The following is a 227,163-nucleotide window of genomic DNA, read 5'->3' as shown; positions in this document are numbered from 1 at the left end:
GCTTTTTCTGGAAGGCGAGAATCCGAAAAAGCCGATCCAGCTTTACATCAATTCTCCCGGCGGCGTCATCACCAGCGGCCTCGCGATGTACGATACCATGCGGTACATCAGGGCGCCGGTGCATACCCTGTGCATGGGGACGGCTCGCTCGATGGGGTCGTTCCTGCTGATGGCGGGTCAGCCCGGCGAGCGCGCCGCGCTGCCCAATGCAAGCCTGCACGTTCATCAGCCCCTGGGCGGATTCCAGGGGCAGGCGTCGGATATCCTCATCCATGCCGCGGAAGTGGAGAAGACCAAGCACCGTATCACGAGGCTGTATGCCGAGCATTGCGGGCGCACCTATGAGGAGGTCGAACGGGTCCTGGACCGCGACAGGTTCATGACGGCCGAGGAGGCGCTTGAATGGGGTCTCATCGATCATATCCTGACCGAGCGGGAGGCAGCACCCGAAACGACGGATGACTCGTCGCGCGCAATTACAGACTCGTAGAAACCGGGATGCGGCGAACAGGGCCAGCGTGATCGGTCGCGATCGCGCGCATCGCCTCCTGTGTCCAATCCACCTTGCATCGCGGGACGTCGGGACTAATACGGCGCCACTGACCGTCCGAGAGGATTTCCCGCCTTGGCTAGCCCACGCAACCCCGCCCGACCGATCTCGCCGCACCTGACGGCGTGGAAATGGGGCGTCCATATGACCGTTTCGATCCTTCACCGCGTGACCGGTGACGGGCTGGCGACGGTCGGCACGATCCTGCTCGTGTGGTGGCTTGCTGCCCTGGCGGGCGGCAAGGAAACCTATGCTGCCTTCACCGACATCTTCACGCTGGCGGACGGCCGGCTGAACATCGTCGGCTATGTCTTCGGCATCGGGCTGACCCTGTCGCTGTTCCAGCACATCGCCACCGGCATCCGCCATTTCATCATGGACGCGGGCGCCGGCTTCGAGCTCAAGATCAACCGGGCCGGCTCCTGGCTGACCTTCGTCTTCTCGATCACCTTCACCGCCCTGTTCTGGGCCTATCTGCTCGTGGGGAAATAAGATGGGCAACGGTACCGAACTCGGCCGCGTCCGCGGCCTCGGCTCCGCCAGGGAAGGCGCGCATCACTGGTGGAACCAGCGGGTGACCGCCGCGGCCAACTTGTTCCTGATGCTCTGGCTGCTCGCGTCGATCGCGCGCCTGCCCAATTATGATTTCGCGACTGTGCACGACTGGATGGCCTCGGCCTGGGCGGCGATCCCGATGATCCTGCTGATCGCGTCGGTCTTCTATCATTTCCGCATGGGCCTTCAGGTCGCGATCGAGGATTACCTCCATGACGAGGGCCGCGTCGCCGCCATGCTCGCCCTCAACTTCTTCACCGTCGCGTCAGCCGCGATCGCCATCTTCTCGATCCTCAGGATCGCCTTTGCCGCCGGAGCGCCAGTCTGATGCCGGAAGCCTATAAGATCATCGACCACACCTATGACGCGGTGGTCGTGGGAGCGGGCGGGTCGGGCCTGCGCGCGACCATGGGCATCGCCGAGTCGGGCCTGAAGACCGCCTGCATCACCAAGGTGTTCCCGACGCGCAGCCACACCGTGGCGGCGCAGGGCGGCATCGCGGCGAGCCTGGGCAACAACTCGCCGGATCACTGGACCTGGCATATGTTCGATACCGTCAAGGGATCGGACTGGCTCGGCGACCAGGACGCGATCGAATATATGGTTCGCGAGGCCCCGGCGGCGGTCTATGAACTCGAGCATGCCGGCGTGCCGTTCAGCCGCAACGAGAGCGGGACGATCTACCAGCGCCCGTTCGGTGGCCATATGCAGAATATGGGCGAGGGTCCTCCCGTGCAGCGCACCTGTGCCGCGGCCGACCGCACCGGCCATGCCATGCTCCACGCGCTTTACCAGCAGAGCCTGAAGTACGACGCCGACTTCTATGTCGAATATTTCGCGCTCGATCTCATCATGGAGAACGGCCAGTGCCGCGGCGTCATTGCGCTGTGCATGGAGGACGGCTCGATCCATCGCTTCCGCAGCCATGCGGTGGTGCTGGCGACGGGCGGCGGCGGCCGTGTCTATCAGTCGGCGACCTCGGCGCACACCTGCACCGGTGACGGCAACGGCATGGCGTTGCGCGCGGGCATCGCGCTTCAGGACATGGAGTTCGTCCAGTTCCATCCGACCGGCATCTATGGCGCGGGCGTGCTGATCACCGAGGGCGCGCGCGGCGAGGGCGGTTATCTGACCAACTCCGAGGGCGAGCGCTTCATGGAGCGCTATGCCCCGTCGGCGAAGGACCTGGCTAGCCGCGACGTGGTGGCGCGCTCGATGGCGATGGAGATGCGCGAAGGGCGCGGCGTCGGCGAGCATGGCGATTATATCTACCTGCACCTCGACCATATCGATCCCAAGGTGCTGCACGAGCGCCTGCCGGGCATCACCGAGACGGGCAAGATTTTCGCCGGTGTCGACCTGACGCGCCAGCCGCTGCCCGTCACGCCGACGGTGCATTATAATATGGGCGGCATCCCGACCAATTATCACGGCGAGGTCGTGCATAACAAGGACGGCAACCCGGACACGATCATCCCCGGCCTGTTCGCGGTGGGCGAGGCGGCCTGCGTCTCGGTGCACGGCGCCAACCGGCTCGGCTCCAATTCGCTGATCGATCTCGTCGTGTTCGGCCGTGCGACCGGCCTGCGCCTCAAGGACCAGCTCAAGCCGAACACCCCGCACAATGCGCTGCCCAAGGGCTCGGAGGAGTTCGCGCTCACCCGGCTCGATCATTTCCGCAATGCGAAGGGCGCCGCGCCGACCGCGAAGGTCCGCGCCGAGATGCAGCGCACGATGCAGAAGCATTGCGCCGTGTTCCGCGACACCGCGCTGCTGGCGGAGGGCGTCACCAAGATGGACGCGATCTATTCAAGCTTCGCCGATGTCGGCATCAGCGACCGCTCGCTGATCTGGAATACCGATCTGGTCGAGACGATGGAGCTCGACAATCTGATCGGCCAGGCCGTGGTCACGATCAAGGGCGCCGCCAACCGCCAGGAAAGCCGCGGTGCGCACATGCATGAGGATTTCCCCGACCGCGACGACGCGAACTGGATGAAGCACACCGTCGCGACATTCGACGGCTGGGGCGGCAAGGGCGGCACCACCGAGATCGATTACCGCCCGGTGCACGATTACACGCTCACCGACGATATCGATTATATCAAGCCGAAGAAGCGGGTTTATTGAGGTGACGGCGGTGGGCTGGATCGGCCTGCCGCTGCTCCTTCTCGTCGGGCTGGCCGGTGGCTCGACGGGCGTGGTGGCGCAGGTCGCCGCGCCGCCCGTGTCGCTCGACGCGGACCCCTTCTACGTCAAATATGTCGACGCGGACGGCATCCCAGTCCTGTCCTCGGCCAAGGTCCCCGATCGTGCGCTGCTGGTAGCGAAGGCGATCGTCGAGGGCATGCTTGCCCACCGTCCCGATCTGGCCAGCGCGCTGGCGGCGTCCGGCTACCGCGTCGCGATCATGGCTGAAGATGAGAGCACGCTCGACCTGCCGGAACAGCGCGACTGGAAGAAACCGGCGCATGACGATCCCCGGCTGACCCGGTGCGAGCGCAAGCATTATGACGAGCGTATCGGCCGCCTGACCGACCGTGCCTATTGGAACTTCCGCGCACGCGGCATGGCTGGCCAACTGACCAGCGGAGCGGTGGAAGACCTGCTCGGCCAGCGCAATTCGCGTTATTACGGCCAGACGATCTTCCTTCACGAATTCTCGCACGATATCCTCCAGGCGATCCGCGCTGCCGATCCGACCCTCTACAAGGAGGTCGACCGCGCTTATCGCGCCGCGCTCAGGGACGGCCGGTGGAAGGGCGAATATGCCTCCACCACGATCGACGAATATTGGGCGGTGGGCAGCCAGTTCTGGTTCAACTCGGGGCGGATGGTGATCTTCGATGGGCGCCGCATCCTCTCGGACGCCGACCTGAAGGCCTATGATCCCGCGCTCCATGCGGTTCTCGGCAAGGCGTATGGCCCGGTCCACCATATCGACGGCGACCCCTTCTATCTGAGCGAGGCCCGTGTCCCGCCGGGGCCGTTGCCGGCCAACACTGCTGAGGTTTGTTGAGCGGAGAAATGCGTGCCCCGGGGGGCGCTGGAAATGGTCCAGCCCGTTTCGTCACCCCGGACCGGTTCCGGCAGGACGCGGGGCAAGTGCCTGCATCCGATCTGCACTGCCATTCCTCCCGATCCGCTTTAGCCTCTGGGCTCGCTTGTCGATAGCTGGAGGCCTCCTGAAAGGGAGGTCATGCGATGTTCGTACGCTATGTTTCAGAACGCTCGCCCCGGATTGAGTGTCGTACAGTGCATGAGGGCACGCTCATCGACGATAGCGAGGCTATCAAACCGACGACGCGGGCTTGCTGAACGATGAGAGAGCTTCGCCCTCGCACCTATCACATGTTCCTGTCATGGTGTCTTCTTGCCGCAGGGCTAGGAGTGGGCCTGTACTTCCGGGGTTCGACAATCCCGCCATTCGTCGATCGCGAGCGCGCCATGGAGGCATTCACCAACTGGTGCGATGCTAACGGGCGTGTCGATCATGCGGTAGGGGATGCCTATTTCGCGCTGCGAACGGCACGCTATCTCCTGATGGATTTCGGGCGTGGCCTGGTCCTCGCCAGCGCGACGGTGCTGGCGCTTGTCCATGGGCTGGCACGGTCGCCGCTGGACGGCACGTCGTGGCTGCGGACTCCGGCGCGGCGCATGACATTCATCGCGATCGGTATCGGTGTGATACTCCTTGGCGCGGCGGCCGAGACCTATAGCCTGCACGCGGATCTCGATCGCTTCACTTTCCCCATGTGCGCGGATTCGATTGGAATCCCGATGAGGGGCCTGATGCTCCTGACGATGGTGCTGCTTCCCGTCCTGACTGTCCTCGGGGGCGTCATCACGCTTGGCTTCGGCCGTATCCCCGTATCGCTCAGCCAATGGGATGTCGGCAGGCCGAAGCGATCATGGGTCGTCACGATCCTGATTGGCCTCGTATGGCTCGCTACGTTGTTCGTGACAGTTTCCATCACGGTCAGTTCGGCCTGGCCCGCAACGCCTGCCGGGGTGGTTGCCCTCTATTTGCTCGCCTCTACGCGGGCCGCGCTGCTTGTGGAACGATGGGTGCCGGAACAAGTCCGGCATGACGTAGAGTAAATGCCTGCACCCGATCTGCACCGCCATTCCTCGCGATCCGCTTTGGCCTCCAGGGCCGCCTGCCGCTAGCTGGAAATCTCCTAAAAGGGAGGCCAAACCATGTCCGCACGCTATGCGTCAGAACGCTCGCCCGGGGCCAAATTGCTGCTGCCGTTCCTGATCGGTGCGCTGCTCGCGATCCCGCTCTTCGCCATCTATCTCCTCGTCTATGATCGCCAGAACCAGTCGGAGACCGCCCAGGCCTCGATCGCGCAGGGCTGGGGCGGCGCGCAGGTCATCGCCGGGCCGGTGCTTGTCATCCCCTATTCGAAGCAGACCACCGAGACCGTCACCGAGAATGGCAAGCAGACCAGCAAGACGACCACGAGCTGGCACGAGATGACGCTCTCGCCCGACAGGACAGTGGTGAAGACCGATCTGAAGCCCGATCTGCGCCACCGTTCGATCTACGACGTGGTAGTGTTCGAGGCGCGCAACCATGGCGGCGCGCGTTTCTCGCTACCCGCCGATCTCCAGCGTTTCGGCGTCGCGCCGGAAGCGCTCGCGCTCGACCGTGCGCAGATCCGTTTCGGTATCAGCGATGCGCGCGGCTTGTTCGGCACGCCGCCTGCGGTATCGGTCAATGGCAAGGCCGTCTCGCTCCAGCCGGGTAACGGCATGCGCGAAACGGGTGGATCGGGCTTCTACGCCTGGTTCGATGCGGGCATGTTGCGTGATCGTCCGCTCGGCGTGACGTTCGACTATGCGGTACGCGGCAATGGCTCGCTCGCGCTGGTGCCGAACGGTGGCGATACGGCATGGCAGGTGGTCTCGCCCTGGCCCAATCCGAGCTATCAGGGCGGTTTCCTGCCGGTCCGCAAGGCCCCGGTGGCGAGGGGTTTCGATGCCACATGGCGCGTCGGCAACCTCGCGCTGGGCAGCGCGCTCGTCGCCTTCGATCAGGCATCCGGCACCGCACCGGCCGAGACGGTCGATGGCGAGAATCGCGGCCGCCAGGGTGCCGGCGAGCATCAGGCGCGGGTCGATCTGCTCACCCCGGTCGATCTCTACAGCCAGGTCAACCGCTCGGTGAAATACGGTTTCCTGTTCATCGGCTTCACCTTCCTCGCCTTCCTGATGTTCGACGTGATCGGCGGGGTTCGGGTGTCGGCGATCGAATATGGCCTGGTCGGATCGGGGCTGGTGCTGTTCTTCGTGATGCTGCTCGCGTTCGCCGAGGTGATCGGCTTCGTCCCCGCTTACGGGGTCGCGGGCGGGGCGATCGTCTCGTTGATCACCGCTTATTCGGCCGCGGTACTGGGGAGCTGGCGGCGCAGCCTGTTCATCGGGGCGCTGATCGCCGCCCTGTACGGCGTGCTCTATGTCCTGCTGAGCCTTGAGGACATGTCGCTGCTGGTCGGCTCGGTGATGCTGTTCGTGGCGCTCGCGGCGGTGATGTACCTGACGCGGGGAATCGACTGGGGCGCAAAGCCGGAGTCGCGGGAGGCGGAAGCCTGAATCTCCCTCTCCCCGCTTGCGGGGAGAGGGCAGGGGAGAGGGGCAGTGGGAAACGGCGACGGTTCCCACTCGCCCCTCTCCCGCGTTTCCCGTGGCTTTCGCCGGGGTCGTTGCCTGCTCCGCGTAAGGGAGAGGATGAAGGGTAGCGGTCAAAATTCAGTATTTGATACCCGCTTGGTTTTCGTCCGGTGGCGATCCGGAATACGCCGTTCACGGGCGATGCTATGAACGGCCGCTGCTCCCTGATCATGTCGTTCGCGCATAAGATGCCGGGCAGCAACGCGCACTATCGCGGCTATTGTCGGTCGACATGGCAAGGCATTGACGGCCCATTGCCATCGATTTATAACCATCCGGTCAGATATAAATGGATGGCAGCATGGGCCGGAAGAAATCTATCGATCAAGGCCGCATTCTCGATGCGGCCGAAGCGGTTGTCGCTGGCGTTGGCGCCGCGCGCCTGACGCTTGAGGGCGTCGCCCGGGAAGCGGGGATCAGCAAGGGTAGCGTCGTCTACGACTACGGCTCGAAGCAGGCCTTGCTCGAAGCCATGGTGCAGCGCGCCGTTGCGCGCGACAATGCGTTCAACCAGGCGGCGACGGAATCCTGCGATGCGCCGGAGAACCGCACGCTTCACGGGCGGATCACTGCAGCGGCGCAGCCGTTTCCAGATGCGTTCCGCGCCGTTGCTCTCAACATATGCGCGGCTCTCGCGCAGGATCAGCAATTGCGCGCGGCCATCCAGGACAATCAGAGCGCCGTTATCGCCCGTATTCGCGATGAGGCGGATGGCGAGCGCGGTCCAATGCTGGCTTATCTGGCGCTCGAGGGCCTCAAGCTTCTCGAATCCCTGGACTATCACCAATGGCCGGACGCTGAGCGCGCGACCTTGATCGAGGACATTCGGTGGCTGGCCGCCGCGCGTTCCACCTGAGCGCGGCCGGCCGAACCTCCCCAACGAGAAGGAAATATAACTTCATGACTGACCGTACCGCCGAGAGGAGCAGCCATGCTTCTACTCCTTCTCAACTTGCGCCCATCTTTCTGACGGGCGGCAGCGGTTATCTGGGCCGTAATCTCATCCGCCACTTCGTTGGAGCCGGGAACCCGGTAGTCGCCCTGGTCCGTTCGCGGGAAGCTGCTGACCTGGTCCGTGCGCTGGGGGCAACGCCGATAGAGGGGCAACTCGCCGGGCCGCAACTCGCGCAGGCGATGAACGGCTGCGCGGCGCTGGTTCATGCTGCCGCCCATACCGGGCATGGCCTCGAGACACCAGATCATCGGGCAGTCAACGTCGAGGGAACACGCGCCGTCTTCGCGGCTGCGCGCAAGGCCGGCGTAAAGCGTGCGGTCCATGTCAGCACCGAATCCGTACTTCTCGATGGCCGGCCGCTGGTCAACGTCGACGAGCGCCATCTCATCCCCACCCGATTTCCCGGCGCCTATTCGCGCACGAAGGCCGAGGCCGAGCGTATCGCCTTCGCGTCGGCAACTGGCGATCTCGACGTCATGGCGGTGCGGCCCCGGTTCGTCTGGGGGCGGGACGACACGACGGCACTGCCGATGCTGGTCGCGGCCGCGAGCGCGGGCAAGATGGCGTGGATCGACGGCGGGCACTATCTGACGTCTGCGACGCACGTCGCCAATGCCTGTCACGGGATCGACCTCGCCTTGCGCAAGGGCAAAAGCGGCGAGGCTTACTTCGTCAGCGATGGAGAGCCGATCACGTTCCGCAATATGGTATCTCGCATCCTGGAGACGCAGGGCATTGAAGCGCCTACCAGGGAAGTTCCATCATGGGTGGTGCGTACCGTCGTCCGTCTCGGAGAAGGAATCTCCTGGCTTTCCGGCGGATCGATCACGCCTCCCGTGACCCGACAGGATCTGGCGACGATGGCGGTCGAGGTCACGTTGGACATTTCCAAGGCCAGGCGGGACCTCGGCTATGTGCCGCTGGTCTCGGTCGAGGATGGTCTTGCCGAACTGCGTCAGCGCGCCCACGTCCGTCAGCGGTGATAGATCGGCTTCGCCCCCGCCTACGGGGTGGCGGGCGGGGCGATGGTCTCGTTGCTCACCGCTTATTCGGCCGCGGTGCTGGGGAGCTGGCGGCGCAGTCTGTTCATCGGGGCGCTGATCGCCGCGCTGTACGGCGTGCTCTATGTCCTGCTGAGCCTTGAGGACATGTCGCTGCTAGTCGGCTCGGTGATGCTGTTCGTGGCGCTCGCGGCGGTGATGTACCTGACGCGGGGAATCGACTGGGGCGCAAAGCCGGAGCCGCGCGAGGCGGAGGCGGCCTGATTCTCCCTCTACCCGCTTGCGGGAGAGGGCAGGGGAGAGGGGCAGTGGGAAACGGTGACGTTTCCACTGCCCCTCTCCCGCGTTTCCCATGGCTTTCGCCGGGGTCGTTGCCTGCTCCGCTTAAAGGAGAGGTCGAAGGGTATTGGTCAAAACTTAGTACTTGGTATCCGGTCTGTTTTCGCCTGCTGTCGACCAGTTCCGGACATTCGCGCATTAAACTGTGAACGGCGGCTTGTGACGGAAGCTGCCGTTCGGACGGCGTGCCTCGCGCCTTAGTCTTACAACTCGGCTCGAGGTCGACCGAAGAGCGGTCGAAGCAAGTTACGCGCCTCCCGCTCAGCCAATACTGAGGTATATTGCATCAGCGATGGCTAGATGCCGACCGCGCTCTTGATCACTGCGGCTGCGAGCGTCACCCCGATGCGTTCTGCGACGCTGAATGCCCATTTTCCGGCCTTCGATAGGTACCGCAACATCGACGGACCGTCGCCCGCAGCCGCCGCTTTTGCGGCCTCCTGCACCGCCGTAACGCTGGCCTCTTGGTCAGCATTGTCCGCCTCCGCCTTCAGAGCCGATTCCAGTGCCACTAATTCTCGAGAGGTGTCCGCAAGGTTGATGGAGCTGTCAAAGCCCGCCCAAATTTGCTGGAAGGACTGAGCGGTTGCATTGTCGCCCATTGCGCCGACTTGGCCAAAGTTCGTGTATTGGGACACTATGATTACCCCTCCGCTTCCCGCTTCGAGCAAGTCCGGGCGCCGCTCGCTATCATACTGGCCAGCGAGCGTTCTGACTATCGACTCTCGAAAATTTCGGCTACTGGAAATTCGGGCGAGGGCATTCATGAGCTCGTCGAGGCGCCCGGGTCTGTGAAGCGTCGAAAACGCGGACGCGCATGCATAATAGATTCTTCGATCTTCGAAGAATGCCGGTCTACCTCTTCCGGTTAGGCGCTGGGCGCAGAGCGAAAGGCGGTCGGCGAGTAATCCGCGTCCATCGTCGTCAAGGTTATTGAGCTCCTTTCCGGTGAGTATTTCCAAGCATCTCTCAAAAACGAAAAATTCTAAGTACATTCTTGCCAATATTATCCGTATTTTGCGGGCATCTTTCCTTGAGGATTTTGCTTCCAGTGTAGATGTAGAACGCCGGAGTGTTAATTTTTCGGCTGTGGCGGCTGCGGGAAATGCAAATGTATAAATCGGATTCTCCAATTTTTTTATGGAATATTGGGCTTGCCGACTTCAAAGTTTTGAACTGTTCAATATGAGTAAGGTGAATGAACATCAGAGGTGGTCCCGATCGGACTCCGCGACTGGCAGATGTATTCTTATTTCCCCTTTGTGTTCCCGCCGAGTAAAGTCGCGATATGTATTCCCCGGATTTGTAGATCAGTTCACTATGTTCGGAGTGTTTTGATTTTATCTTGGAATGAAGTGCATCTGAGATGTTATCTTCGAGCCATTGCTCGCTAAAGGTTTCAAGCCAAAGTCGACCGAGTTTGAACCCGATCGAAAATTGGACTCCCCCGGCGCCATCCGAGTAAAGCCGAGAGAATTGCGGTGCGAACTTTCTAAGCTCTTTGGGGCGGTCACCTGCCTTGAACGTAAGTGATTTTTGGATTTCGCAGACCTCTTCTTCGCCAACCCATCCGCGAATTCCGCCAAGCGGACGTGGATTGATGGGTCCCAAATTCCGTTGGAATGCGTGGCCCGGCGGCGCGAGCGATGGCCAAGTCGGCCTTCTCGCCAACGCGTCTCTCGTTGGATAGAAAGAGCGGCCGTCGAAAATCGGAAAATAGATTGAGGCGAACATTGTCATCGCCGTAGCAAAAAGAGGCGGAGAATAAGAGTCTCCGCCCCTCCTTCCGGATTCCCGGCTCTTGCGGCTGACTGGACTCGAACCAGCGACCTCCAGACTTGCAACCTGGCGCTCTACCCTTGAGCTACACCCGCACCCTCTCGGGCTAGCGCGTCGCCGCGATCATCGTCGTGACGAGGCGGTTTCTGATACCTGTTCAGTAGAATCGCTGCAATCTCTCTGTACCTCTGGACCAATAGGGTGCTTCATGTCCTTCGTAACGGGGGACCGAGTGTACGAATGTTGGCTATTGTAAGAAGCCGACGTTTAACGATCCGGGTAGGGAAGGCGGCTTTGTCTCACTCCTTGCTCCTCGCGGCTCCGCCCCGTCGAATAACAAGCGTCGAATTCCGACCTCTAGCCACGCCACCTCAAATTACCCCGGTTCAGCTCAGCGACCGACTTCACCCCCATCAGCTTCATGTCCCGCTCGATTTCAGCCTGCAGCCGGCCGAGCACGCGCTCGACCCCGGGTTGCCCCGCCGCCGCCAGCGCATAGAGATACAGCCGCCCGCCCGAACAAGCCTTGGCGCCAACGCTCAACGCCTTCAGCACATGGCTGCCGCGCCTGATGCCGCCGTCGCAGATCACGTCGATCTTGTCCCCGACCGCATCGACGATCTCGGCAAGCTGGTCGAAGGGCGACCGGCTGCCGTCGAGTTGCCGCCCGCCATGGTTCGACACCATGATCGCCGTCGCGCCGATATCGACCGCGCGCTTCGCGTCCTCGACCGACATGATGCCCTTCAGGCAGAATTCGCCGCCCCATTGGGCGCGGACACCCTCGGCCGTCTTCCAGTCCATCGACGGGTCGAGCATCTTGTTGAAATAATCGGCGACCGACAGCGCGACATTGGTCCCCTCGGACACATGGTCCTTCAGGTTCGACAGCTCGAACTTTTCGCGGAACAGATAGTCGAGCGTCCAGCCGGGATGAGTCGCGAAGCTGATCGCCGAGGCAGGCGTCAGCCGCGGCGGCGAGGTGAAGCCGGTGCGCAGGCAGCGTTCGCGATTGCCGGACACGATGGTGTCGACGGTCAGCGCGATACAGTCGAACTTCGCCTCCTTGCAGCGCTCGACCAGCGCATGGTTCAGCCCCTTGTCCTTGTGGATGTAGAGCTGGAACATCTTGGGGGTGCTGATCGTCCGGCCGATTTCCTCGATCCCCACGGTTGCGAGACTCGAGATGCCGAACCAGGTCCCGAACTTTTCCGCCGCGCGCGCGACGCCGCGCTCGCCATGCCAGTGGAACAGCCGCTGCAGCGCGGTGGGCGAGAGGAACAGCGGCATGTCGATCTTGCGGCCCATCACGGTGGTGCTCATGTCGATCGTCTCGACGCCCGCGAGTACGCTCGGCACCAGGTCGCACGACTCGAACGCCTCGGTGTTTCGCTTCTTCGTCGCCTCGTCGTCGGCCGCGCCGTCGATATAGTGATAGACGGGGCCGGGCAGGCGCTTGCGGGCGAGGGTGCGGAAATCCTCGACATTGTGGCAATCGCTCAATCTCATATTTTGCCCCGTTCGTTCATATGTTGGACTTCGTCCTACGATTCTTGCTCGACGCCCGCAATGTCGGCGATGATGCCTATCCCGTCCCGAAATCTGCAATCATGCGGTGATCCGACGTCGCTGAGCACGCCAAAGGGTTGCACGCGCGCGCCGAAAGGCATAGCCGCATCCCGCACCGCAAAATTTCGTTTCCGCCGGAGACTTTCAGGCATGGCCGAATTCAGACTGCCCCCGAACAGCCGACCGAAAAAGGGCGGCAAGGTCCACAAGGCAGCCGCCGACGCTAAGCGGGTCAAGAATTTCAAGATCTACCGCTACGATCCGGATGCGAACGAGAACCCGCATTACGACACGTTCGAGATCGATCTCGACTCGTGCGGCCCGATGGTGCTCGACGCGCTCATCAAGATGAAGTCGGAGCAGGACAGCTCGCTCACCTTCCGGCGCTCGTGCCGCGAGGGGATTTGCGGTTCCTGCTCGATGAACATCGACGGCAAGAACGGCCTCGCCTGCACCACCGCGATCGACGATGTGAAGGGCGACATTCGCATCACGCCGCTGCCGCACATGGAGGTGATCAAGGACCTAGTCCCCGACTTCACCCATTTCTACGCGCAATATTCCTCGATCAAGCCGTGGCTTCAAACCGTCACGCCGCCGCCCTCGGGCAAGGAACGGCTCCAGTCGCCGGCCGATCGCGAGAAGCTCGACGGCCTGTACGAATGCATCCTGTGCGCCTGCTGCTCGACCTCATGCCCGAGCTATTGGTGGAACAGCGACAAGTTCCTCGGCCCGGCGATCCTGTTGCAAGCCTATCGCTGGCTGGCCGACAGCCGCGACGAGATGACCGGCGAGCGACTCGACGATCTTGAGGATCCGTTCCGCCTCTATCGCTGCCACACGATCATGAACTGCGCGAATGTCTGCCCCAAGGGCCTCAGCCCGGCCAAGGCGATCGCCGAGATCAAGAAGATGGAAGCAGAGCGGGTCGTCTGAGGCCCGTTGCGATGACTGACACCAGCCCGCCCGCAACCTTCCTCTATGAGGAAGACCCGGATCATCCCGGTTGGATGCGGTGGGGCTTCACCGATCCGTCGCGCTACAACAGCTTTCTCGGCCCGATGCTGGTGCGGGTCGACGACGGTATCGCGCGTGTCCGCATGACGCCGGAGCGGCGCCATTCCAATTTGCGCGACAGCGTTCATGGCGGGGCGATGCTCGGCTTCATCGATGTTTCCCTGTTCGCCGCCTCGCGCAGCTTCGGGTTGATCACGGCGGGGTCGGCGGTCACGCTCGACCTGTCGACCCAGTTCATCGGCGGTGGCCGCATCGGCGAGCCGCTGGAGGCGCAGGTCGAGCTGCTGCGCGAGACGGGTCGGCTCCTGTTCCTGCGCGGGCTGGTCGTGCAGGGCGAGGACAAGATCGCGAGTTTCTCCGCGACGATCCGCAAATCGGCGAAGACGGCTGCGCAATGACGCGGTCCCACTCTTGCTTCCCCGGCGAAGGCCGGGGCCCAGTTGGGAAGGCAGATGTAATTGCCCGTAACACTCAATCTCTTCTGTCCCCCAACTGGGCCCCGGCCTTCGCCGGGGAACGCTAGATGCCCAACGTCTTCGCCCGTTACGAAGCCCTGATCGCCGCGGGCGAGTTACGGCCCGATCCCGAACAGGCCGAGGCGGCCCGGCGCCTCAACGCGCTGGCCACCGAGCTTGAAGCGGCGCCGAAGCGTGGTTCCGTGCTGTGGCGCGCGCTAGGCAGGCGTCCCGATGCGCCGGCCGGCATCTATCTCTGGGGTGGGGTCGGGCGCGGCAAGTCAATGCTGATGGACCTCTTCTACGGCTGCATCAACATGCGGCGGAAGCGGCGAATCCATTTCCTTGAATTCATGCTCGATGTGCATGCGCGCCTGCGGGTCGAGCGCGAGAAGGAGGTCGGCGATCCGATCCTGCCGGTCGCCGCCGCGATCGCCGAGGAAGTGAAGGTCCTTTGCTTCGACGAGATCATGGTCACCAACAGCCCCGATGCGATGATCCTGTCGCGGCTGTTCACCGAACTGCTGCGCCACGGCGTGACGGTGGTGATGACCTCGAATCGTCCGCCGCGCGACCTCTACAAGGACGGGCTCAACCGCGAGCATTTCCTGCCCTTCATCGAACTGATCGAGGGGCGCATGCAGGTACTCGCGCTCAACGGTCCGGTCGATTATCGCCGCGACCGGCTCGGCCATGTCGAGACCTGGCTGGTGCCCAATGGCGCTGAGGCCACCGCGCAGCTTTCCGCCGCCTTTTTCCGCCTGACCGACTATCCGCCCGAGGATCGCGACCATGTGCCGTCCGAGGAACTGCCGGTCGGCGGCGCGCGTACCCTGCATGTGCCGAAGAGCCTGAAAGGTGTCGCCGTCTTCTCGTTCAAGCGGCTGTGCGGAGAGGCGCGTGGATCGGCCGATTACCTTGCGGTCGCGCGGCGCTTCCACACCGTGATCCTGGTCGGCATCCCGAAGCTTGGCCCGGAGAACCGCAACGAGGCGGCGCGCTTCGTCCAGCTGATTGACGCGCTGTACGAGCATAAGGTGAAGCTGCTCGCCGCCGCCGACGCCGCGCCGGGCGAGCTCTACGAGAAGGGCGATGGCCGCTTCGAGTTCGAGCGCACGATCAGCCGGCTGGAGGAGATGCGCTCCGACGACTATCTCGAGCAGGGCCACGGCGCGAACTGAGTCCCCTTCGACATCGCATCGCACCCTGTTATCATGCCGTGTCCGGTCATGGAGGGAATGCGATGCTCGTCACCACCACCGAGAATGCCCCAGGCCACACCGTCCGCGCTACGCTCGGCCAGGTCTTTGGCGTCGTTGTCCGCAGCCGCGGCATCGGCGGCAACATCACCGCCAGCCTGCGTTCGATCGTTGGCGGTGAGATTCCCGAATATACGCGGCTGGTCGAGGAAACGCGGCGCCATGCGATCGACCGGATGGTCGCCAATGCGGCGCTGATGGGCGCGAATGCCGTCGTGATGATGCGCTTCGACTCGGGCGAGATCGCCCAGGCGATGAACGAGGTGGTCGCCTATGGCACCGCCGTCATTCTCGATCCCGCGCCCGAATGATGCTGCGCACCTTTGTCCTGGTGGTTGCGATGCTGTTCTTCACGGCGACGCTGATCGGCGCGGTGGTCGATCCGGCGGTATGGCCGAGCGTGATCGCGGCGACATTGCTACTCGCCGGCATCCTGTTCGAACGCCGTCGCTACGGCGCCTTGCAGGCGAAGCCGACCGGCAGCGCCTGGCGTGAGACCAGTGAACGTTTCGTCGACGATGCGAGCGGCAGGCCGGTGACCGTCTGGTATAATGATGCCACGGGCGAGCGGCGCTATGTCGACCCGGAAGGCAATCATCCACTCTAAATGCAGCTGCGAAGCACTTGCAATAAGCAAGAGAAAATACTGGTCTTTAGCGGTTGCCCCTAGGGCAAAACGAGCCTAAGCCGCCGCGCAGTTTCGCCGCATATGCGGCTTTATCACTGCGGAAAGGACGACGAATGGCCCGCAAGAAGATCGCGCTGATCGGCGCTGGCAACATCGGCGGGACGCTCGCCCATCTTGCTGCCCTCAAGGGTCTGGGCGACATCGTCCTGTTCGACGTGGTCGAAGGCGTGCCCCAGGGCAAGGCGCTCGATCTCAGCCAGTGCAGCCCGGTCGAGGGCTTCGACGCGAAGATCACCGGCACCAACGACTATGCCGATATCGCCGGCGCGGATGTCATCATCGTCACTGCCGGCGTCGCCCGCAAGCCGGGCATGAGCCGCGACGACCTGCTCGGCATCAACCTCAAGGTCATGAAGGCCGTGGGTGAGGGCATCGCCGCCAACGCGCCCGACGCCTTCGTTATCTGCATCACCAACCCGCTCGACGCGATGGTCTGGGCGCTGCGCGAATTCTCGGGCCTGCCGCACCAGAAGGTCGTCGGCATGGCCGGCGTGCTCGACAGCTCGCGCTTCAGCCACTTCCTCGCAGAAGAGTTCAAGGTCTCGGTCAAGGACGTCACCTCCTTCGTGCTCGGCGGTCACGGCGACACCATGGTCCCGGTGATCAGCTACTCGACCGTTTCGGGCATCCCGGTTCCCGACCTGATCGAAATGGGCTTCTCGACCCAGGAGCGGATCGACGCGATCGTGGCGCGCACCCGCTCGGGGGGCGGCGAGATCGTCGCGCTGCTCAAGACCGGCTCGGCCTATTACGCGCCCGCCACCTCGGCGATCTCGATGGCGGAAGCCTATCTCTACGACCAGAAGCGCCTGCTGCCGGCCGCGGTCCACCTGACCGGCCAGTATGGTGTCGACAATCTCTATGTCGGCGTGCCGGTGGTCATCGGCGCCGGCGGCGTCGAGAAAGTCGTCGAGATCAAGCTCGATGCCGAGGCCAAGAAGAACCTCGACGTCTCGGTCGAAGCGGTCAAGGAACTGCTGGTCGCATGCAAGGCCATCGACGGCAGCCTCGCCTGACAGATTTGCTGCTCCCCGGCGAAGGCCGGGGCCCAGTTGGGAGAACCCTTGGATGGAGAAAGCCGGTTTCGTCTACATCATGGCGAGCGGGAAAAACGGCACGATCTATCTCGGCGTAGCGAGCGATCTTCCCAGGCGGGCTTGGGAGCATCGCAATGATCTCGTCGAAGGGTTCACGAAGAAATATCGGTGTCACACGCTGGTCTGGTACCAGGCCTATGACACCATCGAAGAAGCGCGGCAGCGCGAACTGCAGATGAAGGAGTGGAAGCGGGTTTGGAAATTGCGGGAGATCGAAGGACTCAATCCCGACTGGGATGATCTGTTCGAGACGATCGCGTGAACCACAACCGCTTTCCCAACTGGGCCCCGGCCTTCGCCGGGGAGCAATGAGGAAGAGAATTCAATGAGCATCCTCGTCGACAAGAACACCAAGGTCATCACCCAGGGCATGACCGGTGAGACTGGCACGTTCCACACCAGGGCGGCGCTGGCCTATGGCACGCAGATGGTCGGCGGCGTCACGCCGGGCAAGGGTGGCACCACCCATATCGACCTGCCGGTGTTCGACACCGTCGCCGAGGCCGTCGCGAAGACCGGCGCGAGTGCGTCAGTCATCTATGTGCCGCCGCCCTTCGCCGCCGATTCGATCCTCGAGGCGATCGATGCCGAGGTGCCGCTGATCGTGACCATCACCGAAGGCATCCCGGTGCTCGACATGGTCAAGGTAAAGCGCGCGCTCAGCGGCTCGAAGTCGCGCCTGATCGGCCCGAACTGCCCGGGCGTGCTGACGCCGGGCGAGTGCAAGATCGGCATCATGCCGGGCAACATCTTCAAGAAGGGCTCGGTCGGCGTTGTAAGCCGTTCAGGCACGCTTACCTATGAAGCGGTCTTCCAGACGTCGAACGCGGGCCTTGGTCAGACGACCGCGGTCGGCATCGGCGGCGATCCTGTCAACGGTACGAACTTCATCGACGTGCTCGAACTTTTCCTCGCGGATCCCGAAACTCAGTCGATCATCATGATCGGCGAGATCGGCGGCTCCGCGGAAGAAGAAGCGGCGCAATTCCTGCGCGACGAGGCGAAGCGTGGCCGGTCGAAGCCGATGGCCGGCTTCATCGCGGGTCGCACGGCGCCTCCGGGCCGCCGCATGGGCCATGCCGGTGCGATCGTGTCGGGCGGCCAGGGCGGCGCCGAGGACAAGATCGCTGCGATGGAAGCGGCAGGGATCAAGGTAGCGGACAGCCCGTCCGAACTGGGCACGACGCTGCTGTCGGTGTTGAAGGGTTAACCAGGCCCCCGCGTGCGGGGCCAAAGCGGCATCACCTCCCCAGGGATGCGCCGAGGAACAGCCAATGGGCTACGAAGGCCAGGATTTCGCTGACATCGCCGGGGGCGTAAGCCCGGCGTTCATCGACGCGCTGTACGCGCGGTACAAAGTGTCCCCGGACAGTGTCGAGCCTGGCTGGCGCGGTTTCTTCGAGGGGCTCGAAGGCAATGCGAGTGGCCCGAGCTGGGGTCAGCCCAACTGGCCGCTGAGCTCGACCGACGATCTGACGGCCGCGCTCGACCCGACCCAGATGGAGCCTGCGCCCAAGCCCGCCAAGGGAGGTGCCAAGCCCGCCCCGGCAGCCGCGGTGCCGTCGCAGGAAGATATCGTCCGGGCTGCCGCGGATTCGATCCGCGCGATGCTGCTGATCCGCACCTATCGGGTGCGCGGGCATCTTGCCGCCAATCTCGACCCGCTCGGCCTTTCCAAGCGCGAGATGCCGGCCGATCTCACGACCGAGTATCACGGCTTTTCCGACACCGATCTCGACCGCCCGATCTATCTCGGCGGCACGATGGGCCTGCAATGGGCGACGGTACGCGAGCTGGTGGGCATCCTGCGCGCGAATTACTGCGGCAATGTCGGCCTCGAATATATGCACATCTCCGACGTGGAGGAGCGCCGTTTCCTCCAGGACCGGATGGAGGGCAAGGACAAGGCGATCGAGTTCAGCCCGCTCGGCAAGAAGGCGATCCTCAACAAGGTGATCGAGGCCGAGCAGTGGGAGAAATTCTGCGGCCGGAAATATGTCGGCACCAAGCGTTTCGGCCTGGACGGCGGCGAGAGCATGATCCCGGCGCTCGAAAGCGTCATCAAATATGGCGGCCAGTTCGGCGTGCGCGAGATCGTGTTCGGCATGGCGCATCGCGGCCGCCTGAACGTGCTGACCAATGTGATGGCCAAGCCGTTCCGTATCATCTTCCACGAATTCGGCGGCGGCTCCGACAATCCCGAGGACGTGGCCGGTTCGGGCGACGTGAAATACCATCTCGGCACCTCGACCGATCGCGAGTTCGACGGGATCAGCGTCCATATGTCGCTGGTCGCCAACCCCTCGCATCTTGAGGCCGAAGACCCGGTCGTGCTGGGCAAGGTCCGCGCGATCCAGACGATCGCCGGCGACCTGAAGGAGCACAAGGCCTCGCTGCCGGTGCTGATCCATGGCGATGCGGCGTTCGCCGGCCAGGGCATCGTATGGGAATGCCTCGGCTTCTCCGGCATCCGCGGCTATAATACCGGCGGCTGCATCCACTTCGTCATCAACAACCAGATCGGCTTCACGACGAGCCCGCAATTCGCGCGCTCCTCGCCCTATCCGTCGGATGTGGCGAAGGGCGTCCAGGCGCCGATCTTCCACGTCAATGGCGACGATCCCGAGGCAGTGACCTTCGCCACCAAGATGGCGATCGAGTTCCGCCAGCGTTTCCACCGCGACATCGTGATCGACATGTGGTGCTATCGCCGCTTCGGCCACAATGAAGGTGACGAGCCCAGCTTCACCCAGCCGCTGATGTACGACCGGATCCGTGCGCATCCGCCGGTCAGCGAAGTCTATGGCGCAAAGCTGATCGAGCAGGGCGTGATCGACCGTGCCTGGATCGACGACAATATCGCTGCCTTCACCACCCTGTTGGAAGGCGAGTTCGAGGCGGGCGCGAGCTACAAGCCGAACAAGGCGGACTGGTTCGCCGGCCGCTGGTCCGGGCTACACGCCCCGGCCGATGCCGAAAGCGCGCGGCGCAACGTCGAGACCGGGATCGAGACCAAGCTGTTCGATTCGCTCGGCCGCACGCTGACCACGGTTCCCGACGACCTGACCATCCACAAGACGCTCGGCCGCGTGATCGATGCCAAGCGCGAGATGTTCAAGTCCGGCGCCGGCTTCGACTGGGCCACCGGCGAAGCGCTCGCCTTCGGGTCGCTGATGTCCGAGGGCTATGGCGTCCGCCTGTCGGGCCAGGATTCGGGCCGCGGCACCTTCTCGCAGCGTCATGCGGTATGGATCGACCAGAAGGACGAGCATAAATATCTGCCGCTCGCCCAGGTCGAGCATGGTCGTTTCGAGGTGCTCGATTCACCGCTCAGCGAATATGGCGTGCTCGGTTTCGAATATGGTTATGCGCTGGCCGATCCGAAGACGCTGGTGCTGTGGGAGGCGCAGTTCGGCGACTTCATGAACGGCGCGCAGATCATGATCGACCAGTTCATCGCGAGCGGAGAGGCCAAGTGGCTTCGCGCCAACGGCCTGGTGATGCTGCTGCCGCACGGTTATGAAGGACAGGGCCCCGAGCATAGCTCGGCGCGCGTCGAGCGTTTCCTGCAACTCTGCGCCCAGGACAATATGCAGGTCGCCAACTGCACCACGCCGGCGAATTATTTCCACCTGCTGCGCCGGCAGATGCACCGCAGCTTCCGCAAGCCGCTGATCATCTTCACGCCCAAGTCGCTGCTGCGCCACAAGCTGGCGGTGTCCAAGGCGTCGGACTTCCAGGGCGACAGCCACTTCATGCGGCTGTTGTCCGATCCGTCGGGCATTGCGGATAACGAGGTGAAGCGCCTCGTGCTGTGCACCGGCAAGGTCGCCTATGACCTGATGGAGGCACGCGACGCGGCGGGCGACAGGAACACCGCGATCGTCCGTGTGGAGCAGCTCTATCCTTTCCCGGGCGAGCCGCTGGTCTCCCGCCTGAAGAAGATGACCAATCTCGAAGAGGTCATCTGGGCTCAGGAAGAGCCGAAGAACAACGGCGCGTGGAGCTTCGCCGAGCCTTATCTCGAGGAATGCCTGGTCCAGGCCGGCGGCAAGCCGCAGCGTGCGCGCTATGCCGGCCGCGCGGCGTCCGCGTCGCCCGCGACCGGCCTGATGAAGCGTCACCAGATGGAACAGGCCGCGCTTGTCGCCGACGCGCTCGGCCATAATGTCCGCGAAGAAATTCGTCGCACGCGCAAATCATAAGCCCGCATCGGCGGCACGAGGAAGAGAAGATGGCAACCGAAGTCAATGTCCCCACCCTGGGCGAATCGATCACCGAGGCGACGCTTGGCGAATGGCTGAAGCAGCCCGGCGACCCGGTCGCCGTCGACGAGCCGATCGCCAGCCTGGAGACCGACAAGGTCTCGGTCGAGGTGCCCTCGCCCGTCGCGGGTGTGATGGGCCAGCAGGCAGTCAAGGTCGGCGACACCGTCCAGGTCGGCGCGATGATCGCGACGATCGAGGCTGGCTCGGGCGCGTCAGCGGCAACGGCGCAGCCCGCCGCGGCTGCCCCTGCTCCCGCTGCAGCTGCCGCACCCGCACCCGCTGGCGACGGCCCCGCCGCGCTGTCCCCGTCGGTTCGCCGCGCGGTGCTTGAGCACGGCGTCGATCCAGCGACGGTCGTGGGCACCGGCAAGGACGGTCGTATCACCAAGGACGATGTGATCGCCGCGGCCGCGACGCCGGCTCCGGCCGCGGCGCCGTCGCCCGAGCCGCAGGTGGCACCCTCCGTCGCCGCGTCGACCGGCCGCAAGGAAGAGCGGGTCCGCATGACGCGCCTGCGCCAGACCATAGCGAAGCGGTTGAAGGAAGCGCAGAACACCGCGGCGATGCTTACCACCTTCAACGACGTCGACATGACGGCGGTGATCGAGGCGCGCGCCAAGTACAAGGATCTGTTCGAAAAGAAGCATGGCGTCCGCCTCGGCTTCATGGGCTTCTTCGCCAAGGCCGCGTGCCTCGCGCTGAAGGACGTGCCCAGCGTCAACGCCTCGATCGAGGGCGATGAGATCGTCTATCACGACTATGTCGACATCTCGGTCGCGGTGTCGGGGCCGGGCGGCCTGGTCGTCCCCGTCGTGCGCGATGCCGACCAGCTCTCGGTCGCGGGGATCGAGCGCACGATCGGCGATTTCGGCAAGCGCGCCAAGGACGGCACGCTGAAGATGGAGGAGATGAAGGGCGGTACCTTCACCATCTCCAACGGCGGCGTGTTCGGCTCGCTGATGTCCACCCCGATCATCAACCCGCCCCAAGCGGCGGTGCTCGGCCTCCATCGCATCGAGGACCGTCCGGTCGTCCGCGACGGCCAGGTCGTGGTCCGCCCGATGATGTACCTGGCGCTCAGCTATGATCACCGCCTGATCGACGGCCGCGAGGCAGTGACCTTCCTCGTCGCACTCAAGAACGCGATCGAGGATCCGACCCGGATTTTGATCGATCTTTGAACCCGCCTCCGTTCGTCCTGAGTAGCCATCGAGCTTGTCGAAATGGCGTATCGAAGGACAGGCCTCACGCCATGTCCTTCGATACGGGTCTTCGACAAGCTCAGCCCCTACTCAGGACGAACGGAAGTCCTTATTTGCCATCACGCACTTTGCGATCGAGATAGACAATGGCTGACTATGATTTCGACGTCCTGGTAATCGGCTCAGGCCCGGGCGGCTATGTCGCCGCGATCCGTGCGGCGCAGCTCGGGCTGAAGACCGGCTGTGTCGAGGGCCGCGAGACGCTTGGCGGCACCTGCCTCAATGTCGGCTGCATCCCCTCCAAGGCGATGCTGCACGCGTCGGAGCTGTATGACGAGGCGGTCTCGGGCCGGCTCGCCAAGCTCGGCGTGAAGGTCGAGACCAGCCTCGATCTCGACACGATGCACGGCCAGCGCAAGGACGCGGTCAAGCAGCTCACCGGCGGCATCGAGTTCCTGTTCAAGAAGAACAAGGTCGAATGGCTCAAGGGCTATGCGGCGTTCACCGGCAAGGACAGCGTCAGGGTCGGCGACCGCGAGGTTCGCGCAAAGAACATCATCATCGCGACCGGCTCCTCGGTCACCCCGCTGCCGGGCGTGACCATCGACCAGAAAATCGTGGTGGATTCGACCGGCGCGCTTGAGCTGCCCGCGGTCCCGAAGCATCTGGTGGTGATCGGCGGCGGCGTGATCGGGCTTGAGCTCGGCTCGGTCTGGCGGCGCCTCGGTGCGAAGGTGACGGTCGTCGAGTTCCTCGACCAGATCCTGCCCGGCTTCGACGGCGATGTCCGCAAGGAAGCCAACAAGATCATGAAGAAGCAGGGGCTCGAGTTCCGCCTCTCGGCCAAGGTGACTGGCGTGGTCGTCGATGGCGACACCGCGACGCTCACTCTCGAACCCGCGGCTGGCGGTGACGCCACGACGCTCGAGGCCGATGCGGTGCTCGTGTCGATCGGCCGCCGGCCCAACACCGAAGGCCTCGGCCTCGACAAGGCGGGTCTCGCGACCAACCAGCGCGGCCAGGTCGAGACCGACCACCGCTTCCTCACCTCGGTCCCCGGCATCTGGGCGATCGGCGACGTCATTCCCGGCCCGATGCTTGCGCACAAGGCCGAGGACGAGGGCATCGCGGTGGCCGAGAACATCGCCGGCCTCACCGGCATCGTGAACCACGATGTGATCCCGAGCGTCGTCTATACCAGCCCCGAGATCGCCGGCGTCGGCCTGACCGAGGAAGCGGCGAAGGAGCGTGGCGAGGTCAAGGTCGGCAAGTTCCCGATGGTGGCCAATTCGCGCGCCAAGACCAATCATGAGCCCGACGGCTTCGTGAAGGTGATCGCCGATGCGAAGACCGACCGCGTGCTCGGCGTCTGGATCATTGCCTCGGTTGCCGGCACGATGATCGCGCAGGCGGCGCAGGCGATGGAGTTCGGCGGAACCTCCGAAGACATCGCCTATACCTGCCACGCTCACCCGACTCATTCGGAAGCGATCAAGGAAGCCGCGATGGCGGTGCTCGGCAAGCCGATCCACATCTGATCGCGTCATTTCCCTGACTGTCTCCCCCGGCGAGGGCCGGGGTCCAGTTAGGGGATGCCGAACGCAACTCGTCGCGCGTCGTTGTCACGCTCTTCGCGACTGGACCCCGGCCTCCGCCGGGGAGTGCTTGTCTCCGGCCGCCATCCCCTTCTCTGTTCGAAACGAACGGAGGGCGAAGTTCCGGCTCAGGCCGACAGGCGGCGTCAGACCGCCCGCACGCCCCAGGGCCCGGTCGGCTCCTTGCCCCGCGTGACGATCGCGACCATTGCCGTCAGCGCCGCCGCGGCACCCGTCGCAAGCCACAGCGCGCCCGTATCGAACGCCGCGTAGCAGCGCGCGCCGATCACCACGCCGCAGACGAAGCCGAGCCACAGCAGCAGATAACGCACCCAGGTCCAGCGATCGGCGTCACCCATCAGCGCACCTGCCAGCCGCTGCGCCATCCGTACCAGCGAGCCGGTCATATAAGTCAGGCCGATGCTCACCTCGCCGTCGCGCAGGAACAGGCCGTTCTCCGCGCCCATCGCGGCGGCGAGCAGCAGCAGCGCCTTGGTGTTGGGCTGCACCTGCATGATCGTCGCGGCCGTGCCGAGCAATATCGTGACGGCGATCATCACCGCCGCCTGCGCATGCTTCGCCCAGCGTCGCGCGATCACCGTCGCGATCATCACCCCGCTGACGAAGCTCAGCAGCAGCGCACCGGCCATGCGCACCTCGTCATGGCGTTCGGTGGCGAAGGCAACGCCAAGCCGGGTCGAGTTGCCGCTCATGAACGAGGCGAAGAATCCGCCAAGGCTTGAATAGGCCAGCGCGTCGACGAATCCGGCAAGGGCGGCGAGGCAGGTGGCAAGGGCGATCATCGACGGGCGATAGCGTTGCATGGCACCGCTATGTCGCACTGCGCCGCGACTTTCCATAGCCGGGGCAGGTCAATCGCAACCATGCCCGTTCGTCCCGACGCGTCATCGAGCCTCCCGACGACGCTTGAGACAGGCTTGTCGAAAGGGCGTGTCGCGGGGCAGATATGTTTCGATACGGATTCTCGACACGCGCACGCCCTGTTCCATACGAACGGCAGGAAGTAAGACGACCAATGCTTCCCCACGCTCCCTGGCAATTCGGCTCGATCCTTCCCTGGCTCGACCTGTTCGGCATCGCGATGTTCGCCACCACCGGTGCGCTCGCCGCGACCCGGCGCGGGCAGACATTCGTCACGGCCGCCTTCTTCGCGCTGATCACGGGCGTCGGGGGCGGATCGGTCCGCGACCTGCTGATCGGCGCGCCGGTCTTCTGGGTGCATGATCCGCTGGTCGCCGCGGTCTGCCTCGCGGTCGCCGGGCTGGTGTGGATCACGCCCCAGGCCTGGTGGAAGGACAAGGCGCTCGACTGGCTCGATGCGGTGGGCCTGGCCGCTTATGCCGTGTTCGGCGCGGCCAAGGCGCTCGCTTTCGGCATTCCCCCCGTGCCGGCTGCGCTGATGGGGGTCATGACCGCCTGTGTCGGCGGCATTATCCGCGACGTGCTGGCCGGGGAGCCGTCGATCCTGATGCGCCCCGAACTTTATGTGACGGCGGCCGCGCTCGCCGCCGGGCTGCATGTCCTTCTCGTCCTGATCGGCGTTCCTGCCTTCGGGGCGGCGGTGGCGGCGGCGGCGGCCGGCTTCAGCCTGCGCGCCGCGGCGATCCATTGGAACCTTGCCTTGCCGAGCTATCGCGGGCGTCGATAGGGGCTCGTCGCTTCAGCCTCAGCGTTCCCTGTCGCGGCCGGGGCCCGGTTGCTGGTGCTGGGCTGCGCGTTGCTGTTGCTCGGCCGCGCGTTGCTGAGCCGCTTGTTGTTGTGCCTGCTGGCGTTGTTGCATCTGCTGCGCCCGCTGCTGCTCCATCTGCTGGTGTTGCGCGTCACGTTGCTGCCGCATCTGCTCCCCGCGCTGGTCGGCTGCCCGTTGCTGGGCCTGTTGTGCGGCGCGTTGTTGATCTGCCTGCTGGCGTTGCGCCTCGCGCTGCTGCTGCATCTGCTGGCCACGCTGCTCGATGGTGCGCTGGCGGACTTGTTGCTGTTGCGCGGCGCGTTGCTGTTCGGCCTGCTGGCGTTGCACCTCACGCTGCTGGCGTGCCAGTTGGCCGCGCTGCTCGACGGCCTGCTGCTGCGCCTCTTGTTGCTGCACGGCGCGGTGCTGTTCGACCTGCTGGCGCTGCGCGTCGCGTTGCTGGCGTATCCGTTGCCCGCGCTGGTCGACGGCTGCCTGTCGTTCCTGGAGCGCGCGCTGCTGGTCGATCGCGGCATGCTGACGGGCGGCGTCGCGTTGCGCATTGGCCTGGATGCGTTGCGCCTGCTGCTGCTCGGCCGCCTGCTGCCGCTGCCGGTCCTGCACAAGGCGCTGCTGCTCGGCAACGGCGCGCTGCTGCGCCATGTCGCGCTGGGCCTGCCGTTGCATGTCGGCGGCACGCTGTTCCTGCTGTCGTGCCTGATCGATCTGGCGGGTGCCATCGCGGTGGTCGGCGCGGCCCGTATCCGATGCGTAGAGGTGTGGCGGGCGACCCGGCTGGCCTTCGCGCTGCCACGCGGCGAAGCGCTCAGCCGCCTGAGCGCGCGCGATCCGCTCCGGCTGGAGGCGCTGGCCTTCGATCGCATGGCGCTGGCGATAGGCCTGCCAGTCCGGCACGCGCTGCCGCGCCTCGCTCCAGTCGGCGCGGGCCGCGGCCAGCACCGCCCGGCGTTCCGCCCATTGCGCCGCTGCCACGCCCTGTCGTTCGCGCTCCCGCGCGGCAATGCGCAAGGCGCGTGCCCGGGCATAGTAGCGTGATGCCGCTTCCGCCTGGCGCTGCGCCTCGATCGCCTCGATGAACCTGCCGTCGCGACCATAGACGGTGACGATCCGCCCGTCGCGATAGCCATAGCTGTAATAGGGGTCGCGAACGAGATAGGGTTCGTCGGCGCCTGGCTCGTAATAATAATAGCGATAACCGTCGTCGATCGGCTCGGCGTAGGTCACATAGTCCCCGCTGGTCTGCCACACCCAGGGCTCGACGCCGTCATAGTCGAACGAATAATCGGGCGGTGCATCGCCGATCGTGTCGCTGATCCAGTCGGCGCGATCGATCCATGCATAGCGATCATCACGGGGCGCATCGGCATAGCCAAGCCGCTGGACCGCGGGCAGTGCGGCTGTCGGCGGGGCACGGCGGATCGGTGTCGCCGGCCCCGCGACCAGCGGCTGCACCTGGGGCAAAGGCGGCAGCGTCGCCGCCGTCGTCGCCTGATGGTCGACACTGGCCTGCCGCTGCTGCGGTCCGCAGGCGGCGAGCGCCAGGGCAAGCGCGGCCGCGCTCGCTGCGCTCAGTAAAATGCGTGTCTTTCCAGCCATGGCGAATGTTCCTCTGGCAGTGAAGCTGCTTGAGTGGTGACACAACGTGTCTGAACCTGTTCTGGACCCGTGGTTCATCGGAGGTTTCGGGTGCCGGCGCACAGGACCTGGCGGGAATCGTGTCTATCCAGCGGCGCGGCGCTCGGGCATGATCGCGTCGATCGCCATGCGCAGGGGACAGACTCTCATCCGGCTCGCCGGCATCTGGGCCATCTGGCTCGTCGTCGCGCTGATCACGTCAGTGCAGACCTATGTCGCCGGCCTCACCACGGGAACGCCGCAGCCATGGCTGACGGCGTTCGGCAACGGCATCCCCTGGTATTCGGTATGGGCGTTGCTGACGCCGCTGGTGGTGGCCGTAGCGCGCCATTTCGCGAACGAGCGGCGCGTGGCGGTGCTGCTGGCCGTCCATCTCGGCGCCGGTCTCGCGGTCGTACTGCTTCATTCGGTGCTCTACGTCTCGCTCAACGCGATGATCTACGGCAACGCGCCCTGGGCGCCGTGGAGCAGGGACCTGTTGCTGCTCAAGCTCACCGGCAGCCTCCATGTGCAGTTGATGATCTACGCGATCATCGTCGGGATCGTGCTGGGCGCGCGCGCCTATCGCACGCTGCGCGACCGCGAGATTGTCGCCGCCCGCCTTGAGACCCGGCTGGCCGAGGCGGAGACGGCGGCCTTGCGGGCGCAGCTTCAGCCGCATTTCCTGTTCAACACGCTCAACGCGATTTCCGCTTTGGTGCCCGACGATCCTGTGACGGCGCAGCGGCTGATCGCGCGTCTCGGCGATCTGTTGCGGCTGTCGATCGACCGGCATCGCTCGCAGCGAAGCCCGCTCGCTGACGACCTTGATTTTACCGACACCTATCTCGCGATCGAGGAAGCGCGGCTGGGGGAGAGGCTCCGTATCGTCCGTCGCATAGCAGACGAAGCGCTGACGGTCCCCGTACCCGCGCTGCTGCTCCAGCCATTGGTGGAGAATGCGGTGCGCCATGGCATCGCGCCGCTCGTGTCGGGCGGCACCCTGACGATCGAGGCCGGCCTTGCCGGCGGCAGGCTGCGTCTCGTGGTGGCGGATGATGGCAAGGGTGCCGGGGAGATTGTCGAGGGAGTCGGGCTGGGCAATGCCCGCCTGCGCCTGCAACAGCTTTACGGCGCGGGTTCGTCGCTCGAGATCGAGACGGCGCCCGGGCGCGGATTCCGCGTCACGATCATGGTGCCGCGATGATCCGCACGCTGATCGTCGACGATGAGCCGCTTGCCCGTCGCGCAGTGCGCGCGCCGCTCGAGGCGCATGGCGGGTTTGCGGTGGTGGCGGAGGCGGGGCATGGCCGGGCAGCGGTCGAGGCGATCGCCGTGCTGCGCCCCGATCTCGTGTTCCTCGACGTCCAGATGCCGGAAATGAACGGTTTCGACGTGATCGAGGCAGTTGGTGTCGAGGCGATGCCGCTGACCGTGTTCGTCACCGCGTTCGATGCGCACGCGGTGCGCGCGTTCGAGGTGCAGGCGCTCGATTACCTGCTCAAGCCGTTCGACGACCTGCGTTTCGGTCGGGTGCTCGACCGCGTGCGCCGGCAGCTTGCCGAGGGTGGGGAACGGAGTGATGGGCTTCGATCGATCGTCGCCACGCTCGGCGACCCGCCCCGGCTGGTGGCGCGGTCGCATGGCAGCATCAGGCTGATCCCGCTCGACCAGGTCGACTGGATCGCGGCGGCGGGCGACTATGCGGAGGTCAATGCCGGCGGGCGGGCATCCCTGCTCAACGAATCCCTGGCGTCGCTCGAGGCGCGGCTTCCCGCCGATGCGTTCGCCCGGATCCATCGCTCGGCGATCGTCCGCCTCGACCGGCTGGCGGAGGTTCGTCCCGGCGCGCACGGGGACGCTCTGGTGCGACTGTCCTGCGGTGCGGAACTGCGCCTCAGCCGCCGGTACCGCGAGGCGATCGACCGCTACCTGGCTCGCTGACCCCGCCCGGCGATCCCATGATCCCGCTTGGCGACGTCGCCTTGCCGCGGCGCCTTCCGTTCCGGCCATTGCGGCATATCGCAAACCGGGAGGAACCTCATGCGTCGTGCGTTGTCGCTCTGCCTTGCCCTGCTGCTGTTTGCCGCGCCGCAGGTCGCACAGGCCAGTAGCCGGCTGGTGACCACCCAGCTGAACTCGGCCAGTCTGGCCGGGAACAGGATCGGCATCTCCCCGCTCCGCAACCTGACCGTCTATCTGCCGCCGCATTACGGTGACAGCGACCGGCGCTTCCCCGTGCTCTATTTCCTCAACAGCTTCTTCGAGAACCAGGCGGAGCCGTTCGCCAGCCATGATGCGCAAGGGGTGCTCGACCGGGCGATCGGTGCGGGCGTGATCGGCGACGTGATCATGGTCACGGCCGACTTCACCACGCCCGCCGGCAGTTCCTGGTACGTGAATTCGCCGGTCACCGGGAAGTGGGACGACTTCATGGTGCGCGAGCTGGTTCCCTATATCGACTCGACCTACCGGACGCTTGCCGCGCGGGAGTCGCGCGGCGTGGTGGGGGACGGCGTCGGCGGTTACGGCGCGGTCCGGTTCGGCATGCTCCATCCCGATCTGTTCGGTTCTGTCTATGCGATGCAGCCGGTGGGCGCCGGATCCGGCGTTCAGCCGTCCTGGAGCCGGCCGGATTTCGACCTGCTCGCCCGTGCCCGGTCGATCGGCGATCTCGGCAGTGATGGCTTTTCGCGGATCTTCACCTCGATCTACCAGGCCTTTTCGCCCAACCCGGACCGGCCGCCGCTGTACATCGATCCGCCCGCGCGTCGGGTGGACGGACATGTGGTGGTCGACAGCGCGGTCATGGCCCGGTTCCAGCAGCGCTTCGGCCTGATCGACCTGCTCCCAGCCAATGCCGATAATCTGAAGGCGCTGCGCGGCTTCAAGCTCGACTGGGGCCGCGCCGACCCGATCTTCGACCATATCCATGCCAACCAGGCATTCGCCCATCGGCTCGACGAATTCGGCGTGCCGCATGAGGCGGAGGAGCATGCCGGTGGTTTCCGCGACCGGCATTGGGGCGATCAGGGGCGCGTCCGCACCGACGTGCTGCCCTTCTTCGCGCGGCACCTGATGTTCGCGCCGGGGGGGGAGCAAGACCATGCGGAATGACGGCGTCGCGCGCATCCTGCTCGGTCTGGCGGCATCGTTCGCGCTGAACGGTCCGGTGAGCGCAGGGGCAACAGAGCCTCGCGCCATGGTCAGGCTCCAGGCGCAGGGACAGGCATCGCCACCGGCCGGCATCGCCGATCTTGCCTGGATCGAGGGACACTGGCTCGGCGAGATGCCCGACGGGCCGGTCGAGCATGTCATCCTGGGTGCCGCGTTCGGCCATATGCCCAGCTTCGTGCGGGCGCTGAGTCAGCGGGGCCCTGTCTTTTACGAGATCAGCGTCTTCGTCGAGGTCGCCGGCTCGCTCTCGGTCCGGGTCAAGCATTTCACCCCGTCGCTTGCCGGCTGGGAAGCACGGGAGGCCTATATCGACAGGCCGCTCGTCGGGCGTGACGGCGACACCTTCTATTTCGACGGCATCACCTTCGAGCGGACGGGGCCGGACAGCTTCACCGTCTATTTTCTCGACCGCGCCGACGGCAGGGAGCGTGCGACGTTGGTGATCCCGTTCCGGCGCAAGGCATGAGCCGGCGAGCGGAGCGGTCCGTGCCCTCGCTGACCTTCCCGGGATCGGGTGCCCCCCGTAATATGGGCCGCCGGAATTCTTCCTCCGACGGCCCTCCCGGGGGCGGGACTAGCGCAGCTCGATCCGTGCCGAGCTGAAGCGGACATTGGCGCGCGGGCTGATCCGGCGCGCCGCAAGGGCAGGGGTGGTACCGGTGACGCCGGTGCTCGGCTCGATCACCAGCGATGTATTGCCGGCGCCGAGCGTCTTCAGGGCGTCGGTCGCGTCGAAGGTCTTCTCGTCGGACGCGCCCGCCATGCCCGGCATGTCGCCATGATCGCCATGCGGGGCGGTGAGGTTGAAGAAGTTGATGACGCCAAGCAGTACGCGCTTGCCGCCCGCGCCCTGCACATAGACTTCATAAAGCACGCCGGGCGCCTCATCGAAGGTGAAGCCGTCGATCACCACCACGGATCGGGGCGTCTCGCCGCCCTTTTCGGGCGCCGCCTGGAGCATCGCCTTGCGCGCATCGGGCGCGATCTTCAGCGGCAGCACGGTCGTGCCACGCTGCAGCGGGGTCGGGCCGGCCAGCGGATAGACGCGCAACGGTGTCTCCTGCAGGATCGAGACCGGCAGGCGAACCTTGAGCGTCGCGGGGCATCCGCCACCGCCCGCATAGCTGTAGCCGAGCTGCGCGGTGGTGAGCATGTCCTTCACCGTGCGCGTCACCAGCGCGCCGGTCCCGTCGATGAAGTTGAAGGTCGCGTTGAGCTGGCCCTGGTTATTGGGCAGGCGCGCTGCCTGGTTCACCTTCAGCCAGCATTCGTACAGCCGGTCGATATTGGTGTGGTGCGTGTAGAAGATCGGGTCGTTCCCCGCGGCCGGCACCGCGCCCATATAGCCAGTCGGGCAGTTCGCCACGCCCACCGCGCAATGCACCGCGCCGTGCGGCGTCGATTCGAGCGCGCTGTTGAACGGGTTGTAGCTGGTCTGCTGCATCGCATTCGCCGTCGACACCACGGACGGGGCTAGGTTGCTCGTCCCGGCGTTCAGCTGTGCCTGGCGATTGGGAATGTAGAGCGGGTTGGGCACGGTCTGGCCGTTCGCATTGACATAGGTCTGGTCGCGATAGGCAGCCGGCATCTGGGCATTGCTCTCATAATCCCAATAGGGGAGCCGCAAATTGGCGTCGCCTGAGGCGGCCTGAAGCACTTTCTCGAAATAATAAAGATACATGCGATGCCAGGTGAGGAACTGGACGGTGCCGTGCTGGCAGGTGCACCAGGTTGCGTTCTCGTCGGCATTGCTCTTCGCCTGAGCGGTGAGGCCACTCATGCCCGCGGCGTTCAGGCCGCTGGGGTTGGCGCAGCCCGTGCCGAAATAGGCGTGCATGTTCGCCCAGTAGATCCAGCTTCGGCGATAGTTCGCGCTGCCGCGCGGCTCGCTGCTCCACGCCTTCATCTGCGCGACGCCGCGGCGCAGGCTGGCCAGTTCCGTCGCGTTGAGTTGGAGGATCGACTTGCGTTGGGTCGCGACGCGCACCGGCGTGAGGCGCACGCTCTGGAACTTGTTCCCGGGAGGCGCGCCGGCAGGATACATGTCGAAGGCCAGCGTCGCGCCGGCGCTCGCCTTGAAGCCGAACGTGCCGCTGCCGGCGCCGCTCGCGTCGGTGCGGACCTGGCCCAGGCCGCGCTGGCACTTCCAGTAGAAATCATAGGAGGTGTTGGGCGTTCCCTTGCTGATCTGCACGGCCGCGCTGGTATCACCCGCGTCGTTCTGCGTGATGGTCACCAGGCCGCCGTTGCGCGCCGGATCGGATCCGTTGACATTGTTGTTGCCGCAATCGGAAGAATCCTGGCGGACCAGCGGCCCGGATGCCTGAAGCTCGCCCGACTGCGCGGAGGCCGGCTGGACAAATCCGCCGATGATGAGCAACGTCGCGGCACTTCCATGGAGAGCCGTAAGCCTTGCCTTTACCATGTAAGACATTTGCAGCCACTCCCGCTACATATTTCCTGATGAACGCAGACGATAATCATGTCATCCATTACTGGGATGGCATATTGCTTTGGATGGCGAATGTACCGTCCTGACGTCTATTCTTGAAATATATGGCATGCCGTGGGGAAAGTCTTCAGAAACTGTCCCCATATCGACGGCATAGTCTGCTGGTCTACAATCTCTGCCAGCCCAAGGCGTTCATCTCGCGGATCAGGCCGATCAGCGCGCGCAGGCCCGCCGGCACATGCCGCCGCCCCGGATAGTAGAGGCACAGCCCCGGATAGGCTGGCGTCCAGTCCTCGAGCACCGCGATCAGCCGCCCTGCCGCGATGTGCTCGGCGACCGACCATTGGCTCAGATAGGCAAGGCCGGCTCCCGCAAGCACCGCTTCCTGCATCAGCGTCATCTCATCCAGGATCAGCGATCCCGGCACGTCGACCGCGATGTCCTCGCCGCCGCGCTCGAACTCCCAGTGCCAGATCGCCCCGCTCGCCATGCGCGCGCGGATGCAGCGGTGGCCGAGCAGATCCTCCGGCACCAGCGGCTTCTGATACCGCGCGAAATAGTCGGGCGACCCGACGACCAGCATCCGCTGCTGTCCGCCGATCGGCACCGCGATCATGTCCTGGGGAACCGATTCAGCCAGCCTGATGCCGGCATCGAAGCCCTGGCCGACCACATCGACCAGTCTGCCCTCCGTCACGAGCGTGAGGTTCATGTCGGGGTAGCGGCGCAGATATTCCAGGATCAGCGGCGTCAGGATCATCCTCGCCGCGCCCGCAGACGTGTTGAGGCGAAGCATGCCGGCCGGCGTGTCGCGATGGCTGTTGATCCCCTCGATCGCCTCGCCGATCTCGCCCAGCGCCGGGGCGATGCGCGCGATGAACTGCTCGCCCGCGTCGGTGGGCGATACGCTGCGGGTGGTCCGGTTGAACAGCCGGGCGCCGAGCCTCGCCTCGAGCGCGGCGATCGCGTGACTCAGCGCTGACGGCGACATGCCAAGCTCGGTCGCGGCGGCGCGGAAGCTGCCCAGGCGCGCGACGGCAACGACGGCATCGAACTCGGTCAGGCCGGTTTTCATTGTATGATTTTCTGCATCACGTCATGCCGATTCGTCCAGCTTATACCATCAATCGCCGCCTCCTAGATCAGCACCACACCCAAGGAGGCTGTCATGGACCATATCGACACCATCTATATCGACGGCGCGTTCGTCACCCCGCACGGCACCGAGCTGTTCGACCTGCATAACCCGGCGACCGGCGCGGTCATCGGCACGGTCCGCCTTGGCGACGAGACCGATACCCGCGCCGCCATCGCCGCCGCGAAGCGCGCCTTTCCGCCATTCTCGCGCAGCACGAAGGAGGAACGGATTGCCCTGCTCGGCCGTCTCGCCGATGCCGTCGAGGCGCGCGCGGCCGAACTCGTCGAGGCGACGATCGAGGAATATGGCGCCCCGGTCTCGCGTTCGGCCTGGATGGCCGACTATGCGGTCGCTGTCTTCCGCCTCGCCGCGCAGACGCTCGCGGACTATGATTTCACCCGCCGGATCGGCACCGCGACGGTGACGATGGAGCCGCTTGGCGTCGTCGGGGTGATCACGCCGTGGAACGCCAATGCGGGCTTCATCTGCGGCAAGCTCGCCATGGTCATCGCCTCCGGGTCGACCTGCGTCATCAAGCCGAGCGAGATGAGCGCGATGCAGACCAGGATCGTGCTTGAGGCGCTTCACGAGGCCGGCGTGCCGAAGGGTGTGTTCAACATCGTCAACGGCCGTGGTGACGTGGTCGGCGCGACGCTGAGCGCGAGCCCGGACATTGCCAAGATCAGCTTCACCGGGTCGACCGCGACCGGCCGCGCCATCCTCCGCGCCGGCGCCGAGACGATGAAGCGAGTCACGCTCGAGCTTGGCGGCAAGTCGCCGATGCTGATCCTTGACGATGCCGATTTCGCCCAAGCCGTGCCGTTCGCGCTGATGGCGGGCTACGCCAATAGCGGCCAGGCATGCATCGCCGGGACGCGCATCCTGGTGCCGGCGTCGCGGCTCGCCGAGTTCGAGGCGGCGATCAAGGCGGCTGTCGCCGGCATCAGGTCAGGCGACCCGCGCGATCCCGAGACGGCGATCGGCCCGATGGTCAGCCAGCGCCAGTGGGACCGGGTCCAGTCCTATATCCGCAAGGGGCAGGAGGAAGGCGCGACGCTGCTGGCGGGCGGAGAGGGGCTGCCCGAGGGGGAGGAGCGCGGCTGGTTCGTGCGGCCGACCATCTTCACCAATGTCAGCAACGACATGGCGATCGCGCGCGAGGAGATTTTCGGGCCGGTCCTGTCGATCATCGCCTATGTCGATGACGAGCAGGCGATCGAGATCGCCAACGACACCGACTATGGCCTCCACGCCTATGTCGCCGGCACCGATGAAACGCGCGCCCGCGCGGTGGCCGGTCGCCTGGTGGCGGGCCGGGTCATCATCAACGCGGCCCCGATGGAGCCGCTCGCCCCGTTCGGCGGCTTCAGGCAATCGGGCATCGGCCGGGAGAATGGCGTGTTCGGGCTCGAGGCCTATCTCGAGCCGAAGGCAGTGATGGGCTGACGGGCAGGGCCGGTCGGTCGGCCCTATCTGTCCCAATAAGGCGGATCGCCGAAGCTGCGCCGCAGGCTCGCGGTCAGCGCGGCGATCTTGGCCGAGGCGCTTCGGTCGCGCGGATAGGCGATGAACAGCTCGGCGCCCTCGGCCGCCATGCCGATATCGACCTCGACCAGGGCGCCGCTCGCCAGTTGCTCATGCACGAAGAAGGTCGGCAGCAAGGTGATGCCCAGCCCCGCCAGCGCCGCGTCGCGCATGACCAGCCCGTTGTTGACGCGCAGCGCGGCGCGCGGCCGCAGCACCATCCAGCCCTCGGCCCCGGCGAAGCGCCAGTCGGCATCGCGATTGGCGTAGAGGATGCCGCGATGGGCCGCCAGTTCGGCCAGGGTCGCCGGCCGGCCCTGCTCCGCCAGATAGCCGGGCGAGGCGACCAGCAGGCGCCGCGTCGTCGCGAGCCGCTTCGCGACCAGTCGCGTATCGCCGATCGGACCGTGGCGGATCACGGCGTCGAACCCGCTCGCCGCCGCGTCGACAAAGCCGTCGTCAAGTTCAAGCGTCAGGTCGATTTCCGGATGCGCCCGAAGGAAATCGTTCAGCGCGGGGCCAAGATGCAGGACGCCGAACCCGACCGGACCCGATACCCGTAGCGGCCCGGCCAGTGTCCCGTGCCGCTGCGCCATTTCCGCCGCCGCCTCGCGCGTCTGGTACAGGATTTGCTGCGCGCGCGGCAGGAAGCTGTGACCGTCCTCGGTCAGCGCCAGCTTGCGCGTCGTGCGCTGGATCAGCCGCGTGCCGAGGGTGCGCTCAAGCTCGGCCAGCCGCTCGCTCACCACCGACTTCGCGAAACCGAGCCGGCGGGCGGCGCCGCTGATCGATCCCGCCTCGGTGATCGCGGTGAAGGCCACCAGCCCGTCCATCTTGATCATCGTTCGGTTATTCCGGACACAAGTTTCAGGATAATCCTACTAGTCCGAACGGTGCATTGCGATCATTTTCAGCGGGCAGAGGGTGCCTGGTGGCACCTCGCAACTGGGGAAATATCCATGCTTCGTTCGTTGATGCTTGCCGGTGCCGCCCTGATGATGGCCGCGCCCGCCGCGGCGCAGGTGCCGCCTTATCCAGCCGCCTTCCATACCGAGGAAATCGCGACGAACGGCGCGACCATCCATGTCCGCATTGGCGGCAAGGGGCCAGCGGTCGTCCTGCTCCATGGCTATGGCGAGACCGGCGACATGTGGGCGCCGATGGCGGCCGACCTGATGCGCGACCACCTGGTGATCGTCCCCGACCTGCGCGGCCTCGGCCTGTCCTCCAAGCCGGCGGGCGGCTTCGACAAGAAGACCCAGGCCGGCGACGTGCTGGGCGTGCTGGACCGGCTGAAGATCGGCAAGGCCGACCTGGTCACCCATGACATCGGCAACATGGTCGGCTTCGCCTTCGCGGCGAATCATCCCGATCGGGTCAACCGTTTCGTGCTGATCGACGCGCCTATCCCGGGGGTAGGTCCCTGGGACGAGATCCTCAAAAGCCCGTTGCTCTGGCATTTCCGTTTCGGCGGGCCGGACATGGAGCGGCTGGTCGCCGGCCGGGAGCGAATCTATCTCGATCGCTTCTGGAACGAATTCTCGGCTGACCCGAAGCATTTCAGCGAAGCCTCGCGGGAGCATTATGCGAAGCTCTACGCGATGCCCGGCGCGATGCATTCCGGCTTCGCCCAGTTCGCCGCCTTCGATCAGGACGTGATCGACGACCGCGCGGTGCTGGCGACGAACGGCAAGCTCAAGATGCCGGTCCTCGCCCTCGGCGGGGAGAAGAGCTTCGGCCCGATGATGGCAGTGGTGATGCGCGCCGCGGCCGATAATGTCACCGAAGGCGTCGTCCCCGGTTCCGGCCACTGGATCATGGAGGAAAATCCCGACTCGACCGTGAAGATGGTCCGCGCTTTCCTGGTGCCCGCGCAATGAGCCGGCGCCTCTGGCTGGCGGCGGTCCTCCTGCCGCTCGCCGCCACGGGCGCGGCGCAGACGGGGGAGGGCGGCCATCTCCGCCTTGCCCCGGCTGACGTCGCGGCGCTGCCGGCGCTTGGGGCTGGCGCCGGCACCTCGGGCGTGGCGGGCATCCGCACCCGAATCCTGTCGGGCGACCCGACCAGGGCCGGCCTCTACACGATCGCGCTCACCGTCCCCGCCAACACCCGCATTGCCGCCCACCGCCACCGCGACGATCGCACCGCGACCGTCGTCTCCGGCACCTGGTATTTCGGCTATGGCGACAAGGCGGCCGACGCTGCGTTCAAGGCCCTTCCGCCCGGCAGCTTCTATGCCGAGCCGGCCGATATCGCCCATTTCGCCCGGACGGGCGCCACGCCCGTGACGGTGTACATCACCGGCATCGGGCCGACCGACACGCGATATGTCGACGCGGCGGCCGGACCCGGCGGGGGGTGAGCGGGAAGAGCCTCTTCCTCAATAAATGATGCCAAGGCCGAAGGTGAGGATGTTTTCGTGCTCGAACGATAGTTCGTTGGTTCCGTTGGTATAGGTGAAGCCGATATCGATCCCGACATTGGAACTGGTCCAGAAACGCTGCTTGATCTGCGCCTCCAGGCGCTCGATCTTGTTGGGCGCGCCATGAAGGACTGGAAGATACCGGTATTTGACGTTGCCGAGCAGCTCCGTCTTGTCGCTCATCGGCAGGAATGCCTCGAATTCGCCCCGGGCGCCCGCGGCAAGGAAGGTGTCGAACGATCCCAATTTGGTGGTGCCCCGTTTCGTCACCTCCGCTGCCTGGATCTCGATCTGCACGCGACACCGTGTCTTCAGGCCGATCTGCGGGATCAGCATAGTGGCCCGCTCGAAGTCGCACAGGCCGATGCCGGTGCCCGGCGCGACTGGCCTCAGCAGGGCGCTCAGCTTCACGCGGCTGGCATCGTTGGCGAAGTCGAAGATCGCGCCGGCCTGCGTATCGAGGAACAGCTTGAAATCGCTCGTCTCTCCGGTGAGCTGCGTGTGAAGCAGGATGCCGGTCTCAAGCGCATCCGTATCCCCGTCGCTCTGGGAGGCGCCCGGGGCGAGCGCCGGCGCTGGGTGGGTGCGCGCATGGTTGAGGTCGTATCGGCCATAGAGATAGGAAATGCTTCTCGCCGATGTCGGCGACGTCAGCCGGATTCCGAGCGTGCCGCTGATCGCCAGATTGGTGTCGGTCTTGCGGCTGCCGTCGTCCAGCGTCGAGCGAGTCCGGTCGAAGGCGAGCGCCACCGCGCCCGCGTCCCGCCTTTCATCGCCCAGCATCCCGAGTTCTTCGGGTGTCGCCCGCAGTGAAATGGCCGCTGGCGCGGTGAAATCCTCCCATCCGCTAATGAATGTGGTTCCGGATTGATCAGCCTTGCAGGTGAAGACCGCGCCGGAAAATGCCGGCTGGAACAGGAAAGGCCTGGCGGCCGGCACTCCGCCCTCCAGGCTCAGCGATGAACCATCCTCCGGCCTGGCGCGCCGGATCTGTCCTTCGAGGCGATCCATCGTGGCTTGCAGGATATAGGCATCGCCGGCTGGCTCGGCCTCGGTCCCCGCCTGGATAGCGCCCAGCCGGCGCACCATGCGCGCATAGGTCTCGGCGAGCGTGAGCGAGAGGTCCGGCCCTTCGGGCGCCGGCCGTTCGACCGCCCAGTCGGTCGGGCTCTTGCCCGCCTCGGTCAGCACCGCCTTGGCCAGATCGACCTGGCCGATCTTCCCGCTGGCATGGCCGGCGCAAGCTCGGTCGAACACCGTCGAGGCAGCGGGGGTATCCCTTGCCTCCGCCTCTCCGGCGATCATGGCGGCGGCTGCTGCTGCCAACGCGAGGGCCGAGGCCCGCAGGCCCGGTCTGGCGGGGCCGGTCATGCCCGCATCTCCATCGGCCGGATGGTCGACCTTGCCCCTGCCTCGTCCGCCTTGGCGGCCAGATAGCGCTGGAACTCGATCAGCGGCTTGCTCAGGGCATTGCGCTTTGCCTGGACGGGCACCCTGATCTTGCCGCCATCGGGCAGGCTGTCGTTGAACAGGTTGACGATCGCCGTCGCCGCGGCTTCCCATCCTTCGGACGTATAGCCGAGATCCGCATCCGGGATCAGCTCCTGCCAGGCGCCGCTGTCGTCGCTGTGGTGCTCGGCGATAAATGCCTCGATCGCGTCATAGGCAAGCTGATAATTGCTCGTCATCGCCTTCCTCCTCTGTTGGTGGAGGAATGATGCGCCTGCCGGTTTTCCGGGACGCGTGATGGCCGTCACGCCGCCGCAACGATTCCGCCCGCTTGCCCCGGCGCCGGTTCGACACCACATCGGCGCATCACGCGTTGACCTGCCGCGCGGCCTTCTTTATCTCAAGAACAAATCTGGAACAGAGTGGTTTTATGCTGACTCACATAAGCGTCCGCGGCGCGCGCGAGCACAACCTCAAGGATGTCTCGATCGACATCCCGCGCGACACGCTCACGGTGATCACCGGCCTGTCGGGATCGGGCAAGTCGAGCCTCGCCTTCGACACCATCTATGCCGAGGGGCAGCGGCGCTATGTCGAGTCGCTCTCGGCCTATGCGCGCCAGTTCCTCGAACTGATGCAGAAGCCCGATGTCGATCATATCGAGGGCCTGAGCCCCGCCATCTCGATCGAGCAGAAGACCACCAGCCGCAACCCGCGCTCCACGGTCGCCACCGTCACCGAAGTGTATGACTATATGCGCCTGTTATGGGCGCGTGTCGGCATCCCCTATTCGCCCGAGACCGGCCTGCCGATCGCGGCGCAGACCGTCAGCCAGATGGTCGACCGGGTCATGGCCCTGCCCGAGGGCACGCGGCTCTACCTGCTCGCCCCCGTCGTGCGCGGCCGCAAGGGTGAATATCGCAAGGAAATGGCCGAGTGGCAGAAGGCCGGCTTCACCCGAGTCCGCATCGACGGCGAGCTGTACGAGATCGACGAGGCCCCGGCGCTCGACAAGAAATACAAGCATGACATCGAAGTGGTTGTCGACCGCATGGTGGTCGGCCCGGATATGGCGACGCGCCTCGCCGACAGCTTCGAGACGGCGCTGAAGCTGGCCGAGGGACTGGCCTATGTCGACCTCGTCGATACGACGGTGGCTCAGCTAAGCCCCTCCCCTTCAGGGGAGGGGTTGGGGTGGGGCAGTGCCTCAAACAACGTCGCGGATGGGGCAGAGTCCCCCACCCCCAACCCCTCCCCTGAAGGGGAGGGGCTTAAGAAGTCCCGCGTCCGCGAGATGCCCCAGACCTTCGTCCCCGAAGGAAAGATGAAGAACACCGGCATCCCCGCCAACCGCATCGTCTTCTCGGAAAAATTCGCCTGCCCGGTCTCCGGCTTCACCATCGCCGAGATCGAGCCGCGCCTCTTCTCCTTCAACGCCCCGCAAGGCGCCTGCCCCGCGTGCGACGGCCTTGGCGAGAAGCTGTTGTTCGACGAGGAGCTGGTCGTCCCCAATCATGCGCTCAGCATCAAGAAGGGCGCCGTCGTCCCCTGGGCCAAGTCCAACCCGCCAAGTCCCTATTACATGCAGGTGCTGGGCAGCCTCGCGCGCGAATTCGGCTTCAGCCTGGAAACGCCATGGGAGGATCTGCCCGGCGAGGTGAAGCTGATCATCCTGCACGGCACCGGCGGCAAGCCGGTCACGCTCACCTTCGTCGACGGCAAGAAGTCGTATGACGTGAAGAAGCCGTTCGAGGGTGTCATCGGCAATCTCAACCGCCGCATGCTCCAGACCGAAAGCGCCTGGATGCGGGAGGAACTGAGCAAGTATCAGAGCAGCGCCGCCTGCGAAGTCTGCCACGGCGCCCGCCTCAAGCCAGAGGCGCTGGCGGTCAAGATCGGCATGCGCGACATCTCGTCGGTCACTCGCCTGTCGGTGGTGGATTCGCTGGCCTGGTTCACCGCGATCCCGGCCGAGCTGACCGACCAGCAGAACGCCATCGCCGAGCGAATCCTGAAGGAGATCCTCGAACGGCTCGGCTTCCTCAACAATGTCGGGCTCGATTATCTCAACCTGGATCGCACCTCCGGCACGCTGTCGGGCGGTGAGAGCCAGCGCATCCGCCTCGCCTCGCAGATCGGCTCCGGCCTGTCGGGGGTGCTCTACGTGCTGGACGAACCGAGCATCGGCCTTCACCAGCGCGACAACGACATGCTGCTCAAGACGCTGCGGCGGCTCCGGGATCTCGGCAACACCGTGCTGGTGGTCGAGCACGACGAGGATGCTATCCGCACCGCCGACTACGTCATCGACATGGGCCCCGGCGCCGGCGTGCATGGCGGGGAGATCGTCGCGCACGGCACGCTCGATCAGGTGCTGGCGAGCGAGGACAGCATCACCGCAGACTATCTCTCCGGCCGGCGCGAGGTTGCTGTCCCGGAAACGCGGCGCAAGGGCAATGGCAAGAAGATCACCGTCCACAACGCCACCGCCAACAATCTGCGCGGCGTCACCGCCAGCCTGCCGCTCGGCACCTTCACCTGCATCACCGGCGTGTCGGGATCGGGCAAGTCGAGCTTCACCATCGACACGCTCTATGCCGCCGCCGCGCGCCAGCTCAACGGCGCGCGCGTGATCGCCGGCAAGCATGAGAAGATCAGCGGCCTGCAATATCTCGACAAGGTGATCGACATCGATCAGTCGCCGATCGGCCGCACCCCGCGCTCCAACCCGGCGACCTATACCGGCGCCTTCACCCAGATCCGCGACTGGTTCGCCGGCCTGCCCGAAAGCGCCGCGAGAGGGTACAAGCCCGGCCGGTTCAGCTTCAACGTCAAGGGCGGCCGCTGTGAGGCATGCCAGGGCGACGGCCTGCTCAAGATCGAAATGCACTTCCTGCCCGACGTCTATGTGACATGCGACGTGTGCCACGGCGCCCGCTACAACCGCGAGACGCTGGAGGTGAAGTTCAAGGGCAAGAGCATCGCCGACGTGCTCGACATGACGGTCGAGGACGCGGTCGAGTTCTTCAAGGCGGTCCCCCCGATCCGCGACAAGATGGCGATGCTGGCCGAGGTCGGCCTCGGTTACGTCAAGGTCGGCCAGCAGGCGACGACCCTGTCAGGCGGCGAAGCGCAGCGCGTGAAGCTGGCCAAGGAACTGTCACGCAGGGCGACCGGCCAGACGCTCTACATCCTCGACGAACCCACCACCGGGCTCCACTTTGAGGACGTGCGCAAGCTTTTGGAAGTGCTCCATGCGCTGGTCGACCAGGGGAATACGGTGGTGGTGATCGAGCACAATCTCGATGTCATCAAGACCGCCGACTGGGTGCTCGACCTTGGGCCGGAGGGCGGCGTGAAGGGTGGGGAGATCGTGGCCCAAGGCACGCCGGAACAGGTGGCGAAGGTGAAGGGGAGCTTCACCGGGCAGTATCTCGCGCCGCTGCTGGTCAAGGGGCGGGAGCGGGTGGCGGCGGAGTGACCTCAGAAAATCAAAGGCCGCGGACTAACCGCGGCCCTCAGGTTTTGACTTATCGATTTGATTTCTGTTGGGTTTGATTCGACCCGCTTCGAGCGGCAAATGTCGTTCTGCGATCAGAATCACTCACAAAAGTACCACCCATTTGCCGTGCAAATTCTAATGCTACCTGAGCCGCTTGACGGGCTCGTTGTTCGCCATAGGATTCTTTCTCCATCGCTGCTCTCCCTTGACCGATTCACACTCTAGCGTTGAGAATGGGGAACGCCAGAGGGCGTGATGGGGGTCCAAGAAATGGCGTACGATTTTAGCTCTATTCGCTATCCTGAATTGGTTTTCGGGATAGCGGGCCCCATAGGCATCGATATCGACGCCATTTCCACCGCGCTGACAGATGCTCTCCATGCTGTTGACTATAAAACGGTGCCCATTCGCCTAACTCGCGAAATTGCTGAGATCCCATCATCCGTCAAAATTCCCGTACGCCAAGATTACTATTCTCAGATAAAATATAAAATGGATCACACTAGCCAAATATGTCGTGATAATAATGATCCGGCTTGGGCGATGAGATTTGTGGTTGATGCGATACGGCGTGAAAGAGGGAATCTTCAAGGTCTCGATTTGGTTGGCGAAGAGGAAGATCAGGGTTTTGCCCCTTTTGTGGATGTTGCTCGAGAAGACAAGGTGTGCCATCGGGTTGCTTACATCGTGCGCCAAATAAAAAGGCCAGAAGAGGTTAAACTCCTGCGAAATATCTACGGTAAGCAATTTGTTCTGATTTCTGCTTTCGCAACCGAAGAGGACAGAATAAATGTTATAACTGAAAAGATCAAAAGAACCCTCCCATTAACTACGAAGCAATCTAAGATATTGGCCTTTGCTGAGAGCTTGGCCCTTAAGGATGCGAGCGAAGATGCCGACAGTCATGGCCAGCATCTAAGAGATGCGTTTCATCTCGCTGATGTCTTTATTGATGGATTGTCCGCTGCCCCGATGCGTTCAAAAATAGAGCGATTTGTCAATGCCCTTTTTGGATTGAACGACATTTCTCCCACGAAAACCGAATTTGGAATGTATGCGGCTAAAGCGGCTGCGTTGAGATCGGCTGACTTGTCTCGGCAGGTGGGGGCGGCGATATTTTCGGCAGATGGGGAATTGATTACACAGGGCTGCAACGAAGTCCCCAAGGCATTTGGGGGTACCTACTGGGATACTGAAGAGCCAGATTTCAGGGATGTGAAAATTGGAAACGACCCGAATGATATACTGAAGCGGGAAGTTCTTCGGGATATTCTAGAACGTTTGGAATCTAATAAGCTCCTTTCCGATCGTGCCAAGGATCTTGCCAGGTCGGGTGGGCAGCTGATTGATGTCCTTCTCAAGAAGAAGGGTGAGGGAGATGCGGACGGCTGCGGCTGTCTACATGGTTCTTTGATATCGGATCTTACTGAGTTCGGGCGTGTTGTTCATGCGGAAATGAACGCGATATGCGATGCGGCCAGAACAGGGCGATCAATTAAGGGTGGAATACTGTTTTGTACGGCTTTCCCATGTCACAATTGTACAAAGCATATCTTGGCCTCCGGCGTCTCCAGAGTGTTTTTTCTTGAGCCGTATCCCAAAAGCCGCGCAAAGGAATTGCATCACAATGAGATAGAATTGGGTAGGTCTAGTAGCACGAGGGTAACTTTTCATCCTTTTCTGGGAATCTCCCCGTTTAGATATCGCGATATCTTCGAGAAAGGAAAAAGAAAAGAGGGTGGGGTTGCTACAAAATGGTACTACGAATATCCTACTCCCATGATCGATGTAATAGTTCCGAACTATACGAGGTTGGAATTGTTCGCGACGGCAAAAATATTTGGGAAAGTTGATGGAGTCGAAGCTAATTTAAAAGATAGCGTAGTTTAGGGGTTACGGTGACGTCGCGTAATTGAAGTAGCCGCCCTCCTGCCTGATGCGAAGTCATCTCTGTAATTACGGTGACGGGGCGTAATTGGAGCAGTCATCCTGGTGCTTGGGTGTGGAGTCGCCTTTCGGGGCTCCAGAGCAGGAGGATGACCGATGGCGATGTATGCTGGTTTGGATGTTTCGGACAAGAGCACGCACATTTGCGTGGTGGACGGTGAGGGCAGGTGCTGTGGCGCGGGGTGCGCGCAACCGACCCTGATTACGGTGACACGTGCAACAACCCCTAAACTCAGTGCGCCCTTGTCTTCAAAGGTGTCGCTCATGCGGATCTGCCGGCCATTGACCCGCACATCGAGCAGACCATGATCACGCGACATCGGTACGGACACAGGTTCAAGGCGTGAATAAGATCGGCTTTATCGAGAGCGGGGCTGCTACACTGGTGCGCGCCCAATATTTAAAGCGTCTCCGCATCGGAGGTTTAGCGTGTTCGAAACGATTGTCCCTGCATGCCACGCGATCGGAGGACATATGCGTAACATCATCCTGGCCGCATTGATCATCGCCATCAGCGCGGCGTCGAATGCTCAATCGCCGGGCATCCCGGACGGGCAGCTTGTGCAAGCGGTCGCCGACCTGAGCACCGCTACCTGCTACGGTATTCAATCCGGAGCCATCGCGCTGCCCAGGGACGAGGATCCGGATGCGCTCGACAAGACCATGGCGGCGGTGAAAGCCATGGGCCTGACCTTCGGCATCGAAGATCGCATCCTCAAGGATCTTGGGCGGGCGGGCGGCGCGATGGTTTCCAGGGCGACAATGGGCTCGCGGGTGCTGCCTGCGGGCGATGTGGTCGTCACCTTTGGTGGGCCGCAGCCGGTCTGCCGCGTGATCCTCCTCGCCCCGGCGGTCAACGGCATGACGGATGCGGTCGCCGCGCTGATCGTCGTCAGGGGATGGAAGCAGGCGCCGGTGACCCAGACCAGCTCAGCCGTCGAGCGCCGGGCCTTTGTGCGTCGCGACGCCAAGGGCACTCCCTATATGATGAACCTGATCGCCATCGCTGACGCGACATCCAGGCTGCGCCTGTTCACCACCACCGTCCGCGTCCCGCCCGGCGTCACGCTTCCTCCCGGTTTATAACCGGCCGAAATGACGGTCGCAGTGCATTCTTCGTCGTCGGGTCTTCGCATCACCCCATTGACCGGCGCCACGATCTGGGGATTCCGGCGCCACGTGCAATAATCCCCAATCTCCCGCTTGGAGCACGCCATTGACGCGGCTACCAAGCCAGGGCCCACGAACAGGAGATGGTATTGCTGATCCTTCCGCTGCTGCTCCAGGTCGCAACGCCGCCCCCGGCGATGGGCTGTTTCAACAATGGTCCGATCGAAGGCATGTGCGCGGATGCGTTGCTTTCGAAGGAGGGTGCTTTCGAGGTCTGGTCGCTGAAACCGGCGGTCGGGGGCGGCGCGCCGATCACGCCCGAGCTGGAGCGTGTGGTTTCCCACCTGATCGAGTCCTATGATTCCCATGAAGCCGCTTTCCCGCAAGAGCTGCTTACGGCCAATCCGACCGGCGTGTTTTGTGCGGACGATGCGGCGATACGCGCCGGCTGCCTGAAGCCGAAGCCGCTGATCGCGTGGCCCTTCACGGAGTATAAGCATAACCGCCCCTATCTGATGAAAGACGGACGTGTTCGTCTCGAATGGATGGAATCGGGGAAGCTGAAATATCTCTCCCTCATCACCTTCGACGGTGCTCACGTCAGCGGCATCCGGACAACGCCGGCAACGATCCCCGTTAACAGAGCTGGATGAAGGCGCACCGATCGCGGACTCTGGTCGGCGGAACGCGGCGTGGACATTCTCCCGCGCGCACGAAAATGATGCCGCCCGACCGCCTGTGCTATCATGACTCATCCCGGCAGCGGCTGCGATCCACCGACGCCGCGCCAACCACCACGCTGCCGCACTGATGCGCGGCGCCCGGATATCCGGGCATCACCGACAAGAAAGAAAATCATGGAAGACTATCAACCCAGTACCCCGGCCCCCGATCGCCGCATCGCGCTGCTGATCGACGCCGACAATGTCTCGCACAGCAAGATCGCGGTGATCCTCGCCGAACTCTCCAAATATGGCACCGCCAATATCCGCCGCGCCTATGGCGACTGGGGCAGCGCCGGCCTGAAGGGCTGGCGGGAGAAGCTGCACGCCTTCGCCATCCGCCCGATCCAGCAGTTCAGCTATTCCGCCGGCAAGAACGCGACTGACATTGCCCTCGTCATCGACGCGATGGAACTGCTCTACACGCAGAAGCTGGACGGTTTCTGCATTGCGTCGAGCGATGCGGATTTCACGCCGCTGGTCATGCAGCTCAAGGCCAACGGCCACGACGTCTATGGCTTCGGCGAGCGCAAGACGCCCGATCCGTTCGTCAACGCCTGCACGACCTTCCTCTATCTCGACAGCCTCGATGATCCCGCGGCACCGGCCCCCGCCGCGCCGCCGGCCGAAAAGCGCAAGGGCGACGGCAAGGTCGCCACCACCGGCACGAAGGCGAAGACCAAGGCGGAGGCGCCGCCGGCAAAGGCGCCGGGCAAGGTCCTCGCCCAGGACGCGACCCTCGTCACGATCCTGCGCGGCGCGGTGGAGGCGGCCGCCTGGGACGATGGCTGGGCCTCGATGCCGGCGGCGGGCAGCGCGGCGAAGCGCCAGGCCTCGATCGACCCGCGCAACTACGGCGTGCGCAATTTCCCTGACCTGTTCGAGGCGATCGGCCTGTTCGACATCCACAAGAGCGAGAACGGCCACAGCTTCGTCGCCGACAAGCGCAACAAAGACAAGGCCGCGCGCCCGTCGAGGTGACGTCGAAGTCATGATGTAAATTATTGATTTACAATAATATAATTGAAGAGGGCCGTTTGCGAAAATGTCAGTGACCCTCATGACATTTCCAACGCCACGGCGCGCGACCGGCAAGGCGCGGCGCCGGAAGGCGCTTGATTCAATCCGCCACTGGCTGCGGCTATGCCAACACCGTCCCAGCGCTCTTTGACATGGTCGGTGAGAGAAGCAGTCGTTCCGGGCGGAGCGATCGGTGCGGGTGGTCATGTGCCGGATCGCATGACATCGGCGCCCGGCGGCTCTAAACCGTCACGACCCCCTGACATCGGAGAGCAGTATCTCATGACATCCGCCACCGCCGCCTTTCGGGCCATGGCCCGCGCATTCCCGGCCGGACTTGCCACGCTGGCCGTAGTGGTGACCGCGAACCCGGCCCTCGGCGCCGCGCAGGCCCCGGAGAGCGAGGCGCCCGACTTCTTCGATGCCGCCCTATGCAAGCCGCCCTACACGTTCGCCTCGGCGCAGTCGCTGTACGAAGCGGCGGAGAAGGTCGCCAAGCCCGACATGTCGAAGCTGGGGGCGGCCATCTACGATCTGCCCGGGCCGATCGGGAAGGACGGGTTCGCCAGCAACCAGGTCGTCTTCGCCAATTCGACGGTCGGCGTGCTGGTCCAGGGCGCCGTCGCGACTGAGCTGGCTGCCCGCTACCAGCTTGCGCCGGAGACCTCGAACCTGCTCGGCGCTTCGTCAAAGGGCTATGCCCGCGCCCTGCCAAAGGATCAGCAGCCCCTGCCCGACATGGGCGTAGTTTCCATCATCGCGCGCGAATCCCCCGGCCTGCCGGGCAAGACGCTCCTTGCCTGCGAATTCGCCTCGAATGAGGATATCCGGGCGCTCAAGCGATTCGAGGCTGAGTCAAAGCCCTGACGGGCGTTTGATGCCGACGGTTCGGGTGGGAGGGCGCCCCTGCTTGCCGAGCCAGCCTGTGCGGCGCGCGCTTATCCGCGGCAGCCCCGAGCCTGCTGCAATCCGCGCAGGAAGCCGCGCCGGGCGATGCCGGCATCGATCGCCGCGTTGAGCCGCCGCTCGGCCGGCGCGGCGCCGCTCACTTCGCGGACAAGGCCCCGGAACGGGATGAGCGAGTTCACCACCGCCGCGCCGCCCGCCTTGGCGACGTTGCGTTTATTCTTGGTCGGGGAACTCGTGTAATCGGGCCCGAGATCCTTGTTGAGCGCTGCGATCGACGCGCCGATCTGGCGGCAGGTGCCCGTACCGGCCGTGCCATAGGGGTCGTGGCTCACCTCTTCCAGCAGGGGCGGGATCTTGGTCTTCTCGATCCCGACGTCGCGGACCGGCTGCGACACGATCTGCCCCGCTTCCTGCGTGGTCGATTTGGGCTTTTCCTGGCCCGCGCCGGTCCCCGCCGTCGCGGGCGCCGCGCCCGCCACTGCCATCACCGCCAGCGCGGCGGCCAGGGTCAATCGTGATCGGATCGTGATTGTCATGCTTGTTCCCCAGGGTCGCCGCCGCAAGAGAAGCAGGCCGGCAGTCTGAAGGTCAAACGAGCATCCACCGTTACGGTTCCGGACTGGTCCGGCGGCCGCGATCAGATCAAGGGCGTGGCCTTGCCCACTGGCTGGGTCACATAGCCGTGCAGCACGCGAAGCACGCGGCCAAGCCGCTCGCGGTCGACCAGCCCGCCCAGCGACACCCGCACCGCTTGCAAGTCGTCGCGCGCTGCCGCGAAGCTGCCGGCGGCGATCACCGAGAGGCCGTGCTGCCGCATCACCCCGGCCAGATCGTCGGCGGAGAGCGGGGCGGGCAGGGGCAGCCACAGATGATAGCCCTCGGGCGAGCGCTGGCGCTCCACCTCCCCCAGCACATTGTCGGCCAGTGCCTGCCGCCAGGCGATCTCGGTGCGCATTGCCGCGATGAGCCGGGTGAGCGTCCCATCGCCGATCCAGCGGCTGGCCATCGCCGCGTTCAGCGGCGGCGCCATGATCGCCGTCTCATGGACGTCGGCGGCGAGGCGCAGCGCGCTGCCGACGCTCGGCGCGCGGACATAGGCGACGCGCAACGCTGGCGTGACGATCTTGGACAGGCTCGCCACATACCAGCAGCGTTCGGGGGCAAAGGCGGCGATCGGTCTGAGCGGGGCGCTGGCGAGCAGCCCATAGGCGTCGTCCTCGATCACCTGCAGCTCGTACCGCCGCGCGACGGCAGCGATCGCCTCGCGTTCAGCCTCGGTGATGGTCGCGGCGGTCGGATTGTCGTTGGTCGGCACGACATAGAGTGCGCGGACATTTTCCCTGAGACATGCTGCGTCGAGCGTGGCGGCATCCAGTGTCGGAAGGGCAAGCAGCCGAACGCCAAGCCTCGCCGCCAGCGCCTTCAGTCCCGGATAGACGAACCGGCCGCACGCGATCGTATCGCCCGCCTGCAGGGTGGAGGCCAGGATCGCGTGCAGCGCATTCTGCCCGCCCGCGGTGACGATCACCTGCTCCTCGGTCGAGGGCAGCCCGCGCCCCGACAGCAGCCGCGCGCCCGCCGCACGGTCCTGCGGCGCACCGCCAGCCGGCGCATATTGCAGCCACGCCATTTCCGATCCAGCCAGCAGCGCGGCGGAAGTCTCGACGATCGCCCGGCTCAGCAGGCCGCCCGGAATCTCCGGGGGCATGTTCATGCCGGTATCGACCGAGGGCGGCGGGGCGATCGGTGCATGCGGCGTCGCCGCCACGAAACTGCCGGCGCGGCCCCGCGCCTCGATCAGTCCGCGCAGCCGGGCCGAGTCATAAGCCCTGGTCACCGTGGTCAGGTCGACCCCGAGCTTCGCCGCCACCTCGCGCTGCGGCGGCAGCCGGTCGCCCCTGCGCAACTGCCCGCGCGCGATCGCCGCATCGAGCGCGTCGACGATCGCCTGGTATTTGCTGCCCGTACTGGTTGCGAGATCGGGAAGCCAGGCATCAGTCATCGAAATTGCTGGCTCCCTCTTCCGGCGGCCGCTCGTGGAGTTTCGCCCACAGCTTGCCGGTCCCCGCTTCCTGCGCCCTGTTCACATATTGCGACGCGACCAGCCATCCCTTGATCGGCCGCAGCGGCAACAGGCACCCAAGGATCATGATCGGGAAGGAAGTGACCAGATGGATCCAGAGTGGCGGATTGTACGCCACCTCGATCCATACAAGCAGGAAGGTCAGCGGAAAGGCGACGATGCACAGCGAGAAGAAGGCCGGCCCGTCATCCGGCGCGGCGAAGCGATAGTCGAGCCCGCAGACCTCGCACGTCTTCGTCACCTTCAGCCAGGAGGTGAACATATGTCCCTTGCCGCAGCGCGGGCAAAGGCCCTTCCATCCCGCTTTCAGGATCCAGCGGAATTTCTCGCCGTCATTCTCCGGGCTGATCATCGTGCATGCCTTATGTATCCGTACAATATGCCATACATAGTTTGCGAGGGCGCAGGAATCCAGTGGGAGAATCGGCCTGCCGTCCCGTGAGTCGTGTCAGCGCTTGTCCAGGTCCGCGCTGGGGCAGTCCGCCCCGCGTCGCACCGGATTGCACCGAGCGACCACCCCGTCAGGCAAGCGCACCTGATAGCCGCCCTGGAACCGCGCATCGGGCCACAGATAGTCGGTCGAGACATATTGCGCGCCGCTGGCCAGCGCCGCCTCGCGCCGTTTCACATCATTGGCGCGCGCTTCCTTCGTATCGGCATCGGCCCGTGTCCGCACGATATACCCCGCCGCGACGTCGCGGCGGATACGCGCGCCTTCCGCGATCGGATCGTTGAGCGTCAGATAGGCGGCGGCAGGCGAATCCTCGTCGGTGTTGATGAAGAACACCCGACCCTCCAGCGACCGCCGCGCGCCGCGATATCCCGCCACTTTCTCCGGTCCCTCGTCGAGCGCGAAGAGGAAGCGCCCGCGCGCCTTCTCCAGCGTCGGCCAGTTGCCGGCGCGCACCGCGTCGCGCAGCGTCGGATGGCTGCCCTGTACCTCGTCCGGCACGATCAGCTTCTTCGCCGGCATCACCGACCTGATCTCGGCGTCAAGCGCATCCCAGGCCGCCGCATCGAACGGCAGCGCGTCGATCCCGCCGCGCCAGGCATTCTTCTCATCCTTGGCGTTGAACATCAGCATGATCGGCACATGCCCGGGGTGCTGGTCCGACCAGCGCAGGATGAGGCGCAGGCACTCGGTCAGCAGTACGCAGCTGCTCGAATTGTCGATGCCGGGAATGTGCAACACCTTGAACCCGGGCCGCAACAGCGTGGGATCGTTCGATCCCTTCGCGTAATGGCCGCCCTTCGGGTCGTAATTGACGTCGATCTCGATCTGCCGCGCGCCGGCATCGAGTTGTTCGGTCAGCGGCCGGTGCGCATAGTCGAGCATGTCGGCGATCGCCGGGCTGGCCGCGCGGACCCTGGCCATCGTCTCGGCCGGCATTGCCAGCTTGTAGCTGTTATGCGTGCCGACCACGCTGATGTCGTTCAACCGCAACGGGACCGGGGCCGGAGCCGGTTCGGTCGCGGCGGATATCAATGCGATCAGCGGCAGGAACTTCAGGATGCGTTTGTCCGCCATTGTCGTTCTTTCCCCAAATCGTCGGTGGCCGTGCGGAGCTGCCCGCACCATTGCTCAGCCTCTTCGTGAATGTTGGCGTCATTCCGGTGACAGGGCGATGTGACGGTGCCGGCCTTACCGCACCTCGATGAAAGGCTCGCCTTTCGCGAGGAGGGCGCTAACCTCATCCCAGCGTTGGTCGAGCCACGCCGACAACGCCTGGTTCGTCGCGTTGCCGCAACGCAGCCAGATCAGGATGAAGCGATTGGGCAGGCGAAGGACGACGAAGTCTTCATCCTTGCTGATCAGTGCCATGTCATGCGTTTCGGCATAGGCTGCGATCGTTGCGTCGTTGGCGGCGACCAGCCCGGTATCGGCGACGTGGACAGCCTGCTGCCCACGCGCGTCCAGCCACCGGCACAGGGCCGGTGGAAGCTGTGCGTCGACCAGAAATTTCATTCGGCGGCGAGGACGATCGGGTGGTCCGCGGCCGCCGCGGCATAAGAAAGGGCGGCTCGCACATCTTCAACGGACAGATAGGGAAAATCGGCGGCGATCTCCGCCGCGCTCGCTCCACCCGCCAGCATCTCCAATATGTCGGTCACACGCACCCGCGTACCGGCAACCACCGGGCGACCCCCACATATGGCCGGATCAACCGCGATGCGAGGGAAGCCGGATAGCGTCATTGCGCCAAAATGTAGGATCGCCCCGGCCTGGTCAAGCCGAGGCGCCTTGCAGCCATATCCGGCTCGATCACGCAGCCGGCACGAGCTTGTCCTGTGTCTTCGTCGCGAAGTCGCTCGCATCATGGCGCTCGTGGAGCTGGCTCGCCGGATCGCCCATCACGCGATTGACCATCCGTCCGCGGGCCACGGCCGGACGGGCGGCGATCGCATCGGTCCAGCGCTGGACGTTCTTGTAGTCCTGCACCTGAAGGAATTCGCCCGCGTCATAAGCGAGCCCCTTGGCCAGCGCGCCGTACCAGGGCCAGGTCGCGATATCGGCGATGGTGTAGGTGTCGCCCGCCAGATACTCGCTCTCGGCAAGCCGCCGGTCGAGCACGTCCAGTTGCCGCTTCACCTCCATCGCATAACGATCGATCGCATATTCGATCTTGAAGGGCGCGTAGGCGTAGAAATGGCCGAAGCCGCCGCCGAGGAAGGGCGCGCTGCCCATCTGCCAGAACAGCCACGACAGGCATTCCGCACGGGCCGCCGTCTCGGTCGGCAGGAACGCCCCGAACTTCTCCGCCAGGTGCATCAGGATCGCGCCGGATTCGAAGATCCTGATCGGTTCAGGCCCGCTTCGGTCGAGCAGCGCCGGGATCTTCGAATTCGGGTTCACCTCGACAAAGCCGCTGCCGAACTGGTCGCCCTGGTTGATGCGGATCAGCCAGGCGTCATATTCCGCGCCTGCGTGACCGAGTTCGAGCAACTCCTCGAGCATCACGGTCACCTTCACGCCATTGGGCGTGCCCAGTGAATAAAGCTGCAGGGGGTGCTTGCCGACCGGCAGTTCCTTGTCGTGAGTCGCCCCGGCGATCGGCCGGTTGATGTTCGCGAACTGGCCGCCATTGTCCTTGTTCCAGGTCCAGACTTTGGGTGGGACGTAGTCGGTCGTGTCGGTCATGGGCGGGCTCCAGCAGCGTGGTGATGGGGGCGATGTAAGGAGCCGGAGGGCAACACCAAGGGCCGCAGCCGACCCGGCGACAAAAACAATCGCACGTTGCGGCTGACTCGCGGAACGCACCTTGCATTTGGCCCCTATGTCGGGTGCAAGCGGCCATGCGCCAGGCTTTGCTCGTGGTTGATGTCCAGCCCTGTTTCGATCCGCCGCCCTGGCTGATCGAGGAGGTGGGACAGCTCGCCGCCGCCATGCCTTCGGTCGCGACGGTCGAACGCCATGACGAGGCGATCACGCCGTTCGAGCGCCAGCTCGGCTGGAAGCCGGCGCCTGACGACACGAGCCTCGTGCGGACCGATGCCCTGTTCGTGAAGCACGGCTATCTGCCGCCGCCCGAGGCGATCCGGCATCTTCGCGGCCTCGGTGTAGACCGGGTGCTCGTCTGCGGCATCCAGGCCGATACGTGCATCCTCGCGGCCGGTTTCGCCCTGTTCGACGCAGGGCTTCATCCGACCCTGTTGCGCTGGCTCACGGTCGGGTCCTCGCTCGACCGGTCAGGCGCGCTTGGCGAGCGATTATGGCGCCATCATTTCGGCGCGGTACTCGGGTCGCGCGAGGAACTGACGGCCGGGCTTGCTCACCAGTAATTTGCCGGGTCGGGCGTCGGCGCGTTGCAGGCGCGGGTGCTGCCGTGCTTGCAGGCATAGACCTGGCGCCGCCAGTCGGCCATCGCGTCTGCATAGGCGCGCTCCTTGTGCTCGGCGATCCGGGCATCGAGCGCGACCTCGCGGTGATGCGCGCGGAGCGCCGCGCGATACGCATCCAGGTCGGCGGCATATTGGGCATCGGCCCCGGCCTGCGCCCCGGCATTGGCGTCGGCGACCGCGTTCTGCCGCGCGGCCGCCTGGGCCTGGACATCCCGGTTGGCGGCCGCCACGTCGGGGCTGTTCACATCGTTCTCCGAGCCCGATGTCGCCGGGGCGGGCGGCGTGGTCTGGGCGGTTACGGTTGCCGTGCTGCCCAGCAGGGCAAGCGCCAGCGCGATGCTCGTCATCTTCATGATCGCAACTCCATTCAGGAGTCTCGCCAACGAACGCATCCGGTCGCTGTTCCGTGCGACATCCTGATCCGTAGTTGGTCGGGCTAATCCGCAGTTGGTCGGGTAGCCGTCCGTCCCTGTCGCGTCACCCAACGCAGTAGACGGCGCAGCATCAACAGCGCGGCGACGGCGCCTGCAAGGAGCAGCACCGCGATTCCGATGGCAATGACCGGATTGGCGAGCGCGAGCAGCAAGAGCCCGCCGGTCGCCACGTCCTCCGTCGTGGAAACCAGCAGGTTGCTGACTGGTTCGGGGCTGGCGTTTACCATCGCGCGCGTACCCGCCTTTGCGCTGTGAGTCAGCAACGATGCCCCGCCGCCCAGGATCAGGGCGATCACCTGCCAGGCCGGATCGTTCGGATCGACGATCGCCAGGGCCAGCAGCGCGCCGCCGATCGGCCGGATGAGCGTGTGGACAGCATCCCAGGCACTGTCGATCCACATCACCTTGTCGGCCAGGAACTCGGCCAGGGCCGCCACACCGGCAACCCCGATCACCCACGGATTGGCCAATATGTCGAGCTGGTGGAGGTGAGCGGGAAGGGCGATCCAGCCCGTATGCATCGCGATGCCGGTGGCGAACACGCATAGATAGAGCCGCCAGCCCGAAAGCAGGCTAACGCTCGCCGCCACGCCCAGGATCTCGGCCGCGCCCATGCCCTCAGGATCACATGGACCGAGCCAGCGCGCAACCTTGGGCGGGCCGCTGGTTGCCAGTGGGGACATCCCACCACGTCGATTGCAACCATATCGGTCCCGGCCGCGTTACGCAGGCACAACGAACGGGAGAGGATGACATGCGTACCATGACTCTCGGCCTGCTGGCCGTGGCAACCCTTGGAGCCGGTCTCGTCAGCGGGTGCAGTGATTATGGTGACGGCGGGATGGACCCGCGCTACCGCAACTATAGCCGGTACGATTATAACCGCCCGGATCCGCAATATAACGGCTATTATGCCGACCATTATTATCGCGATTCACCGCGCTATCGGGAACGTCGCCTGTCGCGCAACGACCGGGTCTATCGCGGCCAGGACGGGCGCTATTATTGCCGCCGCTCGGACGGCACGACTGGCCTGCTCGTAGGCGCGGCGATCGGCGGCTTGCTCGGCAACATCATCGCACCGGGCGATTCCAAGACGTTCGGGACCTTGCTCGGCGGCGTTGCCGGAGGAGCCGCCGGCGCCTCGATCGACGCCAACAACACCCGCTGCCGCTGATCGCGGCCCCCGGGCGCGGCATTCGCGCCCGGGGGCCGGTGCGGCGTCAGGCCGATCGGCGGCGCTTATGCGGCGGGGAAGCGCCGCCGCGTCCGGCGCTGGAGCAGGATGCGCCATAGTGGAATGGTGATCAGCGCAACCTGGCTGTAGTGCGAATCGACGAAACCTATCGCAAGCGCGCAGGCAGCGCCGAGCGTGACCGACCAGCCGCGCACCCTGGTCAGCGCGATCGTCAGCGGATCGGCCTGTTCGCTGACCACTGGCGGGCTGGTGACCATCCGGTTGAGCCGAAGATGGAGCAGCCCGCACACGATCAGCGTCAGATCGTAAAGGGCCTGTGGCACAAGCATGCCGGTATTGGCTGCCATGAAGGCGGTGGCAAAGGGGATGAAGACGATCCCGCAAAGAACGGCGAGATTGGGGGTGAGCAGCGAGTCGCGATAATGCGCGGCCAGGGAAAAGGCACGATGATGCACGATCCAGAAGGCGCCGATTACCCAGAAGCTGACGAAGAATCCGAAGAAGCTGGGGATCAAATGGGCGAGCGCGACGAAATAGTCTTGATTGGTCGAACCGGGCGGTAGCCGTGGCACGTGAATCTCGATGACCAGCAGCGTAATCGCAATCGCGAAGACTGCGTCGGAGAAGAAAACGAGCCGCTCCAGCGCATGCTCGGGTCCCGAATGCTTCCCCGAATGCTTCGTTGCCACCGCTGCCCCCCACGATCAGTAGCTGCTTTATCGGCAAGCCAGCCCTTGCATGCAATCGGGAAAAGACGACCGGATTGCACACCCGCACATCCCATCCCATATGCGCCCCATGAGCGGGAACGACACAACGTGGCACGGCACGACAATTCTCTCCGTGCGCAAGAATGGACGAGTCATCGTCGCCGGAGACGGCCAGGTGACCCAGGGCCAGACCGTCATGAAACCGAATGCGAAAAAGGTCCGCCGCCTCGGTGACGGGTCGGTGATCGGCGGCTTCGCCGGCGCGACGGCTGATGCCTTCACCCTGTTCGAACGGCTCGAGCGAAAGCTCGAGCAGCATCATGGACAGCTGCTGCGCGCGGCGGTCGAACTGGCGAAGGACTGGCGCACCGACAAATATCTCCGCAACCTGGAGGCGATGATGATCGTCGCCGACAAGGAGGTGACGCTGATCCTCACCGGCAATGGCGACGTGCTTGAGCCGGAGGCCGGAATCGCCGCGATTGGGTCGGGCGGCAATTATGCCCTCGCCGCCGCCAGGGCGCTGGTCGATTACGAGGAGGATGCCGAGAAGATCTGCCGCAAGGCGATGGCGATCGCGGCTGAAGTCTGCGTGTACACCAATGACCGGCTGACCGTGGAAGGCCTCGACAGCGCTTCTTAACTCCCCTCCTGCTTGCGGGAGGGGCCGGGGGTGGGCACCCGACCTCCATTAACGCCAACGCAGGTGGTGAGCGCGAGCCCACCCCCAGTCCCTCCCGCGAGCGGGAGGGGAGACAGAAGAGAAGAATGAACGACGCACTCACCCCCAAAGCCATCGTCGCTGCGCTCGACGAGCACATCATTGGCCAGCATGACGCGAAGAAGGCGGTCGCGGTCGCGATGCGCAACCGCTGGCGCCGCCAGCAGCTCGGCAGCGACCTGCGCGACGAGGTCACGCCCAAGAACATCCTGATGATCGGCCCGACCGGCTGCGGCAAGACCGAGATCAGCCGCCGTCTGGCCAAGCTGGCCGACGCCCCCTTCGTGAAGGTCGAAGCGACCAAGTTCACCGAGGTCGGCTATGTCGGCCGCGACGTGGAGCAGATCGCCCGCGACCTGGTCGAGGAAGCGATCCGCCTGGAAAAGGAGCGTCGCCGCGTCGCGGTGAAGGACAAGGCCGAAGAGGCGGCACTTGCGCGCCTGCTCGACGCCCTGACCGGCAAGAGCGCGAGCGAGGCGACCCGCGAGGCGTTCCGCCAGCGTTTCCGCGAGGGGCATCTCGACCAGACCGAGATCGAGATCGAGCTTGAGGCGCAGGCCCAGATGCCGTTCGAGATTCCCGGCGGCGGCGCGCAGATGATCAATCTCGGCGAGATGATGGGCAAGGCGTTCGGCGGGGGCGGGCAGCTCAAGCGCCGCAAGCTGACCGTGCCTGCCGCCTGGGAAAAGCTGGTCGAGGAAGAGGCCGACAAGCGCCTCGACCAGGATGAGGTCAGCCGCATCGCGCTGGCGGATGCGGAGGCGAACGGCATCGTCTTCCTCGACGAGATCGACAAGATCGCGGTCAGCGACGTGCGTGGCGGTTCAGTCAGCCGCGAAGGCGTGCAGCGTGATCTGCTGCCGCTGATCGAGGGCACCACGGTGGCCACGAAATACGGGCCGATGAAGACGGACCACATCCTGTTCATCGCCTCGGGTGCGTTCCATGTGGCCAAGCCGAGCGACCTGTTGCCCGAGCTTCAGGGCCGCCTGCCGATCCGCGTCGAGCTGAAGGCGCTGACTGAAGATGATTTCGTCGCGATCCTGTCCGACACCAAGGCCTCGCTGACTCAGCAATATGTTGCGCTGATCGGCACCGAGGGCGTGACGGTCGAGTTCACCGCTGACGGCATCCGCGCGGTCGCGAAGATCGCGGCCGAGGTGAATGGCGAGATCGAGAATATCGGCGCTCGCCGCTTGCAGACGGTGATGGAAAAGCTGCTTGAGGAAGTCAGCTTCGATGCAGAGGATCGTGCTGGCCAGACGCTGGTGGTCGACGGCGCCTATGTCGACAAGCAACTCGCCGTGATCGCGCGCAACACCGATCTGTCGCGGTTCGTGCTGTAGCACGAGCCTGGAGCGTCAAATTCGCTCCACGACGGTTCGCCCCGCCTGCGTGCCCGTTCGATCGCTACCTGGCACGAATGGGCGAGGGTGGCTCCGGTTTGCGGTCAGCCCTTCGGCTTCTCGTAGGGCGTGAACCTGCCCAGCCGGCAGATCGGGCCGGGGACCGCCGAACCGGGTTCCGTCGCGCGGAACAGGTCGTTGCGGCACATCTGGCTGCCATGCGCCTCGATGATCAGGATCGAGGTCGGCCGCAGCGACGGACATTGCGCCTCAAGGTCGTTGCGCCACACTTGGCGTCCGGACCGGTAGAGCAGGGTGTTGCCGTCTATGATCTGCGGCCCGCCCGCGAAGGAGCGGTCGATACAGTCGACTGGTGCGCCTGGCGTTCGTCCGGCAAGCGCCCGCTCAAGGTCAGTACCCGCCTTGCGTGAGCTCGCGGCGGTCGCGCACGCGGCGACCGCGAGGGCAGTAACGCCCAGAACCAGTCGGGATGTCATTGCGCTACCTTTCTATACGGCGTGAAAGCGCCGAGCGAGCAGCTTCCGGTCAGGAAGCGCGATGTCGAATCGTAAGTCTGGGCAATATCGCCGCTGCACAGCCGCCCCGAGATACTCCTGGTGACCAGCACGTCCCCGCGTCCGACCTTTTCACATCCACCTCCGGTTTCGGTGCGATAGACCAGGCCACGGCCGACTTCATAGAGGATGGTGGCGCCATAGGCCTTGATCGAGGCTGAGCCATAATTGTCGATGCAGGACACGGGCTTTTGCGGGGTGAGCCCGGCCAGCGCGGCGGCGAGCTTCGCCTCGTCCCTGGCGTCGTTCTGCGGTGTCGCCGACGCCGCGCAACCCGTCAACGCGCAGGCAAGCACAGGAAGCAGGATTCGCATGGCAATGCTCCTCGATCCGACGTTCCCCCGCTGCTGTTATACCCTGTTCAGCCGCGGAAAGCATCCTTTGCCGCACGTCGGTCACGGAGTTGATCGGCCGATTCCGCACGCAGGAAGGGATTTGTCGCCAGTTCGTCGGCGATGGTCGTCGGGACGGTCGGGTCGCCCTTTGCCCGTGCTGCATCGACCAGCATCATGCGCGTCCGCGTCGCCGCATTGTCGGGCTCGGCAGCGAGTGCGAAGCGACCGTTGGACTGGGTATATTCGTGCGCGCAATAGACGGTCGTCTCCGGCGGCAGGGCGGCGAGGCGCTGCATGTTGGCGAACATCTGCGCGGCGTCGCCTTCGAACAGCCGGCCGCAGCCCATCGCGAACAGCGTGTCGCCGGTGAAGACCACCGCATCGCCGGGCAGGTGGAAAACGATATGCCCAGCGGTGTGGCCAGGCGTCTCAAATACCGTCGCGACGTGATCGCCGAGGCGGACGGTATCGCCTTCCGACAGTTCGACATCGAGCGTCGGGATACGCGCTGCCTCGGCCGCCGGGCCTGAGACGACCGCGCCGGTCGCTTCCTTGATCGCCGCGTTGCCGCCGGTATGGTCGGGGTGCCAGTGGGTGTTCCAGATCTGTCCGATCTTCCAGCCGCGCCTGTCGGCCTCGGCCAGCACCGGCGCTGCTTCGGCCGGGTCGACCACCATCGTCTCGTCTGACGCCGGATCATGGACCAGCCAGATATAATTGTCGCTGAGTGCCGGGATTCGGACGATCTGGAGGTCGGTCATCAAAGGCTCCCGGAAGAGAGGGCGGCGTTGCCCAGGCGGTCGGTCAACGCAGCGGCGGAGTCGGCACTGGCAAGCGCCACGCCCTGGCCGCTCCACAAGGGCGAATAGTCCCCGCGCCCTTCGCTTTCAGCATGCGCGCGGAGCGGCGCCAGCGCGGCGCTGGCATAGGGAAAGGGCGGGGCGGTGTCGTTCACCGCGCCGAGTGTGTCGATCGCCCGGTTGCGCAGGCCGCGTGCGAGGCCCCCGCTAAACAGGTTGGTGAAGACGCTGTCGTCGGCCGTCGCTGTCTCCATCCGGTGGCGCAGCGCAGCGCTTGGCCGGGCTTCGGGCGTGCGAAGATAGGCGGTGCCGACCTGCACAGCCGCGGCGCCGAGCGCCATTGCCGCGGCCACGCCACGCGCATCGGCGATGCCGCCGGCCGCGATCACCGGGACATGAACCGCATCCGCGATCTGCGGGACGAGGGCGATCAGCCCGACCGGCCGATGGCCCGCCAGGAAATAGCCGGCATGGCCGCCCGCCTCGAACCCCTGGGCGATCACGGCGTCGCAGCCGCGTTCGGCAAGCCAGCGCGCCTCCGCGACATTGGTCGCGCAGCCGAAGACAAGCGCGCCGGTTGCCTTGACCCGCTCTAGCAGATCCTCGTCAGGCAGGCCGAAATGGAAGCTGACGATCTCGGGTCGGACGGTGCGCACCGCATCGGCCATCGCAGCATCGAATGGGCGGCGAAGCGGCGGAGCGTCGGTCGGCGGGGCGACACCTTCATCCGCATAAAAGGGCGACAATGTCGCGCGCCATGCCGTCTCGTCGGGTGCCGGACCAAGCGTGTGGCAGAAGAAGTTGAGGTTGAGCGGACCCTTGGCGGCCGCGCGCACCGTCGCCGCCTGCGTGACCACGACGCCCGCATCGAGGACCGCACAGGGTAGCGAGCCGATGGCGCCTGCGCCCATCGCCGCGATCGCCAGCTCAGTTCCGGCGAAATTGGCCATCGGCGCCTGCACCAGCGGCAGGCGCGCGCCGGTCATCGCCAGAAACGCGCGGGTCGCCGCGCCCATCTCACCAGACGCCCGTGTTCGGCATCGATGCCCAGGGTTCGGCCGGCGGCAGGTGGCCGTCCTGGAGCAGCTCGACCGAGATATTGTCGGGGGTGCGCACGAACGCCATATGGCCGTCGCGCGGAGGGCGGTTGATCGTCACGCCGGCGTCCATCAGCCGCTGGCAGGTCTCGTAGATATTGTCGACGCGGTACGCGAGATGCCCGAAATTACGGCCGCCCGAATAGTCCTCCGGGTCCCAATTATGGGTCAGCTCGACCTCGGCGATACCTTCTTCGCCCGGGGCGGCAAGGAAGATCAGGGTGAAACGGCCCTGCTGGCTCTCCATCCGCCGCACCTCCTCCAGCCCGAGCAGGGTGAAGAAACGGATCGTCGCGTCTGGGTCGGTGACGCGGATCATGGTGTGCAGATATTTCATCGGCGGGGCTCCTTGCTTGCGCGCGAGATAGGCGCGCACAGCCAGCCTTGCCAGTGCCGAAGAGTGCAATTCCCCTCTTCCGCTGAGAGGGGGAAGGCTCAGGGCTTCGCCGGAGCCGGCGGCGCTGCCGCCGCGGGGGTGGCGGCCGGCGCATCGAACTGCTTCAGCGCATTGCGGGCATTGCGGGCCGGCTCGCTCTCCGGCCTCTGCCTCACCGCCGCATTCCATGCGGCCTTGGCGCCGGCCTCGTCGCCAGCAGCGGCGGCGATGTTGCCGGCTTCGAGCTGGACCGAAGGATCGTCGCCGGCAAGCTTGATCGCCTCGGCAATGTCCTTCTTCGCGCGCGGCAGGTCGTTCGTGCGCCGCGCCAGCGTCGCCGACAACAGCCAGGCGAGCGGATCGGCGGCGGCATCGACAAGGGCCCGGTCGAGATCGGGGCGTGCACTGGCCAGGTCGCCGCCCGCAACGAAAGCACGGGCACGATCGAGATTGGCCTCGCCGCGCTGCATTCCCTCGAGCGTGCCCGCGGCCAGCGCTGCATTGAGCGCGCCGCGCGCCTTCATCGCCTCGCCACCGGCCAGCCAGGCATTGCCGGCCTGCGCCCAATAATTCGCCGCGCGCTTGTCCCGCGCGATTTCCCCGCCGCGCGCCGCCGCCTCGAACTCGGCCGCCGCAGCGGTCCAGCGGCCCTGATTGGCGTAGGAGATGCCGAGGCATTGATGCGACAGGAAGCCGCCGCCATCGCGCTGCCAGCGCCCCGCCTCGTCTTCAGCGGCATGCGGATCGTTCTCGGCGAGACCGACGCAGCGGTCGAAGCGTTGTTCCACCGGATCCGGCGGGCCGGCGAGCTGGGCGGCTTGAGCGGCGAGCAGCAACAGGGGCAGGATCATAGGCGTTGGATCACATCCTCGACCGCCCGGATGAGCAGCGCGATATCGGCATCGCGCGAGAGGCGGTGGTCGCCGTCCTTGACGAGCAGAGTCTGCACATCGGCTGAACGCAACAGTTCGGCAAGCCGAACGGTGCGGTGCCACGGCACGTCGAGATCGGCCTGGCCCTGGAGCAGCCGCACCGGGCCATTGACGGCGATCTCGCCGAACATCAGCCGGTTCGCCTCGCCCGATTGCCAGAAGCGCGACGTGTAGACGGTCGGCTGGTCGGCATAGATCGACGGCCGTTCGATCCTGCCATTCTGCAGCAGCGCCAGCTTCTCGTCGGTGGTGAAGCCCCAGTCGGTGAAATCGGGCGCCGGCGCGATGCCGACCAGTCCCGCCACCCGATCAGGCCGGTCGCGCGCGACGAGCAGCATCAGCCAGCCGCCCATCGACGATCCGACCAGGACGACGGGTCCGGCGACCGTCCGGTCGACCATTTCGAGCACGTCGTCGCGCCAGCCGGCCAGAGTCTGTTCCTCGAACACGCCCTCGCTCTGCCCGCATCCGGCATAGTCGAACCGCAGGAACGAGCGCCCGGCCGCCTTCGCCCAAGCCTCGAGCGCGGTGGCCTTGCTGCCGGTCATGTCGGACGCATAGCCGGGCAGGAAGATGATCGTCGGGCCGGCGCCTTCGGTCAGGTGATAGGCGAGGGCGGGGCGGGTGGGCACGGGGTCAGTCATGGGCGGCCCATTACATCACCCCTCCCGTTTCGGGGAGGGGCTTGAGCGATCAGAAGGTGAAGAGCTTGTTCTTGTTGTCGAGCCACTCCAGCGCTTGTTCCACAGGTGATCGACAGGCCAAGGCGAGCGATACCAGCAAGCGTGCGCGACAGAATAGGACCAGCCGAACGCGGAGGCCTGCGCGTTCGATCCGAATATCGGGCGAACGGTGCGGTCATTTGATGTCAGAGACCGGAAAGCTGAAACCTGTCATTATCGGGTGTGTCTTTTAGCACTCGCGTGCCTGGGTATCTGGGATATGTCGGGGCGCATATGGGAGATCGGGATGGACGATCGAGCAGCGCGCTCGGCGCTGAAGCGTCATTGGGATGCGTCGGACGCCAGCGATTTCGAGGCCGAACACGAAATCTACCACGAGGATGCCGTCCTCGATTATCCGCAATCGGGCGAGCGAATCCGCGGACGACGCAACATTCAGGAGAGTCGATGCGCCCAGCCAAACAAGAAACGCTTCGCGGTGCGACGAATAGTGGGGAGCGGCGACCTCTGGGTAACTGAGTTCGTCCTGACCTATGACGGCAAGCCGTCCTATGTCGTGAGCATCATGGAGTTCCGCGAAACGCTGGTAGCGCACGAAACTCAGTATTTCGCCGATCGATTCGAGCCAGGCCCAACGCGCGCGCACCTCGTCGAGCGACTTACGTAATCTTGGTGAAAGCGAAGCTGTCAGCAGGATTGTTGGCCTGCGCGCCCTTTCCGATTCGCGTCCTGCGATGCCGTTTTCACTATATTTCCATTTTCGTCTCGCCCACCCATGCCAATCCGCTTTAGCTGTTTGGGCCGGATCGACATTCAGAGCCGGCCAGCCGGTGGTGCAATATGGTTCGCGCAGAGGCGCTGAGGACGCTGAGAAGGTCCGGCCGACGGCTCGGGTGGTTTGCAATGACGAACGCGTCCACAAACAGGGAGCTTACCGGCGCACGATACACAAGTCCGGAAATGAACTCCGCGTTCTCTGCGCCTCTGCGCGAACTCTCATCTCCGCTGTAACCGTACCAATGAGGTGAATGTCGATCCGACTTGGTTGGAGTATTCTTGCCGCAACGGTTCTATTTCGCTTCCACGAAGGCCTTGAGCGCCGCGGCGAAGGCAGCGGGCTGGTCGAGCATCACGAAATGCGCGGCGTCGCCGATGTCGACATAGGTCATCGCCGGCACTGGTCCATAGGCGCCCTTGTACAGCGCGTCGGCTATTGGCTTGGGAACGGCCGTGCTCCACGGATAGACTAGGGTGACCGGCGTCCTGATCGCGGCAAGGTCGGGGCGAAGGTCGGTCGTCAGGTCCTCGTACATCGCGGCGCCGGTGACGCGCGGATCGGCCGCCATCACCCATGCCTTCACCCTGGCCCGCGACTCCGGCTTGAGCGCGAGGTGGTTCGCTATCGCCTCGGCGGCCGCCGGATTGGCTGGCTTGCCATAGGTAGCCGTAATCTGGTCGCGCATCGCCTTGCCTTGCGGCTCGACCATCGCGACCGTGGCGGTCGGGCCGAACATCATACCGTAGAAAGGCAGTGAATCGACGATCATCAGCCGCGACAGGTGGCCGGGATGCGCCTTGGCATATATCAGCCCGACAAGGCCGCCGAGCGAATGGCCGACAATCGCCGCGCCCTCGATCTTGTTACGCGCGATATAGCCGTCGAGATCGGCGACGATGCCGTCGAGGATGCCCGGTTTCAGGTTCGCGCCCGGCGCGTCGCCGCCAAAGCCGTTGACCTGGACGAGATAGACGCGGTGAGCCTTCGCCAGTTCAGGCACCACCCCGTCCCATACGGCGCGGGGGGAGGACAGGCCCGGGATGAGGAAGACCGGCGATCCCCTGCCGGTTACCACGATCGAGATATGGTCCATCGTCTCGGCGGCCGTGGCGGCGACGCTTGCCTGTACCGGCTCGGCATGGGAGGGGAAGGCGTCGAGCAGGAGCAGCGGGAGGGCGATGGCAGCGATCAGCCGGCCTTTGGTGGCGGGGTTCATTGATCATTCTCCCTGGAAGGGCTGGTGAAGATCTGTTCGATCGAGAGCCCGAACAACTCAGCGATCTTGAAGGCGAGGGGGAGCGACGGGTCGTAACGGCCGGTCTCGATCGCGTTGACGCTCTGGCGCGATACCTCGAGCCGGTCGGCGAGATCGCTCTGGCTCCAGTCGCGCTCGGCGCGGAGCACCTTGAGGCGGTTCTTCATGCCGCACCTCGCCACGCCTGGAAGCGGTTGATGCAGGTGCCGATGCCCATCCCGGCGAACCACAGGATCACCGCGTAATAAGCGTAGACATGCGGCACGAGCCCGAAATTCTCGAGAAAGCCCCAGGCGGTGGCAATGCTGAGCGAGAAACCGGTCGCGATCAGCGCCTGACGCACCATCATGTCGCGCAGATATTCGTCGGTCTCTTCGATGAGGTAGCGCCCGATCACGGCAAGGATGCCGATGATCGGCAATGCGGGCAGGACAGCCGCGGCATAAGCGAGCGGCCCACCCAGCAACCGGTGCGTGAAGCAGTAGATCGCGAAGAACAGCGCGGCCGCGTAAATCAGGCTTAGGACGATGACCCTGCGATTATAGCGCCCGATCGCTTTGCTTCTTGCCATGGTAAAGCTTCCTTTCGAATCGGTAAAGTGAGCTTTACATATCGGCATGCCCTTGTGTCAAGTTAGGTTGTCATTTAGACGCGCGTGGTTGTCATATTGGCCTGTGAGGACGCTCGCGCCCGGTCTCCGGATCGTTCCCTGCACGAGCGTCGGCGGCGGCGTCGGTTGACCTCACGCGACGCGGCGGTTCATCTCGCGCGATGATCGAGACATCCAAGCTGATTCTGCGGCCGCACCGCCTTGAGGATTTCGAGCCGTGGTTCGCCATGTATGGCGACGAGGAGCTGTTCCGCTTCATCGGCGTGCCGAAGCTGTCGCGCGAGGATGCGTGGAACCGGCTGCTGCGCTATGCTGGCCATTGGTCGTTGCTTGGCTATGGCCTGTTCGCGGTGCTTGACCGGACGAGCGGCGCGTTTCTGGGCGAGGTGGGGCTGGCCGATTTTCATCGCGGGCTGGGCGACGAGTTCGATCCCTTCCCGGAGGGCGCCTGGATCATGGCGCGCGCGACGCACGGACGGGGGCTTGCGCTTGAGGCGGTGACGGCGGCGCATGACTGGATCGACCGGGTCCGCGCACCCGCCCGCACCGTGTGCATCATCAATCCGGAAAATGCCGCCTCGCTACGGCTGGCCGCCAAGCTCGGTTATCGCGAGTTCGATCGCGCTTCCTACAAGGACAGGGTCTGCGTAATGCTGGCGCGGACGGCATCGGTGCCGTGCTGATCGAGACGGCGCGCCTGACGATCCGTCCCTGGCTGCCGCGCGACCTGCCCGGCTGGGCCGCGATCAACGCGGATGCCGATGTACGGCAATTCTATTACCCGGCGCTCCTGACGCGAGAGGAATCCGACGCTGAAATCGACCAGTGCCAGAAGCACCTGAACGATCATGGCTTCGCCTTTCTCGCGGTCGAGCGGCGCGACGATCAGGCGCTGGTCGGCGGTGCGGGCCTCTCCTGGACTGACGACCTGCCCGGTGGCCCTGCCGTCGAGATCGGGTGGATATTGGCGCGGCGATTCTGGCGGCAGGGCTATGCCCGGGAAGCGAGTCAGGCATGGCTCGCGCATGCCTGGTCCATCGGGCTGGAGCGCGTGGTGGGCTATACCTCGACGATCAACCGCCCGTCGCGCGCGCTTATGGAAACGCTCGGCATGTCGCGGAATGCGGCGGACGATTTCGCCGACCCCACCGTACCGTCGGGCGATCCGCTTTCTCCGCATGTGCTCTATCAGATCGACAGGCCGTCCTGAGACCGGACTGGCATCGAGCCGCGCGACATGCGGCAGATGTCAGTAGAGATTGTCCTTATAGTCCTTCTCGAGCCCCTTCTTCAGCAGGCCGGCGACCCCCGGGACCGCCAGCGCGGCGACCGCCAGCCTCGCGCCGAGGCCGGTGTCGCGGTTGAGCTTGATATGGTCGAGGAACAGGGCCGCCGGATCGATCGCGGGGGGCTCGGCCGGGGCCGGCCACAGGCATGCCCGTGCCAGCGCCGCGCTTCGGCGAAGATCGACTGTCATGTCGGATACGCCGATCGCGAGCAGCGGCGTCTTGCCCTGTACCGCGAACCGCATGCGCGCCGCCGCGTCGGTCGTCAGCGTCGCCGTCCCGCGGATGGTGGCGACCATCGGCGATCCGGGGAGGATCAACGCCAGCGCAACCCGGGGCTGGGCGACGATGTTGCGGAAGCTGTCGACCCGCCGGTTGCCTGGCCGGTCGGCGAACCAGAGCATGTCCTGATCGAGCCGCGCCATGCAGTTGGCCGGGTCGCCCTTCGGGCTCAGATCGGCATGACCCTCGGCGCCGATCGTCGCCAGCGCCATGAACCGGCTGGCGGCGATGAAGGCGGCGGCGTCCGGCGCGATGTCGACAGGGGCCGCCGACCAGAAATCGGACCGGATCAGCGCCTTGGCGCAATGGCCATAGCATTCCTCGACGTCGATACGGACGTCGTCAGCTCCGACCGCCACCACCCTGCCGTTGACGCGCAACGTCTCGCGGATGCCGGGAATGAGGAACAGTGCGCCGAACGGTGCCCCGGCCTGCAACCCTGTCGCGTCGTCGATGAAGCGTAGCGGTACGCGCAACTCGCCGGCATCGCCGCTCGCGAACCCCGGCGTGCCACCCGCCAGCGTGATGCCGGCGCCCGATCCGTCGCCGAATCCGGCGAACATCAGCGGCGACTCTGCGATCCAGCGAAGCGCCCCCCGGTCGAGATGGTCGATGACCTTCAGATCCATCGTCGGCGGGGTCTTGCCGATGACATCCTCAAGCGCGGCGATGCTGTCGATGGTCGTTCCGCTCATGCCGTCCTCCGCTCTCCCGCCATGGCGCGCCAGCCGAGCGCGGCGGCCGTCAGCAACAGGCCCGCATCGACTGCCCAGGCGACCGGATCGCTGCCGGGAAGCAGCACTGCATGGAGGATCGCGGTGAGCGCGGCGGCAGCCCCGGCAATGAGCGCCAGAGCTTTCGCCAGCGGGCGGACGGCCGTCAATGCCGATGCGGCGAGCGCCAGCAGGGTGACGACGCCCCAGACCCAGATCAGCGCGGTCATGCCGGGGTGAAGTGCGATGGCGGCCAGCGCCGCCAGGGCGAGAGCCGCTGGCTGGCCCCAGACCACGCTCGTCCACACGCGTTCCCAGCCGGGTGCCGGGCGGCCTTTGTCGCGGCGGCGCGCGAGCCAGATGGTGACGCCGCTCGCCGCCAGATAGGTGAGGCCGAGGCCAAGCAGCGCATAGCCGATCTTGACGATCCCGCCGCCGAACCAGCCGAAGTGAAGCGTCCCGATCGACGCCAGGATCTGCTCGCCCAGATTGTTCGCGGCCGCATGCTTGGCATGGTAGAGCGTGCCGTCGCGGCGAAAGGCATAGGCATCGGTCTTCGACAGGTGTCCGCCGCCCCGGTCGACGTTGAACAGCGCGGCGCTGCCCCGTTCGGTCGGGTGCTCGATCAGGATCAGGTCGGTGCGCGCGCCCGGTGCCAGCCGCGCGACCTGGGCGAACATCGGCTGAAGGTCGATCACCGGGGCAGGGCGGGCATCTTCCTTTGGCTCGGCGGGGACGAACAGGGCATAGACCTTGCCGACATCGCCCTGGAACAGCGCCATGCCAAGCACCCCGACGATCAGCGTCGTGAGGCCGAGCACCGCGCCGGTCAGCGACACGGTGACATGGAAGGGAAGAGCCCAGACGCCGAGCCGGTTGTGCAGGTCGGCCTCCTGCAATCGCCTCGATCCGCCCAGCCGGAGGTGAAACGCATCGCGGAAGATGCGCGGATGCGCGAGCAGGCCCGAGATGAGCGAGGAGAGCAGCGCCACGCCGGTCAGCCCGACGAGGAAGATTCCCCAGGTCCTTGGCAGATGCAGGTTGATGTGGAGGCGGGTCAGGAACTCGGTCCAGGGTGTCTTGCCTTCAGCCACCAGCCGACCTTCGGCATCGGCGATCCAGGCCTGGTTGCCCCTGGCCGTATCGATGCTGACCAGCAATCGCGGCAGGTCCGGGCCGGGCATCTGGATATAGCCATGCTCGATGCCCGGTCCGGCGCGGCCCACCGCCTCGGCCAGCGCGGCTTGCACCGCTGCGGGCGAGGCTGAATCGATGCGCGGTGCGCCGGCATGCTCCCAGCGCTCGAATTCGTGCGCGAACACCGCGATGCTGCCGGTCAGGCAGACGAGATAGATCACCGCCGCGAAAGCGAGGCCGAGCGCGCTGTGACCCTTCAGCACCGCGCGCACGAAATCCGCCGGTACCTTGGGCCAGATCGGCTTGCGGGCGCCGGCCGGGGCAGTTCGTGTGTCGGTCATGCGAACCCTTTCAGGATCGACGCGCCGAAACCGAGCAGGGCGGTGCCGACCAGTACGGCGGTCGCCCGCAGGATACGATTGTCAGCCAGTGTCCATGCCATCGCACCGCCCCATATGACGGGGACGATCAGCCCGCCGATCAGAAGCCGGGTCTGTGGCGCGCCGGGCACCCAGACGGCATAGCAGATGCCGACCGCCAGCGCGGCGACCATCCCGATCGGCCCTGCCAGCAGCCAGCGCAGCACGCCGCGCCAGCGGGTCGAGGGGCGTTCAAGTGGTTCGGGCGCCAGGCTGTCGGACGCGGCGCGCCCGGCCTTTGCCGCGCGGACCGTGGCCCCGCTGGCGATCAGCGCCAGGACCGTGACCGAGGTGAGGGTAACCGCGATGAAGGGACCCCGCACCGGCCCGAGCAGCCATGCCGGCCATGCCAGCGTGGCGATGATCGCCGCCCATCCGCCCCAGAGATAGGGGCGACGCGCCTCGATCCTTACCTGCCACGCGCGGCGCAGCAGCCAGCCGCCGACCGCCGCGCCGGCCACGATCGGCGTGCCGGCGACGAGCGGATCGATCACCATTTGGTCTCGATCGCGACGCCGACGACGCGCGGATTGCCCAGCACGGCGCGCGGCAGGTTCGCGACGCCATATTGGATATAGCCCTTGTCGAAGATGTTGCTGGCGAAGACCGACAGGTTCCAGTGCTTCATCTCATAGCCGATCCGGCCATTGAGCAGCGTGCGCCCGTCGAGGCGGGTCTTGGATTGCGGCACGCTCGCCTCGGAAAAGACGGCGCTGCGATAGTTCGCGTTGAGGTTGGCGCTGAAACCGCCGCCGAAGCGCAGATTGGCGCCGCCCGACACCGTCCAGTGCGGGGCATAGGCGAATTCAAGGCCCGACAGGTCGGTGAAGCTGCCGACATTGACGGTGAAGCTGTCGAACTTGGTGCGGGTGTGGCCGGCTGATGCGTACCAGTCGAATGCCGGGCTGACGCGGTGCGCCGCTTCAAGCTCGAACCCGTAGAGGTGGGACTTGCCTGCGTTGACCGTGTGGTAATCGTACAGGTTCAGGCCGAAATTGACCAATGTCTGCTGGTCCTTCCAGTCGACGTAAAAGGCATTGGCGTTGATCGTCAGCGCCCCGTTGAGCCAGGCCGAGCGCAGCGATAGCTCATAGTTCCAGGTGAATTCGGGATTATAGGCGAAGGTCTGCGAGCGCGCGGTGTTAGTGCTCGACCCGCCGGAGCGATAGCCGCGCTGCACGGTGAAGGCGGTCTTGATGTCGGGGGTCCAGGCCATTTCCACACCAAGCTTCGGCAGGAAGGCGTCGAACGTCCGGCGGGTCAGCGGCACCGATCCGCTCGCCTGGGCGACGATCTGCGCGACCCCAGCGTTGATGCCGGTAATGGCGAGATACAATGGGGAGCCGGCCGGGCCATAATTGGCGGGGTTCGGATAGACGCCCGCAAAGGTCGTTACCTGGTCGAGCGCGATCTGGTTCTTCTCATGATCGTAGCGGAAGCCGGCGACGATCGAGAACTGGTCAGTCAGCTTGAAGCGGCCGTCGCCGAACAGGGCCATCGTCTCGACCCTGGACGGCGAATAGGAGGCATAGTTCACCGGAATCTCCGGCAGCGCGGTCGCGTACAGGCCCGCGATCGCATTGGCGGTCGCCGGATCCAGCCCGTTGCCCTGAAGCAGCGCGGCGATGGTCGAGACCGGCGTCGGCACGCCGACGCGGCTGGTCGAGCTGATCCGCTGGTTGCGATTGTAGTAGAAGGCGCCGATCAGGCCGCTCAGCGGGTCGCTTTCGTAGTTCAGCCGCACTTCCTGCGAGAAGGTCTTGAAGCGGTTGCTCTGCTCGAACCCGCCTTCATGCGCCGCCGACATGTCGTTGTCGTAGCGATTGCGCTCGGAAACCTTGTTGTACGAGGAGACGCTGGTCAGCGAGAAGCCGCCGCCGATCTTGTAGCCGAGCTCAAGCGTCGCGATGTCCGTCTTCGAATCGCTGTCGTTCGGCAGGTCGGACGTGTTGATCCGGTTGTGGTAGAAATCGGGCGTGCTGGTGTCGGTATAGCTGAACGCATAGCCGCCATAGCGCTTGTAGTGCGTATAGCCGAGCCGCGCCTCGAAGCCGGGAAGCGCAGCGGGCGTCCACAACAATTTGCCGCGTATACTGGTCGAATCGAGCGGATTCTCGTTGGTCTTGCGTGTCGGATTGTAGGTGAAACCGTCGGCATCGCGCTTTTCGGCGGAGACGCGGAACGCAAGCTCGCCCGGGATGATCGGGCCGCCGCCCGCGATCGCGAACTGCGATTCCTTGGCGTCGCTGTACATCGCCCGTCCGCGGACTTCCCACTCCATCGTCGGGTCGGCGGTGCGCACGATGACGGCGCCGGCAAGCGCGTTGAGTCCCTGCAACGTCGATTGCGGGCCGCGCAGGATCTCGACCTGTGCGACGTCCCACATGTCGGTCGGGGCGGCTTGAAGCAGCGATGAGGGTAGTGCCGCCCCGTCGACATAGACGGTCGCCAGCGCCGCATCGCCGCCACCCGTGACGCCGCGATTGGCGACGCCGCGGATGGTGAAGCCGGATGCGCCATAGGTCTCGGTGACGTTGGCGGTGCGCTGGTAGATTTCCTGGAGGCTCAGGATATTCTCCTGCTGCACCCGGCGCGGCGTCGTCACCGCGACGCTGGTGGTGGTATCCTGAAGCGAGCGATGGGCCTTTTCGCCGATGACGATGATGTCGTCGCTGCCTGGTTCATCGGTCTCCTGCGCCATCGCGTATCCGCTTGAGCACAAGGCCCAGGCACTTGCCGCTGCCAGTAAAGCTCCACGCATTCCTATTCCCCCGTTCGACCGGGCGGATAGTAATCATGCTATTGCGAGTCAATCTCATTTCCGATGTCGACAGGCCGACATGCCCAGACAGCGAGGTCGTCCAGGCGGCCTTTGCATTGATCGAGAATGTCAGGATGCCGCTGTTCCGTCGTGTATCCGGAACAGGCGGGGACGGCCAAAGCGGCCGTCAGATCACATATTCGACGGTGGTGATCTGCGTCTGCTCCGCACGGGCTGCGTTGCGCTTGGTGACCAGTTCGGCATGGAGAACGGTGATGGTGTCGCTGCCCGCGGTCTTGAACATGAAGGGCAGCACCGCGTGGAGCGTGCAGCGCGCGCCGCCCCACATCATCTTCAGCCCGAAGTGCGAGGCGACGCCGAAATGCTCCGTATAGCTTTCGCCGACCGATTTCGGGTGATCCAGGAACAGGCGGCGGAACATGGCGGGCCTCATCTTTACGCTTCGGTTGGAGATAATCACGCCTGCGGCCGCTTGCCAGCCTTGTTCGCGACGCTTGCCAGCATATCCGCGGCAAGCTGACTGAGCGTATCGTCCCGCGCGCCCATCACCACGATCCGGTCGCCGGGCCGTGCCTCTGCGACGAGGTGCGCGGCGGCTGCCTCGCGCGCGGGAATATGGAGTGCCGTGCGCCCGGTGGCGGCGACGTCGGCGACGATATCGGCGCTGGTCACCTCGCGGTTCACTGTGCCGCCCATATAGACCGGGTCAGGCAGGACGAGCAGGTCTTCCGCAGCCAGCTTGTCCGCCAGCGTCGCGACCAGCTCGCCGCGCATCACCTTGAGCGGGCCATAGCCATGCGGCTGGAACAGGATGAGCAGCCGCCCGGGAAAGGCGTGAAGCGCGTCGAGCGTGGCGGCGATCTTGTCGGGGTTGTGGCCGAAATCGTCGATCACGGAGATGTCGTTGGCCTCGCCGACCAGTTCCATCCGCCGCCGAAGCCCGGTGAAGCCGCTGATCGCCCGTACCGCCTCGGCCAGCGGCACGCCCGCCGCGCGCACCGCGCCGATCGCGGCGAGCGCGTTCGACACATTGTGACGACCGGGTACTTTCAACGACACTGCCACCGGCGCCGCGCCGCGTTCGGACAGGCTGAAATCGACGCCGAACGGACGCTGCACCAGACCGATCGCGACAAGGTCCGCCTCAAGCCCGATCGAGAAGGTCAGGCAGCGTTCCGGCGGCAGCGTCGTCGCCAGCGCCGCGCCGTCGGCATTGTCCAGGTTGATCACAGCGGTTGTCGAACGCGCGATGAAATCGCCGAACAGCGTGCGCAGCTCGTCGAGCGACTTGTGATCGAGACTGACATTGTTGAGCACAGCGATCTTCGGCCAGTAGAGCGCGATCGATCCGTCGCTCTCGTCGACCTCGCTCACGAACGCCTCGCCGCCGCCGACCAGCGCGCTGGCAAAGGGGGCATCCTCGCCCGCGAAATTCTTCATCACCGCGCCGTTCATCACGGTCGGGTCGCGGCCGGTGGCGTGCAGGATCCAGCCGATCATGCCGGTCACGGTCGACTTGCCCGATGTGCCGGCCACGCCGATCGGCAACGGAGCCGCGTTGAACAGCTTGGCGAGCAGTTCCGCGCGGCTCATCCGCTTCGCGCCGACCGCGTCTGCCGCGACGATATCGGCGACAGTCGATTCGACGGCGGCGGAGGCGACGACGATCTGGCTTGCCGAGGTGATGCCGCTGCCGTCCTGCGGGAACAGGGCGACGCCCTTGGCGCGCAGATCGGCGAACTTGGCGGGAAGCCGGTCCTGGTCGAGCGTCCGGTCCGATCCCGCGACGCGGGCGCCCTTGCCGGCGAGGATCATCGCAAGCGGCATCATGCCGCTGCCGCCGATCCCGACGAAGAAGTAGGATTTGCCGTCGTGCATGGCTGCGCGCTATCGCGGGATTCGCGGATCGGGGCAAGCGAGAGGGTGGTAATGCGGATCGGAATCGTCGCACCCGGAAGGCCGATCGACCGGGCGCTGGCCGACCGTGCGACGGCGTTCGCGGCTGAACGCTTCCCGGAAGCCGAGCTCGTTTTCCATCCGCAATGCTTTCTGAGCGACGGTGGGCATTTCGCGGGCGCCGATGATGTGCGGGCGGGGGCGTTTCTGGATGTCGCCAACGACGCTGCGATCGGTGCGTTGTGGTTCGCACGCGGAGGGTATGGCGCTAACCGAATCCTGCAGGCGGTGATGCCGGACCTTGGGCCCGCCGCCCGCATGAAAAGCTATTGCGGCTATTCCGACGCCGGTTTCCTGCTCGGGGCGCTCCATGCGGGGCGGATCGGCCGCTCGGTCCACGCCCCTTTGGTCGGCGATCTCCTGCGTGACCGGGGCGAGGCGGCGGTCGCGCGGACCCTCGGCTGGCTGGTCCGGAGCGATCGTGCCGGACTCGAGCCGAGCCTCGGCGCAGCGCCGGCCGTGGCCTTCAACCTCGCAATCCTGAACGCCCTGATCGGTACGCCATGGCTGCCCGACCTGACCGGCCATGTCCTGATGATCGAGGACCTGTCCGAGCCGCTCTACCGGATCGACCGGATGCTGTTCCATATGGCCCATGCAACCCAGCTAAGGGGCCTCGCGGGCGTGCGGCTGGGGCGGGTGAGCGATGTAGTCCCCAACGATCCGCCCTTCGCTGAAAGCGTGCTCCAGATGGTCGAGCGCTGGTGTCGCGAGATGGGGGTGCCACTCCTGGGGGCGGCCGATATCGGCCACGATGCGGACAACAAGGTGGTGCCGTTCGGGCTTGCGTGATTCCTGCTCCCGCTGGCGAAAACTTACGCGCAATACCCGGTTGCGTGTCGTGCCAATGACTGGGAAGCTGCCGATCCGCTCCCGGCTTGCGAGAAGCAGGAAACGGACCGGCGGCCGGTCAGCTCAAAGTCGCCCGGATCGCATCGTTAAGCCATGTCCACGCTGCCTGCTCTTCCCCCGAGGCCTTCTGCCCGCGCAGTTCGGCGAGAAGCTGGCGATATCGCCCGATCCGGCCCGACAGCTGCTGGTATTGCGCCATGTGCCAGTCGGCAAAGGCGCGATCCGGTCTTCGGCCCATGGCTGCCGCTGATCTTCCCAGCCAATGGCGGGCAATCGTCGCGGCCTGATCGCCGTCAGGCGACAGGCCTTCGGCGACGGCCCTGGCTGAAGCGTCATAGGCTTCCATCGAGGCTGTCTGATAGGCCGCAGGATCGAGCGTGTCCGTCCAGAATGCGTTCATCGCCTGGCGCATCTCGCGAACGAAATCGTCGTCGGCAAGCATGCCGGCCAGTTCATCCCAGGCGGCCAGATGTTCAGGCCCCGGGTCGTCGGGCAGTTGCGGGATGTTCGATGCCAGTATCTGCGCACGCATTGTGTCGTCGATCGCCGCATCGCTCGCGATGCGATCGTAGAAGCCCTCGATGAGGGTCCGCATCTCGTTGCCGCTTATTTTGCTCATGGTCCAAATCCTCCTTAGATCGTCTTCGGCAGGGTCTGGGAGGCGTAGCGTGGCACGAAGGACGATCGCCATTCGGCGTCTCGCTGCAATTTCCGCATCGAGGATTTCGAGTCGGGTCCGCAGTACGTCGGCCAACGACAGCTTGCGCTCAAGCAAGCGCCGGATGAGGTCGAGCTCAACCCCGGCTTCGCGCAACGCACGAATGAGATCGAGCTTGGCGACATCTACCGCCGTGTAGAGGCGATAGTTCTTCGCTGTTCGAAGGCTCGGCGGCAGCAGCCCGCGATCCGAATAGAACCGGATACGCCTGACCGATTGGCCCGAAAGCCGGGCCAGATCGCCAATTGTGTACGACTTCGCTCCCATGGCGACTCGATTACGGTCTCCACCAGATGGAAGGTCAATCCGCAAAATCGCTCGGCGGCCGTCAGCTTTTTTCCGCTTCCGGATAGTCGGCTTTCGGGCGCCTCAATCGCGCGGCAGTTCGCGGATCTCTACCGTGCCGCCGCATTCGAAGACGGGATTGCCAGACAGCAGCGCGCGGGCCGACGCCAGATCCTCCGCCCGCACCCGAATATACCCGCCGAGATGGGGGCTCATGACCCCGGGCGCGCCCTGCTTGCGGAACATGTCGCCGGTTCCGATCGAGCTGCCCCCGTCGAATATCCCCAGCGCGCGCAGGGCTGCCAGATAGGGAGGCCACATGTCCAGAGACAGTGCGTCGACCGTGTCGTCGTGCATCAGCATGATGAAGTCGCGCATGCTCGGCCCCTCGGTCTCCATGGTCATGCCATCAACCGGCTTGGCCATCCGATCCGCACCAGCGTCTCGTCGGGGTCGCTCAGCGCGAATTCGTACATGCCCCAGGGCTTGTGGGTCGGGCCGCTCTTTTCGAGGATCTTGCCCGGGAAGCGCGCCGCGAACGCATCGACATCCTCGGTATAGAGATACAGGCCGAACGGGTTCCGTCCCTTGATCAGCCAGCCCTCGACCGCATCCGTCAGGTGGATGTCGCCGCCGCGTCCGTCGGAAAGCATGCGATACCCGTCATGTTCGTTCTTGCTCGCCTCCTCCTGGAAGAAGCCGAGCCGGTTGTAGAACGCCTCGGACGCATCGAGATCGTTGCAGGGCAGGATCGCCGTCAGCCTGGTCATCACGAATCCATCTTCCGGTTTGAGTCGGTAAATTAATACGCTATGCGTATTATTATGTCGAGCCAGCTCCATCGCGATTCCGATATCGCCCTGATCGTCCGGGCGATTTCCCGGCTGGGTCGCCGGTTGCGGGCCGAGGTGCCACCCGGTGACCTCAGCACCGGCATGATCGGCCTGCTGGCGGCACTGTATCGCGAGGGGCCGATGCCGGGCGTTGCGCTCGCCGAGGCGGAGGGACTGAAGCCGCAATCGCTGACCCGCCTGCTCGCCGCCATGGAGGCAGGGGAACTGATCGAACGGGCGCCCGACCCGGAGGACCGGCGCAACCTGGTGATCTCGATCACGGTGAAAGGGCGCAAGGCGTTGCGCGGGGCGATGCAGGAGCGGCGGCGCTGGCTGGCCGACCGGATTGCCGATCGGCTTTCCGACGAAGAACGCAAGACGTTGATCGATGCCGCCGAACTGATGCTAAGAATCGCCCTCTGACTTGCCTATATAGGTCACGCGTGCATAAGCCCGCGCTTCTTCCATCAACACAGAAAGTACCGATTTCGTCATGTCCGAGATGTTCCGCATAACGCTGCCCGACGGTTCCGTCCGTGAGGTAGCCCCGGGGACTACCCCGGCGGACATCGCCGCGGCGATCGGTCCGGGCCTGGCCAAGGCGGCGATCGCCGCGCGCGTCGATGGCGATCTGCGCGACATCATGCGCCCGTTCGAGGGCGACGCGAACCTCGCGCTGGTGACCGGTCGTGATGAGGCGGACGCGCTTGAGCTTGCCCGCCACGATTATGCTCATGTGCTGGCCGAGGCAGTGCAGGCGCTGTTCCCCGGCACGCAGATCACCTTCGGCCCTTCGACCGACGACGGCTTCTATTACGACTTCGCGCCGAAAGACCGGCCCTTTACCGAGGAGGACCTGCCCGCGATCGAGGCGGAGATGCGCAGGATCATCGCCGCCGACAAGCCGCTCCGCCGCGAAGTGTGGAGCCGCGAGCAGCTCATCCAGCGCTGGCGCGAACAGGGCGAGAGCTTCAAGGCCGAATGGGCCGCCGAACTGCCGGAGCATGAGGAGTTGACGGTCTATTGGTCCGGCGGCGACTGGCTCGACATGTGCCGCGGGCCGCACCTCGCCTCGACCGGCAAGCTCGATCCCCAGGCGTTCAAGCTGACGCGCGTCTCGGGCGCCTATTGGCGCGGCGACCAGAACAACGCGATGCTCAGCCGCATCTATGGCACCGGCTGGCTCAACAAGAAGCAGCTCGACCAGCATCTCTTCCGTCTGGAAGAGGCGGCGAAGCGCGACCATCGCAAGATCGGCCAGGAGATGGACCTGTTCCACCTTCAGTCCGAGGCGCAGGGCTCGGTGTTCTGGCACCCCAAGGGTTATATCCTGTGGCGCCAGCTCGAGGCCTATATGCGCCGCCGTCTTGATGCGGCCGGCTATGCCGAGGTGAAGACGCCGCAGCTGATGGACGCGCGCCAGTGGGAGCAGTCCGGCCATTGGGGCAAATATCGCGAGAACATGTTCGTCGTGCCGGACGAGATCCCCTCGACTGATGACGAGGCGCCGATCCTGTCGGGCAAGTCCGACCTGATGGCGCTGAAGCCGATGAACTGCCCGGCGCATGTCCTGATCTTCCGCCAGGGTATCAAGAGCTATCGCGATCTGCCGATCCGCATGGCCGAGTTCGGCTGCTGCCACCGCAACGAGCCGCACGGCGCGCTGCACGGCATCATGCGTGTGCGCCAGTTCACCCAGGACGACGCGCATATCTTCGTGCGCGAGGACCAGCTGATCGAGGAAGTGCGCAATTTCTGCGAGCTGCTCGACAGCGTTTATCGCGATCTCGGCTTCGAGGATTATGCGGTGAAGCTCGCGCTTCGCCCGGAGAAGCGCTTCGGCACCGACGAGATGTGGGACCGCGCGGAGGCCGAGCTGCGCCAGGCGGTCGTCGAGTCGACGCTGAGTGACACGATCAAGGCGAAGTTCGAGGAACTGCCCGGCGAGGGCGCCTTTTATGCGCCGAAGCTTGAATTCCACCTGACCGACGCGATCGGCCGTACCTGGCAGGTCGGCACGATCCAGTCGGACCGCGTGCTGCCCGACCGACTCGACGCCAGCTATGTCGGGGAGGACGGCAACCGCCACCGCCCGGTGATGCTCCACCGCGCCATTTTGGGCACGTTCGAGCGCTTCATCGGCATCCTGATCGAGCATCATGCCGGCCGTTTCCCGCTCTGGCTCGCGCCGGTGCAGGCGGTGGTCGCGACGATCGTGTCCGACGCCGACGCGTATGCGAAGGAGGTCGCGGCGAAGCTGGCGGCGGCGGGGCTGCGGGTCGAGACCGACCTGCGCAACGAGAAGATCAACTACAAGGTGCGTGAGCACAGCCTTGCCAAGGTCCCCAATCTGCTTGTCGTCGGCAAGCGCGAGGCGGAGGAAGGGACGGTCGCGCTGCGCCAGCTCGGCAGTGACCGGCAGCAGATGTTGAGCCTCGATGAGGCGATCGTCATGCTGAAGAAGGGGGCGACCCCACCCGATCTCTAAGCCGATCTTCGAGCTGTTCCCGGCGAAAGCCGGGGGCATCTTCCCCAACACGCGAAAAATCACTATATCGCCCTGTCCAACCACCAAGGAGCAGTACCTATCCGTCCTCCCATGATCCGGCGTCCCCAAGGGGCGCCCGTGCCGATGAACGGCCCGCGCTTCAACGAATTCATTGTCTCGCCCAAGGTCCGCGTGATCGATCAGGACGGCGAGAACCTCGGTGTCATGTACACCCGTGAAGCGATGGAGCAGGCGCAGAGTGTCGGGCTCGACCTTGTAGAAGTGTCGCCCAACGCGGATCCGCCCGTCGCGAAGTTCCTCGACGTCGGCAAATTCAAGTACGAGGCGCAGAAAAAGGCGAACCTCGCGCGCAAGTCGCAAAAGACGCAGGAGATCAAGGAGATCAAGATGCGTCCGAACATCGACGACCACGACTACGACACCAAGATGAAGAAGGTGATCGAGTTCATCGGCGAAGGCGACAAGGTCAAGATCACCCTGCGCTTCCGCGGCCGCGAGCTCAGCCACGGCCAGCTCGGCATGGCGCTGCTCCAGCGTGTCCAGGCCGATGTGGTCGAGACCGCCAAGGTCGAGGCCTATCCGCGCATGGAAGGCCGCCAGATGCTGATGGTCCTCGCGCCTAAGTAACATAGCAGAAACACGATTTTTTCCGCGGCGACGGCGTTGCCGCGGAATTCTCCGGGCGGCTTCGCCTAATCCAAGCATTCCGTAGCGTCAGTCCGCCGGTCAATAAGACCGGTTCGGTCTCTTTGTTGCGCCTCAGCATCACAGTTATTCAAAAAATCCCGGCCACGGGCTTTCTGCCTATGGACGAATGGCTCGCTGCGGCTATTCGAGAGGATACCCAATACTCAAAAAATAAAATCGGAGAGAATGTCATAATGCGTAAATCCGCGTATCTGTGGTCTGTAGCTGCCATTGCATTCACCGTACCCGCCTTTGCGCAGGACGCGCCGGCTCCTCAGCAGGAAGCCCAGTCCGCCGCGCACGACACCGCCGCCGCGGACGAAAGCGGCTCCGACATCATCGTCACGGCGACGCGCCGCGCCGAGCGTCTGTCCGAAGTGCCGATCGCCGTCTCCGCGGTCAGCCAGCAGGCACTGCAGAATTCGGGCGCGACCGATATTCGCGCGCTGGCGCAGCTCGCGCCGTCGCTGCTCGTCTCTTCCACCGGCAGCGAGGCCAATGCGTCGGCCCGCGTTCGCGGCATCGGCACGGTCGGAGACAATCCCGGCCTGGAAAGCTCGGTCGCGGTGTTCATCGACGGCGTCTATCGCAGCCGCACCGGCTCGGGCCTCAACGATATCGGCGAGGTCGACCGGATCGAAGTGCTTCGCGGGCCGCAGGGCACCCTGTTCGGCCGTAACGCGAGCGCCGGCCTGATCAACGTCATTACCAAGGCGCCGTCGTTCGACTTCGGCGGCTATGGCGAGGCAAGCTATGGCAACTACAATAATATCCGTGTCGCCGGCGCGGTCACCGGGCCGATCACCGACACGCTCGCCTTCCGTCTTGACGGTGTCTACGGCAAGCGCGACGGATTCTATTACGACACGGTCAACAAGACCGACTACAATAATCGCGACCGTTATTTCGTGCGCGGCCAGCTTCTGTTCCAGCCAAGCTCCGACCTGTCGGTACGGCTGATCGGCGACTATACCTATCGCAACGAGAAATGCTGCGGCGCGGTCTATGTCGACCTGCGCGAGAAGGTCGATCCGACCCCGGGCGTGCCAGGCGACTATGCCGTCTCGCCGACCAACCGCATCGTCGACATCATGAAGAGCATGGGCGCTGTCTTCCCGAGCGCCGACGATCCCTATAACCGCCGCATCGCGAACAGCCCGGGCCGCGCCTATAGCAACGTCACCAAGGATTATGGTGGGTCGGCGCAGATCGACTGGAATTTCGGCGGCGCCTCGCTGACCTCGATCACCGCGTATCGCGAGTACAAGGCGGGCGGCGCGTCCGACATCGACTATGGCAGCCTCGACATCGGCTACCGCCCGGCCGACGGCAACAATTATCGCCAGTTCCACACCTTCAGCCAGGAGCTGCGGCTGAACGGCTCGGCCTTCGGTGACAAGCTCGACTGGCTGATCGGCGGCTATTACAGCCGCGAGGACCTTCAGGTCGTCGACAACCTCAAGTTCGGCACGCAGTATGGCGCCTTCGCTGCCTGCCGCGTCGTCTCGGGCATCAGCCCGTCCGCCGCGCTGCGCAATCCGGCTGCCCCGGGCTGCCTCAGCCCGATCGGGATCGCCGCGGTGAACGGGGCGCTCGGCGCCGCCGCGCCGCTGGTCATCGCCAACCTCAACCGTCTCAGCACGCTGAACGACCTGGGCACCACCCGCGACGTCTATAACCAGCGGAGCGAGAACTTCGCTGTCTTCACCCACAATATCTTCAAGATCACCGACCGGCTGAGCATCACGGCCGGCCTGCGCTACACGCATGAGAAGAAGGACTTCAACGCCACCTTCCAGAACAACAACACCATCTGCGGCGCGCTTCAGGCAGGCACGGCGCAGGGCGGCCTTGGCGGCCTGCTGGCCAACCCGGCGCTTGCCTCCACCGCGGCGGGCATCATCACGCTCGGCTGCACCGGCAACTCGACGGCGGCGCTGAGCGGCAAGACGATCAGCGACAGCCTGAGCGAGGGCGAGCTCACCGGCACCGGCGTGATCTCGTACAAGCCGGTCGACGGGCTGATGGTCTATGCGAGCTATTCGCGCGGCTACAAGGCGGGCGGCTATAACCTCGATCGTTCGGACCTCGGCCCGGCATATCTGGCATCGACCACCGCGAACCCGAACGCGGCGCTGCTTCGCTTCGATCCGGAGACGGTCAATTCCTACGAGGTCGGTTTCAAGTACAGCTCGCGCAAGTTCACCCTGAACGTCGCGGGTTTCCGTCAGGAGTTCAGCAACTTCCAGCTCAACACGTTCAACGGCACCAACTACATCGTCCAGAATATCGGGTCGTGCAAAGCGAGCCTGAACGGGGCGGACGGGGACAACAGCGCCGCGACCGGCGCTTGCTCCGCCGGCGTCAAGTATGGCGTGCTGTCGCAGGGTATCGAGATCGAGGCGGGGCTGTATCCGGCGCGCAACTTCGCGGTGAACCTTGGCTATACGCTGGCCGACACCAAGTATCGCCACAACCTGGTCGGCAGCGAAGCGGGCGAGGCGCTCGATCCGTTCCTGGCGTTGCTGCCGGGCCAGCAGATGTCGAATGCGCCGCGCAACGTCGTGACCATGTCGACCAGCTGGACGCCGGATATCGGGACGAGCGGGCTGTCGGCCCTGTTCTATGTCGATGGCCGCCTGAGCTCCGACTACAACACCGGGTCCGACCTGTTCGTCGAGAAGGAGCAGGACGGCTATTTCCTGATGAACGCCCGTGTCGGCCTTCGCGGGAAGGACCAGAACTGGAGCCTGGAATTCTGGGCGCAGAACCTGCTCAACACCAACTACACCCAGGTCGCGTTCAATGCCCCGTTCCAAGGGGCGGGATCGCAGTCCCAGGTTCAGAAGTTCGGCGCGCCGAGTTTCGCGGTGGGCAACCAGATCTTCTCCGCCTTCCTCGCCGAGCCACGCACCTATGGCGTGACGTTGCGCAAGCGCTTCTGACCGAAGGCGCCCGATCCGATCCTTCGGGTCGGGCGCTGCCCTTCAGTTCGCGTGGAGCGGGTGAGTATAAGGATATGGCACCGGTTTGAATCAGGCCGGCGGTTCCCACAACTCGATCGCATTGCCTTCGGGATCGTGGATCCGGGCGAACTGGCCGACTGACGGGTCGTTCCATTCAGGCTTGGTGATGATCTCGATGCCGGCTGCGTTGAGCTGTTCGAGCAGCGAATCGAGGTCGCTGACGCGCAGGTTGATCATCCACTGGCGGTCGGCGGCGAAATAGTCGGTGTCGGCCTTGAACGGCGCGAAGACGACCGGGCCGCCCGCCGCCTTCCACGCCCATTCGTCGGGGGCTCCCTGGTCGAGCGCGACGCAGCCCGCGCCGACGTTCAGATGCTCGCGATACCAGGCCGACAGCGCGTCCGGGTTGGTCGCGCGAAAGAACAGGCCGCCAATTCCCAATACCGGCATAGGACTCTCCTGTGTCAGATCATGCGGCTTCCTGCATCGGTGTGCCTGCCGCCGCTTCGAGCAGGCGTTTTTCGATTGCCTTGAGGCGAAGGCCGCCGGCGATCTTGTCGCCGGTCAGGTCGGTCAGATAGAAAGTGTCGACCGCGCGCTCGCCATAGGTGGCGACATGCGCCGAGTGGATCGTCACCTTCGACTGGAACAGCGCATGTGCGAGTTGGTGCAGCAGCGCCGGCCGGTCGCGCGCATTGACCTCGATCACGGTGAAGCGATTCGAGGCGCGGTTGTCGATCAGCACGTTCGGCGCGATGTCGAACGCCTCGGCGCGGGTGCGCGGCAGCGGCTTGGCCATCAGCCGGTCGGCAAGCTTCGAGCGGTTGGCCAGCGCATCCTCGATCGCGCTCTTCAGCCGTCCGAGCTGGCCGGCATCGTCGAACGGGCGGCCGACCGGGTCCTGCACGAGGAAATTGTCGAGCGCCATGCCGTCGCGCGTGGTGTGGATTCGCGCGTCGATGATGTTGCCGCCCGCGACGCTGATCGCGCCGGCGATTCGGTAGAACAGGCCGGGATGGTCGGCGGCATAGACGGTGACGAGGGTCGCGCCGCGTTCCGGATAGACCTGCGCCGCGATGAAGAGCTGGGCCGAACCGGCCTCCTCGATCACGCGCGCGTTGCGGACCAGCACATCCTCTGGCTCGGCGACCCAATAGGGTTCGGGCAGGCGCTTCACCAGCGCGGCGAAGCGGGCATCGTCCCAGCCGAGTGCTGCCTGCAACGTTTCCTGCTTGGCGGCGATGCGTTCGCTGCGGCCCTTCTGCTTGTGGCCGAGCCGGAGCACTTCCTCCGCCGATTCATAGAGGTCGGAAAGGAGCTGGCGCTTCCAGCCGTTCCACACGCCGGGGCCGACCGCGCGGATGTCGACCACGGTCAGGGCCAGCAGGAGGCGAAGGCGTTCGGGACTCTGCACGATCTCGCAGAAATCCAGGATGGTCTTGAAGTCGGACAGGTCGCGCTTGAAGGCGGTGGCCGACATCAGCAGGTGCCATCGCACCAGCCAGGCGACCGTCTCGGTCTCCGCCGCGTTCAGGCCGAAGCGCGGGCAGAGCCGGTGCGCGACCTCCGCACCCAGGATCGAATGATCGCCGCCGCGGCCCTTGGCGATGTCGTGGAGCAGCACGGCGACATAGAGCACGCGGCGCGAGACGATCTGCTTCATGATCGCGGCGGAGAGCGGATGATCCTCGTTGAGCTCGCCGCGCTCGATCTTCGCGAGCAGGCCGATGGCGCGGATGGTGTGCTCGTCGACTGTGTAATGGTGATACATGTCGAACTGCATCTGCGCCACGACCTTGCCGAAATCCGGCACGAAGCGGCCGAACACCCCCGCCTCGTTCATCCAGCGCAGCACCGTCTCCGGATCGCGCGGCGAGGTCAGCACGTCGAGGAACAGCGCATTGGCCTGAGGGTCGCGGCGGATGTCGTCGGCCAGCTTCGCGTCGCGCGCGGCGGCGCGCATCGCTAGCGGGTGGATCTCCATGCCGTGCCTGTCGGCCAGCGCGAACATCTCGATCAGGCGGACCGGCTTCTTCTGGAGGAAGTCGTCGGAAGGCAAGGCGAGCCGGCCGCGGTCGATGGTAAAGCCGTTGAGCTTGCCCGGCGCGCGGCGGAGCGTCGGGAAGCCGAAACGGCGCCCGCGCGCGGCGAACTTCTCGTCGAGATGCGCCAGGAAGACGCCGGTCAGGTCGCCGACCGTCTTCGCCTGCAGGAAGTAATATTGCATGAAACGCTCGACGCTCGACTTGCCCGGCCGGTCGGCGAAGCGCATCCGCTCGGCGATCTCGCGCTGCAGGTCGAAGGTCAGCCGGTCCTCGGCGCGGCCGGCGATGCTGTGGAGGTGGCAGCGCACCGCCCAGAGGAAGTTCTCGGCGCGGTGGAACAACCGGTATTCGGCGCGGCTGAGCAGGTCGGCCTCGACCAACTGCGCGGGCTCGCTGACATTATAGGCGTATTTGCCGATCCAGAAGAGGGTGTGCAGATCGCGCAGGCCGCCCTTGGCCTCCTTCACATTGGGCTCGACGACATAGCGCGTGTCGCCCATCTTGCGGTGGCGCACCTCGCGCTCGGCGAGCTTCTCGGTGATGAAGGTTCGCGCGGTGCCTGCCTGTACCTCGGCGTGGAACTTCGCCGCCGCTTCGTCGTAAAGCGCCATGTCGCCCCAGACATAGCGCGCCTCGAGCAAGGCGGTGCGGATCGTCACGTCGCTCCTTGACTGGCGGACCATCTCATCGAGCGAGCGGCTGCTATGGCCGACCTTCAGCCCGAGATCCCACAGCGCATAGAGCATGGTCTCGATCACCTGCTCGGCCCAGCCGGTCTGTTTCCAGGGGGTGAGGAAACCGATGTCGATGTCCGAATAGGGCGCCATCTCGCCGCGGCCATAGCCGCCGACCGCGATCAGGGTGAGGCGTTCGGCCGCGGTCGGGTTGCTCAGGCGGTAGAGGCGGGTGACGGTGAAGTCGTAGAGCAGGCGGAGAAGCTGGTCGGTCAGGAATGCCTGGGCGGCGGCCGCCTCGAGCCCGCGCGAGGGATGCTCGATGAGGCGGCGGGCGATCTCGGCGCGGCCGGCGTCGAGCGCCGTCTTGAGGATATCGGTGGCGGCGCGGCGAAGCGCGAGCTTGTCCTCGCCCTCAAGCGCGGCAAGCGCATCGGCAAGCAAGCGGCGATCGATGATCGCGCGGCGGTGCGGGAGGGAGTCGAAGCGGCCTGTCATGATCGGGAGATAGGGGTTTCGAAGGATGGCGTCACGCGCGTTGCAGCGCCATCTTCTTTCCTTCTCGCCTTGTGGGAGACGGAGGCCCCGAGGGCCGGATGAGGGGGAGTGAGGTTCGAAACCCTCGCGCGTGTCCCCCTCACCCTTCCCATCGCTATGCGATGGGCCCCTTCCCTCTCCCACAGGGGGAGAGAGCGGAAGAGGGTCGCTCCGCTCACGACTCCTTCGCCAGCGCCTTCAGCCGATACAGCACGTCAAGCGCCTCTCGCGGCGTCAGCGCATCCACGTCGATCTTCTCCACCTCGGTCTTCAGCAGGTCGGTCTCCTGCTCGACCTCGGCGGTAACCGAGGCGAAGAGGGGCAGGTCGTCAAGGCCGGCCGCGATGCCGCCGGTCTTGGCGCGGCCGGCTTCGAGCTTGGCGAGGACCGCCTTGGCGCGGGCGATCGTCACCGGGGAGAGGCCCGCCAGCCGCGCCACGGCGAGGCCGTAGCTGCGATCGGCCGGGCCTTCGCTCACCTCGTGGAGCAGGACCAGATCGCCCTTCCATTCGCGCGCGCGGACGTGGTGGAGGGTAAGCGCGTCGCAGCGTTCCGCCAGCCGGGTCAACTCGTGATAATGGGTGGCGAACAGGCAGCGGCAGCGATTGTCCTCATGGATCGCCTCGACCACCGCCCATGCGATGGCGAGTCCGTCATAGGTCGAGGTGCCGCGCCCGACCTCGTCGAGGATGACGAAGCTGCGCGGTGTCGCCTGGGCCAGGATCGCGGCGGTCTCGACCATCTCGACCATGAAGGTCGAGCGGCCTCTTGCGAGATTGTCCGAAGCACCGACCCGGCTGAACAGGCGATCGACCAGGCCGAGCTTCGCTGATGTCGCTGGGACATAGGCACCGGCCTGGGCGAGCACCGCGATCAGCGCGTTCTGGCGCAGGAAGGTCGATTTACCGCCCATGTTCGGGCCGGTCACCAGCCAGAGGCGCGAGTCCTCGGAGAGCCTGCAGTCGTTCGCGACGAAGCGCTCGCCCCGCGCGGCCAGGGCGTTCTCGACCACGGGATGGCGGCCGCCCTCGATCTCGAAGCAGCTATGTTCGACCAGGGCAGGACGGGTCCAGCCGCCCTCCGCCGCGCGCTCCGCCAGGCCGGAGGCGACGTCGAGCCGCGCGAGGGCGTCGGCGGTCGCGGCTATCGGTTCGCGGCGGTCGAGCGCCGCCGTTGTCAGGTCTTCGAGATGTGCGGCTTCGGCGGCGAGGGCATGGGCACCTGCCTGGGTCACCTTCATCGCGACATCGTGCAGCGCGGGCGCGTTGAAGCGGACCACGCCGGCGAGCGTCTGGCGATGGGTGAAGCCGCTGTCCGCCTTCATCAATGGATCGGCGGCACGGGCCGGAACCTCGATATGATAGCCGAGCACGCCATTGTGGCGGATCTTGAGCGCCGACACGCCGGTCTGGGTACGGAATTCCGCCTCAAGCGCTGCAATGGCGCGACGGCCGCCGGCACCGGCATCGCGCAAATCGTCGAGCGCGGCGTCATAGCCCTCGGCAATATAGCCGCCGGCCGAGACGTCGATCGGCGGCGAGGGCACGAGCGCGCGGGAGAGCAGGTCGATCAGCCCGCCATGACCGCGCAGTTGCGGGGCAAGCTCGGCGAGCAGGGCGGGGGGCTGGTCGATCCTGTCGAGCCGCTCGCCCAGCTTCCACGCGCCGTCGAGCCCGTCGCGAAGCTGGCCGAGATCGCGGGGAGAACCGCGTCCGGCGGCGAGGCGGCCGAGCGCGCGGCCGACATCGGGAAGACTGCGGAGCGTGGATCGAAGCGCCTCGCGCAGCCCGCTATCGTCATGGAGCAGCTGCACGAGATCGAGCCGGGCCTCGATCCGGGCGCGATCGACCAGCGGGGCGCCGATATCGGCCGCAAGCGCGCGCGCGCCGGCGCCGGTGACGGTACGGTCGACCGAGTCGAGCAGGCTGCCCTTACGCTGGCCCGAGGCGGTGGCGGTTAGTTCAAGGCTTTCGCGGGTGGCGCCGTCGATCGCCATCTGCTGCGCTGCCTGGAGCAGGCGCGGCGGGCGCAGGAAGGGGAGCGAGCCCTTCGCCGTGTGATCGAGATAGGCGACGAGCCCGCCGGCCGCGACAAGGCCGGCGCGGCTGAACTGGCCGAAGCCGTCAAGCGTGGCGACGCCGAACAACGCCTTCAGCCGCGCCTCGCCATTGGCGGTGTCGAACTCGCTGCGGGGGCGCAGCGTGGTCGCGATCTCGGCGAACGTGCCGGCTTCCGACGCGATCGTCTCGGCCGGGGCGAGGCGGGCCAGTTCGGCACCCAGTCCTGCCGCATCGGTCTCGATCAGCTCGAACCGGCCGGTCGAGACGTCGGCGGCGGCGAGGGCGACGCCGCCCGCGACCTCGCCGATCGCGACGCACCAATTGGCGGTGCGGGCGTCGAGCAGGGCCTCCTCGGTGAGCGTGCCGGCCGTCACCACGCGGATGATCGCGCGGGAGACGAGCGCCTTGGAACCCATCCGCGCCCTGGCCTCGGCCGGGCTTTCGGTCTGCTCGGCGATGGCGACCCGGTGGCCGGCCTTGATCAGGCGGGCGAGATAGCCTTCAGCCGCATGGACCGGCACGCCGCACATCGGGATCGGCACGCCGTCATGCTCGCCGCGGGCGGTGAGCGCGATGTCGAGCACGGCGGCGGCGATCTTCGCGTCCTCGAAGAACATCTCGAAGAAATCGCCCATGCGGTAGAAGAGCAGGCAATCCGCTGCATCGGCCTTCAGCGCGAGATATTGCGCCATCATCGGAGTCGGGGCGGGGGAGGGGGCGTGCATCGGCGGTTGGGTAGCGGGAATTTTGCGAGCCGTCATCGGGGAGGTGGCGCGCGTGCCGAAGCAGTCGGGATTTTGCCGTGGACAGGCCGGGCGGCGGCGCGCTCGGGACCGGCCGGGGCGTTTGAATCGAGCTGGTTCACCGCTGTTTTCTGCTGTTTCGGCGCTTTCGTTTTTTCTTCCGCTGTTATGTTGGATTTTCGGGTCGAAATCCTCTTTTCGGATCAAAGGCTTGGGGGCGATTTTCCCTGTTACTGCGGAACAGCGGTAAAATGTGCGGAAAGTGGCGGAAAAATCGCTCCCAGTCGGGGCGGGTTCCCCCTTTCGGATGGTTTGATTCAACGCGCCGGCGCGGGCCGACTTTTCTAAGGCGATGCTATCCATTGCCGGGGGCTGCCACGGATGGGGCGAGAATAGAATCGAACCTGCCCATCGAAATCGGCCGCCCCGGCCCTTTGCCCTCCCGCCGATGCGGTGCCGGCAAAGGCTGAGATTGACTCGGCTGGCGGAGCGGCCAGTATCGCGTGATGGATCGACGGACGATGATCGGGGTCGGACTCAAGGCCGGGATAGCGATGGGCATTGGATTGCCGGGCGGCGGCTGCGCCGCTGCGGTGCGGGCTGGAGCGGCGCCGTACGAGATGCCGCTCGAAAGCGAACCACACCTGCGGACGCTGATGCAATGGCCGGTGGCTGTCGCGACCTATGGCGCGCGCGACCTGACGAGGGTGCAGGCGGCGATCGTCCGTGTCGCCAACGCGATCGCGGAGCATGAGCCGGTGGCGATGCTCGCCGCGCCCGATGCGATCGGCCTGAAGCGGCCGGCCTTTTCCGGCGGCGTCGAGTTCTGGGAGATCCCGACCGACGATCTTTGGTGCCGCGACAGCGGCCCGACCTTCGTGCGCGGCGCTGACGGCAAGCTGGCGGTCGCGCATATCCGCTTCAATGGCTGGGGCGGCAAGCAGCCCCATGCCAACGACGCGCTGGTCGCGCGCCGTGTTGCGTCCCGGCTTGGCCTGGCGCTGGTCGACAGCGGCGTGGTCGGCGAGCAGGGCGGCGTCGAGCATGACGGCGACGGTACCATGCTGGCGCATGCCAGTTGCTGGGTGAACGACAATCGCAATCCGGGGCTCTCCGCCGACCGCATCGCCGCGCGGCTCGGCGTGGCGCTGGGCGCGCGCAAGATGATCTGGGCGCCGGGCATCAAGGGTGCCGACATCACCGACGATCATATCGACGGACTGGCGCGGTTCGTCGGGCCGGGCCGGGTGGTGATCCAGATCGACGACGAGCTCGACCCCGGGGATCCGGGATCGCTGTCGGCGCACCGGACGCTGGGCATCCTCGAACGGGCGACCGACGCGCGCGGACGGCGGCTGTCCATCGTCCGCCTGCCCGAGCCGGAGGATATCCGCTCGCGGCGCGAGGACTTCGTCGCCAGCTATGTCAATTATTATGTTTGCAATGGTGCGGTCATTGCGCCGCAGTTCGGCGACCAGCGTGCCGACGATGAGGCACGCGAGACGCTGGCGACGCTCTATCCCGGCCGGGCGGTGGTGATGCTCGATATCGATGCGATCGGTGAATCGGGCGGGGGCATCCATTGCGCGACGCAGCAGCAACCGCGCGGATAGCGCGGCGGCCCGCGGCACCTGTACGCCAGATTACCGCTCCATTCAGCATCCCGATCCGGTTTCGAGCGTAGTCTTTTTCATGTCCGATTCGACGGACAGGAAGGACCAGGCGATGAAAATCTCACACGTCTTTGCCGCAACCGGGCTGGCGGTTGCCTCACTCACTATCAGTACCAGCGCCGATGCGCAGCGATGGGGTGGTCATGGTGGCGGTGGCTGGCACGATCACGGCGGCCGCGGCGATTATGGCCGAGGCGGCGGCCGCGGCTGGGACCGTGGCTGGCACGGCTACCGTGGCGGCTGGGACGGGCCCCGCTACCGGCCTTATCGCTGGCGCGGCGGTTATGGCTGGTACGGGCCGCGGTGCTGGACCGAGTGGCGGTACGGGTATCGGGTGCGCATCTGCCGCTGACGCGCTGACTGGCGGGACGAGCGGGGCCCGCCTGTCTGCATTTCGCGCGAGTTCTCCGGGTCAATCGGCACCAGGCACATCGCACGACCGAGGTGAAAGGGCTTCACGAGAGCTTTACCTGTCACGGGCTATTGCGCCTCGTACCGTCGGGAGGAGCCGGAATGAGCGTAAGTGTGGCCTTCGCGACCGGCCGGGCGCACCGGCGCCTCAGTCGAACCGGTCCGCTGATCGCTCTCTGCCTGTTGTTTTCCAGTTCCTGTTCGAACGCCGAAGCGCAGTCGTGGCAATGCCGCACGCCGGCGGGGACGTTCGCCAGCCACGATATCGCGGTGCCCGAGGCAACGACTCAGTTCACCGGCGAGATGATGATCCGCAAGGCCAATGGGCTCAGCCAGTGGCATCCGACAGCGAAGGTCGCGTTCAACGACCTCGATCTCGCCGGGGCCGGATGTCGTTGCAACGGTGTCGTCGCCACATGGTATCCGGAGAACCCCGATTTCTTCCTGGTCTCCCTGTCAGTCGACGGCCGACAGATTCCGCTAGGGCTCGTGCCGTATGACAAGCCGGTCACGTTCAAGCTCACCTTCGCGCGCGACGGCGCGCTGAAGCTCGAGGTGGGAACCGGCGTGACGACCGGCAGGTCGTCGATACCCAAGCGAAACAATCTGCACCTGAGCTGTTCGACGGCTGACGTCGATTTCAAGGTTACCGTCATTCCCCCCGTAGAGGAGCGTTCTCCGGAACGGTGCCCGTTCGCCGCGCAGGAACAATGGAGCGCGGCTGATATCGATCGCTATTGCAAGGTTCGCCGATAGCCGGGGCGAATGGGTCGGAAATGGCACGGCCTTATTGTGAATCTGCGAGGTGATAACCGCAGACCGAAAGACATCATCGATCGCGATGGGCGATGGCGTTCTGCCGGTCGGGAAAAGGGCGGAGATTGATCTGGACCCCTCATGCGCCGCGGGATAGCTTCGACGCATGATATTGTTCATCCTGTTACTTGCCGCGCAAGCGGACACAGCCGCTGCCAACGCACTGGACGCATCCAGACCCCGCCCGGATGGAAATATCGGCTCATGGTTCAGCGAGGACGACTATCCGACGCAGGCGTTGCGCGAGCAAGCATCGGGAACAGTCGCATTTACCGTCGATGTCGATGCGAGCGGTGCGCCGGTGAAATGCATCGTGACGAAGGGTACCGACTCACCGAGCCTGGACAACGGAACCTGCACGGTCGTGATGCAGAAGGGGCGCTTCATCGCCGGGCGGGATGCTACGGGCCGGGCGGTCGCCGGGCAATATTCCAGCCGCATCCGTTGGGAGATGCCGCAAGCCACCGGACCCAGGGTGCTGATCACGGTTTCCGGGGCCGATAACAGCGTGTGCACCTTCGAGCTTGATGGCAAGACGCGACACCTCAATCCTGCCAATTGCCGTGGCTTGGCCTATGCAGTTGTGCAGGGCGGGCGGTCGCTGAACAAACCGATATCGATCCAGATTCCGGATGTGCCGGGGATGATGTTGCCGGAAGGGCAGTAGGGGCAGGCTAGCATTAATTTTGTGCGCGGGGGCAAGCGGGCGGGTGTTGACCATCTGGATTTGGTAATATTGTCAGGGAAGTCCACCGTCGCTGTAATCTCAGCTTTGTCCTAAATATTAAAATTTACGCTGAATGCTGGCGGGGTCGTAAGGTTGGCATTCGCCCGAATAATCGCCTGCCTTACCATTGATGCTGATCCGGCCGCCGATCCGGTCAAGGCGCAGTTTTGGCGAGTTGATCACGTTCACTTGAATTGTACCGGTTATCTCGCTGTCAGAACGCTTGACGTTTTTGACCTGGAACCATCCACCCGAGCCACCGTGCACTGGCGGGAGCATAGCGCGCGGCATCCTGACGCGCCCTGTGCCGTCGTCGTTGATCTCGACATTCACCTGATCGTCGAACGGAACTGATCGCTGGCCTACCACTTGTCCCCAAGCTGAATTGCCATGGTTGTCGAAACCATATGCCGTCGAGCTTGAAACCCTGTTGCCTGCACCTGAACCGAGACAGACCAAGTAGAGCGTCTGGGCGGATGCAGGGACCGACCATAGTGCGGCAGTTGCAGCACTCAATCCGAGAATGTTTTTCATTTGATGCCTCCTCTATGCCAGGGCGTAACAGTGACCCTGCTGCAGCAATGGTCCGAGAATTCAGAACCTCGAAATACGACTGGAAATGTTACGCAATTGTACAGCGTCAGGCTGACGAATGGGGCGCAGGTCTTCCGATTTATCGCTCACATCGTGCGCACATGATGCTCAATGCCGCCTTGTCACTAAAGCATCGTGAACGCTGGCATCGGGCGCGTCTTCAGGTCGTGGCGCCCATGCGGGCAGCCCCTCTCCCTACTGCCAGATGTTCAATCAGATACATCCCCGCCGCTTGAAAATTCCGCATCAATATTAGCCCCTTCGATCGCGGCTCGTCTTTGGTGGCGCGTGCATGCTATCGGGCGGCGGATGCGAACGCGGAGGGAATATTGAGCAGCTTGCGGCCGACCGGCGGGCTTGCCGCCATGCTGATGCTGGCGGCCTGCGGGTCTGCGCCGGAGCGACAGGAAGCGCCGGCCGGGCCGCCGCCCAAGCCGAGTTTCGACCAGACCATACCGGGTGTCCAGGCGACCATCGCCGGGCTCGGTGCGCCCTGGGCCAAGCCGACCCGTAACGACATGGTGCCGGATGCCGCCACGGGCGGGACGATCATCTCGACCAGCGGGGACCGGGGCGAGGCGAAGCTCTACCGGTTGCCGGACGGCTGGATCAGGCAGGTCGGCCTTGCTTCCGGGATGGGCAAGACCTGCGGCGACCCGGCCGATGTCGAGCGGGCGATCCCGTTGCTGCTGACCGGCCTTGCGACCAAGATGACGCTGACGCCCGCGCAGGCGCAGCGGCTCAAGGTGAGCGTGGCAGACGGGCCGCCCGTGACGGTCGAGCTGCGCGGGGTGCGAGTGACCGCGCAAGGCGGCTGCGTTCAGCAGCTGACCGTGACCGCGATCGAGCGGCCGCCATCGCCGCCGACCCGCCTCTGATCCCGCCCGGCGGGGTCACGCGCCGGGGTGTGTGGCGTCGAGCAGATTGTCGCGCAGCCTGCCGACCGCCTTTCGCAGGATCGGGAATTCCTCCGCGGTGAGGCCGGTCGCCTCGACCAGGTTCACGCACAGGCTCCTTTCATGCAGATCCCGCCCGGCTGCGGTCAGGCTGAGCAGCACCTGGCGTTCGTCAGCCAGGTCGCGTCGGCGGCTCAGATAACCAAGCGCCTCGAGCTTCTTGAGGATCGGGGTGAGCGTGTTGGATTCGAGAAACAGCTTCTCGCCCAGGCGACCGACGGTCTGGCCATCCTCCTCCGACAGCGCCACGATCACGATATATTGCGTGTAGGTGAGGCCGAACTGCTCGAGCAGCGGCTTGTAGGCCCGCCCGAACGCCAGATTGGCCGAGTAGATGGCGAAGCACAGAAAGTCGGATAATCTGAGGGTCGACAGGTCGACGGGAGCGGCGGCGGTCATGGCGGTTCCTTGACGGCGGCGTAGGTGCCGGGCGTTTCACCGATATAGATCGGATACGATTAAATCGGAAGGGGGTTGACTCGATGTTCGTCAAGTCTATTTACATCGTATCCGATTGAAGCGGATGCGACTAGTATCGTGAAGGAGCCAGAGCATGTCCGAGACCAAGATCCTCTACACCGCCAAGACCCACGCCACCGGCGGCCGCGACGGCGCGGCGCAGAGCAGCGACGGCCGGCTCGACATCAAGCTTTCCTCGCCCGGCACGTCCGGCGGCGGCACCAACCCGGAACAGCTGTTCGCGGCGGGCTGGTCGGCCTGCTTCATCGGCGCGATGGGGCTGGTGGCTCGCGAACTGAAGGTCGCCCTGCCGGCCGATCTGGCGGTTGATGCGGAGGTCGACCTGGCGAATGATTCGACCGGCTATTTCCTCCGCGCGCGGCTGAATGTCAGCCTGCCCGGCGTCGAGCGCGATGTCGCCCGGGCGCTGGTCGACGGGGCGCACCAGCATTGCCCTTATTCCAAGGCGACGCGCGGCAATATCGCGGTCGAGATCAACCTGGTCTGAGCTTCCTTTTGCGGAGCGGGAAGGCGTGGGCGGCACGTGCCGTCCACGCCTTCCCGCGTCGGGGGCAGGGGAGGAATGGCTATCGTCGTATCGGTGGTTACTTTTTGCCACTGACAGGGTTGTCCCGGCCAGCACCTTGCCGCAAGAGCCGTGGACCAGCATGCGCGGCAGGGTTGGCCCCGGAACGGGTCCGGGGTGACGTAGGGTCAACTTGCCTCTAAAGGCATTGATCCTATAGGATTCGCGCCCGCGTGATGGCGACGACGAAAGCGAGAGATGCATGGCCGAGGAATCGAACGTCCAGTTTTCCGAACGCGAGGCGCTGCTGTTCCATTCGGAAGGCCGGCCGGGCAAGATCGAGATCATCGCGTCCAAGCCGATGGCGACCCAGCGCGACCTGGCGCTGGCCTATTCCCCGGGCGTCGCCGTGCCGGTGCAGGCGATCTATGACGATCCCGCCACTGCATATGACTATACCGCCAAGGGCAATCTGGTCGCGGTAATCTCCAATGGCACCGCGATCCTGGGCATGGGCAATCTCGGCGCGCTCGCCTCCAAGCCGGTGATGGAAGGCAAGGCGGTGCTGTTCAAGCGCTTCGCCGATGTCGACGCGATCGACATCGAGTTGAAGACCGAGGATGTCGACCGGTTGATCGATGCGATCGAACTGATGGAGCCGAGCTTCGGCGGCATCAACCTGGAGGACATCAAGTCCCCGGAATGCTTCGTGATCGAGCAGACGCTGCGCGAGCGGATGAACATCCCGGTGTTCCATGACGACCAGCATGGCACCGCGATCATCGCCGCCGCCGGCCTGATCAACGCGCTCCACCTGACGGGCCGCGACATCAAGGAGACGACGGTTGTGATGAACGGCGCCGGCGCCGCCGCGATCGCCTGCGCCGAGCTGATCAAGGCGATGGGCCTGCCGCACGACCAGCTGCTGATGTGCGACCGCACCGGCGTTGTCTTCCAGGGCCGCACCGACGACATGAACCAGTGGAAGTCGGCGCATGCGGTGAAGACCGACAAGCGCACCCTGGCCGAGGCGCTGGACGGCGCCGACGTGTTCATGGGCCTGTCCGCCGCCGGGGCGCTGCCCGCCGAACTGCTGATGAAGATGGCGGCAAAGCCGATCGTCTTCGCCATGGCCAATCCCGATCCCGAGATCTCGCCGCCCGAGGCAAAGCGCGCGCGGCCCGACGTGATCATCGCCACCGGCCGGTCGGACTATCCGAACCAGGTCAACAATGTGCTCGGCTTCCCGTTCATCTTCCGCGGCGCGCTCGACGTGCGCGCGACGACGATCAACGACGAAATGAAGGTGGCCGCCGCCGAGGCGCTGGCCGCGCTCGCGCGTCAGCAGGTGCCGGAGGAAGTGGCGGTCGCCTATGGCGTGCGGCACACCTTCGGGCCCGACTATATCATCCCGGCGCCGTTCGATCCGCGGCTGATGGAGATCGTGCCCGCCGCCGTCGCCAGGGCGGCGATGGATTCGGGCGTCGCGACCAAGCCGATCCTCGACATGGAGGCTTACCGCCAGTCGCTGCGCGCGCGGATGAACCCGACCACTTCGGTGCTGAGCCTCGCCTATGAAGGCGCGCGGGCGCATCCCAAGCGGGTGCTGTTCGCCGAGGGCGAGGAGGAAGTCGTGCTGCGCGCGGCGATCGCTTTCAAGGACGGCGGGTACGGCACGCCGGTGCTGGTCGGGCGCGACGACGTGTATGAGCGGCTGAAGGCGCTGGGCGTCAGCGATCCGGAAAGCTACGAGCTGCACAACAGCCGCAACTCGCCGCTGGTGCCGAAGATGGTCGACTTCCTGTACAAGCGGCTTCAGCGGCGTGGCTATCTGCACCGCGACGTCGAGCGCATGATCAACCAGGACCGCAACATCTTCGGCGCGGTGCTGCTCCAGCTCGGCGAGGCCGATGCGATGATCACCGGCATCACCCGCACCTATGCGCATACCATGCGCGAGGTCCGCAAGGTGATCGACCCCGAGGTCGGCCGCACGCCGTTCGGCATCCATCTGATGGTGGGGCAAACCCATACTGTGTTCATGGCCGACACGACGATCAACGAACGGCCCACCGCCGAGGAGCTCGCCGATATCGCCGAGCAGACCGCCCTGGTCGCGCGGCGCATGGGGCATGAGCCCCGCGTCGCGTTCCTGAGCTATTCGACCTTCGGCAATCCCGAGGGGCGCTGGCTGGAGAATCTGCGGGCCGCGGTTCAGGTGCTCGACGAGCGCAAGGTCGGCTTCGAATATGAAGGCGAGATGGCGCCCGACGTCGCGCTGAACCCGAAGCAGCTCGCCAACTATCCGTTCGCGCGGCTGTCGGGGCCGGCGAACGTGCTGATCATGCCGGGGCTTCAGTCGGCTAATATCTCGGCGAAGCTGCTGCGCGAGCTTGGCGGGGATTCGGTGATCGGGCCGATGCTGGTCGGCATGGAGAAGTCGGTGCAGATCGCGCCGATGACCAGCACGGCGAGCGAGCTGGTGACGCTGGCGGTGCTGGCCGCGGGCGGGATCGCGCGGTAGTTCTTAACCCTCTCCCAGCGGGAGAGGGTCGAGACGCGAATGCGGCGAGTGGTGAGGGTGACCTCGCAGGGGCCCCTCACCCTCCCGTCGCTTCGCTCCTCCTTCCCTCTCCCGCAGGGAGAGGGAGTTCAGGCGTCGATCGATGTCCCGAGCGCGGCGTTGACCAGGCCGCCGTCTACCGTGATCGTATCGCCCACCACATAATCGCCCGCGCGGCTCGCGAGGTAGATCGCCGCGCCGGCCATGTCCTCGTCGACGCCGATCCGCTTCGCCGGGATGCCCTTGGCGATTGCGTCGCCATGGTCGCGCGCCGCCTTGTTCATCTCGCTGGCGAACGCGCCGGGCGCGATCGAGGTGACGTTGATCGAATCGGTGATCAGCCGGGCCGCCATGCGCTTGGTGAGGTAGATCAGCGCCGATTTCGAGGCGTGATAGCTATAGGTTTCCCATGGATTGAGCCGCTGGCCGTCGATCGAGGTGATGTTGATCACCTTGGCCGGGCGCTCATGGCTGGCGGCGGCCTTCAGCGCCGGGTGGAGTGCCTGGGTGAGGAAGAAGGGCGACTTCACGTTGAGGTCCATCACCTTGTCCCAGCCTTTTTCCGGGAAGTCCTCGAACGGCTCGCCCCAGGCGGCGCCGGCATTGTTGACCAGGATGTCGAGCCTGTCGGTGTGTTCGGCGAGCTGCGCGGCGAGCGCCTTGCAGCCGGCGACGGTGGAAACGTCCTGGGGAAGGGGGATGCACTTCTCCCCCAGCGCCTTCGCTGCCTCGAAACAGGCATCGGCCTTGCGCGAGGAGATGTAGACGGTCGCGCCCTGGGCGATGAAGCCGGCCGCGATCATCCGGCCGATGCCGCGCGAGCCGCCGGTGACGAGCGCGGTGCGGCCGTCGAGGCGGAAGAGGTTGGTCGTGTCCATGTCTGTCTCCTTTTTTGTCGCCCTCTCCCCTCTGGGGAGAGGGCAGACGAGCGGAGCGAAGTCGGGAGAGGGGCAGTGCGGCGCGCATCGCCTGACACACTGCCCCTCTCCCCGACCCTCTCCCCAGAGGGGAGAGGGAGGTGTGCTATCCCCCGCGCCTGATCGTCTCGCGGGCGATGATGAGTTGCTGGATCTGGCTGGTTCCCTCGTAGATGCGGAACAGGCGCACGTCGCGGTAGAGGCGTTCGATGCCGTAGTCGGCGATATAGCCGGCCCCGCCGAAGATCTGCACGGCGCGATCGGCGACTCGGCCGACCATCTCGCTGGCGAAATATTTGGCCGCGGCGGATTCCATCACCACGTCCTTGCCCGCGTCCTTGGCGGCGGCCGTCTCAAGCACCAGCGCGCGGGCGGCGAGGGCCTCGGTCTTGGAATCGGCGATCATGCCCTGGATCAGCTGATGCTCGGCGATCGGCTTGCCGAACTGCTTGCGGTCGCTGGCATAGCCGACCGCGTCGGCGATCAGCCGCTCGGCCACGCCGACGCAGACCGCGGCGATATGCAGCCGCCCGCGATCGAGCACGCGCATCGCGATCTTGAAGCCCTCGCCCTCGGCGCCGAGCCGGTTGGCGGCGGGGACGGGCACGTCGTCGAAGATCACATCGGCGACCTTGGCACCTTTCTGGCCCATCTTCTTTTCCGGCTCGCCGATCGACAGGCCGGGCAGGTCGCGCGGGACGAGGAAAGCGGAGACGCCCTTGCCCCCGGCTTCCGTACCGGTACGCGCCATCACGGTGAAGAGGTCGGCCTTGTCGGCGTTGGTGATGAAGCGCTTGGTGCCGGTGAGGCGGTAGACGTCGACCCCGTTCGCATCCCTGGCCTTGACCGCGCGGGTTTTCACCGACCCCGAATCGCTGCCGACATCGGGTTCGGTCAGCGCGAAGCTGGTGACGACCTCACCGCTGGCGATGCGGGGCAGCCAGTGCGCCTTCTGCTCGTCCGAGCCGGCCATCACCAGGCCCTGGCTGCCGATGCCGACATTGGTGCCGAAGGTCGAGCGGAAGGCCGGGGTGGTGCGGCCGAACTCGATCGCGACCCGCACCTCCTCGCTCATGGTGAGGCCGAGACCGCCATATTCCTCGGCGATCGACAGGCCGAACAGGCCAAGCTCGCGCATCTCGCGGATGATGTCGGCGGGGATCGCGTCAGCCTCCTCGACCGCGCCTTCGAGCGGGCGGAGGCGTTCGCTGACGAAGCGGCGGACCGTGTCGATCAGGGCGTCGAAGGTTTCGGGATCAAGGGCCACTGCGCTCTCCACATCGTCATCCACCGTTCCACGGGCGCAAGCGCTCGCGGGGTGGTGCCCGGAACACGTCCGGGGTGATGGTTGGTAGTGAAGGGCAGGCCGTCTCGCAAGCGGTTCGCAAACCCAAAATTCAAAAAGCCTGCATTGACGGGGCTGAGGCCCATACTATGCTGCTCAAAACAGAGGATGCAGGAAGATGATGCGTTTTGCAGGCAAGCGCGCCGTGGTGACCGGCGGCGCCTCGGGAATAGGCCGCGCGACGGCATTGCGGCTGGTCGAAGAGGGCGCCGAGGTGTGGATCGGCGACATCGACGAGGCTGGCGGGCAGGATGTGGCCGCGACGTCCAACGGGCGAATCCATTTCCGGCGCACCGACGTGACGAAGGTCGAGGATATCGCCGCGCTGATGGCGGCGGCCGATGCGGCGGGCGGGCTCGACGTGGTGTTCAACAATGCCGGCGCGGGCGGATCGCGCGACCCGATCGGGGAGATTTCGGCCGAGGACTGGGACCGCACCCAGGCGCTGCTGCTGCGGTCGGTGGCGATGGGCATCCGTTATGCCGCGCCGCTGATGATCGCGCGGGGCGGCGGGGCGATCGTCAACACCGCCTCCATCGCCGCGCTGCAGACCGGCGCCGCGCCGACCGCCTATTCGGTGGCCAAGGCGGGCGTGCTGCATCTGACGACCATGGCCGCCGCCGATCTGTCCCGTCACAATATCCGGGTAAATGCCGTCTGCCCGGGCTTCATCACGACCAACATCTTCACCGCGGCCCTGGGCATAGAGGGCGACAAACGAGACATGGCCAATGGGATGATCCGGGGCATCGCAGCGCATGCCCAGCCCTTGCAGCGCTCCGGAAGGGCCGAGGACATCGCGGCCGCGGTCGCCTATCTGGCGAGCGACGACGCCAGCTTCGTCACCGGCACGCACATTACCGTCGACGGCGGCATGACGATCGGCCCGCGGCATAGCTGGGATGCTGAAGCGCCGTCGATGTTCGCCGCGCTAGAGCAGTTCGCGTCTTGAGCTCAAACCCAGCCGGGGCCACCATCGCCGCGCCGGCACCGCGCATGCTCGGCCTGCGCAGCCGGTTGTCGTTCGGGATCGGATCGATCGCGTACGGCGTTAAGGACAATGGCTTCGCGACCTTCCTGCTGCTGTTCTACAACCAGGTGGTCGGCCTGCCGGCCAGCACCGTCGGCATCGCCATCATGTGCGCGCTGGTGGTCGAGGCGTTTGTCGACCCGGCGGTAGGCTATTTCTCCGATCATACGCGCAGCCGCTGGGGCCGGCGGCACCCCTGGATGTATGCCTCGGCGCTGCCGGTCGCGATCGGCTGGCTGCTGCTGTGGAACCCGCCCGCCTGGTCGGAGACGGCGACGCTGTTCTACGTGTTCGGCAGCGCGCTGATGGTGCGGATCGCGTTGTCCGCGTTCGAGATTCCCTCCTCGGCGCTCGGGCCTGAGTTGAGCTCCGATTATGACGAGCGCACCCGGCTTTTCTCTTATCGCTACCTGTTCGGCTGGGGCGGCGGGCTGGCGATGCTGTCGCTTGCCTATGCCGTGTTCCTGGTGCCGGACGCGACTCACCCGGTCGGCCTGCAGAATGCCGACGGCTATTCGCGCATGGCGCTGTTCGCGGCGATCGTCATGGCGCTGTCGATCATCGTCTCGTCGATCGGCCTTCACCATGAGATCAAGCACCTGCCCAGGGTGCCGAAATCGACCGCGAGCTTCGCCACGCATTTCGCCCAGTTCCGCGCGACCGTGTCGAACAAGGCGTTCCTGATCCTGATGGCGGCGGGCGTCTTCGCCTATACAGCGCAGGGTATTTCCTTCGCGCTGTCCAACTATCTCTACAGCTATGTGTGGCGGTTCGAAGGGACGGACTATCAGTGGCTGTCGGCATCGCTTCTGCTCGGCGCGGTTGGCTCCTTCATCCTGGCGCCGATGCTGACCAAGGGCGCCAACAAGCCGCGCGTCGGCATGATCCTGTCGTTCGTCAGCGCGATCCTGCTCGTCTCGCCTTATATCCTGCGGCTGCTCGGGCTGTTCCCGGAGCCTGGCTCGCCGGCGATGCTGCCGATCCTGCTGGCGATCTTCATGGTCAACACGGCGTGCAGCGTGGGGGCGTTCATCCTCGGCTCGGCGATGCTGGCCGACGTGGTCGAGGAATCGGAGACGCGTACCGGGCAGCGATCCGAAGGCGTGTTCTTTGCCGGTGGCTTCTTCGTGCAGAAGATGGTCGGCGGGCTGGGCATCTTCATGGCCGGAGCGGTCCTTGCGTTCGCGGCGTTCCCGGCCGCGGCCAGGCCGGGGCTGGTGCCGGCCGCGACGATCGACCGGCTGACTATCGTGTTCGTGTGCCTCGAGTTGTTGTTCTACGGCCTGGCGGGCCTTTGCTATGCGCGCTTCCCGTTCGGGCGGGCTGAGCATGAGGAGCGGCTGGCGCTGAGCTTGGCGGCGGCTGAACGAGACGGCGCGCCGCATGCGCCTTGAGAGCGCCGGCGTGGGTCGGGCAGTCGTCGTGTCGGGGTAGGAAGGTCGGGTTCACGCGAAGGCGCGAAGGAGAGGTCCGGCGAATCCTCCTTCGACATCCCAGGCTCGTGCTGTTCGTCCGGCAGCAGGCTGGTGCGCCGCCTCCGTTACAGCGCTTCGTGTCTTCGCGTGACCTGATCCAAGGCGCTCAACCCGCGATCAGGCGGATGAACGCGCTCGATACCCAGCCCGACTTGCACGGGCCCGTATAAGCGCGCGGCGACGCGACGGGCGCGGATACGCCGCAATCGGTATCCGGGGCTCCGGGCGGGGCTATGACGACGCCCATCCAGCGCTGGTCGATCGAGCGGGTGCAGACGCGGAGCTGTGCCCCCGCGTCGAGCCGCATCACCTCGTCGGCTTCGGCGAAGGGCGCCGCGTGCACGGGCAGATAGGTCTCGCCCGAGGGCGACAGGTTGGTGACGCGCCCGATGCTGTTGCAGGCAAGGAAGGCGGGGCCGCCCTCGCCGATCCGCACCGGCAGAGTCCCGGGGCGCAATGCGACCGGCGTTTCGTTTGCGTTCAGCAAGACGTCGTCATTACCGCCGGTGCCGCTCCGGTCCGAACAGGCGAGCAGGAGCAGGCACAGGGCCGGGGCGAGAGATTTCATGGGGCGATTCTAGCCGTCATGCAGCGAATTGGCGAGGGCGCATTGCCCGGCACCCGCCAATCAGCGTGCGGCGAAAGGCAGTCATCGCCCGGTAAACACGGTTCGTCCTAAAAGGTTCCATTCGTCGGGTCGCCGGGGTTCCCCATCCCGGCGCGACCTGCTTTGAGAGGCTCACGAATTTAGCGGGACCTGAGGGGGCCACATGAATTTCCGGGCGTTTGCAGCGCGTTTTGCGCTGGTAGTTTCGTGCAGCCTGATGGCGACGACCCCGGCGATGGCGCAGTTCTGGCAGTGCGCCCCTTATGCCCGCACCATTTCCGGCATCGAAATCCACGGCAACGCCAATACCTGGTGGAGCCAGGCCGCCGGCCACTACGCTCGCGGCCATGCGCCGAAGGTCGGTGCCGTCCTCGCTTTCTCCTCGACGGGCCGGATGCGCCTCGGCCATGTCGCGATGGTGAGCGAGGTCGTCAGCGACCGCGAAGTGCTGCTGACCCACGCCAACTGGTCGCGCCGCGGCGGTATCGAGCGCAACGTCCGCGCGGTCGACGTGTCGGAAGCCGGCGACTGGAGCATGGTGAAGGTGTGGTACGGCCCCAATGGCGGCCTCGGCACCAGCGCCTATCCGACCAAGGGCTTTATCTATTCGGATCGCGCGGCGGACAATGACTCGGTCGACACCGATACGCAGCAGCCGCTGGCACGCATGACGCTCGCGTCGCTCAGCATGTCGGACGAGATCAGCTTCTGATATTTCGTCCTCTCCCTTGAGGAGAGAGGTAGAAGGTCACGCCTTCCCCGGCGCGAACGTCATCGCCACGCCGTTCATGCAATAGCGCTTGCCGGTGGGTTTCGGGCCGTCATCGAAGACATGGCCGAGATGTCCGCCGCAGCGGCGGCAGTGTACCTCAATGCGCGAAAAGCCGAGTGAGCGGTCCTGGCGGGTCCGCACCGCGTCCTTTAGCGGCGCCCAGAAGCTCGGCCAGCCGGTGCCGCTGTCGAATTTGGTCTTCGACGAATAGAGCGGCAGCGCGCAGCCGGCGCAGGAGAAGATACCGGCGCGGTGTTCGTTGTTGAGCGGGCTGCTGAAGGGCGTCTCGGTCGCCTCATGGCGCAGGGTGCGATAGGCGGCTGGGGAGAGCTTCGCCTTCCACTGTGCGTCGGTCAGCGTCACCTCGAATGTCTCGGGCGGGCCGGCGGAGGCGCTGCCGCGACAGCCGAACAGCGCGAAGGCGGCGGCGCCGGTGCCGGCCAGGGTGAGGAAGCTGCGGCGGTCTGGGGTCATGATCGTCCTCGTCTCCAGGCGTATCGGTGAAACGGATATAGGTACGCGGCACCGGGTCCACGAGATGCACGCCGCCTGTCCCGGCCTCGCGCTTCCCTGCGATATTCGCGGAGCCGGCACGTTCGGTTACGGATGGGCCGGAGGGCGGCGCAAAAAATTCGCGACGCCATGTCACACTCGTTCGGGCTATCCCGTCATGTCGGCATGCGTGCATGGTGCACGCCTGGAGACAGACCATGACCCCACGTTTGCGCAACCCGCATATTCTCGCACCCGAGGCGATCAAGGCGATGATGGCGCTTGAGGCAAGCTTCGAATCGTCGAGCATCGAGTTCAGCGTGAAGGAGTTCGTGAAGCTGCGCGCGTCGCAGATCAACGGCTGCGCCTTCTGCATCCACATGCATTCGACCGACCTGCGCAAGGCGGGCGAGAGCGAGATGCGGTTGTACATGCTGCCGGCATGGCGCGAATCGACGCTGTACAGCGAGCGTGAGCGTGCGGCGCTTGGCTGGACCGAGGCACTGACCCGCCTTTCCGAGACCGGGGCGCCGGACGCGGACTATGCGCCGGTCAAGGCAAGCTTCAGCGACGCCGAACAGGTCCAGCTCACCTTGATGATCGGCGCGATCAATGTGTGGAACCGGCTTCAGGTTGGTTTCCGCGCGCCGCATCCGGTGGAGCGTGCCAGTGTCGCCGCCTGACCCGGCATCGGCATTGTTCGAGGCGCAGCGGCCGCGGTTGCTGCGTCTCGCCTATCGCATGCTCGGCTCGCTCTCCGAAGCCGAGGATATCGTCCAGGATGCCTGGCTGCGCTGGTCGCGGGTCGAGGAATCGGTCGACGTGCCCGCCGCCTATCTGACCCGGATCGTCACGCGGCTGTGCCTCGACCAGATGCGTTCGGCGCGGGCGCGGCGCGAGACCTATTACGGCGCCTGGCTGCCCGAACCGCTGGTCGGATCGACCGAGGACGAGCAGGCCGACGATCTGACCCTGACCCTGATGCTCGCGCTCGAACGGCTTTCGCCCCTGGAGCGCGCTGCCTTCCTGCTGCACGACGTGTTCGGCGTCGCGCTGAGCGAGGTGGCGGGCACGCTTGACCGTGATGCGGCCGCCGTGCGCCAGATGGCGGTGCGTGCGCGCAAGCATGTCCAGACGGCGCGGCCGCGCTATCCGGTCGGGCAGGCGGAGGCCGACCGCATTGCGCGCGCCTTCTTCGCGGCGGCGCGCGACGGCGATGTCGCGGCGTTGCGGACGATGCTGGCGGAGGATGTGGCGGTCTATTCCGACGGCGGCGGGCGGGTGCTTGCCTTCCGCAATCCCATCCTGGGCGTCGCCAAGGTGCTGCGCATGTTCGCCGGGCTGGCGCGCAAGCATGCCTATCGGCCGGTCATGCTGAAGCCGGTCTCGATCGACGGGCTGCCCGGCTATGTCAGCATCGATCGCGGGCAGTTGCTGCAGACCACGGCGCTCGAGATCCGCGACGGGCGGATCGCGGCGATCTACATCATGCGCAACCCCGACAAGCTGGCCCATGTCGCGCTCGCCTTCGGCCAGGCGGATGTCACCTCTCCGGGAGTATCATGACATGCGGAACATCGTTCCCGTTCTCGCCGCGATCCTCGGCCTTGGCGCGGTCGCCAATGGCCTGATCATGCTTGCCGTTCCGGGCGACTGGTATGTCGCCGTACCCGGCGTCACCACCACCGGCCCGTTCAACCAGCATTTCATCCGCGACATCGGGCTGATCTTCGTGCTGGTCGGCGCTGCCTATATCTGGGGCGCAGCGCGGCCGGCGATGCGTGTTCCCCTGTGGGGCGCGGCGACATTCTGGCTCGCCGGGCATGCGCTGTTCCATCTGTGGGAAGTGGCGGTCGGTATTTGCGGGGCATCGGCCATCGCGCGGGACTTTCCCGCGGTGACCGTGCCGGCGATCATCGGTGTGGGCCTCACGCTATGGGCGATGCGGGAGGCCCGGGCTCTCCGGTAGAGTCGAACTCGATGAGGTCGCATCCGCCGTCACCCCGGGCTTGTCCCGGGGGCCACCGTGCCGCGACCCAGGGGCCGATAAGCTTGCGGAACGGTGGATGCCGGAACAAGTCCGGCGTGACGGCCGAAGTTGATCGGGAATGACTCCAGGTATCTGTTGTCGCCTCGTGCTGAGGCGTCGATCAATATTTCACCCGAAGCGTACCGCCGAAGGTGCGCGGCGCGCCGAGAAAGGCGTCGAGCACGCCGGTCGCGTTGGTCGGCACGTTCTGGAAGCCGGAATTGAACGCCACCTGCTTGTAGTTGGTGTCGAACAGGTTTTCCGCCCAGGCCTCGATGCTCCAGCGATCGTTGCTGGGACCGAAGCCGATACGGGCGTTGGAGACGACATAGCCCTTCTGGACCTTGCCCGGATCGAGATCCGAGCCGGTATTGTAGGAGGACGAATATTTCAGGCCCATGTTGAACCGGGCCTTGTAGTTGTCGGAAATGTCGTGGGTGTAGGTGCCGGACAGCGAGGCCGAATAGAGCGGCGCCAGTGACAGGCGCGAGTGCTGGCCGCCCAGGAAGCCGGTCTTGGCGGCCAGGTCGGCGAGCTGCGATGCGGTCAGGTCGTAACGCGTGTCGGCGATGGTCAGACCGCCCTGGAAGCTGAGCTTCGGCGTGGCGAACCACACGAAATCGGCGTCGATTCCCTTGCTGACCACGCTCGGGATCGAATCCACCACGAAGACCAGCCCGTTGAAGGTGTTGAGCTGGAAATTCGAATATTTCTGGTAGAACAGGGTCGCGTTCAGCAGCAGCTTGCGGTCGAACAAGGTCGCCTTTTCGCCAAGCTCGAACGAATTGTTGAATTCGCCGGCGAACGAGGTGTCGAGGATCGGCGTGAGCGCCGCCGCGCTGCCCGGCGCGCAGCCGGCGGTGCCGATGACGCACTGGACCCGGTCAAGGTTGAAGCCGCCGGCCTTGTAGCCGCGGGCGTAGGAGGCATAGACCAGCAGGCTCGGGCTGAAGCGATAAGAGAGCTTCGCCGTGCCCGAGAACACATTCTCGCTTTCGGACTGGTGGTTGGTGAAATTGTTGTAGCCGGGGCTGAGGAAGGGGAGGCACATCGTATTGTTGACCGCGGCAAGCTGCGCCGCCGCCGCCGGATTCGCCGCATTGAGAATGGCGAACGCCGCGTTCGCCGATGCGCACCCGGCGCCGCCACCGATATTGCTGCTGTTCTGGTTGAGCGTCTTGTCGTCGATATTGAAACGGACGCCTCCCTGGAAGGCGAGCTTGTCGGTGATGTGCAGCGTGTTGTCGGTAAAGATCGCATAGGTCTTGTCGGTCTGGCGATAGCGATCGACCGAGCCGGTATTCGCCGCGTAATTGACCCCGCCAACATAGGGGAAGGTCAGGCCGGTCTGAAGGAAGTTCGGGTCCGGCGTGCCCTCGACCAGCGACGAGAAGAGCAGGCCGAGATAGGGCGTGAACTGGCTGCCCACGAGGATGCTGGTGTTCTGCCGCAGCTTCTCGTTCGAGAAGAAGCCGCCGATCAGATAGTCGAGCTTGCCGGTGGTGCCCGCGTAGCGCAGTTCCTGGCTGAAGGTGCGGAACTGCGACGAGTTGCTGTTGTCCGAGGGCAGGTAATCGATATCGGCGGTCGAGAAATCCGCGTCGAACCCGCCGACCGTCTTCCAGTTGCGATAGGCGGTGATCGAGGTCAGCGTGCCGGGGCCGACATCCCAGTCGGCCTGGAGCGAGACGCCCTTGTCGACGACATGCTGGAGATCGGGGCGGTTGGCATAGGCGTTGCGGGCATAGGGGTTGCTCGGGTCGCCATCATTGCCGCCGAGCGCTGCGACGAGATTGTTGGCGAAATTGCCGGCGCTGGCGCGGGTGATCACCGCCATGCAGCAATGTTCGTCGCGGGACGACACGTCGCCGATCAGGCGCAAGGTCAGCGTGTCGGTCGGCTTGGCGAGCAACTGGCCGCGCAGGGTGTAGTAATTCTGGTTGTTGTCCCGCGTGTCGGTGCGCGGGCCGGGCCCGGTGTTCACATGGAAAAAGCCGTCGCGGGAATGATCGGCGAAATAGAGGCTCACGGCCAGCTTGTCGTCGATCAGCGGCCCGGTCGCCTCAACCGACCCGCCGATCGCGCCATAATTGCCGACGGTGAATTCGGCATTGCCGCCCAGGGTGAATTGCGGCTCGGCGGTCAGGATGTTGATCACGCCGGCGGTCGCCGACTTGCCGAACAGGGTTCCCTGCGGGCCCTTCAGCACCTCGATCCGGTCGATATTGCCGAGATCGCCGAAGCCGACGCCGTTGCGCGAGCGATAGACACCGTCGATCACGACGCCGACCGAGGATTCGAGCCCGGGATTGTCGCCGACCGTGCCGATGCCGCGGATGCGCGCGGTGGTGGAGGATTCGCTGGTCGTCGAGGTCACCAGCAGGCCCGGCGCGAGCAGCGCGAGATCCTTGATGTCCTTCACGCCAGTGTCCTGGATGAGCTGGCGATTGACCGTGGTGACGACGATCGGGACGTTCTGCAGCGTCTCCGGGCGCTTGCGGGCGGTGACGATGATGTCCGCGACATTGGCGGGCGCGGCCTGGGTGGCCGGTTGCGAGAGTGGGGATGTCGGTGGCGGCGTCTGCGCCAGGGCCGGCATTGCCTGAAGAGCGATGGCGAAGGTGGAGGCGGACACGGCGAAGCGGGCTTTGCTACGGAATTTCATGCATCGTCTCCAAATTTATTGCCCTGATTTTCACCCCCTTGCGGAAAATTGTGATCCCGCCGGCATGATGGTGCGATGACAGAAGCGTGAAACCGGCGCGCGATCTGTGTCCTTGCGGCAACAGATTCGGGGTTGTCGGATCATTTCGTGTACCAGAGGCGGGAAAATCGCCGGAAATGCGCGTGGACGCGTCGACGCAATCATACCTGGCGTTCGAATGTGCCTGAGCCTGACACTATGGTGCGAGGCTGGGTGAGAGGGCCAGTCGCGGGAGGGCATCCAGCGAGGGACCTAATCCTTGACACGATCCATCCGGCTTGAATCGTTGCCCCGGATTCGTTCCGGGAGCCACCGTGCCGCGTACCAGCCGCTTTCGACTCTTGCTGAGCGGTGGATGCCGGAACAAGTCCGGCATGACGGGCTCGTCGTCCGGATCGGCCTCCAGGGACGCGCGTCATCCATCGGCACGTGCGCGCGGCAATAGCCCTCTCCCGCGACCGCGGGAGAGGGCAGTCAGATGCTCAATATTTGCTGATCTCGACCGGCAGCTTGCGATAGCCGTGGACGAAGCAGGCAGCGACGCGTTCCGGCTCGCCGACCACGTTCACCCGCATGCGGCGCCGGGCCATTTCCTCCAGCAGCGTCGCGATCTGGAGCTCGGCGAGCCGGGCGCCGACGCAGCGATGGATGCCGTGGCCGAACGCAAGATGCCGGCGGGCATTGGGGCGGTCGACGATGATCTTGTCGGCATTCTCGAACACGCTCTCGTCGCGATTGGCCGAGAGATACCAGAGCGCGAGCTTGTCGCCGGCCCTGATCTGCTGTCCTTCAAGCACGGTATCCTCGGTCGCGGTGCGGCGCATATGAGCGAGCGGGGTCTGCCAGCGGATGATATCCTGCACGGCATTGTGGATCAGCGATGGATCCCCCTCGAGCTTGGCGCGCTCGTCCGGGAACAGGTCGAGGCCATAGGCGGCGGCGGTCATCGAGTTGCGCGTGGTGTCGTTGCCGCCGACGATCAGCAGGATCAGGTTCCCCAGGAACTCCATCTGGCTCATTTCGGCCATCGCGTCCGAATGCATCATCATCGAGATGAGGTCGGGCGTCGGCTCCTTGCCGAGCTTCTGGTTCCACAGATTCTGGAAATAGCCGCCGCATTCATACATGTGCTTGAGGCGTTCGAGTCGAAGCTCCTCGGTCTTGACCAGCTCGATATCGCCGGCCCAGTCGGACCAGAAGGTCAGCTTGCGCCTGTCCTCCCAGGGGAAGTCGAACAGGATCGCCAGCATCTGGGTGGTCAGCTCAATCGAGACGGTGTCGACCCAGTCGAATTCCTTGTTCCACTCCAGGCTGTCCAGCACCTCGGCCGTGCGCATGCGGATATTGTCGGAGAGGCGGACCATCTCGCTCGGCGTGAAGGCAGGCGCGACCGTGCGGCGCTGGCCGGTATGCTTGGGCCGGTCCATCGCGATGAACATCGGCATGCGCACATCGGTCGGCGAATTTTCGATGAAATCGGCGAGCGTGATGCCGCCTGCCTCGGACGAATAAATGTCCGGAAGCGATTCGACCTCGACGATCGGCTTGTAGGTCGAGACCGACCAATAGGGGCCGAAGCCGGACTGCTCGACATAATGGACCGGCGATTCGGCGCGGAGCTGGCGGAAGGGCGCCTGCCACACATCGTCGCGATAGAGCTCAGGCCGGCTCACATCGAGCGGATCGACCGCCGTTTCGACCGCATGCAGTGCTTGTGTCGCCATTGTCCGCTCTCCTTATGGGCGCAGGAAAGCCTTAGCTGACACTTGTGTCAATTGTGTTTTGCAACGGGATCGCCAGGATGGTGGTTAGGAAAGGTCGAATGATGGCGTCGTTGCCGAAGGCAGGTATTGGCGATGTGCCCTTCAGCCAGCCCGCAAAAGCACCTTCCCCGGCGAAGGCGAGTTCCAGTGGGGAAGGTTCAGGTAACGGCGCGCAACGCCAGCCAGAAATGTCCCCCGACTGGACCCCGGCCTTCGCCGGGGAAGGAAAAGGAAAGGGGAGCCAGCCGATGTTTCGGGCGCCTCAGCGCCCGATCAGCCCCTTCCAGTTGATCTTGCCGCTGCCCGATTGAAGCACGCCCCTGCGAAAGGCACGGGCGGCGACGGCGATGACGATCGCGACCCACAGCGATTGCCAGGCGAGCGCCGCGATATGCGGCCAGATCTCGGGTGCGTTGGCCGCACGGCCGGCCATTGCATAGGGCGAGCTGAACGGGAAAATCTCGACCGCGCGGGCGAGCCAGCCGTCGGGGCGGGACACCGCCTGGACCGACGCGCCGAAGATCATGATCTGCAGGATGGTGATCGGCAGGGAGAGGAGCTGGAGCTCGCGCGGGGTGCTCGCCTGGGCACCGACGCCCATGAACACCGCGCCGAGCAGCATATAGGCCATGGCGAAATAAGCGACGAACAGCAGCGCGAAGGCCGGCATGCCGACCGCGGGGCCGATGTCGCGGAACGCGGCACCGAGCGCATTGGGCACGAACACGTCGATCTGGCTGACCAGCGTGCCCCAGAAGCCGATGAACAGCAGCGCCGATCCGAACATGCCGATCAGCTTGCCGAAGAACACCGCCTCGAGCGGCACGGCGGCGGCAAGCACCTCGACCACCTTGTTGCTGCGCTCTTCCGCCATGGTGCCGACCGCCTGGCCGGCTAGGAACAGGGTCAGGAAGAAGATGCCGAACACCGCGAAAAAGGCCGAGCGCTTGTTGCCGGTCGGGGTCGGCTCGGCGCGGGCGATCGACGTCAGGGTCGGCGTGCTGAGCGCGGCGGTGCCGCTTTTTTCCATGCGCAGCGTTTCCTCGGCGAGCTGGGCGAGGAAATTGGCGTCGCGGCGGCCGAAGCCGCCATAGAGGATCGTCGGGCGGGCGAGGTCGCCATACAGCGCAGCCGAGGCGTCGCTGCCCCGGTCGCTGAACGCGACATGCGCCTGGCCGGCGGGATTGTCCGACGGGACCTGCATGACGAGGGCAGGTGGCCGGTCATCCCTGGCATAGAGCTGGCGCAGGCGCTTGTCGGCGGCGCGCATCGGTTCCTGCTGCGCCGGATCGACGATCGCGACGATGCTTGCCTTTTCGACCGAGGCGCTGGTGACCGACGAGGCGCCCATGCCGCCGATCAGGCCGAAGGAGAGCATCAGCACCGGGGTGAACAGGAACACCAGGAACATCGGCGTGAACACGGTCGCCACGAAATCGCGGCGGGCGATGGTCAATGTCTGGCGGAGGAGGCGGCGGAGATTGCCGGTCGGACGGGCGCTCATGCCGCGATCTCCGCGTCAGGTTCATCCTTCAGGGCATCGGGGCCGACGATTCGCACGAATGCGTCGTGAAGACCCGGCCGCTCCATCGACAGGCCTGATATGCCGTATCCAGCATCGATCAGCCGCTTCAATATGTCCTCCACGCCGCCGTTGGGCACGATGAAACGCCAGCCATCGCCGTCGCGTTCGGCATCGGGCGGGAGCAGGGCGGCGATGCCCTCTCCATCATGATGCGGTACATAGTGCGCCCGCATCGGCAGCATGCCGCGTGCGTCGGCCACCGTACCCTCGAAGCGGCGCTTGCCGCCGGCGATGATCGCGAGGCGGTCGCACAGCCGTTCAGCATGGGCCATGACATGAGTGGAGAAGAGGATGGTGGCGCCGCGGTCGCGCTGGCCGACGATCAGCGTCTCGAGCCGGTCCTGGTTGACCGGGTCGAGGCCCGAAAAGGGCTCGTCGAGCACCAGCAGGTCGGGCTCGTGCACGACCGAGCCGAGCAACTGCACGAGTTGCGCCATGCCCTTCGACAATTTGCGGATCTTGCTGTCGACCGCGTGGCCGAGACCGGCCCCCTCCATCAGGGCGACGGCGCGCCTGCGGCCGGTCTTGAGGTCGAGTCCGCGCAGCGCGCCCATGAAGGCGATCGCATCCTTCGCCCGCATCGCCGGATAGAGGCCGCGTTCCTCGGGCAGGTAACCGACCCGGTCGCTCACCTCGCGCGGACGCGCATGGCCGAGCAGGGTACGGGTGCCGCCATCGGGTTCGATGATGCCGAGCAGCATGCGCAGCGTGGTCGTCTTGCCGGCGCCGTTGGGGCCGAGCACGCCGTAGATCATGCCAGTGGGCACCGCGATGTCGACGCCGTCAACAACGCGGCGGTCGCCGAATTTCTTGACCAGTCCGGTGGCGCTGATCGCCAGAGTTTCGGTTATCAAGTCTTGCCTTCCGTTCGTCCCGGGCGGGACACGCAAGCCAGATACCAGCGCTTCGTTAATGTGTCTCGACGGTGGATCACTTTTCCCGGCCGTCGTGATAGCGGGTGCCGGTGAGCGACGACATCGCCCTGAACGAACGGCTGAAGGCGAAGGCGGTTGAACTTGGGTTCGCCGCCTGCGGGATCGCACGCGCCGACGCCGCGCCGCGCACCGCAGAGCGGCTGCACCAGTGGCTCGGCGAGGGCATGCATGGCGACATGATCTGGATGGAATCGCGCGCGCATCATCGCGAAAGCCCGGCCGGCCTGTGGCCCGAGGTGCGCAGCGTGATCTCGCTGGGCATGAGCTATGCGCCGGCCGTCGATCCGCTCGCGCTGGCGGGGGAGGGGGAGCGGGCGCGCATCTCGGTCTATGCCCAGGGCGCCGACTATCACGACGTGATGAAGCGTGCGCTGAAGGCGCTGGCGCGGTGGCTGGTCGCGGAGGTGCGGGGCGCCGATGTGAAGGTGTTCGTCGATACCGCGCCGGTGATGGAGAAGCCGCTGTCGGAAGCTGCCGGGCTTGGCTGGCAGGGCAAGCATACCAACCTGGTCAGCCGGGATCATGGGAGCTGGCTGTTCCTTGGGGCGATCTACACCACGCTCGACCTGACGCCGGACGTCCCGGGCCGCGATACCTGCGGATCGTGCGATGCGTGCCAGGCGGCGTGCCCCACCGATGCGTTTCCGGCGCCGTACCGGCTCGATGCGCGGCGGTGCATCTCGTACCTGACGATCGAGAATGCCGGCCCGATCCCACACGAATTCCGCGCCGCGATGGGCAACCGAATCTATGGCTGCGACGATTGCCTGGCGGTGTGCCCGTGGAACAAGTTCGCCGCGTCGGCGAGCGCGAACCGGGCCTTCGCGCCGCGGGCGGAGCTGGCGGCGCCTGCCCTGGCTGATCTGCTGGCGCTTGACGATGCCGGGTTTCGGGAGGTGTTCGCCGGATCGCCGATCAAGCGGATCGGGCGGAACCGAATGATGCGGAACTGCCTGATCGCGGCGGGGAACAGCGGCGCGGATACGCTGGTGGAACCGGTTGCCGCTCTGCTGGGCGACGAATCGCCGGTGGTGCGGGGGGCGGCGATCTGGGCGCTCGGGCGGCTGGATCGCGGGCGGTTCGAACTGGAACGGGAGGCGCGGGTCGCGGGTGAGACGGATGAGATGGTGAAGGCGGAATGGGGCGTCTGAAAAGCCCCTCCCCTTTAGGGGAGGGGTTGGGGTGGGGGACGCCGACTGCCAGACCAGCGAGAGGGGAGTGATTGCGCAGCGCCGAAGATCGTTTCAACGACCCCCTCGATGTTTGTCATAACGTCCGCATTGCTGAAGCGCAGGATTGTGAAGCCGCGATGTTTCAAGCGACTATCTCGCCTCATATCTTCATCAGCATTGTGGGTATCGCCATCGACTTCAATACCCAATCCGATGGCCGGGCAAAAGAAATCCATGATCGCGTAGGCGTCGGCTACTACATGCTGGCGCCGGAACTTGTACGCTCCAAGTTGTCCGTTGGAGAGGTGTCGCCACAAACGCTTTTCAGGCTCCGTGGGATTGCGGCGCATCTCGTGCGCGCGCTTCAAAAGTTCAGCTTCTGAAACCACTCGGCGTCCCCCACCCCAACCCCTCCCCTGAAGGGGAGGGGCTTTTTGTTACCGCCCGCCCGTCCGTCCCAGGCTCAGCGCGCCGACGCAGCTTGCCCGGTCGATCGGACTGCCGTTGGTCTGCCGTGCGTCGACATAGGTGACGACCGGCTCGCCGCGACCCTTGGGGTAGAGATAGGCGTCGAGCACGCAGGTGGCGTTGCCGAACTGGAGCTTCCGCGCGCTGCCTTCGCGGACGTCGGCGGCGGGCTGGCCGAACAGGCCGACCAGCGTGTTGCCGGTCTGGCCGAGCACCCGGTCGAGCCCGGCCGCGCCGCCGGGGATGGGGACGGGAATCGGCACCGGCGCCGCGCGGACAGGGCGTGGCGCTACCCCCGTGGTACCGCATCCGGCGAGCAGCAGCGCCGGCAGGATCAGCAAGGCAAGTCTTTTCATTACGCAGGCACCTTCATACGCGTCGTCTTCCGTGGAACAGATGAGTCGCCATCGCGGCGCCGAGCACCGGGGCGGCGAGGTTGAGGATCGGCACCAGGAACAGGGCGGTCCCGGCCAGACCCAGGGCAAAACGCTGCATGCCGGTCGAGCCGCGCCAGCTCGTCATGCCCTTGTGGGGCACGTGACGCGCGGCGACCATCTCGCCGAGATCCTGTCCGAGCAGCCAGCCGTTCACGATGAAGAAAAGCAGCGCCGTGCCGACCCCGGTGATCAGCAACAGCAGATACAGCGGCGAAACGGCGAGGTTGATCAGGATCAGCCGGCCGGCCGAGCCGAGCCCCATCCTGACCGAGCGGCCGAACGGCACGTCGCGCGCTTCGGCCAGTGCCTCGGGATAATGTTTCGCCTCGACCGCAGCGACCACCTCGTCGGCGAAGATGCCGACCACCGCGATCGCGATCGCCCGGAACAGGAAAAAGGCGGCGCCAAGCCACAGCAGCACCGTCGCCGCGCCGACCCAGCCGCCTGCTTCAGCGCCAGCGCCCATCCGCGCCACCAGGCCTTGGGCGCCGTACCACATCGCGACGCCGAACAAGGCGAGCAACAACAGGGTCAGTGCGAGCGATTTCAGGAAGACCCGGATGATCTTCGGATCGCCGAGTTGGCCGACCGACAGGAAGAAGGCGCGAAGCATCGGGCCGGTGTAACTGCGCATGCCCCCAAGTCCAGACTGTTGCGCTCGCCTGCCCGCGCCTTTACGGCCAGCCGGTATTTCCATCCAGGAGACTGACTTGACCAGCCCAACCTATGACGTGGTTGCTATCGGCAACGCGATCGTCGACGTACTCTCTCAGGCTGACGACGCGTTCATCACCGAGCAGGGCATGGCCAAAGGCTCGATGCAACTCGTCTTCTCGCCGGCCGAGGCCGACGCGCTCTATGCGAAGATGGGCCCGGGCATCGAGGCGAGCGGCGGCTCCGCCGCGAACACCGTCGCGGCGATCGCTGCGCTCGGCGGCCGGACCGGGTTCATCGGCCAGGTCGCCAACGACCAGCTCGGCGAAGTGTTCGCCCATGACATCCGCGCGAGCGGCGTCGCCTTCACCACCGAGACGCGCGACGGCGAGCCGACCACGGCACGCTGCCTGATCTTCGTCACGCCCGATGGCCAGCGCACGATGAACACCTTTCTCGGCGCATCGCAGTTCCTGCCGGAGAGCGCGCTCGACCGCGACCTGATCGCGTCGGGCGCGATCCTCTATCTCGAAGGCTATCTCTGGGATCCGGAGGAACCGCGCCAGGCGATGCGCGCCGCGATCGAGGTCGCGCGCAAGGCCGGGCGCAAGGTCGCCTTCACGCTCAGCGACGTGTTCTGCATCTCGCGCCATGGCGCCGATTTCCGCGACCTGATGGCCAAGGGCCTGCTCGACATCATGTTCGCCAACGAGAGCGAGATCCTCGCGCTGATGGAAGTCGAGGATTTCGAGGAAGCCGTGGCAGCCGCGGCGGCGCAGGTGCCGCTGCTGGTGGTGACGCGCAGCGAGAAGGGCGCGATCGCCGTTTCGGGCAGCCAGCGTGCCTCGGTCGCGGCCGAGCCGATCGAGAAGGTGGTCGATACCACCGGCGCGGGCGACCTGTTCGCCGCCGGTTTCCTGTCCGGCCAGGCGCAGGGCAAGAGCCTCGAGCAGTCGCTCCGCCTCGGCGCGATCTGCGCGGCGGAGATCATCTCGCATTATGGCGCTCGGCCGATGTGCGACATGAAGGCACTGGTGGCGGAGAAGCTGGGCTGAGGCCCGGGCGCTACTCTCTCCGCGAGACAAACGAAAAGGCCGGGGATTACTCCCCGGCCTTTTTTGTTGTGCCCAGGATCGGCTGGCCGGTCAGGCCGCGCCGGGCGGCGGGTTCGGGGCGATGCTGCTGACCTCAGCCTCATTCACCTCGACCAGGCCGCGCCCAACATGGCTCTTGCGATAGCCATAGGCGAAGTAGATCACGAGGCCGAGACCGCCCCAGAGCGGCAGCACCAGCATCGCGTCGACCGGCAGGTTGAAATAAAGGAAGATGCAGCCGAGGATGGCGAGCGGCGCGACGAGCCACACGACCGGCGTGCGGAACGGCCGGCGGCGACTTGGGTCCTTGATGCGCAGCACCAGCACCGCGATCGCGACCATGAAGAAGGCGAACAGCGTGCCGGAGTTGGAGATGTCGGCGAGCTGGCCGACGGGCAGCAGCGCGGCGGCGATCGCGACGCCGACGCCGGTGATGGCCGTCACGACATGCGGGGTCTTCCACTTCGGGTGGATGCTCGCCAGCTTCTCCGGCAGCAGGCCGTCGCGCGCCATCACGAAGAAGATGCGGGTCTGGCCGAACATCATCATCAGGATGACCGACGGCAAAGCGAGGTTGGCAGCGAGGCCGAGGGCGTTGCCCATCATCGGCCAGTTGATCATGCGCAGCACATGGGCGAGCGCTTCGTTGGAGCAGACCAGCCGGTCCGCATTCTCGGCGAGCGCGCAGGCGGCGACGAAGCCGGCCGAGCCGGGGGCGACGGCCAGGCCGTCAGCGCCGATGACCGGCTGGGCGCCGATCGCGCCGACCGCGCCGGCGGCAACGAGCAGGTAGAAGACGGTGCAGATGGCGAGCGACCCGATCAGGCCGATCGGCACGTTGCGCTGCGGGTTCTTGGTTTCCTCCGCGGCGGTGGAGACTGCGTCGAAGCCGACATAGGCGAAGAAGATCGAGGCGGCGGCGCCGACGACGCCCATGCCGCTGGTATGCTCCGGACCGAACCAGCCGTTCGGGGTGAAGGGGCTGAACTCACCGGTCTTGAGCACCGGCAGGGTGAGCGCGATGAAGATGGTGAGGGCGGTGACCTTGATCGCGACGAGCACGGCGTTGACCCGCGCGCTCTCCGTCGTCCCGATCATCAGCAGCCAGGTGACACCGAGCGCGACGATGATCGCGGGGACGTTGATGATGCCGGTGCTGAAATCGGCATGGGGAATCCAGCCGTTCATGGTCCAGACCGGGCCGGCCGACAGCACGCTCGGGAGTTGCAACCCCGTCACGCTTTTCAACAGGCCCATGAAATAGCCGGACCACCCGACCGACACGGCGCTCGCGGCGACGGCATATTCGAGGATCAGGGCCCAGCCGACCATCCAGGCGAGCAGCTCGCCGACGACGGCATAGGTATAGGTATAGGCGGAACCCGAAACCGGCACCATCGAGGCGAGTTCGGAATAACAGAGTGCCGCGACGGCACAGACCGCGCCGGCGATGATGAAGCTGAGCATCATGCCAGGGCCGGCCTTTTGCGCGGCGGCGGCGGTCAACACGAAGATACCCGTACCGATGATGGCGCCGACGCCCAGCAGGGTAAGCTGGACCGGGCCGAGCGTTCGGCTGAGCGATTTTTTCTCAGCCGTCGCCAGGATGGCGTCGAGCGACTTGATGCGTCCGAATATCATGAAACAGGGATCCCCCAGTAGCGACGCCCGGGCGTCGCCAGATTTCGCCAGTGGCGGTGCTCGGGCACCGCCGATTTTTCGATCGCGGGAGCCTAGCCTGAAATCAAGGGGGTGCAATCCCCCAATCGCCCCGGAACGTAGCGTCGCGGCGAAAAGCGTCAGCGGGCCAGCATCGGTCCCAGCGGGGTGCCGGCGAAGACATGGACATGGAGGTGCGGCACCTCCTGCCCCGAATGCTGGCCGGTGTTGGCGAGCAGGCGATAGCCGGGGGCGACCATGCCTGCGTCGCGGGCGACGCTGCCGACCGCCCGGACGAAGCCGGCGATCTCGGCATCGGAACCGTGCGCGCTGAAATCGTCCCAGGAAACATAGGGGCCGCGCGGGATCACCAGGATATGCGTCGGCGCCTGCGGGTTGATGTCATGGAAGGCGATGGCGAACTCGTCCTCATAGACTCGGCTGGACGGGATCTCGCCGCGCAGGATCTTCGCGAAGATGTTCTGGTCGTCATAGGGTCTGGTGGCGTCGATCGGCATTCAACTCTCCTTCGTCACCCCGGACTTGTTCCGGGGACCACCGCTCCGCAAGAGCCTCGGGCGAGATTCCTGCCGCACGGTGGATGCCGGAACAAGCCCGGCATGACGGTTAGCTTGTACGGCCCGCCTTTTCGTCGATCCCGGAGACGCCCTCGCGGCGGCGCAGTTCGGCGCGGACCTCGTCGAGTGGCACGTCTGCGTCAGCGAGGAGGACGAGCAGGTGGAAGATCAGGTCGGCGGCTTCGCTGGTGATCTCGGCACGATCATCCCTGATCGCGGCGATCACCGTCTCGGTCGCTTCCTCGCCAAGCTTCTGCGCGATCTTGGCGCGGCCTTTGGTGAAGAGCTTCGCGACATAGGAGGTGTCGGGATCGCCGCCCCTGCGGCTGCGGATCACGTTTTCGAGGGTGTCGAGGAAATCGTCGGCCATGCAGCGCGGGCTGCCCCGGACGGCGGCGAAGGTCAATCCTTTACGCTGTCGGCTCCTTTAGGCTGTCGGCCTCCGCGTTTGGCGAAACGGGCGCGCAGGGCCCGGCGGACCAGCCAGACGCCGATCGCGGCCATCACGAACAGGGCTATGTCGGACAGTTCGGGGCTGGTGCGCGGTCTGGCCACGCCGCTGTGCGCGGCCCAGGCAGGGCCGGCGAGGAAAAGGGCGGGGAGGAAACGCATGGCTTGAAGATAGGGCGGTGCCGTTAAATTTCCGTCTTTCCCTGCCGTCATGCCGGACTTGTTCCGGCATCCATGTCACACCAGGCGCAGCGTCCGCGGAACGATGGACCCCGGAACAAGTCCGGGGTGACGCCTTTACTGGAGCGGCGTCCGCACCGGCACGCCGGCTGCCGCCAGCGCGGCGTGCGCGTCGGCGATGCTTGCCTCGCCGAAGTGGAAGATCGAGGCGGCGAGCACCGCGCTGGCATGGCCTTCAAGGATGCCGGCGACCAGATCGCCGAGGCCGCCGACTCCACCCGATGCCACGACGGGCACCGCGACCTGATCGGCGATGGTGCGGATCAGCGACAGGTCGTACCCGTCGCGCGTGCCGTCGCGGTCCATCGAGGTGACGAGCAATTCGCCCGCGCCCAGCTTCACCAGCTTCAGCGCGTGCTCGACCGCGTCGATACCGGTCTCGCGCCGGCCGCCATGAGTGAAGACCTCCCAATGATCGCCGACACGCCGCGCGTCGATCGAGGCGACGCAGCACTGGCTGCCGAAGCGATCGGCGATGTCGGACACCACTTCAGGCCGGGACACGGCGGCTGAATTCACCGCGACCTTGTCGGCACCGGCGAGGAGCAATGCGCGCGCGTCCTCAGCGCTGCGCACGCCGCCGCCGACGGTGACGGGCATGAAGCAGACCTCAGCGGTACGGCGCACCACGTCCAGGATGGTGCCGCGCGCCTCGTAGCTGGCGGTGATGTCGAGGAAGCAGAGCTCGTCAGCGCCGGCCGCGTCATAGGCGCGGGCCTGCTCGACCGGATCGCCAGCGTCGCGCAGGTCGACGAAGTTGACGCCCTTGACGACGCGGCCGTTCGCCACGTCGAGACAGGGGATGACACGAGCGCGGACGGTCATTTCCCGCCCTCTCCCGTTGAGGGAGAGGGTTGCGCAGACTTGGTTCGCGCCCTTCGCGCGGACCTAGTCGAAGCTGGGAGAGGGTGATTCTTCTTTTGGGCCGCAGACGCGGCCGGCCCCTCTCCCATACCCTCCCCCCACAGGGGGGAGGGCGAAGAAAGAAACGCGGCCCTCACGCCGCCGCCGCCACGCTCAACGCAGCCGCCAGGTCGAGCCGGCCATCGTAGAGCGCCCGGCCGGTGATGACCCCCTCGATCCCGTCGACCGCGTGCAGCGCCAGGACGTGAATTTCGGCAATTCCCTTCACCCCGCCGCTGGCGATCACCGGGATGCGCACCGCGCGGGCGAGATCGACCGTCGCCTCGACATTGCAGCCCTTGAGCATGCCGTCACGCCCGACATCGGTGAACAGGAGCGAGGCAACGCCGGCATCCTCGAAACGACGGGCGAGGTCGATCACCTCGACGGTGGAGACGTCGGCCCAGCCGCGTGTCGCGACCATGCCGTCCTTCGCATCGACGGCGACGACGATGCCGCCGGGGAAATCGCGTGCCGCCGCGCGCACCAGCTCCGGATTTTCCAGCGCGGCGGTGCCGATCACGACGCGCGACACGCCGAGATCGAACCAGCGCTCGATCGCCGCGCGGTCGCGGATGCCGCCGCCCAACTGGACATGGCCGGGGAAGCGCTCGACGATCGACCTGACGGCGTCGCCATTGACCGAGGCCCCGGCAAAGGCGCCGTCGAGATCGACGACATGGAGATATTCAGCGCCCTGTTCAGCGAAGAGCATCGCCTGCGCGGCGGGATCGTCACCATAGACGGTCGCGCGGTCCATATCGCCCTCGGCGAGGCGGACGACCTGGCCACCCTTGAGGTCGATGGCGGGGAAGATGATGAGGGTCATGGGCGCCATCCAAGGAAACGGGTGAGCAGGTCCAGCCCGTAACGCTGGCTCTTCTCCGGGTGGAACTGCACGCCGAGCATATTGTCGCGGCCGATCGCCGCGGTGACCGGCCCGGCGTGATCGGTTGCGGCGATCACGTCCTCGCCTTCAAACGCGTAGCTGTGCAGGAAATACGCCTCGCCGGCCTCGATCAACGGATGCGGCGTCGCGGGAACGACGTCGTTCCAGCCCATATGGGGGACCTTCGCCATCGGATCGGCCGGGTCAAGCAAGCGGACGGTGCCGCGGATCCAGCCGAGCCCCGCATGGGTGCCGGCTTCCTCGCCCGCATCGGCCATCAATTGCATGCCGACGCAGACGCCCAGGAACGGCACGCTGTCCCGCCGGACGCGCTGCTCAAGCGCCTCAACCATGCCCGGCACGGCGCGGAGCGCCGAAGCGCAGGCGCCGAACGCCCCGACGCCCGGCAGCACGATGCGGTCGGCGCGCGCCACCCGGCGGGCATCGGCGGTAATGTCGATATTGACGGCGCCGGCCGCCTTGAGCGCGTTTGCGACCGAATGGAGATTGCCCGCGCCGTAATCGATCAGCGCCAGCGTCTCAGCCACCAAGCGTCCCCTTGGTCGAAGGAATCGCGTCGGCCTTGCGCGGGTCGATCTCGACGGCGGTGCGCAGCGCCCGGGCAAGGCCCTTGAACGCGCTTTCGATGATGTGGTGGTTGTTCTTGCCGTACAGCGTCTCGACATGGAGCGTCAGCCCGGCGCTGCCGGCGAAGCTGTGGAACCAGTGCTCGAACATCTCGGTGTCCATCTCGCCGAGGCGTTTCTGCGAGAATTCGCATTTCCACACGAGATAGGGCCGCCCCGAAATGTCGAGCGCGACGCGGGTCAGCGTCTCGTCCATCGGCGACAGCGCGTCGCCATAGCGGCGGATGCCCTTCTTGTCGGCGAGCGCCTGTGCCACCGCTTCGCCGATGGCGATGCCGGTATCCTCGACGGTGTGGTGCTGGTCGATATGGAGGTCGCCGACCGCCTTCACGTCGAGGTCGATCAGCGAATGGCGCGAAAGCTGTTCGAGCATGTGATCGAAGAAACCGATTCCGGTTTCAATCGTGTAGCTGCCGGTGCCGTCAAGGTTGACGGTCACGTCGATCGACGTCTCCTTGGTGGAGCGCGAGATGGTGGCGGTGCGCATGCGCATCCCCTTAACGTCCTGTCGCGCGCATGCAATCTTGCTCAGGCAATCTTGACGGGGTTCCAAACGCCGCTAGTCCATGCGCCATGAGCGATGGCCTGCCCGATAGCCTGATTCCCTATGACGAGATCGTCCAGGAGGCACTGCGCGCCGTAGTCGGGCGTGTGCTCGGCTCGGTTGCCGAGAATGGTGGCCTGCCCGGCGACCATCATTTCTACATCACCTTCAAGACCCAGGCGGCCGGCGTCGACATCCCGCAGCGCCTGATCGAGCGTTTTCCCGACGAGATGACGATCGTGATGCAGAACCGCTATTGGGACCTGGTCGTCGACGACACCGGCTTCTCGATCGGCCTGAGCTTCAACCAGGTGCCGTCGAAGCTGGTGATTCCCTATGCGGCGGTGACGGGTTTCCACGATCCGTCAGTGAATTTCGAACTGCGCTTCCAGGCGCAGGAAGGCCCTGAGGGCCCCGACCCGCACGACGAGGCGGAGAATGACGGCCCGACCGTCACGCCGGTCGAGGATGGATCGAACGTCGTCTCGGTGGATTTCAAGCGAAAGAAATAGCCTTCATTCCCTCTCCCCTTGTGGGAGAGGGAAGGGGCCCAAGCGAAGCTTGGGAAGGGTGAGGGGGACACTCGACTGTTTCGAGCCCCATCCCCCTCACCCTTCCGTCGCTTCGCTCCTCCCTCCCTCTCCCACAGGGGGAGAGGGAATTTGGGGATGACGGAGTAGCGTTTGATGACCGAAACCCGCACTGAAACCGATTCGATCGGTGCCATCGACGTCCCCGCGGACGCTTATTGGGGCGCGCAGACGCAGCGCTCCGTCGAGAATTTCCCGTTCGGCGCGACCGAGCGCATGCCGATCGGCATCATCCATGCGCTTGCGCTGGTGAAGCAGGCGGCGGCGCGGGTGAACCGGGCGCACGGGCTCGACCCGAAGATCGCCGACGCGATCGAGGCCGCCGCGGCGGAAGTGGCGAGCGGCAAGCTCGACGACCAGTTCCCGCTGGTCATCTGGCAGACCGGTTCCGGCACCCAAAGCAACATGAACGTCAACGAGGTGATCGCCGGCCGCGCCAACGAGATGCTGGTGGGCAAGCGTGGCGGCAAGTCGCCGGTCCACCCGAACGACCATGTCAATATGAGCCAGTCGTCCAACGACAGCTTCCCCACGGCGCTGCACATCGCGGCGGCGATGGCGGCGACCGGGCGGCTGTTCCCGGCACTCGACCGGCTGCACGACTCGCTGGAGGCAAAGGCTGCCGCCTGGACCGACATCGTCAAGATCGGGCGCACCCACCTGCAGGATGCGACGCCGGTCACCCTCGGGCAGGAATTCGGGGGATATGCGAACCAGCTCTATCGCTGCCGCGCGCGCATCACGCCCGGCGTGGTGCACGGCATGTGCCAGCTTGCGCAAGGCGGCACGGCGGTCGGCACGGGACTCAACGCGCCGAAGGATTTCGGCGAGGCGATCGCGGCACAGCTCGCCGAGCTGACCGGCCTTCCGTTCTTCACGGCGGAGAACAAGTTCGAGGCGCTCGCGTCGAACGATCCGATCGTCCATCTGTCGGGCACGCTCAACACGCTGGCGGTGGCGCTGACCAAGATCGCCAACGACATCCGGCTGCTCGGGTCAGGCCCGCGCTCCGGCATCGGCGAGCTCGATCTGCCGGCGAACGAGCCGGGCAGCTCGATCATGCCGGGCAAGGTCAACCCGACTCAGTGCGAGATGCTGACCATGGTGTCGGCGCAGGTGATGGGCAACAATGCCGCGATCACCATCGGCGGGCTGCAGGGGCATCTCGAGCTCAACGTGTTCAAGCCGCTGATCGGGGCGAACCTGCTTCGCTCGATCGACCTGCTGAGCGTCGGCATGGAAGGATTCGCCGAGCGCTGCGTCGATGGGCTCGAGCCGAATCGGGGGCGGATCGCCGAACTGGTCGATCGCTCGCTGATGCTGGTGACCGCGCTCGCGCCTGAGATCGGGTACGACAATGCCGCTAAGATCGCCAAGCACGCCCATGCCGAGGGGCTGACGCTCAAGGAAGCCGGGCTTGACCTTGGGCTGGTGGATGCGGCGACGTTCGACCGGCTGGTGCGGCCCGAGACGATGGTGTGACTTTCTCTCCCTCTCCCCTTGTGGGAGAGGGAAGGGGCCCATCGCATAGCGATGGGAAGGGTGAGGGGGACACTCGCCAGTGTCTCGAGCCTTGTTCCCCCTCACCCTTCCGTCGCTTCGCTCCTCCCTCCCTCTCCCACAAGGGGAGAGGGATTCTGGAGCGCGCGAGACGGAACCGACCGTCCCCTCATGCGCTCTCATCTCCGAACGGAGGGACATCCCATGAAAGCGAGCACCATCATCGGCGGTCTGATCGGCAGCGCGATCGACAGGCGGAAAGGCGAGGACAGCAGCCTGGATGGTGCGCTGATCGGCGCTGGCGTCGTGGTCGCCGCCCGCGTGATCGTGCCGGTCGCGGTGACCTTCGCGGTTGGGTGGCTGGCCCTGCGCGGGCTGGGCAAGCTGACCGATTCAGTGCTTGGCCCGCGTCCCACCAAAGGCTGATCTGCCGCAAGACGGGTTGACGGGAGGAGGGCGCGCGCGCCACTAGCGCGCATGGACGCCCCCGAATCCGATCCGCACGGCTTTAAACGCCGCGGCGTACTCTTTGTCCTTTCCTCGCCGTCGGGCGCTGGCAAATCGACGATCGCGCGCAAGCTGCGCGAGGACCAGCCCGAACTGGTCGTCTCCGTTTCCTACACGACACGCCCGATCAGGCCCGGCGAGGTTGACGGCGTCGACTATCATTTCGTCGACCTCGAAACCTTCCGCGCGATGGTGGCGAACCACGAATTCCTCGAATGGGCGCATGTCTTCGGGCACCGCTACGGCACGCCCAAGGCGCAGGTCTGGAACGTGCTGGAGCAGGGCCGCGACATCCTGTTCGACATCGACTGGCAGGGCGCGCAGCAGCTCCACCAGCTCGCCGGCGGCGACATCGTCCGGGTCTTCATCCTGCCGCCCTCGATGACCGAGCTGCGCAGCCGGCTTGAACGGCGCGCGACCGATTCGGTCGAGGTGATCGATGCCCGCATGGATCGCGCGGCGAACGAGGTCAGCCACTGGGACGGTTACGACTATGTCCTGGTCAATGACGATGTCGACCATTGCTTCGATTGCGTGAAGACGATCCTCGCGGCCGAGCGGCTAAAGCGCTCGCGCCAGACCGGCATCATCGGGTTCATCCGCAAGCTGATCCGGACGTCGCCGACTGGGGAGTGAGGCGCGGCGCCTCAAGGTTGCGCATAGATCTTCTTGTCCAGGAATTCGCGCATCACGGTGAACGCGTCGCTGAGGCGAATTCGGTCGGCCGGGAGCGCCGCCGTCCCGCAGGCGAGCTGAAGCATCAGGCCATTGGGCGTATCAGGTAGCGCGGGCTGCCAGTCGGTCTCCCGCGAATCGAGCGCGGCGCCGTCCCGGCTGCTCAGATAGCGAAGCGCCTTCACACGCAGCCCGGCGCAATCGAAGCTGTTCGAAGACACCATGTAATAGGGCTCCTTGTCCTTTATGCCGACGGCATAGCTGACGGAAGCCGCGCTCTTCCCCGTGCGCCGCATGGAGCCAAAGTCGAGAAGAGCCAGGGCGGGATTATCCTTGTCGCGGCGCATATCCATGATCGCCAGCTTCTGCGTCTTGCTGGTCGCGGGCAATGAGGGCACGATCCGCCGACCCGAGGAGCATTGTTCGAAGAACCCCGCGATCTGCGGCCCGACCTGGCGCAGATCGATCGATCCGCCCCAGCGGTCGGGGGCGCCATTCTCCAGCCAGACCTTTACCTTGCGGGTCTTGACCAGCCGCATCTGGTTCTCCTCGTCGAGTACCCTCGAAAGATGCACCGCTCCCTCGGCGAAGCTTGCGGCGCCCGGGCCCCGGCCGATCAACGCCGGCTGATCGTCGAATTCGAAATAGGCCCTGGTCAGGCCCTTCACATGCGGCTCGCCATCGCGGGCGCTTTCGATCTCGGCTTCCATATGCAGGCGGCTTACCGAGCAGGCGAAGCCAAGCCTGACCTTCCTGTCGTAATGAACCTGCGTGATCATCAGCAGCGGCGTCATCTGCGGCAGCTCGATCCCGGCCGTCGTGGGGAGCGCGCCATTATTGGCGAAGCCAAGCCGTTCAGCGTCCTCCGACGAGAGAATGAGCAGATCATCGGGTGCCGTCATCGATGCCAGCGTGAATGCCTCCGAATCGACGCCCATTTCGGTCAGGTAGGAAAGCATCAGGGCGGACATCGCCTGAACGTCGCTGGTCGGCGCCTTCTTCTTGTCGAGGTGGAATTGATGCAGGCCCAGGCTGCCGCCGTCCTCGTCGAGGAAGCGAGACTCACCACCGGCATAGGCATAGGCGCACGCGCTGGCGCAGATGGAAGGCTCGGCGCCCGGCTTGCGCCGGGCGCCGACAGCGGTGTTGAAGTGCAACGCGCGGATCGCCCGGCCGAGCTCCATGCCTTCGAGGCTCAACCCGCCCGGGGAATCGAAATAGACCCTGGCCTGGGTGATGTTGCGGGCTTTCACGAAAGCGAGGAATTGCTTGGTCGTTCCGCTGGTGATGTCGCCGGCCGCGTAGATCGTCCGGTCGCCGCCCTCCAGCAGGTCCTGGCGCTGTCGATCGGCGGGGCTGTCGGCGAGGACGAAGGTCATCGGGGTGTCGTCCACTGTCTCCCGTGCGTCCGAGGGAGCTGCGACCGTCGCTGTCGCCAGGCCGAGGCACATTGCGATGATCGCGGCGACGATGGAGCCCTTGTGGCGGGTTGGGCCGCGGAAGCGCTCGCCAGGGTAATGCCGTTTGCGCGAAATCCCGTCCCCCATCAGGCCCCCAAACCTATGGCGCCGATCGGCAAATGAAGACCGCGCGCCACGAGCTAACGGACTTTTTCCCGTCTTGTCCATGCTGTCGCGGGCTTCGACCTACAGGAGGGACAGAAACCGCACCCCCGCGTCGAAATCGCGTCGCCGCGATTCAAGCGCGCCAAGGGACAGCTCGTCCCGGCCCCATTGCTCGGCCTGCCAGTCCTCGTCGAGTTCGACCGCACGCCAGACCTCGTCCGCTGTCGCCGCGCCCTCGGCCAGCGCCAGTGCGGCGATCAGCGAGCCGCCGACGGTGACGATGGGGGACAGGCCCGCCAGTTCCCACGCATTGCGCGCCGCCACCGCTTCGGCCAGCCGGGCGATCGTCGCTGGCGGCTGGGGCCTGTGCATCACGCCCGGGGCGATCTCGAAATGCACGTCGTAGCGTGTCCGTGCCCAATCGAGGATCGGATCCCAGAGCGCCGCCTGCCGAGCGACCAGATCGTCAGGACTCTCCGCGCGATAACAGAGCAGGTCGCTCTCGCCGAACGCGGACAGGCCGGTCGCGAAGGCGGCGGGCTCGATCCGTTCGATCGCGGCGTTGGCGAGGCCGGTCAGCGGCATCGCGCGCGGATCGATCTCGCCGCCTTCAGCCACCGCGCGCCATTCGTCGGCGACGGCCTCGGCAAGGGCAGGGGTGAGGAGGGTCAGCGGCTGCTTGCCGGGCGTGCGGACGGGCTTGCCGTCGAGCAGGATGCCGCGACCGTCGTCGACCTCGACGGTTTTCCAGAAGCGCTTCACTGGCTGACGTCCTTCACGATTCCGGTGGCGTCCGCCAGCGCCGGGCAAGCGAGCGCGGCACGATCGCGATCATCGCCAGCGCCGACAGCACGATCGCGACACCCAGGATCTTGGGCCCCAGCGTCTGCGCGCGACCGAGCAGCACGACGCCGAAGACCGCGCCGGCCGATCCGCCGAGCCGGGTGAGCGTCAGCGTCAGCCAGCGGTTGCGGGCGGTGGTATCCGGGTCGGTCATGCCGTCTCCATATGCTCGGGCAGGCTCGCCACCGTCGTGGCGACGACATGCGCACCGGCGGCAAACAGTTCTTCCGGCGGATGATAGCCCCAGGCGACGCCCAGCGCCCGGGTGCCCGCCGCGCGCGCCATCAGCATGTCATAGCTGGTGTCGCCGATCATCACCGTCGTTTCGGGCGAGGCGCCGGCTTCGGCCATGGCCAGTTCGATCATCGACGGATGCGGCTTTGACGGGTGGCGATCGGCGGTCTGCAGCGTGACGAAGCGATCGGCGATCCCGTGATGCGCCAGGATCCGGGCGAGGCCGCGATCGGACTTGCCAGTGGCGACACCGAACAGCCAGCCGGCCTTCGCCAGCACGTCGAGCGTATCGATCATGCCCTCGAACAACGGCTCCTCGTCCATCGCGCCGGATGCGCGAAGCCGGAAGAAGGATGCCTTATACTCCTCGGCGAGCGCGCGGTGCCGGGCGTCGTCAAGCTCCGGGCTGAGCGCGGCGATCGCCTCGACCACGCTGAGCCCGATGATCCGCCGGATCGCGTCGCGGCGCGGGGCTTCAAGGCCGCCAAGCACGAACGCCTCCTCCATCGAGCGGCAGATATTCGCCTGGCTGTCGACAAGGGTACCGTCGCAATCGAACAGGGCAAGGCGGTTGGTCATGCGTTCCTCATCAAATCTGCGAGCGCGATATTGCCGGTATGGGCGAGGCCGTCGATAGCGCCGTTGCGGTCGGCCCCGGACTTGTTCTGGCCGAGCTTGTTGGTGCCGCGCACCGCCTCGATCATCACCTCGAAACCGGTGATCGCGCGCAGCATCGCATGGAAGCGGGCATCGTCCATCTTGGCGCGGGTCCACGGGTTTTCGGGGATCACGCGGGGCTCGTGGATCGCGGCGAGCGTGTCGAGCTGCTCGATCAGGCCGTCCTCATCGAGAACGCGGGCAGTCCCCTCGATCTCCACCGCGACATAGTTCCAGGTCGGGACCTGCCTGGTAGGGTCCGTGTACCAATTGGGGGTGATGTAGCCGTCCGGCCCGGCGATGCTGAGCACCACGCGGGCGCCATCGAGCAGCGGCGCGATTCGGTTGGCGCGCGCGATGTGGAACCGGACCGCCCCATTGCCAGGCTTGTCGCCGGCCGGAGCGATCGGCGCATGGGCGACCATCGGACCGTCCACGGTCACGGCGAGGATATGCGCGAACCCGCGCTCGACCGCCCAGTCGAGCATCGCGGCGTCGCTGTCGAAGCGGAAGGCCTTGTTCGGGTGCATGGCTTTGGCCGTAGCGTTGCGGGCGAAGGAATCAATCGCAGCGCTGTTTCTTCCCTCTCCCGCCGGGAGAGGAAATTCAGCTCGCGCTGCCGCGGCTCCGCCGTTCGCCGCGCCGCGCCTTGCGCACGGTCTTGGCATGGGCCTTCGCCTGCTGCTTCTTCACTGCCTTGCTTGGCGGGGGCGGAGTGTCGAGGGGCATGTTGTTGCCGAGCATCTCGTCGAAGCCGAGCTGCTTCAAGCTCTCGGCGAAATGCTGGGGCAGTTCGGCCTGAACGTCGATCTTGCCGCCATCGGGATGGTCGACGCTGATCCGCCGCGAATGGAGGTGCATCTTGCGGCTGATTCCGCCGGTCAGGAACGCTGCCTGGCCGCCATATTTGCCGTCGCCGACGATCGGGTGGCCGATCGCCGCCATGTGCACGCGCAACTGGTGAGTGCGGCCGGTATAGGGGATCAGCTCGACCCACGCCGTGCTGTTGCCGGCGCGCTCGATCACGCGGTAGCGCGAACGGGCCGGCTGCCCTTCCTTCTCGTCGACATGCATCTTCTCGCCGCCGCTGCCGGGCTGCTTGGCGATCGGCAGGTCGATCGTGCCGTCCTCGATCGACGGCACGCCGACGATCAGCGCCCAATAGACCTTCTTCGCGCTGCGCGAGGAGAAGCTCTTGCCGAAGAACGCCGCCGCGCGGGTGGTCCGCGCGATCAGCAGGGCGCCCGACGTATCCTTGTCGAGCCGGTGGACCAGCTTGGGCCGGCTCTCGCCATCGAACTGGATGCCGTCGAGCAGGCCGTCGACATGCTCGGTCGTCTTGGTGCCGCCCTGGGTCGCGAGGCCGGGCGGCTTGTTGAGTACGATCGCCTGCTTGTCGCGGTGGATGACGAGATCGCGGATGAAGTCGGTCTGCTCCTCGCTCAGCGGCGGGCGCTCGCGCTTCTTGGGCGCATCGGCATGGACCGGCTCGGCCGGTGGGACACGGATTGACTGGCCGGCGACGATCCGGTCGCCCGGCGTCGCGCGCGCGCCGTCGACGCGGAGCTGACCGGTCCGCGCCCATTTGGCGACGGTGGTGAAGCTGGTGTCGGGCAGATGCCGCTTGAACCAGCGATCGAGCCTGATGCCGTCATCGTCGGCGCCGACGTTGAACTGGCGGACGTCGCTTTCGTTTCTCTTGTCGCTCATGCCGCCACCCGCACCAGCGAGAGGCCGGCGAACAGGGCGACGATCGAGCCCGCCACCGAGACCAGCGCGTACAGCGTCGCCAAGCCGAGATCGCCACGCTGGATCATGGTCACCATGTCGAGCGAGAAGGCCGAGAACGTGGTGTATCCGCCGAGGATACCGACGCCGAGCAGCAGGCGCCAATTCTCGCCGGGGACAGACATGCGCGCCAGCGTGCCGACCAGCAGGCCCATGGCGAAGCCGCCGATAAGGTTCACGGCGAGCGTGCCGTAAGGAAAGGCCGGGCCGAACGCGGCAAGCGTCGCACGGCCGGTAAGATAGCGTGCGCCGGAGCCGAAGGCACCGCCCAGCATGACAAGGAGAAGTTGGAACATCGGGGAGCGTTAGCGCGGATTGGACGAAATGAGAACCTTGGGCGGTCCATGCCCGTCTTCGCTGCTTCTGCTCCCGCAAGGGGAGAGGGAATTCTCGGATCAGTTCCCGTTGTTCGCGACCAGGTCGACGTCGGTGCCGCCGTCCTTGCGGCTCGTCAGGAACAGGGCGAAGGCGCCATTGTCGCGGTCGCGGGTGCCGCCCAGGACATGCTCGCCGCCATCGGCCTGATGCTCGGCTGAATAGCCGGCGCTGGTGACGCGGGTGTAATACCAGTCGAGCACCGTCTGAAGCGAGGCCGAGCTGGCGAAGCTGACGGCGCGGAGGGCGCAGCCGCTTGCCTCCGTGCCCGCGGCTTCGGTGACGCGCGCATCGGGATAGAGCGGCAGGTCGGCGGGCAGGCGCTGCGCCCAGCGTGCCGAATAGCGCATGGCGCCGGCGCAGCCGCTGGTACGCTTGTCCTTCTGCCGCGCGGCGAGCGCGCCGAGGGTGAGCGAGTCGCGAGCCGCGCGACACTGGGGGCAGCTGCCTTGCGGCGCCGGGGCTTTCCTGAGCGTCTCGCTGGTCGAGGCGCCGGTGGCGGCGACCGCCCCGGACGGGGGAATGGCAACGCCGTCGGGCGGGACAGCGCCGGAATAGGGCTGGGCAGGCGGGCGCACCGCGTCGTTATTCGCCTGTTGCGCGAGCTGTGGATCGACCATGATCTGGTCCTGCAGCGCGCTCGTCAGGGCAGGGTCGCGGCTCGCATTGCCCGCATCGACCAGTTCGTTGTCGAGCGAATCGAGATTGCGGTCGCCATCGCGCGGCCCGCAGGCGCTGAGCGCCACGGGCAGGACGACAAGGGCCAGGCCCCGAAACCGACTGCGCATCATTCGAACGAGAACTCCTGATCCAACCCACTGATCATGGCGCATTTCCGGTTAAGGAAGCGTTGGTGATACCGGACCGGGCGATCAGCGCCCGTTCACCGTGCTTGCGTTGCCGCGCCGGCCCCGCCATGTTCGCGTCATGCTCAACATCCTCTCCATCCTTGTCGGCCTGCTGGTGCTGCTGCTCACCCTGATCGGCTTCATCCCGTTCCTGGGCTGGCTGAACTGGCTGACGATCCCGATGGGCATTGTCGGCCTGGCGCTCGGGGCGCTGTCGTCGAGCAACATGGGGCGCAACCTGAACCTGGTGCTGATCATCATCTGTGCGATCCGCCTGTTCATGGGCGGCGGCATCATCTGATCTTCACGCGTTTTGCGCACCTATGAAAGGGCCCGGCGATCGCTCGCCGGGCCCTTCGTCGTTCCGGAACCGCCGGTTAGCGGCAGACGACCTGACCGCGATCGATCGACTGGCCGAGCAGGGCACCGGCCGCGCCGCCGAGCAGCGTGCCGAGCGTGCGCGACCCGCCGCCAGCGATCGAGTTGCCGACGACCGCGCCACCAAGACCGCCGATGATCAGGCCGGTCGTGCCGTCGCTGCGCCGGCAATAATAGCGATTGTCGCCGCCGCGATAGATGCGGTCGTTACGGCCCAGCCGGCGCGGCTGGTAATAGCGGCCGTCACGATAATAACGGTCGGCATAATAGCTGCGCTGGCCCGGCTCGAACCGGTTGTAGTCATAGGTGCGATAGCGGCGCCAGTCGCGATTGTCCTGGCGATTGTCCCGGCGGTCGTCGCGGCGATAATCGCGATTCCCGTCGCGACGATAGTCGCGGGCTGACTCGCCCGGGGACGACTGAGCCAGTACCGGCACGGCGGGAACGGCGACGGCGGCGATGATCGCCGCCAGCAATATCTTGCGCATGACTCTTCTCCTTGATCCTTGCGGTAGATCAAGAACCCGCACGGCCCCGTGAAGTTGCGTGAACGGGAAACTACCTCCCGTTCACGCACCCTCGATAGCGGACAATCAGGCGTTGAGGCGGTGCGTCAGCGTGATTTCAGCGTTGAGCACCTTGGATACCGGACAATTCGCCTTGGCGTCAGCGGCGATCTCGGCGAACTGGTCGGCGTCGATCCCGTCGATCGTCGCGGTCAGGTCAAGGTCGGAACGGGTGATGGTGAAGCCGGCATCCTGTTTTTCGAGCGTGACTTTCGCGTTCGTCTCCAGCGTGCCCGCCGAGAATCCGGCGCGGGCCAGGGCGAAGCTGAGCGCCATGGTGAAGCAGCTCGCATGCGCGGCGGCGATCAGTTCCTCGGGGTTGGTGCCCGGCCCTTCCTCGAACCGGCTGTTGAAACCATAGGGATTGTCCGCAAGCGCCCCTGACTGGGTCGACACATGGCCGACGCCGTCCTTGCCGAAACCTTCATACCGGGCCGATCCGCTGCGAGTCGTCATTGTGGGTCTCCTGCGATTGGAAGACCCGGATACACGAAGGGCGCGGATCGCGCCGCGCCCTTCGCCGATTTTTTAGCTGAAAGCGTCAGCTCAGCGGCAGCGGCGCTTGCTGCCGCCACGGTCGATCTCGCGCCCGGCGAGGCCGCCCAGGACCGCGCCGCCGAGCGTCCCGACAGTGCGGTCGCCATGAGTGTCGATCGTGCGGCCAAGCAGCGCGCCGCCCACGGCACCGACGAGCAGGCCGGTCGTTCCGTCCGACTTGCGGCAATAGGTGCGGCCGTCGCGGCCACGCCATTCCTTATATTTGTAATCCCTGCGTGCCTCGGCGCCGGTGATCGGAACCGCCATGGTCGCCGGAATCACCAGTGAAGCGGCGACAGCCGCCATCATCATCTTTCGCATATTCTACTCCCGTGCCTTGAATCATTATCAGGGGCGTAACGCTTCCTTTGTGCCTGAAGTTGCATGAACGGGAAACAACGGGGCGTTCATGCAGCGCAGGCCGGGGAATCTTCTCCACGATATCCACGTTATCCACAGCTTCGCGGTGTCGTTTGGCCCTTTGCACGACTCGGATTCAATGACAGCATCATGACTGTAAGCGGACGATGCGGAAGCGAGAAATCGCAGAAATATCAGAAGCTTATGCTGGAATTTCGAACAGGTGCCGCAAGGAAACCGTTCGTGTTCCAGGGGAATGCCGGACCGTGCAGGAAGGCCCGCCGTCGCGAAAGCGAAGGCCTGGCGGACAGGCAGGGAAGGGTGTTCCAGGCGCTCTCTCCCGTCCCCGCGACATGGAAAGGGCGTTGGCCGTGAAGACCGGAGACGCGCTGCCCGGCAACGGGTGGAAGGTGATCCGGAGATAGTGGCCAAGGCGCGATTGTCGGGTTTCGGCCTGACTGTCGAGCTGGCCGCCGGAGACTGCGGTGTTGAGGCCCGAAAGGGTATCGCGCCCGGCCCCGGTGACCGAAATGCGAAGCCTAGGGCCGTTCGCGGCGCGGGTGGAGCATGCCGCCGAAACCAGAAGGCGCAGGTGTCTCCCCGGAGGTGCCAAGCGGGTCGAAGTCCGGCGACAGGGGGTCGGCAGCGATGCCGACCCCCATTTTGCGTCCGCATGGCTCATGGTAAAGCGGGCGCGTGAGCCCCGCGTGATGCCCATTTGTGCATCATCTGCGCCTATGCGGAAAATCCAGACTGCCATGTTATCCATGGGCTTCCCCAGCGAAGGCTAGGGAAGCATGAAAGGTGTGTGCTGAAATAAGGCAGGCCGACCACGTTCCAGGTCGAACTGACGCAGGAAACCTAACCCGCCAGCAATTCCTTCGCCCGCGCGCAATCCTTCTCCATCTGGGCGATCAGGGCGTCGAGCGAGTCGAACTTCGCTTCCGGGCGAAGGAAGTCGACCAGCGAGATTTCGATCGTCTGATTGTACAGGTCGCCGGAGAAGTCGAAGAAATAGGGCTCGAGCAGTTCCTTGGGCGGATCGAAGCTGGGGCGGACGCCGAGATTGGCCGCACCGTCAAGCACCCGCCCGTCGGGCAACCGCCCGCGCACTGCGTAGATGCCGTAAGCCGGGCGCAGATAATTGCCCATGTCGATATTGGCGGTCGGATAGCCGATCTCGCGGCCGCGCTTGTCGCCATGCTGGACCACGCCTTCGATCGCGAACGGCCGGGTGAGCAGCCGCGCCGCGCCGCGCGGATCGCCGCCAATCAGCAGGTCGCGGATCCGGCTTGAGGAGACTTCCTCGCCGTCGAGCGCGACCGGCTTTACCGTGTCGACCGAAAAGCCGTTCTTCGCGCCGAGATCGGCCAGCACGTCGACATTGCCGCCACGTGCCTTGCCGAAGGTGAAATCCTCGCCCGTCACCACGCCGCCAGCACCGATCTTGTCGAGCAGACGGTCAGCGACGAATTCCATCGCGGTCAGGCCGGCAAGCACCGCGTCGAAGCCGAAAACGATCATGGCGTCGGCGCCCGCTGCGTCGAACAGGCGCTCGCGCTGGTCGAGCGTGGTCAGGCGAAAGGGCGGGGCGTCGGGCTTGAAATGGCGCACGGGATGGGGATCGAAGGTGGCGACCAGCACCGGGCGGCCTTCAGCACGGGCGCGCTCGACCGCCCGGCCGACCACTGCCTGATGCCCCATGTGGAACCCGTCGAAATTCCCCAGCGCGACGATTCCGCCCCGAAGTTCGGGAGGTACCGTCGAACCACCGTCAAGCCGCTCCATGGGATTGCGCATAGGGGGCGAGCGAGCGGGACACAATCCTCCCCGGCACGGGGAGGAATTACTGGGGCGCTATCCCCGCGCGGAGCAGGCGGAGCACGTTGCCGCCCATCACCTTGGCGATATCCGAATCCGAAAATCCGCGGTCGATGAGGGCCTGAGTCACCGCGACGACCTGGCTTGCGTCGAAGCCGGTGGTCACCGCGCCGTCGAAGTCGGAACCGAGGCCGACATGATCGATGCCGACGAGATCGCGGACATGCGCGATCGCGGCCGCGGCGGCGCGGGGATCGGTCGAGCAGATCGCCCCGTCCCAATAGCCGATGCCGATCACCCCGCCGGTCCGCGCGATGCCGCGAATCTCGTCGTCGGTCAGGTTGCGGTTGACCTTGCAGGTTGCCTGCACGCCGGTGTGGCTGGCGACGATCGGGCGCTTCGCCATCGCGATCACCTGCGCCGTGGTGGCGTGGCTCGAATGCGCGACGTCGACGATCATGCCGATCTTCTCCATCCGCCGCACGACCTGGATGCCGAGCGGGGAGAGGCCGCCCTTGGCCACGCCGTGCATCGACCCGGCCACGTCATTGTCGAAGAAATGCGCGAGGCCGGCCATACGGAAGCCGGCGGCGTGGAGCCGGTCGAGATTGTCGAGCTTGCCCTCGATATCCTGCAACCCCTCGATCGACAGCATGCCGCCCACGACCTTGTTGCCGGCGGCGCGATCGGCCAGCAGCTTGTCGAGGTCGGCCTGAGTATGGATGACCCGAAGCTGGCCGTTCGAGGCGGCGGCATAGCGATCGAGCTTGGTCGCGTGCCACAGCGAGCGCTGGAGCAGCGAGTTCCAGGTGCGCGTCGGCTGGAGATCGGCGATGACCAATTGAGTGATATTGTCGGTGTCGCCGGTGTTGGCGTCGTAATTCTGGCCCTTCGGCGTCTTGGTGACCGAGGAGAAGACCTGAAGCGCGTAATTGCCCTGGATCAGCCGGGGCAGGTCGACCTGGCTGCGATCGACCCGGTCGAGCAGGCTGCGTTTCCACAGCAGGGTGTCGGCATGCATGTCCGCCACCTGCAATGTCGCATGGAGTTCCCGGGCATGGGGTGAGATCTTCAGCGCGACTGGCCGAACCTTGTTCATCGAACGCTCGATCATCACCGGCGCGAGGGCGAAGAACGCGATCGCGGCGACAAGAACCAGGGCAAGGATGCCCCACAGCCATTTGCGCATTTGTCAGGCCCTCCGTCATGCCGGACTTGTCCCGGCATTCACGGTGCCGCGTCGTCCGATTGCCGGACCTATGCGGGACGGTAGCCTCCGGAACAAGCCCGTCCTGAGCTTGTCGGGCGAATTCAGGCGCAGGGATTCAGGGGCGAGCGAGCGTCACGAAACTATAGGCTGGCCTGTCGCCTTCAGCGGGGTGATCCTCGCGCATGATCTCGCGCCAGCCGGTGAAGGCGGGGACGACCGCGTCGCCCTCGGGTGCGGCATGGACTTCGGTCAGTTCGACGCGCTCGGCGCGCGACAGGAACAGGGCGAAGATCTGCGCGCCGCCGATCACCGCGATCTCCGGCGACCCGGCGATGGCGATCGCCGAGTCGATATTCCCCGCCACCTCAGCCCCCGGCGCCGACCAGTCGGGATCGCGAGTGAGGACGATGTGGCGGCGGCCGGGCAAGGGCGCGGGGAAGCTTTCGAAGGTCTTGCGGCCCATGACCATCGGCTTGCCCATGGTCTGGGCCTTGAAGCGCTTCAGATCGGCAGGCAGGCGCCACGGCAGCCCGCCGTCGCGCCCGATCACGCCATTGTCGGCGCGGGCAAGGTGGAAGGTGATGCGGGGCGAAATCGACATTCGCCGCTTATGCGATGCGCGGCGCCGTGGTGCCATCGCCTTGTGCAGCGCAGTTCACGATGGAATCGCGATCGGAGGGCAGAGATGAGTCATCTTCATTTTGGGCTCCGCCTGGGGTGACTGCACCAGCAGCTGCAGCAACGCGGCGGCCAGCGTCGCCGTCACGATCGTGAACTGAATTTCCCGCATGTCCCTCTCCCTTGGTCCCTGTGCGACTACGTATGTAGTCGTGCGACTGAACGGACGCTGAATCGGTCCTCGGGAATGGCGTCTATCGGGATGGCGAGGGCTATCGTATCGCGGTCGATATGATCGACGAACGCCGGGCGGATATCTGGCTGGCAACAGAGACCGGGCAACGATCAAGTCCGTCATGCCGGACTTGTTCCGGCATCCACCGTTCCGCTGGAGCCGAAGCCCGTTGGTACGCGGCGCGGTAGACCCCGGAACAAGTCCGGGGTGACGCTTCAAGCGAGGTGGATTAAACCCTAGACTGCCACCGGCGCCTTGATGTGCGCCTGCGCCTCATAACCGACGAGGCGGAAATCCTCATACTCATATTGGTCGATCCCGGCTGGCTTGCGCAGGATCTCAAGCCGCGGCAGCGGGCCTGGCGTGCGGGACAGCTGTTCGCGCGCCTGGTCGAGATGGTTCGAATAGAGATGGCAATCGCCGCCGGTCCAGATGAACTCGCCCGGTTCAAGTCCGCATTGCTGCGCCAGCATATGGGTCAGCAGCGCGTAGCTCGCGATGTTGAACGGCACGCCCAGGAAGATGTCGGCGGAGCGCTGATAGAGCTGAAGCGACAGCCGGCCGTTCGCGACATGGGTCTGAAACAGGCAGTGGCAGGGTGCCAGCGCCATGGCGTGGAGATCGCCCGGGTTCCAGGCACTGACGATCTGGCGGCGGGAGGCCGGGCTGGTCCTGATCTGTTCGATCAGCTCGGCGATCTGGTCGATATGGCGGCCGTCCGTGGTTTCCCAGTCGCGCCATTGCTTGCCGTAGACGGGGCCGAGTTCGCCGGCCTCATCGGCCCATTCATCCCAGATGCTGACCTTGCGGTCGCGCAGCCACTGGACGTTGGTGTCGCCGCGCAGGAACCACAGCAGTTCGACGATGATCGAGCGCAGGTGCAGCTTCTTGGTGGTGACGACGGGGAAGCCGTCCGCCAGATCGAAGCGCATCTGATGGCCGAACACCGAGAGCGTGCCGGTGCCGGTCCGGTCCATCTGTTGCGCGCCGGTATCGAGCACGCGCCGCATGAGGTCGAGATAGGGCTGCATCGGATTGAGATAGCGCGCGCGGCCCGGCGCGCCAAGCGTGCTCGGATGCAGCCTTTCGGAGAATCGGAAACGGCCGCCGGGTCAGGCCCGGCGGCTGTCCCGGCAGTCGCGTCGACTCAGCGCCAGCGTCGGCGCGGAAGCGGACGGATCGAGGAAATCTTGTCGTCCAGCCCCAGGCGGGTAAGACGCCCGATCGACCGGTCGATGACTTCGCAGCGCCCGCGATAATAATCGTCGACACAGACCTGCCACCTGCCGCTCTCGACACTGATGGAGGAAATGCGATCTTCCATGCCCGTTGGGCCGAGGCGGCTGATCGGGCCAGTGATTTCCATGCTCCTGCCGCGGAAATCGTCGTCGACGAAGACAGTGATGTGAGGCCCATAGTCCCGACCGCGATAATCATCGCGATCCCGGTCCTGCGCGACGGACGGGGCCGCCGCAACTACCATCATGGTCAGTGCAACAAGCTTCAGCGTCTTCATGTTATTCTCCTGTTCAGCCGGGAATCTGCCGCTGTCCGGTTCGATGCATTAAGCAGCAATTGGCGATCTGCGATATCGTGACTGACTACGGAATGAACGCTCGCCATGATCTTTCCCGATGTCGTTCGTCAGGCACTCAGCTTGCAAGGTTTTATCGCACGAGGCTCTGGCCGGGGGCCGACGGCGCGGAAGGTCGCGAGATAGCCGCCGGCGGAGGGCATGTCGTACATCCCGACCTGGGTATAACCGACCGCGGCGAATTCGCAGCGCAGCAGCCCGGGCGGGGTGCCATGATTCTGCGTCGGCCGGTTGGCGTCGACCACCACGACCAGGCCATCGGGTTTCAGCGACGGGCGCATCCGCCAGAGGAATTCATAGGGCTGCTCGATCTCATGGTACATGTGCACCATCAGCACCCGGTCGAAGCTCGCATCGGGTAGGCGCGGATTGGCCGGGAGGCCGAGGCGCACGCTGACATTGTCGAGCCGCTCGCGCGCGACTCGTTCGGCCAGGGTGTCGCGGACCCCGGCGACGATGTCCTCGGCCAGCACGCGGCCCTCCTTGCCGACGCGGGCGGCGGCGCGGATGGTGTAATAGCCTTCACCCGCGCCGATATCGGCGACGGTCATCCCGGCCTTGAGCCCGGCCTTGTTCATCACCTCGGACGCTTCGTTCAGCCGGTCGCGCGCTTCCTCGGTCGACCAGCGTGACGAGATGATATGCGCAACGGGACGATCGGCGGCGGGGAAGGGGCCCGCCTTGTCCTGTTCGTCGTCGACGCTCGGCTGGCCCGGCTCGCAGCCCGCGAGCAGCAATGCCGCGCACGCAAGGGCCGCGACCAGTCTCACTCGACGTCCTCCACCTCGACCGTCTCCCCGGTCACCCGCTGCGACAGCGCCGCGGCCATGAAGGGATCGAGGTCGCCGTCGAGCACGTCGGACGGGCTGGTCGAGGTCACGCCGGTGCGCAGGTCCTTCACCAGCTGATAGGGCTGGAGGACGTAGGAGCGGATCTGGTGGCCCCAGCCGATATCGGTCTTGGTCGCGTTCTCCGCATTGGCCGCCGCCTCGCGGATCTGCAGCTCGCGCTCGTAGAGCTTGGCGCGGAGCTGGTTGTACGCCTCGGCCTTGTTCTTGTGCTGGCTTCGCTGGTTCTGGCACTGGACGACGATGCCGGTCGGGATATGCGTGATGCGCACGGCCGAATCGGTCGTGTTGATGTGCTGCCCGCCCGCGCCGGACGCGCGATAGGTGTCGATGCGCAGCTCGCTTTCGTTGATCTCGACCTCGATATTCTCGTCGATGACCGGATAGACCCAGATGCTGGCGAAACTGGTGTGGCGTCGCGCCGCGCTGTCATAGGGGCTGATGCGGACGAGGCGGTGAACGCCGCTTTCCGTCTTGGCATAGCCATAGGCATTCTCGCCCTTGAGCAGCAGGGTGGCGGATTTGATGCCGGCCTGTTCGCCCGAATGCTGGTCGACCAGCTCGACCTTCATGCCGCGGCGCTCGGCCCAGCGGGTATACATCCGCTGCAGCATGCCGGCCCAGTCCTGGCTCTCGGTACCGCCGGCGCCGGAATTGACCTCGATATAGGTGTCGTTGCCGTCGGCCTCACCGGCGAGCAGCGCCTGGATCTTGTCGTGCTCGGCACGCCTGGCAAGCTCGGCGAGGCTTCTGGTGCCGTCGGCAGCCATTTCCTCATCGCCTTCGGCCTCGGCCATCTCGATCAGCTCGGCCGTGTCGGACAGCTCGCTCTGGATCGCGCGGGTGGCGTTGATCGCTTCTTCAAGGCGGCGACGCTCGCGCATCACTTCCTGCGCGAGCTTGGGGTCGTTCCACAGCGCCTGGTCCTCGACGCGCGCATTCAGCTCGTCGAGCCGACGCAGCGCGCGATCCCAGTCGAGGAAGCGGCGGAGCAGCGCGAGCGCGTCATTGATGGTGTCGACATGAGCCTGCGCTTCGGCGCGCATGGTGGGAACTCCGAAAAAATACACGTCATGCCGGCACATGCCGGCTCACTGGGATATAGGGCGGGCTAGTAGATTCCGCCCTCTCTTGGCAAGGAGCGGCTATCATTCGATGCGATTTAGCGCCTGTTCGGCGCGCCTGAAAGCCTTTCGGGCCGGGCTAGGAGCCCGCACGGAATGGGTCCATGCGGCTGCCCCGGCTAGTAGATTCCGCCCTCGCGCTGCAGGAAGTCGCTGTCGCGCGGCGCCGCTTCCCGGCGCTGGACCGGCTTTGCTTCCTTCGGCTTGTCGGCGGCGTCCTCTTCATTGTCGTGGCGGGCCGCGCGGCGCGGTTCGCTCTCGGGCTTGAACGCTTCCCAGATAACCGCCGCCTTGGGATCGGTGGTCGGCCAGGCGCCGAATACCGGCTTGCCCGACGCGCGGTCGATCCGCACCATGCGGATGCCGGCGGGCGCGCGGAACGGGATCTTCTCCATCCCCTCATAGGCCTTGACCGCGAATTCCTTGAAGATCGGCGCGGCGATCGTGCCGCCCTGGGCATAGCCGCCCAGGCCGGTCGGCGAATCATAACCGATATAGACGCCGCCGATCATCTGCGGCGTGCCGCCGATGAACCACACGTCGGTCGGCCCGGAATTGGTGCCGGTCTTGCCGAACATGGGCCGGTCGAGATCGCGCAGCACGGTCGCGGTGCCGCGCTGGATCACGCCCTCGGCGATGTGCACCATCTGGTAGGCGCTCTGCGCGTCGACGATCTGGCGGCCCCGGCTGACCGGGCGCGGCATCGCCTTGCCGTTCCAGTCGGGCGCGTTGCAGCGGTCGCACGGGCGCCAGTTCTCGGGCCAGATCACCTTGCCGTGACGGTCCTGGACGAAATCGATCAGGGTCGCGGGATGGCCGCGGCCCTGGTTGGCGAGGATCGCATAGGCGTTGACCATGCGCATCACCGTCGTCTCGCCCGCGCCCAGCGCGAAGGAGAGATAGGGCGGATATTTGCCGACGCCGATCCGGTCCATCAGCGAGACGACATGCTCCATGCCGGTCTGCGAGGCGGCGCGCACCGTCATCAGGTTGCGCGACTGCTCGACGCCCCAGCGCATGGTGTGCGGGCCCGATCCGCCGCCGCCGAAGTTGCGGAAGCATTTCTGGCCGAGCCGGGCGCCCTGATAGACGCAGAACGGGCCGTCGATGATGATCGAGGCAGGCGTCATCCCGCCCTGAAGCGCCGCGGCATAGACGATCGGTTTGATCGTGGAGCCGGGCTGGCGCATCGCCTGGGTGGCGCGGTTGAACGACTGGATGCTCGAATCGAAACCGCCCTGCATCGCCAGCACGCGGCCGGTCGCCGGTTCCTCGACGACGAAGCCGCCGGAAATCTTGGGGACCGAGCGGAGCGCGAAGGCGCCGCCTTCTGGCGCGACGGCCAGAATGTCGCCGACCTTCAGCGCGGCGAAGGCAGTGCCACCCTGGCCCCGCACCGGCATCTGCGCGGCCCAGCGCGGCAGAATGCCGGTCTGGCCGTTGCTGAAGCCGATCGTTGCCGAGTCGCCGCCGGTCGCGGTGACGATCGCGGCGCGCCAGTCGAGATAGTCGAGCCGGAGATTGGTGTTGAGCAGCGCCGACTGCCAGGTGTCGCCGCCGATCTCGACATGGCGCAGCGGCCCGCTCCAGCCACGGCCCCGGTCGAAGCGGAGCAGGCCGTTGCGGAGCGCGGTCTGCGCGTCGAGCTGAAGCTTGGTGTCGAGCGAGGTGCGCACCCACAGGCCGCCCGAATAGACGCTGTACGGCCCGGCCTTCTCGTCCTCGCCGAACTTGTCGATCAGCTGGCGGCGGACCTCCTCGACGAAATAGCCGGCGCCAGCTACCTCGGTCTTCGGGGTCTGGCGGGGCACGGCGCCGATCGGCTCGGCGCGCGCCTGGTCATATTGCGCCTGGTCGATGAACTCGTTCTTGAGCATCTCGCGCAGGACATAGTTGCGTCGGCCGAGCGCGCGTTCGGTGCTGCGGAACGGGTCGTAGTTGGACGGGCCCTTGGGCAGGATGGCGAGATAGGCCATCTGCGCCAGGTCGAGCTGGTTCAGCTCCTTGTTGAAATAGGCATAGCTCGCCGCCTCGACGCCGAAGGCGTTCCGGCCGAGCGCGATCTGATTGAGATAGAGCTCGAGGATCTGCGGCTTGGTCAGCGCGTCCTCGATGCGGTAGGCGAGGATCGCCTCCTTGATCTTGCGGGTCGGCGAATAGGTGTTGCCGATCAGCAGGTTCTTCGCGACCTGCTGGGTGATGGTCGACCCGCCCTTGGCGCGCCGACCGGTGCCGAACTTCGTGGCATAATCGATCACCGCGCCCGCCATGCCGGGATAATCGACGCCGTGATGCTCGAAGAAGGTCTTGTCCTCGGCGGCGAGGAAGGCGCGGACGAGCAGGGGCGGATATTCAGCGTAGCTCAGCTCGACCCGGCGTTCTCGGGCATAGCTATGGATCGGGATGCCGTCGACGCCGCGCACATTGGTGGGCAAGGGCGGCTCATAGGCGCGCAGCTTGTCGACCGAGGGCAGTTCGCTCGCGAAGATATACCAGAAGACGGCGTAGGCGATCGCGATCAGCACCGCGAGGACGGCGAGCACCTTCACCCACCAGCGCCCCCACGCACGCTGGGCAAATCCGCGAATCCCCTCCACTTCGCGGCGGAGGCGGAAATTCACGCTGGATTCGGTGTCGGTCATACAGGACCAAGGCTCTAGCAAGTTTCTCGGCGCTTGCCAGCCTGTGTGCTTTCAACCGAGCGTGTCACAGCCCGCCGGCCGCGACAGGACATAATAGACCGTCCCGTGGACCTCGCCCTGCCTGGCGTCGAGCACGACGGACAACAGGTGCCCCGTTCTTCCGCCGGAGAAGACGATCATCCGGTATCCCGGAAACTTTCCGCCAGTGTCGCTGAGCAAGGGCAAATGATCGCCTTGTCCCTCGGCGAGATAGAAGCGCGCGACCTGATCAAGCCCTGCCCGCGTCGAGAATTTGAAGTGCGTGCCGCAGTTCCTGGCACGCTGAGGCTCAGTGATGGTCGATCCCGGATAGGGGGCGCCAAGTCGAATGGCCGGCTGTGCGGCCATCGCGGTCTGAGCGGCAGCCAGGGCGCCGATCGCCGCCATCACCCTTGGCGGGTTCATGCGCATGGTTCCACCGTCTCGATTTCCTTCGTCATCACGTTCTTATCAGGCGGAATAGCCATCGGCCCAGCTCCTCTTCGCCAGCGAGCCCCAGCGGCAGGCCGATTGGCCCCGGGGCGCCCGCGATTGTCATCGGCCCGGCATGCCAGACGCCTCGTGGCGCAATGCGGCGGCGGCATCGGAGGATGTCGCCCTCCCGGGATTTCCGCGTGCGGGATCGTTCTGGCAGGGCCTGTGGCGGCTGTAACGGACGCGCAACGGCGGCCGGTGAAGTGTCTCGCCCTCATCAGGTCGCTTCGCGGGCGGCGGCCTAGTTCGACGCGAGCCGGCGGGCGAAATGGATGTCGACCGCGCGGCGGACGCTTTCGGCGATGCGCTGACGGCCTTCGCGCGAATCGATGAAGGCGGCGTCTTTCGGGTTCGAGATATAGCCGGTCTCGAACAGGATCGACGGCATGTCGGGCGCCTTGAGCACCACCAGCGAGGCCATGCGGTGGAAATTCGGCTTCATCGGCATCAGCGGCTGCGCCTCGCGGCCGAGCAGGCGCGCGAAGCTGGCGGAGCTGTTCATCGTCTCGCGCTGGGTCAGGTCGATCAGGATCGACGAGATGTCGGCCGAGGTCGAGGCGAGGTTCACGCCCGAGATGATGTCAGCCTTGTTCTCGCGCGCAGCGAGGCGGGCCGATTCCTTGTCGGACGCGACCTCCGACAGGGTGTAGACCGTTGCGCCGGACGCGTCGCCGCTGCCCACGCTGTCGCAGTGGACCGAGATGAACAGATTGGCCTTCAGCTTGCGCGCGATGCCATAGCGTTCCTGCAGCACGAGGAACTTGTCGTCCTCCCGCGTCAGCGCCACGCGCACCCGGCCGGACCGAAGCAGTTCGTCGCGGATCGCCCTGGCAATCCGCAGCGTCACGTCCTTTTCGCGGCGGCCGTCGACCGGCGAGATCGCGCCGGGGTCCACGCCGCCATGCCCCGCGTCGATCACCACCAGCGGGCGGCTGTCGTCGTCGCCATAGATTCGCGGCAGCGCCAGGCTGCGGCTGGATTTCGGGACGGGGACCGACACCTCATATCGGCGCGCCGGTGTCACCATCCCCATGTTGAAAGGCGGCAGGAAACGCAGGCGTCGCTCCGCCGCGGCGCGGGCGAAGCTTGCATCGTCGACGGTGCGGAGCTCGAGCGTCAGCTCGCGGCCGTCCGGGCCGAACATGCCTTCGGTGACGATCGTCGGCCGGGTGAGGTCGAACACGATCCGCGTTCCATCCTCGCCGCGCGGGGCCTGACGTACCGCGGCGACCAGGTCATTGCCCTCCACCGGCGCGCCCGGCGTGGCCCCCGCCACGTCGACCGCGATGCGTTGAGGCCCCCTGAGCACGAAGCTGGACGCATCGGCCACGCTCTGGTCGAACCGGATGACGATGCGGTCATGCCGGATCTCGACACGCTCGACGGTCGCTGCCCAGGCGGGCGTGCCGCCGAGCCAGCAGGCCAGGAGAGCGAGAAGGAAGGACACGAGTCTGTAATGCCGCGCCGGTGTGGCAGCGGTCCAGCGAAAAGGCATGGGCGGGGGGTCCCATCGAGTACACAACAACAGCGTCCCGGGTAGCGGCCACCCCCTTCCGACACGGTGAAGCGACTGGGTTAACGTGCCGTTCGGCATAAAATTGCCGGCAACCCCGGCATCAACGTGCCGGTTGCTGCGCGAGGATAGCGGTGCTAGGCATGAAATTGCACCGGCAAGCGCCTCTCCTGGCGTCTGTTCGGTCCCATAGCCGGCCCGGCTTTTCCAGGGTGCGGCTCTTCAGGTTGACGTTCGCATGATGCATTTTCCCCGCCCCTCGTACCGACCGGTTACCACCGGCCGGGTCGCGAGCGCGCAGGGTGCCCAGGGCCAGATGCCGGGGCGTGGATCGCGAGCAGAGGCATTTTTCGAAACCACAAGCGGCACGGACAAGGGCGGCAATTCCGCCACCACGTCGCCGTATCACAATCGCGCGCGGCGGATGCCGCCAGGCCCCGGACCGCGCGCCCGGAGAATAATAAATGACCATGCGTATGCTGATCGACGCGCGGCACCGGGAAGAGACCCGGGTTGCCGTCGTCAAAGGGAACCGGATTGAGGAGTTTGATTTCGAGTCCGCCGAGCGCAAGCAGCTCAAGGGCAATATCTATCTAGCCAAGGTTACCCGGGTCGAGCCGTCGCTGCAGGCGGCGTTCATCGATTACGGCGGCAATCGCCACGGGTTCCTCGCCTTTTCGGAAATCCATCCCGATTATTACCAGATCCCCAAGGAGGATCGCGACGCGCTGCTGCGCGAAGAGGCCGAGCATGCCGCCGAAGAGGCTGCGCTGCGCGCCCAGATCGATGCCGAGGACGATCTCCATGCCGAAGAGCATGGCGAGGACGACGGTTTCGAGCCCGATGCCGAATCGGTCGAGCGGTTCGAGGATGATGGCGGGGCCGACCCCGAGGTAAGCGCCGGGGCGGAGAGCAAGGGCCGCGGCCGCCGCAAGCGCAGCGCCGCCGACGATGCGGTCGACGATCTGCGCGAGCGCCGCACCAACCTGCGCCATCGCTACAAGATCCAGGACGTGATCCGCCGCCGTCAGGTGCTGCTGGTCCAGGTCGTCAAGGAAGAGCGCGGCAACAAGGGTGCCGCGCTGACCACGTACCTGTCGCTCGCAGGCCGTTACTGCGTGCTGATGCCCAACACGTCGCATGGCGGCGGCATCAGCCGGAAGATCTCGAACGCGGGCGACCGCAAGCGCCTGAAGTCGATCATGGCGGACATGAAGCTGCCCCCGTCGATGGGCTGCATCGTCCGTACCGCCGGCCTCCAGCGCACCAAGGTCGAGATTAAGCGCGACTTCGACTATCTGGCCCGGCTGTGGGATGGAATCCGCGAGACGACATTGTCCTCGTCGGCGCCCGCTCTTGTCTATGGCGACAGCGACCTGCTGAAGCGCGCGATCCGCGATATCTACAACCGCGACATCGACGAGGTGATCGTCGAGGGCGAGGCCGGGTATCGCCAGGCCAAGGAGTTCATGAAGCTCCTGATGCCGAGCCATGCCCGCAAGGTGAAGCATTATTCCGACCCGGTGCCGCTGTTCCAGCGCAGTCATGTCGAGGAACAGCTCGCCGCGATGTATCATCCGGTCGTGCAGCTGAAATCGGGCGGCTATCTGGTGATCAACCCGACCGAGGCGCTTGTCTCGATCGACATCAACTCGGGCCGGTCGACCCGCGAGCACAGCATCGAGCAGACCGCGACCGCGACCAACCTCGAGGCAGCGCACGAGATCGCGCGCCAGTTGCGCCTGCGCGACATGGCCGGCCTCGTCGTCATCGACTTCATCGACATGGACAACGGGTCCAACGTCCGGAAGGTCGAGAAGGCGATGAAGGAGGCGCTGAAGAACGATCGCGCCCGCATCCAGGTCGGCCGCATCTCAAGCTTCGGCCTGATGGAAATGAGCCGCCAGCGCCTGCGCACCGGCGTGCTGGAGGCATCGACCCGCCAGTGCCCGCATTGCGAAGGTACGGGCCTGGTGCGTACCGCATCGTCGGCCGGCCTCTCGGCGCTTCGCCTGATCGAGGACGAGGCGGCGCATGGCCGCGGATCGCAGCTTCTGCTGCGCGCCAGCCAGGAAGCTGCCTTCTACCTGCTCAACCGCAAGCGCGCCGAACTGGCCGAGATCGAGGATCGCTATGGCGTGACGATCGAGGTCGCGCCGGACGGCGAGCAGGAAGGTGCGCGCATGTCGGTCGAGGTCTCGGGGCCGCCGCCGGCGCACGCCCCGCGCTTCGAGGCGCCGATCGAGGAGATCGAGGACGATATCGAAGAGGATATCGAGGACGAGATCGACGAGGTCGAGGACGAGGAAGAAGAGGAGGCACCCCGCGAGGCGCGCGCTCCCCGCGAGCAGCGTGAACGTGGCGAACGCGCTGAAGGCGACGAGGGCGGTTCGCGCCGCCGCCGCCGCCGTCGTGGTCGTCGCGGTCGCAATCGTCCCGAGGGCGAGGAGGGTTCAGCCCAGCAGAATGATGGCGAAGAGGGCGAGTCCGAGGCCGAGACTGATGCCGAGGTCGAGACCGCCGGTGAGGGCGAGGCCGAATTCGCTGGCGAGCAGCCGGTGTCGGGCGAGGGCGAAGGCCGCCGTCGTCGCGGACGGCGCGGTCGTCGCGGTGGCCGTCGCGGCGAGGGCGATCGCGCCGAGGGCGGCGAGGCCGCACCGGTCGAGGCCGAAGCCGATCAGGCGGAGCCGATCGTCGAAGCGCCGGTAGTCGAAGAAGCGCCTGTCGAGGTCGAGGCGCCCAAGAAGGGCCGTCGTCGTCCCAAGGCACGCGAGGCCGCCGAGGTCGCGGCACCGGAGCCGGTTGTCGAGGTAGCACCGGTCGCCGTTGAAGCCGAGGCCAAGCCGGCCAAGCCGAAGCGGGCGCGTCGCACCAGGGCGGCTGCGGCGGCTGAGGCCGAGGTGGCACCTGAAGCGGTCGCCGCGCCCGTCGCGGTCGAGGCACCCGTCGAGGCGCCGGCCAAGCCGAAGCGCTCGCGCAAGAAGGCAGCCCCCGAAGCGGTTGCCGCCGAGCCGGAGGTTGCGGCCATTCCGCTGGGCAGCGATGCCAATGGTGCGGCACCGGCCGACGAGATGGCCAATAGCGGGATCGATCCCGATCCGGGCGAAGCGGGTTCCCCCCGTCGCGGCTGGTGGCAGCGGACCTTCGGGCAATAATGCCGAACCGCTCGTCCTTTTCGGGGGCGGGCAGGGGTCGAAGGAGAAACGGCGGGGGCTCGATGCCTCCGCCGTTTTCTTTTTGCGCATTGAAACCGGGTCCCCGGTTCCCGGATTCCAGCCCGCCGCTATGGTCGAACCGTCCGAAATCGACAAAGCCGTCGATCGCAGACAGAAGGGAACGCAGCGGCCATGCCGATCCATGACAGTGCGTCGAAAGGATATGAGGCAGGCGCGAGCATTTATGTGAGCGGCCGTCCCGACTATCCGCCCGAGGCGCGCCGGTGGCTCGGCGAGGTCCTCGGTGTTGGCCCCGGCCGCTCGACGCTTGAGGTCGGGGCGGGCACCGGCAAGTTCCTCCCCTTGCTGGAAGACTGTGGCGGCCACATCCTGGCGCTTGAGCCGGTCGAGGCGATGCGCGACCTGCTCGCTCGCGATCATCCCGGCGTGAGAGCGATCGCCGGAACGGCGGAGGCAATCCCGCTGCCGGACGCCAGTATGGACGTGGTTGTCTGCGCGCAGGCCTTTCACTGGTTCGCGAGCGCCGCCGCCCTGGCCGAGATGCGGCGTGTGCTCGCCCCGGGCGGCATGCTAGGGCTCGTCTGGAACGTCCGCGACGAAAGCGTGCCCTGGGTCGCGGCGCTGTCGGCGATCACCGATCCATGGGAAGGAAACACGCCCCGGTACCGGACCGGGGAATGGCGGCAGGTTTTTCCCGCACCGGGCTTCGCCTTCGTCGGAGAGCAGCGCGCCGCCAACAGGCATGTCGGCAAGCCGGAGCAGGTGATCGTCGAGCGGACATTGTCGGTCAGCTTCATCGCGGCGCTGCCGGCCGGGCAGCGCGAGGAGGTGGCGCACAGGGTGCGCGCGCTCATCGCCGCGACACCGGAACTGGCGGAAAGCGATACAATCGCCTTTCCGTACGAAACGCGGATGTTCGCCTATCGCAGGATGGAGTGACTCGGCTGGCTTCACCGGCGCGATGCTCTTTGCCGTGAAAAAGGGTTGGGTGCGGCCTTCACCGGCCATTCACCCCGCGAACGGCAGTGCCTGCCGTCACTCCAATTGCCTGTGAGGGATTTCTCGGCGATATGTCGTCCATGAAGCGGCTCATCGCGCTGTTCGCGGTTTCCATCCTCCTCTGGGCTCAGCCGGTCGCCGCGCAATCGATCCTGCGCGATGCCGAGACCGAGGCGATGTTCAACGACATGTCGCGCGGCCTGATCCTGGCGGCGGGGCTTTCGCCCAACAACGTCCGCGTCGTGTTGATCAACGATGATTCGATCAACGCCTTCGTCGTCGGCGGGCAGACCGTCTATGTTCATTCGGGCCTGCTCCAGGCGGCGGACAACGCCAATGAGGTCCAGGGCGTGATCGCGCACGAGCTCGGTCATATCGCCGACGGACATGTCATCCTGCAGGGTGCCGGCACCAGGCCGGCGATCGGCATCACCCTGCTCAGCATGGTGCTCGGCCTCGCCGCGATGGCGGCTGGCGCGGGGGATGCGGGCGCGGGGATCATGGCCGCCGGCCAGGCGGCGGGGATGGGCAAGTTCCTTGCCTTCACCCGCGTGCAGGAAGCGACGGCGGATGCCACCGGCGCGAAGTTCCTGCGTGAGGCCGGTATCAGCGGGCGGGGCATGCTGAGCTTCTTCAAGAAGCTGCAGAGCGAGGAATATGCCTATGGCCTGGCCAATATCGATCCCTTCGCGCAGAGCCACCCGCTGAGCGGCGCGCGCATCGCCAATCTGACCGGGGACGTCATGTCCTCCCCCGCCTGGAACAAGCCGAACGACCCTGCGCTGGAGGATCGGTTCCGCCGGGTGAAGGCCAAGCTGCGGGGCTATGTCGCGACCTATCAGCAGACGTTGAACGATTTCCCGGAGCACGACCAGTCGATCTACGCGCATTACGCCCGCGCCTATGCGTGGCATAAGGCCGGCTATCCCGACAAGGCGGACGCCGAATCCGAGGCGCTGGTGAAGGCAGTGCCGCACGACCCCTATTTCCTGGAGATCAAGGGCCAGATCCTGCTCGAGGCGGGCAAGCCCAATGAAGCGCTTGGCCCCCTGCGCGAAGCGACCGAGCTGTCGCGCAACGCGCCGCTGATCGCCACGACCTTCGGCCATGCGCTGATCGCGACCGACAACAAGGCGAACTATCCGGAGGCGATCAAGGTCTTGCGCCAGGCAGTGGCGCGCGACGACGACAATCCGTTCGCCTGGTATCAGCTCGGCACCGCTTATTCGCGGTCGGGCGACGAGCCGCGCGCCCTGCTCGCGACGGCGGAGCAGGCGAGCCTGACCGGCGATGTCCGCACCGCGGCCTATGCCGCGCGGGGTGCGATGCAGGGGATCCCGTCCAATAGCAGCGACTGGATTCGCGCGCAGGACATTGCCATGACCGCGCAGAACGAAATGGACGACAACCCGAAGAAGTATAAACGCCGATGATCGAACGCCTGTCGAAAAATCCGCTGGCGCTCGCCGCGCTGGCGCTGGTCGCTGCATTGGTCGGCGCGGGCGCCCTGTGGCTGGTCCAGCTTGCCGCGCCCTCCTCGCTCGCCAGTGCCGATCAGGCGCGGGTCGAGCGTGTCGTGCACGATTATGTGCTCGCCCATCCCGAGATCATCCCCGAGGCGATGGACCGCCTGCGCGCGCGGGAGACGGGCAAGGCGATCGCGGCGAACAGCGATGCCATCCTGAAGCCGTTCGGCAGCGCCTGGGCGGGCAATCCGAACGGCGACGTCACCGTGGTCGAATATTTCGATTATAATTGCGGCTATTGCCGCGCCAGCCTGCCCAATGTCGCGCAGCTCATCGCGTCAGACCCCAAGGTGAAAGTGGTCTATCGCGAGCTGCCGATCCTGGCCGAGACAAGCGCCGCCGCCGCCAGGTTGAGCCTTGCCGCCGCCGACCAGGGCAAATTCACGGCATTCCATGACGCGCTGTACGCCGCCGGGCAGGTGACGCCGGAGAGCATGGCGACCGCGGCGAAATCCGCTGGTATCGACATGCAGCGCGCCGCCGCGTTCGCACCGCGCGCGGAGGCGGAGATCGCCAGCAACCTCGCGATCATGCGGCAGCTCGGCATGACCGGCACGCCGAGTTTCGTGATCGGGAATCATGTCGTCTCCTCGGTCCTGTCGTTCGAGGAACTGCAGAAGGCGGTGGCGGCGGCACGCGCCGCCAGTTAGCGGTCCCGGCCCCCGACCGGCTCGACATTGATGTCTTCCGTGGTTGCAGCAAACAGGGGTTTCGCGCGGAGGCGCGGAGTGCGCGGAGACTATATCGTGCGCGACCACGCGATCCCGACGCCTGTTTGTTGGAGGCAGGCTGGTTGTAACAAACCGGCCATGCAACCGGCGCGATCATCTCGGCGTGCTCCGCGCCTCTGCGCGAACCAACACGCCGCGCCGCGAGCGTCGCGGCCGTGACTATCGATCCGCCCTAGTTTTCGCGGGGCGGTTGTTCCGCCCCGATGGCGACATTATTTGTGCCCCAACGAAAAGGGGCTCCATGGAAACCATCCTGTCCGTAAAGGGCGTCTCCAAGACTTATGCGTCCGGCCACCGTGCGCTCGAACCGGTCGATCTCGATATCAGGAAAGGCGAAATCTTCGCGCTGCTCGGGCCGAACGGCGCGGGCAAGACGACGCTGATCAGCATCATCTGCGGGATCGTCACGCCCTCGTCGGGCAGCGTCACGGTGATGGGGCATGATGCGCTGACCGATTATCGCTCGGCGCGCCGGCTGATCGGGCTGGTGCCGCAGGAGCTGTCGGTCGACATGTTCGAGACCGTGCTGGCGACCGTCCGGTTCAGCCGCCGCCTGTTCGGGCGGGCCGGGCACGATGCCTATATCGAGCAGGTGTTGCGCGACCTGTCATTGTGGGACAAGCGCAAGTCCAAGATCATGGAATTGTCGGGCGGCATGAAGCGCCGCGTGCTGATCGCCAAGGCGCTGTCCCACGAACCAGACATCCTGTTCCTCGACGAGCCGACCGCGGGCGTCGACGTGTCGCTTCGCCGCGACATGTGGAAGCTGATCCACCGGCTGCGGGAGAAGGGCACCACCATCATCCTCACCACCCATTATATCGACGAGGCGGAGGAGATGGCCGACCGGGTCGGCGTGATCGACAAGGGCAGGATCGTCCTGGTCGAGCAGAAGGCCGACCTGATGAAGCGGCTGGGCAAGCGCCAGATGCTGATCTCGCTGCAGGAGCCGATGACGAGCGTGCCGGCTGCGCTGAGCGAATGGCAGGTCGAACTGGCCGATGAGGGCCGCACGCTGGCCTATAGCTTCAACGCGGAGGACGAGCATATCCCGGCGCTGCTGGGCAAGCTCGGCGAGCTCGGCATCGGTTACAAGGACCTGGAGACTCACAAGAGCTCGCTCGAGGACATCTTCGTCGACCTTGTCGAACACAAGCCGGCGGAGAAAGCGGCATGAGTGCGGGTATCAACACCCACGGCATCTGGGCGATCTATCGCTTCGAGATGGCGCGCGCGCTGCGCACCCTGTGGCAGAGCCTGGTCACGCCGGTCATCACCACCTCGCTTTATTTCGTGGTGTTCGGCGGCGCGATCGGATCGCGCATGCAGGAGGTTGGCGGGGTCGGCTATGGCAGCTTCATCGTGCCCGGCCTGATCATGCTGTCGCTGCTGACGCAGAGCATCTCCAATGCGTCGATCGGCATTTATTTCCCCAAATTCACCGGCACCATGTTCGAACTTCTCTCGGCGCCCGTCTCGGCGATGGAGATGGTGGTCGGCTATGTCGGCGCGGCGGCGACCAAGTCGATCGTGCTGGGGCTGATCATCCTCGCCACCGCGGCGCTGTTCGTGCCGCTGCACATCGCGCACCCGCTGGCGATGCTGACTTTCCTGGTACTGACCAGCGTGACGTTCAGCCTGTTCGGCTTCATCATCGGCATCTGGGCCAAGGGGTTCGAGCAATTGAGCTTCGTGCCCGCGCTGCTGATCACCCCGCTGACCTTCCTTGGTGGCGCCTTCTACTCGATCGACATGCTGCCCGAGCCGTGGCGCACGGTCAGCCTGTTCAACCCGGTCGTCTATCTGGTCAGTGGATTCCGCTGGGCGTTCTTCGACAAGGGCGATGTCAGTGTCGTGGTGAGCCTTGGCGTGACGGCGCTGTTCCTGGTGGCGTGCCTCGTGCTGGTCGGGTGGATCTTCAGGACCGGTTGGCGCCTGAAGAATTGATCCAGATCTTCCCCGGGACGGGGAGGATCTGATCACATCACCGGCAGCGTCACCTTCGATCCGGCGCATATCTTCTGCATCGCCTTCACGAAATCGCCGGGCTTGGCGCGGGCGATGTTCGGCACGAATTTCTGCGGGTTGCGGTCGAGCATCGGGAACCAGCTCGACTGGACCTGAACCATGATGCGGTGGCCCTTGAGGAAGACATGGTCGCGCTCGTGCAGCGGCACGTCCCAGGCCATGACCTTGCCCGGCACCAGCGCCTGGGGTGCGGTGTCGCTGCCGAGGAAGCGGCCGCGACGGACATCCATCGCGATCGGCAACTGATAGCCGTTCAATGACTTCGCATAGTCGCCGGGCTGCAATTGCTCGGGCGCCTTCACGTAATTGTCGGGGAAGACGTCGATCAGCTTGACCACGAAATCGCTGTCGGTGCCGCTGGTCGAGGCCATCAGCCGCGCGGCGACGCTGCCGGTGACGGTGAGGTTCGCGGTCAGCGGCGCGGTCATGTAGCTCAGCACATCGGGCCGGCCGCCGAGGAAACGCTGGTCGGCCGCTTCCCACCAGCGCCAGTCGGGGCTGAGATAGGTGCCCGACATCGGCCGCTGGCGAAACGGCACCGGGTTCGCGGGATCGGAGACATAATCGCGGCACGCTTCGCCGGCCGGAGGCGCGGTGAAGGAGAGCGAGCCGTCGGCGTGGAGGAACAGGTCCTTCGCCCTGGCGCCGGTGGCCGGCCAGCTTTTATAGTCCTGCCATTTCCAGCTGCCGCCCTGGAAGCTCTTCACGCCGGCTTCGGGCCGTTTGCCCTTGCCGTGGAGCCAATAGGCGAAAAAGGGCGCCTCGATCTGTTCGAGGAACTGCTGGCCGCTCGGCACGCCATAGGGGATTGGGCCGAGGGTGTCGTTGGACGTGCGCCAGGTACCGTGTGCCCAGGGGCCGGCGACCATCGACACGAGACCGTCGGGATCGTTCTGCTTCTGCTTGAAATAGATCTGCCAGGAGCCCCAGGGGTCCTCCTGATCCCAATAGCCGGCGACGTTCAGCGTGGGCACCGTCGCCTTGCCGAGCGTGTCGCTCCAGCGCTGGCTCGTATAGAAGCTGTCGTGATTGGGGTGGTCGAGCAGCGAGGTGAACATCGGCACCCGCCCCTTGAAGTGACGCTTGTCGATATTCTCGACGGGGCCGATCTTCAGGAACCAGTCGTACGTGTCGTAGCTGTCATAGTCGAACGCCTTGTTGTCGTTCTTGTCGATCTGGAGCCCATAGACCCAGTCGGTCGCATAGCTCAGCCGCAGCGCGCCGTTGCGGTGCAGATCGTCGTTCATCCAATAGTCGATCCACGCCGCCTGCGGGCTGACCGCCTTCAGCGCCGGATGTGGGTGGGCCAAAGCGACCGCCGCGGCGAAGCCGGGATAGGAGACGCCCATCATCCCGACCTTGCCGTTATTGTCCGGCACGTTCTTGACCAGCCAGTCGATCGAATCATAGGCATCGGTCGCCTCGTCGATCGCCTTGGGATCGTTCGGATGGACCGAGGTCGACAGGGTGAAGACGCCGTCCGACTTGAAGCGCCCGCGCATCGATTGCGAGACGAAGATATAGCCGTCCCTGTCCAGCGCCGCCCAGCCCTTCGGCACTGACGACGGTGCGGTGAGGCTGAGGCCATAGGGCGTGCGCGAGAAGAGGATCGGCAGCGGGCCGGTCTGGTTGCGCGGGCGAAGGATGACAGTCTGCATCCTCGCGCCGTCGCGCATCGGCACCATCACCTCCTGGAGGATATAGGGGGATTGAGTGGTTTCGGCCGGGGCGGGAAGGGACGTGGTCGTGGTCTGGCCGGCGATCGCGGGAGCAGTCGCGCCGAGCAGGAGCGCCACGACGGCGCAGGTGGATTTCAGATGATGCACGAACGTCTCCCCGGCTTGGTGCCCGCATCCTGCGGCCGGGCGGGCGGAAGTCAATCGTTGCGCACGGATACGACCCGCTTGCCTGGGCGGCTCGGGCGGTTTGCGGTGAAACAAGTACGTCCACAAACAGGCAGCTTACCAGCGCCCGATGATCGAGCTCATATCAGCTCAGCGTCCTCCGCGCCTCTGCGCGAACCCTTTTCCTTGCTGCAACCGCGCCAACGGGCTGGTCACGCATCCTTGGTCGCGTTCCGCTTCGCCAGGATCGCGGCCAGGGGATTGGGCCTGGGTTCCCCGACTTTCTTCAGGGTATTCTGGTCGCGATGCGTGAACGGTGCCTCGCGGCCGTGCACCAAGAGGACGGTATCGGTGACATAGCTCCAGCTGCCATCGGCATTGAAACTGATCTCGATGCGATAGCTGTCGGTCCGGAAGGCATATTCGAGAAAGGCGGTCGAGCAGATGCCATAGCCGGTCTCGCCACGGGTCGCGGACACCACCAGGCTGTCTGCGTCGGCAGTCGACTGGCCGGAAGCGAGCGCTACCTGGCCTCGTGGGATCGCCAGGGTCTGGAGGACGAGGCCGGTCGCGGGCTCCCACAACCAGTAACCGACCTGGTCGTGGAAGGTGATGTCCTCCTCTTCGGTCGTGATGTGGATGTGGTAGCGGAGCCCGTAGAAAAGCTGGGGCCCGTTCGCCTGCGGGTCGATCGGATCGAAATCGATATGCTCGATGAAGACACGGCGTTCGGGTCCGTCTGCCTTCGGGTTCAGGTCGACGCCCTTGCGGGCACGCCAGCGCCCGGCCAGCCGCCGGAGTGGACCGAGATTGGCGAGGGTGTCGGGATCGACGTCGCTTGGTTCGGTGAAGACGTCTTCAGGAAAGCCAATCATCGGAGATCCTTTCGGGTGCTGCCTGGCCAGCGGTTCGTAGCGTTAATCGGGACGGTGGGCTGATATTCGTCGAATAATGCGGCCGGAATGGCACTTATTCGTTCATGAGGGGTTTCGGTACGCAATCGTATCAAAAACGATGTAACCTCAGGAGCAGAATATGAAGATGATCACCCTGTGCAGCGCACTGGCGCTTGCCGCGATCGGTTGCGCACCGCTTTCTGCCCAACAGCCGCAGGATTGGCGCGGCAACGGCAGCTCAGGCTGGGACCGCGACGCATTCTGGCGCGGCGCACCCGCCGGCCCGCGCGAGCGGATCACCTTTCTGCAGCAGCGCATCGATCGCGGCGTCGCGGATCGCAGCCTCGACCGGGGCGAGGCGCGCCGCGCGCAATATCAGCTCAACAGCATTCGCATGGATCTGAACCGTGGCCGCATGACGCCCGATCGTCGCGATATGATCCTCGGCCGGCTTGACGATCTGAGCCGTTCGCTGCGCTGGATGCGCAACAACGACCGGGGCGGGTATCCGAACGGTCGTGACGGGTATCAAAACGGCCGTGACGGCTACCAGAATGGGCGGGACGGCTATGGCGGCCAGGTCGTGACGCGCGAGGATGATCGCCGGTTCGCGACCGACTATGACGCGTCGCGCGATTATCGCGACGATCCCCGCTATACGGAGCGTCGCCTGTCGTCGAACGACCAGGTCTATCGCGGTTCCGACGGGCGCTATTATTGCAAGCGCAATGACGGCACGACCGGCCTGATCGTCGGTGCCATCGGCGGCGGTATCCTCGGCAACATCATCGATGGTGGCCACAACCGGGCAGCGGGCACGCTGATCGGCGGCGCGCTGGGCGCGCTGGCCGGCAAGTCGATCGACCAGAAGAACAGCGACGTCCGTTGCCGCTGATCGGCGGGGATCATTGATCTTTCGAGAGTGATACGGGGCTCCGCCGGCGAAACCGGCGGGGCCCCGTCATGTGTGGGGCAGCGTGTGCGGGAGTGCCTGCTGTGCCCGGTAATGTCGTGCGGTCGATTCGATCGGCCCCGGGGAGGGAATCATGGCCAGTTTCATCACCTGCCGGCACGTTGCGCGTGTGGCTGCGGCGCTCGCGGTCGTCGCGGCCGGCACGGCTGTCGCCGAAACCATCACGATCAGCGGGCACTTTCCCGCGCGGAACCGCGAGGCGAGTTATCTGCAGCGGCTGGCGATCGACCAGTTCCGCGGCCGCGATGGCGCGCAGCTCTCCAACGCGATCGGCAATGCGCTTGCCGAGGCCCGGAACGGGGGCGGACCGCATTTCATGCTGCTCGGCGATCCCGGTGCCCGCGCTGACGGCGTGCTGAGCGGATCGGCGACATCGGACTGGGAGGAGCACCGGGTGCAACTCACGCGCAACCACTGCGTGGAGCGCGCCGAGCCTGAGCCGGGGAAAAAGGGCGACGGCAAGTGCACCAGACATGAAGACGTGCCGGTCCCGTGCATGGAGCGCACGACGAGCCTGACCGCGTCGCTGCGCATCGTGCGCACGCGGGACGGCGCGATCGTCTATTCGGCGACCAAGCCCCGCAGCGAGACGATAAGCTGGTGCCCCGGCGAAAGCCCCTCGCGCAGCGCCGAGGCGACCATCGCGAGCATGATCGACGATATCGCCGGAGAGACGCGCGGCGATATCGCGCCGAAAGGCGAGACCTACAAGGTCCGGTATCGCGAGGATCGCACCGGCCTGTCGAAACCGCTGGTGGAGCAGTTCAAGGCAGTGCTTCGGCAGACTAAGATCGACGGCCCGGGCGCCTGTGCCGGATGGGCGTCGATTGACAGCGAGCAGCCCGGTCAGCACGCGATCCTCTTCAACATGGGGCTGTGTGCCGAGGAACGCGGGGACTATCCGGGGGCGATAGATCTGTACCGTCAGGCCGGGGCCGCGAAGCATGGGGACGACGTCAGGGTGGCGATCGGCCGGGCCCAGTCGTTGATCGCGGGCGCCGAGGACGAGGCGCGATTCCGGCGCCGCTAGCCCGAAAAAGGTCCGCCACGCCGAAAACGGGCCCGACGTGGCGGTAGTAGGACAGGGTTAGAGACGAGAAACTTAGTTGCGCGCGGCGGGAGCCTTGGCGGGCTGATCGTTGCGGGCGATCTCGGGCGCCTTCGTGTCGCACTTGACGATCGGGGTGGTGACACCCTTGCCGTGCGGCGCGAGGTGCTGGGCGAGGGCGCATTGGCGGGCGCCATCGGTGCGCGGCGCATCCGACGCGGCGACGGCCGGGGCGGCGGCACCCAGCAGCGCGGCTGCGAGAGCGATACGGACAAGCATGGACTATTCCTCGTAAATAATTGCGAGTATGCCCTATAGCCGCGTGGTCTTTGCTGGCCTTGCGCCGGTCGGTGACAAAGTGTTGCTGGCTGCGTTACGGCCATCGAAGCGATTGACCCCTACGGAGCACCTTCCTACCTCGCACTGCAACATGACAGCAATGAACACCCGCCCCAGCCCCGACGTTGCCCCCACCATCCTGCTGGTCGAAGACGACCCGGCACTGCGCACGCTGTCCACCCGTGCGTTGCAGGAGCATGGCTATATCGTTCGCCCGGCATCCGCCGCGCCCGAGATGTGGCTGGCGCTGAAGGCGGGGCCGGTCGATCTGGTCCTGCTCGACATCATGCTGCCGGGCACCAGCGGGATCGACCTGTGCCGTCAGCTGCGCAAGACAAGCGACGTGCCGATCATCTTCGTCAGCGCGAAGGGCAGCGAGACCGACCGGGTGATCGGGCTCGAGCTCGGCGCGGACGATTATCTCGCCAAGCCGTTCGGCACGCGCGAACTTGCGGCGCGAGTCCGGGCGGTGCTTCGCCGCGGCGCGCTCGACCGGCGCAGCGGAGAGCGCGAGCAGGGCGTGCTCAGCTTCGACGGCTGGACGGTCAACCTGCCGCGCCGCGAGCTGCTGTCCCCCGCCGGCGCGGTGGTCGAGCTGACCGGCGCCGAGTTCGACCTGCTGACCAGCCTGCTCGATCATGCCGGTCGGGTCATCGCGCGCGAGCGGCTGATCGAATTGTCGCGCACGCGGCTGACCGACAGCTCGGATCGTAGCGTCGACGTGCTGGTAAGCCGGCTGCGGCGCAAGCTGACTCATGGCGACAAGGCAGCACCGATCGTCACGGTTCGAGGTGTGGGCTATATGCTGAACACGGGCGTCATCCGTAGTTGAAGCATTTCGTGCGCCCGTCGATGGGCCTGCTCGGGCAGGTCGTCGCGATCCTGCTGCTTGTGGTCATTGTCGAATTCGCCGCGAGCACCATCTTCTACGAGCGCGCGAGCCATTTTTCGCTAAGCGGTGACCGGGCGCGGCGACTTGCCGAGCATCTGGTCATCGCCCGCCGCCTGGTCGCCGAGCTTCCCGCCGGCGAACGGCCGGCAATGGCAGCCGAGCTGTCGACCGATCACTATATGATGGCGTGGGAGCGCAGCCGCCCGCCGCCCCCGCCGCTCGCCCCGTCGCTCGACAGCATGCGCAAGGAGGTCGTCGCATGGGAGCCGACTCTCGCGCCAACCGACCTCCGCTTTCGCGTGGTGTCGCTCGGCAGCTCTTCGGTGGTTGTCGGCGGCGTGACCCTTCCCGACGGGAGCTGGCTTCATTTCCAGACGCTGAAGCCGGTCGCCAATCTAGATTTCTCGCCGAGCCGGATCCTCATCGCCTCGATGCTGGCGATCGCCGCGATGCTGCTGGGCGGATTGCTAATTCGCCGGACATTGCAGCCCATGCGTCTGCTGGCCGACGCAGCCGATCGCTTCGGCAGCCCCAACCAGACTCAGGTGCAGGAGGCGGGGCCGGGCGAGGTGCGCCGCGTGATCGGGGCGTTCAATCGCATGCAGGCGCGTATTCACCGGCTGATCGTCGATCGCACCCAGGCGCTGGCGGCGGTCGGGCACGATCTGCGTACGCCGCTCGCACGCCTCAGGCTGCGCGCCGACCGGGTGGTCGAGCCCGACCTGCGCGACACGATCCATGCGGATGTCGCCGAGATGGAGGCGATGGTCTCCTCGCTGCTCGCTTTTCTCGGTGGGGAACAGGATGCCGAGAAGCCGGTGCTGATCGACCTGGCGGTGCTGTGCGCGACGATCGCCGACAATGCCTGGGATGTGGGCCGCGACGCGCGGTATGTCGGGCCCGATCATCTGAACATGCTGATCAGGCCCTCGGCGATGCGGCGGGCGATCGGCAACCTGGTCGAGAACGGGTTGCACCACGGCAATGCCGTCGTGATCACGCTCACCGGCCGGGCTGAGCATATCGTCATATGGGTTGACGATGACGGCCCGGGCATCCCGCCGGAATCGCTGGAGGCAGTGCTTGAGCCGTTCGTCCGGCTCGATACCGCGCGCCGCCGCGATACCGTCGGTTTCGGGCTTGGGCTGTCGATCGTGGTGAAGGCGATCGAGAATGAGGGTGGCACGCTCAGGCTGTCCAACCGGCGGGAAGGTGGCCTGCGTGCGGAAATCATCCTGCCAACCCGCCAGACATAATTCCTTACAGACATGCGGCATCGCAGCAAAACTGCGACCCTAGATATCCTCCCTAAGCCGCGTCCGAAATGTTGGACGCGGTATCAGGAGTCCAGCAGTGAACGACCTTATTGGCCGCGTCATCAGTTTCGAAAAGCAGGTGTTTCCCAATCATAGCGCGCTCTTCGCGCAGCTCGTGAGCGACGGGCAGAGCCCCAAGGCGCTGATGATATCCTGCGCCGATTCGCGCGTGGTGCCCGAGCAGATCCTCCAGGCAGGCCCTGGCGAGCTGTTCGTCTGCCGCAATGCGGGCAACATCGTCCCGCCCTTTTCCAATCACACTGGCGGCGTGTCCTCCACGGTCGAATATGCCGTGATGGCGCTCGGCGTGCGCGACATCATCGTGTGCGGCCATGCCGATTGCGGTGCGATGAAGGCGCTGATGAACCCCGCCGGTCTCGAGCGCATGCCCAATGTTGCTGCATGGCTGCGCCACAGCGACGCCGCATGCTCGGTGGTGAACGACTGCTATCCGTCCGACATGGAGGATGCGGAGCGCGTCCGTGCCGCCGCGCTCGAGAATGTCGTCGCCCAGATCGCGCATCTGCGCACCCATCCGTCGGTCGCCTCGGCGATCGCGCGCGGCGAACTGGCGCTGCACGGCTGGTTCGTCGACATCCGCGAGGGCGTGATCCTTGCCCTTGACGGCGAGACCGGTCGTTTCGCCACCATCGCCGACGACCGTCCCATTCCGGTCGCCCTGGTAGCGGCGCAGCGCCTCGCCACCGGCTTCGACGCGCTGGAGGCGGCGGAATGAAGATCGCCGGTTTCGAGATGCCGTCGTTCGGCGTCATCTCGCGTGACTTCACGGCCTCGATCGTTGTTTTCCTCGTCGCGATGCCCCTCTGTATGGGCATCGCGGTCGCCTCCGGCGTGCCGCCCGAAAGAGGGCTGATCACCGGCATCATCGGCGGTGTTGTGGTCGGTTTCCTCGCCGGATCGCCCCTCCAGGTCAGCGGCCCCGCCGCTGGCCTCGCGGTCATTGTGTTCGAACTCGTACGCGACAAGGGCCTCTCGGCGCTTGGCCCGATCCTGATTCTTGCCGGCATCATCCAGGTCATCGCCGGTATCGCGAAGCTTGGCGGCTGGTTCCGCGCGATCTCGCCCGCCGTGGTGCACGGCATGCTCGCGGGCATCGGCGTGCTGATCGTGGTCGGTCAGTTCCACGTCCTGTTCGACGCGACCCCCGCTGTCGAGCGGCCTCGCCAACATCGCGGCGATGCCTGGCCGGCTGCTCGGCCTGTCGTTCGACGTCTCGGGGGTCGAGCGTGCCTTCGCGATCGGCCTGCTCACCATCCTTACCATGCTTGGCTGGGAGCGCTTCCGTCCCGCGGCCCTGAAGCAGGTGCCCGGCGCGCTGCTCGGCGTGCTGGCCGGTACGCTGGTCGCGTTCAGCCTCGGCCTCGATGTGAGCCGGGTCAACGTACCCCAGTCGATTGCCTCGGCGATCGCGCTGCCGGGCCCGGACCTGCTGCAGAAGTGGATGGACCCGTCGATCCTGGTGGCGGCGCTCGCCATCGCGTTCATCGCCAGCGCCGAGACGCTGCTGTCGGCCGCTGCGGTCGACAAGATGCATGATGGCGTCCGGACCAATTACAACAAGGAATTGCGTGCCCAGGGTATCGGCAACCTGCTGTGCGGCCTCGCCGGTGCGCTGCCGATGACCGGCGTGATCGTGCGCAGCTCGGCCAACGTGCAGGCAGGCGCCACGACTCGGTTGTCGACCATTCTTCATGGTACCTGGATCCTCGGCTTCGTCGCGCTGCTGCCCTGGCTGTTGCGTGAGATCCCGATGGCGGCGCTCGGCGCCGTGCTGGTGGTGACCGGCTGGCGTCTGGTGGGCATCGCGCATGTCCGTCATCTGTTCGGCAGCTACGGCATGTTGCCCGCCGCGATCTGGGCCATCACCCTGATCCTGGTGGTGGTGGAAGACCTGCTGACCGGCGTGCTGGTCGGTATCGCGCTCTCGCTGCTCGAACTGATCCCGCATGTTCGCCGCCTGCGCCTGAAGGTCGCGTCGGAGGACGGGGGCAGGGCAGTGCAGCTTTCGGGCAGCGCGACCTTCGTGACCCTGCCCAAGCTGTCGGACGCCCTGGAAGGGCTGCCGTCAGGGGAGAAGGTGCGGCTCGACGTGTCGAAGCTGTCGACCATCGACCATACGTGCGCCGAGTTGCTCAAGGACTGGCTGGTCCGCCGTCGTGCCGCCGGTCATCCGGTGGACGTCGTCGGGGCTTCCCCCAAACTGGCGGGGTTGGCCGCCTGAGCAATGATTCGTTACGAAACGGCAACCTAGGCGAGGTGGCCGTCAGATAAAGCAGGAGTGTCCGGACCGACCGTTTCCGATCCTCATTCCCCAGGAGGATGAGAGAAATGGCGGTCCGGGCCGCAGGAGGGACCCTATCCAAAAAAGGGGTGTCCCATGAAAACTCTCTATTTCGTCAGCGCTGCCATGTTCGCCATGGTCGCCGTGCCTGCCGCCGCGCAGGACACCGCGCCGCCGCCACCCGTCACCGTCTCCGGCAGCGTCGCGCTCGTTACCGATTACAGGTTCCGCGGCGTCTCCCAGTCGGACAAGGAAATGGCCATCCAGGGCGGCATCACCGTCGCGCATGAGAGCGGTTTCTATGCCGGCGTCTGGGGATCGAACCTCGCCGGCTGGGGCACGTTCGGCGGCTCCAACATGGAGCTCGACCTGATCGGCGGGTATAAGAGGTCGTTCGGCGGCGCCACGGTCGATGTCGGCCTGACCTGGTACATGTATCCGGGCGGCGCCGACCTTACCGATTTCGCCGAACCTTATGTGAAGGTCAGCGGCACGGTCGGCCCCGTGAGCCTGCTGGCCGGTGTCGCCTATGCGCCCAGGCAGAAGGCGCTGGGCAATTTCTCCAACACGCCGCAGAGCCGCGGGCAGAGCGAGGACAATCTGTACCTCTGGGGTGACGTGAGCGCCGGGGTCCCGGGCACGCCGATCACCGCCAAGGCGCATCTCGGCTATTCGGACGGCAATCCGGGCCTTGGCCCGAACGGCACCAGCGTGGCCCCGACCGGCAAATATGTCGATTGGCTGCTCGGCGTCGATTATGTGCTGGGGCCGGTCACGCTCGGCGCCGCCTATGTCGATACCAATATCGGCAAGGCGGAGGCGGCCTATCTCCAGCCGAACTTCTCGAGCACGAAGGACGGATCGTCGATCGCCGGTAGCAGGGTCGTCCTTTCGGTGACCGCGGCCTTCTGACGTCGGAGGAGGCGTCGCCATGGCTTGTCCATGGCGGCGCCTTTCCCTTCATTCCTTCGGCTTGCCGGGCACCGGCTTCGCCTGAGCGGCCCCGCCGGCATAGCTGGCCTTCTGGCTGAGCAGCCAGGAGAAGTCGGCGCCAAGCTGGCCGGATTGAGTGCCCTTGCCGGTCGCCGGATCGTAGCTGGTCCAGATATTGGCCGAGCTATGGCAGCCGGTGCAGCTCTCGGTGATGAACGACAGGGTGTTGATGCCCGGCTTCACCGGCTTGCCGAGCTTGTTCAGCGCGCTGTTCCACACCGGCGGATCGACCGCGCCGGTCGGGCAGTTGAATGAATCCGGCGTCTCCTCGCTCTTGCAGGCGGGCTGGTTGCCCTTCTGGAAATAGGTTTCCATCGTGATGTTGGTGAGGAAGGTCGGGGTCGGCCGGCCGCCGGGCTTGTTGGTCACCGCATCGGGAAGGCCGCCGTCCCAGGCCGATGGCGCCGCGCCCGGGTCGGTCGGCCACTGGGTGTCGATCAGCTGGTAATATTGCCAGACGCTGCCCATCTTCTTCAGCGCCGCCTGCGCCTGGGCGTTCAGCGCCACCTTGTCCCCGGGGATCGGGATGGCGCGCCACGCCTGGGTCGGGATTCGCGGATAGACGCCGCCAACCTTCTGCGGGAGCTGGTTGACCGCGCAGCTCGGGCAGTTCGTGTCGACGAAGGATGGGCTCAGCTTCGGATGGGTGACCGGATCGACATCGAGATTGTCGACCTGTTCGAAGGTCGACCAGATCCATTGCGGCGAGGTCGAGCTCTTGTGGCCGATATGCATGCCGACCATGCCGACCGTCACCTTGCGCTCGACCTGGCCGCCGTCCGGCCCCTGGTCGATCACTACGGCCGGCGTGGTGTAGAAGCGGCTGAAATCGTCCTTGCCCTCCTTCAGGATTCGCCAGGCGAACTTCAGCTCGGTGGAGCCGCTCCAGTCCTTGTCCGGCGTGCCGAACGGCATGCCGACCTTGCCGCCGCCCTGGGTGAAGGCGACCTGTCCGTTGATGTTGTACAGGCGGTTCGCGCAGAGATAGCCGACCTCGTTCGGGTCGATCACGATCTCGTAATAGACGAACTCGCCATTCTGATCGATCAGCGGCCCCGAGAATGCCTGTTGGATGTCGCCGAGGTTCGAGGCGTTGAGTTCGCCCACCGCCGAGATCACACCGAGGAAGCGCGTCAGGCGCGGGTCGGCATTTGCCGTGGCCTGGGCGGAAAAGGCCTTGAGGCCGCGGCTGACCGGCCTGCTCAGGTCGCGGCGCAGCACGAGGGTGCGCTCGCCGGCCTTCAGTCCGCAGGCGGCCGGGATCGCGCCATCGGCCTGGAAGATCGAGCTCGAATTATGCCACAACGTCCAGCGCGGCGCGCCGAAACCGGTGTCTGTGATCTTCGGTGCCGCCTTGCCCGCATTGTCCGTCGGCCAGTTCAGCGCGACGAACATCTGCCAGGAATAGAGATCGAACTCGCGCTGCACCTCGGCGAACTTCTTCTCGCCTTCGAGCTTCTTCTTGAGCGCGATGTCGACGTCGCCCGGGAATTGCGCCGTCACTTCCGGCGCGAAATCGGGGAAGGCGGCGAGATAGGATGGCCCGGACGGTCTTGCCGGCGTTACCGTGCAGGCGGCAAGCAGGCCGATCCCGGCGATCGTCGCCATCGCGGCGGCCGCGCCGCGCCGGCTGACCCGCCGGCCCTTGATCGAGAATCTCATCATCGTCCCCTCGCTTTCGAATTCCGGTTCGAAATTCGGCGACGGTGACGCTGTCGCCGGCATGGCGCCGCCCGCGGCACACGGCAGGGGCGCGACGGCCGGACGATATGGCCGGAGCGTGTTTATGCAACGGGAGACGAAATCGTTTCGGTTGCAAATCGGTTCGCTAGGAAGGCCGCTGCCCGCTTACAGCGCGCCCGGCCTGACGATGCTCATCATGCCGCCGGGCTGGAGCACGACGACCCAGTCGAGCGCCCGCAGGTCCTTGTCGGCCGCGCAATGCGCGATCCAGGCATGGCGGCCCTTTACCGGCGCATGCGCTGACGATCCCGTTACCGACGAACATTCGCCACCCGCGTCCTTGATCGCCTTGAGCAACACGGAGTCGCGCTGCTTGTCGGTCAGTGCGTTGATTCGATCAGCGTAATAATCCTTTTCGGCGGGCGGCGCGGGTGACGCGGCGGCGGTGACGCCGTTGTCCGGCGCCGGTGCCTGCTCGCATCCGCCTAGCGCGAGGAGGATCAGCGCGGGAATCAGGGCCTGGGTCTTCATCGATGCGAACTCCGATTGGGCTGGCTTTGTCTAAACCCGGCCGGTCGCAAATCCAAACCTTCAGCGGCGGCGTTTCGCGCGCTTCGGCTGCACCAGGGCCAGGTGGCGCTCGAACAGGGCGATGTCCTCGGCGAAGAAGCGGGTCAGGTCCTCCACCCCGTGAGGTGAGGCTGGACGCGGGGGACCGGCGTTGATCTTCCTGTCGTTCGCGATGCGCGTGCCGAGCCCGGCATTGAGCAGGTCGAGCGACCGGTCCATCGCCTCGACCACGCCGACCATGTCGTACCGGCCGAGATCTTTCGGCAGGAAGAACATCTCGTCGATCGGCCCGAAAGTGCCGCCGTCGCGGTCGAACCTGATCTGCCCGCCGCAATCGAGGAAGCGCCGGACAAACGCCTCGATGTCGAGGCTGAACAGTTCGACCATTTCAGGATAGCGGTCGCGGTAGCGCACGATGCCGGTGCCGACGTCCGACTGCCCCTCCACGAGGTGGTGGCGCCCGTAATAATAGGTCGAATAGAATCGGTCGACCGGGTGGCGGATGAAAGTGAAGAGATAGTCGCCCTCTTCCCGCTCGAGCTTCTCGGCCCCGAACACGCCGAAGGAAATGTCCACCTTGCGCAATCGCTGGAGATCGAACCGGCATAATTTCTCGCCCGGCGGCTCGAACAGGATCGGAAGGCGGCCGGGGGACTGGGCGGCGAAGAGCTGCATCGGCTCATAATATTGACGGGCGTACCGGCGCCGGAACTCGCCGAGCAGCTTCATCGTAAGGAAACGCCGCGCTGCCTTGGGCAGGCTGTGGAAGACGATCATGCCGCCGAACGCTCCATCGGATGCCGTGCCTCAAGCCAGGTGAGGCTGGCGGCTGCGTCGAGCGGTGGCGGCACGATGCTGCGTGCCCGTCGCGGTTCGAGCAGCAATGCCTCCCGGAGGCGCGCCGCCGGAAGTCGCGGATAGAGCGACCGCAACAGCGCCAGGGCGCCGGTGACGAACGCCGTGGCGACGCTCGAACCGCCCATGATGCCCGCTTTGTCCGGCGCGAGCGCGCCGCGTATCCCGGCGGCAGGGGCGGAGAGGCCGCGACGGCCGATGCCCGGCCCGAGGTTGGAACGCAGGTCGATCGATCCATCCGCCAGGCTGGCGGCGACCGGGATCACCCAGTCGTCGGCGAACAGCCATACCGGCCCGAGGCGCGCCTGGTTGCCCGATGCGGCGACCAGCAGCGTGCCCGCCGCCCGGGCGCGGGAACAGGCATCGAGCATCTCGGGAATGGCGCGGGGACTGCCGGCGGCGATGCCGACGCTGAGGTTGATCACCTGAGTACCAGTATCGATCAGCCGGTGGATGGCATCCGCCAGCGCCTCCGGTCTGACCGAGGGGATCGCGCCCGGCCCGGGCAGTTCGGCGAAGACCGGCAGGCTGACGAGCGTCGCATCGGGGCAGATGCCACGAATCCCCAGCGCGCCGTTGCCGACCAGCAGGCTGGCGAGGAAGGTGCCATGGCGGCAGCCGAGGCTGTCGGCGAGCATGCAGCGCGCCGCCCCGTCGCCACCGGGTGTCTCGATCAGCGCCGTGGCGAGCGCCGGATGGCCACCCTCCACCGCGCCGTCGATCAGGCCGATGCGCACCCCGGACGCGCGCGTTCGTGTCATGAGGGGATCGAGCCGTGCCAGCTCGAACGGGTCGCGCGTCACGCCAGCTTCCCCGCCGTGCCCGGCATGTCAGTCCTTTTCGAACACGGGGCGCAACGGCGTCACCATGAAGGGGAACATGCCGGTGACGTCGACCCGCGCGGCATAGAGCTCGCGCACATCGGTCTTGCGGCTGACGAAGCGAAGCGTGACGTCGACCAGCCGGCGCTGCGACCGGGTCGAGACAGGGCTGATGCCGACGCCCTGCAGGCTCTGGTCGCGGCCGTAATTGTCGATCACCAGGCTGTAGATCGCCGGATAGCGCATCGCGAGATAATTGACCGCGCGGTGCTCGTCGAGGTCGCCGACATTGTCGATCAGCTGGGTGATGCGGTTGAGCAGGTCCTGGCCGGCGGCGACCTGGCCCTTGTCGAGTGGCAGCGCCTTCACGAATTCGTCGACGCTGAACGAATAGATCTTGCTGGCGAGGACCGTGGGCAGGGAGAGCCCGCCACAGGCGCTGGCCGGCAGCGACAAGGCTGACCGCGAGCCGATCAGCACGTTGGTCCCGCCGGGCTGCGAGCCAAGAGCGAGCGAGCCGATCAACTCGGCCAGCTCGATGCCGGATTTCGGCACGACCGTGAACGTCTCCACCCCGCCCACGCTGAACACCCAGCACATCTCGCGGGCGATATAGGCGTTCTCCGACTGGCTCAGCACCTGATGGAGCACTTCGCGGTCGGTCAGGTTCACGGTGTCGGCGGAGCGCACGACCTGGGCCAGTTCCTTCTCGATGTCGATCGAGGGGAAGCGGGCGTTGATCCGGCCGATCGCATAGACATAGCCCGGTCCGGCGACTGACTCGGCGCAGCTGGCACAGCCGCAGCCGCCCGAATCCGCATGGCCGGCGGGACTTGCCTCGTCGCGGGTGGCGCTCATCGGCGCGATGATCGTCCCGGCCTCCTGATTGGCATAGGTCATGGATTGTCCTCCTTCGGAAATATGGGATGTGGCTGAAAGGGTCGTCGGGGCGGCAGCGGTCGGGTCTTCACCGGGGCGGTCGGGTTGGCGCGGGATCGTCAGGAAGCCCTTTCGAACGAGCTCGCGGGCGAGGTCGGCACGATCGTCGGCCGATCCGTCGCCGGGGATCGCGCCGACGGCGAAATCGCTGGCGGTGGCGAGGAATTCGAACGCAGGCAGCATCGCGAGCGGCCGCCTGACATTGTCCTCCATGAAGCGGAGCACTGCCTGCTCGCCGACGGTTTCGGCGATCGCGACAAGGCCGGTGCGGCGCCGCACGATCGTCATGTCATTCAGCGCGGGAAGATGGTCGAGCACTTCCCAGTAACCGTCGGGGATCGGCTCCTGGCCGCTGCGGTACCGCCCGCGCCAGAGATCGATGCCGCGGCCGAGATCGACCTGCGCACCGATCCGCGCCACGGCGTCAGGCGCGGCGGCAAGGTCGTGCCGACCGGAACCGTCCTCTGCCAGCACCAGCGGAATCGCGGCGCGCAGGGTATCGGATTCCAGCGCATTGCGGGCCAGTGCGTGCTCGGCGGCTTCGAGCCAGGTCAGGCCGTGCAGCGCGACGGTGAGATGCAGCGAGGTCTCGCCGCGGTTCACCACCTCATGCCCGAAGCCGCGCGGGACGTAGAGCAGATCGCCGGGGCCGAGATCGAATTCCTCGATGAACGGGCCTGAGTCCCAGCTTCCCATGGCCGGCAACGCCTTTTCGGCCAGCTCGATCAACTGGCGCAGCGGCTTGATGCGGTTGCCAGGCTCGAACAGGCGCCAGCGCTTCGCCCCGTGAATCTGGAAGATGAAGAAGTCGTGCGTGTCGTAGTGCTTGGGATAGGCCTGCCCGTCGGGCGGCGAGAGATAGGCATTGGTGGTGACCGGGCAGACGAGCGCGCGTTCCAGCTCCCGCGTCACGAGTGCCATCGCCGGCAGGCGCCTGTGCAAGCCGTGGATGACGATCGACTTGCCCTGTTCGAAGGCGCGGTAGAATTCGTTCACCGGCGGCGGCTTGTTCATCTCGTCCCGCCCGCGGAACTGGAGATCGACGCCTTCCTCGCTGTCGGAGAGGCGATATTCCCCAGGGCGCAGGCGGCCCGTGAAAAGCAAATTGTCCACCGCGGCGAGCGAGAAGATCTGCCGGTAGAAGAGCGGCTGGCCGCGGCGGATGAGCAGCGGCCTGGTGCCCCAGTAGCTGGCCAGGAAATCGGCGGGCGCAACATCGTGCAGCAGGCGCCGCAGCGTCATTTCCTCGGGCGCCGGGCTCGGATCGCCGTTCATCCGGGCGATCCTTTTCCCGATATCGGCCCTATGCTCCTGGCGTCACCGCGTCGCGGATCATCGGGCGATGCGATGACGTGCATTGTTTCATCCGCGAATCAGGGGTGGCGAGCTTCCCACTGCGCCGATCTGGAGGCCGTCGCCCGGGGGGGGCGGGACGCGGCGGGGAGGGCGGGCAAGCTCTTTTCTCATCTCCCCCTTTGTCTCGTCCGGCGAGTGTCCGCCGGTGCGACGGGGTCAGGTGCCCTTGCAGACGTCGTTGAGGAGATTGCCGGTATTGCCGCCTTCGGAGCAGACCTTCTGCATCAGCGGATAGAAGGCGGAGACGACCGTACTGCACTTGATCGCGCCGTCGGCGCTCGTCCTGTTCGATTCGATGCATTTCGTGAGCATCTCGGCATAGCTGGCGTTCGGGCTGCGGCCATTGCATCGCGCGAACATGCCGATCCAGGAGCTGCAGGCGAAACCGCGCTGCCCTTGCCCGTTCTGCATATTGCTGATCGCGTCGCTCAGGCCGCTGATCGCCGCGCGTGCGGCGGAGGACAGGGCATCGCCGATCGATTCGATGGCTTCCCTGATGAAATCGAGGAATTGCGGTTCGACCATTCCGTCGGAATCGATGAGCAGGCTGGCGCCGCCATAATAGGCGCCCGCGGTTGGCGTGAGACTGTTGGTCGCGGTGAAGCCCGGCATGCTCATGTCATCGCTCCTTTGTCGCATTTTTCCGTTTCGCCCGGGGTGGCCCCGGGGAACAAGCGGGGAGGCGCGACTATCGGTCTTCTCCCCCTGGCCGAGGCGATATGGCCGGCCGGATTCGCCCGCAACAAGCGGTAGTACCAATATGGTGTTATTTATCGGCGGCGCGCGGGTGCTGCATCAGATTATTAATGTAGTTCAATGCGATAGGGAAGATGCAGCCATTTTCGTCACTAACCTGCTTACCAGGATGGTTACTTCGAAGACGTGAGCGACAGGACCCGCTGGTTTGTCGATGCGCCCCTTTCCGACCGCCGGGCCGCCTTCACCTTTTCTTTCCCCAACCGGCTCTACGGTTGCGTGCCGGTGGGTCGCGCATGAGGGAAGGAGAGCATGAACGGAGCCGTTTTCGCGCTGGCGGTCAATGCCGGCATGGCGTTGCTGTTCGCCGCGAGCTTCGCCGTGATCGCCCTGTCGTACCGCGCCCAGCGCAGCGCGCTGTGGTTCTGTGCCGGCTTTGCCATGGGCGCGCTGACTCCCGTCAGCGAATTGCTGGTGCGGTTCAGCGACGTGCCCGATCCGTTCGTCGTCACCAGCTACGCCACGTTCCTTGCCTCGCTCCTGCTGATGACTGCCGGACTCCAGTCGTTCCATGGCCAGCGTCGCGCCTGGGGTGTCATTGCCACGTTGTTCCTGCTGGGCATGGCGCTTCGCGCGACGATCTGGGGCGGGGCACGCAACACGATCGCCTATGAACTGGTCTTTCAGGTGCCGTTCGCCATCGCGGCGCTGCTGGCGTCACTGACCGCCTTCCGCGTCGGGCGCTCGAAGCCGCTCTATCTCATATTATCGGCCAGCTATGGCCTCATCGCCCTGCATTTCGCGACCAAGCCGTTCTTCGCCGTCGCGTTCGGCTCGGGCAGGACGGCGCAGGAATATTCAACCAGCACCTATGCGCTGTTCTCCCAGGCCTGCACCGGAATCCTGATGGTGGGCACCGGGCTCCTGCTGCTCCTGCTCGTCGTGCAGAAGGCGGTGGCTCAATCCCAGCTCGATGCTGAAACCGATCCGCTGTCCGATATCGCCAACCGGCGCGGGTTCGACCGGCAGGCGCAACAGGCCTTTGCCCGGGCCGACCGGCTCGGCCGTCCGCTGTCGGCGGTGATGTTCGATCTCGATCACTTCAAGGCGATCAACGATACGCATGGTCACGACGTTGGCGACCAGGTGATCGCTGCCTTTGCCGGCCTGTTGCAGCGGGCGGCGCCGCAATCGGCCATCGTCGCGCGGATCGGCGGCGAGGAATTCGCGATGCTGCTTGAGCGGACCACCGCCGAGAGCGCCTGCCTGAGCGCCCAGGCGATCCGCGTCGCGACCGCCGACCTCACGACCGGCGGGCTGCCGCCGGTGACCGTCAGCGGCGGTGTCGCCGAGCGGCGGGAAGGCGACAGCCTGGCCGATCTGATGCGCCGGGCCGACCGGGCGTCCTACCGGGCCAAGGAAGAGGGCCGCAATCGCATCTGCATCGCCCGCGACCTCATCGAGCCGGCGCTCGGGCAGAATGTCGTCACGCTGAACGTCCGGCGCGCATAGCATCGGCCGTATCGTCGTGGCAGAGGCGCCGCCGTCAGATCCGGTGTTCGCCCTTGACCCAGCGCACCGTTCCCGAGCTGGCGCGCATCACCACGCTCTCCGTGGTCATCACGGTTGCCTTGCGCTTCACTCCGGCGAGCAGCGAGCCATCGGTGACGCCGGTCGCGGCGAAGATGCAGTCGCCCTTGGCCAGTTCGGTGAGGTCATATTGCTTGTCGAGATCGGTCACGCCCCATTTGCGGGCGCGGGCGCGCTCGTCGTCGTTGCGGAACAGCAGCCGGCCCTTGAACTGGCCGCCGACGCAGCGCAGCGCAGCCGCCGCCAGCACGCCCTCGGGCGCGCCGCCTGAGCCGAGATAGATGTCGATCGTCGTATCGGGGTTGGTCGTCGCGATCACGCCCGCGACGTCGCCGTCGCCGATCAGCATGATGCCGCAGCCAAGCGCGCGCAGCTCCGCGATCAGCTTCTGGTGGCGCGGGCGGTCGAGCACGCAGGCAATGATGTCGGAAGGTTCAACCCCCTTGGCGGCGGCGACCGCCTTCACATTCTCGGTCGGGCTCTTGTCGAGATCGATGATGCCCTCGGGATAGCCCGGGCCGATCGCGATCTTGTCCATATAGACGTCGGGGGCGTTGAGCAGGCCGCCCTGTTCGGCGATCGCCAGCACCGCGAGCGAATTCGGTCCAGCCGTCGCGCAGATCGTGGTGCCTTCGAGCGGGTCGAGCGCGATGTCGATCTTCGGACCCTTGCCGATCGCCGAGCCGACCTTCTCGCCGATGAACAGCATCGGGGCCTCGTCGCGTTCGCCCTCGCCGATCACCACTGTGCCGTCCATATAGAGTTCGTTCAGCGCCTCGCGCATCGCCTCGACGGCGGCGGCATCGGCTGCCTTCTCGTCGCCGCGGCCGACGAGCTTCGAGGCGGCGATGGCGGCGGCTTCGGTGACGCGGACCATTTCGAGCACGAGAACGCGGTCGAGGACCTTGCTGGCGGTGGTCATTGGCGGTGATTTCCCCTCGGATGTTGCGGGCGGGATAGGAGCGGGGTGTGACGTTGTCGAGACGCTAGCTGAGGAGAAGCCCCACTCGGCCAATGGTCAGCCCTTGGGTGGCTTGATCTCGAACAGGGTCGGCCACAGCTTGCCGGTCACGTAGAGATGGCGGCCCCTTGCGTCCCACGCGATGCCGTTGGGAACTGCCTCGGGGTCGGTTTCTCCCACTGCGGTGATCAGGGCCGACAGGTCGATCCAGCCGATGACATGACCGTCCGCCGGATCGATCCTGACGATATATTGGGTGCGCCAGACGTTGGCGAGAATCTCGCCGTCGACGAATTCGAGCTCGTTGAGCTGATCGATCTGGCGCCCGTTCGCGGTGACGGTGATGCGCCGCTGCTCCTTCAGGGTGGCGGGATCGAGGAAGCGCAGCTGGGCCGTGCCGTCGGACATGACGACCGTCCGGTCGTTGCTGGTGAGTGCCCAGCCTTCGCCGGGATAGGAAAAGCTGCCCAGCTTGCGGAAGCCGTCGAGCGTCCAGCGGAACCCGGTGTGATGCTGCCAGGTGAGGCTGACGATCTGGCTGCCGACGGGCGCGATCCCTTCGCCGAAATAAGGCGACGGGATCGAGACGCTCCTGATCACCTTCCCGGTTTCCAGCTCGACCTTGCGGATGCTGGACTCGCCGACCTGGCCGGTGCTCTCGTAGAGATGGCCATCCCGGTAGAACAGGCCCTCGGTGAAGGCATCCGGGTCGTGCGGCAGAGTGCGCACGACCTGCGCTGGAACGACCGGGAGCGCTGGCGGCGCCGGGGCGGCCGCCAGCAGCAGGAACAGGCAGGCAAGCTTGCGGATCAATCCCGCAGCAATTCGTTGATGCTGGTCTTTGACCGGGTCTGCGCGTCGACGCGCTTGACGATGACGGCACAATAGAGCGCCGGCTTGCCGTCTCCGCCGCCCATGCTGCCGGGCACCACCACCGCATAGGGCGGCACCTCGCCCCGGAAGACATCGCCGGTCGCCCGATCGACGATCTTGGTCGAGGCGCCGAGATAGACGCCCATCGACAGCACCGCGCCCTCGCCGACGCGAACGCCCTCGGCCACCTCGGCCCGCGCACCGATGAAGGCGCCGTCGCCGATGATGACCGGATCGGCCTGGAGCGGTTCAAGCACGCCGCCGATGCCGGCGCCGCCCGAGAGATGGACGTTCTTCCCGATCTGCGCGCAGCTGCCGACCGTCGCCCAGGCATCGACCATCGTGCCCTCGCCGACATGGGCGCCGATATTGACGAAGCTCGGCATCAGGATCGCGCCCTTGGCGATGAAGGCGCCGCGCCGCGCGACGGCACCGGGGACCACGCGGATGCCGGCGGCGCGGAACTCGGCCTCGCCCCAGCCGGCGAATTTCGAGGGGACCTTGTCGAACGCGGGCGCGCCCGCCGCGCCGCCATCGACCAGCACATTGTCGTTGAGGCGGAAGGACAGGAGCACGGCTTTCTTGAGCCACTGGTTGACGCGCCAGCCGCCCTGGCCGTCGGGCTCGGCGACACGGGCCGCACCTGAATCGAGCAGCCCGAGCGCTGTCTCGACGGCGTCACGCACCGCGCCGGTGGTGCCGGTGCTGACCCCGTCGCGCGAGTCCCATGCCGCTTCGATAATGCCCTGCAAGTCGCTCATCATGCCTCCAATATGCTTTCCAGCCAGTGCCGGATATCGTGTGTCGTGAAATCGATATAGCTGCGGTCCATGTCGGCCGCCTGCTCGGAGCCGTTGTCGACCCAGACCGTGGTCATGCCGATCGCCTTGGCCGGCTTCAGGTTGCGCGCCATGTCCTCGACGAACAGGCTCTCGGCTGGATCGATGCCGAACGCGGCACAAAGGCCGGCATAGGCCGATGTCTGCGGTTTCGGCTTCAGGTCCATCGCATGGATGTCGTGCACCGCCTCGAAGCTCGCGCCCAGGCCGAGCCGGTCGAGCACGCGGGCGGCATAGGGCGTATCGGCATTGGTGAAGACGATCTTGCGTCCCGGCAGCCTGGCGATGGCGGCGGCGAGAGGCAGGTTCTCCTCAAGCACGTCCATCTCGATATCATGGACGAAATCGAGGAACTGGTGCGGATCGACCTGATGCTCGGCCATCAACCCGGCGAGCGTGGTGCCGTGGCCGAGGAAATAGCCTTTCTGGATACGGCGCGCCTCGACCAGGTCGCAGCCGAAACGATCGGCGATATAGGCGCCCATCTTCCGGTCGATCTGGTCGAACAGCCGGGCACTCGCCGGATACAGCGTGTTGTCGAGGTCGAAGATCCAGTTACGGACGGGAGCGAGGCGCGCGAGCATGGCGCGAGGCTCTAGGCGGGCGGCGCCCCCGGGGCAAGGCGGGGCAGGGGCGGGCGGTCCTGCCCCTTCACCCGACAGCCGATTGCGTGATCCGCTCATGCGCGTCGGTCAGGTGGAATCCATAGGTGTCGATATCGTCGAGGCAAGTGTTCACATCGACGCCCGCATGCGGCTCGTCCCGGTGCATGTCGAGCGACTTGAACGCAGTCCACGGGGCATAGCGCGGCGGCAGGTTGGCGCCGGCGGCGTCCCGGGTGAAGCCGAACACCCGGCCGGGTCCTCTGAACGTGTGAATCAGCATCGCGCTTCTCCTGCTTTGGGCTTGCAATCCGCGTGTCAGGTGTCACCACTTGACACGATGTAAAGTCGCCGTTCGTTTGCCCTGAGGTTTACACGATGTCAAGTTCGCCGCCCACGACACGATCCCGTATCCTGCAGGCGACGCTGGCGCTGATCCGGCGCGGTGCGGCGCCGCTCACCATGAGCGGGATTGCGAAGGAGGCCGGCCTGTCGCGTCAGGCGTTGTACCTGATCTTCGCCGACCGGGCCGACCTGTTCATCGCCGTACTGCGCTATGTCGACGGACAGCGTGGCCTGGTCCAGGAACAGGCGAAGATTCGGGCCGCGCCGAGCGGCATCGACGGGTTACTCGCGATCATCGACCGTCAGGCCCGGTGGAATCCCGACTATAAACCACTGGCCGACACGTTCGATCTCCTGCGCCGCCAGGATCCGGCTGCGCAGCAAGCCTGGCAGGATCGTCAGGACGACCGGCTGGCGGGGTGCCGCGCCGTCGTCGCGCGGATCGACGCCGAGGGCTGCCTCCGCCCCGGTCTCGATCCGGCGCTGGCCGCCGATCTCATCTGGACGACGACATCGATCGAGACATGGGACGATCTCGTGGCGAAGCGCGGATGGTCGGCCGGGCAATATCGCACATGGATGGCGGAGCTCCTGCTGTCGGCGGTGACTGTCCGTCCATGAGGTGCGGTGGCATCATGGGCGGAAAGATTATGTGCGCGCCGATAGCTTTGCTTGTCGCCGCGCGCCGCCAAGGGGCTTTTACCGGCGGGACGCGTACCCCATCTTGCCGTTCATGACAGCCTATTCCCTGCTCGATCTCGTTCCCGTCACTGAAGGCGGCAGCGTTTCCCGCTCCCTGGCCAATGCGGCCGATCTCGCCCGGCACGTGGAGAGCCTCGGCTTCAGCCGCTATTGGGTTGCCGAGCATCACGGCATGACCGGCATCGCCAGCGCCGCGACCGCAGTGGTGATCGCTCATGTCGCGGCTGCGACGGAGAGCATCAGGGTCGGGGCCGGTGGCATCATGCTGCCCAATCACGCGCCCCTGGTGATCGCCGAGCAGTTCGGGACGCTCGATGCGCTGTTCCCCGGGCGGATCGACCTTGGGCTGGGGCGCGCGCCGGGGTCTGACCAGATCGTCGCGCGAGCGCTTCGCCGCACGCTGGAGAGCGATGCCAATGCCTTTCCGCGCGACGTGGTCGAGTTGCAGAGCTATTTCGCCGATGACGGCCAGACCGGGATCCGCGCGACACCGGGGGCGGGCGCTGACGTGACATTATGGATCCTCGGATCGAGCACCTTCGGCGCGCAACTCGCCGCGATGCTCGGGCTTCCCTACGCCTTCGCCTCGCATTTCGCGCCCGACGCGCTCGACCAGGCGATCGCGATCTATCGTCGCGACTTCCGTCCCTCGGCGACACTGGCCAAGCCGCATCTGATGGCTGGATTCAACGTGTTCGCGGCCGATACCGATGCCGAGGCTGAGCTGCTGGCCAGTTCGCAGCAACAGGCCTTCGTCGCGCTGCGCACCGGCAATCCGGGCAAGCTCAGGCCGCCGGTGCCGGGCTATCGCGACAGCATCGGGCCGCAGGGCGCGCGCATCCTCGATCATGTGCTGCAATGTTCGGCGGTAGGCAGTCCCGACACGGTCGCGCGCGGGATCGCCGCGTTCGTCGAGCGGACCGGGGTGGACGAACTGATGATCGCGAGCTCGATCTACGATCATGCGGCGCGCAAACGCAGCCTGACGATCACTGCCGAGGTGATGCGGGAACTGACCGTGGCTGCCTGATCCTCCCCGGAACGGGGTGGATCAGTTTGCCGCCGGAAGCCTCAGTCGCACGAGGAGGCCGCCAAGGTCCTCGCTTTCCTCCAGGCTGACCGTGCCTTCGTAGATCTCGGCCACGTCGCGGACGATCGCCAGCCCGAGGCCGGTGCCCGGCTTGCCCGTGTCGAGCCGCACGCCACGATCGAAGATGCGCAGGCGATCCTCCTCGGGGATGCCGACGCCGTCGTCCTCGATCAGGAACTCGACGAAGCCGGCCTGCGCGCCGACCGTGACGAACACGCTGCCACCGCCATATTTCGCGGCATTCTCGATCAGGTTCCCGAGCATCTCGTCGAGATCCTGGCGTTCGACATGGACCTGGAGGTTCTTCGGTCCCGTCACGTCGATTCGGACATGGCGATAGAGCCGCCCGACCGCGCGCTCGACCGATTCGAGGCTCGGCCACACATCGGCACGGCTGTGCGCCGACCCGCGCCGGCCGACCGCCCGGGCGCGGGCGAGATGATGGTCGACCTGCCGGCGCATCGTCCGCGCCTCGCGGATCACGGTCTCGCCGAGATCGTCTGCCTGCGCGGTCGCTGCGTTCATGATGACGGTGAGCGGCGTCTTGAGCGCATGGGCGAGGTTGCCGGCGTGGCGGCGCGCCTCCTCGGCCTGCTTCTCGTTATGCTCGATCAGCGCGTTCAATTCCTCGACCAGCGGTGCGACCTCGTTGGGCATGGCGCGCTCGACCTGGCGCGACTTGCCGGCGCGCATCCGGGCGATCTCCTCGCGCACCCGGCGCAGCGGCCATAGCCCGTAAAAGGTCTGCAACGCGGCCATCACGATCAGCCCGAGCGCGAGCAGCAGGAAGCTGCGCACCAGCGTCTTGCGCAGCGCGCCGATCTGCGCATCGAGCCCGTCGCGGCTCTGCGCCACCTGGAAGCGCCAGCGTGTCGGCGAGCCGGGCAGCTTCACGTCGCGTTCCAGGATGCGCAGCCGCTCGTCGCCGAACTGGTGGCTGTCATAGGCGTGCACGCCCAGATCGGCATGGTTGGTGCCGAAGGCAAGCCGCCGGTCCCAGAGCGAGCGCGACGGGAAAGGCTCGCGCCCGGTGGCGCTGACCTGCCAGTAGAGCCCCGAATAGGGTTCGAGGAAACGCTGGTCGGCCGGCTCGCGGTTGAACACGACCTCGCCCTCGGGGCCGATCTCCGACGAGACGATCAGCGCGGTCAGCACATATTCGAGCTGGTCGTCGAAATTGCGCGTGACCGCGGCGGTCAGCACCCGGTCGAGCGCGAACCCGCCGCCGGTCAGCAGTAGCAGGATCCACCCGGCCGCGATGAAGATCATCCGCCGGCTGAGCGAGCCGGTGGTCTTTTGCCTCGCGGGGTAGATGGTCGGGGCCGGGCGATTTTCCTCGACCGGCAGCGCGGGCGCGGCAATGGCGCCGGTGGCCGGGGCAGCCTCGCTGTCAGCCATGGGACGTCATGGGAACTGGATCAGGCATCCGGATCCTCGAGGCTGTAGCCAAGCCCCCGGATGGTGGTGATCACGTCCTGTCCCAGCTTCTTGCGGATTCGGGTGACGAACACCTCGATCGTGTTCGAATCGCGATCGAAATCCTGGTCGTAGATATGCTCGATCAGCTCGGTGCGGCTGACCACCTTGCCCTTGTGGTGGAGCAGGTAGCTGAGCAGCTTATATTCCTGCGCGGTCAGCTTCACCGGCTCGCCGGCCAGCGTGACCTTGCCCGAACGGGTGTCGAGGCGGACGTCGCCAGCGGTCAGCTCGGACGAGGCATTGCCCGAGGCACGGCGGATGAGCGCGCGGAGGCGGGCGATCAGTTCCTCGGACTGGAAGGGCTTGGCAACATAATCGTCGGCGCCGGCATCGAGCCCGGCGACCTTGTCCGACCAGCTGTCGCGCGCGGTCAGCACCAGGACCGGCGCGGTGCGGCCTTCCTTGCGCCAGCGGTCGAGCACGGTCAGCCCGTCGATCTCGGGAAGGCCGAGATCGAGCACGATCGCATCGTAATTCTCGGTCGAGCCAAGGAAATGTCCTTCCTCGCCATCAGTGGCGAGATCGATGGCATAGCCAGCGCCTTCGAGGGTATTCTTGAGCTGCTGGCCCAGGCTGGGCTCGTCCTCGACGATCAGAACGCGCATAGGTTTATCCCTTCAGACGACGCCTTGGAGGCGTTCAATTACCGTCCTGGCCGATGACCTTGCCCGAACGGGCATCGACATAGACCCAGATGACAGTTCCCTTACGCACGAACTTGAGCGTGTAAACACTTGTGGCGCTGTCCAGCTCGACACCGAGATATTGCGCGCCGGTCATGCGCGGCAGGACACGCGATTCGATCTCGCGCAACGGCATGATCCGGCCCTGGCGGAGCTGGTCGAACGCTTCCTCCTGGTCACGCCGCTGGATCGGTTCCGCGGGGGCGGATACCGGGCCAAGCGCAGCGAAGGCGGATAACGCAAGCGATACGAGCATCTTCATGGCGTCTCGCATAGGGAGGCGGGCTTGAACAGCCTGTGAATGCTTCCGTCAGGCAAAGGTAACGTAGCGGGCAGCCTTTGGGGCAACATACGGGTGCAACCTGTCAGGGCAACTTGCCCACCCGCGCCCGCCGCCCTAACGGGTCCCGCATGGCAGCCCCAATCCTCGCATATGAAAATCTCGGCATCATCCAGGGATCGGGATGGTTGTTCCGCGGGCTCGACATCCATGTCGGCGCGCGCGACCGGCTCGCGCTGATCGGGCGCAACGGTGCGGGCAAGACGACGCTGCTCAAGCTGATCGCCGGCAAGATCGATTCCGACGAGGGGCGGCGGACGATCGTACCGGGCACGCGGGTGATTCTGCTTGAGCAGGAGCCCGATCTCTCGGCGCATCCGACCTTGCTCGACTATGTGCTCTCGGGGGAAGAGGCGCCGGCCCCGCATGAGGCCGAAGCGATCGCCGACCAGCTCGGCATCGATCTGTCGCGCGAATCGGCCAGCGCCTCGGGCGGCGAGCGCCGCCGGGCGGCGATCGTCCGCGCGCTGGCGCTCGATCCCGACGTGCTGCTGCTCGACGAGCCGACCAACCATCTCGATATCGCCGCGATCGACTGGCTGGAGGACTGGCTGAGCCGGTTCCGCGGCGCGTTCATCGCGATCAGCCATGACCGCACCTTCCTGACTCGCCTGACGAAACAGACCCTGTGGCTCGATCGCGGATCGATCAGGCGCGCCGAGATCGGTTTCGGCGGATTCGAGGCCTGGACGGAACAGGTCTATGCCGAGGAAGCGCGCAACGCCGAACGGCTCGACGCCAAGCTCAAGCTTGAGGAACATTGGCTGCTGCGCGGCGTGACGGGCCGGCGCAAGCGCAACCAGGGCAGGCTGTCCAAGCTTCACGAGATGCGGGCGGTGCGCGCCGCGATGATGGGACCGCAGGGCACGGCCAACCTGTCGATCGGCAGCGACGATGTCCGCACCAAGGTCGTGATCGACGTGAAAGGCGTCTCCAAGAGCTTTGGGGAGCGCACGATCATCAAGGACCTGACGCTCCGCATCACGCGCGGCGACCGGATCGGCATCGTCGGCGCGAACGGCGCGGGCAAGACGACCCTGCTCAAGCTGCTGACCGGGGAGCTTGAACCTGACGAGGGTCATATCCGGCTGGCCAAGACGCTCGACCGGATCGTGATCGACCAGCAGCGCAGCCTGATGGCGCCCGACAAGACGGTGCGCGAGGTGCTGGCCGATGGCGGCGACTGGATCGAGGTGCAGGGCATCAAGAAGCACGTCATCGGCTATCTCAAGGAATTCCTGTTCGAACCTGGGCTGGTCGACGCGATGGTCGGCACGCTGTCAGGCGGCGAGCGGTCCCGCCTGTTGCTGGCGCGCGAGTTTGCCCGCCCCTCGAACCTGCTGGTGCTTGACGAGCCGACCAACGATCTCGACCTGGAGACGCTCGACCTGCTGCAGGAAGTGATTAGCGACTATGAGGGCACCGTCCTCATCGTCAGCCATGATCGCGACTTTCTCGACCGGACGGTGACGATCACGCTCGGGCTTGACGGTTCAGGCACGGTCGATGTGGTGGCGGGCGGCTATGAGGATTGGGAGAAGCGCCGCAGGCTGCGCGCGTCGGGCGGCAAGCGCCCCAATCCGCGCAAGGCTGAGCCGACCGCCCCGCCGCCGGCCAAGGTCAAGCTGACCTACAAGGACCAGCGCGATTACGAACTGCTGCCCAAGCGGATCGAGGAGTTGGACAAGGCGATCGTTCGGGACGAGGCGGCGCTGGCCGATCCCGATCTCTATGCGAAGGATCCCGCCGCGTTCGACCGGCTGATGAAGGCGATCGACAAAGCTCGCGAGGAGAAGGACGCGGCCGAGATGCGCTGGCTGGAACTGGCCGAACAGGCCGAGGCTTTGGGGTAATCCTGGCGCATTCGCGGATAGCGGGTTGCCGGGAAGACGGAGTGGAAGCCCGGCCGCACGCAACGCAGCCGGGCGATGCGGTTCAGATATTGACGCTGGTCGGGATCAGGCTCGGCTGGAGATACGGATAGGGATATTGGCGCTCGGCATTGCGGGCGACGATGCGGGCATCGACCGCGCGAAGCGATGCCTGGAATCGGGCCAGCGGCCCTTCGGCACCGATGATCGCCGGATCGCGGAACCACTCCAGATAGGGGAAGTCGTTGCTGCGATAGTCGCCCAGCGCGCGGTAGTGCACCGAGCCGAGCAGATAGAGCACGTTGAGCTGCTCGAGCGCCAGCGAGACCGGCGGCAGGTAACTAAGCCATTCAGCCTTGTCATGGCCGGTCTGGCCCATCGGTGCCGCCGTCCAGCCAGCGCCGGTGACGGCGGGGGCGAAGGACATGATCTCCTTCTGCGGGAAATTCACCGCCGCATGCTGGGCGCTCGCGGTAAACAGGATCATCGTGCACACCTCGGCAAGCTGCGCGCGCGTGACGATTGGCCTGAACCCCTTCAGCTTGCCGTCCGAAGCGAGGGTGGCGACCCAGGCGGCCAGCTCCGTATCGCCGGTCACGGCCGCGTCATTGGCGTAATAGATGTCGATATATTGAGTCGCCCATTCGTGGATCGCCTGCCAGACCAGCAGGGCGTCGTCGCGATAGGGATAGTCGGGCAGCGCCGCCGTATCGGCCACGTTCCGCGCGACGAGATCGCGGTGCAGCATCTTGCCGTAGAAATCGAATGCCAGCCGGTCGCTCGCCGCGGCGAGCTGGCTCGACGTGATCGTGCCGCCGAAGATATGGTCGATCGGGCCGTTGGCGGCGATCAATGAGGTCGCCGCCTGGTTGTTGATGAACAGCGATCCCTCGAAATGCGGCACCAGCAATGCCCAGAGCGGATGGACGGCGGCAAGCTCGCGGTGAGTCGCCACCGCGCAGGCCTCCATCACCAGATGGGTGCGCGCCAGATGCACGAACAGCTCGTGATAATTGCCGTCGGCGACCTGGACCACGGTCTTGGCGATCTCCCAGCCCCAGGAGTCGGCGGCGACCACCGTCGGGGTGAAGATCGGATGCTCGTCGCTGTCCTGGCCGCACTGGATCGCGACCGGCTTCAGCGCCGATCCGCCCGGCGGCACCGCGAACAGGGCGAGCGGCTGCCAGACATATTTGGCCAGTCCGTTCCACACCCCGGGCACCAGCACGGCAAGCTCGGCATAGTCGGACAGATAGACCCGGCCCTCGGCCAGCGCCCTTTCGAGCGTGTCGCCAAGGCCGATCGCCGCCTCATATTGCTTTGCGGTGACGGGAAAATTCGCGGGCAGGGTGCTGATCCCCTGCAGCAGCATCGCATTCGGTCCGGCCACCCGAAGCCGCGCGAACTGGTCATCCTCTTCGAAGATATAGGCGAAGCCGGGCACCGGGATCGTGTCGAACAGCGCACGATAGGCATCGAGCGACGCCGCCGTCGTACCGTCGATGCCGAGCCTTTCGTTCCCGCTCAGCGCCGCGATGTCGCGTAGCTCCCCAGCATAGCTTTTCAGCAGGGCGAGATGGGCGTCATGCTCGACATATTCGACCGCGATCGTCGCATCGGCCGCGCTGCGCGCCAGGAACGAGCTGCCGGTCTGGATGGTGTGGTGCCGGGCGATATGCGTCGCCGATGCCTCTATCGCATCACAGCGGGCCAGGGCGTCGGCCAGGCCCCCGGGCGCGCTGTCGAGCTCCCCCTGTCCGAGGCCGGCCAGTTTCACCGCGATCACGTTGCGCGCGATCTTCAGGCCGACGGCGATCAGGATCAGGAACCATGGAATGGTCGGTTCGTCATTGGCCGGGACGGTCGCCGCCAGCGGCACGCCCGGCAGGGTAGGGACATCGGTCGTCCAGACATAGCTGGCGCAGGCGGTCGCGATCTGTGCCTCGCGTGCGGCCTTTTGCGCCGGGGTGTCGTTCTGGGGAAGGCTGGGATGGGTGGCCGCGCGCGTCATCTGCTGCTCCTGTGCTGGTCTTTCGTGCGAGGCGCGGTGCTATGGAAACATGGTTAACAACTGATGGCCCCGTCGCCGGGAAACGGGACCAAATCCGGATTTATCTTCCCCGTCGCGCCTTGGGGGCACGGTCAGGGCTGGGCGCCGAATCTGGTTCAGGAACAGGGGTAACGGTCGATTTACCTTGGGCTGCTAGCCCGGCTCGATGAGAGCGACGATCAAGGCTTTTTGGCGGGCTGCCTTTCCGCCGGTTCCCGAGGTGATCCGGGACGATTTCACCTTGCTTCGCGCGGCGCGGCTGCAGAGCCAGATTCCGCTGCTCTATCTCACCCTGCTGCTCACGATTCCGACCGCGATCTACGGGTCGAGCCAGGGCGCCTCGCCGATCATCCGCTTCGGTATCCCGATCTTCATGGGCGGCGCGTGCCTGCTGCGCTTCTTCGCCTGGATGAAGAAGCGTGCGATGATCCTCGACGTCGGCCGTGCCGCGAAGATGATCAAGGCAGCGACATGGGTGTCGGGCTCGCTCGGCGTGCTGTGCAGTACCTGGTGCGTGATGAGCTGGTTCAGCGCGCCGCCGGAGATGCGGATCTATTATCCGATGATCATGGCGATGGGCTCGCTCGCTACTGCCTATTGCCTCTCGACCATCCGCTCGGCGACGATCATCAACCTGGCGATCGGCCTGTTGCCGATCACCATCCTGCTTCTCTTCACCGGTCACCGGATGGACCTTGCCGCCGGCACCAGCCTCGCCGTTGCCAGCGCGTTCCTGCTTCGCATGATCGCGCAGCAACATGTCCAGCTCGTCGACCTGCTGATGCTCCAGCGCAAGATGCGGGATCTGGCCAACACCGATCCGCTGACCGGCCTGCTCAACCGCCGCGCGCTCGACGCCCGGCTGCAGCAGGAGATTGCGGCGGCGGGTCCGGAGACATGCTTCTCGGTCGCTTTGGTCGATCTCGACGGCTTCAAGCCGGTCAATGACTGCCACGGCCACGCCGCGGGCGACGTGCTGCTGTGCGAGGTCGGGGAGCGGCTGCGCGGTGCCGGTGGTGAGGATGCCGTGGTGGCGCGGCTGGGTGGCGATGAATTCGCGATCCTGGTGCCCTGCGGTTCGGCGATCGCGACTCACGCCATTGCCGGCCACATGTTGTCGGCCCTGGTGCCGCCGCACCAGATTTGCGGTCACGACATTCGTGTTGGCGCCAGCATCGGCGTGGCGACCTGGCCCGTCGACGGCCGCACCGCCGATGCCCTGTTCGATACCGCTGACCGCGCACTCTATGTTGCCAAGGCGGAAAGCAGGCATCCGCGCCGCGGCACGGAGACGGAGCGATCCGTGGCGGCATAAGATCCCGTCCCTGTCGTCCGGTCGACGCGTTCTTGACGCCCGCCACATTGCAATATCGTCGCGGTTCCTGAACAGGTGCGCACAGGCCTGCATGAGGGGGCAGTGACATGGCCATGGGCGGGACGACGGAGATTGGGGACAGCCTCGCGCGTACAGCGCGGAACTACGACCGGCTTCCCTATGAGTCCCGGGCGTTCGCGGCGAGCCAGCCGTCCCGCATCGGGGGCATCGCGCGTGCTTTCGGGCTTGAAGCAGCGCCGCTGGCGACCGCGCGGGTCCTCGAACTGGGCTGCGCGTCGGGGGGCAATATCATTCCCCATGCCCTGCGCTATCCGGACGCCAGGTTCGTGGGCATCGACCTGTCGTCTGCTCAGGTCGAGGCGGGGCAGGCCCGGATCGCCAGGCTCGGTCTCGACAATATCGACATCCGTTGCGAGAGCCTGACCGGGATCGGCGAGGAACTCGGCGTCTTCGACTATGTCATCTGTCACGGCGTCTATAGCTGGGTGCCCGCGGCGGTACGCGACGCCATCTTCCGGGTCGTCGGCGAGCGGCTGTCGCCGATCGGCATCGCCTGTGTCAGCTATAATGTCCTGCCGGGCTGGCGGATGATCCAGCCGGTCCATGACGCCTTCAGGCTCGATGCGCAGGGCGATCCCGATCTGCCGGACCGCGTTGCCAGGGCACGGGAACTGCTCGACTTCCTCGCGGCGGCGACGCCCGACCGGGGCCCTTATGGCGATGTATTGCGCGGCCGCGCCGCGGCGATGGCGGGGTTGCCCGACGACTATGTCGCGCACGAATTTCTGGAGGAGATGAGCCACCCCACCACGGTCCGCGCCTTTGCCGCGGAGGCGGCGCGGGACGGCCTCGGCTACCTCGCCGACTGCGATCTCGGCCTGTCGACGCTCGACAATTACGGGCCGGATATCGCCCAACAGGTGCGGGCACGGGCGAAAGACGACCCGGTCGAGGTCGAGCAGTATCTCGATATGCTGACCGGCCGTACGTTCCGCCAGACCATCCTGGTGTCGGCCGGTCGGCTGGCCGGCGCGAACCGCTCGGTGGTCCGGGAATGCATCGCACCGTTGCATTTCCTGACTGACGCCGGGCTTCAGCTGTTGTGGAATGGCAGCGAGCCTGTCCTCGTCGACGCGGGCGGGCGGCTGCTTCCCCTTGGCTCCACTGCTGTCGCCGATGGGATAGCGCGTCTTATCGGGCAGTATCCTTCGTCCTCAAGCCTGGGGGCATGCGCCCAGGCCGAGCAAGCGCCGCTGTTGGAGGCGCTTCATCGAATGGTCCTGGCCGGCATGGCCAGCCTTTCATCCGAGCCGCTGCATGCCGGTCGCGCTGACGATCGGGACAAGCCGAGGGCGATCGCGATCGCCCGGGCGGATTCGGCGGAAGGGGCCGGGTCCACCACCAATTTCCGTCACGAGCCGGTGACGCTCCAGGCGATGTCGCGGCTCCTGCTGTCGGTGCTTGACGGCAGCCGTGACCGTGCCGCCCTTGCTGAATTGTTGACGCAAGAGGCCGTGGCCGGACGTCTCGCCTTCACGCGGGATGGCGTTCCCGTCACTGACATCGCCGCGATCGGGGAAATGGCCGCGGAACGGGTGTCCGCGCTGCTGGTCGGTTTCGCGAATGCTGGCCTGCTGGAGGCGTGATCGGCGCGGAATCAGGACTCCAGCTTCATCACCACGCGCGTACCGCTTTCGTCGCTTTCGGTCGACAGCGTGCCGCCGGCCTGGCGGGCGAATGCCTCGACCAGCCGGCTGCCGAGCCCGCTGGTTTTTCCGGGCAGCGCCGCGCCCTTCGGCATGCCGACCCCGTCATCGGCCACGGTGATTCGCCAGCCGCCCTTGCTCCTGTTGCGCAGGGTGACGGTGATCGTGCCGAGGTCGCGCCCGGGAAAGGCGTGCTTGGCGGCATTGGTGACAAGCTCGTTGACGACCAGCCCGATCGAGACGGCGCGGTCGCGCGGTACTGCTGCCTGGTCGCTGTCGCACGAGAGGGTGATGCCACCCTGCAGGAACAGCGATTCGGCGAGCGCCGCGCAGAGATCGGTCAGATAGTCCCTGATCTCGACGGTGCCCGGCTGGCCGGTGCCGCGATAGAGATGACGGTGGGCCCGGGCGATGCTGTCCACCCGCATCTGGGCCGTCTCGAGCGCCTGGACGGTTGCCGGGTCGCTCGCGCGGCGCTTCTGCAGGTCGAGCAGTCCGGCGACGATCGCGAAGTTGTTCTTCATCCGATGATCGAATTCGGCGAGGAACAGGTCGCGGTCCGCGATCTCGCGGTCGCGCGCCTGGGTCGCGCGGCGGGCGGTGCGGCGGAACAGCTCCGCGATGGCGATCGTCATGATCGCGGTGACGATCACGATGGCGACGGCGAAGGCGTTCGCGCTCGTCGCGAAGCGGAAGGACCGCTCGACCGGATAGATGAAGTACCAGATATAGACGATCATGATCGTCGCGGTGAGCGTGCCGGCAAAGGCGCGCGCGAACAGGGTCGCGAGCATGATCGCCGGGTAGATCAGCGCGAACGGTGCCGCGCCGCCGGCGACGATGTCGAAGACCAGCCGGACGATCTTCGCGCCAAGCACGGTCAGCAGGGCGACGCCGACCTGAGTCACCCAGACGGGTACGGCCGGCGACAATCTCTCACACAGATCAAAGTCGCCGATGCGGGTCATGGCTGACGTCACCGCGCGGGGGCCACCAAGTCAAGTCGGGTTCGTGCAAAGATGAGCCAGATCAATGACTATCTCAGCGATCTTCCATTCCGGCCGGCCAGATCGACGATGTAATGCCAGGCGACCCGGCCCGAACGGCTGCCGCGCCGCGTTGCCCAGCCAACCGCCTCGACCGGATCGAAGGGCAGGCCGTACGCATCGGTATAGCCCTGGACGATCGCCAGGTAGGAATCCTGGTCGATCACGTGGAAGCCGAGGCTGAGCCCGAACCGGTCGGCGAGGGCGAGCTGATCGTCGACCGCGTCGCGCGGGTTGATCGCGCTTTCCTGCTCGGCGATGTCGCGTGGGACGAGATGGCGGCGGTTGGAGGTGACGATCAGCCGGGCATTGGCGGGTCGCGCCTCGGCACCGCCCTGCAGCATCGATCGCAGCGCGCGCGCGTCGCCGGCCGCGTCGAAGCCGAGATCATCGATGAACAGGACAAAGGCGCGGGGCACCGATGCGATGGCCGCGAACAGCGTCGGCAGGGTGTCGAGCCGGGTCGTCACGACCTCGATCAGCGCGAGATTGCCGCCCGAGGCCTGGATATGGGCGACCGTGCTCTTCACCAGCGCCGACTTGCCGGTGCCGCGCGCGCCCCACAGCAACGCGTCGTGCGCCGCAGAGCCGCTTGCGAGCCGCTCCAGATTGTCGACCAGCGCCGTCTTCTGGAGATCGATGTTGCGGAGCTGGTCGAGCGGCAGGCCGGCGAAATCGCGCGCGGCGATCAGCGTGTCGCCGCGCCAGACATAGGCGGGGTGCGCGAGCGGGTCGGCGGCCGGCGGAGTGGGCGGGGACAGCCGGTCGAGCGCGTCGGCAATGCGGATCAGAGGGTCGGTCATTCCCGGCCTGTTACAACCACCGGCCTTTCAGGCAATAGCCTTCGCCCGGAAGGAGGGGTCAACTGCCCAGCGTCTTCAGCACCGCCTGCGCGGCATCCCGATCCTGGAAACTCGAATCCCCCAGCGCTGCCTTGATCTCCGCCGCGGCCTCGGCCTTCCGGCCGAGATCGGCATAGACCTGCCCGAGATGCCAGCGCAGCACGGCATGCCCGGGCGCGATCGAAACGGCCTTTTCGAGGAGCTGAACCGCGCCGCCGTTCCTGCCCGACTGATAGAGTGTCCAGCCATAAGCGTCGGTCGTGGCGGGGTTCATCGGGGCGAGCGCATAAGCGGCCTTGGCGTAGACGAGACCGGTCTCGGTGTCGTCGGCGCCGACATAGGCATAAGCGAGTTCAGCCAGCAGCGCGGCGTCGCGGTTGCCGATTCGCTGGCGCAGGCCCTCTAGCGTCTCGATCGCCGTGTCCCATTCGCCGCCGGCGATCTGCCAGTGCGCGGCAAGGCGCAGCCCGGCGACGCTCTGCGGATTCTGTGACAGGAACAGCGCCAGGACGTTCGCGGCGTCTGGACGGCGTCCCGCGTGATCGAGTGCATCGACCGCGCGCAGCATGGTCGGCTCGTCGAAATGGATGTCGGCGGCGCGGGCATAGGCGGTCGCGGCGTCGCCATAGCGACCCATCACCATCAGCGTGTCGCCGACCGCCAGGTGTGCGGCGGGGACACCCGGATTGTCGCGGGCAAGCGCATGCGCTTGGACAAGGGCGTCGCCCGCATCGCCCGAATCGATCAGGCCACGCAGATAACCGACTCGGCGCACGGGATCGTCAGGCTCCTGGTTCGTCGCGGCGGTCAGGATCGGCAGGCTGTCGTCGGTGCCGAACGGGCTCGATCCCTCGCGCGACGGCCAGGCGGCGCGATCGAGGAAGCGGCCCGACCAGTCGCGTTCGCCGGTCCTTTCGAAGGCGCGCGCGACGAGGGTGAGTGTATAGCTGTCGGCATCGCCGCGCAGCGCCACCGGGCGGAGCATATCAAGCGCCCCCTTTGCATCGCCGGAGCGCAGCAGCGCGGCGCCGAGCAGGCGGCGCGCGGTGATGTTCATCGGCTGGCGGCCGACGAGCTGGCGGAACTGCTCGATCGCCTGCTCATAGGCACCGGCCTGATAGGACAGGGTGCCGCCCAGCAGCAGGGCACCGGGCATGCCGCTAACCTTGCCGGCGGTACGGTCCATCAGCGTGCGGGCAAGATCGAAATTGCCCGCGCGCGCGGCGAGAACCGCCTGGAGGTAATAAGCCTGGGGGCTGCCGGGCTGCGCCGCGAGTGCCTTGCGCGTCGCCAGCAGCATATCGCCATAGCGGCCGACATCGCCCAGCGTACCGGCATATTCGATCAGCGCCGGGTGGAAATAGGCGTCGCGCTTGAGCGCCTCCTCGAACCAGGGGAGCGCGGCGACCAGGCCGTACTGGCCCCGCACCAGCTCGCCCCGCAGGGTCAGCGCCTCGATATTGTTGCGGTCGAGCGCGATCGCGCGGGTCGCCGCGTCGATCGCGCCGGCGAGGTCGCCGCTGGTGTAGCGGACGCGGCCCAGGTCCGACCAGGCCGCGCTGTCGCCGGGCGTGGTGGCCAGGACCTCCGCGAGCATGCGCTGCGCACCGGGCAGGTCGCGCTGCGCCGCGAGCGCGCGGGCGGCGACACGGGCGGCATAGTCCGCATAGCGCGGCTGCGTCTTGCCAGCTTCAGCCAGGGCACGCTTGGGATCGCCCTGGAGCAGCCAGGCATGGGCGTAGAGCTGATGCGCCCGGTTACCGTCGAAGCCGGCCGCCCGCGCACGGCCGAGCTCGCCTTCAGCCGCGACGCCGTCGCCGAGCGCGAGGAAGACGCGCGCCAGCACGGCATGGGCGAGGCCCCAGTCGGGGTCGGCCTTGATCGCCGCCTGCGCATGCAGGCGCGCAGCGCTGATATTGCCGAGCTTGAGCAGGCCGAGACTCTCGCCGAGCTCGACCCGGGCGCTGGCGGGGTCGATACGGACCGGCCGGGTCACCGCGAAGGCGAACAGCAGGACGCAGAGCAGCGCCGCGCCACAGGCGGCGAGGAACACGCCCCAGCGCCGCGCGTGGCCGGATCGGCGACGACGACGTCCTCTTGTCCGCGTTTCGGGAAGCGTCGGTGCCTCGACCGGCTCGATACGAACGGAGAAGGCGGATGGCGATCGTTCAAGCATGGAGATCATAGCTTTTCAGCAGGTCGTACAGCGTCGGCCGGCTCACCCCGAGCAGCTTGGCGGTGTTCGAGATATTGCCCTCGGCCCTGGTCAGGGCGTGACGGATCGCCTTGCGATCGGCGGTCTCGCGCGCGGCGCGCAGGTTGATCGGGGTATCGTCGGCGCACTCGGCGAGATCGAGATCGGCGGCGGTGACGAGCTTGCCCTCAGCCATGATCACCGCGCGCTTCATCCGGTTTTCCAGCTCGCGGACATTGCCCGGCCAGTCCCAGGCGTCGATCGCCGATCGGGCATCGGGCGACAGGCCGGTGACCGTGCTGTTCATCGACTTGGCGTATTTCTTGAGGAAATGCCGCGCGAGCAGGCCGGCGTCGCCGGTACGCTCGGCAAGCGACGGGATTCGCACGACGATCTCGGCGAGGCGGTAATACAGGTCCTCGCGGAATCGCCCGTCGGCGACCATCGCATCGATATCCTGGTGGGTGGCGCAGACGATGCGGGTGTCGACGGGAATCGCCTTGCGGCCGCCGATTCGCTCGATCACGCGCTCCTGCAGGAAGCGCAGCAGCTTGACCTGGAGCGGTAGCGGCACGTCGCCGATCTCGTCGAGGAACAGCGTGCCGCCATCGGCTTGCTCGATCTTGCCTTCGGTCGTCTTGACCGCGCCGGTGAAGGCGCCCTTCTCATGGCCGAACAGCTCGCTTTCCAGCAGCGTGTCGGGGATCGCCGCGCAATTGATCGCGACGAACGCGCCCTTCGCCCGGCGGCTCGAATCGTGGAGGCCGCGGGCGAGCAGTTCCTTGCCGGTGCCGCTCGCGCCGAGCAGCATCACCGAGACATCCGCCCCGGCGACCCGCTCGATCGTTCGCGTCACCTTGAGCATCTCGGGGCTCGACGTGATCATCCCGCCAAGCGCCGTCTCGCCGTCCTGGCGCTCGGCGAGCCGGCGATTCTCCGTCTCGAGCGCGTGGACGTGGAAGGCCCGCGCGACGATCAGGCCGAGCGCGTCGATGTCGATCGGCTTGGCGTAGAAATCCCAGGCGCCGTCGCCGATCGCCTTCAGCGCGCTTTCGCGGGCACCGTGGCCGGAGGCGACGATCACCTTGGTGTCCGGCTTGAGCGCAAGGATCGCCTCAAGCGTGGCGAAGCCCTCGGTCACCCCGTCGGGATCCGGCGGCAGGCCGAGATCGAGCGTGACGACCGCCGGTTCCTCGGCACGGATCGCATCGAGCGCCGACGCACGGTCGCTCGCGACGATCACCTGATAATCCTCATAGGCCCAGCGGAGCTGGCGCTGCAGGCCGAGATCGTCCTCGACAATCAGCAGCTTGGGCTTGGGCGTGCCTGCGGTGCTCATGCGGCCTTCCCGATCAGGGTATCGCGTGCGACGGGCAGGGTAACCCGGAAGCGCGATCCTTCACCCTCGCGGCTGGTCACCTCAAGCGTGCCGCCCATCGCCTGGGCGAGCTGAAGGGCCTCGAAGGCGCCGACGCCGAAGCCGCCGGTCTTTGACGAAACGAAAGGCTTGAACAGCTTTTCGCGCAGGAAGGCCGGCGACATGCCGCAGCCCTTGTCGATCACGTCGATCTCCACTCGTGTATCTTGTGCCGTCACCGCGATCATCACGGGCTCGGCCGGACTGCTCGCCTCGATGGCGTTCTGGACCAGATGGCCGAGCAATTGCTCGAGCCGCGCCGGATCGGCGAGCGCCACGGCCTCGCCGTGCGAGAGGGTGGCGATCGGATGCTGCGAACGCCGCCGCGCCGCGACGCGTTCGAGCAGTGGCGCAACCTCGACCGCGCGTAGTTCCTCGGCGCGGCCCGAATGGTGCTGCGACAGGCGGGCGAGCAGATCGTTCATGCGCCCGGCCGAGTCCTGGAGCGTGGCGATCATGTCGGCGCGGAACTCGGGGTTATGGGCATGGCGTTCGGCGTTGCGTGCGGTCAGGGTCAACTGGCTCACCAGATTCTTGATGTCATGCATGATGAAGGCGAAGCGGCGATTGAATTCGTCGAAGCGCTGCGCGTCGGACAGGGCCTCCTGAGCGCGCGCCTCGGCGAGGTAGCTGGCAACCTGCCGCCCGGCGATGCGCAGCAGGTCGAAATCCTCCCAGTCGAGCGACCGGTCGACCGGGGGGCGGGCAAGCAGGATCGCCCCTTGCAGTCGGTCGAGATGGACCAGCGGCACCAGGGCCCAGGCATTGGGCTCGTCGGTCATCCACAACGGCACGCTGGCCAGTTCGCCGGGGTCGGCGATATCGCCGCGTACCGAATCCAGCTCGACGATCCGGCCGGTGGTGGCGAGATAGGTGGCGAGCGCTTCGTCGCCGCCAGCCGAGGGCAGGCCGTCGCGTGCCCAGTTCCATCCCGCCCCGATACCCAGGCCGGTGCCTTCCGGCACGAGCAGCAGCCCGGCCGGAGAATCGGTGAGGTCGGCGACTGCCTTGACGATTCGTTCGTCGAGCGGCGCTGCGCCCTCGCCGGGCTTGCCCAGCGTATCGGTGAACCGAGTCCATTCGGCGCGGTAGTCATAGCGGTGACGGAACAGATGCTTGGCCACCTTCACCTTGGCCCAGGCCTTGACCCAGGGGGAGGAGAGGACGGTGAGCACCGCCGCGGTCGACCCGAAGACGAAGGCGGTCTGCAGCACCCGCGCATTGTCACCGCCGAACGCGGCGATCGCGCTGGTCGCGGCCAGCATGATCACCGCATAGAGCAGGGTAACGGCGAAGGAGAGCGTCTGCCACGCGACCGTGCGCGAGAGCTGCAGCGTCCAGTCGCCGTTGCGTTGCACCGCGAGCGCGAACACGGGCGCGGCCAGCACCATCACCACGCCGCGGCCGGCGATCAGGTCGTTCGGCGCACTGCCGGTAAGATAGGTGGTGGCATAGAGCAGCAGGTCGACGCTCCACATCGCGGCCAGGGCGATCACGGCGAGCGAGATGTCGCCCCGCGCGCGCGGCGCGACGGCCGAATAGAGGTGGTTGACCAGGACCAGGGCGCTGATCGCGACCATGGCGCGCAGCAGCACGCGGACCGTGCCGAGCGCCGGCACCACATCCGGGCCGATCGTCTCGTCGCTGACGGCCAGGCCGGCACTGATCAGCACCAGCACCACGACGACGCCGTAGATGATCGCGACCGGGCGTGCCTCGGGCGCGCCGCCATCGCGACGGACCAGCGCGAACATGAAGCCGAGCCAGGCGATGTTGCGCGCGCTTTCGGCCACGCGCGTCACCAGGTCGAGTGGGCCGATGCCGGCCACGGCGAGCGCCCAGAGCGCGGTGACGCCTAGGGCGACGACGAAGGTCAGGCGCGGCAACGCGCTGCCCGCGTCGCGCAGCCGGGTCAGCGCGACGCCCGCGAACAGCAGGGCGGCGAGCGCATGGCTCCAGAGGATGGCCGTTATCGGCACCGGATCAGCGCGCCCCCTCCGGCCACAGCACGACACGGATCGTCTGGAGCAGGATCAGCACGTCGAGGAAGGGCGAATAGTTCTTGGCGTAATAAAGATCATATTCCAGCTTCTGCCGGGCATCGTCGATCGACGCGCCATAGGGATAGTTGATCTGCGCCCAGCCGGTGATGCCCGGCTTCACCATGTGGCGTTCGGCGTAGAAATTGAGCTGCTGCTCAAGGTCCTCGACGAATTGCGGGCGTTCGGGGCGCGGCCCAACGAAGCTCATCTCGCCTTTCAGCACCGACCAGGTCTGCGGCAGTTCGTCGATCCGCAGCTTGCGGATGATCCGGCCGATCCGGGTGATGCGCGGATCGTCCTTCTCGGCCCAGACCGCCTTGCCATCGACCTCGGCATCCTGGCGCATCGAGCGCAGCTTGATGACGTCGAAACCGACGCTGTACAGGCCGACGCGGCGCTGACGGTAGAAGGCGGGTCCCTTGCTCTCGAGCTTGATGGCAAGCGCGGTGATCAGGATCAGCGGCAGGGTCAGGATCAGCAGGACAAGGCTGGCGGCGATGTCGAACAGCCGCTTGAACAGGCTGGACAGCATTCGGCCGGAAGAGAAGCCGTCGGAGAAGATCAGCCAGCTCGGATTGACGCTTTGCAGGTCGACTCGACCGGTCTCGCGCTCGAGGAAGGTCGAGATCTCGTTGACGTGAACGCCGGTGGTCTTGATCCGGAGCAGGTCCTTGAGCGGCAGCGCGTTGCGGCGTTCCTCAAGCGCAAGGACCACTTCGCTCGCGTTGAGCAGCACGACATGGTCGGCGAGGTTGTAGATCGCGTCGCGGGCGATCGCCTCGGGAATGATGCGGGCGGCTTCGCTCATCGAGACATAGCCGACCACGACGAACCCGGCCCCGGGGGTCGCGGCGAGCGCCTTCAGCCGCACCGCGCGCGCGCCGGCGCCGAGCACGACGATCCGGCGCTTGAACACCTGGCCACCCAGCGTCTTGCCGAGCAGGATGCGCAGCGCGATGAGCATGCCGATCGCGATGCCCATCGAGTAGAGCAGGTTCGAACGCCAGAAGGTGATCGTGGGCAGCAGGAAGAAGAGGACGCTGAGGAAGATCACCCCAAGCGACACCGCGACGAGCAGCCGCGCCGCGGCGAAGCGCAACGACTGGAGCGCGCTGGCGCCATAGACGCCGACCGCGATCATCGCGAGCTCGACCGAGGCGGCGAAGGTGAAAAGCTGGGGGATTCGGTTCTCGATCGGATCGACCAGGCTGCCGATCTGATGGATGCGGAGCGAATAGCCGAGCTCGCCCGCGACAACCAGCAGGACAAGGTCGAACAGGCCGAGCAGCAGCACGGCGTTGGGAATATAGTGCTTGAACAGCCTGATCATCGTCGTTCCAGCCCTTGGCCCAGCCCTTGGCGTCCCCGCGTGTAAACAAAACCGACACGCAGCATGGGCTGTCGCAGAAATTGACAAACAAAGGTTGAACGTCTGCTCGTCTCTCTCCCTCCCTCCCCAATGCAGGGGAAGATGGGAGGGAACATGGGCCCCGATTGATCCAAGGCAGTTTCTATGCCGCGTCTCCCGGGGTAAGGGGACGCGTCACGGGAGATTCAAGAATGCCGCTTTCCAAGCCGATCGTCCCTGTCATCCTGTCGGGCGGGTCGGGCACGCGCCTCTGGCCGATGTCGCGGCCTGACCGACCCAAGCAGATGCTGGCGCTGACGGCGGAAGACACGATGCTTCAATTGACCGCGCGCCGTGCGTGCGGGGAGCATTTCACGGCGCCGATCGTCGTCGCGAACGCGCAGCACGCAGATATGGTCGAGGAACAGCTCGAGGCGGTCGAGGCCGCGGCGCGAGCGCTGATCCTTGAGCCGATGGGCCGCAACACCGCGCCCGCGATCGCGCTCGCCGCGCTGGCGGCCGGGGGCGGTGCCGATCCGCTGCTGGTGATGCCCTCGGATCACGTCATTGCCGATGTGCCGGCGTTCCACGCGGCGATCCATGCGGCGATGCCGCTGGTGGCTGAAGGATGGCTGGTGACCTTCGGGATTGATCCGCTCACGCCGGAGACCGGCTTTGGCTGGATCCATGTCGGCGAGGAGATTTCCGGGGGCGTCCACCGAGTCGCGAAATTCATCGAGAAGCCCCCGCGCGACAAGGCGGAGGCGATGCTGGAGGCGGGCGACCATGCCTGGAACGGCGGCATCTTCCTGTTCCGCGCCGACATCTATCTCGGTGCGCTCGCGACCTATGCGCCTGACATGCTGCTCGCATGCCAGCGCGCGATGACCGCGGCGCGCTCCGAGGGGTGTCGTATCTACCCCGATGCCGATGCCTTCGCTGCCTCGCCGGCCGATTCGATCGACTATGCCGTGATGGAAAAGGCGGAGCGGGTCGCTGTGGTACCAGTCAGCATGGGCTGGAGCGACGTCGGAAGCTGGGACGCGCTGCACGAGATCAGCCAGGGCGATGCCGCTGGCAATGTCCATCATGGTGAGGTGATCGCGATCGACACCGCCAATTGCCTGGTGCGCAGCGACGGCGTGCGGATCGCGCTGGTCGGGGTGGAAGACCTGATCGTCGTGGCCAGCGGCAACGACGTGCTGATCCTGCCGCGCGGGCGATCCCAGGAGGTGAAGAAGCTCATCGAGGCAATGAAGGGATAGGCGGAGTCTTTCCGCCCGATTGGCGGATCAGATTGCGCTTGCGGATTAAATGCCGCGTTATATAACCCGTTATGCGTATTTATGGAGCGACGCATGACGAGTGATATCGTTGCCGAACTTGGTCATCTTTTTCTCGGCACCCGACTGAAGCGGCTGGCGGAGCGCATGCAGGCGGAGGTGCAGCGCATTGCCGCGGATGCCGGCCTGCCGATCCAGCCGAGCCATTATCCGGTGCTGGCCGTCATCGAACGCCACGGTGCGCTGACGGTGGGCCAGATCGCCGAGGCGCTGGCCATCAGCCAGCCCGGCGTGACGCGCAACGTGTCGCGCCTGGTCGAGCTTGGCCTGGTCGGGGTGGTGCGGGAAGGGCGGGACCAGCGCCAGAAGCCGCTGTCGCTCACCCCGGCGGGGCAGGCTGCGATGGAGATATCGAAGCGCGAGGTGTGGCCCCGGATCGATATGGCAGTAGCGGCACTGTGCGAGGAACTGGGCGGACCTTTTCTCGGCCAGGTCTCCGCGATCGAACGCGCGCTTGACGACAAGCCGCTGGATCGGCGCGCCGCCGATCTGGGCCTGTCGATCCTGCGCTACTCGGATACGCTTGCCCGGCATTTCCATGACATCAATGCCGAATGGATCGAGGCGATGTACCGGCTTGAACAGACCGACCGGGATGTGCTGGAGAATCCGCGCGAGCGGATCATCGATCCGGGCGGCGACATCCTGTTCGTCGAGGCGGACGGGCTCGGCATCGTCGGTACCTGCGCCTTGCAGAAGACAGGGCCGGGGCAGTTCGAATTGACCAAGATGGGCGTGCTCGCCTCCGCGCGCGGCCGCAAGGCCGGCGAATTCCTGCTTCGCGCCGTCATCACGCGCGCCGCCGACATGGGGGCGGAGACGCTCTATCTGCTCAGCAACCGCAAGAGCGAAGCGGCAATCCATCTCTACGAGAAGCTCGGCTTCGTCCATGACGCCGACATCATGCGCGATTTCGGCGCCCGCTATGAGCGGTGCGACGTCGCCATGCGCTACCGGCGAGCCTAGAGCCGGCACTTCGATTGTCGTCATGCCGGACCTGTTCCGGCATCCACCGATCCGCAAAAGCCTCGGCTTTTGATGTGCGGCGCCATCGACTCCGGGACAGGCCCCCGGGGTTTGAGGGTGGCCCGAACGGCCGCGCCCGTCAGCCCATCAGCGCCTCGACCTGGTCGAGCGTGTCCTTGAACGTCGCGACGACCGCCTGATACGGGGCGGGGCTGGCCATATCGAGGCCGGCGCGCTTCAGGATCTCGACCGGATAGTCGGATCCGCCTGCCTTCAGCACGCCGAGATAATTGTCGCGCTCCTTCGCGCCGCCCTTCAGGATCGAGCGGGCGAAATAGGACGCGGCCGAGATGCAGGTCGCATATTGATAGACGTAGAAGCTCGAATAGAAATGCGGGATATACGCCCATTCGGCGGCATAGGCCGGGTCGATCGCCACCTTCGGGCCGTGGTAGCGCTTCAGCAGGTCGAGATAGATCGCGGTGAACTTCTCGCCCGACAGGCCCTCTCCGGCCTCGGCCTGGTCGTGCACGGTAAGCTCGAACTCGGCGAACATCGCCTGGCGGTAGAAGGTACCGCGCATCGCCTCCAGCTGCTGGCCGAGATAGAAGAGCTTCTCCTCCTTCGTCTTCGCCTGCTTGACCATATAGGCGGCGAGAAGCTGCTCGTTGCAGGTCGAGGCGATCTCGGCGAGGAAGATCGGATAGTCCGACTTGTCATACACCTGGGTCTTGTTGGCGAGCAACGTGTGCATCGCATGGCCCCATTCATGGGCATAGGTGGTCATCCCGTCGTAATTCTCGCCGAGATTGAGCAGCAGATACGGATGCACGTCATAGGCGGCACCCGGGTTCATATAGGCGCCGGATTTCTTGCCGGGCCGGGGCAGCGGGTCGAGCCACTTCGCCGCCGTTGCCTTGGCGAACATCGCGCCATATTCGGGGCCGAGCGGCTTCACCGCCTCGATCACCGTCGTCCGCATCTCCGGCACGGTCACCTTCTTGTCGAGCTGAACCAGCGGCGGATAGATGTCGTAATAGGCCATGTCGGGCAGTTTCAGCATCCGGCGGCGCAGCTCGAAATAGCGGTGGAGCTGGGGCAGGCCCTTATTGGTCTCGGCGACAAGCGACCGGTACACTGCCTCGGGCACGTTGTTGCCTGACAGGAACATCGCCAGCGAGGTTGGATATTTGCGCGCCTTTTTCTGGAAGATATCGGCCTTCACATGGCTGAGATAGGCGGCGCCGAGCGAGCTCTTGAATCGACCATATTCGGCCCAGAAGGTGTCGAACACCAGCTTGCGGTCGGCACGGTTGGGCGCGTCGCGGTTGAGCGTATAGGCCTGGTCGTCGAGCCGGACCTGCTTGCCGGTGGAAAGCGTGACGGTCGGCCAGGGAATGTCCGAGGCGACCAGCTGCTCGCGGATGTCGCGCGCGCCGGAGAAGGGCGAGGACGTGCCGGCGAGGAGGATTTCGCCTTCCGGTGAAAGGATGTGTTCGGTCTGGCGCACGATGTCGGCGAGGTAGAAGTCGAAGCGGCTCCTGAGTATTTGGCTGGCGGCGACGAAGCCGTCGATCTTCCCCTTGCCGAGCGCGAGCAGCTCTGGCGCGATCCAGGACGTGGCTTCGCCGAACGCGGTGAACATGTCGCTCGCCTGGGTCTGTCTTTCCTGGTTGGCCGCGACGCGCAGATCCTCATCGGCCTTCAGGCTGATATAGGTATAGACCCGGCCGGCGACCCGGCCGAGATCGGACTGCGCGACCAGGGCGGCGGCAAGCGCGTCGGCGCTGGTGCCGAGCGTGCCCTTGAACCTGAGCAGGCCGGGGATTTTCGCGAGCACGTCCTTGCGCGCCGCGTCCCATGCGGCGTCGCTGGGATAGAGCTCGCTCAGGTCCCAGGCGGCGACATCGACAGGGGTGCCCTTGTCCTGCGCCCAGGCGGGCATGGCGGCGGCCATCGTGGTGAGGGCGGCGGCGGCAAGGGCCTCGCGGCGCGAAAGATCGGTCATGTGACGGGCTTTCCCCAAAAGTGTCGATTGCAACTACATTGCGCGCTTCGCCCTGATTGGGAAGAGGGTGTGTCAATAAACTAACGCACTTCGGGCCGCGCGATGGCGGGCCGGCTCAACGGCACAAGGTCTGCGGCGGTGCGGGCGTTGCCGGCGGGATGAAGGCGATGCCGTCGAGCATCCGGACGCGCGGCGCGAGCGCCGCGGGCGCGGTCTCGCCCTGATACAGGATGTAGAGCCGCGTGGGATCGATCTGGCCGGCGAGAAAGGCGCGGCGATCGGCATTGATCCGCTGCTGCGCTGACTGCGGCACGCGCGATACGTACATGTGGCGCATCGGGCGGCAGGCGAGCATCGCGCGCCAGCCGATCTCCTCGATCAGCTTCAGGTTGCGGAACGGGTCGGGCGGCTGCATCTCGATGGCTGAGGCGCTCGCGATGACCTGGTCCCAGCGCGGGTCGCGGGTGAGCTGATAGGTGCCGGGCTGCGCCGCGCGGGCGGTGAGGCCCCTGAGCGCGACGAGCATCGGCGTCATGTCGGCGATCTGGAGCACCAGCGCGGCGGCGAGCAGGAGGGTGCGCCGTTCGAGCCGGTAGGCAAGCAGGATCGCGACATAGATCAGCGTATAGGCCACCGGCCAGAACAGCCGGCCCGAGGCACGGACCACGTCGAGCAAGTCGATCAGCGCGCGCGGGAGCGGCACGAACAGGACTTGCTCGCCCTGGAAGAGCACGCCGTTGGTGATCGCGAGCAGGGTCAGCGCGGCATAGGCGGGCAGCAGCCAGCGAAGCTCGACGGTCGGAATCGCGACGGATGATGCAGGGAGCGATTTCTTCCGGCCGATGATCACGCTGGCCATCGCGACGACGACCAGCAGGATCAGCCCGGCCCCGAGATACTGATAGCCTTCGAAGCCCCGGCCCTGGTCGTTGAGGGTCGACGGAAAGAACAGGCTGTATCCCGGATTGGCTGGGTTGATCAGCGCGTCGAGCGCCATCGGGAAGGCGCCATAGGTGCCGGTGGAGACGGGCGGATCGGCCAGGCCGTGCAGCAGCGCGAGACCGGCCACCCCGGCCATCACCACCCCGATCAGCCCTGCGGCACGGCGACGATCCGCCCCGCTCCCGGTCGCGATCTCGCGCAGCATCGCGCTGCCCCAGATCGCGCCGACCAGCAGCAGCATATAGCTGTGGACCAGCCCCGCCACGCCGATCACCGCCAGCCACTGAGTCCAGCGCCGGGACCGGTCGCGATCGAGGAAGATCCACAGCGCCCACAGGATCAGCCAGTGCGAGCAGAGATTCGAGTGGACCGAACGGTTGTACAGCGCCGGCAACAGGGTGAGCAGGGCGGTGCCGAGCCATGCGCTGGAGAAATCCGGCGCCCTGTCGCGCAGCAGCAGCCAGGCGAAGCGCACATGCAGGGCAAGGCTGATCAGCAGCCACCAGCCGATGAACTGCACCCCCGCCGGCAGGAGCGGCGCGAAGGGTTTCAGCAGCAGCCCCAGCAGCGGGTTGCTGTCCATCATCAGCAGGTGGATTCCTTCCGGCGCCAGCACCAGCGGCGTGCCGGTGCCGGGCCAGTTCCCCGCGCGCAGATAGGCGGCGAGCCCCAGCGCGTTCGGGCCCCAGTCCTGGCCGCTCAGCACCCAGCCGACATTGGCGATGTCCAGCGTCGCCGGGTTGATCCAGGCCAGAAATGCGCCCGCGACGATCGCCGACAGGGCCAGGAATCGGAGAAGCGGAGCGGGCATTGGCTGCTTCTGCCCGATCAGCGCGACCATATGGTTAACGCAGGGGCCGGCCGGCGCGCGGCATCATCGCGCGGGGCCGGGCGGGATGATTGAGACGCCATCGAGTTTTCGCACACGGCTGGCAAGCGCGGGCGGCGGCATGCTGTCGAGCAGCACGTAGAGCCGGTGCGGGTCGGTCTGGCCCATCACGAACGCGGCGCTATCCACCCTGAGGCGGCGGCGCACCGTGACCGGCTCGCGCGAGGCGTAGAAGAAACTGACCGGCTTGCCCGCGACGATCGCGCGCCAGGTGATTTCCTCGAGCAGCGCCAGGTCGCGATACATTTCGGGCGGCTCGAACTGAACCATGTCGGCCCGGGCGATCAGCGCGTCCCATCGCGGATCGAGCGTGCGGCGATAGGGGCTTGTCCGCTCGGCAGCCGCCCCGCTGCCCCGCGCCGAAGCGAGTAGCGGCATCATGTCGACAACCTGGAGCAGGAGCGCGCCCGCCAGCAGCCATGTGCCGAACCGCATCCGGGCGACCACCACGATCGCCGCGAAGGCGAGGGTATAGAGCACCGGCCAGAACATCCGGCCTGACGCGCGGATCGGATCGAGCGCTGCGGCGGCCCAGTCGGGCAGGGGCAGCGTCGCGATCACCGCGCCGCGCCAGATCAGGTGCGGCGCGACGGCGACGAGCGTCAGCACGGCGAAGGCCGGCAGCAGCCAGGCGAGGCGATTGAACAGGCCGTCGCTCCGGAGTTCCGAGTGGCGGCGGATGCCATGGAACAGCGCGACGGCGACGAGGACGAGCAGGCCGAGGCCAAGGTAGTTCATCCCCTCAAGCGCCTGTGCCGGGTCGAGCGCCCTGGCGGGGAGAAGCGCCGAATAGGTGCCCGTATTGGGATTCCACAATGCGTCGAGCGCCATAGAGAAACCGCCATAGCCGCCGACCGCGACGGTCGGCTCGCTGACGGTGCCGATCATCAGCGGGACGATCAGCAGCGGCGCCACCACGATGGCGACATCCCCGATCATCGCCGTGCGCGCGGCGCCGTCGGGGGCAAGCACTGCCTGCCGGAGCATGGCGCTTGCCCAGATCGCCGCGACCATCACCAGGATATAGGGGTGAATCAGGATCGCGGCGGTGATGACCGCCACCCACCAGCCCGGGCGTGCCGATCGTCGGGCATCGACATAGATCCACAGCGCCCACAGGATCAGCCATTGCGCGCACAGATTGACGTGCCCGAAGCGTGCCAGCAGCACCGGCATCAGGGTCAGCAGCGCCGCGCCGAGCCAGGTCGCCAGCGGCGTCGGGGCGAAGCGCCTGACCAGCGCCGCGGCGAAGGCGGTGTGGAGCAGGATGCAGGCAAGCAGCCAGAAGCCGAGATACTGGATGCCGACCGGCAGCACCGAGGCGAAGGGGCGCAGCAGCAGGCCAAGCAGGGGGTTGCTATCGATCAGCGCGAGCGGGATTCCGTCGGGCGCCATCAGCATGGTCGAGCGGAGCGACGGCCAGGCCGGCGGGGACCGCAGATAAGAAGCGAGACCGATGACTGCCTGGCCGTGATCATTGCCATCGAGCAGCCAGGCGAGGCGAGTCGGGTTGAGAACCGCCGCGTTCTGCCAGGCGAAGAAGACAGCCATGCTCAGGGCGAGCCAAGGCAGGATCCAGGTGAGCAGGCGACGCATCGGGGGTGAGTCATGGCGGAGCGCAGGCCGAAAATCCATGCGCCTTATTCCTCCCCCGGGAACCGGGGGAGGGGGACCGCCCGCTTCTTCAGCGGGTGGTGGAGGGGGCTTGGGACTTGGAGTATCAGCCCAGTGCTCAAACCCCCTCCACCTTTCGCCGGAAGAGGCGAAGGGTCCCCCTCCTCCGCAGGGCGAGGGAGAAATAGAAAAAGGGCCGGAGGTTTCCCTCCGGCCCTTCTCTTTTTCCAGCCGGTGGGCCGGGAGGTCTGGATCGGCGCGGGCAAAGCCCGCGCTTTCGTCGGACGGGTTCGGCGGCTTGCCGCCGACCCGCCGTCCGTTCCGATTTCGTGTCGGGACCAGCTGCGCTGTTCCCGTCCGAAATCAGAAGTCCATGCCGCCCATGCCGCCCATGCCGCCGCCGCCCATGGGCATGGCGGGCTTGTCTTCCGGCAGCTCGGACACGGCGGCTTCCGTCGTGATGAGCAGGCCGGAGACCGAGGCTGCGTCCTGCAGCGCGGTGCGGACGACCTTGGTCGGGTCGATCACGCCGCTGTCGACGAGGTTCTCGTACTGGTCGGTCTGGGCGTTGAAGCCCTGGGTCGGGTCGTTGCCCTCGAGCAGCTTGCCCGAGATCACCGCGCCGTCATGGCCAGCGTTCGAGGCGATCTGACGGACCGGAGCATAGAGCGCCTTGCGGACGATATCGATGCCGCGGGTCTGGTCGTCATTGCCGCCCTTGAGGCCTTCCAGCGCCTTGGTGGCATAGAGGAGCGCCGTGCCGCCGCCGGGGACGATGCCCTCTTCGACTGCCGCGCGGGTCGCGTGGAGAGCGTCGTCGACGCGATCCTTGCGCTCCTTGACCTCGACCTCGGTCGAACCGCCGACCTTGATCACGGCAACGCCGCCGGCGAGCTTGGCGAGACGCTCCTGGAGCTTCTCGCGGTCGTAATCGCTGGTGGTGTTCTCGATCTGCTGGCGGATCGCATCGGTGCGGCCCTTGATCGCGTCATGGTCGCCCGCACCATCGACGATGGTGGTGTTGTCCTTGTCGATCGTGACTCGCTTGGCCTGGCCGAGCATGCCGACCGTGACCGACTCGAGCTTGATGCCCAGATCTTCCGAGATCATCTCGCCCTTGGTCAGGATCGCGATGTCCTCGAGCATCGCCTTGCGACGATCGCCGAAGCCGGGTGCCTTCACCGCTGCGACCTTCAGGCCGCCGCGCAGCTTGTTGACGACGAGCGTGGCGAGAGCCTCGCCCTCGATGTCCTCGGCGATGATCAGGAGCGGACGGCCCGACTGGACGACTGCTTCCAGGATCGGGAGCATCGCCTGCAGGTTCGACAGCTTCTTCTCATGGATCAGGATGTACGGATCGTTCAGCTCGACCGACATCTTCTCCGGGTTGGTGATGAAGTAGGGCGACAGATAGCCGCGGTCGAACTGCATGCCCTCGACGACGTCGAGCTCGAATTCAAGACCCTTCGCTTCCTCGACGGTGATCACGCCTTCCTTGCCGACCTTCTCCATCGCCTCGGCGATCTTCTCGCCGACGACGGTGTCGCCGTTAGCCGAGATGATGCCGACCTGGGCGATTTCCTTGGTACCCGAGACGGGCTTGGAACGTGCCTTGAGGTCCTTGACGACTTCGACGACCGCGAGGTCGATGCCGCGCTTCAGGTCCATCGGGTTCATGCCGGCCGCGACCGACTTCATGCCCTCGCGGACGATCGCCTGGGCGAGAACGGTCGCGGTGGTGGTGCCGTCGCCGGCGACGTCGTTGGTCTTCGAGGCCACTTCGCGCAGCATCTGCGCGCCCATGTTCTCGAACTTGTCCTTCAGCTCGATCTCCTTGGCGACGGTGACGCCGTCCTTGGTGATGCGCGGTGCGCCGAACGACTTGTCGATCACGACGTTGCGGCCCTTCGGCCCAAGCGTGACCTTCACTGCGTCGGCGAGGATGTCCACGCCGCGGAGAATGCGCTCACGCGCGTCACGCGAAAATTTTACGTCCTTGGCTGCCATGTGAGGGCTACCCTTTCAGATTGGAAGTTGAGGAAGCTTGGAAGATCGAAGTCTGGGTTCAGCCGACGATGCCAAGGATATCGGATTCCTTCATGATCAGCAGGTCTTCACCGTCGATCTTGACCTCGGTGCCGGACCATTTGCCGAACAGGATCTTGTCGCCGGCCTTGACGTCCAGCGGGGTGATCGTGCCGTCGTCGGCGCGGGCGCCGGTGCCGACGGAGACGACTTCGCCTTCCTGCGGCTTTTCCTTGGCGGTCTCGGGGATGATGATCCCGCCCGCGGTCTTCTCTTCAGCCTCTACGCGGCGGACGAGGACGCGGTCGTGCAACGGACGAAAGGTCATATGCGCTAGTCCCTTTTCTTGGGGTCGTGATTGGTTGTTAGCACTCGCCAAAGGTGAGTGCCAGCGACGTGCATATGTGCTCGCCCCTGCCCTGCGTCAACGGTTCGCCGCCTGAAAAAAGCCACCGGTTGTCGCCGCGTCGTTCCGCCGTGCCCCGGGTGGGCTACGGGCAGGCAGGGAAGTTTACTCCCGCACGGGCTTGCTCTAGCGGTGAAGGCGCAACCGCATATGCAGGGGAACGGCGAAGTGAAACTGGTTCGGGGCGCCTGGAAGATCCTGGTCGGCATCAAGGACGGACTTGTCCTGATCGCCATGCTCATCTTCTTCGGCCTGCTGTTCGGCGCGCTGTCAGCGAAGCCCGGGCCCACCGCGATCCGCGATGGCGCGCTGCTGCTGCGGCTCGACGGCCAGATCGTCGAGCAGCCCGTTGAATCGGATGCGTTCGCGACGCTCGGCGGCGCCGCGCCAGTGCGCCAGTATCGCCTGCGCGACCTGGTCCGCGCGCTCGACAAGGCAAAAGACGACGATCGGGTGAAGGCGGTCGTGCTCGATCTCGACTCGTTCGGTGGCGGCTATCCCGCGGCAGTCGATGAGGTCGCCAATGCCGTGCGCCGCGTGCGCGACGGCGGCAAGCCGGTGCTGGCCTATGCCACCGCCTATACCGATTCCGGCTATCGCCTCGCCGCCAATGCCAGCGAAGTCTGGATGAGCCCGATGGGCGGCACCCTGTTCATGGGGCCGGGCGGATCGCAGCTTTACTACAAGGGGCTGATCGACAAGCTGGGCGTCAACGCCCACGTCTATCGCGTCGGCAAGTATAAATCCTTTGTCGAGCCCTATACCCGGACCGACGCCTCGCCCGAGGCGAAGGAAGAAAATCTCAAGCTGTACGGCGTGCTGTTCGGGCAGTGGCAGGAAGCGATCGCCAAGGCGCGGCCCAAGGCAAAGGTCGCCGATTTCCTGAGCAAGCCGGGCGAGGTGATCGCCGCGGTGAAGGGCGATATCGCCAAGGCCAATCTGCAGGCCGGGCTGGTCGACAAGCTCGGCACCCGGTTCGACTTCAACAAGCGCGTGGCGGAGATTGCCGGGTCCGACAGCAGCAAGGCGCCGGGCAATTTCAACACGATCAAATATGCCGCCTATGTCGAGGCGAACCCGCTGCCGACCGGCGGCGACGCGATCGGCGTGCTGACCATCGCCGGCGACATCGTCGACGGCAAGTCGGGCAGCGGCAGCGCCGGGGCGGATACCGTCGCCAAGGCGCTGCTCGACGGGCTGGCGAAGAAAAGCCTGAAGGCGCTGGTGGTGCGGGTCGATTCGCCCGGCGGCTCGGCGCTCGCGTCCGAGGATATGCGCCGCGCGATCATGGAGGCGAAGGCGCAGAAGCTGCCGATCGTCGTCTCGATGGGCAGCCTTGCCGCCTCGGGCGGCTATTGGGTGTCGACCGCGGGCGACGTGATCTTCGCCCAGCCGAGCACCATCACCGGGTCGATCGGCATCTTCGGCATCATCCCCTCGTTCGAGAACACGCTGAAGAAGATCGGCGTCACCACCGACGGGGTGAAGACGACGCCGCTGTCCGGCCAGCCCGACGTGATGGGCGGCTTCACGGCGGAGACCGATGCGATCTTCCAGGCGGGGATCGAGAATGGCTATCGCCAGTTCATCACCCGCGTGTCGGAGGCGCGCAAGCTCAGCCCGGCACGGGTCGACGAGATCGGCCAGGGCCGGGTGTGGGACGGCGGCACCGCGCGGCAGATCGGGCTGGTCGATCGTTTCGGCGGGCTGAAGGACGCGATCGACGAGGCGGCGAAACGCGCCGGGCTGAAGCCCGACGCTGTCCATGCCGAATATCTCGAAAAGAAGCCGGCATGGTTCGGCAGGTTCGTCCAGAAGCTGATCGGGCCGGGTGACGATGACGACAGCGCGAGCGGGGAGGGCGCCGACGCCTTCACCAGGATCGCGGCGGAGCGCAGGGCGGTCTTCGCCCGCGCGCTGGGCGACGTGAAGCGAATCGGCACCGGCGCCGCGATCCAGGCGCGCTGTCTTGAGTGTGACGGCCTGGGCGGGCCGGCCGCGTCGGCTTCAGACATCAAGCTCATGGATTTCGTACTCGCAAAGGTGACTCAATGATCGCAATCCGTTCCGCCAGACCTGAGGATGCAGCGGCCATCGCCGCAATCTATGCGCCTTATGTCGAGACGGGCACCGTATCGTTCGAGCTCGAGCCGCCGGACGCGCGCTCGATGCGGACTCGCATGCACGCCTCGGACGGGCTCTATCCCTGGCTTGTCGTCACCAATGGCGACGAGGAGGGCGGGGTGCTCGGCTATGCCTATGCGACCAAGTTCCGCGACCGGCCCGCGTATAAATATATCGTCGAGACATCAGTCTATCTCGCCAGCGGAACCCAGGGCCAGGGCAATGGCCGCCAGCTCTACGAGGCGCTGGTCGCGACCTTGCGCGTGCAGGGCTTCACGCATGCGATCGGCGCGATCGCGCTGCCCAACGATCATTCGATCCGCCTGCACGAATCGGTCGGCTTCCGCCGCACCGGCGTGCTGCGCGAGGTCGGCTACAAGCAGGGCCGCTGGATCGATGTCGGCTTCTGGCAGCGCGAACTGAACGCGGCGACCATCCCGCCGCTGGAGCCCAGGCCGTTCAGCGATGTCGGGCTCGTGCGGAACGGATGAGCCTCTTGCCCCTCTCCCGGCGGGAGAGGGGCGGGCGATCACGCCAGCTTGAAGGTCGGCGGCGGCAGGGTCAGCCGGGTGTCGGCCACGGCCTCGCCGCTGAAGAACCGCACCAGCAGCGGCTGTACCTCGGGATGGGCCTCGAACACATTGTGGCCTGCGTTCTCGACGATCACCCGGGACTTGCGCCGGAACTGGGCCGCCACCTCGTCCTGTTCGGCCAGCGGCGTGCGGCCGTCGAGCGAACCGGCGATCAGCAGGGCGGGATGGTCGATGCGGAACGGCGCCCGGAAGCCTTCGCCCAGGTCGACACCGGGGATGGCGCCGAGCAGTTGCGGCATCGGGAAGTTCAGCGTCTCGCCCAGCACGGCGGTCCGCGCCTCGCGCCGCACCTGCGCCAGCCGGCGCGGCGAGATTCCGGATGCCAGGTCCATTGCCTCGGGCATGCCCCTCAGGCTCAGCAACCCGGCCACGTCGCCGATGAACGGGGCCAGCGCGGCGGTCCGGCCGGCGTCCAGCGCGAGGTACAGGGCCGGTAGCATGGCCAGGGTGCGGGGATTGGCGATCAGCCCGCCCGCCAGCATCTGGACGCCGAAGCCGCCCATCCTGATCTCGGTCGGCGCGCCGTTCAGCTTGACCGGCGTCAGGGCCGGCTGTGCTTCCAGCCTGGTGTGAACGCGGCGCATCAGCGCCGGCAGATCGGGGATCGCCGCGCGGACGGCGGGGTCGGCATCGAGCAGGGCGTCCACCTGGCGCAGATAGGCGTCGATCCGCGCCGGCCGCTTCACCGTCTGGTCCTGCCCCTCGAGGCTGGACAGCGCCACGCGGTTCACCCTGCCGCCGTGCCGCTTGAGGATGCTGAGCGCCAGGTGAGAGCCGTAGCTGGTGCCCCAGAGGTCGATCTCCTCCGCGCCCAGATGGCGTCGCAGGTCGTCGATGTCGTCGGCGCTCTGTTCGGTGTTGTAGCCGGCCATGGCCACGCCGGCCCTGGTCCAGTCGGCCCAGGCGCTCTGGAGTTCCGAGCGGAAATAGGGCGTCAGCCCTGCCTCGGTGAACACGGGCGGCGTGCGCGCCGAGGCCGGCCGCTCCGGGATGGTGCTGGACAGGCCGGTGCCGCGCTGGTCGAACGCGATGACGTCGGCCACCGCGCGCAAGGCCATGAAGATCGGAAAGCGCGGTCCGGTCGCCGCGCCTGTCGCTTCGCCGCCCGGTCCTCCCGCCAGATAGACGATCGGCGGGCCCGGTCTGGCTGCCGTCGACGGGAACCTGACATAGCCAAGGCGGATCTTCCGCGAGTGGGAATCGCGGCGGTCCTCCGGAACTTCGAAATAGCTGCGCTCCGCGTCGGTCTCCTCGCCGCGCCAGCCCTTGAAGCGGAACGGGCCGGCGTCCGGGGAAGGCGCCGGCTGGGGCGCCGCCTGGGCAGAGGCCCGGGCGATCGCCAGGGCGGGGAGGGCGAGGGCGGCGGCAGCGAGCACGGCGCGGCGGTTGAGCGATATGTTTGACATGCCCCCGGCTGAGCCGTTTGCGCCGCCGTCCGCCACCCCGCTTCGGTCAATGTCGTCCGGTCATCGGCGAATGGCGGTGCATCTCGGTGAGCGGCGGCCTAGAGGGGCGCGCATGTGGCGAATCCTGTTCCTCTCCGTTTTCCTGATGATCCCCGTGACCGCGGCCCGAGCCCAGGACCTGTCATGGCAAGCCTGTCACGGCACGGTCGGTCCGGCCGGCCCGGTGCTGAGCGACTGTCGCCCGATCCGGGATGTCGTTGATCCTCAAGGCCGTGAGCTCTGGATTCGGTCTGTCGTCGGCGCCCCGGCCGACACCCTGCCGCGTATCCTCTATGTGGCCGGCGTCGCCTCGTCCGAGGCGTGGTTCAATGGCCGGCGCCTGGGCGTCAATGGCCGTCCCGGCGCCACCGCGCAGGCCGAGGTTCCGGGACGCTACCAGGCGATCTTTCCGATCCCCGAGGCAGCCTGGCGGCCCAGCGGGAACATGCTGGTGCTTCACCTGTCGTCCTTCCATGGAGGCCTGCGTTTCGCTCGCCCGATGAGCGCCATCGCCGTCGGCCCCTATCCCTTTCCGCCACGCATCGCGCCGCTGGCCGTCACCTTCGTGGCGGCCGGCGCCCTGCTGGCTGCTGCGTTCGGCTTCGCCGTCATCCACGCCATGCGCCGCACCGGGTCCAGCCTGATCCTCGCCGCCTTGGCCGGGGTCGCGGCCCTGCAGGCCGTCGTGGAAAGCTTGCGGGCGCTGTTGGACTATTCCTATCCCCTGCACGCTTGGCGGATGAGCATCATCTGGGTGCTGGCGGCGGCCTTCGCGATCCTGCTGGTAAGCTATGTCGCCACCCGGTTCCTGCCCGGGAAGCGCCGCCTGATGATCGGCCTGGCCCTGGGGGCGGTCGGCGCCACGGCGCTGCTTCCGGGTTTCGACACGAAGACGGTCGGGGCGCTGATCCTGGGGGTGGCGCTCGCCGCCGTGCCGGCCGCGGCGGGCGTGCATCGGCGTGCCCCCGGCGCGCGGCCGACCCTTGCCTATCTGGCGCTGTTCCTCGCGCTTGCTTTCGGGTTCCCCGAATGGCTTGCCGACCTCTCCTATTTCCTGCTCGCCGCCGGGCTGGTGCTGCCGCTGCTGATGGTCGAGGTCGTGCGCCTCGGCCGCGAGGATCGCGGGCGGGAGGCTGCCCTGACCCGCGCCGCCAGCCGCCCCGACCGCCTGACCGTCGCCTCGGCGCGGGGCGTCGAGCTGGTGCCCGTCGCCGAGATCCTCGCGGTGGTTGGGGCCGACGACTATGTCGAGCTGCGGCTGGTCGGCGGCCGCAGCCTGCTGCACGCCGCGCGTCTCGACGGGCTGGTGACCGAGTTGCCGGCAAGCTTCCTGCGCGTCCACCGGTCGGTGATCGCCAACCTGGCCCAGGTGCAGCGCCTGGAGCGCGACGGCGATCGCTGGCGGCTGCACCTGAGCGAGGGCGCGCCGCTGCCCGTCAGCCGCTCCCGCCAGCCAGCCCTGCGCGAGGCGCTTGACGTTCCTTCCCTCGTGGCGGTGCCGGCGTAGCGGGGAAACCGGGCACGGACCTTGTCGGAGGGGTGATATGGCTCACGCAGAGGCGCAGAGGACGCTGAGAAGGTCCGGCCAGCGGCACGGGCGGTTTGCGATGAGGAGACGTCCACAGACAGGCGGCTTGCCGGCGCACGATGGTTGGTCCGGAAAGGACCTCCGTGTTCTCTGCGCCCTCTGCGCGAACCCTCCTCTTTGCTTGGGTCGTGCCAATGAGGTGAATGGCGGTCCGGGCGGCCGCTCGAACCGCCGCATCAAGATCGAGCATAACCCGCATGGACTGGTGGACAAGCTTTTCTATAAGCTATTGGCGATATTTCATTATGGATCGTCTATATGGACCCGCTTAGCGACGTCATTGCGCTTCTCCGCCCCGGCACGGCGATCTCCAAGCCGATCACCGGGCGGGGCCGGTGGAGCGTGCGATACGCCGCTCATGATGCGCCCGGCTTCACGATCATCCTTGAAGGGGAATGCTGGATCGCCTTCGACGGGAAGGAACCGGTCAGGTTCGGGAAGGGGGACTTCCTCCTTCTGCCCTCGACACCCCCGTTTTCGCTGAGCAGCCATCCGGGAATCGAGGGCGCGTTTCGGGAGCCGATGGACGTCCCCGTCAGGCATGGCGATCAGGAAGGAGAGCCCGATTTCGTCTCGCTCGGTGGGACGTTCTGCATCGAGCAGGCCAATGCCGCCCTGCTGCTCGCGCTGTTGCCGAGCGTCATTCACATCCCGGCGTCGCAGGGTCGCGCGGACAGGCTCGGCACGGTGATCGGGCTCATCATGGAAGAATGCGGGCGCGACGATCCCGGCAAGGACATGATCCTGCAGCGGCTGCTCGAAATCCTGCTCGTGGAAGCGCTGCGGTGGCGCGGCATGGATTCAGGCGTGGCTGGACTGCTCGGCGGGATGCGCGATCCGCTCCTCGCCCGCGTTCTGCGCGCGATGCATGCGGACGTCCGGGCAGGCTGGACGGTCGCTGAACTCGCCGGGATTGCCGGCCTTTCGCGCTCCGCGTTTGCCGCTCGCTTCGGGGATGCGCTCGGGTGCGGCCCGATCGAATATCTGGGTCGCTGGCGCATGGCGCTGGCAAAGGACTCCCTCATCCGGGGCGCAAAGACGCTCGACAGGATCGCCGACGAGATCGGCTATGAATCCGCAAGTGCCTTCAGCACCGCGTTCCGGAAACGGCTTGGGTGCTCGCCCGGAAAATTCGCTCGAAGCGTTCCGATCACAGAGGCGGCTTGATCGGCAAAATCTGGACGATTGGACAATATATAAGGAGTTTTGATTATATTTCATCCTGCCGGCTGAGCCTATCAGGGATCATCGCAACCAGATGGAGGTCCCAATGCAAACGATCCTGATCACCGGCACATCTTCGGGCTACGGCCTCGAAACCGCCCGACACTTCCTGACCAATGGCTGGAACGTCATCGCCGCCATGCGGACGCCCAACCCCGACGTTCTGCCCCGGTCCGAAAGGCTGCGGATCTTGCCGCTCGACGTCACCAGCGATGATAGCATCGCCGCCGCGATCGAGGCGGCCGGGCCGATCGACGTTCTCGTCAACAACGCGGGCATCGGTGTCGTCGGCGCCTTCGAAGCGACGCCCATGGCGCATATCCGCAAGGTGTTCGACACCAACACGCTGGGCACGATGGCCATGGTGCAGGCAGTGATCCCGCAGATGCGGGAGCGCCGCTCGGGCACGATCGTCAATGTGACGTCAAGCGTCACGCTGGCGCCGATGCCCCTGGCGGCCGCGTACACCGCCAGCAAGGAAGCGATCGAGGGCTTCACCGCTTCCCTGGCGCACGAACTGGCCTGTTTCGATATCCGCGCCAGGCTCATCGAGCCGGGCTACGCCCCGACCACGCGCTTTGCGGAGAACGGCACCATTCCCATCGAGGAGCTGATTCCGGCTGCCTATGCCGATTTCGCGGCGCCGATCTTCGCCGCCTTCAGCCAGCCGGCCCTGACCACCAGGGAAACCGACGTCGCCGAGGCAGTCTGGGCTGCGGTCAACGATATGACGGGCCGGCTCCGTTTTCCCGCCGGCGCTGACGCGGTGGCGCTGGCCAACGCGGGCTAAAAGCCTCCCGGTCCGCGCAACGGCCGGGCGGCGGAGGTTCCCGCTCGACCTCCGCCGCCCGGCCAGGCGACATGAGGGGGGCGGGCGAGGCGCGGCCGATTCACACATAGCCACCCACCCGTTAGGGCCGTTCGGCATCAAGCCGGGCTCAAGTACAGCGTGAAGAAAATCCGATACCCCTCGCGAAATTATTACTTGCCGGTCTCAATGATGCCTGCGGGGTTGCGCGGCTATGGCGAGATGATCGTTCGGCGGATAAGGTCGGTAGAGTCGGATGGTCATGAAAAGATTCTGCGGGGTACAAATAACGATCGATTTCAGTCCCTCTCGCGGGTGGGTCGCGAAATTCCATCGTTACTTGGAGTGATACGCTCCGCTTTCTTACAGAAACCTGTGTCGCGCCTCCGCAATACTTCCGATCCAACGCTGCATCATGGCGCCGCCTCCATGCGGCGCGGGTCTTTCAACCCATCACCCTCTCGTCTAAAGCCCGCTGACTCATGACCGAAGCATCCGACACGCAGCGCGACTATCGCGACACCGTCTTCCTCCCGAAGACCGATTTCCCCATGAAGGCAGGCCTCGCCCAGAAGGAGCCCGCCATTCTGGAGCGCTGGGCGAAGCTCGGCCTGTACGATCGCCTCCGCGAGCAGCGCAAGGGACGCGAGCGCTTCATCCTGCATGACGGCCCGCCCTACGCCAATGGCGACATCCATATGGGCCATGCGATGAACAAGGTGCTGAAGGACATCATCGTCCGCAGCCAGTCCCTGCTCGGCAAGGACGCGCCCTATGTGCCCGGCTGGGATTGCCATGGCCTGCCGATCGAATGGAAGGTCGAGGAAGCCTATCGCGCCAAGAAGCTCGACAAGGATCAGGTGCCGGTCGCCCAGTTCCGCGCCGAATGCCGCGCCTATGCCGAAAAATGGGTCGCGGTGCAGCGCGTCCAGTTCGAGCGGCTCGGGGTGATGGGCGACTGGGAGGACCCGTACCTCACCATGAAGTTCGACGCCGAGGCGGCGATCGTCAACGAGCTGCTCAAGTTCGCCGAGAGCGGCCAGCTCTATCGCGGCGCGAAGCCGGTGATGTGGTCGCCCGTGGAGAAGACCGCGCTGGCCGAGGCCGAGGTGGAATATGAAGATGTGGTGTCGACCCAGATCGACGTCGCGTTCGAGATCACCGAAGCACCGAACGCGCCTCAGCTGGTCGGTGCTCATGCGGTGATCTGGACGACCACGCCGTGGACGATCCCGGTGAACCAGGCGCTGAGCTATGGGCCTGAGATCGAGTACGCTCTCGTCGAGCCGATGTTTATGGGCGGGACGGAGGCCGTCTGGGAGCATCTGCTTCACCTCCCGCAGTTCAAGGGCTGGTTTTCCAAGCCACTGGTTATTGCTGCCGAGCTAGTCGATTCATTCAAGAAGCGAGTCGATGCGGTGTTGAAGTCTGTCGACCTCAGCGCATTTGACTCGCCTCGCGTCGACTTCGACTTCGAGTGGGGCCCGGAAACGATTTTCAAAGGCGCGAAGCTGGAAGGCGCCGTAGCCCGACACCCGATGCACAAGCTCGGCGGTTTCTTCGCCAAACCGCGTCCGTTCCTGCCTGGCGACTTCGTCACCACCGACGCCGGTACAGGCCTGGTCCATATGGCCCCGGACCATGGCGAGGACGATTTCCTGCTGTGCAAGGCGCACGGCATCGATCCGGTCTTCGCGGTCGATGGCGCGGGCATGTACCGGCCCGACTGGCTGTGGCTGGGCGGGCAGGGCAGCGTCATCAACAAGAAGTTCGTCGCGTCGGACGGGCCGATCTGCACGGACCTGCGCGAGGCGGGCGCCTTGCTCGCCGCGTCGGACGATTTCGCGCACAGCTATCCGCATAGCTGGCGGTCGAAGGCGAAGGTGATCTTCCGCGCGACGCCGCAATGGTTCATCCCGATGGACGAGATCAAGCAGGACCTCGCCGTGGCCGAGCCGGTCGACCTTGGTGCCGATGTCGGTTTCGCGCCGATGCTCGGTCACGGTGTCGGCAATGCGCCGACCTTGCGTGAGATCGCGCTCGACGCGATCGAGCGGACCCGCTGGATCCCGGCGCGCAGCCAGAACCGCATCCGCTCGATGGTCGAGCAGCGCCCCGACTGGGTGATCAGCCGCCAGCGCGCCTGGGGCGTGCCGATCGCGCTCTATGTCAGCCGTGCGACCGGTGACTATCTCAACGATCCGGCGGTCAATGCCCGCATCGTCGCGGCGTTCAAGGCGGGCGGGGCTGACGCGTGGTTCTCGGCCGACCATCAGGCTTTGCTCGGCGAGAAATACCGCGCCGGGGATTATGAGGTCATCACCGACATCCTCGACGTGTGGTTCGATTCGGGATCGACCCATGCGTTCGTGATCGAGCAGCGCTATGGCGAGGGCGTTCGCGCCAATCTCTATCTCGAAGGGTCCGACCAGCATCGCGGCTGGTTCCAGTCGTCGCTGCTCGAAAGCGCCGGCACGCGCGGCCGTGCGCCCTATGATGCCGTGCTGACTCATGGCTTCGCCCTGGACGGGCAGGGCAAGAAGATGTCGAAGAGTCTCAAGAACGTCGTCGATCCGCTCAAGATCATCGACGAATCCGGTGCCGACATCCTGCGCATGTGGGCTGCCTCGACCGACTATTTCGACGATGTGAAGATCGGCAAGGAAGTGCTCGGCACGGCGTCCGATGCCTATCGCAAGCTGCGCAACACCTTCCGCTACCTGCTCGGTGCGCTCGACGGGTTCAGCGACGCGGAGAAGGTCGATACGCGGCACATGCCCGAGCTGGAGCTGTACGTGCTTCACCTGCTCGGGCGGCTCGATGTAGAGCTGAAGGCGGCGGCGGAGAATTTCGAGTTCAATCGCTATCTGCGGCTGCTCACGGATTTCGCGCAGGAAGACCTGTCGGCCTTCTTCTTCGATATCCGCAAGGACAGCCTTTATTGCGACGCGCCGGACGACGCCAGGCGCCGCGCCTATCGCACCGTGCTCGACATCCTGTTCCACGCGCTGGTCCGCTATGCCGCGCCGATCATCTGTTTCACGGCGGAAGAAGTGTGGCAGGCGCGCTTCCCCGATGACGCGGGCTCGGTCCATTTCCTCGAATGGCCCGTGTTGCCCGCGCTGCCGGGTGACGACGCGGTCGCGACCGTCTGGGCCGATGTACGGACGCTGCGTGCGCAGGTGACCGAGGCGATCGAGCCGTTGCGCCGTGACAAGATCGTGCGGTCCAGCCTCGAGGCGGAGGTGACCGTGCCGAAATCGCCCCTGTCGAACGAGGCGCTGGCCGAACTGTTCATCGTGGCGAAGGTGACGACCGGCGACAGCGTGTCGGTCACCCGTACCGCGTTCCACAAATGCGGCCGTTGCTGGCGCCATCTGCCCGACGTCGCGGAGGATGGCGCGCTGGACGATCGTTGCGCAAAGGTCGTCTCGGAATGAAGAAGCTTCCCGTCCTCGGCCTTGCCACCGGCGCTGCCCTGTTCGTCGTCGACCAGGCGACCAAATATGGCATTACCGACGTGCTTGGCCTGAACGAATCCAGCCTGGGGCGGGAGATCACGTCGTTCTTCACCCTGCGCTTCGTCGCCAATCGCGGCGTGTCGCTCGGCCTGCTTCATGCTGATACCGAGGCGATGCGCTGGGGCCTGGTCGCGCTGACCGCGGCGATCGCGGTCGGCGTGCTGGTGTGGATGCTGCGCGAGCCGAACCGGCAGGACCAGGTCGCGCTCGGCTTCGTGCTCGGCGGCGCCATCGGCAATATCCTGGATCGGGTGCGCTACGGCTATGTCGTGGACTTCGCCGATTTCCACATCGGGGCGTGGCGGCCTTTTTTGGTCTTCAATGTCGCCGACGCGGCGATTACGATAGGGGTGCTCATCCTGCTTGTGCGGGCGCTCCTGGTGCGCGACAAGCCACGGGCAGGGCGAGATCCAGTGGAGAATATGAATGCGTAAGTTGGTGTCGATCGCAACCGGGCTCGGCCTGGCCGTCCTGCTCGCCGGTTGCGGCCATAGCGGCATGGACCGTGCCCGCCCCGACGAGTTCGCCGTCGCGCGTCAGGCGCCGCTGGTGATCCCGCCCGATTTCTCGCTGCGCCCGCCCCAGCCCGGCGCCGCGCGCGCCAATGACGTGAGCCCGAACGCCCAGGCGCTCGACGCGCTGTTCGGCGGCAAGTCGGCACGCAGCGCCTCGGAGAGCGCGACGATCGACGCCGCCGGTTCCGAGAGCGCCGATCCGGGTATCCGCTCGGCCGTCGGCGACCCCGGCACCGCCGTGGTCGACAAGGGCTCGACCACGCGCGACATCGTCGCCGCCCCCGAAGGCGACGGCCAGGACGCCCGCACCGCCACGCCGAATCCCTGACCTGCTATTCTCCCCTCCCGGAAGCGGGAGGGGGCGAGAGGCTTGTTGGACACGCCTGAAGCAGACCGGCGCTTCGGGCCCGCGAACTGCGCGCAACGCGACGGATGCCGTGCGCTGATCGTTGAAGTCGATAGCGGCCAGCATGATTCAACTGCCTTGGCGGATGAGGCAGGAATCAGGCACTTCGAAGCGCAGGGCTTCCAAGGTATCCGCTTCTGGAACAATCGGGTTCCGGGGCAGGCCGAGGGTGTAGTGGGGAAAACCGGGCGGGCTCTTGCGGACAGGTCCTATCCTTGCCCTCCCGACGCTCTTCGCCGTCATCCCGTTGTCGTTCGTGCTGCTGCTGGCTGCACCCGGGCACCCCGTTCGACACCCAATGTACGGCGTCACGATCGCTTGGAGCATCAGCACAGAACCAGAGCCATCACCGTTCGTCCCGAGCGCCATCGAGCCTGTCGAGATGGCGTATCGAGGGACAGGCATCTCGCACGTCACCTGTGCGTCGATACGCGCCCTCGATACGGCTGCCCGGTCGCTACTCGACACGAACGGCTATGGTCAGAAGCTGACGCCGATCGAGCCGACCACGCCGGCCTTGCTGGCGTTCTTGCCGGTCGGGGTGATGAAGTCACCGTCGGTATCGACATATTGCACGCCGAAGGTCAGCGCCTTGTAGGTCAGCGTCGCGCCGAGGCCCCAGTCGGTATATTCCTTGCCGATCGACAGCCAGCTCGGACCGAAGGTGTGGCCGAGATGGCCGGTCAGGCCGATCGGCGTGCCGGGGATCGCGGCCGACAGATCGCCGGCGAGATAGAGATTGTCCTGCTTCGGGCCGATCTGGTCGAGCGACAGGGCCTTCTGCTTCGGCGCATAGTTCGCCGTTGCCTTGGCCGTGACCGGGCCGAAAGTGTGCGCGACCGAGACATAGGGCTCGATGAAGTCGGACGAAACGACGCTGCCGGCCAGTTTCGTCTTCGGATAGACGTAATAGAGCGCGCCGATGTCGAAGGTTGTGCCGTTCCAGGTCTTCTTGAAGCCGGCGATCAGATCGAGCTCCTGCGCGGCGTTGCCCGCTGCGGTCACATAGCCGCTGACCGAGGAACCCCATGCGGAGACATAGAAGCCCGATTCATGACTGACCGTGATGCCGCCCTGAACGGCGATGTTCTTGTCCGTCTGCGAGATGCCGCGGAAGCGGTAGTCGGTCACGACGGTGGCGCTGCCGTTGATGGTGATCGGCGGCGGCGGCGCGGTTTCGTCCGCAAAGGCCGGCGTGGCGGAGACGAGCGTCAGCGCGCTGAGGCTGATCATGGAAAAGCGCATGGGTGTCCCTTTCAATATGTAAACCGGGCCCCAGCCTGCGTGCCGACGGACAAGGCATCTGTGATGGGCCGTGCAACGACCCCGTGCCAATGTTTCCGTTCGGTAAGGAAAGATTGCCGAAGCGCGCTGCAGTGCACAACATAATTCTCTGGCACGCCCGCTGGTTTGCGGAGCATGTTGCACCTGCGCAACAGTGGCTGGCTTCAGGGCAACGGAGGTGCGGGGGGCTCGTCGCGGCTGATATGGATCTGGCGCTGAGGATAGGGGATCTGGATCCCATGCTCCTTGAACAGCCACCAGAGCCGGTTGAGTACGTCCGACCGGACATTGCCGACCCCGCTTTCCGGATCGCTGATCCAGGCGAGAATCTCATGTTCGACGCCGCTTCCGCCGAAAGCGGTCAGCCAGACGTTCGACCTGGGGCTGTTGAGCACGCGCGGGCTCTCGGTCGCGGCGCGCAGCATCAGCTCCTGGGCGAGCTTCAGGTCGCAACCATAGCCAATCGTCACCGGAATCCGCACCCGCACGTTGCGATCGGTATAGGACCAGTTCTCGACCTCGTTGGTCATGAGGTTCTCGTTGGGGATCAGATGCTCCTTGCCGTCGCGGGTCAGCACGGAGACGGCGCGGATGCCGATCCGGTTCACCCAGCCGAAGCTTTCCCCGACGACGATCACGTCGCCCGGCTTGATCGACCGGTCCATCAGCAGGATGATCCCGGCAATCAGGTTGCCGATCGTCTTCTGCAGGCCGAAGCCGACCGCCAGGCCGAACGCGCCGGAGAAGACGGCGAAGGCGGTGAGATCGATATCGAGCAGGTCGATCCCGACGAAGAAGGCGAGGGTGACGACCGCGATGGCGGAAAGCTTCTGCGCCAGCAGCTTCTGCGTGGCGTCCATCCCGCGCGCGCCGGCAATCCAGTGGCCCGTCGCGCGATTGACCAGGCGTGCCGCGGCGAACAGCGCGGTCGCCGTGACCAGGATGATGATCAGCGCGAGCAGCGAGAAGCGGCGCTTGCCGATGTCGAAGCCGATGCGGTCCAGCGTATCGGTGATCGGCTCAAGCCCGCCCACCGCATGGCTGAAGATGGCGACGAACAGGATCGCGGCGACCGTCCATGCCATCCAGCGCGGAATGCCGAGCCCGCGGAGGAGCGAGACGCTGGTGAGCCCGACCGCCGCCCCGAGCGCCAGGCCGATCGGTATCCCGGCCAGCGGCGGCCAGGGCACGGCGTTGAGGAGGATGGCGAGCAGCAGGACGGCGGTACCGTGCCGGATGATACGATGCAGCCTGCCCCCGACGCCTTCGGCATGAGTGCCGAGGCGCTGTTTCCATTCGCGTTCGGCGGCGGGGCCGAGGAACCGGCCCGCGACTACGCCGCATGCGAGCGCTAGAAGTACCAACCCGCCGGCGATGGCCGCCTCGACCAGCATGGTTTGCGAAATGGTCGCCAGCCCCTGTGCTTGCAGCCAGGCGGCGACCGGCTTCACGCGAGCGTTGCCCTGAAGCGTTCGAGTCCCGCTGCGAGATCGCGGATCAAATCGTCCGGGTCCTCGATGCCGATCTGCAATCGCACCAGCAGCCCGTCGTCATGCCGTTTCGTGGCGGTGCGATAGCGCGCGGGATCGACCGGCAGCGCCAGGCTCTCGAAGCCGCCCCAGCTATAGCCGATGCCGAAATGTTCGAGTCCGTCGATCAGCGCAGCGCGCGCTTCTTCGGTCGCGTCCTTCAGGGTGAAAGAGAACAAGCCGGACGATCCCTTGAAATCACGCAGGAAAGTCTCGTGGCCGGGGCAGTCCGGCAAGGCGGGGTGGAACACGGCCGAAACCTCGGGCTGGTCCTTCAGCCACCTGGCGATCGTCAGCGCGCTCGACTGGTGCTGGGCGAGGCGGATCGCCAGCGTTCGCAGGCCGCGCGAGCCGAGCCAGCAATCGTCAGGGCTGGCGAACTGGCCGAGCTGGAAGCTCGTGTCGCGCAGCCGGGCGAAATGACCCGGTGCGGCGGTGACCGATCCGAGCATCACGTCCGAATGGCCGACGATATATTTGGTGCAGGCAAGGATGGTCAGGTCGACACCGCGCTCGATCGCGGGGAAGAACAGGGGCGTTGCCCAGGTATTGTCGAGCAGGGTGACGATCCCGCGCGCCTTGGCGGCGGCGACGATTGCCGGGACATCCTGCACCTCGAAGGTCAGGCTGCCCGGACTTTCCATGAAGATGGCGCGCGTGGCATCGCCGATCAGGTCGGCGATGCCGGCGCCGATCAGCGGATCGTAGAAGCGCGTGGCGATGCCCATCCGCTTGAGCAGCCCGGTCCCCATCGAGCGGGTGGGATCATAGGCGGTGTCGGGCAGCAGCAGTTCGTCGCCCGGCGACAGCACCGACAGCAGAGCCGCCGCGATCGCCGCGACGCCGGAAGGGTAGAGGAACGTTGCCTCCGCCCCCGGCTCGAGCTCGGTCAGCGCGTCGGCCAGCGACCATTGAGTCGGCGTGCCGCGCCGGCCGTAGAACAGCCGGTGATGCGTGTCGCGCCCACCGGCCGCGCGCAGTTCGGCGACCGAATCGTAGAGGATCGTCGAGGCCCGCCACACCGGCGGGTTGACGATCCCCTGAGTCCATTCGGCCCGTCGGCCCGCGGAGACGACGCGGGTAGCGTCGCCCTTGGGCTCCTTGTCGCTCACGCGGCCCCCGTCGCCTTTGGCGTCGAGCGATCGGCACCCCATTCCGACCAGCTTCCGTCATACAACGCCGCCTCGTTGCCGAGGAGATGCGCGCCGAACGACAATACCGCAGCGGTGATGCCCGATCCGCAGGTGGTGACGAGCGGCTTGGCGAGATCGACGCCCGCTGCCTCGAACTCGGCCTTCAGCGCTTCGCCTTGCTTCCAGGTGCCGTCGGCGTTGAACAGTCTGCCCTGGGGCAGGTTCTTCGACCCGGGGATGTGGCCGGCATGGGTCGCAGGACGGGGATCGGGCTCCTCGCCGGTGAAGCGCGCGGCGGAACGGGCGTCGAGCACCTGCTCCGCGCCGCTGTCGATGTTCGACTTCATCTGGTCGAGCGTGCGCACGCCCTTGTCGTCGGCCCACACGGTGAAGTGGCGGTGGCGCAGCGTTTCCTTGCCGCTCTTCGTCTCGCGACCTTCGGCCTGCCATTTGGCGAAGCCGCCGTCGAGGATGGCGACGTCATGCGCGCCGAAGGTGCGCAGCATCCACCAGGCGCGCGCCGCGGTATGATAGGGCGAGTTGTCGTAGAGCACGATGCGGCTGCCGTCGCCAAGGCCAAGCGATTGCATGCGGCTCGCGAATTTCTCGGGCGAGGGCAGCATCGACGGCAGGGTGGTATTGGTGTCGGCCAGTTCGGCCAGGTCCATGAACACCGCGCCCGGGATGTGCGCCGCCTCATATTCAGCGGCCGGATCGCGCTTGTCGCCGGCCAGCACATAGGTCGCATCGACGATGCGCAGATCGTTCGCGCCAAGCTCCCCTGCGAGCCATTCGGTCGTTACCAGCGAGTCCATGTGCATGCTCCTTGTTTGTCGCTCTTTTCCCTAGCCACCGGCGATGGCGGCGTCGAGACGATCGCGGAACGATTGATGCGCGACATGGTGCCGCGTTTCAATTTGCCGCATCGCATCCTAAATACGCGCCATGACGATCAAACATCTCGGCCAGGCCAGCGCATTGCCCTCTTCTCCCGAAGAGGCGGTGCTTGACTATGTGCCCAATCCGCGCCCCGGCAGACCCTATCTGGTGCGTTTCACCGCGCCCGAATTCACCTCGCTCTGTCCCGTGACGGCGCAGCCCGATTTCGCGCATCTGGTGATCGACTATGCACCGGGCGGGACGATCGTGGAATCCAAGTCGCTGAAACTGTTCCTCGGCAGCTTCCGGAACCACCAGGCATTCCACGAGGACTGCACCGTCGGGATCGGGGAACGGCTGACCGCCGAGATGAACCCGGTGTGGCTGCGAATCGGCGGCTATTGGTATCCGCGCGGCGGTATCCCGATCGATGTCTTCTGGCAGTCCGGCCCGCCGCCGGAGGGTCTCTGGCTGCCCTCGCAGGACGTTCCAGGCTATCGTGGCAGGGGGTGAGCCGTTCATTTCGGCTTAATCTTGACCTAGATCAGCGCGAATCTCTTGTTGCGCCGCAGCATTACTGCAACCATATTGAAACTTGGCCGTTCGTGGGAGGCAAATTCGGGGCTCCCAGCCTCGGTTCACAAGAGGTTTCAATCGATGGTTCTTTCGGAAAAGGCAGTGACCCCGATCGATCACCTGGCATTGATCGGTAATTTCCTGCCCCGGAAATGCGGCCTTGCAACATATACTACCGACACGTTCACCGCGTTGAAGGGCCGATTCCCTGATCTGAAGATCGACGTCTATGCGATGGACGATCACCCCGGCCGTTACGATTACCCGCCCGAAGTGACCGCGAGCATCCCGGAACAGGACCGCCTCGCCTATATCGATGCCGCGCGCGCGATCGAACGCAGCGGGGCGCAGGCGCTCTGGCTCCAGCACGAATATGGCATTTACGGCGGGCC

At 65.8% G+C, this 227,163-nt stretch carries 216 protein-coding genes, 1 tRNA gene and 2 pseudogenes (2 of these 219 cut by a window edge); 98 read left to right on the top strand and 121 right to left on the bottom strand.

Annotated features, from left to right (window positions below):
- The 10 genes from P0Y59_13900 to P0Y59_13855 all read left to right on the top strand — a co-directional run.
- On the top strand, positions 1-490 hold the 3' portion of the coding sequence (locus tag P0Y59_13900) for an ATP-dependent Clp protease proteolytic subunit (protein WEK02575.1). The gene continues 143 nt to the left of window position 1, outside the view; the window shows 490 of its 633 coding nt (coding positions 144-633); its start codon lies off the left edge, out of view; its stop codon occupies positions 488-490.
- 135 nt (positions 491-625) lie between these two features.
- Positions 626-1,042 carry a succinate dehydrogenase, cytochrome b556 subunit gene (sdhC, locus tag P0Y59_13895; protein WEJ98049.1) on the top strand — a complete coding sequence of 139 codons (417 nt, stop codon included), beginning with the start codon at positions 626-628 and terminating at the stop codon, positions 1,040-1,042.
- A 1-nt stretch (position 1,043) separates the two neighbouring features.
- Entirely contained in the window at positions 1,044-1,433 is a 390-nt protein-coding gene (sdhD, locus tag P0Y59_13890) for a succinate dehydrogenase, hydrophobic membrane anchor protein (protein ID WEJ98048.1), read from the top strand.
- Complete coding sequence (gene sdhA, locus P0Y59_13885; GenBank protein ID WEJ98047.1) at positions 1,433-3,235, top strand: succinate dehydrogenase flavoprotein subunit; 1,803 nt, start codon at positions 1,433-1,435, stop codon at positions 3,233-3,235. The genes sdhD and sdhA overlap by 1 nt, the downstream gene beginning before the upstream one ends.
- 1 nt (position 3,236) lies before the next feature.
- Complete coding sequence (locus tag P0Y59_13880; protein ID WEJ98046.1) at positions 3,237-4,124, top strand: glycoside hydrolase; 888 nt, start codon at positions 3,237-3,239, stop codon at positions 4,122-4,124.
- A 428-nt stretch (positions 4,125-4,552) separates the two neighbouring features.
- Positions 4,553-5,206, top strand: a complete 654-nt coding sequence (locus P0Y59_13875) for a hypothetical protein (protein WEJ98045.1) — start codon at positions 4,553-4,555, stop codon at positions 5,204-5,206.
- 99 nt (positions 5,207-5,305) lie between these two features.
- Positions 5,306-6,703: a cell envelope integrity protein CreD gene (gene creD / locus P0Y59_13870; GenBank protein WEJ98044.1), complete on the top strand. Its 1,398-nt coding sequence runs from the start codon at positions 5,306-5,308 to the stop codon at positions 6,701-6,703.
- A gap of 379 nt (positions 6,704-7,082) precedes the next feature.
- Entirely contained in the window at positions 7,083-7,637 is a 555-nt protein-coding gene (locus P0Y59_13865; GenBank protein ID WEJ98043.1) for a TetR/AcrR family transcriptional regulator, read from the top strand.
- A gap of 44 nt (positions 7,638-7,681) precedes the next feature.
- On the top strand, positions 7,682-8,719 hold the full coding sequence (locus P0Y59_13860; GenBank protein WEJ98042.1) for an NAD-dependent epimerase/dehydratase family protein: 1,038 nt from the start codon (positions 7,682-7,684) through the stop codon (positions 8,717-8,719).
- Between the two features lie 3 nt (positions 8,720-8,722).
- Entirely contained in the window at positions 8,723-9,001 is a 279-nt protein-coding gene (locus P0Y59_13855; GenBank protein ID WEK02574.1) for an inner membrane CreD family protein, read from the top strand.
- A 371-nt stretch (positions 9,002-9,372) separates the two neighbouring features.
- Here P0Y59_13855 and P0Y59_13850 read toward each other — a convergent pair whose 3' ends face one another.
- The 4 genes from P0Y59_13850 to P0Y59_13835 all read right to left on the bottom strand — a co-directional run bounded on the left by P0Y59_13850 (position 9,373) and on the right by P0Y59_13835 (position 12,364).
- Complete coding sequence (locus tag P0Y59_13850; GenBank protein ID WEJ98041.1) at positions 9,373-9,678, bottom strand: hypothetical protein; 306 nt, start codon at positions 9,676-9,678, stop codon at positions 9,373-9,375.
- A gap of 367 nt (positions 9,679-10,045) precedes the next feature.
- Complete coding sequence (locus P0Y59_13845; protein ID WEJ98040.1) at positions 10,046-10,810, bottom strand: hypothetical protein; 765 nt, start codon at positions 10,808-10,810, stop codon at positions 10,046-10,048.
- A gap of 68 nt (positions 10,811-10,878) precedes the next feature.
- Positions 10,879-10,950: transfer RNA gene (locus tag P0Y59_13840), tRNA-Cys, on the bottom strand.
- A 262-nt stretch (positions 10,951-11,212) separates the two neighbouring features.
- Positions 11,213-12,364: an alpha-hydroxy acid oxidase gene (locus P0Y59_13835; GenBank protein WEJ98039.1), complete on the bottom strand. Its 1,152-nt coding sequence runs from the start codon at positions 12,362-12,364 to the stop codon at positions 11,213-11,215.
- A gap of 210 nt (positions 12,365-12,574) precedes the next feature.
- Here P0Y59_13835 and P0Y59_13830 point away from each other — a divergent pair, with 210 nt between their 5' ends.
- The 11 genes from P0Y59_13830 (at position 12,575) to lpdA (ending at position 23,948) form a co-directional block, all read left to right on the top strand.
- A complete protein-coding gene (locus P0Y59_13830) occupies positions 12,575-13,360 on the top strand; it encodes a succinate dehydrogenase iron-sulfur subunit (protein WEJ98038.1) in 786 nt (261 codons plus the stop codon).
- An 11-nt stretch (positions 13,361-13,371) separates the two neighbouring features.
- On the top strand, positions 13,372-13,839 hold the full coding sequence (locus P0Y59_13825) for a PaaI family thioesterase (GenBank protein ID WEJ98037.1): 468 nt from the start codon (positions 13,372-13,374) through the stop codon (positions 13,837-13,839).
- Positions 13,840-13,964: 125 nt separating this feature from the next.
- Entirely contained in the window at positions 13,965-15,077 is a 1,113-nt protein-coding gene (gene zapE / locus P0Y59_13820; protein ID WEJ98036.1) for a cell division protein ZapE, read from the top strand.
- Between the two features lie 62 nt (positions 15,078-15,139).
- Positions 15,140-15,466, top strand: coding sequence for a YbjQ family protein (locus tag P0Y59_13815; GenBank protein WEJ98035.1), 327 nt, complete (start codon positions 15,140-15,142; stop codon positions 15,464-15,466).
- Positions 15,463-15,762, top strand: coding sequence for a hypothetical protein (locus P0Y59_13810; GenBank protein ID WEJ98034.1), 300 nt, complete (start codon positions 15,463-15,465; stop codon positions 15,760-15,762). The genes P0Y59_13815 and P0Y59_13810 overlap by 4 nt, the downstream gene beginning before the upstream one ends.
- A gap of 134 nt (positions 15,763-15,896) precedes the next feature.
- Entirely contained in the window at positions 15,897-16,859 is a 963-nt protein-coding gene (mdh, locus tag P0Y59_13805) for a malate dehydrogenase (GenBank protein ID WEJ98033.1), read from the top strand.
- A 52-nt stretch (positions 16,860-16,911) separates the two neighbouring features.
- The gene (locus P0Y59_13800; protein ID WEJ98032.1) at positions 16,912-17,202 is read left to right on the top strand and encodes a GIY-YIG nuclease family protein; all 291 of its coding nucleotides are present in this window, start codon (positions 16,912-16,914) and stop codon (positions 17,200-17,202) included.
- A 63-nt stretch (positions 17,203-17,265) separates the two neighbouring features.
- Positions 17,266-18,150, top strand: coding sequence for a succinate--CoA ligase subunit alpha (gene sucD, locus P0Y59_13795; GenBank protein ID WEJ98031.1), 885 nt, complete (start codon positions 17,266-17,268; stop codon positions 18,148-18,150).
- A gap of 64 nt (positions 18,151-18,214) precedes the next feature.
- On the top strand, positions 18,215-21,145 hold the full coding sequence (locus P0Y59_13790; GenBank protein WEJ98030.1) for a 2-oxoglutarate dehydrogenase E1 component: 2,931 nt from the start codon (positions 18,215-18,217) through the stop codon (positions 21,143-21,145).
- A gap of 29 nt (positions 21,146-21,174) precedes the next feature.
- The gene (gene odhB / locus P0Y59_13785) at positions 21,175-22,389 is read left to right on the top strand and encodes a 2-oxoglutarate dehydrogenase complex dihydrolipoyllysine-residue succinyltransferase (GenBank protein WEJ98029.1); all 1,215 of its coding nucleotides are present in this window, start codon (positions 21,175-21,177) and stop codon (positions 22,387-22,389) included.
- Between the two features lie 167 nt (positions 22,390-22,556).
- On the top strand, positions 22,557-23,948 hold the full coding sequence (lpdA, locus tag P0Y59_13780) for a dihydrolipoyl dehydrogenase (protein WEJ98028.1): 1,392 nt from the start codon (positions 22,557-22,559) through the stop codon (positions 23,946-23,948).
- Between the two features lie 203 nt (positions 23,949-24,151).
- Here lpdA and P0Y59_13775 read toward each other — a convergent pair whose 3' ends face one another.
- Positions 24,152-24,808, bottom strand: a complete 657-nt coding sequence (locus P0Y59_13775; GenBank protein WEJ98027.1) for a YoaK family protein — start codon at positions 24,806-24,808, stop codon at positions 24,152-24,154.
- 233 nt (positions 24,809-25,041) lie between these two features.
- Here P0Y59_13775 and P0Y59_13770 point away from each other — a divergent pair, with 233 nt between their 5' ends.
- On the top strand, positions 25,042-25,674 hold the full coding sequence (locus P0Y59_13770; GenBank protein ID WEJ98026.1) for a trimeric intracellular cation channel family protein: 633 nt from the start codon (positions 25,042-25,044) through the stop codon (positions 25,672-25,674).
- An 18-nt stretch (positions 25,675-25,692) separates the two neighbouring features.
- Here P0Y59_13770 and P0Y59_13765 read toward each other — a convergent pair whose 3' ends face one another.
- Positions 25,693-27,312, bottom strand: a complete 1,620-nt coding sequence (locus tag P0Y59_13765; protein ID WEJ98025.1) for a hypothetical protein — start codon at positions 27,310-27,312, stop codon at positions 25,693-25,695.
- Positions 27,313-27,460: 148 nt separating this feature from the next.
- Here P0Y59_13765 and P0Y59_13760 point away from each other — a divergent pair, with 148 nt between their 5' ends.
- From P0Y59_13760 to P0Y59_13745, 4 genes are all read left to right on the top strand, one after another.
- Positions 27,461-28,537, top strand: a complete 1,077-nt coding sequence (locus tag P0Y59_13760) for a histidine kinase (protein WEJ98024.1) — start codon at positions 27,461-27,463, stop codon at positions 28,535-28,537.
- Positions 28,534-29,274, top strand: coding sequence for a response regulator (locus P0Y59_13755; protein WEJ98023.1), 741 nt, complete (start codon positions 28,534-28,536; stop codon positions 29,272-29,274). Before P0Y59_13760 ends, P0Y59_13755 begins: the two co-directional genes overlap by 4 nt.
- Positions 29,275-29,373: 99 nt before the next feature.
- On the top strand, positions 29,374-30,447 hold the full coding sequence (locus tag P0Y59_13750) for an alpha/beta hydrolase-fold protein (GenBank protein ID WEJ98022.1): 1,074 nt from the start codon (positions 29,374-29,376) through the stop codon (positions 30,445-30,447).
- Positions 30,437-30,973: a DUF6265 family protein gene (locus tag P0Y59_13745; GenBank protein ID WEJ98021.1), complete on the top strand. Its 537-nt coding sequence runs from the start codon at positions 30,437-30,439 to the stop codon at positions 30,971-30,973. Before P0Y59_13750 ends, P0Y59_13745 begins: the two co-directional genes overlap by 11 nt.
- Before the next feature lie 108 nt (positions 30,974-31,081).
- Here P0Y59_13745 and P0Y59_13740 read toward each other — a convergent pair whose 3' ends face one another.
- Together P0Y59_13740 and P0Y59_13735 are read right to left on the bottom strand one after the other, a co-directional pair.
- Entirely contained in the window at positions 31,082-32,941 is a 1,860-nt protein-coding gene (locus P0Y59_13740; GenBank protein WEJ98020.1) for a tyrosinase family protein, read from the bottom strand.
- Between the two features lie 184 nt (positions 32,942-33,125).
- Entirely contained in the window at positions 33,126-34,034 is a 909-nt protein-coding gene (locus P0Y59_13735; GenBank protein ID WEJ98019.1) for a LysR family transcriptional regulator, read from the bottom strand.
- A 93-nt stretch (positions 34,035-34,127) separates the two neighbouring features.
- On the opposite strand from P0Y59_13735, the gene P0Y59_13730 reads away from it, so the two are divergent.
- A complete protein-coding gene (locus tag P0Y59_13730; protein ID WEJ98018.1) occupies positions 34,128-35,543 on the top strand; it encodes an aldehyde dehydrogenase family protein in 1,416 nt (471 codons plus the stop codon).
- A 23-nt stretch (positions 35,544-35,566) separates the two neighbouring features.
- On the opposite strand, the gene P0Y59_13725 is transcribed toward P0Y59_13730, so the two are convergent.
- Positions 35,567-36,463: a LysR family transcriptional regulator gene (locus tag P0Y59_13725; GenBank protein WEJ98017.1), complete on the bottom strand. Its 897-nt coding sequence runs from the start codon at positions 36,461-36,463 to the stop codon at positions 35,567-35,569.
- A gap of 117 nt (positions 36,464-36,580) precedes the next feature.
- Between P0Y59_13725 and P0Y59_13720 the strand changes: the two genes are divergently transcribed.
- Both P0Y59_13720 and P0Y59_13715 read left to right on the top strand, forming a co-directional pair.
- A complete protein-coding gene (locus tag P0Y59_13720) occupies positions 36,581-37,501 on the top strand; it encodes an alpha/beta hydrolase (protein WEJ98016.1) in 921 nt (306 codons plus the stop codon).
- Positions 37,498-37,983, top strand: a complete 486-nt coding sequence (locus tag P0Y59_13715; GenBank protein ID WEJ98015.1) for a cupin domain-containing protein — start codon at positions 37,498-37,500, stop codon at positions 37,981-37,983. Before P0Y59_13720 ends, P0Y59_13715 begins: the two co-directional genes overlap by 4 nt.
- An 18-nt stretch (positions 37,984-38,001) precedes the next feature.
- On the opposite strand, the gene P0Y59_13710 is transcribed toward P0Y59_13715, so the two are convergent.
- Complete coding sequence (locus tag P0Y59_13710; GenBank protein WEJ98014.1) at positions 38,002-39,414, bottom strand: hypothetical protein; 1,413 nt, start codon at positions 39,412-39,414, stop codon at positions 38,002-38,004.
- Positions 39,411-39,731, bottom strand: coding sequence for a hypothetical protein (locus P0Y59_13705; protein WEJ98013.1), 321 nt, complete (start codon positions 39,729-39,731; stop codon positions 39,411-39,413). Before P0Y59_13705 ends, P0Y59_13710 begins: the two co-directional genes overlap by 4 nt.
- A 191-nt stretch (positions 39,732-39,922) precedes the next feature.
- On the opposite strand from P0Y59_13705, the gene uvrA reads away from it, so the two are divergent.
- The 6 genes from uvrA (at position 39,923) to P0Y59_13675 (ending at position 48,660) form a co-directional block, all read left to right on the top strand.
- A complete protein-coding gene (uvrA, locus tag P0Y59_13700) occupies positions 39,923-42,973 on the top strand; it encodes an excinuclease ABC subunit UvrA (GenBank protein ID WEJ98012.1) in 3,051 nt (1,016 codons plus the stop codon).
- Between the two features lie 291 nt (positions 42,974-43,264).
- A complete protein-coding gene (locus P0Y59_13695) occupies positions 43,265-44,884 on the top strand; it encodes an anti-phage dCTP deaminase (protein WEJ98011.1) in 1,620 nt (539 codons plus the stop codon).
- A gap of 531 nt (positions 44,885-45,415) precedes the next feature.
- Positions 45,416-46,027, top strand: coding sequence for a hypothetical protein (locus P0Y59_13690; protein WEJ98010.1), 612 nt, complete (start codon positions 45,416-45,418; stop codon positions 46,025-46,027).
- A 167-nt stretch (positions 46,028-46,194) separates the two neighbouring features.
- Positions 46,195-46,704, top strand: a complete 510-nt coding sequence (locus tag P0Y59_13685; protein ID WEJ98009.1) for a hypothetical protein — start codon at positions 46,195-46,197, stop codon at positions 46,702-46,704.
- A gap of 204 nt (positions 46,705-46,908) precedes the next feature.
- Positions 46,909-47,754 (top strand): NYN domain-containing protein, encoded by an 846-nt coding sequence (locus P0Y59_13680; protein WEJ98008.1) that lies wholly within the window; start codon positions 46,909-46,911, stop codon positions 47,752-47,754.
- Positions 47,755-48,105: 351 nt separating this feature from the next.
- Complete coding sequence (locus P0Y59_13675) at positions 48,106-48,660, top strand: hypothetical protein (protein ID WEJ98007.1); 555 nt, start codon at positions 48,106-48,108, stop codon at positions 48,658-48,660.
- A gap of 71 nt (positions 48,661-48,731) precedes the next feature.
- Here the strand turns inward: P0Y59_13675 and P0Y59_13670 are convergent, their stop codons facing one another.
- The 7 genes from P0Y59_13670 to yghU form a co-directional block, all read right to left on the bottom strand.
- A complete protein-coding gene (locus tag P0Y59_13670) occupies positions 48,732-49,238 on the bottom strand; it encodes a hypothetical protein (GenBank protein ID WEJ98006.1) in 507 nt (168 codons plus the stop codon).
- Positions 49,239-49,339: 101 nt separating this feature from the next.
- Positions 49,340-50,704 (bottom strand): PLP-dependent aminotransferase family protein, encoded by a 1,365-nt coding sequence (locus P0Y59_13665; GenBank protein ID WEJ98005.1) that lies wholly within the window; start codon positions 50,702-50,704, stop codon positions 49,340-49,342.
- Complete coding sequence (locus tag P0Y59_13660; GenBank protein WEJ98004.1) at positions 50,697-51,137, bottom strand: DUF983 domain-containing protein; 441 nt, start codon at positions 51,135-51,137, stop codon at positions 50,697-50,699. The genes P0Y59_13665 and P0Y59_13660 overlap by 8 nt, the downstream gene beginning before the upstream one ends.
- Before the next feature lie 96 nt (positions 51,138-51,233).
- Complete coding sequence (locus P0Y59_13655; protein ID WEJ98003.1) at positions 51,234-52,313, bottom strand: phosphatidylinositol-specific phospholipase C1-like protein; 1,080 nt, start codon at positions 52,311-52,313, stop codon at positions 51,234-51,236.
- Between the two features lie 114 nt (positions 52,314-52,427).
- A complete protein-coding gene (locus P0Y59_13650) occupies positions 52,428-52,751 on the bottom strand; it encodes a DUF5615 family PIN-like protein (GenBank protein WEJ98002.1) in 324 nt (107 codons plus the stop codon).
- Positions 52,748-52,981, bottom strand: a complete 234-nt coding sequence (locus tag P0Y59_13645; GenBank protein WEJ98001.1) for a DUF433 domain-containing protein — start codon at positions 52,979-52,981, stop codon at positions 52,748-52,750. Before P0Y59_13645 ends, P0Y59_13650 begins: the two co-directional genes overlap by 4 nt.
- 67 nt (positions 52,982-53,048) lie before the next feature.
- Entirely contained in the window at positions 53,049-53,924 is an 876-nt protein-coding gene (gene yghU / locus P0Y59_13640) for a glutathione-dependent disulfide-bond oxidoreductase (protein ID WEJ98000.1), read from the bottom strand.
- Positions 53,925-54,079: 155 nt separating this feature from the next.
- On the opposite strand from yghU, the gene P0Y59_13635 reads away from it, so the two are divergent.
- Positions 54,080-54,565, top strand: a complete 486-nt coding sequence (locus tag P0Y59_13635; GenBank protein ID WEJ97999.1) for a cysteine hydrolase family protein — start codon at positions 54,080-54,082, stop codon at positions 54,563-54,565.
- Here P0Y59_13635 and P0Y59_13630 read toward each other — a convergent pair.
- Together P0Y59_13630 and P0Y59_13625 are read right to left on the bottom strand one after the other, a co-directional pair.
- A complete protein-coding gene (locus P0Y59_13630; GenBank protein ID WEJ97998.1) occupies positions 54,556-54,978 on the bottom strand; it encodes a hypothetical protein in 423 nt (140 codons plus the stop codon). The two genes, P0Y59_13635 and P0Y59_13630, sit on opposite strands and share 10 nt — an antisense overlap.
- 83 nt (positions 54,979-55,061) lie before the next feature.
- The gene (locus P0Y59_13625) at positions 55,062-55,673 is read right to left on the bottom strand and encodes a DUF4126 domain-containing protein (protein WEK02573.1); all 612 of its coding nucleotides are present in this window, start codon (positions 55,671-55,673) and stop codon (positions 55,062-55,064) included.
- 140 nt (positions 55,674-55,813) lie between these two features.
- Between P0Y59_13625 and P0Y59_13620 the strand changes: the two genes are divergently transcribed.
- Positions 55,814-56,236 carry a hypothetical protein gene (locus P0Y59_13620; protein ID WEJ97997.1) on the top strand — a complete coding sequence of 141 codons (423 nt, stop codon included), beginning with the start codon at positions 55,814-55,816 and terminating at the stop codon, positions 56,234-56,236.
- 65 nt (positions 56,237-56,301) lie between these two features.
- Here P0Y59_13620 and P0Y59_13615 read toward each other — a convergent pair whose 3' ends face one another.
- Positions 56,302-56,946 (bottom strand): TMEM175 family protein, encoded by a 645-nt coding sequence (locus tag P0Y59_13615; protein WEJ97996.1) that lies wholly within the window; start codon positions 56,944-56,946, stop codon positions 56,302-56,304.
- A gap of 109 nt (positions 56,947-57,055) precedes the next feature.
- Here P0Y59_13615 and hslV point away from each other — a divergent pair, with 109 nt between their 5' ends.
- Positions 57,056-57,610 carry an ATP-dependent protease subunit HslV gene (gene hslV / locus P0Y59_13610; protein WEJ97995.1) on the top strand — a complete coding sequence of 185 codons (555 nt, stop codon included), beginning with the start codon at positions 57,056-57,058 and terminating at the stop codon, positions 57,608-57,610.
- 125 nt (positions 57,611-57,735) lie between these two features.
- Positions 57,736-59,034 carry an ATP-dependent protease ATPase subunit HslU gene (gene hslU, locus P0Y59_13605; GenBank protein WEJ97994.1) on the top strand — a complete coding sequence of 433 codons (1,299 nt, stop codon included), beginning with the start codon at positions 57,736-57,738 and terminating at the stop codon, positions 59,032-59,034.
- A gap of 104 nt (positions 59,035-59,138) precedes the next feature.
- Here hslU and P0Y59_13600 read toward each other — a convergent pair whose 3' ends face one another.
- The 7 genes from P0Y59_13600 to P0Y59_13570 form a co-directional block, all read right to left on the bottom strand.
- The gene (locus tag P0Y59_13600) at positions 59,139-59,531 is read right to left on the bottom strand and encodes a hypothetical protein (protein ID WEJ97993.1); all 393 of its coding nucleotides are present in this window, start codon (positions 59,529-59,531) and stop codon (positions 59,139-59,141) included.
- The gene (locus P0Y59_13595) at positions 59,528-59,923 is read right to left on the bottom strand and encodes a hypothetical protein (GenBank protein WEJ97992.1); all 396 of its coding nucleotides are present in this window, start codon (positions 59,921-59,923) and stop codon (positions 59,528-59,530) included. The genes P0Y59_13600 and P0Y59_13595 overlap by 4 nt, the downstream gene beginning before the upstream one ends.
- A gap of 47 nt (positions 59,924-59,970) precedes the next feature.
- A complete protein-coding gene (gene gloB, locus P0Y59_13590; protein WEJ97991.1) occupies positions 59,971-60,705 on the bottom strand; it encodes a hydroxyacylglutathione hydrolase in 735 nt (244 codons plus the stop codon).
- On the bottom strand, positions 60,705-61,760 hold the full coding sequence (locus P0Y59_13585; protein ID WEJ97990.1) for a nitronate monooxygenase: 1,056 nt from the start codon (positions 61,758-61,760) through the stop codon (positions 60,705-60,707). Before P0Y59_13585 ends, gloB begins: the two co-directional genes overlap by 1 nt.
- Before the next feature lies 1 nt (position 61,761).
- Positions 61,762-62,178: a VOC family protein gene (locus P0Y59_13580; protein WEJ97989.1), complete on the bottom strand. Its 417-nt coding sequence runs from the start codon at positions 62,176-62,178 to the stop codon at positions 61,762-61,764.
- A 98-nt stretch (positions 62,179-62,276) separates the two neighbouring features.
- Positions 62,277-63,068, bottom strand: coding sequence for a hypothetical protein (locus tag P0Y59_13575; protein WEJ97988.1), 792 nt, complete (start codon positions 63,066-63,068; stop codon positions 62,277-62,279).
- Positions 63,065-63,793, bottom strand: coding sequence for an alpha/beta hydrolase (locus P0Y59_13570; GenBank protein ID WEJ97987.1), 729 nt, complete (start codon positions 63,791-63,793; stop codon positions 63,065-63,067). Before P0Y59_13570 ends, P0Y59_13575 begins: the two co-directional genes overlap by 4 nt.
- Before the next feature lie 325 nt (positions 63,794-64,118).
- Here P0Y59_13570 and P0Y59_13565 point away from each other — a divergent pair, with 325 nt between their 5' ends.
- Positions 64,119-64,499, top strand: a complete 381-nt coding sequence (locus P0Y59_13565) for a nuclear transport factor 2 family protein (GenBank protein WEJ97986.1) — start codon at positions 64,119-64,121, stop codon at positions 64,497-64,499.
- 403 nt (positions 64,500-64,902) lie between these two features.
- On the opposite strand, the gene P0Y59_13560 is transcribed toward P0Y59_13565, so the two are convergent.
- Genes P0Y59_13560 through P0Y59_13550 form a run of 3 tightly spaced genes read right to left on the bottom strand, consistent with a single transcriptional unit; the run spans position 64,903 to position 66,436 of the window.
- On the bottom strand, positions 64,903-65,826 hold the full coding sequence (locus tag P0Y59_13560) for an alpha/beta hydrolase (GenBank protein ID WEJ97985.1): 924 nt from the start codon (positions 65,824-65,826) through the stop codon (positions 64,903-64,905).
- Positions 65,823-66,032: a helix-turn-helix transcriptional regulator gene (locus tag P0Y59_13555; GenBank protein WEJ97984.1), complete on the bottom strand. Its 210-nt coding sequence runs from the start codon at positions 66,030-66,032 to the stop codon at positions 65,823-65,825. The genes P0Y59_13560 and P0Y59_13555 overlap by 4 nt, the downstream gene beginning before the upstream one ends.
- Positions 66,029-66,436, bottom strand: coding sequence for a hypothetical protein (locus P0Y59_13550; GenBank protein ID WEJ97983.1), 408 nt, complete (start codon positions 66,434-66,436; stop codon positions 66,029-66,031). The genes P0Y59_13555 and P0Y59_13550 overlap by 4 nt, the downstream gene beginning before the upstream one ends.
- Positions 66,437-66,636: 200 nt before the next feature.
- Between P0Y59_13550 and P0Y59_13545 the strand changes: the two genes are divergently transcribed.
- Together P0Y59_13545 and P0Y59_13540 are read left to right on the top strand one after the other, a co-directional pair.
- The gene (locus P0Y59_13545; protein WEJ97982.1) at positions 66,637-67,158 is read left to right on the top strand and encodes a GNAT family N-acetyltransferase; all 522 of its coding nucleotides are present in this window, start codon (positions 66,637-66,639) and stop codon (positions 67,156-67,158) included.
- On the top strand, positions 67,152-67,685 hold the full coding sequence (locus tag P0Y59_13540) for a GNAT family N-acetyltransferase (GenBank protein ID WEJ97981.1): 534 nt from the start codon (positions 67,152-67,154) through the stop codon (positions 67,683-67,685). The genes P0Y59_13545 and P0Y59_13540 overlap by 7 nt, the downstream gene beginning before the upstream one ends.
- Positions 67,686-67,724: 39 nt before the next feature.
- Here P0Y59_13540 and P0Y59_13535 read toward each other — a convergent pair whose 3' ends face one another.
- The 6 genes from P0Y59_13535 to P0Y59_13510 form a co-directional block, all read right to left on the bottom strand.
- On the bottom strand, positions 67,725-68,738 hold the full coding sequence (locus P0Y59_13535) for a pyridoxamine 5'-phosphate oxidase family protein (protein WEJ97980.1): 1,014 nt from the start codon (positions 68,736-68,738) through the stop codon (positions 67,725-67,727).
- Positions 68,735-70,234 carry a PepSY-associated TM helix domain-containing protein gene (locus P0Y59_13530; GenBank protein WEJ97979.1) on the bottom strand — a complete coding sequence of 500 codons (1,500 nt, stop codon included), beginning with the start codon at positions 70,232-70,234 and terminating at the stop codon, positions 68,735-68,737. Before P0Y59_13530 ends, P0Y59_13535 begins: the two co-directional genes overlap by 4 nt.
- Positions 70,231-70,809 (bottom strand): hypothetical protein, encoded by a 579-nt coding sequence (locus tag P0Y59_13525; protein ID WEJ97978.1) that lies wholly within the window; start codon positions 70,807-70,809, stop codon positions 70,231-70,233. The genes P0Y59_13530 and P0Y59_13525 overlap by 4 nt, the downstream gene beginning before the upstream one ends.
- Complete coding sequence (locus P0Y59_13520; GenBank protein ID WEJ97977.1) at positions 70,803-73,013, bottom strand: TonB-dependent receptor; 2,211 nt, start codon at positions 73,011-73,013, stop codon at positions 70,803-70,805. Before P0Y59_13520 ends, P0Y59_13525 begins: the two co-directional genes overlap by 7 nt.
- A 247-nt stretch (positions 73,014-73,260) precedes the next feature.
- The gene (locus P0Y59_13515) at positions 73,261-73,515 is read right to left on the bottom strand and encodes a DUF6356 family protein (protein ID WEJ97976.1); all 255 of its coding nucleotides are present in this window, start codon (positions 73,513-73,515) and stop codon (positions 73,261-73,263) included.
- A 35-nt stretch (positions 73,516-73,550) separates the two neighbouring features.
- A complete protein-coding gene (locus P0Y59_13510; GenBank protein WEJ97975.1) occupies positions 73,551-74,972 on the bottom strand; it encodes a Mur ligase family protein in 1,422 nt (473 codons plus the stop codon).
- A 51-nt stretch (positions 74,973-75,023) separates the two neighbouring features.
- On the opposite strand from P0Y59_13510, the gene P0Y59_13505 reads away from it, so the two are divergent.
- The gene (locus tag P0Y59_13505) at positions 75,024-75,842 is read left to right on the top strand and encodes an LD-carboxypeptidase (protein ID WEJ97974.1); all 819 of its coding nucleotides are present in this window, start codon (positions 75,024-75,026) and stop codon (positions 75,840-75,842) included.
- Positions 75,843-75,960: 118 nt separating this feature from the next.
- On the opposite strand, the gene P0Y59_13500 is transcribed toward P0Y59_13505, so the two are convergent.
- From P0Y59_13500 to P0Y59_13485, 4 genes and pseudogenes are all read right to left on the bottom strand, one after another.
- On the bottom strand, positions 75,961-76,521 hold the full coding sequence (locus P0Y59_13500; GenBank protein ID WEK02681.1) for a hypothetical protein: 561 nt from the start codon (positions 76,519-76,521) through the stop codon (positions 75,961-75,963).
- A 156-nt stretch (positions 76,522-76,677) separates the two neighbouring features.
- Positions 76,678-76,887: pseudogene (locus tag P0Y59_13495) on the bottom strand (MerR family transcriptional regulator).
- 102 nt (positions 76,888-76,989) lie between these two features.
- Complete coding sequence (locus tag P0Y59_13490; protein WEJ97973.1) at positions 76,990-77,331, bottom strand: hypothetical protein; 342 nt, start codon at positions 77,329-77,331, stop codon at positions 76,990-76,992.
- On the bottom strand, positions 77,307-77,675 hold the full coding sequence (locus tag P0Y59_13485) for a glyoxalase (protein ID WEJ97972.1): 369 nt from the start codon (positions 77,673-77,675) through the stop codon (positions 77,307-77,309). Before P0Y59_13485 ends, P0Y59_13490 begins: the two co-directional genes overlap by 25 nt.
- Positions 77,676-77,717: 42 nt before the next feature.
- On the opposite strand from P0Y59_13485, the gene P0Y59_13480 reads away from it, so the two are divergent.
- From P0Y59_13480 to P0Y59_13465, 4 genes are all read left to right on the top strand, one after another.
- A complete protein-coding gene (locus P0Y59_13480) occupies positions 77,718-78,161 on the top strand; it encodes a MarR family transcriptional regulator (protein ID WEJ97971.1) in 444 nt (147 codons plus the stop codon).
- Between the two features lie 70 nt (positions 78,162-78,231).
- Positions 78,232-80,226 carry a threonine--tRNA ligase gene (thrS, locus tag P0Y59_13475; protein ID WEJ97970.1) on the top strand — a complete coding sequence of 665 codons (1,995 nt, stop codon included), beginning with the start codon at positions 78,232-78,234 and terminating at the stop codon, positions 80,224-80,226.
- Between the two features lie 111 nt (positions 80,227-80,337).
- On the top strand, positions 80,338-80,874 hold the full coding sequence (gene infC, locus P0Y59_13470) for a translation initiation factor IF-3 (protein ID WEJ97969.1): 537 nt from the start codon (positions 80,338-80,340) through the stop codon (positions 80,872-80,874).
- Between the two features lie 254 nt (positions 80,875-81,128).
- A complete protein-coding gene (locus P0Y59_13465; protein ID WEJ97968.1) occupies positions 81,129-83,879 on the top strand; it encodes a TonB-dependent receptor in 2,751 nt (916 codons plus the stop codon).
- A gap of 90 nt (positions 83,880-83,969) precedes the next feature.
- Here P0Y59_13465 and P0Y59_13460 read toward each other — a convergent pair whose 3' ends face one another.
- The 3 genes from P0Y59_13460 to mutS form a co-directional block, all read right to left on the bottom strand.
- A complete protein-coding gene (locus P0Y59_13460) occupies positions 83,970-84,350 on the bottom strand; it encodes a VOC family protein (protein WEJ97967.1) in 381 nt (126 codons plus the stop codon).
- 19 nt (positions 84,351-84,369) lie between these two features.
- Positions 84,370-87,117 carry a [protein-PII] uridylyltransferase gene (locus P0Y59_13455; GenBank protein WEJ97966.1) on the bottom strand — a complete coding sequence of 916 codons (2,748 nt, stop codon included), beginning with the start codon at positions 87,115-87,117 and terminating at the stop codon, positions 84,370-84,372.
- Between the two features lie 214 nt (positions 87,118-87,331).
- The gene (mutS, locus tag P0Y59_13450) at positions 87,332-89,911 is read right to left on the bottom strand and encodes a DNA mismatch repair protein MutS (GenBank protein ID WEK02572.1); all 2,580 of its coding nucleotides are present in this window, start codon (positions 89,909-89,911) and stop codon (positions 87,332-87,334) included.
- A gap of 569 nt (positions 89,912-90,480) precedes the next feature.
- Between mutS and P0Y59_13445 the strand changes: the two genes are divergently transcribed.
- From P0Y59_13445 to P0Y59_13430, 4 genes are all read left to right on the top strand, one after another.
- Positions 90,481-91,572: an agmatine deiminase family protein gene (locus P0Y59_13445; protein ID WEJ97965.1), complete on the top strand. Its 1,092-nt coding sequence runs from the start codon at positions 90,481-90,483 to the stop codon at positions 91,570-91,572.
- Between the two features lie 112 nt (positions 91,573-91,684).
- Positions 91,685-91,984 (top strand): hypothetical protein, encoded by a 300-nt coding sequence (locus tag P0Y59_13440; GenBank protein WEJ97964.1) that lies wholly within the window; start codon positions 91,685-91,687, stop codon positions 91,982-91,984.
- A gap of 161 nt (positions 91,985-92,145) precedes the next feature.
- A complete protein-coding gene (locus P0Y59_13435) occupies positions 92,146-92,799 on the top strand; it encodes a hypothetical protein (GenBank protein WEJ97963.1) in 654 nt (217 codons plus the stop codon).
- A 166-nt stretch (positions 92,800-92,965) separates the two neighbouring features.
- The gene (locus P0Y59_13430) at positions 92,966-93,526 is read left to right on the top strand and encodes an energy transducer TonB (GenBank protein ID WEJ97962.1); all 561 of its coding nucleotides are present in this window, start codon (positions 92,966-92,968) and stop codon (positions 93,524-93,526) included.
- A gap of 117 nt (positions 93,527-93,643) precedes the next feature.
- On the opposite strand, the gene P0Y59_13425 is transcribed toward P0Y59_13430, so the two are convergent.
- The gene (locus tag P0Y59_13425) at positions 93,644-94,120 is read right to left on the bottom strand and encodes a hypothetical protein (protein WEJ97961.1); all 477 of its coding nucleotides are present in this window, start codon (positions 94,118-94,120) and stop codon (positions 93,644-93,646) included.
- Positions 94,121-94,509: 389 nt separating this feature from the next.
- Between P0Y59_13425 and P0Y59_13420 the strand changes: the two genes are divergently transcribed.
- Positions 94,510-95,058 (top strand): hypothetical protein, encoded by a 549-nt coding sequence (locus P0Y59_13420; protein WEJ97960.1) that lies wholly within the window; start codon positions 94,510-94,512, stop codon positions 95,056-95,058.
- 15 nt (positions 95,059-95,073) lie between these two features.
- On the opposite strand, the gene P0Y59_13415 is transcribed toward P0Y59_13420, so the two are convergent.
- Positions 95,074-95,535 (bottom strand): MarR family transcriptional regulator, encoded by a 462-nt coding sequence (locus P0Y59_13415; protein ID WEJ97959.1) that lies wholly within the window; start codon positions 95,533-95,535, stop codon positions 95,074-95,076.
- A gap of 154 nt (positions 95,536-95,689) precedes the next feature.
- Here P0Y59_13415 and P0Y59_13410 point away from each other — a divergent pair, with 154 nt between their 5' ends.
- On the top strand, positions 95,690-96,103 hold the full coding sequence (locus P0Y59_13410; GenBank protein ID WEJ97958.1) for an organic hydroperoxide resistance protein: 414 nt from the start codon (positions 95,690-95,692) through the stop codon (positions 96,101-96,103).
- 280 nt (positions 96,104-96,383) lie between these two features.
- On the top strand, positions 96,384-98,645 hold the full coding sequence (locus P0Y59_13405; protein ID WEJ97957.1) for an NADP-dependent malic enzyme: 2,262 nt from the start codon (positions 96,384-96,386) through the stop codon (positions 98,643-98,645).
- A 128-nt stretch (positions 98,646-98,773) separates the two neighbouring features.
- On the opposite strand, the gene P0Y59_13400 is transcribed toward P0Y59_13405, so the two are convergent.
- On the bottom strand, positions 98,774-99,562 hold the full coding sequence (locus P0Y59_13400) for an SDR family oxidoreductase (GenBank protein WEJ97956.1): 789 nt from the start codon (positions 99,560-99,562) through the stop codon (positions 98,774-98,776).
- Positions 99,563-99,707: 145 nt separating this feature from the next.
- Entirely contained in the window at positions 99,708-100,868 is a 1,161-nt protein-coding gene (locus tag P0Y59_13395; protein ID WEJ97955.1) for an acyl-CoA dehydrogenase family protein, read from the bottom strand.
- A 199-nt stretch (positions 100,869-101,067) separates the two neighbouring features.
- On the opposite strand from P0Y59_13395, the gene P0Y59_13390 reads away from it, so the two are divergent.
- Positions 101,068-101,898, top strand: a complete 831-nt coding sequence (locus P0Y59_13390) for an SDR family NAD(P)-dependent oxidoreductase (protein ID WEK02571.1) — start codon at positions 101,068-101,070, stop codon at positions 101,896-101,898.
- 44 nt (positions 101,899-101,942) lie between these two features.
- Positions 101,943-103,370 carry an MFS transporter gene (locus tag P0Y59_13385; protein ID WEK02570.1) on the top strand — a complete coding sequence of 476 codons (1,428 nt, stop codon included), beginning with the start codon at positions 101,943-101,945 and terminating at the stop codon, positions 103,368-103,370.
- A gap of 187 nt (positions 103,371-103,557) precedes the next feature.
- On the opposite strand, the gene P0Y59_13380 is transcribed toward P0Y59_13385, so the two are convergent.
- Positions 103,558-104,019, bottom strand: a complete 462-nt coding sequence (locus P0Y59_13380; GenBank protein WEJ97954.1) for a hypothetical protein — start codon at positions 104,017-104,019, stop codon at positions 103,558-103,560.
- A 202-nt stretch (positions 104,020-104,221) separates the two neighbouring features.
- Here P0Y59_13380 and P0Y59_13375 point away from each other — a divergent pair, with 202 nt between their 5' ends.
- Positions 104,222-104,770, top strand: coding sequence for a CHAP domain-containing protein (locus P0Y59_13375; protein WEJ97953.1), 549 nt, complete (start codon positions 104,222-104,224; stop codon positions 104,768-104,770).
- A 36-nt stretch (positions 104,771-104,806) separates the two neighbouring features.
- Here the strand turns inward: P0Y59_13375 and msrB are convergent, their stop codons facing one another.
- Positions 104,807-105,304 (bottom strand): peptide-methionine (R)-S-oxide reductase MsrB, encoded by a 498-nt coding sequence (gene msrB / locus P0Y59_13370; GenBank protein ID WEJ97952.1) that lies wholly within the window; start codon positions 105,302-105,304, stop codon positions 104,807-104,809.
- Between the two features lie 236 nt (positions 105,305-105,540).
- Here msrB and P0Y59_13365 point away from each other — a divergent pair, with 236 nt between their 5' ends.
- The 3 genes from P0Y59_13365 to P0Y59_13355 are packed head-to-tail and all read left to right on the top strand — an operon-like array spanning position 105,541 to position 107,291.
- Positions 105,541-106,005, top strand: a complete 465-nt coding sequence (locus P0Y59_13365) for a carboxymuconolactone decarboxylase family protein (protein WEJ97951.1) — start codon at positions 105,541-105,543, stop codon at positions 106,003-106,005.
- Positions 105,992-106,888: a sigma-70 family RNA polymerase sigma factor gene (locus tag P0Y59_13360; protein ID WEJ97950.1), complete on the top strand. Its 897-nt coding sequence runs from the start codon at positions 105,992-105,994 to the stop codon at positions 106,886-106,888. The genes P0Y59_13365 and P0Y59_13360 overlap by 14 nt, the downstream gene beginning before the upstream one ends.
- 1 nt (position 106,889) lies before the next feature.
- Positions 106,890-107,291 (top strand): hypothetical protein, encoded by a 402-nt coding sequence (locus P0Y59_13355; GenBank protein WEJ97949.1) that lies wholly within the window; start codon positions 106,890-106,892, stop codon positions 107,289-107,291.
- A gap of 181 nt (positions 107,292-107,472) precedes the next feature.
- Here the strand turns inward: P0Y59_13355 and P0Y59_13350 are convergent, their stop codons facing one another.
- From P0Y59_13350 to P0Y59_13335, 4 genes are all read right to left on the bottom strand, one after another.
- The gene (locus P0Y59_13350; protein WEJ97948.1) at positions 107,473-110,016 is read right to left on the bottom strand and encodes a TonB-dependent receptor; all 2,544 of its coding nucleotides are present in this window, start codon (positions 110,014-110,016) and stop codon (positions 107,473-107,475) included.
- A 521-nt stretch (positions 110,017-110,537) separates the two neighbouring features.
- Positions 110,538-111,779, bottom strand: a complete 1,242-nt coding sequence (locus tag P0Y59_13345; GenBank protein WEJ97947.1) for a cytochrome P450 — start codon at positions 111,777-111,779, stop codon at positions 110,538-110,540.
- Positions 111,780-112,080: 301 nt separating this feature from the next.
- Positions 112,081-113,322 (bottom strand): ABC transporter permease, encoded by a 1,242-nt coding sequence (locus tag P0Y59_13340; GenBank protein ID WEJ97946.1) that lies wholly within the window; start codon positions 113,320-113,322, stop codon positions 112,081-112,083.
- The gene (locus P0Y59_13335; GenBank protein ID WEK02569.1) at positions 113,319-114,254 is read right to left on the bottom strand and encodes an ATP-binding cassette domain-containing protein; all 936 of its coding nucleotides are present in this window, start codon (positions 114,252-114,254) and stop codon (positions 113,319-113,321) included. The genes P0Y59_13340 and P0Y59_13335 overlap by 4 nt, the downstream gene beginning before the upstream one ends.
- Before the next feature lie 113 nt (positions 114,255-114,367).
- Between P0Y59_13335 and queG the strand changes: the two genes are divergently transcribed.
- Positions 114,368-115,489: a tRNA epoxyqueuosine(34) reductase QueG gene (gene queG / locus P0Y59_13330; GenBank protein ID WEJ97945.1), complete on the top strand. Its 1,122-nt coding sequence runs from the start codon at positions 114,368-114,370 to the stop codon at positions 115,487-115,489.
- Between the two features lie 14 nt (positions 115,490-115,503).
- Here queG and P0Y59_13325 read toward each other — a convergent pair whose 3' ends face one another.
- The 3 genes from P0Y59_13325 to P0Y59_13315 form a co-directional block, all read right to left on the bottom strand.
- A complete protein-coding gene (locus P0Y59_13325) occupies positions 115,504-115,860 on the bottom strand; it encodes an endonuclease domain-containing protein (protein ID WEK02568.1) in 357 nt (118 codons plus the stop codon).
- 87 nt (positions 115,861-115,947) lie between these two features.
- Positions 115,948-116,334: a hypothetical protein gene (locus tag P0Y59_13320; protein ID WEJ97944.1), complete on the bottom strand. Its 387-nt coding sequence runs from the start codon at positions 116,332-116,334 to the stop codon at positions 115,948-115,950.
- Between the two features lie 13 nt (positions 116,335-116,347).
- Positions 116,348-117,028, bottom strand: a complete 681-nt coding sequence (locus P0Y59_13315; protein ID WEK02567.1) for an EI24 domain-containing protein — start codon at positions 117,026-117,028, stop codon at positions 116,348-116,350.
- A 97-nt stretch (positions 117,029-117,125) separates the two neighbouring features.
- Between P0Y59_13315 and P0Y59_13310 the strand changes: the two genes are divergently transcribed.
- Complete coding sequence (locus P0Y59_13310; GenBank protein ID WEJ97943.1) at positions 117,126-118,124, top strand: adenosine kinase; 999 nt, start codon at positions 117,126-117,128, stop codon at positions 118,122-118,124.
- Positions 118,125-118,214: 90 nt separating this feature from the next.
- Here the strand turns inward: P0Y59_13310 and P0Y59_13305 are convergent, their stop codons facing one another.
- The 8 genes from P0Y59_13305 to hisB form a co-directional block, all read right to left on the bottom strand.
- Positions 118,215-119,804 carry an amino acid permease gene (locus P0Y59_13305; GenBank protein WEJ97942.1) on the bottom strand — a complete coding sequence of 530 codons (1,590 nt, stop codon included), beginning with the start codon at positions 119,802-119,804 and terminating at the stop codon, positions 118,215-118,217.
- 158 nt (positions 119,805-119,962) lie between these two features.
- Positions 119,963-120,340: a histidine triad nucleotide-binding protein gene (locus tag P0Y59_13300; GenBank protein WEJ97941.1), complete on the bottom strand. Its 378-nt coding sequence runs from the start codon at positions 120,338-120,340 to the stop codon at positions 119,963-119,965.
- Between the two features lie 109 nt (positions 120,341-120,449).
- Positions 120,450-120,770 carry a phosphoribosyl-ATP diphosphatase gene (locus tag P0Y59_13295; GenBank protein WEK02566.1) on the bottom strand — a complete coding sequence of 107 codons (321 nt, stop codon included), beginning with the start codon at positions 120,768-120,770 and terminating at the stop codon, positions 120,450-120,452.
- 32 nt (positions 120,771-120,802) lie between these two features.
- Positions 120,803-121,012, bottom strand: coding sequence for a hypothetical protein (locus P0Y59_13290; GenBank protein ID WEJ97940.1), 210 nt, complete (start codon positions 121,010-121,012; stop codon positions 120,803-120,805).
- Between the two features lie 135 nt (positions 121,013-121,147).
- Entirely contained in the window at positions 121,148-121,915 is a 768-nt protein-coding gene (gene hisF / locus P0Y59_13285; protein ID WEJ97939.1) for an imidazole glycerol phosphate synthase subunit HisF, read from the bottom strand.
- Positions 121,916-122,087: 172 nt separating this feature from the next.
- The gene (gene hisA, locus P0Y59_13280; protein ID WEJ97938.1) at positions 122,088-122,822 is read right to left on the bottom strand and encodes a 1-(5-phosphoribosyl)-5-[(5-phosphoribosylamino)methylideneamino]imidazole-4-carboxamide isomerase; all 735 of its coding nucleotides are present in this window, start codon (positions 122,820-122,822) and stop codon (positions 122,088-122,090) included.
- Positions 122,819-123,430 carry an imidazole glycerol phosphate synthase subunit HisH gene (gene hisH, locus P0Y59_13275; protein ID WEJ97937.1) on the bottom strand — a complete coding sequence of 204 codons (612 nt, stop codon included), beginning with the start codon at positions 123,428-123,430 and terminating at the stop codon, positions 122,819-122,821. Before hisH ends, hisA begins: the two co-directional genes overlap by 4 nt.
- On the bottom strand, positions 123,423-124,016 hold the full coding sequence (gene hisB, locus P0Y59_13270) for an imidazoleglycerol-phosphate dehydratase HisB (protein WEJ97936.1): 594 nt from the start codon (positions 124,014-124,016) through the stop codon (positions 123,423-123,425). The genes hisH and hisB overlap by 8 nt, the downstream gene beginning before the upstream one ends.
- An 86-nt stretch (positions 124,017-124,102) precedes the next feature.
- Between hisB and P0Y59_13265 the strand changes: the two genes are divergently transcribed.
- From P0Y59_13265 to gmk, 4 genes are all read left to right on the top strand, one after another.
- Positions 124,103-124,585 (top strand): ClpXP protease specificity-enhancing factor SspB, encoded by a 483-nt coding sequence (locus tag P0Y59_13265; GenBank protein ID WEJ97935.1) that lies wholly within the window; start codon positions 124,103-124,105, stop codon positions 124,583-124,585.
- A gap of 174 nt (positions 124,586-124,759) precedes the next feature.
- Positions 124,760-126,145, top strand: coding sequence for a class II fumarate hydratase (gene fumC, locus P0Y59_13260; protein ID WEJ97934.1), 1,386 nt, complete (start codon positions 124,760-124,762; stop codon positions 126,143-126,145).
- Between the two features lie 222 nt (positions 126,146-126,367).
- On the top strand, positions 126,368-126,589 hold the full coding sequence (locus P0Y59_13255; GenBank protein ID WEJ97933.1) for a hypothetical protein: 222 nt from the start codon (positions 126,368-126,370) through the stop codon (positions 126,587-126,589).
- A gap of 51 nt (positions 126,590-126,640) precedes the next feature.
- Positions 126,641-127,306, top strand: coding sequence for a guanylate kinase (gene gmk, locus P0Y59_13250; GenBank protein ID WEJ97932.1), 666 nt, complete (start codon positions 126,641-126,643; stop codon positions 127,304-127,306).
- A gap of 11 nt (positions 127,307-127,317) precedes the next feature.
- Here gmk and P0Y59_13245 read toward each other — a convergent pair whose 3' ends face one another.
- The 8 genes from P0Y59_13245 to P0Y59_13210 form a co-directional block, all read right to left on the bottom strand.
- Positions 127,318-128,892 carry a hypothetical protein gene (locus tag P0Y59_13245; GenBank protein ID WEJ97931.1) on the bottom strand — a complete coding sequence of 525 codons (1,575 nt, stop codon included), beginning with the start codon at positions 128,890-128,892 and terminating at the stop codon, positions 127,318-127,320.
- A gap of 99 nt (positions 128,893-128,991) precedes the next feature.
- Positions 128,992-129,672, bottom strand: a complete 681-nt coding sequence (locus P0Y59_13240; protein ID WEJ97930.1) for an ATPase — start codon at positions 129,670-129,672, stop codon at positions 128,992-128,994.
- Between the two features lie 13 nt (positions 129,673-129,685).
- Entirely contained in the window at positions 129,686-129,907 is a 222-nt protein-coding gene (locus P0Y59_13235) for a hypothetical protein (GenBank protein ID WEJ97929.1), read from the bottom strand.
- Complete coding sequence (locus tag P0Y59_13230; protein ID WEJ97928.1) at positions 129,904-130,566, bottom strand: HAD-IA family hydrolase; 663 nt, start codon at positions 130,564-130,566, stop codon at positions 129,904-129,906. The genes P0Y59_13235 and P0Y59_13230 overlap by 4 nt, the downstream gene beginning before the upstream one ends.
- Positions 130,563-131,174 carry an FMN-binding negative transcriptional regulator gene (locus P0Y59_13225; GenBank protein ID WEJ97927.1) on the bottom strand — a complete coding sequence of 204 codons (612 nt, stop codon included), beginning with the start codon at positions 131,172-131,174 and terminating at the stop codon, positions 130,563-130,565. Before P0Y59_13225 ends, P0Y59_13230 begins: the two co-directional genes overlap by 4 nt.
- A 76-nt stretch (positions 131,175-131,250) precedes the next feature.
- Positions 131,251-132,354 carry an RluA family pseudouridine synthase gene (locus P0Y59_13220; GenBank protein ID WEJ97926.1) on the bottom strand — a complete coding sequence of 368 codons (1,104 nt, stop codon included), beginning with the start codon at positions 132,352-132,354 and terminating at the stop codon, positions 131,251-131,253.
- Positions 132,351-132,728, bottom strand: a complete 378-nt coding sequence (crcB, locus tag P0Y59_13215) for a fluoride efflux transporter CrcB (GenBank protein ID WEJ97925.1) — start codon at positions 132,726-132,728, stop codon at positions 132,351-132,353. Before crcB ends, P0Y59_13220 begins: the two co-directional genes overlap by 4 nt.
- 99 nt (positions 132,729-132,827) lie before the next feature.
- Entirely contained in the window at positions 132,828-133,595 is a 768-nt protein-coding gene (locus P0Y59_13210; protein WEJ97924.1) for a hypothetical protein, read from the bottom strand.
- Positions 133,596-133,734: 139 nt separating this feature from the next.
- Here P0Y59_13210 and P0Y59_13205 point away from each other — a divergent pair, with 139 nt between their 5' ends.
- Entirely contained in the window at positions 133,735-133,956 is a 222-nt protein-coding gene (locus P0Y59_13205) for a hypothetical protein (GenBank protein ID WEJ97923.1), read from the top strand.
- Between the two features lie 76 nt (positions 133,957-134,032).
- Here the strand turns inward: P0Y59_13205 and P0Y59_13200 are convergent, their stop codons facing one another.
- From P0Y59_13200 to P0Y59_13135, 14 genes are all read right to left on the bottom strand, one after another.
- Positions 134,033-134,521: a glycine zipper 2TM domain-containing protein gene (locus tag P0Y59_13200; protein ID WEJ97922.1), complete on the bottom strand. Its 489-nt coding sequence runs from the start codon at positions 134,519-134,521 to the stop codon at positions 134,033-134,035.
- 105 nt (positions 134,522-134,626) lie between these two features.
- Positions 134,627-135,055, bottom strand: coding sequence for an OsmC family protein (locus P0Y59_13195; GenBank protein ID WEJ97921.1), 429 nt, complete (start codon positions 135,053-135,055; stop codon positions 134,627-134,629).
- Positions 135,056-135,145: 90 nt separating this feature from the next.
- Entirely contained in the window at positions 135,146-135,457 is a 312-nt protein-coding gene (locus P0Y59_13190; protein WEJ97920.1) for a glycine zipper 2TM domain-containing protein, read from the bottom strand.
- A 900-nt stretch (positions 135,458-136,357) separates the two neighbouring features.
- The gene (locus P0Y59_13185) at positions 136,358-137,284 is read right to left on the bottom strand and encodes a bifunctional riboflavin kinase/FAD synthetase (protein ID WEJ97919.1); all 927 of its coding nucleotides are present in this window, start codon (positions 137,282-137,284) and stop codon (positions 136,358-136,360) included.
- Between the two features lie 58 nt (positions 137,285-137,342).
- Positions 137,343-138,506, bottom strand: a complete 1,164-nt coding sequence (locus P0Y59_13180; protein ID WEJ97918.1) for a dipeptidase — start codon at positions 138,504-138,506, stop codon at positions 137,343-137,345.
- A 136-nt stretch (positions 138,507-138,642) separates the two neighbouring features.
- A complete protein-coding gene (locus tag P0Y59_13175) occupies positions 138,643-139,128 on the bottom strand; it encodes a dihydrofolate reductase (GenBank protein WEJ97917.1) in 486 nt (161 codons plus the stop codon).
- Between the two features lie 54 nt (positions 139,129-139,182).
- Positions 139,183-139,317 (bottom strand): hypothetical protein, encoded by a 135-nt coding sequence (locus P0Y59_13170; GenBank protein WEJ97916.1) that lies wholly within the window; start codon positions 139,315-139,317, stop codon positions 139,183-139,185.
- 299 nt (positions 139,318-139,616) lie between these two features.
- The gene (locus P0Y59_13165) at positions 139,617-140,411 is read right to left on the bottom strand and encodes a thymidylate synthase (protein WEJ97915.1); all 795 of its coding nucleotides are present in this window, start codon (positions 140,409-140,411) and stop codon (positions 139,617-139,619) included.
- Between the two features lie 116 nt (positions 140,412-140,527).
- Positions 140,528-140,896: a beta/gamma crystallin-related protein gene (locus P0Y59_13160; GenBank protein WEJ97914.1), complete on the bottom strand. Its 369-nt coding sequence runs from the start codon at positions 140,894-140,896 to the stop codon at positions 140,528-140,530.
- A gap of 128 nt (positions 140,897-141,024) precedes the next feature.
- Positions 141,025-141,744, bottom strand: a complete 720-nt coding sequence (locus tag P0Y59_13155; GenBank protein WEJ97913.1) for a methyltransferase domain-containing protein — start codon at positions 141,742-141,744, stop codon at positions 141,025-141,027.
- Positions 141,741-142,868 carry a peptide chain release factor 2 gene (gene prfB, locus P0Y59_13150; protein ID WEJ97912.1) on the bottom strand — a complete coding sequence of 376 codons (1,128 nt, stop codon included), beginning with the start codon at positions 142,866-142,868 and terminating at the stop codon, positions 141,741-141,743. Before prfB ends, P0Y59_13155 begins: the two co-directional genes overlap by 4 nt.
- 197 nt (positions 142,869-143,065) lie before the next feature.
- Entirely contained in the window at positions 143,066-145,588 is a 2,523-nt protein-coding gene (locus P0Y59_13145) for a transglycosylase domain-containing protein (protein WEJ97911.1), read from the bottom strand.
- Between the two features lie 51 nt (positions 145,589-145,639).
- Positions 145,640-146,032: a hypothetical protein gene (locus tag P0Y59_13140; GenBank protein ID WEJ97910.1), complete on the bottom strand. Its 393-nt coding sequence runs from the start codon at positions 146,030-146,032 to the stop codon at positions 145,640-145,642.
- A gap of 310 nt (positions 146,033-146,342) precedes the next feature.
- Positions 146,343-147,548 (bottom strand): N-acetylmuramoyl-L-alanine amidase, encoded by a 1,206-nt coding sequence (locus P0Y59_13135; GenBank protein WEJ97909.1) that lies wholly within the window; start codon positions 147,546-147,548, stop codon positions 146,343-146,345.
- Positions 147,549-148,078: 530 nt separating this feature from the next.
- Here P0Y59_13135 and P0Y59_13130 point away from each other — a divergent pair.
- From P0Y59_13130 to P0Y59_13105, 6 genes are all read left to right on the top strand, one after another.
- On the top strand, positions 148,079-150,769 hold the full coding sequence (locus P0Y59_13130; GenBank protein WEJ97908.1) for a ribonuclease E/G: 2,691 nt from the start codon (positions 148,079-148,081) through the stop codon (positions 150,767-150,769).
- Positions 150,770-150,961: 192 nt separating this feature from the next.
- Positions 150,962-151,729 carry a class I SAM-dependent methyltransferase gene (locus P0Y59_13125; GenBank protein ID WEJ97907.1) on the top strand — a complete coding sequence of 256 codons (768 nt, stop codon included), beginning with the start codon at positions 150,962-150,964 and terminating at the stop codon, positions 151,727-151,729.
- A 140-nt stretch (positions 151,730-151,869) separates the two neighbouring features.
- Positions 151,870-153,222: a M48 family metalloprotease gene (locus P0Y59_13120; GenBank protein ID WEJ97906.1), complete on the top strand. Its 1,353-nt coding sequence runs from the start codon at positions 151,870-151,872 to the stop codon at positions 153,220-153,222.
- Positions 153,219-153,965, top strand: a complete 747-nt coding sequence (locus P0Y59_13115; protein WEJ97905.1) for a DsbA family protein — start codon at positions 153,219-153,221, stop codon at positions 153,963-153,965. The genes P0Y59_13120 and P0Y59_13115 overlap by 4 nt, the downstream gene beginning before the upstream one ends.
- A 322-nt stretch (positions 153,966-154,287) precedes the next feature.
- Entirely contained in the window at positions 154,288-155,223 is a 936-nt protein-coding gene (locus P0Y59_13110) for an ABC transporter ATP-binding protein (GenBank protein WEJ97904.1), read from the top strand.
- Complete coding sequence (locus P0Y59_13105; protein ID WEJ97903.1) at positions 155,220-155,993, top strand: ABC transporter permease; 774 nt, start codon at positions 155,220-155,222, stop codon at positions 155,991-155,993. The genes P0Y59_13110 and P0Y59_13105 overlap by 4 nt, the downstream gene beginning before the upstream one ends.
- A 32-nt stretch (positions 155,994-156,025) precedes the next feature.
- Here the strand turns inward: P0Y59_13105 and P0Y59_13100 are convergent, their stop codons facing one another.
- A complete protein-coding gene (locus P0Y59_13100; protein WEJ97902.1) occupies positions 156,026-157,900 on the bottom strand; it encodes a CocE/NonD family hydrolase in 1,875 nt (624 codons plus the stop codon).
- Between the two features lie 230 nt (positions 157,901-158,130).
- Positions 158,131-158,793, bottom strand: coding sequence for a heme-binding beta-barrel domain-containing protein (locus tag P0Y59_13095; protein ID WEJ97901.1), 663 nt, complete (start codon positions 158,791-158,793; stop codon positions 158,131-158,133).
- 502 nt (positions 158,794-159,295) lie between these two features.
- Here P0Y59_13095 and P0Y59_13090 point away from each other — a divergent pair.
- On the top strand, positions 159,296-159,709 hold the full coding sequence (locus P0Y59_13090) for a glycine zipper 2TM domain-containing protein (protein ID WEK02565.1): 414 nt from the start codon (positions 159,296-159,298) through the stop codon (positions 159,707-159,709).
- Between the two features lie 151 nt (positions 159,710-159,860).
- Positions 159,861-160,817 carry a hypothetical protein gene (locus tag P0Y59_13085; GenBank protein ID WEJ97900.1) on the top strand — a complete coding sequence of 319 codons (957 nt, stop codon included), beginning with the start codon at positions 159,861-159,863 and terminating at the stop codon, positions 160,815-160,817.
- 72 nt (positions 160,818-160,889) lie between these two features.
- Here P0Y59_13085 and P0Y59_13080 read toward each other — a convergent pair whose 3' ends face one another.
- Positions 160,890-161,114 carry a hypothetical protein gene (locus P0Y59_13080; GenBank protein ID WEJ97899.1) on the bottom strand — a complete coding sequence of 75 codons (225 nt, stop codon included), beginning with the start codon at positions 161,112-161,114 and terminating at the stop codon, positions 160,890-160,892.
- 160 nt (positions 161,115-161,274) lie between these two features.
- Here P0Y59_13080 and P0Y59_13075 point away from each other — a divergent pair, with 160 nt between their 5' ends.
- The 5 genes and pseudogenes from P0Y59_13075 to P0Y59_13055 all read left to right on the top strand — a co-directional run bounded on the left by P0Y59_13075 (position 161,275) and on the right by P0Y59_13055 (position 166,596).
- Positions 161,275-162,006 carry a response regulator transcription factor gene (locus P0Y59_13075; protein ID WEJ97898.1) on the top strand — a complete coding sequence of 244 codons (732 nt, stop codon included), beginning with the start codon at positions 161,275-161,277 and terminating at the stop codon, positions 162,004-162,006.
- Entirely contained in the window at positions 162,003-163,322 is a 1,320-nt protein-coding gene (locus P0Y59_13070) for an ATP-binding protein (GenBank protein WEJ97897.1), read from the top strand. The genes P0Y59_13075 and P0Y59_13070 overlap by 4 nt, the downstream gene beginning before the upstream one ends.
- 97 nt (positions 163,323-163,419) lie before the next feature.
- Positions 163,420-164,118 carry a carbonic anhydrase gene (locus P0Y59_13065; GenBank protein WEJ97896.1) on the top strand — a complete coding sequence of 233 codons (699 nt, stop codon included), beginning with the start codon at positions 163,420-163,422 and terminating at the stop codon, positions 164,116-164,118.
- Positions 164,115-165,624 (top strand): annotated as a pseudogene (locus tag P0Y59_13060) (SulP family inorganic anion transporter). The gene P0Y59_13065 and the pseudogene P0Y59_13060 overlap by 4 nt, the downstream one beginning before the upstream one ends.
- 156 nt (positions 165,625-165,780) lie before the next feature.
- Positions 165,781-166,596, top strand: a complete 816-nt coding sequence (locus P0Y59_13055; GenBank protein ID WEJ97895.1) for a TorF family putative porin — start codon at positions 165,781-165,783, stop codon at positions 166,594-166,596.
- 48 nt (positions 166,597-166,644) lie between these two features.
- On the opposite strand, the gene P0Y59_13050 is transcribed toward P0Y59_13055, so the two are convergent.
- The 6 genes from P0Y59_13050 to P0Y59_13025 all read right to left on the bottom strand — a co-directional run bounded on the left by P0Y59_13050 (position 166,645) and on the right by P0Y59_13025 (position 173,519).
- A complete protein-coding gene (locus P0Y59_13050; protein WEJ97894.1) occupies positions 166,645-168,339 on the bottom strand; it encodes a hypothetical protein in 1,695 nt (564 codons plus the stop codon).
- A gap of 186 nt (positions 168,340-168,525) precedes the next feature.
- Positions 168,526-168,891: a hypothetical protein gene (locus P0Y59_13045; GenBank protein WEJ97893.1), complete on the bottom strand. Its 366-nt coding sequence runs from the start codon at positions 168,889-168,891 to the stop codon at positions 168,526-168,528.
- A gap of 60 nt (positions 168,892-168,951) precedes the next feature.
- A complete protein-coding gene (locus P0Y59_13040; GenBank protein WEJ97892.1) occupies positions 168,952-169,707 on the bottom strand; it encodes a hypothetical protein in 756 nt (251 codons plus the stop codon).
- Entirely contained in the window at positions 169,704-170,588 is an 885-nt protein-coding gene (locus tag P0Y59_13035) for a S8/S53 family peptidase (protein WEJ97891.1), read from the bottom strand. The genes P0Y59_13040 and P0Y59_13035 overlap by 4 nt, the downstream gene beginning before the upstream one ends.
- A 27-nt stretch (positions 170,589-170,615) precedes the next feature.
- Complete coding sequence (locus P0Y59_13030; GenBank protein ID WEJ97890.1) at positions 170,616-172,820, bottom strand: cupin domain-containing protein; 2,205 nt, start codon at positions 172,818-172,820, stop codon at positions 170,616-170,618.
- A gap of 237 nt (positions 172,821-173,057) precedes the next feature.
- A complete protein-coding gene (locus P0Y59_13025) occupies positions 173,058-173,519 on the bottom strand; it encodes a hypothetical protein (protein WEJ97889.1) in 462 nt (153 codons plus the stop codon).
- 390 nt (positions 173,520-173,909) lie between these two features.
- Here P0Y59_13025 and P0Y59_13020 point away from each other — a divergent pair, with 390 nt between their 5' ends.
- The gene (locus P0Y59_13020; protein WEJ97888.1) at positions 173,910-175,109 is read left to right on the top strand and encodes a GGDEF domain-containing protein; all 1,200 of its coding nucleotides are present in this window, start codon (positions 173,910-173,912) and stop codon (positions 175,107-175,109) included.
- Between the two features lie 34 nt (positions 175,110-175,143).
- Here the strand turns inward: P0Y59_13020 and glpX are convergent, their stop codons facing one another.
- From glpX to P0Y59_12995, 5 genes are all read right to left on the bottom strand, one after another.
- Entirely contained in the window at positions 175,144-176,109 is a 966-nt protein-coding gene (glpX, locus tag P0Y59_13015; protein WEJ97887.1) for a class II fructose-bisphosphatase, read from the bottom strand.
- A gap of 96 nt (positions 176,110-176,205) precedes the next feature.
- The gene (locus tag P0Y59_13010) at positions 176,206-176,961 is read right to left on the bottom strand and encodes a glutaminyl-peptide cyclotransferase (protein WEJ97886.1); all 756 of its coding nucleotides are present in this window, start codon (positions 176,959-176,961) and stop codon (positions 176,206-176,208) included.
- Positions 176,958-177,782, bottom strand: a complete 825-nt coding sequence (dapD, locus tag P0Y59_13005) for a 2,3,4,5-tetrahydropyridine-2,6-dicarboxylate N-succinyltransferase (GenBank protein ID WEJ97885.1) — start codon at positions 177,780-177,782, stop codon at positions 176,958-176,960. The genes P0Y59_13010 and dapD overlap by 4 nt, the downstream gene beginning before the upstream one ends.
- Positions 177,782-178,444, bottom strand: a complete 663-nt coding sequence (locus tag P0Y59_13000) for a pyrimidine 5'-nucleotidase (GenBank protein WEJ97884.1) — start codon at positions 178,442-178,444, stop codon at positions 177,782-177,784. Before P0Y59_13000 ends, dapD begins: the two co-directional genes overlap by 1 nt.
- Before the next feature lie 67 nt (positions 178,445-178,511).
- Positions 178,512-178,745 (bottom strand): hypothetical protein, encoded by a 234-nt coding sequence (locus tag P0Y59_12995; protein ID WEJ97883.1) that lies wholly within the window; start codon positions 178,743-178,745, stop codon positions 178,512-178,514.
- 95 nt (positions 178,746-178,840) lie between these two features.
- Between P0Y59_12995 and P0Y59_12990 the strand changes: the two genes are divergently transcribed.
- On the top strand, positions 178,841-179,428 hold the full coding sequence (locus tag P0Y59_12990) for a TetR/AcrR family transcriptional regulator (protein ID WEJ97882.1): 588 nt from the start codon (positions 178,841-178,843) through the stop codon (positions 179,426-179,428).
- A gap of 112 nt (positions 179,429-179,540) precedes the next feature.
- Complete coding sequence (locus tag P0Y59_12985) at positions 179,541-180,539, top strand: LLM class flavin-dependent oxidoreductase (GenBank protein ID WEJ97881.1); 999 nt, start codon at positions 179,541-179,543, stop codon at positions 180,537-180,539.
- Between the two features lie 21 nt (positions 180,540-180,560).
- Here P0Y59_12985 and P0Y59_12980 read toward each other — a convergent pair whose 3' ends face one another.
- From P0Y59_12980 to P0Y59_12970, 3 genes are all read right to left on the bottom strand, one after another.
- Positions 180,561-181,868 carry an ATP-binding protein gene (locus P0Y59_12980; GenBank protein ID WEK02564.1) on the bottom strand — a complete coding sequence of 436 codons (1,308 nt, stop codon included), beginning with the start codon at positions 181,866-181,868 and terminating at the stop codon, positions 180,561-180,563.
- Between the two features lie 149 nt (positions 181,869-182,017).
- Positions 182,018-182,683, bottom strand: coding sequence for a response regulator transcription factor (locus P0Y59_12975; protein WEJ97880.1), 666 nt, complete (start codon positions 182,681-182,683; stop codon positions 182,018-182,020).
- A 34-nt stretch (positions 182,684-182,717) separates the two neighbouring features.
- The gene (locus tag P0Y59_12970) at positions 182,718-183,023 is read right to left on the bottom strand and encodes a PepSY domain-containing protein (GenBank protein WEJ97879.1); all 306 of its coding nucleotides are present in this window, start codon (positions 183,021-183,023) and stop codon (positions 182,718-182,720) included.
- Between the two features lie 149 nt (positions 183,024-183,172).
- On the opposite strand from P0Y59_12970, the gene P0Y59_12965 reads away from it, so the two are divergent.
- Positions 183,173-184,954, top strand: coding sequence for an ATP-binding cassette domain-containing protein (locus P0Y59_12965; protein WEJ97878.1), 1,782 nt, complete (start codon positions 183,173-183,175; stop codon positions 184,952-184,954).
- A gap of 82 nt (positions 184,955-185,036) precedes the next feature.
- On the opposite strand, the gene P0Y59_12960 is transcribed toward P0Y59_12965, so the two are convergent.
- Positions 185,037-186,983 (bottom strand): lipoxygenase family protein, encoded by a 1,947-nt coding sequence (locus tag P0Y59_12960; protein WEJ97877.1) that lies wholly within the window; start codon positions 186,981-186,983, stop codon positions 185,037-185,039.
- A 205-nt stretch (positions 186,984-187,188) separates the two neighbouring features.
- Between P0Y59_12960 and P0Y59_12955 the strand changes: the two genes are divergently transcribed.
- Together P0Y59_12955 and P0Y59_12950 are read left to right on the top strand one after the other, a co-directional pair.
- Entirely contained in the window at positions 187,189-188,337 is a 1,149-nt protein-coding gene (locus tag P0Y59_12955; protein WEJ97876.1) for a GGDEF domain-containing protein, read from the top strand.
- 107 nt (positions 188,338-188,444) lie between these two features.
- Positions 188,445-190,004, top strand: a complete 1,560-nt coding sequence (locus P0Y59_12950; GenBank protein WEJ97875.1) for a class I SAM-dependent methyltransferase — start codon at positions 188,445-188,447, stop codon at positions 190,002-190,004.
- An 11-nt stretch (positions 190,005-190,015) separates the two neighbouring features.
- On the opposite strand, the gene P0Y59_12945 is transcribed toward P0Y59_12950, so the two are convergent.
- The 6 genes from P0Y59_12945 to P0Y59_12920 all read right to left on the bottom strand — a co-directional run bounded on the left by P0Y59_12945 (position 190,016) and on the right by P0Y59_12920 (position 198,935).
- Complete coding sequence (locus tag P0Y59_12945; GenBank protein ID WEJ97874.1) at positions 190,016-190,996, bottom strand: histidine kinase dimerization/phosphoacceptor domain -containing protein; 981 nt, start codon at positions 190,994-190,996, stop codon at positions 190,016-190,018.
- A 104-nt stretch (positions 190,997-191,100) separates the two neighbouring features.
- Positions 191,101-191,913 (bottom strand): ATP-binding protein, encoded by an 813-nt coding sequence (locus P0Y59_12940; protein ID WEJ97873.1) that lies wholly within the window; start codon positions 191,911-191,913, stop codon positions 191,101-191,103.
- A 58-nt stretch (positions 191,914-191,971) separates the two neighbouring features.
- A complete protein-coding gene (locus tag P0Y59_12935) occupies positions 191,972-194,128 on the bottom strand; it encodes a tetratricopeptide repeat protein (protein WEJ97872.1) in 2,157 nt (718 codons plus the stop codon).
- On the bottom strand, positions 194,121-195,485 hold the full coding sequence (prsR, locus tag P0Y59_12930; protein WEJ97871.1) for a PEP-CTERM-box response regulator transcription factor: 1,365 nt from the start codon (positions 195,483-195,485) through the stop codon (positions 194,121-194,123). Before prsR ends, P0Y59_12935 begins: the two co-directional genes overlap by 8 nt.
- A complete protein-coding gene (gene prsK / locus P0Y59_12925) occupies positions 195,482-197,536 on the bottom strand; it encodes a PEP-CTERM system histidine kinase PrsK (protein ID WEK02563.1) in 2,055 nt (684 codons plus the stop codon). Before prsK ends, prsR begins: the two co-directional genes overlap by 4 nt.
- A gap of 10 nt (positions 197,537-197,546) precedes the next feature.
- Positions 197,547-198,935, bottom strand: a complete 1,389-nt coding sequence (locus P0Y59_12920) for a TIGR03013 family PEP-CTERM/XrtA system glycosyltransferase (protein WEJ97870.1) — start codon at positions 198,933-198,935, stop codon at positions 197,547-197,549.
- A gap of 230 nt (positions 198,936-199,165) precedes the next feature.
- On the opposite strand from P0Y59_12920, the gene P0Y59_12915 reads away from it, so the two are divergent.
- Both P0Y59_12915 and P0Y59_12910 read left to right on the top strand, forming a co-directional pair.
- Positions 199,166-200,218, top strand: coding sequence for a mannose-1-phosphate guanylyltransferase/mannose-6-phosphate isomerase (locus tag P0Y59_12915; GenBank protein WEJ97869.1), 1,053 nt, complete (start codon positions 199,166-199,168; stop codon positions 200,216-200,218).
- Between the two features lie 93 nt (positions 200,219-200,311).
- Positions 200,312-201,262, top strand: coding sequence for a bifunctional helix-turn-helix transcriptional regulator/GNAT family N-acetyltransferase (locus P0Y59_12910; protein ID WEJ97868.1), 951 nt, complete (start codon positions 200,312-200,314; stop codon positions 201,260-201,262).
- 139 nt (positions 201,263-201,401) lie between these two features.
- On the opposite strand, the gene pepF is transcribed toward P0Y59_12910, so the two are convergent.
- The 5 genes from pepF to groES all read right to left on the bottom strand — a co-directional run bounded on the left by pepF (position 201,402) and on the right by groES (position 209,068).
- A complete protein-coding gene (gene pepF / locus P0Y59_12905; GenBank protein ID WEJ97867.1) occupies positions 201,402-203,270 on the bottom strand; it encodes an oligoendopeptidase F in 1,869 nt (622 codons plus the stop codon).
- A gap of 115 nt (positions 203,271-203,385) precedes the next feature.
- Complete coding sequence (locus tag P0Y59_12900; protein ID WEJ97866.1) at positions 203,386-205,023, bottom strand: DUF6311 domain-containing protein; 1,638 nt, start codon at positions 205,021-205,023, stop codon at positions 203,386-203,388.
- 63 nt (positions 205,024-205,086) lie between these two features.
- Positions 205,087-206,736 (bottom strand): DUF6311 domain-containing protein, encoded by a 1,650-nt coding sequence (locus P0Y59_12895; protein WEJ97865.1) that lies wholly within the window; start codon positions 206,734-206,736, stop codon positions 205,087-205,089.
- Positions 206,737-207,078: 342 nt separating this feature from the next.
- On the bottom strand, positions 207,079-208,722 hold the full coding sequence (gene groL / locus P0Y59_12890) for a chaperonin GroEL (GenBank protein WEJ97864.1): 1,644 nt from the start codon (positions 208,720-208,722) through the stop codon (positions 207,079-207,081).
- A gap of 58 nt (positions 208,723-208,780) precedes the next feature.
- Positions 208,781-209,068 (bottom strand): co-chaperone GroES, encoded by a 288-nt coding sequence (gene groES / locus P0Y59_12885; protein WEJ97863.1) that lies wholly within the window; start codon positions 209,066-209,068, stop codon positions 208,781-208,783.
- A 246-nt stretch (positions 209,069-209,314) separates the two neighbouring features.
- Here groES and sppA point away from each other — a divergent pair, with 246 nt between their 5' ends.
- Positions 209,315-211,201, top strand: a complete 1,887-nt coding sequence (gene sppA / locus P0Y59_12880; protein ID WEJ97862.1) for a signal peptide peptidase SppA — start codon at positions 209,315-209,317, stop codon at positions 211,199-211,201.
- On the top strand, positions 211,198-211,761 hold the full coding sequence (locus tag P0Y59_12875) for a GNAT family N-acetyltransferase (GenBank protein WEJ97861.1): 564 nt from the start codon (positions 211,198-211,200) through the stop codon (positions 211,759-211,761). The genes sppA and P0Y59_12875 overlap by 4 nt, the downstream gene beginning before the upstream one ends.
- A gap of 38 nt (positions 211,762-211,799) precedes the next feature.
- On the opposite strand, the gene P0Y59_12870 is transcribed toward P0Y59_12875, so the two are convergent.
- Positions 211,800-213,269, bottom strand: coding sequence for an alpha/beta hydrolase (locus P0Y59_12870; GenBank protein WEJ97860.1), 1,470 nt, complete (start codon positions 213,267-213,269; stop codon positions 211,800-211,802).
- Positions 213,270-213,339: 70 nt separating this feature from the next.
- Between P0Y59_12870 and P0Y59_12865 the strand changes: the two genes are divergently transcribed.
- The 6 genes from P0Y59_12865 to P0Y59_12840 all read left to right on the top strand — a co-directional run bounded on the left by P0Y59_12865 (position 213,340) and on the right by P0Y59_12840 (position 221,292).
- The gene (locus P0Y59_12865) at positions 213,340-214,815 is read left to right on the top strand and encodes a LytTR family DNA-binding domain-containing protein (GenBank protein WEJ97859.1); all 1,476 of its coding nucleotides are present in this window, start codon (positions 213,340-213,342) and stop codon (positions 214,813-214,815) included.
- A 339-nt stretch (positions 214,816-215,154) separates the two neighbouring features.
- A complete protein-coding gene (locus tag P0Y59_12860) occupies positions 215,155-216,063 on the top strand; it encodes an AraC family transcriptional regulator (GenBank protein WEJ97858.1) in 909 nt (302 codons plus the stop codon).
- Positions 216,064-216,166: 103 nt separating this feature from the next.
- Positions 216,167-216,910 carry an SDR family oxidoreductase gene (locus tag P0Y59_12855; GenBank protein ID WEJ97857.1) on the top strand — a complete coding sequence of 248 codons (744 nt, stop codon included), beginning with the start codon at positions 216,167-216,169 and terminating at the stop codon, positions 216,908-216,910.
- A 500-nt stretch (positions 216,911-217,410) separates the two neighbouring features.
- Entirely contained in the window at positions 217,411-220,368 is a 2,958-nt protein-coding gene (locus P0Y59_12850) for an isoleucine--tRNA ligase (GenBank protein ID WEJ97856.1), read from the top strand.
- Complete coding sequence (gene lspA / locus P0Y59_12845; GenBank protein WEJ97855.1) at positions 220,365-220,883, top strand: signal peptidase II; 519 nt, start codon at positions 220,365-220,367, stop codon at positions 220,881-220,883. The genes P0Y59_12850 and lspA overlap by 4 nt, the downstream gene beginning before the upstream one ends.
- Entirely contained in the window at positions 220,876-221,292 is a 417-nt protein-coding gene (locus P0Y59_12840) for a DUF3035 domain-containing protein (protein WEJ97854.1), read from the top strand. The genes lspA and P0Y59_12840 overlap by 8 nt, the downstream gene beginning before the upstream one ends.
- 558 nt (positions 221,293-221,850) lie before the next feature.
- Here the strand turns inward: P0Y59_12840 and P0Y59_12835 are convergent.
- The 4 genes from P0Y59_12835 to sseA form a co-directional block, all read right to left on the bottom strand.
- Positions 221,851-222,615 carry a TorF family putative porin gene (locus tag P0Y59_12835; GenBank protein ID WEJ97853.1) on the bottom strand — a complete coding sequence of 255 codons (765 nt, stop codon included), beginning with the start codon at positions 222,613-222,615 and terminating at the stop codon, positions 221,851-221,853.
- A 203-nt stretch (positions 222,616-222,818) separates the two neighbouring features.
- Positions 222,819-224,105: a mechanosensitive ion channel gene (locus P0Y59_12830; protein WEJ97852.1), complete on the bottom strand. Its 1,287-nt coding sequence runs from the start codon at positions 224,103-224,105 to the stop codon at positions 222,819-222,821.
- A complete protein-coding gene (gene metC, locus P0Y59_12825; protein ID WEJ97851.1) occupies positions 224,102-225,337 on the bottom strand; it encodes a cystathionine beta-lyase in 1,236 nt (411 codons plus the stop codon). The genes P0Y59_12830 and metC overlap by 4 nt, the downstream gene beginning before the upstream one ends.
- Positions 225,292-226,131, bottom strand: coding sequence for a 3-mercaptopyruvate sulfurtransferase (gene sseA, locus P0Y59_12820; protein WEJ97850.1), 840 nt, complete (start codon positions 226,129-226,131; stop codon positions 225,292-225,294). Before sseA ends, metC begins: the two co-directional genes overlap by 46 nt.
- A gap of 130 nt (positions 226,132-226,261) precedes the next feature.
- Between sseA and queF the strand changes: the two genes are divergently transcribed.
- Positions 226,262-226,708, top strand: a complete 447-nt coding sequence (queF, locus tag P0Y59_12815) for a preQ(1) synthase (protein ID WEJ97849.1) — start codon at positions 226,262-226,264, stop codon at positions 226,706-226,708.
- Between the two features lie 144 nt (positions 226,709-226,852).
- Positions 226,853-227,163, top strand: partial view of a glycosyltransferase family 4 protein gene (locus tag P0Y59_12810; protein WEJ97848.1) — the start only. The gene runs 1,960 nt beyond the window's last position; 311 of the gene's 2,271 nt are visible here — the first part of the coding sequence; it begins with the start codon at positions 226,853-226,855; the stop codon falls past the right edge of the window.

This window comes from Candidatus Sphingomonas phytovorans (genome assembly GCA_029202385.1).
GTDB classification, from domain to species: domain Bacteria; phylum Pseudomonadota; class Alphaproteobacteria; order Sphingomonadales; family Sphingomonadaceae; genus Sphingomonas; species Sphingomonas phytovorans.
Note: the sequence above shows the minus strand (reverse complement) of the source record. Positions and strands in the feature narration are given on the sequence as shown.

Coding starts and splice junctions, on each gene's coding strand:
- sdhD (WEJ98048.1), top strand. CDS start 1,044: ATGGGCAACGGTACCGAACTCGGCCGCGTCCGCGGCCTCGGCTCCGCC.
- sdhA (WEJ98047.1), top strand. CDS start 1,433: ATGCCGGAAGCCTATAAGATCATCGACCACACCTATGACGCGGTGGTC.
- P0Y59_13875 (WEJ98045.1), top strand. CDS start 4,553: ATGGAGGCATTCACCAACTGGTGCGATGCTAACGGGCGTGTCGATCAT.
- creD (WEJ98044.1), top strand. CDS start 5,306: ATGTCCGCACGCTATGCGTCAGAACGCTCGCCCGGGGCCAAATTGCTG.
- P0Y59_13865 (WEJ98043.1), top strand. CDS start 7,083: ATGGGCCGGAAGAAATCTATCGATCAAGGCCGCATTCTCGATGCGGCC.
- P0Y59_13860 (WEJ98042.1), top strand. CDS start 7,682: ATGACTGACCGTACCGCCGAGAGGAGCAGCCATGCTTCTACTCCTTCT.
- P0Y59_13850 (WEJ98041.1), bottom strand. CDS start 9,678: ATGGGCGACAATGCAACCGCTCAGTCCTTCCAGCAAATTTGGGCGGGC.
- P0Y59_13845 (WEJ98040.1), bottom strand. CDS start 10,810: ATGTTCGCCTCAATCTATTTTCCGATTTTCGACGGCCGCTCTTTCTAT.
- P0Y59_13835 (WEJ98039.1), bottom strand. CDS start 12,364: ATGAGATTGAGCGATTGCCACAATGTCGAGGATTTCCGCACCCTCGCC.
- P0Y59_13830 (WEJ98038.1), top strand. CDS start 12,575: ATGGCCGAATTCAGACTGCCCCCGAACAGCCGACCGAAAAAGGGCGGC.
- P0Y59_13825 (WEJ98037.1), top strand. CDS start 13,372: ATGACTGACACCAGCCCGCCCGCAACCTTCCTCTATGAGGAAGACCCG.
- zapE (WEJ98036.1), top strand. CDS start 13,965: ATGCCCAACGTCTTCGCCCGTTACGAAGCCCTGATCGCCGCGGGCGAG.
- P0Y59_13815 (WEJ98035.1), top strand. CDS start 15,140: ATGCTCGTCACCACCACCGAGAATGCCCCAGGCCACACCGTCCGCGCT.
- P0Y59_13810 (WEJ98034.1), top strand. CDS start 15,463: ATGATGCTGCGCACCTTTGTCCTGGTGGTTGCGATGCTGTTCTTCACG.
- mdh (WEJ98033.1), top strand. CDS start 15,897: ATGGCCCGCAAGAAGATCGCGCTGATCGGCGCTGGCAACATCGGCGGG.
- P0Y59_13800 (WEJ98032.1), top strand. CDS start 16,912: ATGGAGAAAGCCGGTTTCGTCTACATCATGGCGAGCGGGAAAAACGGC.
- sucD (WEJ98031.1), top strand. CDS start 17,266: ATGAGCATCCTCGTCGACAAGAACACCAAGGTCATCACCCAGGGCATG.
- P0Y59_13790 (WEJ98030.1), top strand. CDS start 18,215: ATGGGCTACGAAGGCCAGGATTTCGCTGACATCGCCGGGGGCGTAAGC.
- odhB (WEJ98029.1), top strand. CDS start 21,175: ATGGCAACCGAAGTCAATGTCCCCACCCTGGGCGAATCGATCACCGAG.
- lpdA (WEJ98028.1), top strand. CDS start 22,557: ATGGCTGACTATGATTTCGACGTCCTGGTAATCGGCTCAGGCCCGGGC.
- P0Y59_13775 (WEJ98027.1), bottom strand. CDS start 24,808: ATGATCGCCCTTGCCACCTGCCTCGCCGCCCTTGCCGGATTCGTCGAC.
- P0Y59_13770 (WEJ98026.1), top strand. CDS start 25,042: ATGCTTCCCCACGCTCCCTGGCAATTCGGCTCGATCCTTCCCTGGCTC.
- P0Y59_13765 (WEJ98025.1), bottom strand. CDS start 27,312: ATGGCTGGAAAGACACGCATTTTACTGAGCGCAGCGAGCGCGGCCGCG.
- P0Y59_13760 (WEJ98024.1), top strand. CDS start 27,461: ATGATCGCGTCGATCGCCATGCGCAGGGGACAGACTCTCATCCGGCTC.
- P0Y59_13755 (WEJ98023.1), top strand. CDS start 28,534: ATGATCCGCACGCTGATCGTCGACGATGAGCCGCTTGCCCGTCGCGCA.
- P0Y59_13750 (WEJ98022.1), top strand. CDS start 29,374: ATGCGTCGTGCGTTGTCGCTCTGCCTTGCCCTGCTGCTGTTTGCCGCG.
- P0Y59_13745 (WEJ98021.1), top strand. CDS start 30,437: ATGCGGAATGACGGCGTCGCGCGCATCCTGCTCGGTCTGGCGGCATCG.
- P0Y59_13740 (WEJ98020.1), bottom strand. CDS start 32,941: ATGTCTTACATGGTAAAGGCAAGGCTTACGGCTCTCCATGGAAGTGCC.
- P0Y59_13735 (WEJ98019.1), bottom strand. CDS start 34,034: ATGAAAACCGGCCTGACCGAGTTCGATGCCGTCGTTGCCGTCGCGCGC.
- P0Y59_13730 (WEJ98018.1), top strand. CDS start 34,128: ATGGACCATATCGACACCATCTATATCGACGGCGCGTTCGTCACCCCG.
- P0Y59_13725 (WEJ98017.1), bottom strand. CDS start 36,463: ATGATCAAGATGGACGGGCTGGTGGCCTTCACCGCGATCACCGAGGCG.
- P0Y59_13720 (WEJ98016.1), top strand. CDS start 36,581: ATGCTTCGTTCGTTGATGCTTGCCGGTGCCGCCCTGATGATGGCCGCG.
- P0Y59_13715 (WEJ98015.1), top strand. CDS start 37,498: ATGAGCCGGCGCCTCTGGCTGGCGGCGGTCCTCCTGCCGCTCGCCGCC.
- P0Y59_13710 (WEJ98014.1), bottom strand. CDS start 39,414: ATGACCGGCCCCGCCAGACCGGGCCTGCGGGCCTCGGCCCTCGCGTTG.
- P0Y59_13705 (WEJ98013.1), bottom strand. CDS start 39,731: ATGACGAGCAATTATCAGCTTGCCTATGACGCGATCGAGGCATTTATC.
- uvrA (WEJ98012.1), top strand. CDS start 39,923: ATGCTGACTCACATAAGCGTCCGCGGCGCGCGCGAGCACAACCTCAAG.
- P0Y59_13695 (WEJ98011.1), top strand. CDS start 43,265: ATGGCGTACGATTTTAGCTCTATTCGCTATCCTGAATTGGTTTTCGGG.
- P0Y59_13690 (WEJ98010.1), top strand. CDS start 45,416: ATGCGTAACATCATCCTGGCCGCATTGATCATCGCCATCAGCGCGGCG.
- P0Y59_13685 (WEJ98009.1), top strand. CDS start 46,195: ATGGTATTGCTGATCCTTCCGCTGCTGCTCCAGGTCGCAACGCCGCCC.
- P0Y59_13680 (WEJ98008.1), top strand. CDS start 46,909: ATGGAAGACTATCAACCCAGTACCCCGGCCCCCGATCGCCGCATCGCG.
- P0Y59_13675 (WEJ98007.1), top strand. CDS start 48,106: ATGGCCCGCGCATTCCCGGCCGGACTTGCCACGCTGGCCGTAGTGGTG.
- P0Y59_13670 (WEJ98006.1), bottom strand. CDS start 49,238: ATGACAATCACGATCCGATCACGATTGACCCTGGCCGCCGCGCTGGCG.
- P0Y59_13665 (WEJ98005.1), bottom strand. CDS start 50,704: ATGACTGATGCCTGGCTTCCCGATCTCGCAACCAGTACGGGCAGCAAA.
- P0Y59_13660 (WEJ98004.1), bottom strand. CDS start 51,137: ATGATCAGCCCGGAGAATGACGGCGAGAAATTCCGCTGGATCCTGAAA.
- P0Y59_13655 (WEJ98003.1), bottom strand. CDS start 52,313: ATGGCGGACAAACGCATCCTGAAGTTCCTGCCGCTGATCGCATTGATA.
- P0Y59_13650 (WEJ98002.1), bottom strand. CDS start 52,751: ATGAAATTTCTGGTCGACGCACAGCTTCCACCGGCCCTGTGCCGGTGG.
- P0Y59_13645 (WEJ98001.1), bottom strand. CDS start 52,981: ATGACGCTATCCGGCTTCCCTCGCATCGCGGTTGATCCGGCCATATGT.
- yghU (WEJ98000.1), bottom strand. CDS start 53,924: ATGACCGACACGACCGACTACGTCCCACCCAAAGTCTGGACCTGGAAC.
- P0Y59_13635 (WEJ97999.1), top strand. CDS start 54,080: ATGCGCCAGGCTTTGCTCGTGGTTGATGTCCAGCCCTGTTTCGATCCG.
- P0Y59_13630 (WEJ97998.1), bottom strand. CDS start 54,978: ATGAAGATGACGAGCATCGCGCTGGCGCTTGCCCTGCTGGGCAGCACG.
- P0Y59_13625 (WEK02573.1), bottom strand. CDS start 55,673: ATGGGCGCGGCCGAGATCCTGGGCGTGGCGGCGAGCGTTAGCCTGCTT.
- P0Y59_13620 (WEJ97997.1), top strand. CDS start 55,814: ATGCGTACCATGACTCTCGGCCTGCTGGCCGTGGCAACCCTTGGAGCC.
- hslV (WEJ97995.1), top strand. CDS start 57,056: ATGAGCGGGAACGACACAACGTGGCACGGCACGACAATTCTCTCCGTG.
- hslU (WEJ97994.1), top strand. CDS start 57,736: ATGAACGACGCACTCACCCCCAAAGCCATCGTCGCTGCGCTCGACGAG.
- P0Y59_13600 (WEJ97993.1), bottom strand. CDS start 59,531: ATGACATCCCGACTGGTTCTGGGCGTTACTGCCCTCGCGGTCGCCGCG.
- P0Y59_13595 (WEJ97992.1), bottom strand. CDS start 59,923: ATGCGAATCCTGCTTCCTGTGCTTGCCTGCGCGTTGACGGGTTGCGCG.
- gloB (WEJ97991.1), bottom strand. CDS start 60,705: ATGACCGACCTCCAGATCGTCCGAATCCCGGCACTCAGCGACAATTAT.
- P0Y59_13585 (WEJ97990.1), bottom strand. CDS start 61,760: ATGGGCGCGGCGACCCGCGCGTTTCTGGCGATGACCGGCGCGCGCCTG.
- P0Y59_13580 (WEJ97989.1), bottom strand. CDS start 62,178: ATGAAATATCTGCACACCATGATCCGCGTCACCGACCCAGACGCGACG.
- P0Y59_13575 (WEJ97988.1), bottom strand. CDS start 63,068: ATGATCCTGCCCCTGTTGCTGCTCGCCGCTCAAGCCGCCCAGCTCGCC.
- P0Y59_13570 (WEJ97987.1), bottom strand. CDS start 63,793: ATGACTGACCCCGTGCCCACCCGCCCCGCCCTCGCCTATCACCTGACC.
- P0Y59_13565 (WEJ97986.1), top strand. CDS start 64,119: ATGGACGATCGAGCAGCGCGCTCGGCGCTGAAGCGTCATTGGGATGCG.
- P0Y59_13560 (WEJ97985.1), bottom strand. CDS start 65,826: ATGAACCCCGCCACCAAAGGCCGGCTGATCGCTGCCATCGCCCTCCCG.
- P0Y59_13555 (WEJ97984.1), bottom strand. CDS start 66,032: ATGAAGAACCGCCTCAAGGTGCTCCGCGCCGAGCGCGACTGGAGCCAG.
- P0Y59_13550 (WEJ97983.1), bottom strand. CDS start 66,436: ATGGCAAGAAGCAAAGCGATCGGGCGCTATAATCGCAGGGTCATCGTC.
- P0Y59_13545 (WEJ97982.1), top strand. CDS start 66,637: ATGATCGAGACATCCAAGCTGATTCTGCGGCCGCACCGCCTTGAGGAT.
- P0Y59_13535 (WEJ97980.1), bottom strand. CDS start 68,738: ATGAGCGGAACGACCATCGACAGCATCGCCGCGCTTGAGGATGTCATC.
- P0Y59_13530 (WEJ97979.1), bottom strand. CDS start 70,234: ATGACCGACACACGAACTGCCCCGGCCGGCGCCCGCAAGCCGATCTGG.
- P0Y59_13525 (WEJ97978.1), bottom strand. CDS start 70,809: ATGGTGATCGATCCGCTCGTCGCCGGCACGCCGATCGTGGCCGGCGCG.
- P0Y59_13520 (WEJ97977.1), bottom strand. CDS start 73,013: ATGGCGCAGGAGACCGATGAACCAGGCAGCGACGACATCATCGTCATC.
- P0Y59_13515 (WEJ97976.1), bottom strand. CDS start 73,515: ATGTTCCGCCGCCTGTTCCTGGATCACCCGAAATCGGTCGGCGAAAGC.
- P0Y59_13510 (WEJ97975.1), bottom strand. CDS start 74,972: ATGCACGACGGCAAATCCTACTTCTTCGTCGGGATCGGCGGCAGCGGC.
- P0Y59_13505 (WEJ97974.1), top strand. CDS start 75,024: ATGCGGATCGGAATCGTCGCACCCGGAAGGCCGATCGACCGGGCGCTG.
- P0Y59_13500 (WEK02681.1), bottom strand. CDS start 76,521: ATGAGCAAAATAAGCGGCAACGAGATGCGGACCCTCATCGAGGGCTTC.
- P0Y59_13490 (WEJ97973.1), bottom strand. CDS start 77,331: ATGGCCAAGCCGGTTGATGGCATGACCATGGAGACCGAGGGGCCGAGC.
- P0Y59_13485 (WEJ97972.1), bottom strand. CDS start 77,675: ATGACCAGGCTGACGGCGATCCTGCCCTGCAACGATCTCGATGCGTCC.
- P0Y59_13480 (WEJ97971.1), top strand. CDS start 77,718: ATGCGTATTATTATGTCGAGCCAGCTCCATCGCGATTCCGATATCGCC.
- thrS (WEJ97970.1), top strand. CDS start 78,232: ATGTCCGAGATGTTCCGCATAACGCTGCCCGACGGTTCCGTCCGTGAG.
- infC (WEJ97969.1), top strand. CDS start 80,338: ATGATCCGGCGTCCCCAAGGGGCGCCCGTGCCGATGAACGGCCCGCGC.
- P0Y59_13465 (WEJ97968.1), top strand. CDS start 81,129: ATGCGTAAATCCGCGTATCTGTGGTCTGTAGCTGCCATTGCATTCACC.
- P0Y59_13460 (WEJ97967.1), bottom strand. CDS start 84,350: ATGCCGGTATTGGGAATTGGCGGCCTGTTCTTTCGCGCGACCAACCCG.
- P0Y59_13455 (WEJ97966.1), bottom strand. CDS start 87,117: ATGACAGGCCGCTTCGACTCCCTCCCGCACCGCCGCGCGATCATCGAT.
- mutS (WEK02572.1), bottom strand. CDS start 89,911: ATGATGGCGCAATATCTCGCGCTGAAGGCCGATGCAGCGGATTGCCTG.
- P0Y59_13445 (WEJ97965.1), top strand. CDS start 90,481: ATGATCGGGGTCGGACTCAAGGCCGGGATAGCGATGGGCATTGGATTG.
- P0Y59_13440 (WEJ97964.1), top strand. CDS start 91,685: ATGAAAATCTCACACGTCTTTGCCGCAACCGGGCTGGCGGTTGCCTCA.
- P0Y59_13435 (WEJ97963.1), top strand. CDS start 92,146: ATGAGCGTAAGTGTGGCCTTCGCGACCGGCCGGGCGCACCGGCGCCTC.
- P0Y59_13430 (WEJ97962.1), top strand. CDS start 92,966: ATGATATTGTTCATCCTGTTACTTGCCGCGCAAGCGGACACAGCCGCT.
- P0Y59_13425 (WEJ97961.1), bottom strand. CDS start 94,120: ATGAAAAACATTCTCGGATTGAGTGCTGCAACTGCCGCACTATGGTCG.
- P0Y59_13415 (WEJ97959.1), bottom strand. CDS start 95,535: ATGACCGCCGCCGCTCCCGTCGACCTGTCGACCCTCAGATTATCCGAC.
- P0Y59_13410 (WEJ97958.1), top strand. CDS start 95,690: ATGTCCGAGACCAAGATCCTCTACACCGCCAAGACCCACGCCACCGGC.
- P0Y59_13405 (WEJ97957.1), top strand. CDS start 96,384: ATGGCCGAGGAATCGAACGTCCAGTTTTCCGAACGCGAGGCGCTGCTG.
- P0Y59_13400 (WEJ97956.1), bottom strand. CDS start 99,562: ATGGACACGACCAACCTCTTCCGCCTCGACGGCCGCACCGCGCTCGTC.
- P0Y59_13390 (WEK02571.1), top strand. CDS start 101,068: ATGCGTTTTGCAGGCAAGCGCGCCGTGGTGACCGGCGGCGCCTCGGGA.
- P0Y59_13385 (WEK02570.1), top strand. CDS start 101,943: ATGCTCGGCCTGCGCAGCCGGTTGTCGTTCGGGATCGGATCGATCGCG.
- P0Y59_13380 (WEJ97954.1), bottom strand. CDS start 104,019: ATGAAATCTCTCGCCCCGGCCCTGTGCCTGCTCCTGCTCGCCTGTTCG.
- P0Y59_13375 (WEJ97953.1), top strand. CDS start 104,222: ATGAATTTCCGGGCGTTTGCAGCGCGTTTTGCGCTGGTAGTTTCGTGC.
- msrB (WEJ97952.1), bottom strand. CDS start 105,304: ATGACCCCAGACCGCCGCAGCTTCCTCACCCTGGCCGGCACCGGCGCC.
- P0Y59_13365 (WEJ97951.1), top strand. CDS start 105,541: ATGACCCCACGTTTGCGCAACCCGCATATTCTCGCACCCGAGGCGATC.
- P0Y59_13355 (WEJ97949.1), top strand. CDS start 106,890: ATGCGGAACATCGTTCCCGTTCTCGCCGCGATCCTCGGCCTTGGCGCG.
- P0Y59_13350 (WEJ97948.1), bottom strand. CDS start 110,016: ATGAAATTCCGTAGCAAAGCCCGCTTCGCCGTGTCCGCCTCCACCTTC.
- P0Y59_13345 (WEJ97947.1), bottom strand. CDS start 111,779: ATGGCGACACAAGCACTGCATGCGGTCGAAACGGCGGTCGATCCGCTC.
- P0Y59_13340 (WEJ97946.1), bottom strand. CDS start 113,322: ATGAGCGCCCGTCCGACCGGCAATCTCCGCCGCCTCCTCCGCCAGACA.
- P0Y59_13325 (WEK02568.1), bottom strand. CDS start 115,860: ATGCGCCGCAATCCCACGGAGCCTGAAAAGCGTTTGTGGCGACACCTC.
- P0Y59_13320 (WEJ97944.1), bottom strand. CDS start 116,334: ATGAAAAGACTTGCCTTGCTGATCCTGCCGGCGCTGCTGCTCGCCGGA.
- P0Y59_13315 (WEK02567.1), bottom strand. CDS start 117,028: ATGCTTCGCGCCTTCTTCCTGTCGGTCGGCCAACTCGGCGATCCGAAG.
- P0Y59_13305 (WEJ97942.1), bottom strand. CDS start 119,804: ATGATATTCGGACGCATCAAGTCGCTCGACGCCATCCTGGCGACGGCT.
- P0Y59_13300 (WEJ97941.1), bottom strand. CDS start 120,340: ATGCCGATCGACGCCACCAGACCCTATGACGACCAGAACATCTTCGCG.
- P0Y59_13295 (WEK02566.1), bottom strand. CDS start 120,770: ATGGCCGACGATTTCCTCGACACCCTCGAAAACGTGATCCGCAGCCGC.
- P0Y59_13290 (WEJ97940.1), bottom strand. CDS start 121,012: ATGCGTTTCCTCCCCGCCCTTTTCCTCGCCGGCCCTGCCTGGGCCGCG.
- hisF (WEJ97939.1), bottom strand. CDS start 121,915: ATGACCGTCCGCGCTCGTGTCATCCCCTGTCTCGACGTGGCGAACGGC.
- hisA (WEJ97938.1), bottom strand. CDS start 122,822: ATGACCCTCATCATCTTCCCCGCCATCGACCTCAAGGGTGGCCAGGTC.
- hisB (WEJ97936.1), bottom strand. CDS start 124,016: ATGCGCACCGCCACCATCTCGCGCTCCACCAAGGAGACGTCGATCGAC.
- P0Y59_13265 (WEJ97935.1), top strand. CDS start 124,103: ATGAGCGATGGCCTGCCCGATAGCCTGATTCCCTATGACGAGATCGTC.
- fumC (WEJ97934.1), top strand. CDS start 124,760: ATGACCGAAACCCGCACTGAAACCGATTCGATCGGTGCCATCGACGTC.
- P0Y59_13255 (WEJ97933.1), top strand. CDS start 126,368: ATGAAAGCGAGCACCATCATCGGCGGTCTGATCGGCAGCGCGATCGAC.
- gmk (WEJ97932.1), top strand. CDS start 126,641: ATGGACGCCCCCGAATCCGATCCGCACGGCTTTAAACGCCGCGGCGTA.
- P0Y59_13245 (WEJ97931.1), bottom strand. CDS start 128,892: ATGGGGGACGGGATTTCGCGCAAACGGCATTACCCTGGCGAGCGCTTC.
- P0Y59_13235 (WEJ97929.1), bottom strand. CDS start 129,907: ATGACCGACCCGGATACCACCGCCCGCAACCGCTGGCTGACGCTGACG.
- P0Y59_13230 (WEJ97928.1), bottom strand. CDS start 130,566: ATGACCAACCGCCTTGCCCTGTTCGATTGCGACGGTACCCTTGTCGAC.
- P0Y59_13225 (WEJ97927.1), bottom strand. CDS start 131,174: ATGCACCCGAACAAGGCCTTCCGCTTCGACAGCGACGCCGCGATGCTC.
- P0Y59_13220 (WEJ97926.1), bottom strand. CDS start 132,354: ATGAGCGACAAGAGAAACGAAAGCGACGTCCGCCAGTTCAACGTCGGC.
- crcB (WEJ97925.1), bottom strand. CDS start 132,728: ATGTTCCAACTTCTCCTTGTCATGCTGGGCGGTGCCTTCGGCTCCGGC.
- P0Y59_13210 (WEJ97924.1), bottom strand. CDS start 133,595: ATGCGCAGTCGGTTTCGGGGCCTGGCCCTTGTCGTCCTGCCCGTGGCG.
- P0Y59_13205 (WEJ97923.1), top strand. CDS start 133,735: ATGCTCAACATCCTCTCCATCCTTGTCGGCCTGCTGGTGCTGCTGCTC.
- P0Y59_13200 (WEJ97922.1), bottom strand. CDS start 134,521: ATGCGCAAGATATTGCTGGCGGCGATCATCGCCGCCGTCGCCGTTCCC.
- P0Y59_13195 (WEJ97921.1), bottom strand. CDS start 135,055: ATGACGACTCGCAGCGGATCGGCCCGGTATGAAGGTTTCGGCAAGGAC.
- P0Y59_13190 (WEJ97920.1), bottom strand. CDS start 135,457: ATGCGAAAGATGATGATGGCGGCTGTCGCCGCTTCACTGGTGATTCCG.
- P0Y59_13185 (WEJ97919.1), bottom strand. CDS start 137,284: ATGGAGCGGCTTGACGGTGGTTCGACGGTACCTCCCGAACTTCGGGGC.
- P0Y59_13180 (WEJ97918.1), bottom strand. CDS start 138,506: ATGCGCAAATGGCTGTGGGGCATCCTTGCCCTGGTTCTTGTCGCCGCG.
- P0Y59_13175 (WEJ97917.1), bottom strand. CDS start 139,128: ATGTCGATTTCGCCCCGCATCACCTTCCACCTTGCCCGCGCCGACAAT.
- P0Y59_13170 (WEJ97916.1), bottom strand. CDS start 139,317: ATGCGGGAAATTCAGTTCACGATCGTGACGGCGACGCTGGCCGCCGCG.
- P0Y59_13165 (WEJ97915.1), bottom strand. CDS start 140,411: ATGCAGCCCTATCTCGACCTCATGCGGCGCGTGCTCGATACCGGCGCG.
- P0Y59_13160 (WEJ97914.1), bottom strand. CDS start 140,896: ATGAAGACGCTGAAGCTTGTTGCACTGACCATGATGGTAGTTGCGGCG.
- prfB (WEJ97912.1), bottom strand. CDS start 142,868: ATGCGCGCCGAAGCGCAGGCTCATGTCGACACCATCAATGACGCGCTC.
- P0Y59_13145 (WEJ97911.1), bottom strand. CDS start 145,588: ATGACCGACACCGAATCCAGCGTGAATTTCCGCCTCCGCCGCGAAGTG.
- P0Y59_13140 (WEJ97910.1), bottom strand. CDS start 146,032: ATGAACCCGCCAAGGGTGATGGCGGCGATCGGCGCCCTGGCTGCCGCT.
- P0Y59_13130 (WEJ97908.1), top strand. CDS start 148,079: ATGACCATGCGTATGCTGATCGACGCGCGGCACCGGGAAGAGACCCGG.
- P0Y59_13125 (WEJ97907.1), top strand. CDS start 150,962: ATGCCGATCCATGACAGTGCGTCGAAAGGATATGAGGCAGGCGCGAGC.
- P0Y59_13120 (WEJ97906.1), top strand. CDS start 151,870: ATGAAGCGGCTCATCGCGCTGTTCGCGGTTTCCATCCTCCTCTGGGCT.
- P0Y59_13115 (WEJ97905.1), top strand. CDS start 153,219: ATGATCGAACGCCTGTCGAAAAATCCGCTGGCGCTCGCCGCGCTGGCG.
- P0Y59_13110 (WEJ97904.1), top strand. CDS start 154,288: ATGGAAACCATCCTGTCCGTAAAGGGCGTCTCCAAGACTTATGCGTCC.
- P0Y59_13105 (WEJ97903.1), top strand. CDS start 155,220: ATGAGTGCGGGTATCAACACCCACGGCATCTGGGCGATCTATCGCTTC.
- P0Y59_13095 (WEJ97901.1), bottom strand. CDS start 158,793: ATGATTGGCTTTCCTGAAGACGTCTTCACCGAACCAAGCGACGTCGAT.
- P0Y59_13090 (WEK02565.1), top strand. CDS start 159,296: ATGCGCAACAACGACCGGGGCGGGTATCCGAACGGTCGTGACGGGTAT.
- P0Y59_13085 (WEJ97900.1), top strand. CDS start 159,861: ATGGCCAGTTTCATCACCTGCCGGCACGTTGCGCGTGTGGCTGCGGCG.
- P0Y59_13080 (WEJ97899.1), bottom strand. CDS start 161,114: ATGCTTGTCCGTATCGCTCTCGCAGCCGCGCTGCTGGGTGCCGCCGCC.
- P0Y59_13075 (WEJ97898.1), top strand. CDS start 161,275: ATGAACACCCGCCCCAGCCCCGACGTTGCCCCCACCATCCTGCTGGTC.
- P0Y59_13055 (WEJ97895.1), top strand. CDS start 165,781: ATGAAAACTCTCTATTTCGTCAGCGCTGCCATGTTCGCCATGGTCGCC.
- P0Y59_13050 (WEJ97894.1), bottom strand. CDS start 168,339: ATGAGATTCTCGATCAAGGGCCGGCGGGTCAGCCGGCGCGGCGCGGCC.
- P0Y59_13045 (WEJ97893.1), bottom strand. CDS start 168,891: ATGAAGACCCAGGCCCTGATTCCCGCGCTGATCCTCCTCGCGCTAGGC.
- P0Y59_13040 (WEJ97892.1), bottom strand. CDS start 169,707: ATGATCGTCTTCCACAGCCTGCCCAAGGCAGCGCGGCGTTTCCTTACG.
- P0Y59_13030 (WEJ97890.1), bottom strand. CDS start 172,820: ATGAACGGCGATCCGAGCCCGGCGCCCGAGGAAATGACGCTGCGGCGC.
- P0Y59_13025 (WEJ97889.1), bottom strand. CDS start 173,519: ATGAGCATGCCGGGCTTCACCGCGACCAACAGTCTCACGCCAACCGCG.
- P0Y59_13020 (WEJ97888.1), top strand. CDS start 173,910: ATGAACGGAGCCGTTTTCGCGCTGGCGGTCAATGCCGGCATGGCGTTG.
- glpX (WEJ97887.1), bottom strand. CDS start 176,109: ATGACCACCGCCAGCAAGGTCCTCGACCGCGTTCTCGTGCTCGAAATG.
- dapD (WEJ97885.1), bottom strand. CDS start 177,782: ATGAGCGACTTGCAGGGCATTATCGAAGCGGCATGGGACTCGCGCGAC.
- P0Y59_13000 (WEJ97884.1), bottom strand. CDS start 178,444: ATGCTCGCGCGCCTCGCTCCCGTCCGTAACTGGATCTTCGACCTCGAC.
- P0Y59_12995 (WEJ97883.1), bottom strand. CDS start 178,745: ATGCTGATTCACACGTTCAGAGGACCCGGCCGGGTGTTCGGCTTCACC.
- P0Y59_12990 (WEJ97882.1), top strand. CDS start 178,841: ATGTCAAGTTCGCCGCCCACGACACGATCCCGTATCCTGCAGGCGACG.
- P0Y59_12985 (WEJ97881.1), top strand. CDS start 179,541: ATGACAGCCTATTCCCTGCTCGATCTCGTTCCCGTCACTGAAGGCGGC.
- P0Y59_12980 (WEK02564.1), bottom strand. CDS start 181,868: ATGATCTTCATCGCGGCCGGGTGGATCCTGCTACTGCTGACCGGCGGC.
- P0Y59_12975 (WEJ97880.1), bottom strand. CDS start 182,683: ATGCGCGTTCTGATCGTCGAGGACGAGCCCAGCCTGGGCCAGCAGCTC.
- P0Y59_12970 (WEJ97879.1), bottom strand. CDS start 183,023: ATGAAGATGCTCGTATCGCTTGCGTTATCCGCCTTCGCTGCGCTTGGC.
- P0Y59_12965 (WEJ97878.1), top strand. CDS start 183,173: ATGGCAGCCCCAATCCTCGCATATGAAAATCTCGGCATCATCCAGGGA.
- P0Y59_12960 (WEJ97877.1), bottom strand. CDS start 186,983: ATGACGCGCGCGGCCACCCATCCCAGCCTTCCCCAGAACGACACCCCG.
- P0Y59_12955 (WEJ97876.1), top strand. CDS start 187,189: ATGAGAGCGACGATCAAGGCTTTTTGGCGGGCTGCCTTTCCGCCGGTT.
- P0Y59_12950 (WEJ97875.1), top strand. CDS start 188,445: ATGGCCATGGGCGGGACGACGGAGATTGGGGACAGCCTCGCGCGTACA.
- P0Y59_12940 (WEJ97873.1), bottom strand. CDS start 191,913: ATGACCGACCCTCTGATCCGCATTGCCGACGCGCTCGACCGGCTGTCC.
- P0Y59_12935 (WEJ97872.1), bottom strand. CDS start 194,128: ATGCTTGAACGATCGCCATCCGCCTTCTCCGTTCGTATCGAGCCGGTC.
- prsR (WEJ97871.1), bottom strand. CDS start 195,485: ATGAGCACCGCAGGCACGCCCAAGCCCAAGCTGCTGATTGTCGAGGAC.
- P0Y59_12920 (WEJ97870.1), bottom strand. CDS start 198,935: ATGATCAGGCTGTTCAAGCACTATATTCCCAACGCCGTGCTGCTGCTC.
- P0Y59_12915 (WEJ97869.1), top strand. CDS start 199,166: ATGCCGCTTTCCAAGCCGATCGTCCCTGTCATCCTGTCGGGCGGGTCG.
- P0Y59_12910 (WEJ97868.1), top strand. CDS start 200,312: ATGACGAGTGATATCGTTGCCGAACTTGGTCATCTTTTTCTCGGCACC.
- pepF (WEJ97867.1), bottom strand. CDS start 203,270: ATGACCGATCTTTCGCGCCGCGAGGCCCTTGCCGCCGCCGCCCTCACC.
- P0Y59_12900 (WEJ97866.1), bottom strand. CDS start 205,023: ATGCCCGCTCCGCTTCTCCGATTCCTGGCCCTGTCGGCGATCGTCGCG.
- P0Y59_12895 (WEJ97865.1), bottom strand. CDS start 206,736: ATGGATTTTCGGCCTGCGCTCCGCCATGACTCACCCCCGATGCGTCGC.
- groL (WEJ97864.1), bottom strand. CDS start 208,722: ATGGCAGCCAAGGACGTAAAATTTTCGCGTGACGCGCGTGAGCGCATT.
- groES (WEJ97863.1), bottom strand. CDS start 209,068: ATGACCTTTCGTCCGTTGCACGACCGCGTCCTCGTCCGCCGCGTAGAG.
- P0Y59_12875 (WEJ97861.1), top strand. CDS start 211,198: ATGATCGCAATCCGTTCCGCCAGACCTGAGGATGCAGCGGCCATCGCC.
- P0Y59_12870 (WEJ97860.1), bottom strand. CDS start 213,269: ATGTCAAACATATCGCTCAACCGCCGCGCCGTGCTCGCTGCCGCCGCC.
- P0Y59_12865 (WEJ97859.1), top strand. CDS start 213,340: ATGGCGGTGCATCTCGGTGAGCGGCGGCCTAGAGGGGCGCGCATGTGG.
- P0Y59_12860 (WEJ97858.1), top strand. CDS start 215,155: ATGGACCCGCTTAGCGACGTCATTGCGCTTCTCCGCCCCGGCACGGCG.
- P0Y59_12855 (WEJ97857.1), top strand. CDS start 216,167: ATGCAAACGATCCTGATCACCGGCACATCTTCGGGCTACGGCCTCGAA.
- P0Y59_12850 (WEJ97856.1), top strand. CDS start 217,411: ATGACCGAAGCATCCGACACGCAGCGCGACTATCGCGACACCGTCTTC.
- lspA (WEJ97855.1), top strand. CDS start 220,365: ATGAAGAAGCTTCCCGTCCTCGGCCTTGCCACCGGCGCTGCCCTGTTC.
- P0Y59_12840 (WEJ97854.1), top strand. CDS start 220,876: ATGCGTAAGTTGGTGTCGATCGCAACCGGGCTCGGCCTGGCCGTCCTG.
- P0Y59_12835 (WEJ97853.1), bottom strand. CDS start 222,615: ATGCGCTTTTCCATGATCAGCCTCAGCGCGCTGACGCTCGTCTCCGCC.
- metC (WEJ97851.1), bottom strand. CDS start 225,337: ATGGGGTGCCGATCGCTCGACGCCAAAGGCGACGGGGGCCGCGTGAGC.
- sseA (WEJ97850.1), bottom strand. CDS start 226,131: ATGGACTCGCTGGTAACGACCGAATGGCTCGCAGGGGAGCTTGGCGCG.
- queF (WEJ97849.1), top strand. CDS start 226,262: ATGACGATCAAACATCTCGGCCAGGCCAGCGCATTGCCCTCTTCTCCC.